Source organism: Loktanella atrilutea, from assembly GCF_900128995.1.
In the GTDB taxonomy this organism is placed as follows: domain Bacteria; phylum Pseudomonadota; class Alphaproteobacteria; order Rhodobacterales; family Rhodobacteraceae; genus Loktanella; species Loktanella atrilutea.
On sequence record NZ_FQUE01000002.1, the window covers coordinates 109,657 to 333,490 of the forward strand.

Here is a 223,834-nt window from a genome sequence, read left to right on the forward strand (position 1 = left end):
CCGGCATAGGTGATCGACCCCGAGACCTGCGCCGAATCGCCCAGCAGCTGCACCGTAGACAGGGCGGTGACGGACTTGCCCGACCCGCTCTCGCCCACCAGCGCCACGGTTTCGCCCTTGTGCACCTGAAACGACACCCCGCGCACGGCGTGGGTGGTGTCGCCGTCCTGCCGGAAGGAGACGTTCAGGTCGTGGACATCGAGGAGGACGGTCAAGAGAAGGTCTTTCTGGGATCGAACGCGTCGCGGACCCCTTCGAAGATGAACACCAGCAGCGACAGCATGATCGCGAAGGTGAAGAAGGCGGTGAAGCCGAGCCACGGCGCCTGCAGGTTTTGCTTGGCCTGCAGCGTAAGCTCGCCCAGCGAGGGGGCCGAGGACGGCAGGCCGAAGCCGAGGAAGTCGAGCGTGGCGAGGGTGGAGATGCCGCCGGTGATCAGGAAGGGCAGCATGGTCACTGTCGCCACCATGGCATTCGGCAGGATGTGGCGGAACATGATCGTCCGGTCGCGCACGCCCAGTGCCCGCGCCGCGCGGACGTATTCGAAGTTGCGCGCGCGCAGGAATTCGGCCCGAACGAGGCCCACCAGCGCGGTCCAGCCGAAGAGGACGATCAGGAAGACCAGCAGCCAGAAACTTCGCCCGAGGATCGCGAACATGATGATGATGACATAAAGCGACGGGATGCCCGACCAGACCTCGATCACGCGCTGGAAGGTCAGGTCGACCCAGCCGCCGAAATAGCCCTGCACCGCCCCCGCCACGATACCGATCAGGCTGCTGGCGACGGTCACGATCAGGGTGAAGACGATGGACAGGCGGAAACCGTAGATCACGCGGGCGACGACGTCGCGCTTGGTGTCGTCGGTGCCCAGCCAGTTGTTGCCGTCTGGCGCCGAGGGCGCCACGCCGGGCACGTCCACGATGGTATTGTAGCTGTAGGGAATCAGCGGCCAGACCGTCCAGCCCTTGCTGAAGTTCGGGTCGTCGATGGTGCCCGCGTCGGCGGCCTGAATCGTCCCCTCCGGGTCGTCGAAGCACTTGTCGGCCAGACCGCCGGTGCGGATCAGGCACTGCACCTCGATGTCGGTGTAACCCGCCTCGGTCTGGAAATCGCCGCCGTAGTCGGCCTCTGAATAGAAGCTGAAGATCGGCATCCGCAATTCACCGCGGTAATCCACCAGCAGGGGCCGGTCGTTGGCAATGAACTCGGCGAACAGCGACAAGACGAACAGCACGCCGAAGATCCACAGCGACCAGACCGCCCGACGGTTGCGCTTGAAGTTGCGCCAGCGGCGCTGGTTCAGGGGCGAGAGATAGGGCGCGCGGGCGGTGGCGGCGCCCATCAGGGCCTCTTCATGTGGGTCGATGTTGGTCACTGGCCTATCCCCTCGCCTCGAAGTCGATGCGCGGATCGATGAACATGTAGGTCAGGTCGGTCAGGATGCCGACCACCAGCCCCATCAGGGAAAACGCGAAGAGCGTGCCGAAGACCACCGGATAATCCCGCGCCACCGCCGCCTCGTAACCCAGCCGCCCCAGACCGTCGAGGCTGAACAGCGTCTCGATGATCAGCGAGCCGCCGAAGAAGACCGAGATGAAGAGCGCCGGAAAGCCCGAGATCACGATCAGCATCGCGTTGCGAAAGACGTGGCGGTAGAGGATCGTGGATTCCCCCAGCCCCTTGGCCTTGGCTGTCAGCACGTATTGCTTCTTGATCTCGTCGAGGAAGCTGTTCTTGGTCAGCAGCGTCAGCGTCGCAAAGCTGGCGATGGTCATCGACAGCACCGGCAGGGCGATGTGCCAGAAATAGTCGCCGATCTTGCCCAGCAGGCTGAGGTCGTCGAAGTTGGTCGAGGTCAGGCCCCGCAGCGGAAAGATGCGCCAGTAGCTGCCACCGGCAAACAGCACGATCAGCAGGATCGCGAACAGGAATCCCGGGATGGCATAGCCCACGATGATCGCGCCAGAGGTCCAGGTGTCGAACTTCGACCCGTCGCGCACCGCCTTGCGGATGCCCAGCGGGATCGAGATGGCGTAGGCGATCAGCGTGGTCCAGAGGCCGAGGGTGATGCTGACCGGCATCTTCTCCATCACCAGATCGAAGACGCTGATCGACCGGAAATAGCTTTGCCCGAAATCGAAGCGGACGTAGTTCCACATCATGTTGAGGAACCGCTCCAAGGGGGGCTTGTCGAAGCCGAATTCCTTCTCCAGCTCCGCGATGAAGCCCGGCGGCAGCCCGCGCGATCCGATGTAGTCGCTATTGGCGCCCGCCACCAGTTCGCCGCCGCCGCCCGAGATCCCCTCGAACACGTCGCCGCCGCCTTCCATCTGGGCGATGATCTGCTCGATCGGGCCGCCGGGGACGAATTGCGTCAGGGTGAAGTTGACCACCATGATGCCGACCAGTGTCGGGATCACCAGCAGCAGGCGGCGTAGGATATAGGCGCCCATCAGGTCAGCGCAGCGCGCCGGACGCCTTCAGCGCCGCGGCCTTGTCGGCGTTGAACCACCAGAAATCCGTCTCTCCCAGCGCGTAGGGCGGCAGCGGGTCGGGGTGTTCGAACTGGTCGTAGTAGGCGACGGTGAAGGTCGGCTTGAACCACTCCGGTACCCAGAAGCCATAGGACCGCAGCACCCGGTCCAGCGCCCGCGTGGCGACGTGCATCTCCTCTGCGGTGTCGGCGGCGACGACCGTGTCGATCAGGCTGTCGACCGCCGGATCGGCCAGCCCCATCAGGTTGCGCGAACTGTCCTCTGCCGTTTCGGACCCGAACCACTGCTTCAGCTCGGTCCCCGGCTCCAGCGACATGCTGAAGCTGTGGGTGACGATGTCCCAATCGCCGGACCTAGTCCGTTCCTGTTCCTGAGCCGGATCGACGCGGTCCAGACGGGCGTTGACGCCCAGCCGCTTGAGGTTCTCGACATAAGGATTGATGACCCGGTCGAAGGCGGCACTGCTTTCGAGGAAGGCCACGTCCAGTGTCTGCCCGTCCTTGCGGCGCAAGCCGTCCTGCCCCGGCACCCAGCCCGCCGCGTCCAGCAGCTTGCCGGCGGCGCGCAGGTTGCCCCGGTCCAACTGGCTGTTGGAGGATGTTGGCGGGGTCACGACCGCGTCCGTCAGGATCGACGCATCCAGCAGGCCCTGATCGACGAGGGGCTGCAGGATCGCCACCTCCTCCGGCGTGGGGGTGCCCTTGGCCTCCATCTCGGTATTCGCCCAGAAGGACTGGACCCGGTCGTAGATGCCGTAGAACAGCGTCTCGTTCGACCACTCGAAGTTGAACATCAGGCGGATCGCCTCGCGCACCTGTGGGTCCTGGAACTTCGGGTCCTTCAGGTTGAAGATGAAGGCCTGCGCCCGCGGCAGCGATCCGTCCGGCAGCTCCGTCTTGATGACGCTGCCGTTCTGCACACCCGGAAAGTCGTAGCCCGTGGCCCATGTCAGCGAGGAATTCTCGTTGCGGAAGGTGTATTCGCCGGCCTTGAACGCCTCGAACGCCGTGTCGCCGTCGGCGAAGTATTCGATGCGGATGGAATCGAAGTTGTTGCGGCCCACGTTGATCGGCAGGTCGGCGCCCCAGAAGTTCGGGTTGCGGACATAGGTCAGCGTGCGGCCGTAATCGAACGGCCCCAGCATGTAGGCGCCGGTGCCCATCGGCGGCGTCTGCCAGGTCTCGTCCAGACGGCGGCCGGATTCCTCCCACTCTGCCTTTGAAAACGGCGGGAATGTCGCCGCAAGGCCGATGCGGTCGCGCTTGGGGGCATCCGCGCCGAAAGTGAACTTGATGCGGTGCGGGTCCAGCACCTCGACCCCGGTGATCTGGCCCTTGAAGGCGGCCAGAAACTCCGGCAGGCCCTGTTCCATGAAGGTGTCGTAGCTGAACTTGATGTCCTCCGCCGTCATCGGGCTGCCGTCGCTGAAGGTCACGTCGTCGCGCAGGTTGAAGATGACGTAGGACAGGTCCTCCGGATACTCCATCGTCGTGCAAAGGTAGCAGTAAAGCGCGGTCGGATCGTCGGCGGTGGTGGTCACGATCGCCTCGAACGGGGTCTGCGACATCACGGCCGCGTTGCCGCCGCGGGTATAGGGATTGAAGCCGTCGAAGGTGCCCGGAAACCACTCCGCGATCTCGCCCCCCTTGGGCGCATCCGGATTGACGTAGTCCAGATGCGCAAAGTCCGCGGGATACTTCAGATCGCCGAAGTAGGAATAGCCGTGAGTCTTGATCAGGTCCTGCGCGCCGGCCTGCAGCGGCACCAGCCCGAGCGCCACCAGCAACGCGGAACCCGTCAGGCGTGACAGGCGGGTCGGGAACGGGGCGCGGGGGCGGCGATCGGACAGGGTCATCGGGGTCTCCGGGCTGGGGCTGGCTGCGCGTCAGGCTAGTGCGCCGGGGCGGGGCGGTTCAAGTTGTGAAAATGTAATCTCTGCGTGATACTTGGCCCGCGCAACGAAAAACCGCGCCCGATGCGGGGCGCGGTCCAGATCCTGCGCAAAACGGGGCGGCTCAGCCCGATGTCGTGGCGAGGTAGGCGATCAGATTGGCGCGGTCTTCCGGCTTGGCCAGACCCTTGAACGACATCTTGGTGCCGGGGGCATAATCCTGCGGACCGGCCAGGAAGTTGTACAGATGCTCCTCGCTCCAGACGTCGACGACCTTTTCCAGCGCGCCGGAATAGGCGTAGTCGCTGACCGCGTCGACCGGGCGGCCGACGACACCATTCAGGTGCGGGCCGACGCCGTTGGCGCCGTCGAGCGCGTGGCAGGACTTGCAGTTGCGGAACACGGCTTCGCCGGCAGAGGCGTCGGCGGTCTCGAACGCCACGTCAAAGGGCACGGCCTCTTCCTCGGGGGCCGCTTCGCCGCCGCCGGTTTCCGGCACTTCGATCACATAGGCGGCGTGCTCGCCCTCGCCTTCGGCATGACCTTCACCACCGACATAGATCGCCTCGGCCGCCCAGCCCCCCAGCAGGAACACCAGGAAGGTGCCGCAGACGCCGCCGACTACTTTGGTTAATGTCATTGTGTCGAACATGTCGCGTTCCACCCCGCTTTGATAAGTTGCGCCCTAGTAGCCGTTTCCCCCCCGGCTGCGCAAGCTATAGTGGCGCGACGAAACGACCTGTTTGTCGCAAATGCTGCCATTGTGTCTGGGGGGACATCACCATGCCCGCGAAAATCGCCTTTCAGGGCGAACTGGGGGCCTACGGCCACCAGGCCTGTGTCGAGGCGCGACCCGACCACGATCCCCTGCCCCGCCCGACCTTCGAGGACACCATCGAGGCGGTGCGCAAGGGCGACGCCGAACTGGGCATGATCGCGATCGAGAATTCGACCTACGGCCGCGTGGCGGACGTCCATTCGCTGATCCCCGAAAGCGGCCTGCACATCGTCGACGAGGCCTTCGTGCGGGTCCACGTCAACCTGCTGGGCGTGCCCGGCAGCAAGCTGCGCGACGTCACGGACGCGCACGGCCACGTCGTGATCCTGCCCCAGTGCGCGGGCTTTCTGCGTGAACACGGCATTTCCGGCGTCATCAGCACCGACAACGCCCGCGCCGCGCGCGAGGTGGCGGCGGCGGGCGACCCGACACAGGCGGCGCTGGCGTCTGAACTGGCCGCCGACATCTACGGCCTGCACGTGCTGGCCCGGCATATCGAGGATCACGCCCGCAACACCACGCGCTTCGTCATCATGTCGAGGGAGGCCGATCTGCGCCGCCGCGGCCGCGGGCCGATGGTCACCGCCTTCGTGTTCCGCGTGCGCAACATTCCCGCCGCACTCTACAAGGCGATGGGCGGCTTCGCCACGAACGGCGTGAACATGACGAAGCTGGAAAGCTACATGGTCGGCGGCAACTTCACCGCAACCCAGTTCTACGCCGAGGTCGAGGGGCACCCGGACGACCGCAACGTGCAGCTGGCGCTGGACGAGCTGGATTACTTCACCGACCACCTGAAGCTGATGGGCGTCTTCCCCGCCGCCCCCCGCCGTCACGAACGCAGCGCCTAGGTCCGGCGGACCTGACCCTTCGTGATGTCCTTTGCAAGGTCCGCGACGCGGGCCTTGAACCGGCTCGTCAGGTTGGACTTGGCCAGCTTCAGCGACTGCAGCAGCAACCGCGCCGACAGGGTGCGGGCCGACAGTTCGATGCTGACGCTCAGCCGCGTGCGCTGCGGCGACAGCGCCACGAGGTCGATCAGCGTCACACCGTCCAGCCCGCTCGCCGCCATGTCGATGGCGATGGTCGTGGGCGGATCGAGCCGCGCCACAGTCGCCAGCAACCGCCGTTCCCGTCCGCGGTAGCTGAAGGCCACGTCCCAGGACGACCCCGCCTGCACCGGCTGTCCCGCATCGATGCGGCGCACGTCGGCCCCGCGGCGCATGATCTGCCGCTCGAACCCGGCAAAGTCAGTGACCCGCGCAAAAACGTGGTCGATCGGGGCTTCGATGTCCTCGCGGGCGCTGAATTTCATCTGTCCTGCCTCATGGGGTCCGGGGGGACCGGCTGTGGTGCACGTCTTGCCTTAACCGAGCCTGTCCGCAAGCCAGTTTTCCAGCAGAAAATGGGCGATGGCGCCGGGGCGTGCGGGGTTGATCGCGGGGTGTTGCCCGGCGAATACATCCGCCATTTCCTCGCGCGTGACCCAGCGGGCGTCCTCGATCTCGACAGGATCGATGGTGATCTCGCGCGTGGTGGCCTCGCCCGCCATGCCGCACATCAGCGATGCCGGAAACGGCCAGGGCTGGCTGGACAGATAGCGGACCGGCCCGACCCGCACGCCCGCCTCCTCGAAGACCTCGCGGCGGACCGCGGCTTCCAGCGATTCGCCAGGTTCGACGAAGCCCGCCAGCAGGGAATACATCCGCTCCGGCCAGCCGGGCGACCGCCCGACGAGGACGCTGTTGCCGTGGGTGATCAGCATGATGACGACCGGATCGGTGCGTGGAAAGTGGTGCCGCCCGCAGGCCGGGCAATCGCGCTGCCAACCGCCCTGCGCCGCGTCGGTCGCGGCACCGCAGTTGGCGCAGAACCGGTGCCCGGCGTGCCACATGAACAGCGCCCGCGCGGTCGCCGCCAGTTCCGCGTCAAGCGGCGACAGCCGCGTCATCGCGTTGCGCAACTCGGTGAAGGCAGGCCCGTCCGGCAAAGCCGGATGCACCTGCAGGCTTGCATCGCGGAACCCGTCGAGGGCGGCGTCCGCCCCCTCCTCCGGCGTCCAGTCCGACAGGTCGGCGGCAAAGACCCCGGCGCCGTCGATCCGCCCGAGGAACAGGTGATCGGCGCCCGCATCCGCCACCACCGGGTGATTGTGCGGCACCGTCACGAGGGTGTCGCCGTCCAGCAGCGGCTTGCCCCGCCACATCGCGATCGTGCGCGACCCGGCCTCCATACGGCGCTCTGCGGAAGTGGCACGCCAGTGCGCCGCCCGGTCGAGGCCGCCGCCCGCGAATGTCACCGTCTCTGCGATCTTCATGGCGACGGCTTCGCACGCGGCGTGGAAAAGCGCAATCACCGTGACGTCACTGCCGCAACTGCCGGACCTTGCACAACTTTAGGTTGCAAATCATTCGGGAATGACCTTTCCTGAATGTCGTGAAGGATGCGTTGATACCCCTGCGACCCACCGGTCGGCTTCGTCTGGTCCAGACAACGGACCTGCACATGCGCCTGACATCCTTCGATTACCTTTCCGACCGGACAGAGGCGCATCAGGGCCTTCTCGCCCTCGCCCCGCTGATCTCCGCAGCGCGGTCCGGGGGCGGCGCCTCGCTGCTCTGCGACACCGGCGATTTCCTGCAGGGCACGCCGCTGGCAGACGAGATCGCGAAACGCCGGACGCTGCCGCACCCGATGATAGAGGCCTTCAACGCGCTGAATTACGACGCGGTGACGCTGGGCAACCACGACTTCGACTACGGCCTGCCCTACCTCCGCGCGGTACTGGGCGATCTGCGCGCGCACGTCGTCTCTGCAAATCTGCAGGCCGACGCGCCATCGCCCTTCGCGCGGCCCTTCACGCTGGTCACGCGCCACATCGCCTGTTCCGACGGCCTGATACGCCCCCTGCGTATCGGGATCATCGGCTTCGGCCCGCCGCAGATCGCCGAATGGGGCGCCGGGTGGCTGCACGGCATGGTCACCACCGGCGACATCGTGACCGCCGCGCGTCACTGGCTGCCGCGGATCCGGGCGGCGGGGGCCGACCTGATCGTGGCCCTGTGCCACGGCGGGCCCGCGACCGGGGCGGACCGCATGGAAAACGCCGCCCTGCAACTGGCGGCCCTGCCAGAGGTCGATGCCGTCCTCATGGGCCACATGCACGAGGTCTTTCCCGGCAGCGGGTTTGCCGCCATGACCGATGTCGACAGCCGCCGCGGCACGCTGGCGGGCAAGCCCGCCATGATGGCCGGCGCCCATGGCAAGGACGTGGGCATCCTCGACCTGACGCTTTCGGTCCCCGCCGCGCGGGCGGATGACGGCGCAGACCGGAACTGGCAGATCAGCGACTACCATTGCAGGGTCGTCAGGCCGATGCAGGCGCCGGCGCGGCCGAGCGTGCTCTCAAGCCTTCTGGCGAACCGGCTGGCCGCGCCCCACAGGGCGACGCGTGACCGGCTGGGTCAGCCGATCGGGCATACGCCGGTTGCCCTGAACAGCCATTTTGCCGCGATCGGGGGCGACAGTACCGGCCCGCTGCTGGCGCGGGTGCAGATCGACGCCATCGGCGCCGCCCTTGCCGGCACCCCTTACGCGAGCCTGCCGGTGCTGGCAGCCACCGCATCCTTTCGGGCGGGCGGCCACGGTGGGCCGGACAACTACATCGCGATCCCGCCGGGTCCGCTGCACCGGCGCGACTGCACCGCCATCGTGCCATTCGACAACCCGGTCTGCGCGGTGCTGCGCCGCGGTCGGCAGATCCGCGACTGGCTCGAACGCTGCAGCGCCGCCTTTGCCACGCTGCCCCCCGGCAAGACCGATCGGGCGCTGCTGAACCCGCACCTTGCGTCCTACCAGTGCGACACGCTGCACGGCCTGCACTACCGGATCGACGTCACAGTGCCACCGGCAACGGCAGGGACGACGCAGCCGCGCCGGGTCACGGACGTGACCCTGCAGGGGCAACCGCTCGACGACGACGCCATCTGCGTCGTGGCCACCGGCAGCTATCGCGCCCACGGCGGCGGCGGCATCCTTTCCATCCCGCCAGAGGACCTGATCCACACCACCCGCGACGGGCTGCGCACCCTGCTGATCCGGGCCCTGCAGGACGGGTCGCATGCTGTGGACACCGCGCCGCCCCCGTGGTCCTTCACACCGCGGCCGGACACCATCGCCCATTTCCCGTCCAGCCCCGCGGCCCGTGACGGCCTCGCCAACCTCTCTCATGTCAGCTTCGCGGGGCTGTTGGACGACGGATTCGCCCGCTACCGCATCGCCTTTTCACCGTGACCCGGGTTGCGGGCCCAGCCTCGCATCGCTATATGAAGGGTCGAGAGGTTGGCGCGGGCGAGCGCCTCGCCAACCTGGTCAGGTCCGGAAGGAAGCAGCCATAACGAGCCCCGCTTGGGTCGTTGTCAGCCTCTCACCCCATTCCCCGCATCAGGGTCGCGTCCGCTTGCACAGCATTTGCCAGATCAGGACATGACCGACGCGCTCGCCGCCCTCGGCTGGTCCGCATTCGAAGCGGATCAGCTCGGTGACGCGGACCTCGGTCTGACCCCCGCCCGCATCAGCAGCGTGAACCGGCGCAACGTGAATGCCCTTGGCACCGATGCCCCCCTGCGGCTGGTGGCCGATCCCGGCATCAGCACCGCCAGCTTCGCCGTGGGCGACTGGGTGCTGTGCGACCGCGCGGCCGCTCACCTCGTCCGCCGTCTCGACCGGCGCAGCCTGTTGCAGCGCGGGGCGGAACACAGGACCGGCCAGCGGCAACTGATCGCCGCGAACCTCGATACGCTCTTCATCGTCACCTCCTGCAATGCCGACTTCAACGTGGCGCGGCTGGAACGCTACCTTGCCCTCGCCCACGATGCCGACATCGCGCCCGCCATCCTCCTGACGAAAGCCGATCAGACCGAAGAGGCGGACGGCTACATCGTGCAGGCGCGGGCCCTTGGCGACCTGCCGGTGCTGGCGATCAACGCCAAGGGCGCCGACGTGACGGATACCCTGGCCTCCTGGTGCGGACCGGGGCAGACCGTGGCGCTGGTCGGCTCCTCCGGCGTCGGCAAGACCACCCTCGCCAACGCCCTGACCGGCCGCACCGACGCGACGCAGGACATCCGAGAGGACGACGCCCGCGGCCGCCACACAACGACGAAACGCAGCCTGCACGCCCTGCCGACGGGGGGCTGGCTGATCGACACGCCGGGCATGCGCGGCCTTGCGGTCGCCGACGTGACCGCCGGCATCGACGCCACCTTCCCCGAGATCAGCGCCCTGACCGGCGCCTGCCGCTTTCGCGACTGCCTGCACGACGGCGAACCCGGCTGTGCGGTCCAGGCGGCGGTCGAGGCGGGTCTGATCGACGCCGACCGCGTGCGGCGCTACCGCAAGCTGCGGGCCGAGGATGCACAGGCGACCGAAAGCGTGGCGGCCAGCCACGCCCGCAAGCGGCGGACCGGCAAGTCCGGCAAGCCCCCCGCCCGCCGCCGCTAGCGCGTCGCCCAGATCAGCTGGGCCCGCGTTTCGACCGCGCAGGGCCTGACCACGCGCAGCCGCGCGAGCGCCGGATCCGGCGCCTCGCCGTGCAGCAGCATCAGGCGCAGCACGATCATGCCGGACCGCCCGCAACCGCCCCTGCAGTGGAACAGCACGCGCTTGCCCGCCGCCAGCTGCGCGCAGACCCGCGCTTCGAGGCCGGCCCACCGCGCCGTCACCGCCGCCGTCGGCACGCCGAAATCCGGGATCGGCAACGCGGCCCAGTCGGGCGGCGCATGGACGAGATCGGCGCCAAGGTCGATGCCCAGCGTCGCCATCTCTGCCGGTTCGGTCAGGCTGACGACCAGAGCCGGCGACCAGCGCAGCAGCCTGCGGAAATCGCCGTGGTAATCGCCGGCGATCCCCGGCATCGGACACAAGCCGAGGATGCCGCGCCCGACCGGCAGTTCGGCGATCGCGAACTCAGCCATGCGCCGCCCGCGCGCCGCCGATTTTTCCAGAAAAATCGGAGTCTCCAGATTTTCTAGAAAATCTGGCAGGCGCTGTCATGTCAGGTGTTGAACAGGAAATGCAGGACGTCGCCGTCCTTGACCGTATAAGTTTTGCCCTCGGCCCGCATCTTGCCGGCCTCCTTCGCCGCCTGCTCGCCCCCGAGGGTGACGAAATCATCGTAACCGATGGTCTCAGCCCGGATGAATCCGCGCTCGAAATCGCCGTGGATGACGCCCGCCGCCTTGGGTGCAGAAGTGCCCGCGTTGATCGTCCAGGCGCGCGCTTCCTTGGGGCCGACGGTGAAGTAGGTCTGCAGGTGCAGCAGCGCGTAGCCCGCGCGGATCAGCCGGTCGAGACCCGCCTCCGCCAGCCCCATTTCGCTCAGGAACATCTCCGCCTCCTCGGCGTCGAGCTGGCTGATCTCCTCCTCGATCCGGGCAGAGATCACGACGGTGGAATTGCCTTCCGCCTCCGCCATGGCACGCACCCGCTCGGACTGGGCGTTGCCGGTGGCAGAGGCCTCCTCCTCGACGTTGCAGACGTAAAGCACGGGCTTGGTCGTCAGCAGCTGCAGCATCCGCCAGGCCTTGGCGTCCTCGGGGTCGACCGCGACCGTGCGGGCGGGCTTGCCGTCCTCCAGCACCGCCTGTGCCGCCTCCAGCAGACGCACCTGCTGGCCCGCCTCCTTGTCGCCGCCACGCACCTTGCGCTGCAGGTTGGCCAGCCGCTTCTCGATGCTTTCGAGGTCCGCCAGCATCAGTTCCGTCTCGATCACGGCAGCGTCCGACACCGGATCGACACGACCCTCGACATGGGTGATGTCGTCGTCCTCGAAACAGCGCAGCACATGGGCGATGGCGTCGCATTCGCGGATGTTGGCGAGGAACTGGTTACCCAGACCTTCGCCCTTCGAAGCGCCCTTCACCAGACCCGCGATGTCGACGAAGGTCATCCGCGTCGGAATGATCTGCTTGGACCCGGCGATCTGCGCCAGCCTGTCGAGGCGCGCATCCGGCACCGCCACGTCGCCCACATTGGGTTCGATCGTGCAGAACGGAAAGTTCGCGGCCTGTGCCGCGGCAGTGCGCGTCAGCGCGTTGAACAGCGTCGACTTGCCGACGTTCGGCAGCCCGACGATCCCCATCTTGAAGCCCATGACGCATCTTCCCCATCTGAATTCCGCCGGGGCATACCCGCGACACCGGGTCCGCGCAAGCCAAAGGCTTTGGCGCGGCCCGTCCCCATGCTAACATGCCGCGACACTTCGGCACAGGAGGATCCCCATGCAACCCGTCCCCTACCTCTTCTTCCATGGCACCTGCGAAGAGGCCTTCCTCTTCTACGCCTCCGTCTTCGGCACCGCACCGCAGTTCATGCGCGTGAAAGGCTCGCCGATGGAGACGCATCTACCGCCCGAGGCCGCGAACGGCATCATGCACGCGCACCTCGACATCGGCAGCGGCGCGATCAACGGGTCCGACGACCTGTCGCCCACCCCCGGCCCCGCGATGGCCGGCTGCAACGTGATGATCAGCCTGCCCGACGTCGACACCGCCCGCGCGCATTTCGACAGGCTTTCCGACGGGGGCGAGGTGCGCATGCCGTTCGAGCCGCAGTTCTGGACTCCCGGCTTCGGCGCCTTCACCGACCGCTTCGGCATCCGCTGGATGGTCTCCACCGACGCGGAGGGCTGACCGTGGGGACGATGCCCTACCTGCATTTCCGTGGCGATTGCGCCGCGGCGCTGCGCTTCTACGCCGATCTGATGGGCGGCACCGATCTGCAGATGATGCCCTACAGCGCATCGCCCGACGCACCGGCCGACTGGCAGGCAAGCGACCGGATCATGCACGGCCAGGTCACGCTGGGCGACGGGGTGCTGATGGCCTCCGACTTTCCGCCGGGACAGGCCGGCGACGCGCAGGCCGCGGTCAGCATCATGCAGACCTTCGACACCGAAGCGCAGGGTCGCGCCGTCTTCGACGGACTGGCGGCAGAGGGTGACGTCATCACGCCCTTCGGGCCGACGTTCTTCAGCCCCGGCTTCGGCATGCTGCGCGACCGGTTCGGCACGCACTGGATCGTCACCGGCGGACGCGCGCCGCAGCGGCAATAAGGCGATCAGGCGGTGCGGTTCCGCCCTTCGTAGATCAGGATCCAGGCCAGGATCACGAACATCGGGTGGGTCAGACCGCCGCTCAGCAGGATGGCCGGGATCCAGACCAGAAAGGTGATGATGGCCGAGATCGGACGACCTGCGAACAGGATCGAAAGAGGCGGGAGCAACAGGGCGAGGATGTAATTCATGCCCCTGATATGGGCGCGGCCCGGCGGATTTCAATTCCGCCCCATTGCATTTGCGCGGCCCATCGCCCAGAAACGCCGCGACCGCTGAAGGATCGCGCCATGTCCCGTATCGACGCCAAATTCGCCGACCTGACCGCCCGTGGCCGCAAGGCCTTCGTGGCCTATGTCATGGCGGGCGATCCGAACTACGACACCAGCCTTGCCATCGTGAAGGGTCTGCCGGCGGCGGGCGTGGACATCATCGAACTCGGCCTGCCCTTTACCGATCCGATGGCCGACGGCACCACGATCCAATTGGCGGGCCAGCGGGCGCTGGCGGGCCACATGACGCTCGACCGGACCCTGTCCATCGCCCGCGCCCTGCGCGAAACCGACGACACCACCCCGATCGTGCTGATGGGCTACTACAACCCGATCTATTCCCGCGGCGTCGACCTGTTCCTGCAGCAGGCGCAGGAGGCCGGGATCGACGGCCTCATCGTCGTCGACCTCCCGCCGGAGGAGGACGACGAGCTGTGCCTGCCCGCGCAGGCGGCGGGCCTGAACTTCATCCGCCTCGCCACGCCCACGACCGACGACAGGCGCCTGCCCAAGGTGCTGACCAATACCTCGGGCTTCCTCTACTACGTCTCGGTCACCGGCATCACCGGCACGGCCGCCGCCCAGACCGCCGACGTCGCCCCCGAGGTCGCCCGCATCAAGAGTCATACCAACCTGCCCGTCATCGTGGGCTTCGGCATCAAGACGCCAGAGGCCGCCCGCGCTATCGCGCAGGTCGCGGACGGCGCCGTCGTCGGATCGGCCATCGTGGAAAAGATCGGCGCGGGCGAATCCGTCGCCGACGTCCTCGCCTTCGTCAAGACTCTCGCCGACGGCTGCCACGGCGCCTGACCGCCATCCTCGCTTTTTCCGGAAATACTCCTGGGGAGGTGCGCAGCACCGGGGGCAGCGCCCCCTCTCCGATTTTTCTGGAAAAATCGGCTAGCGCCCCAGCTTCGCCGCCCGCCGCAGCAGCATGTCGCGCTTCAGCTTCGTCAGCCGGTCGAAATACATCCGACCCGCAAGGTGATCGATCTGGTGCTGCACGCTGACCGCCCAGAGGCCGACGAAATCCCGCTCGACCCATGCGCCGTCCGCATCCATGAACCGCACCGTCACGGCGCGCGGCCGCTTCACGACGGCGCCGACACCGGGCAGGCAGGGACTCGCTTCCTCGTGGTCGCGGAATTCGACGCTGGCGTGCAGGATCTCCGGGTTCGCCATCCGCACCGCCTGCCCCCGCGCGGTGCTGGCATCGATTACCGCCAGCCGCAGCGGCACGCCCAGTTGCACGGCGGCCAGACCGACGCCCGGCATCGCCTCCATCACCGCGATCATCTCGGCCCAGATGGCGCGGACCTCGTCGGTGATCGCCTCTACATCACGGGCCGTGGTGCGCAACGCCGGATGGGGCCAGCGCAGGACCGCGCGCGTCACGGCAGGGTCGCGTAATCGGTGCAAAGGATGCCGTCCAGATGATCGCGCTCGTGCTGCACGATCACGGCCTCGGTGCCAGAGAAGGTCTCCTCCTGCACGGTCCCCGCCAGATCCTGCCAGCGCAGCGTCACCCACTCCGGCCGATCCACCGTCACGGCGATGCGCGGGATCGACAGGCAGGCCTCCTCGTGCGTCGCCAGCCCCTCGGACTGCGCCACGATCTCGGGGTTCACGCAGATCCGCGGACTTCGGTCGCCGGTCTTCCATGTCGCGTCCATGACGAACAGCCGCCGCGCCACGCCGATCTGCGGCGCGGCCAGTCCCCGCCCGGGGGCGGCATACATCGCGGCGAACATCTCCTCCGTCAGCGCGGCAAGGTCCGCGTCGAACGCCGTCACCGGCGCACAGACCGCGCGCAGCACGTCGTGCGGCACGGTCAGGATCGGCCGCGTCACGCCCGCGCCCTCTCGCGCTTCAGCTTCTGCATCTTGCGGGTGATCATCTGCCGCCGCAGCGGCTTCAGGTAATCGATGAAGAGCTTGCCATCCAGATGGTCGATCTCGTGCTGCACGCAGGTCGCCCAAAGGCCGTCGAACCGCTCCGACTGCGTCTCTCCTTCCAGATCCATCCAGCGCACCTCGACCTCGGCCGGGCGCTCGACGTCCGCGTATTGCTCCGGGATCGACAGGCAGCCCTCCTCGTAGGTGTTCAGCGCCTCGCTGGCCCAGGTCACTTCGGGGTTCAGCAGCACCATCGGCCGCGCCGCCTGCGTCTCGTCCTTCACGCAGTCCATCACCAGCAGCCGGGTCATCACGCCGACCTGCGGGGCGGCCAGCCCGATGCCCGGGGCGTGGTACATCGTTTCCAGCATGTCGCTGGCCAGTGTCCGCACCTCCTCCGTCACGGCGGTCACGGGGTCGGCGACCTTCTTCAGGCGGGGGTCGGGATGGATCAGGATGGGGCGCAGTGTCATGCCCCCGATCTAGCCGCTGTCCCGCCCCTTGCCAAGACGTGCCGCGATTTTCGCCTTGGCACCCGGACCCGTCCTGCTAGGGTCGCCCCCGATCCCAGTCAGCAGGTACCCCAAGATGAGTTTCGATGCCCCCGTGAACCGCCGCGACACCCACTGCGTCAAGTGGGACGGCATGCAGTCCGCCTATGGCGTCAGCCCCGAGGACGGCATCCCGATGTGGGTCGCGGACATGGAATTCCGCGCCCCCGACGTCATCCAGGACGCGGTGCAGGCGATGCGCGACCACGGCGTCTACGGCTACTTCGGCAACCCCGTGCCCTATACCGACGCGATCCGCTGGTGGATGCAGACCCGCCACGGGTGGGAGGTCGCGGCCGACGCGATCTTCACCACCCACGGCCTCGTCAACGGCACCGGCCTCTGCGTCGACGCCTACACGCAACCCGGCGACGCCGTCGTGCTCTTCACCCCCGTCTACCACGCCTTTGCCCGCGTCATCAAAGCCGCGGGCCGAGAGGTGCGGTCCTGCGAACTGGTGAACGCGGATGGCCGCTACGAGATGGATTTCGACACCTACGACACCCAGATGACCGGAAACGAGCGGATGGTGATCCTCTGCTCGCCCCACAATCCCGGCGGCCGGGTCTGGACAAGGGCAGAGCTGGAGGGCGTCGCCGCCTTCGCGAAACGTCACGACCTGATCCTCGTCAGCGACGAGATCCACCACGACCTGCTGATGCCCGGCCAGCGCCATATCCCGATGGCCAACATCGACGGCATCACCGACCGTCTCGTGATGATGACGGCGGCGACCAAGACCTTCAACATCGCGGGCTCCCACACCGGCAACGTCATCATTCCCGACCCCGCCCTGCGTGCCCCCTTCACGGCCCGGATGGCGGCGCTCGGCATCTCGCCCAACAGCTTCGGCCTGCACATGACGACCGCCGCCTACTCGGCGCAGGGCGCCGCCTGGGTCGACGACCTCTGCACCTACCTCGACGACAACCGCCGCCTGTTCGAGACGGGCATGAACGCCATCCCCGGCGTCCACGCCATGCCGCTGGAGGCGACCTATCTCGCCTGGGTCGATTTCGCCGGCACCGGCATGAGCCAGGAGGAGGTGATCCGCCGCGTTCAGCAGGACGCCCGCATCGCGCCCAACCACGGGGAAACCTTCGGTCAGGGCGGCGGCAGCTTCCTGCGCTTCAACTTCGGCGCGCCTCGCGCGCAGATCGAGGATGCAGTCGACCGCCTGCAGAAGGCCTTTGCCGACCTGCAGTGATATCGCGCCTGCCCCGCCTCAGGCGCGGGGCAGCAGCCCGGCGGGCGTCTGGTCCAGCCGGGCATAGTCGACGGGCGCCGTCTCGCTGACCAGGCTCAGCCACTTGATGTCGACGATGCACTCGCCGTCCTCGATCCGCGTCCCGGTGATCAGCGCCTGATACAGATGGCGCATCCCGTCGTAGATATCGACGCGGCCGCGCAGCAGATCGCAGGCCCCGGCGTCCAGCGCCATGCCCTCGCCCCAGAACCGGCGGATGCGCAGCACCGCGTCGCCGTCGTGCACGCAAAGGCGGTTGCCGCGCTGGGTGGACAGGCGGCGGGCATCCTGCAACCCCTTCAGGACGGCATCGGGCAGATAGTCGGTCATGGCAGCGCTCCTTCACTGCCATCGTAACGCGCAATTGTGTCAAATGTTCAAAGCCTTTTTCCGCCGCAGCGCCGCAGCGCAACCGCAGAAAAACTCAGGCCTTTTTCGCCGTGGGCCGCAAAACATGGGGTTTGGCCGCATCATAGAGCGCGCTGTCCGGAAACCCGTGTTGCGATCCCAGCACGGGACCGACCATGATCAGCGCCGTGCGGGTGATCTTGGCCTCCCGCACGGCGCCATGAATGTCCGCCAGCGTACCGCGCAGAATCACCTGATCCGGCCATGACGCACGGTAGACCACCGCCACCGGACAGTCCGCGCCGTAGAACGGCACCAGCCGCCGCACGATATCCCGCAGCGCCCGGATGCCCAGATGGATCGCCAGCGTCGTGCCGGTGGCCGCGAAGTTCTCCAGCGTCTCGCCGGCGGGCAGGCCCGTCGACTTCATGCTCATCCGCGTCAGCACGATGCTCTGCCCGACCTCCGGCACGGTCAGTTCCGTCCCCATCGCCGCCGCCGCCGCGGCATAGGCGGGTACGCCGGGGATGATGGCATAGTCGATCCCGTCCGCCTTCAGCCGCCGGATCTGCTCGGCGATGGCACCGTAAAGCGAGGGGTCCCCCGAATGGACCCGCGCCACGTCCCGGCCCTGCGCATGGGCCGCCACGATCTCCGCATGGGTCTCCTCCAGCGTCATCGCCGCGGTGTCCAGCACGCGGGCGCCCTCCGGCGCATGGGCCACCACCGCCTCCGGCACCAGCGACCCGGCATAAAGGCAGACCGGGCAGGCCCCGATCAGCCGCGCCGCCTTCAGCGTCAGAAGCTCCGGATCGCCCGGCCCTGCCCCGATGAAATAAACCGTCATGTCTTTCCCTTCATGGGACGGTGGGCGGGGCGCCTTCGGGCCTCGCCCGAACAGCGCCGCACACCGTCATCCCGCCAGATCGCCGTCGATCTTGCGCGCATAGCCCCGCGGCGTGAACATCCGCGGCCCCTCGCCCAGTCGCGCAAGGCGGCTGTTGCTCGACCCCACCAGCACCACCGTCAGCATGTCGACCTCGTCGACCTGCAATTCATCCAGCCGCCGGTAGCGCACATGCTCCTCGGGCCGCCCCAGAGAGCTGGCCAGCATCACCGGCGTATCGCCCGGCCGGTGCCGCAGCAGGATGTCCCGCGCCTCGGCCAACAGGGTCCGCCGCGTCTTGCTGACCGGGTTGTAGAAGGCCACCACGAAATCCCCCTCCGCCGCCGCCCGCAGCCGCCGCAGGATATCCTCCCGCGGCGTCAGCAAATCGCTCAGAGAGATCGCGCAGAAGTCATGCCCCAGCGGCGCCCCCGCCCGCGCCGCCGCCCCCTGCAACGCGCTGACGCCGGGCGAACAGACGACCTCGACACGCCGCGCGGCATCCGACACGCCCATGGCGTCGGGCCCCCGATCCAGCAGTTCGAACACTAGCGCCCCCATGGCATAGATCCCCGCATCGCCGGAACAGACCAGCGCCACGTTCTTTCCAAGTCCCGCCTGCTCCAGCGCGTAACGGCACCGCGCCTCCTCGCCGCCCAGCGGAAAGTCCGACCGCGCCTTGCCCACCGCCAGCGGCCCCAGCAGGTCGATGTAAAGGCCGTAGCCCACCAATTCCTCGGCCTCGGCCACCAGCCGCGACACCTCCGGCGTGCGCCATGACGCCTGCCCCGGCCCGATGCCGACGACCGACAGCCGCCCCCGCGCCCGGCCCCGCAACACCGTGATCGGCGCATCCGCCGCCGCCACCGCACAGGTCGCCATCGCGGCCTTGCGCTTCTCCAGATGCAGACGGCCCGCGGGACCGACCTGCGCCAGCGCCGCCGCCTCCGCCACGCCGTGCGCGCCGACCTCGGCAAAGACGACCTCCGACGGATGGGCCAGTCGTGGCGTCTCCGCCTCCAGCGCCGCCGCGTCGAACACCCGCAGCGGCACGCCGAAGTCGCGGGCCAAAGCGATGATCGCCGGCTCGTCCGCCTTCAGTGCGATCGTGTTCACGCAGGCCACCGCCTCCGCCGCGATCTCCGCCTCCGCCAGCGCCACGTCGACCAGCGTGCGCAGGTCCTCCTCCGGGCAGTTCCGCGCACAGCCCACGCCCAGCGCAAAGCGCTGTGGCGCGAACTGCAGGTGATCGTCGCCAAGGCCCGCCACCGGGGCGGCCCCGCAGGTAATCGTCACCCCGTCCCCCGCCGGCAGCCCCGCCAGCCAGTCCGCCGCCGCCGCATCCGGCCCGGTCACTACGGCCCCGCCACCCGACAACAGCCCTGCCATCGCCGCCTTCGCGTCCGCCGGATTGACCAGCCGCCAGCCCGGCGGCGGTGCGTCCAAGGCGACGCCCAGCGCCACGTCCCCCGCCGTCGTCACAGCCGCCACGGCCCCCAGCGCCGCCGCGATCCGCGCTGCCAGCCGGTTTGCCCCCCGGTGCCCGCCCAGAAGAGGCACCACCACGCCGCCGTCGTCGCTGACAGAGACCACGGGCGGCTCCGTCGCCTTGTCCGCCAGCAGCGGCGCCACCGCCCGGATCAGGATGCCGCTGGCGCAGACACCCACGATCGGCACCCCCGCCGCGAACAGGTCACGCGCATGATCCAGCGCATTGTCAAAGTAGGCATCCGCCCGATCCACGCGCCCCTGCCGCCCGTGCACCGCACAGCCCAGCACCCCGGCGACCCGGTGCGCCGTCCCTTCGCCCGACCGCGACAGCGCCAGCACAACCGGTTCTAAAGCCATGGATCGGCTCCCTTCGTCAGCAGGATCATCGAGAAATAGGGCGCCGCCTTCGGCGCCTCCGCAAGCGGACAGACGACCTGTTCCGGCAGGCTCGCCCGTTCCACGTAAAGCGCGAAATCCATCAGCCCGAGGTCCGCGATCACCGCGCGGATCTTGCCCAGATGCCGCCCCACCTTCATGATCGCGACACTCTCTGCGCCAGCAATGCGGTCCCGCAGCTCCGCCGCGGGCAGCGGCCCCGGCAGCACCGTCAGCCGTTCGTTGCGCGCCACCAGCGGTCGCCCCGCCACGGCGGCACAGGCAGCGATGGAGGTCACGCCCGGCACGACCTCGACCCGGAACCGCCGCGACAGCCGCGCGTGAAGATACATGAAGGAGCCGTAGAAGAACGGATCCCCCTCGCAAAGACAGACGACATCGCGCCCGGCCTCCAGATGGCCGGCGATCCTGGCCGCGCCAGCGTCATAGGCCAGCTGCGCCGGCTGACGCTCCACGCTCATCGGCACATCCATCGCGATCTCGACCGCACCCGCGGGAATCAGGTCCGCTGCAATCGCCCGCGCGAAACTTGCCCCCCCTGCCAGCGTCGGATAGGCCACGACCGCGGCCTGCCCGATCAGCCGCGCCGCGCGCAGCGTCATCAGGTCCGCCGCCCCCGGCCCCACGCCGACACCGTAAAGCACACCGATCATCCGCATTCCCCCAGCCGGACAATCACCCGCCGGAGCCACCCACCGCCGCCACCCGTGCAAGTCCCGGCCAGACCGTCCCGGTCCTCGCTTTTTCCGAAATACTCCCCCCGGAGGGTCCGGCCCCTCATCGCTTGACCCGACTCCATTGGGTCACCGGCATCGCCGCGCGCCAGCCCGTCAGACGGCCCACCGGCTCCGCCCGGCAGACCGACAACCGCACCAGATCGCCGCCGTGCTTCGCATGCAGCGCCATCAGCACGGCTTCCGATTCCAGTGTCACCGCATTCACCACCAGCCGTCCCAAGGGCCTCAATGCGTCCCATGCGGCGGCAAAGACCGCCTCGCTGAGGCCACCGCCGATGAAGATCGCGTCGGGCGCCGCAAGGCCATCCAGACAGTCCGGGGCCGTGCCCTCGATCAGCTCCAGCTTCGGCGCGCCCAGCGCCAGCGCATTGGCGGCGGCCATGGCCCTGCGGTCGTCGCGCGGCTCGATCCCGATGGCGCGGGCGTAACGCGCGGCGCGCATCCACTCGATCGCGACGGACCCAGACCCGCAGCCGATGTCCCACAGAAGCGCGCCGCGCATCGGCATCAGCTTGGCCAGCGTCGCGGCCCTGATCTCCTGCTTGGTCATGGTGCCGTCGGACTGGAACAGCTCGTCCGCCAATCCCGGCACCCGCGGCAGCAGCGCCGCGTCGGGGGCGGCGATGCATTCGACCGCCAGCGTGTTGAAGGCGGGCACGACATGGTCCCAGGTCGCCGGAATCCCGTCGAAGCGCGCCTCGTCCTTGCCGCCCATCGCCGCCAGCACGGTCATCCGCGACTGGCCGAAGCCGCGCTGCGAGAGATATTCGGCGATCTGGCGCGGCGTCTCGGCGCCCGTGGTCAGGATCAGCAGCCGCGCGTCGGGCTGGATGAAGGCCACCATCTGCGCGACGGGCCGGCCGTGGACCGTCAGCGTCTCGACGTCCGCAAGGCTCCAGCCCATCCGCGCCGCGGCCAGCTGGAAGGCAGAGAGTTGCGGGTGATAGACGATTTCCGCCGGGTCGATGGCGCGACCGATGCGGGCCCCGACCGAGAACCACAGCGGATCCCCCGTCACGAGCACCACGGCGCGGCGGCCGCGCAACCCCCGGATCGTGTCGATCATCGCGTCGAAGGGAGAGGGCCAGGCCAGCCGCTCGGCGGTGACGGCATCGGACAGCGCATGGTGGCGCTCGCCGCCCAGAATGACCTCTGCCGCCTCCACCACCGCGCGGGTGGCGGGGGTCAGGCCGTCCAGCCCGTCCTCGCCGATGCCGATGATATGCAGCCAGGGTCGGGTCATGGGGTTCTCCGATTTTTCGCCGAAAAATCGGTCCAAACTTTCGACGAAAATTTGAAGGCGCCCCTCATCCCCGGTCCTCCGGCAGACCGGCCGCCAGCGCGTTCACCGCCGCCGCCGCCAGTGCCGATCCGCCGCGCCGCCCGCGCAGGGCGATGAAGTCGCAGCCGCGCGGATTGGCGGCCAGTTCGGCCTTCGATTCCGCCGCCCCGACAAAGCCCACCGGAAAGCCCAGAATCACCGCCGGTTTCGGCGCGCCCGCGTCCAGCAGTTCGAGCAGATGGAACAGCGCCGTCGGCGCATTGCCGATCGCGACGACGGCCCCTTTCAGGTGCGGCGCCCAGAACTCCACCGCCGCGGCGGATCGCGTATTGCCGATCTCCTGCGCGCGGTCGGGCACGCGCGCGTCGTTCAGCGTCACGATGACCTCGTTTCCCGCGGGCAGGTGACGCCGGATGATCCCCGCCGCCACCATTTCACAGTCGCAAAGCACCGGAGCGCCCGCCGCCAGCGCGGCGTGGCCCGCCGTCGCGGCCGCGGGCGAAAACACCAGCCGATCCGCGATCTCGACCATGCCGCAGGCGTGGATCAGCCGTGTCATCACCGGATGCATCGCCACCGGAAAGCGGTCCAGCCGCGCCTCGGCCCGCACGGTGGCGAAGCTCTGCGCGTAGATCGCGGCGGGGTCTTTCTCGTAGGGCCTCATGGGCGGGTCCTTCGCGGGTGGAGGGGTCGGACCCTCCGGGGGGAGTATTTGTCAAAAAAGCGAGGATCAGACCTTGCGGGTCTTGCGCGCGCTTTCGGGGCCGAGGGGGTGATGGGCGTGGGGATAGACCGGGTGGGCGTGGTCGTGGTGATGAGCGTGACCGTGGTCGTGATGATGGTGATCGTGCCCGTGATCGTGATCGTGCCCGTGTCCGTGGTCGTGGTCATGGCTGTGCGGCAGGCCGTGGGCGTGGGCATGGGCGTGATGCGCCTCCAGCCGGCAGAGACCTGTGCAGAAGCTGTCGCACAGCGTGCAGTCCGCGACGTTGGACCCCGGGGCGTTGGCGCCCTGCCCCTCGACGTGGTGATGGTGGCTTTCCTGCACCGCGCCGACCTCGGCCTCGAACCCCAGGACCTGCGTGCGGTACTTGCACATCACGCACAGCGACGGCGGGCTGTTGCCGAAGGCCGGGTGATTGCGGTCGGCGGCGTCGACCTCTCGCGTCCTGCCGTCGGCCAGCGCCAGCACCTGATCGCGGTAGGCGCAGAGGCCGCAGTTCGGCGGCGGATGGCTGCCTGCCTGTTCGGTTACCCGTTCGGCGAAGGTTTCCAGCACCTTCGGATGATCGCCGAGGTAGCCGGCCTTGACGAACTGGATGTCCGGATGTTCGGCGGCCACGCGGTCGGTGAAGCCGTAGATCCGGTCGATCAGGATGCCCGAGAACAGGAAATAGGGGAACACGATGACCCGCTTGTAGGGCAGGCGCACGACATGGCTCAGGCAGGGTTCGACCAGCGGGAAGGTCACGCCGGAATAGCCGACCTCGTGCCAGCCGAAGCCCATGCCCTCGGCGATCATCCGCGCGACCTTGGCCACATTGCCGTTGGCGTCGGGGTCCGACGCGCCGCGGCCGATGACGACGAGACAGGTCTCGGTCAGCGGCAGCGCGCCATGCTTGATGTTCGCGCGGTCCACCGCCTCCCTCACGCGGGCGGCGGCGGCGGCGATCATCTTGGGATCGACCCCCAGCTCGCGGCCGTAACTGATCGCGATGCCGTGCTGGGCCGCATAGGTGTTCAGCACCGTGGGGATGTCGTTCTTGGCGTGCATCGCGGCGAACAGCATCCCCGGCACCGCAAGGATCCGGTCGCAGCCCGCGTTGCGCAGCCGGTCGAGGCCGTCGCGGATCACCGGGTTCGCGAATTCGAGATAGCCGTAGTCCACCAGCCAGTCGTCCGGCAGCCAGGCCGGCAGCTTTTCCGCCAGCGTCGCGAATTCGTCGACCGCCGACTGGCTGCGCGACCCGTGGCCGCAGATCATCACACCGGTCTTCACGCGGGCTGTTCCTCGGCCTTGGGTTCGGCCTTCTTCTTCTCGCGCCGGCCCTTCAGCGCGCCCAGCGCGATGGCGATCCCGGCGGCCCCCAGCGCGATTCCCGCGACCCAGTGGTTGTGCCCCGCCGCATCGACCAGATGGCCGGGATGGGCGGCCGCACCGCTGGCGGTCAGGATCAGGGCAAGGGTCAGCAGGCGCATGGCAGTCTCCGGGCATGTCTTTGGGGCCGCAGAGCTGGCATCTGACGATGTGGCGTCCCGGTCCCCGTCAGGGTCGACCACTCTGCCACCAACCGCTCTGGCCCCGTTTCGGGCGTCGTCGGGTCCGGGTATAGGGGCAGGCCCTGCCGGGGGCAAACGGTTAAGCGGCGCCCCCGCCCGGTTTTGCGACATGACGCGCACAGCACCTGCGCGCACGCTGCGGTTGGTCAGCGCCGGACCGGGCCCTACGTCAGGACCCACACGGAACAGGAGACGCGACATGGGCCTGCTGGTCGACGGACAATGGCAAGACAAGTGGTACGACACTGACGAGAACGGCGGAAAGTTCGAGCGGGACGAGGCGAGCTTTCGCAACTGGATCACCGCCGACGGCAGCGCAGGGCCATCGGGCGACGCAGGCTTCAAGGCCGAAAGCGGGCGTTACCACATGTATGTGAGCCTCGCCTGCCCCTGGGCGCACCGGGCGCTGGCCTTTCGCAAGCTGAAGGGGCTGACCGACCACATCACCGTCAGCGTCGTCCACCCCGAGATGCTGTCCGAAGGCTGGACCCTGTCGGACGCCTATCCGGGCGCTACCGGCGACGATCTCTTCGGTCTGGATTACCTGCGGCAGGTCTATCTGAAGGACACGCCGGACATGACCGGCCACGTCACCGTCCCGCTGCTTTGGGACAAGGCACAGGGCCGCATCGTGTCGAACGAATCCTCTGAAATCATCCGGATGTTCAATTCCGCCTTCGACGGCATCACCGGCAACACCGACGACTACTGGCCCGAAGACCTGCGCGACGCCATCGCGCCGGTGAACGACCGGGTCTACGACACCGTGAACAACGGGGTCTACAAGGCGGGGTTCGCCACCTCTCAACAGGCCTACGATGACGCCGTCCATCCGCTTTTCGACAGCCTCGACTGGCTGGAAGGGATCCTGCAGGCCAACCGCTACCTGATGGGCGACCGCATCACAGAGGCCGACTGGCGGCTCTGGACCACGCTGATGCGGTTCGACAACGTCTATCACACGCATTTCAAGTGCAACCGGGCGTTCATCCGCGATTACCCCGCGCTCTGGGGCTTCACGCGAGAGCTATATCAGTGGGACACCCCCGACGGGCCGATGGCCGACACCGTGAACATGGATCACATCGTGCGCCACTACCACTACAGCCACGAGACGGTGAACCCGCACCGGATCATTCCGATCAATCCCTGGCCGGACTTCTCGTTACCGCACGGGCGTGGTTGACCGGGCCCCGTAATGCGACACGATCGCCGCCAGTTCCTCTGGCGGCGTCCCGCGCTCCAGCATCAGCCGCGCCGTGGCGCAATGGTTGAAGATCGAACCGTCCGAGAAGAAGCTGTCGTCCGTGACGCAGATCACGCTGGCCCCCGGCTGGCGAAAGGCGGCGATGTCGGCTACGATCAGGGCATTGCCGTCCGACAGCACCATGTCGAGGATGATGGCATGGAAATCCCGCCGCCGCAGGGCCTTCAGCGCCGCATCCGCGGTTGCCGCCAGCGTGACGGCAAGCCCCTGCCCCTCCAGGTGCCGCGCCCAGTCCGCGCCCAACGCGGCGTCGCTTTGCACGATCAGCACCCGAAGCGCCGCCGGGCCGGTGGGGATGTCGATGAAAGAGGTCATGGGGCGAAAGTTAGGCCCATTTGTCACAAGTCAAAAGGTTAATTTCGACCGGCGGCGACCGAAGCGCACGGCATGCCCCGCGGCGGCTTGTGTCGCGCCACGAAATCCGCTTGAAACGGGGGCGGACCGGCAGAAAGGCGCCCAGCGATGACGACATGGATCACCATCTGCGACACCTGCAAGCGTGACGGCTGGGACCAGACCGGCGCCACCGCGACCGACGGCGAAACCCTCGCCGCCCTCGTAGAGTCCGCTGCCGCGGACGTCCCCGGCCTGCGCACCAGACGCACCGCCTGCCTGATGGGTTGCAAGACAGGCTGCAACGTGGCCGTGCAGGCCCGCGGCAAGCTGTCCTACACCCTCGGCAACTTCGCGCCAGAGGCGGAGGCCGCGGCAGGCATCGTGACCTACGCCGCCCTGCACGCGGACTCCGCCACGGGACAGGTGCCCTACCGGTCATGGCCGCAGGCGATCAAGGGACATTTCGTGACCCGGCACCCGCCCCTGCCGGACGACGACGGTCCCGCCGGCGACGGCACCGCCATGACCGCCGCATGACACAGACCCGCGATCATGGCGGTGGCCTCGACGCGGCCATCGCGACATGGGGGGGCGCCAGGGCCGACTGGATCGACCTGTCAACCGGCATCAACCCCGTGCCCTATCCGATGCCGACCCTGCCGGCGTCCGCATGGACCGCCCTGCCCGACCGCGACGCCATGACGACGCTGATCCAGCGCGCCCGTGCCTTCTGGAACGTGCCGGCCGCCGCCGCCGTGCTGGCCGTGCCCGGCGCCTCTGCCGCCATCGCGCAACTGCCGCGGCTGCAGGCCCCCCGCCGCGTCGCGATCCCCGGCCCCACCTACAACGAACACGGCGCCGCCTTCCGCGCCGCCGGCTGGACACTGGACGACGACGCCCGCGACGCGCTGGTCGCCGTCCATCCCAACAATCCCGACGGCACGATGTGGGACGCGCAGGCCCTCGCCGCGCCCTTCACCATCATCGACGAAAGCTTCTGCGACGTGGTCCCCGCCGCCTCGCTGATCCGGCTCGCCGCCCGCCCCGGCACCGTGGTGCTGAAAAGCTTCGGCAAGTTCTGGGGGCTGGCAGGCGTCCGGCTCGGCTTCGCCATCGGCGACCCCGCGATCATCGCCGACCTGGCAGAGGCACTGGGCCCCTGGCCCGTCTCCGGCCCCGCCCTCGCCATCGGGGCAGAGGCGTTGGCCGATCCCCTCTGGGCGGACGAAACCTGCGACCGCCTCGCCGCCGACGCCCGGCGCCTCGACGCGCTGCTGACCGGCAAGGGCGCGCTGGTGAAGGGCGGCACCACCCTCTTCCGCCTCTACCAGGTAGAGGACGCGGCCGCCGCACAGGCCCACCTCGCCCGCCACCGGATCTGGAGCAGGACCTTCCCCTACGCCGATGACTGGCTCCGCCTCGGCCTGCCGCCCCCCGACCGCTGGTCCCAGGTCGAGGCCGCGTTTTGACGCTGATCCTGGGTCTCCTGCTGGATGCCCTGATGGGAGAACCGCGCTGGCTCTGGTCCCGCCTGCCCCACCCCGCCGTGCTGATGGGGGCCTGCGTCCGCTTCATCGACACCCGCACCAACCACGGCCGCAACCGCCGCGCCAAGGGCACCGTCGCCTTCGCCCTCCTGTGCCTCGCCTTCATCGCCCTCGGGCTCGTCCTGGCCGCGATCCCGGGCCGCGTCGTCGATGTCGTCGTGCTGGCCGTCCTTCTGGCCCAGCGCAGCCTCGTCGACCACGTCCGCCTTGTCGCCACCGCCCTGCGCCAGTCGCTGCCCGCCGGGCGCACCGCTGTCGCCCAGATCGTCGGGCGGGAAACGAAAACCCTCGACGCCCCCGCCATCAGCCGCGCCGCCATCGAAAGCGCGGCCGAGAACCTTTCCGACGGTGTCATCGCCCCCGCCCTCTGGTTCGCCATCGGCGGCCTGCCCGGCCTGCTGCTTTACAAGATCACCAACACCGCCGATTCGATGATCGGCTACCGCACGCCGCAATACGCCGAATTCGGCTGGGCCGCCGCCCGCTTCGACGACCTGCTGAACCTGATCCCCGCCCGGCTGACCGCCCTGCTGATCTGGCTCACCGCCCCGCGCCGCGCCGCCCTGCCCGCGATCCTGGCAGAGGCGCCGCGCCACCGCTCGCCCAATGCCGGCTGGCCCGAGGCCGCGATGGCGCAGGTGCTGGGCATCGCCCTTTCGGGTCCGCGCACCTACGACGGACAGCGCCGCGACTACCCCTTCGTCAACGCGGCCGGCCGCCACGCCATCGGTCCCGCCGACATCGACAACGCCTGCGCCGTGCTCTGGCGCACATGGGCCCTTGCGCTTCTCGGCGCCCTGCTCCTCTCGCTGTTCTAATCCGGCGCCGGGTCTGGCAAGGTCGGCGCAACCGAAAGGACCTGTCCCATGCGCCTCGCAGCCCTCCTCGCCGCCCTTGCCACCCCCCTCGCCGCGCAGGACTGCGGCGCGCCGATCCCCGACTTCAAGGCGGGCCTAAGGGCCGAGGCGCTGTCCATGGGCATCCCCGCCGCCAGCGCCGACGCGATCCTGGCGGAGGCCCGCATCGACCCCGCCGTGCTGGCCGCCGATCAGGCGCAGGGCGTGTTCCAACTCGACTTCATCACCTTTTCCCGCCGCCTGATCAGCACCACGCGGATCGAGAACGGCCGCGCCATGGCCGACCGCCACGCCGCGACCTTCGATCGGATCGCAAGCGCATACGGCATCCCCCGCGGCGTCCTTCTCGCCTTCTGGGCGTTCGAGACCGACTACGGCGCGATACAGGGCGATTTCAACACCCGCAACGCGCTCTTCACCCTGGCCCACGACTGCCGCAGGCCCGCGCTCTTCCGCCCCGAGCTCCTCGCCGCCATGCAGCTCCATGCCCGCGGCGACTTCGACACCGACACCACCGGCGCCTGGGCCGGAGAGATCGGTCAGGTCCAGATGCTGCCGCGCGACATCATGGCCCACGGCACCGATGGCGCCGGCGACGGCCACGTCGACCTCAAGTCCTCGGCCCCCGACGCTCTGATGTCCGGCGCGGCCCTTCTGGCCTCCCTCGGCTGGCGCCCGGGTGAGCCGGCCCTGCAAGAGATCACCGTGCCCGCCGACCTCGACTGGTCCCGTACCGGCCTGAACCATCCCGCCAGCGCCGCCGACTGGGCCGCCCGCGGCGTCACCGCCCGCGACGGCGACCTTGCGGACCTCGACGGCGCCGTCGTCCTGCCGATGGGCCGCCACGGTCCGGCCTTCATGGCCTACCCGAACTTCTCGGTCTATTTCGAATGGAACCAGTCCTTCACCTACGTCCTCACCGCCGCCTATTTCGCCACGCGCCTCGACGGCGCGCCGATCTACGTCGCGGGCAATCCCGATCCCGGCCTCACCGGCGTGCAGATGATCGCCCTGCAGGACAAGCTCGCCGCCTTGGGTCACGACACCGGCGGCAGCGACGGCATCCTCGGCGAAAAGACGCGCGAGGCGGTCCAGATCGAGCAGGCGCGCCTCGGCCTGCCCCCCGACGCCTGGCCCACCGCCGACCTGCTGTCGCGTCTCTGACAAGGCGCCGTCGCCGCCACCGCCCCGCATTCGCCTGCCCAACCGGACGCCCGCCAAAGGCATCCGGCATCCGCCGTCGATCCGACGGCCGCATCGCAGCACCCGAACACCACCTGATGTCCAGCGCCACCGCGCCACGGACGCACCGGCAGGGGACGGCGGGCGGGGCGCCTTGGCCGCGGGACGCGGACAACAGCGCCGCACGGCGTCGCCTCAGCCTTCCGGCCGCAGCGCCTCGCGCAGGCTGACGTCGCGGCCCTCCGGCGGGGTCAGGTCCAGACCGTCGTGCAGGTCGGCCAGATGCCGGTCCATCACCTCGCGCGCCAGCGGCCCGTCGCCGGCGGCGATGGCATCCAGCAGCGCGTGGTGGGCGCCGGTCTCGCACAGGCTGCTCTGCCGCCGCCAGTATAACGCGATGATAAGGCTGGACCGGTCGACCAGCGACCGGACCATCTCGGCGATGGTGATCTGGTCCGCGATCCGCGCGATCTCCACATGGAACAGCCCCGACAGCGCCAGCGCCCGCCCCCGGTCGCCGCCGGCCACGGCCGCATGCTCGTCGGCCATGTGTTGCTGCAGCAGCGCAAGGTCCTGCGATGTCGCCCTGCGGGCCGCGGCCTCGGTCACATGCGGCTCGATCAGCCGCCGCGCCTCGAAGACCTCGCGTGCCTCCCGCGGTGACGGGCTGGCGATCACCGCCCCCCGGTTGCGCCGGATCTCGACCAGCCGCTGGTGCGCCAGCGTCTGCAGGGCGCTGCGCACGATGGTCCGCGACACGCCGTAGATCTCCGCTAGATCGTCCTCGCCCAGCTTCAGCCCGGGGGACAGACGGTGCGACAGGATCGCCGCCGCAAGGTCCTGCGCGACATCTGCCGCGGTCGCGCTGCGGTCCGAAGGGAATGGGACGGGGGCCGGAGATGTCATGCCCTCGTGATGCCGAATCTGCCGCCGCCCCGCAACCCTTCCCGCGGGTCCTCGCTCCCTTCTGCATCCAAGATGGCGCATCGATTGTATACAATAAAGCCGTCGTTTCGCAGGCACTGCCCCGCGATTCCGCCGCAAAAAGCGGCAATCCTCTGCACCGCCCGGTCTTCGCATGCACCCGTCATTGCCGCGGCGTCACGCGCCGCATCTGCTCGGCGCGACAGGAAAGGGGCCGCATGAACACCGTCATTCAGGATCTCGAGCTGGTCAGCGTGACCAAGCGCTACGGCACCACCGTGGCGGTCGACGCGGTCAGCCATCATTTCCGCCCCGCCAGCTACACCTGCCTGCTCGGCCCCTCGGGCTGCGGCAAGTCGTCGACCCTGCGGATGATCGCGGGGCACGAAAGCGTCAGCGACGGGTCGATCCTGCTGGCGCACCGCGACATCTCTCACCTGCCGCCCGCGAAACGCGGCACGGCGATGATGTTCCAGAACTACGCCCTGTTCCCGCACCTCAGCGTCGCCGACAACGTAGCCTTCAGCCTCAAGATGAAGGGCGTGGATGCGACCGACCGCCGCGCCAAGGCGGCCGAGATGCTGGACTTGGTCGACCTGACCGCCCTCGCCGACCGCCTGCCCGCGCAACTGTCCGGCGGCCAGCAGCAGCGCGTGGCCTTGGCCCGCGCCCTCATCACCCGCCCGCAGGTTCTGCTGCTGGATGAACCTCTCTCGGCGCTCGACCCCTTCCTGCGGGTGCGGATGCGGACGGAACTGCGCAACCTGCAAAAGGAACTCGGCATCAGCTTCGTCCACGTCACCCACGGCCAGGACGAGGCGCTGGCGCTGGCGGACGAGATCGTCGTGATGAACAACGCGGTGATCGAACAGGCCGGCCCGGCACGAGAGGTCTTCAACGCGCCCCGCACCCGCTTCGTCGCGCAGTTCATGGGCGGCCACAACGTCATCGCCCTGCCGCAGGGCCACTACGCCATCCGGTCCGACGCGGTGCAGGTCACCGGCCCCGACGCGGGCCAGATGGACGCCCATGTCACCGCCATCGAATACCAGGGCACGCACGTCAGCGTCCTGTCCCGCATCGCCGGCGACCAGGAGGTGACGGCGCTGGTGCCCGACGCCGCCTTCTTCGACGCCCCCCACCATCCCGGCGACCGCATCGGTCTGACCTGGGACGACCGCAACCTTCACAAACTGACGGCGTGAACCGCCGCATTTCAACACGGAGAGAGACATGACGGACACGACCAAGCTATCCCGCCGCAGCGTCCTGAAGGGCGCCACCGCGACGGCAGCCTTCGCTGCAGGGTCCACGCTGGGCGCCCCGATGATCTGGGCGCAGAACATCAAGGACATCACCCTGCGCCAGTTCGGCACCGGCGTGTCGAACCTCAACGAAGTGGCGCAGAAGGTAAAGGAAGACCTCGGTTTCACGCTGGAAATGACCGCGCTCGACACCGACAGCGTCACCCAGCGCGCGGCCACCCAGCCGAACAGCTTCGACATCGCCGACATCGAGTATTTCATCTGCAAGAAGGTCTGGGCCGCCGGCAACCTGCAGGCGATGGACACGACGAAGCTCGAAAACTACGACAAGATCGTCGGCATCTTCAAGACCGGCAAGCTGAACGACGACAGCGTGATCGCCCAAGGCACCGCCCCCCATACGGTCGGCTTCACCACCGGCCAGCACGGCACCGAATTCGTGCAGGAGGAATCCGGCTGGATGACCCTGATTCCCACGATCTACAACGCCGACACGCTGGGCATCCGCCCCGACCTGATCGGCCGCCCGATCAAGAACTGGTCCGAACTGCTGAACCCCGAATTCAAGGGCAAGGCCTCGATCCTCGACATCTCCTCGATCGGGATCATGGACATGGCGATGGTCGTGGAATCGATGGGCGAATACACCTACCCCGACAAGGGCAACATGACCCGAGACGAGATCGACATGACCCTCGCGCTGTTCACAGAGGCCAAGAAGAACGGCCAGTTCCGCGCCTTCTGGAAAAGCTTCGACGAAAGCGTCAACCTGATGGCATCGGGAGAAGTCGTGATCCAGTCCATGTGGTCCCCCGCCATCACCGCGGTAAAGTCGCGCGGCATCGACTGCGTCTACCAGCCGCTCGAGGAAGGCTACCGCAGCTGGGGCGGCGGTCTGGGCATCTCCAACGCGCTGTCTGGGATCGAGCTCGACGCCGCCTACGAATACATCAACTGGTACCTTTCCGGCTGGGTCGGCGGCTTCCTGATGCGGCAGGGCTACTATTCCGCCGTGCCCGAAACCTCCAAGGCCTTCATGTCCGACAACGAGTGGGGCTACTGGTTCGAGGGCAAACCCGCGACCGACGTCATCACCTCGCCGCAGGGCGACCCGCTGGCGCAGGCCGGCGACCTGCGCGATGGCGGCTCGTTCGAGGAACGGATGGGCTCCGTCGCCTGCTGGAACTCCGTCATGGACGAAAACCAGTACATGGTCCGCAAGTGGAACGAGTTCATCGCCGCGTGATGAACCCGTCCGCGGCGCGCCTGTCCTCCCGCAGGCGCGCCGCACCCTTTCCCGAAAGCGTCGCAATGCAATCAAGACCCAACCTCGCCGGCTGGCTGATGGTCTCTCCGCTGGCCCTCGTGCTGGCGGTCTTCCTCGTGGCCCCGATCGTCCTGATCGCCGTCGTCAGCTTCTGGACCGCGACGGAGTTCAGCATCGTCCCCGCCTTCTCGTGGGAGAACTACGATTTCCTCTTCGGGTCCTCCGTCACCTACCGGGTCTTTCTGAACACCTTCAAGTACGCGGCGATCGTCTGGGCGCTGACGTTTCTGATCGGCTTCACCGTCGCCTATTACCTCGCCTTCCACATCCGCACCCAGACATGGCAGATCGCGCTGTTCCTGCTCTGCACGATCCCGTTCTGGACCTCCAACATCATCCGCATGATCTCGTGGATTCCGTTCCTCGGGCGCAACGGCATCGCCAATTCCGCGCTGCTGTCATGGGGTGTGATCGACGCACCGCTCGAATGGCTGCTGTTCAGCGATTTCGCGGTGATCCTCGCCTTCGTGCATCTCTACACGCTCTTCATGGTCGTGCCGATCTTCAACACCATGATGCGCATCGACAAACCCCTGATCGAGGCGGCCCGCGACGCCGGCGCCTCGGGTCCCCAAATCCTCTGGAACGTGATCCTGCCCCTGACGAAGCCCGGCATCATGATCGGCACGATCTTCGTTGTGACGCTGGTCATGGGCGATTTCATCACCGTGCGATTCATGAGCGGCAGCCAGTCCGCCAACGTCGGCCGCCTGATCTCCAACGACATCGCCCTGCTGCAGTACCCTAGCGCCTCCGCCACGGCGATCGTGCTGCTGGCGACGGTCCTGCTCACCATCGGCATCCTGCTGCGCTTCGTCGACATCCGGAAGGAGCTGTGATGGAACCCCGCCCCCGCTCCTTCTACGTCCTGAGCGCGGTCTTCGCGCTGTTCCTGCTGTTCCTCTACGGCCCGACGCTGACCATCGCGATCCTGTCCTTTCAGGGGCCGGGCGGTGGCCTGACCTTCCCGATGCGCGGCGTCTCAACCTACTGGTTCCACGACCTCTTCGCGCAGCAAGCGGTCGGCGACATCTGGGGCAGTTTCGGCCGCAGCATCGTGCTGGGGCTGATGGTCATGGTCACGACCGTCGTCGTCTCGGTTATGGGCGGCCTCGCCTTCCGCAAGCGGTTCACCGGCTCCGGCGTGCTTTTCTACCTCATCATCACGGCGCTGGTAATCCCCTCGATCCTGATCTCGCTCGGCGTCGGGCTGATGTTCAGTCAGGCCGACATGACCGTCCACTGGGCGACCTCCGGCTTCGGCGCACAGCTGACATGGACCCTGCCCTTCGGCCTGTTGATCATGTTCGCCGTCTTCAACCGCTTCGACAAAAGCTACGAGGAAGCGGCCCGCGACCTCGGCGCGACCCCGTGGCAGACCCTGCGCCACGTCGTGCTGCCGATCATCGCCCCCAGCCTGATCGGCGTGGCGCTCTTCGGTTTCACCTTGTCCTACGACGAATTCGCGCGCACCCTGCTGACGGCGGGCAGCTACAACACCCTGCCGCTGGAAATCTACGGCATGACGACGAACGTGACCTCGCCGGTGCTCTACGCCCTCGGCACGCTGACGACCCTCTTTTCGCTGGCGATCATCGGCATCTTCCTCGCCCTCGCGCTGCTGGGCAGCCGCCGCCGGGCACGCGCCGCATCCGACGCCGGCAAGGGGCTGCTGTGATCGTCATCATCAACCCCAACAGCACCGTCGCGATGACAGAGACCCTGCTCGCCACCGCCCGCCGGATGATGCCGGAGGCGCATATCGAAGGCTGGACCTCTCACGATGGCCCCCCCGCGATTCAGGGGGCCGAGGACGGCGCCGCCTGCATCCCGCCCCTGCTGGATCTGGTGACCGAGGCCGAGGCGGCCGGCGCCCGCATCATCATCATCGGCTGCTTCGACGACACCGGGCTGGCACAGGCGCGGGCGATCACCGACTGCGTCGTCCTCGGGATCGGAGAGGCGGCCTACGCCCGCGCCGCGCGGCTGGGGCGGTTCAGCGTGGTGACGACCCTGCCCGTCTCCGTGCCGGTGCTCGAAGGCAACATCGCGGCGCTGGGCCTGACCCCGCGCTGCGCCCGCGTCCGCGCCAGCGGCGTGGCGGTGCTGGCGCTGGAAACCGACCCCGCCACCGCGATCCCGCAGGTGCTGGCAGAGGCACGCACGGCGCTGGCCGAGGATGACATCCGGTCCGTCGTGCTGGGCTGCGCCGGCATGGTCGACGTCGCGGCCCACGCCCCCGACTTCCCCGTGCCCCTCATCGACGGCCTGCGGGCCGCGCTCGAAAGGACAAAAACCCTGTGACCGATCCCGTCGCGCAGGCCCGGCAGGTGGTCGAGGCCTACCTCGAACGCTCCATGATCCCCGACCCCGCGGGGGCCGCCGCCCATGTGGCGCCGGGGCTGACCATCACCTTCACCGGCGGCCGCGCCTTCACCGCCCCGGCAGAGGCGACGGCCTTCAATGCAAGGCGCTACGCATGGGTGAAGAAGCGGTTCCTGCGCACCGACGCAGCGCTGGACCCGGACACCGGCGATGTCCATGTCTACAACACCGGACACCTTTACGGCGCCTGGCCCGACGGCACGCCCTTCGACGGCAACCGCTACATCGACATCTTCACGGTGCGCGACGGGCTGATCGTCGCCACGCAGGTCTGGAACGACAGCGCAGAGATCCTGCTGCACCGCGCCGGCCTGTCAGAGTCGCCGCTCTGACACCGCACGCGCCGGACGGTCGCAAGGATGCAAATGACCGGTGCGAATGACCCCCGCCCACCGCACGGTCCGGTTAAGACATAATTTATCCAACCAATTGATTTTACATAATATGTATCGCATGCGAAAAATTTGGATTTTGCAATGTAATGGGACGGCGGGCGGGGCGCCTTGGCCGCATCCGCGGCCAACAGCGCCGCACGGCGTCACCGCACCGCCCCTGCGAACGGCCTCAAAGGCCAACGCGGGCACGCCCCGGCCGGCATTGTCCTAGCAGCCGATCCAGCGCCCGCACCGGTCCGTCACGCGACCATCGCCTCTGCCTTCTTAAGATCGACGGACACCAGCTGGCTGACCCCCTGTTCGCCCATCGTGACGCCGAACAGCCGATCCATCCGGCTCATCGTCACGGCGTGGTGGGTGATGATCAGGAACCGCGTATCGGTGCGACGGGTCATCTCGTCCAGCAGGTCGCAGAAGCGGGTCACGTTGGCGTCGTCCAGCGGCGCGTCGACCTCGTCCAGCACGCAGATCGGCGCCGGATTCGCGAGGAACACCGCAAAGATCAGCGCCATCGCCGTCAGCGTCTGCTCGCCGCCCGACAGCAGGCTCAGCGTGCTCAGCTTCTTGCCCGGCGGCTGGCACATGATCTCCAGCCCCGCCTCCAGCGGGTCGTCGCTCTCGACCAGTTCCAGCCGCGCATCGCCGCCGCCGAACAGGCTGCGGAACAGGGTTGCGAACGACGCATTCACCTGTTCGAACGCGGTCAGCAACCGCTCCCGCCCTTCCTTGTTCAGCCCCGCGATCCCCGACCGCAAGGCGGCGATCGCGGCTTCAAGGTCGGCCTTCTCGCCCACAAGTTCGTCGTGCTCGGTCTGCACCTCCCGCGCGTCTTCCTCGGCCCGCAGGTTCACGGCTCCCAGCGCGTCGCGCTGGCGCCGGTGCCCGGCGATGTCGACCTCGATCCGTTCGACGGCAGGAAGCGCCTCCGGCGTGATCCCCAGGTCGGCCAGAAGCGCCTGCGGCGTCGTATCGCGGTCCTCTGCAATGCGGTCGGAGGCGGTGGCGGCGGTCTCGCGCGCGGCGTCGCCGCGGGCGTCGGACCGCGCCCGCGCCTCGCGCGCGTCGGATGCGGCACGTTCCGCGTCCCGCTCCGCCAGCGTCGCGTCGCGCAGCGCGGTTTCGGCGACCGCCAGCGCATCGGCGGCGGCGGCGCGGCGGTCCGCCGCGGTGGCGATGCTCTCGGCAAGGGCCTCGCGCACGGCCGCCAGTTCGTCAGGCACCGCGGCGGCGGCGGCGAGGTCATCCTCGGACGCGGCCTTGCGGGCCAGCAGTTCGGTGCTGCGCTGGGTCGCCGTGTCGAGCCGGTTGCGCCAGCCGTTCAGGTCCTTCGCGATCTCCTGACCGCGCTTTTGGCGGGCCTCTCCGGTGCGGCGCAGGTCGTCGGCGGTGGCGCGGCGGGTCAGCATGGTCATCCGCGCCGCCTCGACCGTCATGCGGATGTCGCCGGCGCTGGCGCGGGCCGCGTCGAGGTCCGGCAGCTCCGCCTGTGCCGCCTCTGCCTGTTGCAGCTGCGCACGGGCGCTTGACGCTTCGTCAGCGTGTCGCGCGACGGCCAGTTCCAGTGATTCGAGGCGCCCATCCGCCAGATTGCGCTCTGCCTCGGCGCGGCTGGCGGCGCGGTGCGCCTCGGCCACGCGGGCGTCGGCGTCGCGGCGGGCGTGGCGGGCGGTCCGGTCCGCCTCTGTCAGGGCCGCAAGGCGGGCGGTCAGCGTCTCGTGCGTGGCGGTGGCGTCCTGCGCCGCCGCTTCGGCCCGGTCCAGATCGGCCTGCAGGTCGGCCAGCCGGTTCAGCTGCTGCAACCGCAGCGCGGCGGCGGAGGGCGCATCGGCGGCGGCCGTCCGGAACCCGTCCCAGCGCCAGAGGTCCCCCGCCTGAGAAACCAGTCGCTGGCCGGGCCGCAGGTCGCCCTGCAGACGCGCCCCGTCGGCGGCTTCGACCAGCCCCACCTGCGCGATGCGCCGGGCCAGCACGTCGGGGGCATCGACCACGTCCGACAGGGGCCTGACGCCCGCGGGCAGCGGTTGCGTGGCGTCGTAGGCCGCCAGCGTCACCCAGCCGGAGACGTCGTCCGCCGTCACCGCCGGCGCCTTCAGGTCGTCGGAGAGGGCCGCCCCCAAGGCCGCCTCATACCCCCGATCGACGCGCAGCAGGTCCAGCACCTGACTGCCCTCGCCCGCGTCGCGGTCCACCAGACGCGACAGGCCCGCGACCTCGGCACGCAGGGCATTCGCCTCGCCCTCGGCGGCAGAGCGCAGGGCGCGGGCGTCGCTTTCCTGACCCTGCGTCGCGGCGCGGGCGGCCTCGGTGTCCAGCAGGGTTTCCTCGGCGTTCTGCGCCGTGGCGGTGGCGATCTCTTCCGCCGCGGTCGCCGCGGCGAAGGCCGCGTCGGCGGCATCGCGGGCGGCCCCGGCGGTGGCCATGGCGCTGCGCGCGCGGTCGGCCTCGGCCTCTGCACGGGTCACGGTCTTGCGGCTGTCGTCCAGCAGACGCTGGGCCGACTGGTGGCGGGCGGACAGGCGGGCCACGTCCTCTGTCAGCTGATCGAGGTCCTGTTCGCGCTGCGCCAGCACCTCTGCCGCGGCGGTGCTGGCGTCTTGCGCGGCGGCCAGCGCGTCGTCGTGGCCGTCACCGGCGCGGGCGATCTCCTCTGCCTCGGCGGTCAGGCGGGCGATGGTGTCGGCGGCGTCGGCGTTCAGGCTGGATTCCCGCGCAATGTCGCGGGTGAGCTGGTCGATCCGCCGGGTCAGCGTGGCGATGGCGGCGGCGGCCTGCGCCTCTCGCTCGTCGAGCTGGTCGCGCTGCACGGTCAGCCGCTGCACGACGGCGGCGGCGATCGCGTCCTCTTCGCGCAGGGGCGGCAGGGCGTCGTCGGCGGCGGCCCGGCGGGCGGCGGCCTGCTCTGCCGCACGTTCCGCCTGCACGGCGGCCAGCGTGCGACTGCGCACCTCGGCCTCGGCCTCTGCCAGCGCAGCGGCGGCATCGTGCCAGCGGCGATACAGCAGCAGCCCTTCGGCGTGGCGCAGGGCGGTCCCGATCTCTCTGTAGCGGGCGGCCTGGCGGGCCTGACGCGCCAGCGTGCCAAGCTGCGCCGCCAGTTGTCCCACCACGTCGTCGACCCGGGCGAGGTTCTGTTCCGCGCCCTTCAGCTTCAGCTCCGCCTCGTGCCGGCGCTGATAGAGGCCGCTGATCCCGGCGGCCTCTTCCAGAATGCGGCGGCGGTTCGTCGGCTTGGCGTTGATCAGCTCGCTGATCTGGCCCTGCCGCACCAGCGCCGGCGAATGGGCCCCGGTCGAGGCATCGGCGAAGAGCATCTGCACGTCGCGCGCGCGCACGTCCCTGGTGCCGACCTTGTAGGCGGACCCTGCATCGCGGGTGATGCGGCGCGTGATGTCGAGATGATCGCTGTCGTTAAAGGCGGCGGGGGCCAGCCGTTCGCCGTTGTCGATCACCAGCGCGACCTCGGCGAAGTTGCGGGCGGGCCGGGTGGCGGTGCCGGCGAAGATCACGTCTTCCATCCCGCCGCCGCGCATGGCGGTGGGGCGGTTTTCGCCCATGACCCAGCGCAGGGCTTCCAGCAGGTTGGACTTGCCGCAGCCGTTTGGCCCCACGACGCCGGTCAGCCCTTCGGCGATCACGAGGTCCGTGGGATCGACGAAGCTTTTGAAACCGTTGAGGCGCAGCTTGGTGAAACGCATGGGGCTTGGTCGGTCCGCTGATTCCCTGAAGGAAGAGGATGCGGCAGGCGGCAGGACCAAGTCAACGGGACCCTACCCTATCTGCGATGGCATGGGCGGTTATCCACAAGATGTTGGATCGCCGCCCCAGTGGTTGCGGCCTGCCTGTCCGATCAAGCGGTCTTGACGCCGGACCGGTCGCAGGCGCAGAAAGGTGACGCAAGGTTCCCCACGCAAGGCGCAAAGCGCCGGGGATGAAACTGGGAATGTGGAACGGGCCGATTCAATCCGGAAGGCCCCGGGCCACAGCCGCCCCCGCGACTGTAAGCGGTGAGCGGGACGTCACTTGGCCACTGGGCCCCGACGCGTCGGGATCTGGGAAGGCGACGTTCCGTGCACGAGCCGCAAGCCAGGAGACCGGCCCTGCATGATGAAACCAACCCCGTCGGGTGTGACGGGAACAGGAGAGAGACATGCATATCGAACCCGGCGTCGTGACTGGCGCAAAACTGGCCCTTGGCAGCGTGACCGCCGCCGGTGCCGCCACCGTATCCGCAAAGATGGTCTGGGAAAATCTGGTGCAGCGCGGCGCGGCCTCGCTGATCGCGCGCAGCGCCATGGCGACCGCGGCGACGGTCGTCTTCTTCGAACTGCTGCCGCATCTGGCGGTCGGCCCGTCGGAGGTTCATCTGATCCTCGGGTCCACCCTGCTGCTGATGCTGGGCACCGCCCCCGCCGCCGTGGGCCTGGCGCTGGGGCTGCTGCTGCAGGGACTGCTGATGTCGCCCACGGATCTGCCGCAATTCGGCATGAACGTCACCACGCTGCTGGTGCCGCTGCTGGCGCTGCACATGGTCACGAAGGCCGTGGTCGCGAAGGGGACGCCTTACGTCGACCTGACCTATGCGCAGGCGCTGAAGCTGTCGGTGACCTATCAGGCCGGCGTCGTCGCCTGGGTCGCCTTCTGGGTGATGTGGGGTCAGGGCGCCAGTGTCGCCACACTTGCGTCCCTCGGCACCTTCGGCGCGGCCTACATGACCGTCGTCCTGCTGGAGCCGCTGGTCGACCTTGCCGTCCTCGCCGTGGCCAAGCGCCTGTCGGCCAAGGGGTCGCCCCTGCTGGACGCCCGCGTCCACGGCTGATCGCCTGAACGCCAACTGAAAGACGGGCCGAAGCCGCAGGGTTTCGGCCCGCATCCCTTTGACAGATCGAGAATTCCCATGGCCGCCAAGATTCCCGCCACCGTCATCACCGGTTTCCTCGGGGCCGGCAAGACCACCCTGATCCGCCACATGCTGCAGAATGCCAAGGGCAAACGGATCGCCCTGATCATCAACGAATTCGGCGACCTCGGCGTCGACGGCGACATCCTGAAGGGCTGCGACAGCGACGTCTGCGCCAGCGACGATATCGTGGAACTGTCGAACGGCTGCATCTGCTGCACCGTGGCCGACGATTTCATCCCGACGATGGAGGCGCTGCTGGCCCGCTCGCCCGCCCCCGACCACATCGTGATCGAGACCTCCGGCCTTGCCCTTCCGCAGCCGCTGGTGCGCGCCTTCAACTGGCCGGGACTGTCCACCCGCGTGACCGTGGACAGCGTCGTGACGGTCGTCGATGGCCTTGCCGTGACCGAGGGCCGGTTCGCCCATGACGTCGCCGCCGTGGACGCCCAGCGCGCCGCCGACGATGGCCTCGACCACGAGACGCCGCTGTCGGAGCTTTTCGAGGACCAGATCGCCTGCGCCGACATGATCGTCATCAACAAGACCGATCTGATGGCGCCGCAGGCGGCCTCCGACCTTGCCGACCGGCTGAAGGGCGAGGCGCGTGCCGGGGTGCAGGTCGTGCGGACCAGCATGGGAGAGCTGCCCGTCGACGTGCTGCTGGGTCAGGGGATCGGGGCGGAAGACGATCTGGAGGCGCGCCACGAGGTCCACCATCACCATCATCACGATGACGACGGGGACGACCACCACGACGATCACCACGACCACGGCCACGACGAATTCGAAAGCTTCGTGGTGGAGCGTGACGAGATCGCAGACCCCGCCGCCTTTGCCGCGCAACTGGCGCAGGTCATCCGCAGCCACGACATCCTGCGGCTGAAGGGCTTCACCTCGGTCGCCGGCAAGCCGATGCGCTTGACGGTGCAGGCCGTGGGGCCGCGGGTCGATCACTACTTCGACCAGCCGCTGGGCCAGACCCCGCGCGGCGCGCGGCTTGTCGTGATCGGAGAAGCGGGCCTCGATCAGGCCGCCATCGCGGCCGCCCTGCAGGCATGACCATCACCGTCGCACGGGCCGATCCCCGCGGGCCGGAGGGGCTGGCCCTGCTGCAGGCCAGCCACGCCTACCTGCTGTCGCTCTACCCGCCGGAGTTCAGTTTCGCCCTGAACCCGGATCAGCTGGCGGAACCGCACGTCAGCTTCTTCACCGCCCATTGCGACGGCATGGCCACCGGCTGCGCCGCCCTGTCCGACAAGGGCGACTACGGCGAGGTGAAATCGATGTTCGTCCACCCGGACGCCCGCGGCTCCGGCACCGGCGCCGCCCTGATGGACCGGCTGGAGGCGGAGGCCCGCGCGCGGGGCCTGCCCCTGATGCGGCTGGAAACCGGCGACGACCTCTACCCGGCGCACCGGCTTTACCGGCGGCACGGCTTCACGGACTGCGGCCCCTTCGGCGACTACGTCGAGGGGCCGCATTCGGTCTTCATGGAAAAGCGGCTGTGACGGTGCAGACGGCGACCCCGCCCAGGACAGCCGGTGGAGCCGTCGACGGGTGCCGCGCCGCCGGGCAGCGCTCAGTCGGGCAGGTCTTCGGCGCCGCGGATGTCCTTGCCCTTCGCCTCGTCCGTGGCGAAGTCGTCGGCCGGATCGCTGGGCTTGTCCAGATCGGTCTTGCCCTGACCCTTCTTCATGCGCGCCAGCAGCTCTTCCTTGGACGGACGCGACCCGAAGGGCGTCTTCTCGCTGCCGTACTGGTTGTGCTCGTTGTGCTTCGGGCCTTTTTTCGCCACCTTCGCCGCTCCCTGCTTGCCGTAGTCCATCTGTGCGATCCCCTCGCGTGGTGTGACACCCCCATGTGGACCAATCGCGGGAAAGGTCAAGCCTGATGCACCTGCTCGCCGCCAGCGCCAGCGCGATCCCCGACGGAACCGAACCGGTGGATCCGGGACAGACCCCCGCCGATGTCGTCGTCATCAGTGCCGCCGACACCGAACTCGCGGCCCTGTCAGAGGCGCGGGCGGCGATGGACGATGCCCCGACCCTGCGCCTGCTGAACCTGATGCATCTGCAGCACCCGGTCTCGGTCGACATGCACCTCGACGCCTGCGCGACCCGGTCGCGGCTGGTCATCGCACGGGTGCTGGGCGGCATGGGCTACTGGACCTACGGCGTCACCCAATACGCCGCCCGCCTGCGAGAGGCCGGGGTCAAGGTGGCCTTCCTGCCCGGCGACGACAAGGAGGACCCGGACCTGCGCGGGCTGTCCACGGTGACGGACGCGGACTACGACGCGCTCTGGTCCTATCTGGTGGAGGGCGGGCCGCAGAACACCGTCCGCTTCCTCGCCTGCGCCGCTGCGATCGTGAACGACACCGACCGCCCCGCCGGCCCCGCCCCCCTGCTGCGCGCGGGCGTCTACTGGCCCGGCGCGGGGCTGTCGGACCTCGCCACCGCGCAGGCGGCGTGGACCGCGGGGGCGCCCGTCGTGCCGATCGTCTTCTACCGCGCGCTGGTGCAGGGCGGCGGCCTTGCCCCCATCAACCGCCTCGTGCGGGCGCTGGCCCGCAACGGCCTGAACGCGCTGCCGGTCTTCGTGGCCTCGCTGAAGGACCCCCTGTCGGCGGCGACGCTTGCCGAACTCTTCCGCGCCGCGCCCCCCGACGCGATCCTGAACGCCACCGCCTTCGCCGTGGGCAGCCCCCACGACGGCGACGACAGCCCGGACAACCCCCTGCACGCCAACGACGCGCCGGTGTTCCAGGTCATCCTCTCCGGCGGGTCAGAGGAGGCCTGGGCCGCGTCCCCGCAGGGCCTCTCGGCCCGCGACATCGCGATGAACGTGGCCCTGCCAGAGGTCGACGGTCGCATCCTGACCCGCGCCGTCAGCTTCAAGGGGGCCGCCTTCTTCGACGACGCGACCGAGTGCCCGATCACGACCTACCAGGCGATGGGCGATCGCATCGACTGGACCGTGCAGCTGGTGGCCAACTGGTGCCGCCTGCGCCGCACCCCCGCACCCGAACGCCGCGTCGCGCTGATCCTCGCCAACTACCCCAACAAGGACGGGCGGCTCGCCAACGGCGTCGGCCTCGACACCCCTGCCGCCACCGTCCACGTGCTGAACCTGATGCGGCAGGCGGGCTACGCTACGACCCCCCCCGCCAGCGCGCAGACCCTCATGGACGCGATGATGGCCGGACCGACCAACTGGCTGACCGACCGCGCGGACTCGGCGGGCGGCGAACACCTCCCCCTCGCCGTCTACAAACGGCATTTCGAGGCCCTGCCCTGGGATGTGAAGACCGCGATCACCACCCGGTGGGGCGCGCCGGAAGACGACCCCTTCCTCACCGCCCTCGCCCCGCCCGCCCCGGACGTGCCGCCGCCGCCCCTCTCTGTCTTGGAAATATCCCCGCCGGAGGCACCGGACGCCGTGGCGTCCGGTTTCAAGCTCTCCATCCATCGCTTCGGCAACACGATCGTCGCCCTGCAACCCGCGCGTGGCTACAACATCGACCCGACCGAGACCTACCATTCCCCCGACCTCGTCCCGCCGCACAACTACCTCGCCTTCTACATCTGGATCAGGCACCACTGGGGGGCCCATGCGATCGTCCACATGGGCAAGCACGGCAACCTCGAATGGCTGCCCGGCAAGGCGCTGGCCCTGTCGGAAACCTGCTGGCCGGAGGTCGCCCTCGGCCCGCTGCCCCACGTCTATCCCTTCATCGTCAACGATCCGGGCGAAGGCACGCAGGCCAAGCGCCGTGCGAGCGCCGTCATCGTCGACCACCTGACTCCGCCCCTCACCCGTGCCGAAAGCTACGGTCCGATGCGCGACCTCGAGGCGCTGGTCGACGAATATTACGAGGCTGCGGGCGTCGATCCCCGCCGCCTGACGCTGCTGCGCGATCAGATCCTGTCGCTCTCCGACACCACCGGCCTCGCGCAGGACGCCGGCCTTTCGGGTGACGACACAGACCTCGCGAAACTCGACGCCTACCTCTGCGAGCTGAAGGAGGCGCAGATCCGCGACGGCCTGCACATCTTCGGCCAAAGCCCTGCGGGCCAGCAGGAGGTCGACCTCTCCATCGCCCTCGCCCGCGTACCGCGCGGCGACGGCACCGGTGCCAATGCCTCGCTGCTGCGCGCGCTGGCGCAGGACCTCGGCCTCACCCTCGACCCGCTCGATTGCGACATGGCCGCCCCCGCCGCCGAAACACCCGCTCTTCTGGGCCCCCCCGCCGGCTGGCGCAGCAACGGCGATACCGTCGAACGGCTCGAAGGCCTGTCGCAGCGCCTGCTGCGGGGCGATGAGGGACCGCCGGGACCGAAGAGCCGCGCCGTGCTGGACCAGATCGAAACGACCATCCGCCCCGCCGTCGCCGCCTGCGGCCCGGACGAAGGCCGCTTCCTGCTGCAGGCCCTCGACGGGCGCGCGATCCCGCCCGGCCCCTCCGGCGCGCCGACGCGCGGCCGGCTCGACACGCTGCCCACCGGGCGCAACTTCTACTCCGTCGACAGCCGTGCCGTGCCGACGCCCACCGCTTGGACGCTGGGCTGGAAATCGGCGAACCTGCTGATCGACACCCACTTGCAGACCCACGGGGACTGGCCGCGCACGCTGCTGATCACCGCCTGGGGCACCGCCAACATGCGCACCGGCGGTGACGACATCTCGCAGGCGCTGGCCCTGATGGGCGTGAAGCCCACCTGGGACAGCGCCAACCGCCGTGTCACCGGTTTCACCGTGATCCCGGCCACGACGCTGGGCCGCCCCCGCGTCGACGTCACCCTGCGGATCTCGGGCTTCTTCCGCGACGCCTTCCCGCAGCTCATCGCCCTCGTCGATGGCGCCGCCCGCGCCGTGCAGGCGCTGGACGAACCCGCCGACATCAATCCCGCCGCCGCCCGCGCGCGGGCCGGAGAAGCGGCGTCGCGGGTGTTCGGCAGCAAGCCCGGGGCCTACGGCGCGGGCCTGCAGGCGATGATCGACGAACGGCTCTGGTCCGACCGCGCCGATCTGGCCGAAGCCTACCTGACATGGGGCAGCTACGCCTACGGCGCTGGCGCGGAGGGACGGGAGGACCGACAAGCCTTCACCCAGCGCTTGTCCCAGACCGAGGCCATTGTCCAGAACCAGGACAACCGCGAACACGACATCCTCGATTCGGACGACTACTACCAGTTCGAAGGCGGCGCCGCCGCCGCCGTCGCGACCCTGCAGGGGCAGGACCGGCCGATCTATCACAATGACCATTCGCGCCCCGAACGCCCGGTGATCCGCACGCTGGAGGACGAGATCGGCCGCGTCGTGCGGTCGCGCGTCGTCAATCCGAAGTGGATCGCCGGGGTGAAGCGCCATGGCTACAAGGGCGCCTTCGAGATCGCGGCCACCGTCGACTACCTCTTCGCCTTCGCGGCCACCACCGGCGCCGTGCGCAACCACCATTTCGATCTGGTGGAGGAGGCGGTGCTGGGCGACGAGACGACCCGCGACTTCATCGCCGAGGTGAACGCCCCCGCCCTGCGCGAGATCGCCGCCCGCCTGCAGGAGGCGATCGACCGCAACCTGTGGCACCCGCGGTCAAACGCCGCGCGGGCGCGGATCGACGCGCTGCTGGGATAGGCAATGTTTCAGCGGGAAACCGGATTGGGGGCGCCCAAAAACGGGCCCCGGCGGTCAAAGACCGGTGGCGAGGGCGGCGGTGCCGATGTAGCAGGCAAACAGGCAAAGCACGAAGATACGCATGGGGATGACTTTCGAAACTGACGCGGTTGTGATCTAATGCGATACCGCGTGAGTTGTTCCCGTAATCCTGCCGGGAACCGTCGAAAAGAGCCGTCGATGACTGAAATCGTGCAAGCCGGTCCGCCCGCGACAATTCCGCAACGGCTGTCCCCCGACGATCCGCGGATGCCCGCTGTGCTGGACCTGATCCGCACCGCCTTTGCCGGCATGGCCGGGCGGATCGATCCGCCGTCGTCGATGCTGCAACTGACCCTTTCGGACCTGCGCAAGCCGGGTCGCGAGGTCTGGGCCATGGGCACGCCGCCCGACGCCTGCATGGTCCTGACGCCGCAGGAGGGCGCACTCTACCTCGGCAAGCTCGCGGTGGCTGCGGCCGCGCGCGGACGCGGGGTCTCGCGGATCATGGTGGCTGCCGCCGCCGATCGCGCACGCGCGCTGGGACTGCCGCGGCTGACGTTGCAGACCCGCATAGAGTTGACCGAGAACCAGACGACCTTCCTGCATCTCGGCTTCCGAGAGGCGGGCCGCACCGCCCACCCCGGCTATGATCGCCCCACGTCGATCACCTATGTCCTGGACGTGACGCCCTGAACGCCTGCGCCATCAGGCCGGGCTTTCGCCGGATCACCGCACCACGTCCCGTCGCTTGCGCCATGACCGGCCGGCGGCTATCAAGACCGCATGGACCCCGACGCCGCCACCGCCGCGCTGACCGGACACTGCCTGTGCGGTGCGATCCGCTTTGCCGCGCGGCGGCCGTTCAATTGGGTCCTGCACTGCCATTGCGAAAGCTGCCGGCGGGCCACGGCCTCGCCGATGACCACCTTCGTCAGCGTTCCGAACGCGCAGCTTGACTGGATCGGGACGCCGGCGACCTATGCCTCGTCCCCCGGTGTCACCCGCCAGTTCTGCCCGACCTGCGGCAGCCCGCTGTCCTACGCCGGGGCCGACAAGCCCGACGAGACCCACATCTACGCCGCCCTCCTCGACGATCCGGAGGCCGTGACGCCACAGGGCCAGGACTTCGTGGAAGAGGCGATCGGCTGGATGCACCCCCTCCCCGCCACGAAGGACGCCCCGTGACAGACGATCCCGACCGCCACGCCATGAAGATGGCCAAGAAGAAGGCCGCCCGCGACAAGATCATGGCGACCAAGACCGATGCCAAGGGTCTGGTGATCGTCCATACCGGCAAGGGCAAGGGCAAGTCGTCGGCCGCCTTCGGGATGATCTTCCGCTGCATCGCCCACGACATGAAGTGCGCCGTGGTGCAGTTCATCAAGGGCGGCATGAGCACCGGCGAACGCGACCTGATCCTCGCCAAATTCTCCGACACCTGCGCCTTCCACACGATGGGCGAGGGCTTCACCTGGGAAACGCAGGACAAGTCCCGCGACACCGAGATGGCGCAGGCCGCCTGGGCCAAGGCGAAGGAACTGATCCGCGACGAGACCAACACGATGGTCCTGCTGGACGAGATCAACATCGCGATCCGCTACGACTATGTCGCGATCGACGAAGTCGTGGCCTTCCTGCGCGACGAGAAGCCGCCGATGACCCATGTCGTGCTGACGGGCCGCAACGCCCACGACGACCTGATCGAGATTGCCGATCTGGTGACGGAGATGGAACTGGTCAAGCACCCCTTCCGGTCCGGCATCAAGGCCCAGATCGGGGTGGAATACTGAGCATCGCAACAGGGGCCCCACCGCGGCGGCCGGTCCGCGGCGGCACCCCTGTCCGACCTTTGGCCGGCCGCTGCACCGCGCCGACCGGCAGGCTTTCATCCGGTGACGTCGCGGCAGGTCCATCCTTCTTCTCGTCAAAAATACCTCGGGGTGTGGGGCAGCGCCCCACTCCGATTTTTCTCGAAAAATCGGCTACCCCGCCAGCGACGCGCCCGGCGACAGCACACGCGGGTCCAGCCGCACCTCGATGACCGCCACGGTGCCGGCCGCCCGTGCCTGCGCGAAGGCCTGCGCGAACTGCGCCTGTTCCGTCACGACGGCGCCGAACCCGCCATAGGCGCGGGCCAGCGCGGCGAAGTCGGGATTGGCCAGCACGGTGCCGGATACGCGGCCCGGATAGGCGCGTTCCTGATGCATGCGGATCGTGCCGTAACGGCCGTTGTTCATCACGACGACGATGGGCGCGGCACCGTGCTGCACGGCCGTCGACATCTCGTTGCAGGTCATCTGGAAGCAGCCGTCGCCCGCAAGGCAGATCACCGTGCGGTCAGGGTGTTCCAGCGCGGCGGCGATCGCTGCCGGAAAGCCGTAGCCCATCGACCCCGAGGTCGGTGCAAGCTGCGTGCCGTAGCGCTTCCACGCAAAGTAGCGGTGCAGCCAGGCGGCGTAGTTGCCGGCCCCGTTGGTCACGATCGCATCCTCGGGCAGGTTGTCCGACAGCCAGCGGATCACCTGTTCCTGCTTCACGGCGCCGGGGCTTTCGACCGGGGTCTGCCAGTGATCGTAGTCGGCGCGGGCGGCGGTCACGGCTTCGGGCCAGCCCTGCCAGCCGTCCCGCCGGGCCAGGGCGTCCCGCAGCGCCGGCATCGCCAGATCGCCGGGGCAGGCGACGCCGAGCGCGGCGCCGTAGACGCGGCCGATCTCGTCCGCGTCGGCATGGACGTGCAGGATCGTCTTTCGCGGGTCGGCGGGATCGACGAGGGTGTAGCCCTGCGTCTCGATATCGCCGAAGCGGGTCCCGACCAGCAGCAGGCAATCCGCATCGCGCACCCGCTGCGCAAGCCGGGGATTGACGCCGACGTTCAGGTCGCCGGCGAAGGCCGCGTGCCGGTTGTCGATGTAGTCCTGCCGGCGGAAGGCCGTCGCGACGGGGATCCGCGCCGCGGCGGCGAAATCCGCCAGCGCCTGCGCGGCCGCGTCCGACCAGTGCGGTCCGCCCACCACCAGCAGCGGTCGCGCGGCGGTGGACAGGCGGTCCAGCAGGTCGTCCCAGACGGCGGGCGCCGGCGGGGTGGGTGTCGGCAGGGCGCCGGTGAAGTCGGGCACGTCGGCGCGCGCGCTCAGCATGTTCTCCGGCAGGGCCAGCACCACCGGGCCGGGACGGCCCGACTGCGCCAGACGGAAGGCGCGGGCGATGTATTCGGGCAGGCGCGCCGTGTCGTTGCACTGGAACACGCCCTTGGCGAGGGCGCCGAACATCGCCTTGTAGTCGACCTCCTGAAAGGTCTCCCGGTCGACGTGGCCGCTGTCGATCTGGCCCACGAAGACCACGAGCGGCGTGCTGTCCTGCCGCGCCACGTGCACGCCGGCGCTGGCGTTGGTGGCCCCGGGTCCCCGGGTGACGAAGCAGACGCCGGGCGTGCGGGTCAGCTTGGCATGCGCCTCTGCCATCATGGCGGCGCCGCCTTCCTGCCGGCAGACGACGTTCCGGATGCCGCTGTCGTAAAGCCCGTCGAGGGCCGCGAGGAAGCTTTCGCCCGGGACGGAAAACACCCGCCGCACCCCGAGTTTCACCAGTTGATCGCTGAGGATCCGTCCGCCGTGTCGCATCTGTCCGTCCTTCGTCCGCTGTTGCGGCACCATGATGCCGCAGGCCGCGAACGGCAAGACGGGTTGGCAAGCGCCCGCGCCGGGTTACATGGCGGGGCTGACCCTAGACCCCTGCCCCTGACCCAAGGACCACCATACGCATGACCCGCCTTCTCGGTATCTCGGGCTCGCTCCGCCGCGCCTCGAACAACACCCATCTGCTGCGGAACGCGGCAGAGCTGTTCGGGGCCGCAACCTTCACCCTCGGCCGCATCGATCTGCCGCTCTACAACGGCGATCTGGAGGCCGAGAGTGGCGTGCCGGAGGCGGTGCAGGACCTGTGCCGCGACATCGCCGCCGCGGATGCGGTCATCATCGCGACGCCGGAATACAACAAGGGCGTGTCTGGGGCGTTGAAGAACGCCTTCGACTGGATCAGCCGGATCAAGGGCAACCCGCTGGCGGGCAAGCCCGTGGCGATCATGTCCGCCAGCGCCGGACGTTCCGGCGGGGAACGGGCGCAGTACGCCCTGCGCCACTGCCTCGTGCCCTTCGATGCGCGCGTGCTGAACGGGCCCGAGGTGCTGGTCGCGCGCAGCCACGAGGCCTTCGACGCCGAAGGCCGTCTGATCGCCGAGGATTACCGCGATTTCCTCGGCCGGCAGATGGAGGCGCTGCGCGCGCTGATCTAGGCGGGAATCGCGATCTCGATCAGGTTGCCGTCCGGATCGCGGATGTAGAGCGACAAAAGCGGCCCCGTCGCGCCGGTGCGCGCGACCGGGCCCTCGATGACGGGGACGCCCTGCGTCATCAGGTGGTCCTGCCAGTCGTCCAGCGGTGTTTCGGTCAGAAAGCACAGGTCGGCGCTGCCCGGTTGCGGGCGCTGCGCCTTGGGGTCGAAGGGGCGGTCGGCCGGGTGCAGGTTGATCTTCTGCACGCCGAAGGACAGGGCCGTGCGCGTGCTGCCGTCGGCAGGGGTGAAGGTCTGCACCTGCATCCCCAGCACGTCGCGGTAGAAGGCGGCGGTCAAGGCGATGTCGGAGACGGTCAGCACGAGGTGATCGAGGGCTGCGAGCTGCGGCATGCGGGTGTCCTTGCGGCGGGTCCTGTCCGCGGGCATCCGATCACGGGCGGGCACCGCGTGCAATATGGCGCGTGGCTGGGGTCCTGGGTGCTGACTCTCCGATTTTTCGGAGAAAAATCGGCGGGGGGCCAGCCCCCCGTCCGCCCAAGGGCGGACTCCCCCGAGGTATTTATGACGAGAAGAAGCTAGAGGGACGCCTGTGGGTGAAAATCCTCGGGGATCGCGTCGCGGTCGTCGAGAATCAGGTCGGCCATGACGGAGGCGACCTTGGGCGCCATGCCGAAGCCGATCTTGAAGCCGCCGTTGGCGACGAAGGCACCGCGTCGGAAGGGGTGCGGGCCCAGCATCGGGGCGCGGCTGCGGCTGCGCGGACGGATGCCGGCCCAGCGGGCGACGACCGGGGCGTCGGCGAGTGCCGGACAGGCGGCGCGCGCGCGGGCGATCAGGGCGTCGAGTTGCGCGTCGGTCGTCGTGCCGTCCGCGAAGTCACGCTCCGTCGTCGATCCGATCGCCACGGTGCCGTCATCGTGCGGGACGATGTGCAGGCCGCCCGCGAAGAGCTGCGGCGCCCCCGCCGCGTCATGGCGCAGCAGCGCCGCCTGCCCCTTGACGCCGGCACCGACCATGCGGGTGTGCCGCGCCGTCATCTTTGCCAGACCGGCGGCGCCGGTGGCCCAGACGACGGCGCCTTCGGCCGGCGCGTCCGGCACGATGCGCCCGCCGCGCGCGCGGATCGCCGCGGCGAGGGCATGGGTCGCCTGCCGGGGATGGATCAGGGCCGAGAGCGTGTCATGGATCACCAGACCCGTGGGACTGGGCGGTGCCCATGGGACGGTCGGCGCAGGGCCGACCGTCCAGCTGGCCTGCCCCTGCCAGAGATCCGCGGCACCCGCCGCCCGCCCCTGCGCCAGCGCGACCGCGGCAGCGTCCGCCAGGGGTTGCAGCCGCCCGCTGCGGCGGTAGCCGGTGGGCTGGCCTGCCGCCGCCGCGACCGCGTCCCAGAACGCCTGCGCCATCAGCAGGCTGTCCAGCTGGAACGCCTTCTTGGCGTTCCACTGTTCCGGCACGTGGGGGGCGAGCGCGCCGACGATGCCGCCGGAAGCCCCCGCCGCCACACCGGCGGGATCGATGACCTGCACCCGCGCCCCGCGCTGCAGGCAGGCCCATGCGATCGCAAGGCCGAAGACCCCGGCCCCCATGACCGTCACATCTGCCGTTGCCATTGCGCACCCCGCGTTCCACAAGTTGGCCATTCCTTAGGGCAAACCGACATGACCGGCCAGACCACAGACCCCGCGGGGCACCCCCTCGACTGGCGCGAGACGCCGCACGGCGCCGTGCCGGTGTCGCTGCAGTTCGACGATCCGTTCTATTCCCTGCAGGGCGGGGCGGCCGAGACGCGACACGTCTTCCTTGCCGGCAACGGCCTGCCGGGGCGGTTCCGCGACGGGTTCCACGTGGCGGAACTGGGGTTCGGGACCGGGCTGAACTTCCTCGTGACGCTGCAGGCGTTCCGCGAGGCGGGCGCGGCCGGTCGGCTGCACTTCACCAGTTTCGAGGCCTATCCACTGGACCCTGCGGCCCTGGCGCGGGCGCTGGCCCCCTTTGCCGCCGATCTGCCGGTGCACCTGCTGCCCCGGGTCGCGGATGCGGAGGGGCCGGATTTCACCCTGCGCATCGTGGCGGGCGACGCGGGCGCGACGCTGCCCCTGTGGGACGGTTGCGCCGACGCGTGGTTTCTCGACGGCTTCTCTCCGGCGCGGAACCCGGGGCTGTGGACGCCGCAGATCCTGTCGCAGGTGGCGGCGCATACGGCGCCCGGCGGAACTGCCGCGACCTATTCCGCCGCGGGGCACGTCCGTGCCGGACTGGCGGCAGCCGGCTTTACCGTGGCCCGCGTGCCCGGATTCGCCCGAAAGCGGCACATGACCGTCGCCGCGAAGGACAGCTGATGCAGACCGCGAACACGCGTCTGGGCATCGGCCTGATGATCGCCACCACCTTCGTCTTTGCCGTGCAGGACGGGCTGTCGCGGCATCTGGCGGGGAACTACAACGTCTGGATGATCGTGATGATCCGCTACTGGTTCTTCGCGGCCTTCGTCATCGCCGTCGCGCGTGGCCGCACCGGGTCGATCCGCCGCGCCGCCGCCACGGTGCAACCGATCCTGCAGGCGTTCCGCGGCCTGCTGCTGGCGGGCGAGATCTGCATCATGGTTCTGGGCTTCGTGGCACTGGGGCTGGTGGAAAGCCATGCGATCTTTGCCTGCTACCCGCTGCTGGTCGCCGCCCTGTCCGGCCCGGTGCTGGGCGAGGGCGTGGGCTGGCGGCGTTGGGTCGCGATCGGTGTGGGCTTCGTCGGCGTGCTGGTGATCCTGCAGCCCGGGATCACCGTCTTTGCCCCCGCCGCCGTGCTGCCGCTGGCGGCGGCCTGCATGTTCGCGCTTTACGGCCTGCTGACCCGCTACGTGGCGCGGGCGGACACCACGGCGACCAGCTTCTTCTGGACCGGCGTCAGCGGGGCGGTGGCGATGACATTGGTCGGCGTCTGGTTCTGGGAACCGATGACCGCGCCCGACTGGGGCTGGATGGCGGCGCTTTGCGTCACCGGCGTCACCGGTCACTGGCTGCTGATCCGCTGCTACGAGGTGGCGGAGGCCAGTGCCGTGCAGCCCTTTGCCTATCTGCAGCTGGTCTTTGCCAGCGTGATCGGTCTGACCGTGTTCGGCGAGGCGCTGCAGACCCATGTGGCCATCGGCGCGGCGATCGTCGTGGCGGCCGGCGTCTTCACGTTGATCCGGGCGCGGCGGTCCCAACCTGTTGTCGGATGACAAGATGCCATGCGACCGACTTGTTGGCGGATGTCGGCGATTATAGAAACAGATCAAGGCACTGGCGTTGCGTCAGCCGCTGCGGCGGGCCTAAACTCAATTAGATTTCGTCATATTGATCAGAGCACGATGCCCAAGTCGCCAGAGACCCCATTGACCACGTTCGTTGCCGACCCGGATGCGCTGCTGCCCCTTGGCGTGCGCGTTGCCGGGCTGGGTCTGGGCAGCGTCGATTACATCAACGACACGATCGTTCTGGATGACCGCGCCGGCGCGCTGTTCGACCTGCCGGCACATCAGCCGATCTTCAGACGTGAACTGCATGACCGCATTCATCCCGACGAACGCCCGGCCGTCGAGGCGCGGGTCGCGGCCATGCTGTCCCCCGGACAGCCGGATTTCATCGACGTCGTCCACCGGGTCGTGACCCGCGATGGCAGTGAACGCTGGCTGAGCGCGCGCAAGCAGGTCAGTTTTGACGGCGGCAGCAACGGCATGCCGCGCCGGCCGGTCAAGGGGCTGGTCGCGATCATGGACATGACCGCCCACAAGACGACCGAACGTCAGGTCAACGACCTGATGCAGGAAATGAACCACCGGCTGAAGAACCTGCTGACCGTGGTGCAGAGCATCGCCCGCATGACCGCGCGCAGCGGCCCGATCGAGGAGTTCCTGCCCCGCTTCAACGCGCGGATGGCGGCGCTGTCGCACAATCAGGATCTGCTGGTATCGCGCGGGGCCGGCGGCGTGGCACTGGATGCGCTGGTGAAAGAGCAATTGGAGCCCTTCACCGGCGGGACCGATTGCCGCGTCACGATCGAGGGGCCGGCGCTGCCGCTGAAATTCGAGGCGATCCAGCCGATCGGGCTTGCGCTGCACGAACTGGCCACCAATGCGACCAAACACGGGGCGCTGTCCACGCAGGGCGGTTGTCTGGAGGTGGCGTGGCGGGTGACGGACGGACGCTTGGCGCTGTCGTGGACCGAAACCGGCGGTCCGCCGGTCACGGCGCCGGCGCGCAAGGGCTTTGGCAGTACGGTGCTGCAGGGCATGATCGGCGGCGCGCTCGAGGCGGAGGTCGACCTCGACTACCGGCCGGAGGGGCTGCACTGGTCCGTGACCTGCGATATCTGTCGGGTCTGCGAAGCCGCGGCGACCTGACCGGCCACGGGCGCGGGTCCACGCACGCTGCGTTGACGATCTAAAGCAAACCCTCAGCCTTCCGGCCGCGCGACCGGGCGCAGCGTTCTGCGCGGCCCGTCGTCGGTCGCGGGGACGGAAGCCGGGGCCGCCGGCACGACTGCCATCGTTTCCGGATCGTCGGACAGGGGTGCCGGACCCGCCTCCGCCATCAGGCCAAGGCGGGGGGCCGGTCGGGCCGTGGGGCGCATCGGCGGCACCCCGGCGGTGGTCAGGGCGGCCTGTCGCAGCGCCCCGTCGGCCAGACCGTCCGGACGCAGCACCGGGCGCGGCAACGCGCTGGCGGTCGGGTCCAGCGACGCGGCGGGTCCGGTCACCGGGGCCGGCACCTCCAGCGTGCCATCGGCGCGCGCCACCGGGCGGACGACCTGTTCCGCGCCGCGCAGCAGGTCGGTAAAGCGGATCGGCCCGGTCTCTCCCGTCAGGCGGGCCCGGTAGATCGGGATCGATTCCGTGACCCGCTGGACGTAGTTCCGGGTCTCGCGGAAGGGGATCAGTTCGATCCAGTCGATCACGTCGACCTCTTCCGTGCGGGGGTCGCCCCGTTCCGCCATCCAGTCGCGCGGCCGCCCCGGCCCCGCGTTGTACCCCGCCGCGATCTGCACCGGGCTGTCGCCGAAGCGTTCGGTGAGGTCCGCCAGATAGCGGCTGCCCAGCGTCGCGTTGTAGCGCCAGTCGGCGGTCAGCCGCGCCTTGTCGTAGGGCATATCGAGGCTGCGGGCCACGTCCCGGGCGGTGCCCGGCATCAGCTGCATCAGCCCCAGCGCCCCCACCGGACTGCCGACGGTGGCATTGAACTCCGACTCGCGCCGGGCGATGGACAGGGCCAGCGCCGAGGCCACCGGCAGGTCCATGTCGGCGACGCCGTGAATGGGGAAATAGACCGACGGCACGATCAGGCCCCGTGCCGCGGCCGCCTTGCCCAGCAGAACCTCGAAATAGGTCTCGTCCCGCGCCTCCAGCGCGGCCCCCAGACGCGAAAGATCCTCCGCCCCGAGGCGCTTGCCGAGGGCTGCGAAGAACAGCACCGCCTTGCCCCGCTCGCCTGCCTGCAGCAGCGCCATGCCGGCGCGCACCATGTCGTCGCGCATCACGGGCGCGTCCTGCCAGTCGCGCTTGTCCCCCGCCCCGGTCAGGAACGGATCGAGCGGCACGCCCAGCTTCTCTGCCGCCAGCAACCCGTAGAAGCTGGTCTGGTGCTGCGCGCCGCGGGCATAGGCCGCGCGGGCGTCATCGGCACGGCCCAGCGCCTCCAGCGCGCGGCCTTGCCAGTAACCGGCGCGCCCCAGAGAGATCGGGCTGTCGACCTCGGCCGCGGTCCGGTCGAAATGCACCAGCGCCTGCGCGGGGTCGTTCAGGTAGCGCAGCTGCAGGTAGCCGGACAGCCATTCGAGGTCGGCGTAGCTCTCTGCACTGTCCGCGGGGTCCACGAAATGCCGCGAGGCCAGCGCGTAGGCCGCCCGGTAATTGCCTTCGCGCATCTGCCAGCGCGCCAGCATCCGCCGCCAGCTGGCCCAGCGCCACGGCTGGCCCAGCGCCTCCACGCTCGTCGAACGGGCCGACAGGATCGCCATGGCGTCGGACTGCCGTCCTTTCGACGCCTGCCAGTTGAACCGGTCGTAAAGCAGCCCCGGCGTGTCGCGCAGGCTGGCCGGCACGGCGGCCAGCGCCGCGTCGGGATTGCCGGCCTTGCGGATCAGCGCGATCCGGGCGCGCACCAGCGCGCTGTCGCCGGCGCCCAGAAGCGGCAGCATCCGCTCCGCCTCTGCCGTCTGCCAGCGCCAGAGCAGCGCATCGGCGCGGGCCATGTGCAGATCCTTCAAATCCGGGCCATAGGCCGCCAGAAGTGCCGCCTGTCCGTCCCCGCTCAGGGACAGCCCGGTCCAGGCCGCGCGCACGGTCCGGCGGGCCGCCGCCGCATCGCCCAGCGCCGCCTGCGCCTGTGCCAGACGCACCGCCCCCTGCCCGGTCAGGGGCCCGGTCCGCGCGAACCAGTCCACCACGGCCTGCGGATCGTAGCCCGCGGGGATCACCCCCTCGCCCGCCTCGCGCAGGGTGTCCTGTCCGGGCCAGTCGGGGTGCGCCGCCTCGAACGCGATGTAGTCGGCAAAGGCCGCATCGCCGAACCGCAGCCGCTGCCATGTCACCAGATCGCGGATCGCCGGATCGTCCGTGCCGGCCTTCGTGTAGGCGTTCAGGAAATCGCGCTTCATGGCGAAGGTCACGGCGGCCACGTCGTCGCCGCTGACCTGTGCGGTGCCGGGCAGCGGTGCGACAAGAAGACTGGCTGCGACAGCAAGGCGGCGCAAGGCGGGGAACGACATCACGGGGTCCCGGGTCTGGGGAAAAGGTGGAGGCATGGTATCTGTCGCACGGGCGCGTGCAACGCACAATCTTGGCATTCCGGGGAAAGCCGTCTAGGGTCCGCGACGTTCCGCAGGCCCGCCGGGCCCTGCCCTCACCACAGGACTGCGCCCCCATGTTCAAAGGCTCCTACGTCGCCCTCGTCACCCCCTTCGTGGACGCAGATGTGGACCTGGACGGGCTGAAACGGCTCGTCGACTGGCATGTGGATCAGGGCACCGACGGTCTCGTGCCGGTCGGCACCACGGGCGAAAGCCCCACCCTGACCCATGCAGAGCACGATCTGGTGGTGAAGACCGTGGTCGACCATGCGGCAGGTCGCCTGCCGGTGATCGCCGGGGCCGGATCGAACAACACGGTGGAAACGGTGCGGCTGGTCATGGCCGCAAAGGCCGCCGGTGCCGATGCGGCGCTGGTCGTGACCCCCTATTACAACAAGCCGACGCAAGCCGGCCTGATCGCCCATTTCACCGCCGCCGCCGACTGCGGCCTGCCCATCGTGATCTACAACATCCCCGGCCGGTCCGCCGTGGACATGAGCGTCGCCACCATGGCCGAACTGGCGAAGCACCCGATGATCGTGGGCGTCAAGGATGCAACCGGCGACCTGTCCCGCGTGCCGAAGCAGCGGATGACCTGCGGCACCGACTTCTGCCAGATGTCGGGCGAGGATGCCACGGCGCTCGGCTTCAACGCCCACGGCGGCGTGGGCTGCATCTCGGTCACCGCGAACGTGGCCCCGGCGCTCTGCGCGCAGATGCAGGAGGCGACGCTGGCGGGCGACTACGCCACCGCGCTCGAGATCACCGACCGCCTGATGCCGCTGCACGAAGCGATCTTCATGGAACCGGGCCTCGTCGGCGCGAAATACGGCCTGTCCCTGCTGGGCATCGGCAACGACGCGGTAAGGCTGCCGCTGGTCGGGCTGACCGACGGCACGAAGGACCGCATCCGCGCCGGGATGGTCCACGCGGGCCTGCTGAACTAGGCCCATGTTCATCGCGCATCTGCCGGCAGGCTACCTCGCGACGCGCGCGATGGCCTGCAGGCTTGATGTCCCGCGGGGACTGCGCGGCAGGCTGATGGCCTTCGGTCTTGTCTGTTCGGTCCTGCCGGACGCCGACCTGCTGTGGTTCTATCTGGTCGACAACCGGCAGACGGAACATCACGACTACGTCACGCACTGGCCCCTGTTCTGGATCGCCCTCGCCGCCCTGGCTGCGGCGCTGCCGTGGGGCAGGACCCGCAGGACGGCCCATGCCTTCATCGTCACCGGCCTGATCTGCCTGCTGCTCCACATGGCGCTCGACAGCTTTGCCGCCGCGATCTACTGGCTTCGGCCGTTGTCCGACGTGCATGTCAATGCGGTCACGGTCCCCGCCCGCTTCGACTGGTGGGTCTGGAATTTCGTCCTGCACTGGACCTTCGCGATCGAGATCGCGATCTGCCTTGCCGCCGTCGCCGTCGCGGGCAGCCAAGGTCGCCGGACCGCAGGCTGACGCGCAGGGGACGGCGGGTGGGGCGCATTTGCGGGCCTGCCCGCAAACAGCGTCACACGCCGTCCCGCAACCAGCCGTCCGCGTATACGACCTCGCCGCAGCCGCCAAAGCGCGCCGCCCGCGCCAGTTCCGCCCGCAACCGCGCCAGTCGCCCGGCCCCCATCCGCACCCCGGCCTCCGGCCAGAAGGCGCGCACCGCCAGCACCTCGCCCTGCCGCGCCATGTCGATGCGCCCGATGGCACGGTCGCCTTCCCAGACCGGGAAAACATAATAGCCATAGCGCCGCTGCGGCGCCGGGACGAAGATCTCGATCCGGTAGTGAAAGCCGAACAGCCACTCTGCCCGCTTGCGGTCCCGCAGTGCTGGATCGAAGGGCGACAGGATGCGCACCCGACCCGGCACTTCGGGCCGCGTGTCGGGCACGTCGGGCCGCGCCAGACAGCGCCGCCGCTTGCCTGCATGGCCGATCACGTCCAGCGGGATCGCCCGCCCCGCGGCCAGTTCGGCCGCGGACCAGGCCGCCGCCTCGGCCGGCGTCACCACCGCCCAGAAGGCCGCGATCTCGCCCGGCGTCGCAAAGCCCAGCCGGTCCAGCGCCGCCCCGCACAGGTGGTCGATCGTCGCCGCCGCATCATGCGCCATGTCCCGGACCGCCTGCGGAATCACCCGCTCGGTCAGGTCATAGACCTTGCGGAACCCCTCGCGCTTCAGGACCGACACCCGCCCGCTGCGCCAGAGGTATTCCAGCGCAGTCTTGCTGGGGTGCCAGTCCCACCAGCCGCCCCCCGTGCGCGCCTCGTCCACCCCCACATCGCCGGAGGTGCAGGCGCCGTGATCCGCGATCTGACGCAGCACGGTATCGACCTGTCCGCCGAAGCCCGCCGGGCGGTCGATCTCCCACCGGCTTTCCAGCCGCGCGGCGTCACGGGCAAAACGCAGACGCCAGTGCGGCCACAGGTCCATCGGAATGACAGAGGCATCGTGGGTCCAGTGCTCGAACACCGCGCGATCGCGGGCCAGCAGGCGGTCCAGTGCCTTCGGGCGATAACTGCCGTGCCGCGCCCACAGGATCAGGTCGTGGGCCCGGGCGAAGGTGTTCACGCTGTCGACCTGCACGAAGCCCAGATCGTCGATCACGGCGCGCGCGCTCTGCCCGGTTTCGCGCCCCAGCCCGTGCCGGGCCAGAAACACGCGCCGCGCCGCCGCATTGTCCAGAACCGTCACCGTCATCGCATCCTCCTTGCCCCGGTCACCATGGCCCGGACGACAGGCGGCCGCCAGCCTTGCCCTGCCCCGCCGCTTCCCCTATCTGCATCGGACCATGGCCAAGAAACCCGAGAACAAGAACTACAAGGTCGTCGCCGAAAACCGGCGTGCCCGCTACGACTACGAGATCCAGGAGGATCTCGAGGTCGGGATCATCCTGCGCGGGTCGGAGGTCAAATCCCTTCGCACCGGACAGTCGAACATCGCCGACAGCTATGCCTCCGTCGACGACGGAGAGCTGTGGCTGACCAATGCCTACATCGCGTCCTATGAACAGGCCATGTTCGGGCACGAGGCGCGGGCCAAGCGCAAGCTGCTGGTCAAGTCCCGCGAACTGGCGCGCCTGTGGAACGCGACCAAACGCGAGGGCATGACCCTCGTGCCGCTGGTCATGTACTTCAACGACCGCGGCCTGGTGAAGCTGAAGATCGCCGTGGCCAAGGGCAAGAAGAACCACGACAAGCGCGCGTCGGACGCGAAACGCGACTGGGCCCGGCAGAAGCAGCGCATCCTCAAGACCCACGACTAGGCGCGGGCCAACTTGCGAAGCCGCTGACGCTGCGCTAGGCAGTGACCGACCCGAGAGGAGAGGTGCGCCATGGCCGAGACGTCCGACGATCCGCAAACGCTGGTCAGCACCGACTGGCTGGCCGCCCACCTGAACGATCCCGACCTGCGCCTGCTCGACGCATCATGGCACATGCCGGACACCGGCCGCGACGGGCGCGCCGAATACGCAGAGGCCCATATCCCCGGCGCCCGCTTCTTCGACATCGATGACATCAGCGACGCCCGGTCCGACCTGCCCCACATGGCCCCCGCGACCGAGAAGTTCATGTCGCGCCTGCGTGCGATGGGCGTGGGCGACGGCCATCAGGTCGTGGCCTACGACAGCACCGGCCTCTTTTCCGCCGCCCGCGTCTGGTGGCTGTTCCGCCTGATGGGCAAGCGCGACGTCGCGGTCCTCGACGGCGGCCTGCCGAAATGGCGGGCCGAGGGGCGAGAGACCGAGGACGTGCTCCCCGTCATCCGCGACCGTCACATGACCACCAGCCGCCAGAACCATCTGGTCCGCGACGTGACGCAGGTGGCCCGCGCCGCCAAGCTGGGCGATCACACCATCCTCGACGCCCGCGGTCCGGGCCGGTTCACCGGCGCGGAAAAGGAACCCCGCGCCGGCCTGCGCAGCGGGCATATCCCCGGCGCCCGCAACGTGCATTACGCGACGCTGCTGAACGAAGACGGCACGATGAAATCCGTCCCCGCCCTGCAAAAGGTCTTCTCTGACGCCGGTGCCGACCTGACGAAGCCGGTGATCACCACCTGCGGATCGGGCGTGACGGCGGCGATCGTCAACCTCGCGCTGGAACGGATCGGCAAGACCGACCACGCGCTCTACGACGGGTCATGGTCCGAATGGGGCATGTATCCCGACCTTCCCATCGCAACCGGCCCCGCCGACTAAGGACGCCTTTCATGTTCCAGACCCTCAAGGCGCAGCCCGCCGACAAGATCCTGTCCCTGATGCAGGCCTACAAGGCGGACCCCCGCGATGCCAAGATCGACCTTGGCGTCGGCGTCTACAAGGATGCCAGCGGAAACACCCCCGTCATGCGCGCGGTGAAGGAGGCGGAACGCCGCCTCGTCGCCGACCAGACGACGAAGGCCTACGTCGGCCTTGCGGGCGATCCCGCCTTTGCCGACGCGATGATCGACCTGCTGCTGGCCGACACCCTGCCGCGCGCGCGTATCAGTGCCATCGCAACCCCCGGCGGCACGGGGGCGATCCGTCAGGCGCTCGAGATGGTGAAGCTCGCCGCCCCGGACGCCACCGTCTGGATCAGCAATCCGACCTGGCCGAACCATCCGTCGATCATCAGGTTCCTCGGGATGAAGGTCCGCGAATACCGCTACTTCGACGAGGCCACCCGCGGGGTCGATATCGACGGCATGATCGCCGATCTGGGCACCGTGGCCGAGGGCGATGTCGTTCTGCTGCACGGCTGCTGCCACAACCCGACCGGCGCCAACCCGACGGCGGACCAGTGGGACCGGATCATCGCCACCCTGCAGGACCGCGGCGCCGTGCCGCTGGTCGACGTGGCCTATCAGGGCTTCGGCGACGGGCTGGAAGAGGACGCCCAGGCCACGCGCAAGATCGTAGGCGCCTTCCCCAACCTGATGATCGCCGCCTCCTGTTCCAAGAACTTCGGCATCTACCGCGAACGGACCGGCATCCTGATGGGCATCGCCCGCGACGCGGCCGAGGCGCAGCTGACCCAGGCCAACCTGAACTTCCTGAACCGGCAGAACTACTCCTTCCCGCCGGATCATGGCGCCCGCGTGGTCACGACGATCCTGACCGATCCCGCCCTGCGCGCCGACTGGGAGGCGGAGCTGGAAGAGACGCGCAACACCATGCTCGACCTGCGCCGCCAACTGGCGGAAGAGCTGCGCCGCCTGTCCAACGACGACCGTTTCGATTTCATCGCCGATCACCGGGGCATGTTCAGCCGCCTCGGCACGACAGAGGACAGGGTCGAGACATTGCGTGCCGATCACGGCATCTACATGGTCAGCGACAGCCGCATGAACATTGCCGGTCTGAATACGCAGACTGTGCCGATCCTTGCCCGCGCCATCGTCGACGCCGGGATCTGACCGGACGGACCCGCCGTCGGGCGGGTCCGCACCACCGCCTCCGTTGCCGTCCTGACCCAACCCGCGCACTTGAACTTCCCTGCATATCCGCTCTAGAACGGATCATGAACAGCCATTCCTTTACATTTGGTGAACATCGCCTGACCGCCCTGCCGTCGGGGGCGCTCTGGTGGGCGGCCCGCCGCCTGCTCTGCGTGTCGGACCTGCACCTGTGCAAGTCCGACCGGGTCGCCCGCCGCTCCGGCCAGATGCTGCCCCCCTACGAGACGCAGGAAACCCTGTCGAAGCTGGGTCAGGACATCGCGCTGACGGATCCCGCGACCGTGCTGTGCCTTGGCGACAGCTTCGACGACCTGATGGCCGCCGACAGCCTTGGCGCCGCCGATACGGGGATGCTCACCAGCCTGCAGGCCGGGCGCCGCTGGCTCTGGCTGGAAGGCAACCATGACCCCGGTCCGCTGGCCTTCGGCGGCACCCATCTGGCGGTGCACGGCGACGGCGACCTGACCTTCCGCCACATCGCGAGCGCGACGGCACGCGAGATTTCGGGCCATTACCATCCGAAGCACGCGATTCCCGGTGCCGGCGGCGCGCGCCCCTGCTTCCTGACCGACGGAAACCGCCTGATCCTGCCCGCCTACGGCGCCTATACCGGTGGCCTGCGGGCGACGGATCCCGTGCTGGCAGGCCTCTTCACCGGGCAGACCGTGGCGATCCTGACAGGTCATCGGGCGATCTGCGTGCCGCTGGGTGGCGGTGTCAGGGCGACGCCAGTTCGCCGGCGCATCGGGATCCGCTAGCGCGGGTCATGGGACGGTGGGCGGGGCGCCTTCGGGCGCAGCCCGAACAGCGCCGGCTACCGTCAGGGACGCCACGCCCGCTGCCCCGGCACGTGCAGCACCAGCGTATCGCCCAGCCGCAGGGTGCCCGGCCGTTCGACCCAGGCCGTGATGCCACGCCGGCCGGCGGCGGCGGCCTTGAAGGCCTTGCCGTGGCCCGGACGGGCGTCCTCGATCGTCTTCGCCACAAGGGTGCAGGGCTGGTTCAGCATGTCGACGGTCAACGTCACGCCGTCGGGGCCCTGCAGCCGCGACGACGGCGGCACATGGGTGAAATCCGGCAGGCCGCTTACCACGACCGACGCGCCGAGCCACGCGGGATCGACCGCCTCCAGCCCCAGCTTGTCCGCGATGACGGCCAGTTCTTCGGCGCTGACGACGCTCACCTGCCGCACGTTGCGGATCACCGTGCCCTTGGGGTACTGGGTCGTCACCCGGCTGCAGGACTCCCGCGTCAGGCCGGCGTGGACCTCGCCCACCATGCCCTCGAAGCCCAGTGCCATCTCCTCCAGCGGCTCGCCCACGATTTCCAGCGCATCGCGGTGCGGGACCCGGCCGAGCCATGTCACGCGACCCCGATGGTCCGTCTTTTCAAGCGCCGGCATGGCATCACTCCCTGACTGCAAAACGAAAGGCCCCGTGCGTTGCAGCACGGGGCCCCGAAAAGATCAACGGCGAAAAGACAGGATCAGGCGCTCGGCTCTGGCTCCATCCCGCCGTCCGCCCGCGGCTTCTTGCGGGTCTTCGGCACCGAGGGGATCGCGTTCCCACCCGACGGGGGCGTGTCGTCCAGATCCTCGCCCCGGTTCAGCGGCTCGCCGGCGATGACGCGGGTGATCTCGTTGCCGGTCAGGGTCTCGTATTCCAGCAGACCTTGCGCCAGACGCTCCAGATCGTCGCGTTTTTCGGTCAGGATGCGTTTGGCGGTGTCATAGCCTTCCTGCACCAGCTGCTTGACCTTGTCGTCGATGATCTTCTGCGTGTCCGCCGAATGGTTCGTGCCGCCGCCGTAGTTCCCCAGATAGGAGTTCTGCTCGTTGGCGTAATCCACGAAGCCCAGTTCCTCGGCGTAGCCGAACTGCGTCACCATCGCGCGGGCGATCTTGCTGACCTGCTGGATGTCCGACGAGGCACCGGATGTCACCTGATCCTTGCCGAAGACCAGCTCCTCGGCCACGCGGCCCCCCATCGCCATCGCGATCTTGGAGGTGTACTTCGTGTAGCTGACCGACAGCTGGTCACGCTCCGGCAGGCTTAGCACCAGACCCAGCGCGCGGCCCCGCGGGATGATGGTGGCCTTGTGGATGGGGTCATGCTGCGGGACGTTCAGGCCGACGACGGCGTGACCGGCCTCGTGGTAGGCGGTCAGCTTCTTCTCGTCCTCCGTCATCACCATGCTGCGACGCTCGGCGCCCATCATGACCTTATCTTTGGCGCTCTCGAAATCGATCATCGTCACGAACCGGCGTCCCACGCGGGCCGCCATCAGCGCACTTTCGTTCACGAGGTTGGCGAGGTCCGCACCGGAAAAGCCGGGCGTGCCGCGGGCGATGATGCGCAGGTCTACGTCGGGGCCCAGCGGCACCTTGCGGGCGTGGACGCCGAGGATCTTCTCGCGGCCCTTGATGTCGGGGTTCGGCACCGTGACCTGACGGTCGAAACGACCGGGGCGCAACAGGGCCGGGTCCAGCACGTCGGGCCGGTTGGTGGCCGCGATGATGATGATGCCCTCGTTGGCCTCGAAACCGTCCATCTCGACCAGCAGCTGGTTCAGCGTCTGTTCGCGTTCGTCGTTGCCGCCGCCGTAGCCTGCGCCACGGGACCGGCCCACGGCGTCGATCTCGTCGATGAAGACGATGCAGGGCGCGTTCTTCTTGGCCTGTTCGAACATGTCGCGCACGCGGGACGCACCGACACCCACGAACATCTCGACGAAATCGGAACCCGAGATCGTGAAGAACGGCACGCCCGCCTCGCCCGCGATGGCGCGCGCCAGCAGGGTCTTGCCGGTGCCCGGAGGGCCGACCAGCAGCGCGCCCTTGGGGATCTTGCCGCCGAGGCGCGAGAACTTCTGCGGGTTGCGCAGGAATTCAACGATCTCTTCCAGCTCGTCCTTCGCCTCATCGATGCCAGCGACCTCGTCGAAGGTCACGCGGCCATGCTTTTCCGTCAGCAGCTTGGCCTTGGACTTGCCGAAGCCCATGGCGCCGCCCTTACCGCCGCCCTGCATCCGGTTCATGAAAAAGACCCAGACGCCGATCAGCAGCACGAAGGGCAGCAGGCCGATCAGGAAGCTGGACAGCTGCGATTGTTCCTGGCTTTTCGCGGTCACGGGAATGTTGCGCGCGATCAGCAGGTTGGTCACTTCCGCGTCCGAGGGCTTGATCGTCACGTAGTCCCGACCGTCATTGCCGCGATAGCGCACCTGTTCGCCATCCAGCGTGACGCTGCTGACCGAGTCGCTTTCGACCGCGCTGACGAATTCGGAATAGCTCTTGGAATTGCTCATCCCCGCGCCGGTGCCGCCGCTGAACAGGTTGAACAGCGTCAGAACCAGAAGGAACAGGACGACCCAGAAGACGATGTTGCGCGCGTTGCCCAATGGAAGGCTCCTTTGACATCGGGAAAATGACGCGGAACCATGCCGCGCCTCGTGTTGTCATGCAAAATAGACATTCCGGCGCGATCTTCAATGCGCAAGCAGCCGTTTGGGAAACTCTCCGCCGGGGGGCCGATGGTCGCTGTCGTAGGCCGGGCCAAAGCCGAGGGGGCGGCAGGCGACCAGCCGGTCGCCGTCCCAGACGGCAGGCAGGCCGGTCAGCACGACGCGGGGGGCCCGCGGCCGCGGCAGACCGGAGATCTGGCGCAGGCCGTCCTCTGTCAGGGCGCGGACCTGCAGGCCCTTGATGTCAGGGCCATAAAGCGCCCAGCGCCGGTCCCAGAGGGTGTCGTCGCCGACCGGCGCGGACAGCGTCGCAACGCGCGCAGGTTCGCGCGCGATCCAGAGCCTGTCGCCGCGCGGCACGACGATGCCGCCGTGCAGCGTCACGATCCCGCCGCCCGACGCACGGTCAAGCGCGTCCTCCAGCGCGGTCAGGCGGGGGCGATAGGTCGCAGTCGCGACCATCTGCAGGGCCGCCGCCAGCAGGCGCAACTGCGTCTCTGCCTCGGTCGCGGCAAATCCGTCGCGGTCCAGCACCACGCAACCGGGGGCGGTGGGATCGGTGCGGGCGATCTGCAGGGCCACGTCGTGCGCCCGGCGCCCCAGCGCCACCTGCGCGCGCCGCATGTGCCGCGCGGTCGTGGCCAGCGTGGCGACATCCAGCCCCTCTGCCCCGATCAGGCGGCGCATCCGCACGCGGGCATAGGCGGTGTCGTCGTTCGACGGGTCGTCGGCATAGGGGATGTGCAGTGTCTTCAGGTAATGCCGCAGGGCCGCCCGGTCGGTCTCTAGCAGCGGTCGGGCGATGAACCAGTCGGGCGCCATGACCGCCGGCCGGGGCGGGCCGTCCGCGTCATGGATCGGCGGCGCCGAATCCGCCGGCAGGCGCGTCATATCCGCCATCGCCGCCAGGCCGTCCACGCCGGACCCGCGGGCCAGCCGCATCAACAGGGTTTCCGCCTGATCGTCACGGGTGTGGGCCATCAGAACGTGGCGGCAGACGCCGCGCCAGCGCCCGATCAGGTCGCGGCGGGCTGCGCGGGCTGCATCCTGCAGGTTGCCGCCGCCGTCCCAGCCGCCCCAGCGCAAAGTGCTGTGACGCAGGCCCAACGCCTTGCATTCCGCCGCGACCATCGCCGCCTCGGCCGCGCTTTCGGCCCGCAGACCGTGGTCGACCGTCGCGACCCACAGCCGCACGCCGTAGACATGCGCCCAGCCGGCGGCGAGGTGCAGCATCGCCATGCTGTCGCCGCCGCCGGACACGGCAAGCGCGATATCTTCGGGGAAGTCCGGGCCGAACATCTGCCCCATGCGATCCGCGAACCGCCGGGGCAGATCGGTCCCTAGGGACACGACAGCGCGACGCGCGTGTTTGCGGCGTCGGCCACGAAGGGCGAGGTCGGGAACCGGACCGCGACCTCGTTCAGGGTCACGCAGGCGTCCTGATTCTGGCCCACGTCGCCCAGCGCCTTGCCCAGACGGAACAGCGCCTCCGGCGCCGCCTTGCCTTCGGGATTGCCCGAGAACGCCTCGAGGTAGGCGCGGGCGGCGTTGGATGTGTCGCCGAGGCCTTCGAGCGCCTTGCCACGCGCCAGTGCCGCGTCTTCGGTCAGGGTCGATCCCGGGTAGGTCGTGCCAAAGGCCGCAAGGAGATCCGCGGCGCTGCGAAAGTCACCGGATGCGAGCGCCTCCTGCGCCCGCTGGTAGTCCTGACTTTCGCCGATGGCGAGTTGCGGGGCGTCCGGCGTGGCCGGGGCGGGGGCCGGCACCTGCGCGGCGGAATCGACACCGCCCAAGGAGGGCGTGTCGCCGAGGGCGCCGATGTCGCAGCCTTCCTCGATCTCGCAAAGCCGGAATTCCAGATCGCCGATCCGGTTGGTGCCGTCGGTGGTGATCCGGTTGATCCGGAACTCCAGCTCCTCGGTCTTGCCGGTCAGGCGCGTGAGCTCGCTTTCGATCGCGTTCAGGCGGTCGAGCGGGGTGTTGCCCACCGCGCCCGTGGTCAGCGCGCCGGTCGTCGACAGTTCCGCCCGCAGGCCCTGCACGTCATTGTAGAGCGTGCCCAGCTGCTGGCGGATGTCCGCCAGCGTCGAGGCCTTGTCCTGCGCCGTGGCGGTCGTCGCACCGAAGATCAGTGCGCCCACCGCCAGTGTCCGTGCGACGCCCCGCATCAGCTGAGCGATCCGACCGAAATGACCGTCACCGCGCGGCGGTTCTTGGCGTAGCATTCCTCGTTCGAGCAGACCTCGATCGGGCGTTCCTTGCCGTAGCTGATGGTGCGCAGGCGGGTGGCGGCGACGCCCTTGGACGCCAGATATTCGCGCACCGCATTGGCCCGGCGCGCGCCGAGGGCGAGGTTGTATTCCCGTGTCCCCTGCTCGTCCGCGTGGCCTTCGATGATCGCGAGGTAGTCGCTGTTGGTCTGCAGCCAGTTCGCCTGCGCGTCGAGCGTGGCCTGCCCCTGCGGCGTCAGGCTGCTGCTGTCCACGACGAAGAGCACGCGGTCGCCCACGGTCTGCTGGAAATAGGCCGCGCTGCGCGGGTCGGAGGCGCCGCCGTTGCCGGCAGGCATCGTGTTGCCCAGCGGCGCGCCGCCGTTCGCCATCCCGTCGGCGCCGTTCGCCCCGCCGAACCGGTCCGGCCGGGTGCAGGCCGCGGTGGACAGCGCCAGCAGAACCAGCATCGCCTTGGTCGTCATCTTCATGTCAAATCGTCCCTATGAACTGCTCTTGATATCACTCTAGCACGGCACGACGGCCATGTTAATCATGGCTGCAACGGGCCCCACGACGGGTCGGATGCGCCGCCCTGCACGGGGATTTCCTTCAGATTCCGGCCGGAAATATCGACCGAATACAGCGCCGAGGTGCCGCCGGCCCCCTGCGTTTCGCGGGTGAACATCAGCACCCGGCCGTTGGGCGACCACGTCGGCCCCTCGTCAAGGAACGAGGTCGTCAGCAGACGCTCCTCTGACCCGTCGGTGCGCATGACGCCGATGTGGAACTGTCCGCCGTTCTGGTTGGTGAAGGCGATCAGGTCGCCGCGCGGCGACCAGACCGGCGTGCCGTAGCGGCCCTCGCCGAAGGAGACGCGCCGCGGCTCGCCGCCGCCCGCCGACATGATGTAGATCTGGCTGCCGCCAGAGCGGTCGGATTCAAAGACGATCTGGCTGCCGTCGGGGGAGAAGCTCGGCGCCGTTTCGATGCTGGGCGCGTTGGTCAGCCGGGTCGATGCGCCGGAGTTCAGGTCCGACATGTAAAGGTCGGTGTTGCCGCCGTTGGCGATGGAATAGACCACCCGGCTGCCGTCCTTGGAAAAGCGGGGGCTGAAGGCCATCTCGCCCTCTGCCGTCGCGACCTGCCGCTTGGTGACGGAGCCCACGTCCAGCAGGTTGATCCGCGGAAAGCCCGATTCGTAGGAGGTGTAGAGCACCCGGTCGCCCGAGGGCGAGAAGCGCGGCGCCAGCACGATCGCGCTGCTGTCGGTCAGGAACTGGGTGTTCGCACCGTCGAAATCCATGATCGCCAGACGCTTCTGGCGGTTGTCCTTCGGCCCCTGCTCGGCCACGTAGACGACGCGGCTGTCGAAATAGCCGCCCTCGCCGGTGATCCGGCTATAGGCGGCATCGGCCACCTTGTGCGCCATCCGCCGCCAGCCGCCGGTGGTGCCGGCGAACTGCAGGCCCTCGCCCAGCTCTGCCCCTGTGAACACATCATAAAGGCGGAACTTCACCGTCAGCTGGTCGCCGTTCACCGCCACGGCGCCGCCGATAAGTGCCTGCGCGTTGATCGCCCGCCAGTCGGGATAGGCGACGGGAGAGCCGAAGGCCCCCATCTGGCTGATGTAGGCGCTGGATGGGATTTCCCGAAACAGGCCCGTGCCGCTCAGATCCTGCGCCACGAGGCGGCTGATGTCGCTCGCCAGCTGCTCCGCCCCCGCCGTCTCGGCCGTGAAGGTCGGCACCGCGAAGGGCAGCGGCTCGATCACGCCGTCGGTGATGGTCAGCCGCAGGGGACTGCCTTGCGCCAGCACGGGGGCGCTCGTGCCCAGCGCCAGCACGGCGGCCAATGCGGCAATCATGAACCGGTTCTTCATTGCTCTCGTCCTCACTCGCAGGGCTTTGCGCCCGTTTGCCTGTTGTTGCCACACTATCAAGTGCGCTTCCGTCTTACTACGCCCGACCGGCGATCTTTCGCCGCTTAGCGCAATCGCATGCCGGACGGGTCGAAGGTGATCTCCACATCCTGCCACTCGCTGTATTTCTCTGCCGGCAGGTCATAGCCGCCGGTGCCCTGACAGCGCAGGATCGCGCGGCGTGCCGCATCGTAGGCGATCTTCGTCGCCGCAGCATCGCCGCCCGTCGCGGCCACCTGTCGCACGTCGCTGTTCACCTTGCCGTCCTGCCCCAGTGAAAAGCCCACCGTCATCGTGACCCGCGCCGCCTGAGAGCCGGGGTCCACGTTCCAGCATCGGTTCACCGCCACGCGGAACCCCTCGCGCTCTGACCCCGTCAGCGGCGGGCCCTGCGGGACGTTGGCCGCTTGGGCGGGCGCCGCCGCAGCGGCTGTCGCGGCCTCCAGCGCCGCCTGCACGGCGGCATCGTCCACGGGCGGCGTCTCTGCCTCGGCGGTCTCGGTCTCGGGCTCCACCTCCGGCGCCGGGGGAGGTGTCGGGCGGTTGGGCCGGGTCCGGGGGCGCGGAATCTCGGTCAGCTTGCCCTGCGGCGTCTCAGCCTCGGTGACGATTTCCGTGGCCGCCTCCTCGGGGGCGGTTTCCTCCTGCGCCTCCTCGACGACGGGCGCATCGGGGGCGGCATCGGGGCTCGCCTGATCCTGCGCCACGTCGGCGGGGGCCGCGTCGGGGGGTGGCGGCGCCACCGGGTCCGGCGTGATCCGCTGCGCCGGGCGCGGCACCGGGCGCGGGCTTTCGGTCAGGTCGGGCGCTGCCACGACCTCCTCGGCCGGGGCGCCGGGGCTGGCGGGGGCGTCGCTGATGACGGGCACAGGCTCCGGCGGTTCCGGCGCGGGAGGCGGCGGCAGATCGGGGCTGGGCGGCTCTGCCACGTCGGGGGGCGGCGGGGTCGCGGCCGCCTCCTCCTGCACCGGCACCTCGGGCGCCGCCTCGGCGGCGGGCGCTTCGGGCGCCTCCGGCGGCGCCTCGGTCGGGTCGGGCGTCGTCGCGGCCACGATCGCGGCATATTCGTCGGAACTCACCACGGACACTTCGCTGACCTCGAAGGGCAGCGGTTCGGCGTTGAACCCCCATCCGACGATCAGCCAGACCAGCAGCGCCAGATGCCCTGCCGCCGAGACATATGTGCCCGTCGTCCGCTGCATCCGCTAGTTGCCCGACCCCGTCGGGTCCGATGCCGCCACACCCGATCCGGTCAGCGTCGTGCCGCCGATGTCGGTGACGAGACCGATGTTGGTGAACCCGGCTGCGTTCAGTGCGCCCATCACCTCTGCCACACGGTTCCAGGCGTTGGTGCCGTCCGCGCGCAGGAAGATGCGGTCGCTGGTGCGTTCCGCCGCGATCGCCTGCAGCTTGGTGATCAGCTCATCCTCGGCCGTGTCCGTGGTCTGGATCGCAAGGCTGCCGTCGGCCTTGATCGTCACGGTCAGCGGCTCCTCCTCGTCGGACGGCAGCGCGCTGGCCGCCGTCTTGGGCAGGTCCACCGGCACGCCCACGGTCATCAGCGGCGCCGCCACCATGAAGATGATCAGCAGCACCAGCATCACGTCGACGAAGGGCGTGATGTTGATCTCGGCCATGGGCTGCGCCCGGCCCCGCCGCCGGCCCCGCCGGTTGCCTGCCTCGGCCCCCATCGCTCAGGCGTCCAGCTGGCGCGACAGGATGGTCGAGAATTCGTCGGCGAAGGCTTCCCAGCCCGCGACGATCCGGTCCGCATCCGCGCTCAGCTTGTTGTAGAAGATGACGGCGGGAATGGCGGCCATCAGGCCCAGCCCGGTCGCCAGCAGCGCCTCGGCGATGCCGGGCGCGACAACGGCGAGGTTGGTGTTCTGCGCCTGCGCGATCTCGATGAAGGCGTTCATGATCCCGAAGACCGTCCCGAACAGGCCGACGTAGGGCGCCACCGACCCGGTCGTCGCCAGCACCGCAAGACCCTTCTGCAGCTTGGCGGTCTCCTTGCCGATGGCCACGTCCATGCTGCGGTCGATGCGCGCCTGCGCCCCCGCGATCAGGTCGCCGTCCTGCCGGTGGCTGCGCCGCCATTCGGTCATGCCGGCGGCAAAGATCACCTCTGCCGCCCCGCGGGGTGCAGGCCCCACCTGATCGAACAACTGATCCAGCGGCTCGCCGCTCCAGAAGGCGTGGTCGAACTGCTCTGCCGCGGCACGGGCGCGGCGATACTGGATCGTCTTGTCGACGATGATCGACCAGCACCAGACACTGGCGCCGATCAGCATGAACATGACGAGTTTCACGAGGATGGTCGCATTGGCGAACATCGACCACATCGTGATGTCGGTGACTGTTTCCATGGTGCCTGCTCTGTCGTTTGGCCGCTTGCGCGATCTGATTGGCGGCGATTCTAGCGGAACGGGCGCCGAACGCCAACGGCAATCCGCGCGGCAGCGCGGCGACCCGCCGTCCAGGGCGGTCGGAACCGATCAAGACTCCGTGCGGTCGTGCAACAGAGCGGCTGGATCGTAGACGCGGAAAACGCAATGGCGACGGATCTTGCACCTGTGACCGGATATCACACGCGACCGGTCAGACCGCCACCAACCTGCCTTGCGGCGGCACAGTCAGCCAATCAGCATGCTGTTTCACGGCACCTGCCCCCGCAGGGTCGCGGGCAGGCGTGTCGGACGCCCGTCCAGCGTCATGCAGACGGCGGTGACTTCGGCACGGAACAGCACCCGATCCCCATGCAAGACCTCCTGATCGAAGACCCAGCGCACGGCCGAGGCTGCCCGGTGCGCCGTCCGCACCACCAGCCGGTCGTCCAGTCGCGCGGGGGCGAGGTAATCCGCGACCACCCGCGTCACGACGAAGACGATGCCGTCGCGGTCGCGCATCTCGCGTTGGTTCAGCCCCAGCAATTCGACCAGTTCCGACCGCCCCCGCTCGATGAACTTCAGATAGTTGGCGTAATAGACCACACCGCCCATGTCGGTGTCCTCGTAATACACCCGAACCGGCATCTCGTGCGTCATTGCATCTTGCCCACCCGTGCCGCGACCCGCAGCGCGTGACTTGCATCACGCGCCACCGCGGGCATCACAGGATCGTAGACGGCCCGGACGATCCCGGCCACCTCCGGCCGGATCACCGCCGCCCCCTCCAGCAGCGCCAGCGGCGAGACATCCAGGAAGGCGCGGTCGGACCAAAGCACGATGGTCTGCACGGCCTGGCTCAGCGCCAGCGTGTCGGCGCTGACCGCCGCCAGATGCGCATCCATGCGCAGGAACACGAAACAGGCCCGGATCGCGCCCGCCGCGTCGAAGCGGAAGATGCGGTACTGGTTCGCCTCCGCCCCCTGCAACCGGTCCACCAGCGGGCCAAGGTCCGGCACCAGCCGGTCCAGATGCGGCACCTCCGTCAACTCCGCCCAGTCGCGACAGAAGAAGACCATCAGGTTCGCGCCCAGTTCCATGTCGGTCTCGGCCATCCGGTGCCCGGCCAGCGCCACCACCGCCTCGATCGCGCCCTTGAAGACCGACAGCGTCGCGTCGTCCACGCCGAAGACCACCGGCACGATCGGCCGCCCCCAGCGCGCGCACAGATAGCTGCCGTCGCCGCGCGTGAACATCGCCTCGATCTCCGCCGCCTCAACCGTCACCGCCGCCGTCCTCGCTTTTTCCAAAATACTCCCCCCGGAGGGTCCACCCCTGCCCCACGCGCAGAGGGACGCCCCATCATCTTCCCGGATAAACGCCCCGCAAAGCGTCCGGCGTCAGTCAAACAGATCGCCCTCGCGTCGTGGCGCATCCAGTCCCAGGTGCCGCCAGGCGTCCCGCGCCAGCATCCGCCCGCGCGGCGTGCGCTGGATCAACCCCTTCTGCAACAGGTAAGGCTCGATCACATCCTCCAGCGAATCCCGGCTCTCGCTCAGCGCCGCACTCAGCGTCTCGACCCCCACGGGCCCGCCGCCATAGCTCTCGGCGATCAGGCGCAGATAGCGCCGGTCGGCGTTGTCGAGCCCCAGGTCGTCCACCCCCATCCGGGTGAGCGCCCGGTCGGCGATGGCCCGGTCGACGGTGCCGTCGCCTTCCACCAGCGCGAAATCCACCACGCGCCGCAACAGTCGCCCGGCGATCCGCGGCGTGCCCCGCGCGCGGCGCGCGATTTCCATTGCGCCGTCCGGCGTCGCGGGTGCCCCCATCAGCCGCGCACCGCGCGTCACGATCTCGTTCAGCTCGCCTTCCGTATAGAACTCCAGCCGCACCGGAATGCCGAACCGGTCGCGCAACGGCGTCGTCAGCAGGCCCATCCGCGTCGTCGCACCCACCAGCGTGAAGGGCTGCAGTTCGATCCGCACGGTCCGCGCCGCCGGCCCCTCTCCGATCACAAGATCGAGGGCGAAATCCTCCAACGCCGGATACAGCACCTCCTCCACCGCCGGATTCAGCCGGTGGATCTCGTCGATGAACAGCACATCGTTGGGTTCGAGGTTCGTCAGGATCGCCGCCAGGTCCCCCGCCCGCGCCAGCACCGGGCCAGAGGTCATGCGAAACCCGACCCCCAGCTCGCGCGCCATGATCTGCGCCAGCGTCGTCTTGCCAAGCCCCGGGGGCCCGTGGAACAGCACGTGGTCCATCGCGTCCTTGCGCATCTTCGCGCTCTCGATGAAGACGCGCAGGTTCGCCCGCGCCTCCGCCTGACCGATGAAGGCCTCCAGCGTCTGCGGCCGCAGGGCGCGGTCCGCATCCTCCGGCAGCGGATCGGGCCGCAGGGTCGGGTCGATATCGGACATCAGGATTCACCAGCGAGGAGGGACGGCAGGACCGACGAGCGCACCACCCTACCCCTTCGGGGCCAGCAGCTTCAAGGCGGCGCGGATCACCTCGCCCGTCGTGGACTCCGGCGTCATCGCCTCGGCCACCGCCGCCGCCGCGTCAGACGGGGCATAGCCAAGGTTCACCAGCGCCGACAACGCCTCGCCCTGCGCGGGGTTGGCCTTCGCCGCCGCCTTGCGCGGCCGGCCGGCCGGCGTATCCTCCGCGATCACCACGTCGTCACTGTCGACGACATCGCCCCCCATCGCCATGACGGCGGGCGCCTTGTTCTTCAGCTCGATCGCCGCGCGCTGCGCGATCTTGGGGCCCACGCCCTTCGCTTTCGCCAGCGCATGCCAGTCGCCGAGCGCGATGGCCTTTGACACCCCCTCCGGCCCCAGCGCGCCCAGAATCGCAAGCGACGCCTTCGCCCCGATTCCCTGCACGCCCATCAGCAGCCGGTGCCACTCCTTCTCGACCAGCGACGTGAACCCGAAGAGCTGCAGCACATCCTCCCGCACCAGCAGATCGGTATAGAGCGCCACCGCCTCGCCATTCCCCGGCAGGCCCGCCATGGTCCGGTCGCTGACATGGACGAGGTAGCCGACCCCCCGCACATCGATCAGCACATGGTCCGCGGCGCGGTAGTCCAGCCGCCCGGCGATCCGCCCGATCACGAGGCGACCCGCGCGGCGGCCTTGGCCAGCGCCTTGTCCAGATGTCCCGCCGACTGCAGGTGGTGCGCGTGGCAGATCGCGATCGCCAGCGCATCCGCCGCGTCGGGCCCCGCCAACGCCACGCCCGGCAGCTGCAACCGCACCATGTGGTCGATCTGTGCCTTGGCCGCGTGGCCCACGCCAACCACCGCCTTCTTGACCGCGTTGGGCGCGTATTCGCCCACCTCGATCCCCGCCTGCGCCACGACCAAAAGCGCGATGCCCCGCGCCTGACCCAGCTTCAGCGTACCGACGGCGTCCTTGTTGACGAAGGTCTGCTCCACCGCCGCCCGATCCGGTGCATGGGCGATCATCACGGCGGACAGGCCTTGGTAAAGCGCCAACAGCCGTTCGGCCAGGTTGTCGCCCAGCCCGTGGCAGATGCCGTTCGCGACATGGGTGATCCGGCTGCCCTGTACGTCGACGACACCCCAGCCCATGTTCCGCAACCCCGGATCGATCCCCAATACCCGCATCTCGCCCTCGTTCTTTTCTTGTGATTGCGCCACCGTTAGCACAAAGCGCGAACGCAAACCAAGCGTCCCGTCTCTTGCATCGCCCCGACCGGCCCCCAAGCTGCAGACCAGCCGACATCCACCCTGGACCCCGTTGCCCGGGAATCGCGCCGCCTGCCCGTTTTCATGGCATTCATAAAACGCATAAGGGGTGTGCATTTATCGGGGGTAGTGGCATGGCCCGCGCGGGACTAGGTGGCAGGCATCACCGCAATCGCCGCGGATCGCGGCACAGATATTTTCAGGAGCCATTCCATGGCATCGCTCAATTCGACCCGCATGAACCCCGCCCTGACCGGCGGCATGACGTCCGGGATCTTCACCGCCTTCGTGTCCCGCCTCAGCGCGTGGAACGATGCACGCATCACCCGCAAGTCCCTGTCCCAGCTCTCCGCGCGAGAGCTCGACGATATCGGCCTGTGCTACGGCGACATCAAGGACGTGGCCGCCGGCGGCCTGCGCCGCTGATCGACCAGCCCGACCGAGACATGCAAACGCCGCGCCCGGACCCCTCCGGCGCGGCGTTTCCACGTCTGCCCTTCGGCTCACAAGCAATTTCGCTCGCGACCCCCGTCGCCATGCCCCGAAGTTCCGCAGCTCAGCGCTGCAGCAGCCGGATCACCCCTGCGAGAGCAACGGAGGCCGGGTCCGGCTGCATGACCCAGGCGCCCGCCCGCTCTACCGGGCGACCCGTTTCCAGAATGGCCAGCCTGTCCGCATAAGCCGGCGCGTCGAAGGTGGCCAGCAGATAGGCCTTGAACGCCAGACCGATCAGCAGGGCAAGGCACAGGCCCCGCCACGGAAACACCAGCGTCACGTGCTGCGGGCGCGGCACGATCAGGTTGTTGCTGTCGACGGTCAGGCCGAAGCCGCCAGCCAGCCTGCGTCGCTGCTGCATGATCCGGCCAACGCGGTTTTCGAAAGGCTTGTGTTCCAGTGCCATGGCAGTCCCCGAAGGCCCCCACCTTCTGCATCCGAAACTGAGGTCGAATTGTGGCAATTCCAAGGCACGCCGCATTTTCGTACCGGTTTTCGCCTTATTTGGTTAATGTCAGCGTCGTCCAGTCGACAATGCTGTCCCTTCGGACCTCATTGAAGCCGGCGCGTGCATAAACCGCTGCCACGTCATCCGCCTGTTCGTTCAGGATGCCCGACAGAATCGCCGTGCCGCCGGCCTGTGTGGCCCGTGCCATGTCATCCGCCAGCGCGATCAGCGGCCCCTTGAGGATATTGGCAAAGACCAGATCGAAGGGCGCCGCCGCCGCAAGCTCCGGCGCGTCGAACCCGGCCGCCACGACGCAGCGCACCCGACCGTCCAGTCCGTTCGCCGTCACGTTTGCCGTCGCGACCTCGACCGCCAGCGGATCGATGTCCGACGCGAGCACGACATTGGGGCTGACATGCGCTGCCGCCATCGCCAGCACGGCCGTGCCGCAGCCCACGTCGATCACGTTCTGCGGCACCGTGCCCGCGTCGACCATGCGGTCGAAGGCCAGCAGGCAGCCCAGCGTCGTGCCATGATGACCGGTGCCGAAGGCCATCGCCGCCTCGATCAGCAGCGGCACGCGGCCCGTCGGCACCTTGTCCGCATCGTGGCTGCCGTAGACGAAGAAGCGCCCCGCATCGACCGGCGGCAGGTCGCGCCGCACCTTGGCGACCCAGTCCTCGTCCGGCACATCAGAGACGTTGAAATCCTTGACCCCGTGCACCATGGCCAGCACCGCCAGTCCCGCCCGGTCCGGGGGATCGGTGAAATAGGCCGCCACCTCGAACAGGCCGGACCCGTCCTCCACCTCGAAGACGCCGATGCCCGTGGGCTCCGGCTGCAACGCCTCCAGCGCCGTGGCGAGCCCTTCGGCCACCTCGCGCCCGGTCGTCGTGGTCAATGCGGTGTAGGTTGTCATGGCGCCTGTCTCCTTCGCTGGTCGCCAGTTAGGCGCTGTCCCGCGAGGCGTCAAACGCGAAAGGCCCCGGCGTCCACCGCCGGGGCCTTGCCGGATCAGGCGTTCACGCCGATCGGACAGGTCACACCCGTGCCGCCGATCCCGCAATAGCCGTTCGGGTTCTTCGCCAGATACTGCTGGTGATAGCCTTCCGCGAAGTAGAACTCCGGCGCATCGACGATTTCGGTCGTGATCGCGCCGTAGCCCGCTTGCGTCAGGCGCGGCTGGAACGTCTCGCGGCTGGCCTCCGCCGCTGCCTTCTGCTCCGCGTTCGTGGCATAGATGCCGGACCGGTACTGGGTCCCCGCATCGTTGCCCTGCCGCATGCCCTGCGTCGGGTCGTGGCCTTCCCAGAAGACCTGCAGCAGATCGTCATAGCCGATCTTCGCGGGATCGTAGACGACGCGCACCACCTCGTTGTGACCGGTCTTGCCGGTGCAGACTTCCTCATACGTCGGGTTCGGCGTGTAGCCGCCGGCGTAGCCCACGGCCGTGGTCGTGACGCCGTCCAGCGTCCAGAACATCCGCTCGACGCCCCAGAAACAGCCCATGCCGAAGATCGCCACCGCGTGCCCCTCCGGCACGTCATGGATCGGCGTATCGAGGACGAAGTGCATCTTTTCCGTCGGGATCGCCTGATCGCGGCCCTTCAGGGCATTTTCGGGCGAGACCATTTCCGACTTGGCGCGGGACATGAAGAACATGTGGAAACCTCCTGTGCGGGTTGCCCCCGTCATATAGGCGGTTCGCGCGACAATGCCACGCCCCGGACCGGCTTTGTCACGGGTCCCCTTGCGACCGTCACGCGGGTGTGAGCAACTGCAGCCAGACGGCCACCATCCGCAGGACAGTTCCATGACGATCACGTCGCGTACCGGCACCCACCTTACCGTTCTCGTGATGCTGGGTGTGTCGCACCTGCTGAACGACATGATGCAGTCCCTGATCCCCGCCGCCTACCCGATCCTCAAGGAGGCCTACGCCCTCGACTTCGTGCAGATCGGGATGATCACGCTGACCTTCCAGATCGCGGGCGCCCTGCTGCAGCCTGTCGTCGGCCTGATCACGGACAAGCGCCCCGCCCCCTATTCGCCGGTCGCCGGCATGATGTTTACCCTCTCGGGCCTCGTCTGCCTCGCCTTCGCGCAAAGCTACGCGATGATCCTCGCCTCGGTGGCGCTGATCGGCGTCGGCTCGTCGATCTTCCATCCAGAAGCGACGCGCATGGCCCGCTATGCCGCAGGCAGCCGCCAGGGGCTTGCTCAGGGCATCTTTCAGGTCGGCGGGCAGGCGGGCGGTGCCCTCGGTCCCGTCGCCGCGGCGCTGATCATCGTGCCCTGGGGCCAGCCCAGCCTCGCGGCATTCGCGGTCTTCGCCCTGCTGGCGATGCTGCTGCTGGGCTGGATCGGCAGCCAGCAGCGCAGCATCAGCGCGGCCTTCGCCGCCCGCCGCAAAAGCCAGAGCGACGGCGCGCCGGCCCCATCCCACGGCACACGGACCATCGCGATCAGCCTGATCGTGCTGACCTTCCTGATGTTCACCAAGAATACCTACGGCGAAAGCTTCCGCTCCTTCTATACCTTCTACCTGATCGACCGCTTCGGACTCTCGATCCCGGCCAGTCAGCTGATGCTCTTCGTCTTTCTGCTTGCCGCCGCCGTCGGCGTGCTGGTCGGCGGCATCGTGGGCGACCGGATCGGGCGGCGCCGGATCATCTGGATCTCGGTCCTCGGTCCGCTGCCCCTCACCCTCATGCTGCCCTACGCCGATCTGTTCTGGACGGGCGTGCTGACGGTGATGATCAACCTCGTCATGGCCAGCGCTTTCGCCGCCATCCTGATCTATGCGATGGACCTCCTGCCGGACCGCATCGGGCTGATCGGCGGCCTGTTCTACGGTCTGAATTTCGGCCTCGGCGGCATCGCCGCGGCGATCCTCGGCGTGCTGGCGGAAAGCTACGGCGTCCAGTCGGTCTACCGCATCTGCGCCTTCCTGCCCCTCGCGGGCCTGCTGATCTGGTTCCTGCCCAGAATAGAGGAGCCCCACGGCACCTGAGATCTGACAAGAGGACAGAGGCCGCAGGGGACGGTGGGCGGGGCGCCTTCGGGCGTCAGCCCGAACAGCGTCGTCCCACCGTACCGCTGCACGTCACATGTTTCGTCACTGGACCTCCTCTGCCGTTGCGTCTGATCCGATCCTGCGCCCGAACCCGTTAAAGAACCGTTCAATATGACATAATATGTATCGCATGCGAAACATTTGCATTTTGCAATGTATCTTCGCCCCGCGACGAGGCGTCAGTAAAAGCTCTGGGGATCGATATCGATCGCCATCCTCAGATCGCCGCGCAGCTTGAACTGTCCCGCCCATTCCGCCAGCGCCGCCTGCAGGGGTGCCGACTTTTCCGCCTTCACCAGCAGCCGCACCCGGTGTCGCCCCCGGATCCGGGCGATCGGCGCGGGTGCGGGGCCAAAGACCTGCGCCCCGATCCGCCGCAGTGGCGCATCCGCCCGCGCCAGCGCGGTGCCGAGGTCGAAGACCTCCTGCACGTCCGTCGAACTCAGCACGATCCCGGCCATGCGGCCATAGGGCGGCACCCCCGCCGCCCGCCGCTCGGCCGCCTCGGCGGCCCAGAAGGCTTCCTCGTCGCCCGCAACGATCGACCGGATGACAGCATGCTCCGGCTGGTAGGTCTGCAACAGCGCCTCGCCCGGCGCCTCGGCCCGGCCGGCACGTCCCGCGACCTGCCGCATCAGCTGGAACGTCCGCTCCGCCGCCCGCAGGTCGCTGCCCTGCAACCCAAGGTCCGCGTCGATCACCCCCACCAGCGTCAGCTTGGGAAAGTTGTGCCCCTTCGCCACCAGCTGCGTGCCGATGATGATGTCGGTGCCGCCCGCCGCGATCTCTGCGATATGGGCCTTCATCGCCCGGGCCGAGCCGTAGAGGTCGGAGCTCAGCACCGCGACCCGCGCGTCAGGGAACAGCGCCTGCACCTCCTCGCCCATCCGTTCCACCCCGGGGCCGACGGCGCTCAGCTTGCCTTCGACCTGACAATGGGGGCAGACGGTCGGCATCGGCTTCGTGGCGCCGCACTGGTGGCACATCAGTCGCTTCAGGAAACGGTGCTCCACCATTCGGGCGTCGCAGTCGTCGCAGCCGATCTGGTGCCCGCAGGCGCGGCAGAGCGTGACCGGCGCATAGCCGCGCCGGTTGAGGAACACGAGGCTCTGCTCTCCCTTGTCCAGCCGGTCCCGCATCGCCGCGCGCAGCGTCGGCGACACCCAGCGCCCGCCGGGGAGATCCTCGGTCCGCATGTCGATGGCGGCCATCCGCGGCATCACCGCGGGCCCGAACCGCGAGGTCAGTTCCAGCCGGCGATACTTCCCCGCCTCCACGTTGGCCCAGCTTTCGAGGCTTGGCGTGGCCGAGGCCAGCACCACCTGCGCCCCCGTCCCCGCCGCCCGCAGCACCGCCATGTCGCGCGCGTTGTAAAGCACGCCATCCTCCTGCTTGTAGGAGGTGTCGTGCTCCTCATCCACGACGATCAGGCCCAGGTCGCGGTAGGGCAGGAACAGGGCAGACCGCGCGCCGACGACAAGGTCCGCGTCCCCCTGCCCCACCATGCGCCAGCAGCGCCGCCGTTCTGTCTGGGTCACGCCGGAATGCCACTCCGCCGGGCGCTGCCCGAACCGCGCCTCGACCCGGTCGAGGAACTCTCCGGTCAGCGCGATTTCCGGCAACAGCACCAGCGCCTGCCGTCCGGCCCGCAGGCAGGCGGCGACGGCCTCCAGATACACTTCCGTCTTGCCGGACCCGGTGACGCCCTTCAGCAAGGTGGTGCCATAGGTGCCCGAGGCCACCGCCTCTGCCAGCACCTTGGCTCCCGCCGCCTGATCGGGCGTCAGGTCCTTGCCGCCGTGGCCGGGGTCGAGCCGGGGATAGGGCGTGTCGCGCGGCGCTTCTTCCTCGGACACGGCGCCCAGTTTCACCATGCCCTTGACGACCGAGGTCCCGACCCCCGCCATGTCCGCCAGTTCCTTCAGCGTGAACGACAGCCCGCCGTAGTCGCGCAGGACCTCCAGCACGGCGCGGCGGGCATCGGTCATCCGCTCCGGCTCTGTCGATCCGAGGCGATAGACCTTCCGCGTGCCCGGCGCCTCGCCCAGTCCCGGCGCGCGCGTCGCCAGCCGCAGCATGGCGTCGAGGGGCGTCAGCGTATAGTCGGCCGCGCGGCTCAGGAACGCGCGCATCTCGTCGCGCATCGGCGCCACGTCGAGGACCCGGAAGATCGCCCTGACCTTGGCGTAGTCGTAATCGCCCGCCCCGGGCCCCCAGACCACGCCGAGGATCCGCCGTGGCCCCAGCGGGACTTCGACGAAATCGCCGACGAGGCAACCGTCCTCCGGCGCCCTGTAGTCCAGCACCCGCCCCAGCGGTTGCGTCGTCAGCACGCCGACCAGTTCGCCTGCATTGAAACGGGATTGCGCCATATCGGCCTTTTCAGGGTTACACCCCTCAGGTAGACTCCCCTTATCCGAACGCCAACCCGTCCGGTGCTGCGTCAGCCGAAGTTTTTCCCGCCTCACCCCGCTGCACCCCGGCCAGGCCAACCACTGAACCCCCCGTGCAACAGCCAAGACCCCTTGCACGACCTCTACAATTTACGGGCGAAATCGGGCGAAAGACCTGCTAGCCTGTCACGAAACAAACAAGAGCAGGCACATGAGCAGCACACCCCTGATGGATACCTCCATCCGCGACCGCATCATCGCGGACCCTGAACTTCTGCTGGAGGATCAGGACATCATGCGCGCCCTCGTCGGCGCCAACGACAGCGCAATGGGCGGCAACATCGTCGATCTGCGCGGCATCGCGATGGAACGTCTGGAATCCCGCCTCGACAGGCTGGAGGATACCCACCGCTCGGTCATCGCCGCCGCCTACGAGAACCTTGCCGGCACCAATCAGGTCCACCGCGCCGTGCTGCGCCTGATGGACGCGACCCGGTTCGAGACCTTCCTGCGCGACTTGGCCGGCGATGTGGCCGACACCCTGCGCGTCGACGTGATGCGCCTCGTCCTCGAAAGCGATTCCGATGGCGAGGATCCGGCAATCCGCCAGTTGGGCGAAGTGCTGAGCGTCGGGCGTCCGGGCTTCTGCGACGCCTATATCACCCGGGGCCGCGACATCCCGGTGCGCGCCGTCACCCTGCGGCAGGTCCAGAACCACGGGGCAGAGGTCTACGGCGAGAAATCCGACTACGTCCGGTCGGAGGCCTGCCTGAAGCTCGACCTTGGCACCGGCCGCCTGCCCGGCATGCTGGTCATGGGGTCGGAGGATCCGCACCTGTTCACACCGCAGCAGGGCACGGACCTGCTGACCTTCTTCGGCGGCGTGTTCGAGCGCAGCATGAGGCGCTGGCTGATGGCCGGCGTATGATCGCGCCGCAGCTGACCGATGCGCTGAACGGCTGGCTGGATCACTGCGCCGCGCTGAACGACGCCGCCGAGAACACGATCACCGCCTACCGTGCCGATGTCATGGGTTTCATGGCCTTCATGCAGGTCCACCACGGCGACGCGGTGGGCCTCGGCCCGCTCGCCCGGATCACCACGGGGGACATGCGGGCGTGGATGGCGCACGAGAGGGGCCGTGGCGTCGGCGCCCGGTCGCTGGCGCGCAGCCTGTCGGCGGTCAAGACCTTCTACCGCTGGCTGTCGGACCGCGAGGGGTTCGAACCCACCGCCGTCCTGACCATCCGCAGCCCCAAGTTCACCAAGAAGCTGCCACGCCCGCTGGAGGAGCCCGCCGCCCGCGCGATGATCGACCGCGTCGAATGTCAGGCGAGCGAGCCCTGGGTCGCCGCCCGTGATACCGCCGTCGTCACGGTGCTTTACGGCTGCGGGCTGCGGATTTCCGAGGCGCTGTCGCTGACCACGCGGCAAAGCCCCCTGCCCGCCACCCTTCGGATCACCGGCAAGGGCGGCAAGGACCGCATGGTCCCCGTCATCCCCGCCGCCCGCGACGCCGTCGCAGCCTATGTCCGCCTTTGCCCGCACGACCTGACCGACGGCGGCCCGCTGTTCCGCGGCCAGCGCGGCGGCGCTCTGAACCCAAGGGCGATCCAGAAGGTGATGGAGGTGTCGCGCCTGCAGCTTGGCCTGCCGGCCACCGCCACGCCGCACGCCATGCGCCACAGTTTCGCCACCCACCTGCTGACCGCCGGCGGTGATCTGCGCAGCATCCAGGAACTGCTGGGCCATGCCAGCCTGTCGACGACGCAGGCCTATACCTCCGTCGACGCCGCCCGCCTGATGGAAGTCTACGATGCCGCCCACCCGCGCGCGTAAGCGGGGTCCGTCGCAAAAGGCTCCCCGGCACACAGTCACAACCCTGTCCGCACGCGCGCCAACGCCTCTGCCCGAGGTCACCGCGTCCTCCTCGCATTTTCGAAAAATACTCCCGCCGGAGGCTCCGACCTTCACAATCCGTGCGACCTTCCGCTAACCTGCGCACAGCCCCAGCCGAAAGCGCCCCGATGACGATCTCGCAAAAAGCCCTCGCCGTTCATCTGCTGACCGCAACCGGCGCCGTCTTTGCCATGCTGGCCATGCTGGCGGCGGTGGATCACGAATGGGCGCTGATGTTCCTCTGGCTGGTGGTCGCCTTCTTCGTCGACGGCATCGACGGGCCGCTGGCGCGCCGCTACGACGTGGAGACGAATGCCGCAGAGTTCGACGGCGTGCTGCTCGACCTGATCATCGACTACCTGACCTATGTCTTCATTCCCGCCTACGCGCTTTACGGATCGGGCCTGATGGACGGCTGGTCGGGCTGGGTGGCGATCATCATCATCACCTATGCCTCTGCCATGTATTTCGCCGACACCCGGATGAAGACGACGGACTACAGCTTCTCTGGCTTTCCGGGGTGCTGGAACATGCTGGTTCTGGTGCTTTTCGCGATCGCGCCGGCGTGGTGGGTCTGCCTTGGCCTCGTCGCGGTGCTGGCGGTGACGATGTTCGTGCCGGTCAAATTCGTCCACCCGGTCCGTACGAAGCGCTGGCAGGTCGTGACCCTGCCGATGGCGCTGGCCTGGGTCGTCTTTGCGGGCTGGGCGGCCTGGGTGAATTTCGACCCCGGCAGTTGGGCGCATTACGGGCTGATCGTCACCAGCGTCTACCTGACGCTGGCCGGTGCGGCGCAGCAGGTCGTCTACGGCCGCGACGGCTAGATCCGCGTCAGCACCACGCCCGCCACGATCAGCAGGGCGGCCGCGGCCTTTTGCCGGCCCATCGCCTCGCCGAAGACGCGCCAGCCGATGATGACGGCAAAGAGGATCGAGGTTTCGCGCAGCGCGGCCACAAGAGCGATGGGGGCCTGCGTCATGGCCCAGACGACGATGCCATAGGCCATGAAGGAACAGGCCCCGGCGACCAGACCGATGCCCCAGACCCGCCCCGCACGCGGCACCACCGTCCGGCCCCGCAGGGCGAGGATCACGGGCACGTAGAACACCGCGGCGGCGATCAGCAGCCAGCCGGTATAGCCCACCGGATCGCCGCCGACGCGCGCTCCGATCCCGTCTGTCAGGGTATAGGCCGCGGTGGCGCAGGCGGACCCGGCGGCGAAGGGCAACATGCGACGGCTCTCTCCGCTGTCGAAGACGCCGCGCGCCATGACCGCCAGCCCCGCGCCCAGCAGCAGGACACCCGCCACCTCTGTCCCCGACACGGCGTCGAGGGCGAAGATCAGGCTGACCGCCAGCACGATCATCGGCGCCCCGCCGCGGGCCAGAGGATAGACGCGGCTGAGGTCGCCCTGTTCGTAGGCATAGGCGAGGAAGAGCTGGTAGGCCGTATGGATCGCGCCGGAGGCGATGATCCAGACCCAGACCTCGCCCCCCGGCCAGGGGCGGGTGGCGACGACGCAAAGTCCGGTCAGGGCGTTGCCCAGCGTCAGGACCAGCATCGCGGTCTGCTTGTCGGTCCCGCTGCGGATCAGCGCGTTCCAGACCGCATGCAGGACGGCCGCGGCCAGCACTGCGAAGAAGACTGTCAATGTCATATCAGCAGGCCCGCCGCTCCTTCCAGCCGCAGCAGGGCGACCTTGTCCTCGACCCCGCGGGGGCCGGAAAAGCCGCCGAGCCCCTGCGCCCCCAGCACCCGGTGGCAGGGGATGAGGACCGGGATCGGGTTGGCACCGCAGGCCTGACCGATGGCCTGCGCGCTGACGGCCAAGCCCGCGGCAAGATCGCCGTAGGTGCGCGTCTGGCCGTAGGGGATCCGGGTCAGAGCGGTGAGGAAGGCGCGCTGGAATGCGCTGCCGGTGATCGCGAGCGGCACCGTGAAGGCGGTCAGCCGACCCGCGAAATAGGCCGCGAGTTCGGTGCGCAAGAGGTCTGCCAAGGCCCCCTCGGTCAGGGTGCCCGGCCCCCAGCGCAGGCGGGTGATGCAACCATCCTTTGCGTCGGCGCCCAGCGGGCCGAGGGGGCTGTCGTGCAGGATCGTGGCGGTCATGGCGGCGTCCGGGGATCGTGGCGGTCATCCGGCCGGCCGGATCATCCGCCGTCGTCGCTGCCCGTGTGGTCGCGCACCGGGTTACGCGCAGGCAGGGCGGATGACAAGCACCTGCCCTGCCTGCGCGTCACTGGTCGACGGTGACCTGCACCGACTGGTTCTGCAGGCTGACCGGCCCGAAGCTGGAGAAGAACGAAACCTCTGCCGCGTCGAGGCCGACGCCGATCCGGGCGATCTGGTTCGCCGCGGCCATGCCCGTCGCATCGACGAGGTGCCACGTACCGTCGAGGTAGACCTCTGCCACCGCGTGGAAGTCCTGCGGCGTGACGTAGGGGGCATAGACGCTGACGAAGCGGGCCGGAATCGCCGAGGCGCGGGCCAGCGCGATCATGACGTGGGCATAGTCGCGGCAGACGCCCTGACGCTGCACGAAGGTGTCGAGCGCGGTGGTCTGGCCGTTGCTGGACCCGGGCACGTAGCTGAACCGTTCGAAGATCCAGTCGCGCATCTGCGCGATGCGCGCGCCGCCGCTGCTGTCGCCGAATTCGGCGGCGACGAAGTTCTGCAGCTCATCCGACTGGCAATAGCGCGAGGGCATCAGGTAGCGGACCGCATCGCTGGGCAACTGGTGGGGCGGCACCGCGGGCAGCAGTGCGATGTCGAGCGCGGGGCGGTCGACCTCGACCCGCGCGGTGTAGTTGCAGGCGAAATCCTTCTCCACCCGCAGCAGCCTGCGCTCGCCCAGCCCCTCCTCTGCCGAGACGGTGGCGTGGTGCAGCGTGTCGCTGATCGCGATATCGTCGTGGATCACCCGCTGGTCGGCGAAGCTGGGCACGGTGATCTGCAAGATGATGTCGGTGGGGGCCTGCACCGCGTAACGCAGCTGGACGCCGATCTGAAGCAACATGGGGTCATCCTTGAATGGCGGGTCTGGCGGCCCCTGCGCGCCGCGACATGCGGACGGTCGCAAACACCGCAGGATGCGGATTGTTCCGCACCCCCGTGCCGTCGCCGGTGCCGGGGCGCCGGTTGCGGGGCGGGATGCCTTCGGCGAAGTTCCGGGGTCAGGCGAATTTGGGGCGCGGCGCCGCGGGGGGCGGGGCCGCGCCCCTTGCGTCACTTGATGATCGTTTCAGGGCCCATGACCGAATTCGGCAGATAGGTGGAAATGATCGGGATGTAGGTGATCATGATGAGGAAGACGAAGAGCACGGCCAGGAACGGCAGGGCGGCGCGCACGACGGCCATCATCGGCATGTTCGCCACGCCCGAGGTCACGAAGAGGTTCAGGCCGACGGGCGGCGTGATCATCCCGATTTCCATGTTCACCACCATGATGATGCCAAGGTGGATCGGGTCGATGCCGAGCGTGATCGCGATCGGGAAGACCAGCGGGGCGACGATGACGATCAGGCCAGAGGGTTCCATGAACTGTCCGCCGATCAGCAGAATCACGTTCACCACGATCAGGAAGGTGATCGGCCCCAGCCCCGCGCCCAGCAGGGCGTTTGCGATGTGCTGCGGCACCTGTTCGTCGGTCAGCACATGCTTGAGGATCAACGCGTTTGCGATGATGAACATCAGCGTGACGGTCAGCTTGGCGCTTTCGAACAGGGTCGCGCGGGTGTCGCGGTGGAAGAACGCGGTGACGATCGCCACCGGCTTGCGCCAGAGCGGCAGCGGGCGCTGGCCCGGCCCCTGCGACAGGGGCCCCATGTCGCGATAGATGAAGGAGGCCACGAGGAAGGCGTAGACGGCGGCGACGGCGGCGGCCTCTGTCGGGGTGAAGGCGCCGCTTTGCCAATAGATGCCGAAGGGAGAGAGGCTGATCCAGGGGTGACCGTAGATGCCACCCATGATGATGACGATCAGCCCAAGGCCCCAGAGCGAATCGCGAAAGCTGTCACCGACCTCGCCCCAGCCGACCCATTCGCCGGCGGGCATGTTCTTGACCTTGGCCATGACGTAGATCGTGATCATCAGCATGACACCGGCCAGCAGGCCGGGAATCACGCCCGCAAGGAACATCCGCCCGACGCTGACGTCGGTGGCGGAGGCATAGACGACCATCACGATCGACGGCGGGATCAGGATGCCGAGCGTGCCTGCGTTGCAGATCACGCCGGCGGCGAAGTCCTTGGTATAGCCGGCCTTGGTCATCGCCGCGATCACGATGGAGCCGATGGCGACCACGGTGGCGGGGGATGAGCCGGAGAGGGCGGCGAAGATCATGCAGGCCAGAACGCCCGCGATGGCGAGGCCGCCCTGCAGGTGGCCGACGCAAGCGATGGCGAAGCGGATGATGCGTTTCGCGACGCCGCCCGTGGACATGAAGGACGAGGCGAGGATGAAGAAGGGGATCGCCAGCAGCGTGTAGTGCCCGGCCATCGCCTGATAGATCGCCTGCGCCACGGCGGCGAGGGAGGTTTCAGAGAACCACAGCTGGAACAGGATCGAGGCGAGGCCCAGCGACACGGCGATGGGCATGCCGATCAGCAGGAAGCCGACGATCAGGACGAAGAGGAGGAGGACTTCCATGGATCAGTTATCCCTGTTCAGAAGGGCGGCCTCGGCCACGGCGTCTTCGGCTTCATGGCTGACGATCAGGCTGGGCGACCGGTCGGTCCAGATCCGCCAGACCGCCTGCACGACGCGGAACAGGATCAGCAGGGCGGCGACCGGCAGCATGGTGTAGGGCACCAGCCGCGGCATCTTGGCGTATTCGTCGGTCAGGATCTGGCCGCCCTGTTCGTAGGAGTTGAAGGTCGTTTCCAGCCAGGCCTTGAACCATTCGAAGGGGATCGGGATCTGGTCGGTTTCGAAATAGCTTTGGCTGCGGGCGGAGGAATCGAATCCGGTGGGGAACCAGCGTCCCGACGTCGGGGCCATGTCCGCGAAGGGCGCCCAGTAGTCATAGGCCCCTTTCAGGAACAGCAGCGCGTAGAGAATGCAAAGCACGCCCGCGATCAGGGCCACGGCCTTGCGCGGCCCCGGCGACAGCAGGTTGGTGACGGCGTCGACGCCCAGATGCGCGGTGACCTTGAAGGCATAGGCGATGCCGAAGAGCACCAGCCATGCAAAGAGGGTCAGCACGACTTCAAGGCTCCAGATGATGGAGTGGTTGAAGCCGTAGCGCAGGACCACGTTGACGAAGGTCAGAAGGGTCATCACGCCCAGAAGGGCCGAAATGATGGTTTCCTCGATGCCGTTGACGAAGGCCCCGACCGGTCCCCGCGCCTCGTAATGCTGGCTCATCTGCCCCGCCCCCGCTGGTGTGATGGTGAAACGGCCCGGACGCGAGGTCCGGGCCGTGGCGTGTGCCGCAGGTCCGGCGCCGCGCGCCGGGCCTGCGTCGGATTACATGCTTTCGTTGATCTTCTGGGCGGCGTCGATGTTCTCTTGTCCGACTTCGTCGGCGAACTGCGACCACACCGGCTTCATCACGTCGACCCAGGCCTGACGCTGTTCCGGCGTCAGTTCGACGATCTTGCTGCCGGCGTCGAGGATCGCCTGACGGGCTTCGAGGTCGACCTGCGTCACGGCGGCGTTCCGTTCCGTCGTCACTTCGTTCAGGATGGTCAGGAACTGGTCCTTCACCGCCGGATCGAGGCTGTCGAGGAAGTCGGTCGAGGTCACGACCATGTAGTCGATGATGCCGTGGTTGGTTTCGGTGATGCCGTCCTGCACTTCGAAGAACTTCTGGCCGTAGATGTTGGACCAGGTGTTTTCCTGACCGTCGACGACGCCGGTCTGCAGCGCGCCGTAGACTTCCGAGAAGGCCATCGGCTGCGGGCTGGCGTTCAGCGCCTTGAACTGGGCGACCAGCACGTCGGAGGGCTGCACCCGGAACTTGAGGCCGGCGGCGTCGGTGGGTTCGATCAGGGGCTTGTTGGCCGAGATCTGCTTCATGCCGTTGTGCCAGTAGCCCAGACCCTGCAGGCCGCGGCGCTGCATCATGTCGAGCATGCCCTGACCGGTGTCGGACGCCTGGAAGGCGTCGACGGCGTCGATGTTCTTGAACATGAAGGGCAGGTCGAACAGGCGGTAGGCCTTGGTGATGCTTTCGAACAGCGACAGGGAGGGGGCGGCCAGCTGGACGTCGCCGCGCAACAGCGCCTCGATCACCTGCTCGTCGGTGTAGAGCGTGGAGTTCGGAAAGACCTCCATGCACATGGTGCCGTTCATCTCTTCGTTGACGCGGTCCATCAGCAGCTGGGCGGCGATGCCCTTGGGGTGCTTGTCGGTGTTGGTGACGTGGCTGAACTTGACGACGGTCTCGCCCGCGTCGCAGCCCGTGCCCTGCGCCAGTGTCGCGGTCGCCGCGACGGACATCGCCGCTGCCAGGGCTGCGGTTTTCAGGAAAGTCATGCTGTCTCCTCCCAGAGATCGGTTTTGTTGTTCGGACGGGTGCCGAAATGGTTGAACCGTCCTACACCATTGTCCGGGTCAGACAAGGCGATTTCCATACGTCTGATCACAATCTCGCGCAATTTTGCTGCGCGAACAGAGGGGTCGGGCGTCATTGGCGCGATCACGGGGCAGAGGGTCCGTCGTCGCGGGGCGGGGCAAGGCCGGTGATCGCGCGCAGCCGTGCTGCGGCCGTGTCAAGGCTGGCGATGGCCGCGTCGGCCCCGCAGAGCGCGGCCACGTCCGGCGCGTCGAGGATCTTGCCCGCGACCACGAGGGGCGCGACGGGGGCCGCGATGCGCAGGCCGATGACCAGACGGGTCAGGGTCGCGATGTCGCGGATCGCATTTGCGACGATCACCACGGCGGCGAAGCGGGTCGTATCGGCGCGCCCCACGATGCTGTCGTGATCCTCTCCGACCGCGAGATCGACGTCCCAGCCGTCGCGACGGAAGAGGTCGGCCGCCATCTCGCTGGCCAATGTATGCGAATCGCCGGGCAGCACGGCCAGCAGGATGCGGCGGCTGTCGGCGGGCTGGGGGCCGTCGCGGTCGAGCACGTAGCGCAATCCCCGGATGATCCGGAACAGGCGGCCGGAGGCCATCGTGACCTCTGCGAAGGAGATCTCGTCCTCTTCCCACTGCTCGCCCAGATGACGGGCGGCGGCGGCGATGTAGGACAGGTAGATCGTGTGGGCCGAGCTGCCGGCGCGGCGCAGGTTGCGGATGAAACGCTCGGCGGGGTCATCGTCCGCGGCGGTCAGGGTGCTGCAGAACCGGATGATGTCCGCCCGGGTCGGCCCGTCTGTCCCGGCGCCGTAGCGCGGCAGACGGAAGGCGAGGCGGCGCACGACCTCTTGCGCCACGTGGCTGACGGCATCTTCGGGAAGATGGGTCTGCAATCGCTCGAACTGCAGATGCGCCTGCACCCAGGCCGCCCGATCCAGATCGTCCTTGTCGCGTTGCTGACGTGCCATGTGACGGCCCCCGTCCCGATGCCCCCCCCGACCGTGTCCCGCAGGCAAGGGCGTGGCAGCGCCCGTCGGTATTCGATCGTATGCACAGGCTAGCATCACAAATCCGGGCGGGGGTGCGTCAGAACGTCGCAACCGGGGTTGCGATGGTGCGCGATCGGACCGATGGTGCCGCCCATGCAGATCATCAGCCAGAGCCCGACAGACCCCGCCTTCGTGCAGGACCCCTATGCCACCTATGCCCGCATGCGGGCCGCGGGGCCGCTGGTCCGGTGGGCGGACTACGACATGGCCTGCGCCACGGATCATGCGACGGTCAGCGCGGTGCTGCGCGACAGGCGGATGGGCCGGCAGGTGCCGGCGGAACTGGCCCCTGCCCCGGACCCGGCGCGGGCGGGCTTCGACGCCGTCGAGGCGCATTCGATGCTGGAACTGGACGGCGCGCACCACGCGCGGCTGCGCGGGGCGGTGCTGCGGTCCTTTACCAGCCGCAGCATCGCGGCGCTGGCACCCGGCATCCGGGCACTGTGCCACGCCCGGATCGATGCATTCCCGGCGGAGGATTTCGATCTGCTGGACGCCTATGCGCGCCCCGTGCCGGTGATCACCATCGCCCGCCTGCTGGGCGTGCCGGACGCGGCGGCAGACGACCTGCTGCGCTGGTCGAACGCGATGGTCGCGATGTATCAGGCCCGCCTCACCCCGGCGATCATGGCCGAGGCGGAGGCGGCGACGGCCGCTTTCTGCGCCTTCCTGCGCGCTCATCTGGCGATGAAGCGGCAGGCGCCGGTCGACGACCTGATCTCGACCCTGATCGCGGCGGAGATGCCGGAGGTGGACCTGCTGAGCACCTGCATCCTGCTGCTGAACGCGGGCCACGAGGCGACGGTGCACACATTGGGCAATGGCGTGGCCCTGATGCTGGCCGCGGGGGTGCGGCGGTCCGATCCGGCGGCGGTCGAGGAGGTCATGCGCCTCGATCCGCCGCTGCACATGTTCACCCGCTGGGTGCTGGAGGATTGCGAGGTCGCGGGCGAAACCTTTCGGCGCGGCGACCGGATCGCCTGTCTGCTGGGGTCTGCGAACCGCGACGAAACGGTCTGGGACCGGGCGGATATCTTCGATCCCGACCGGACCGGGCCCGCGCATGTGGCCTTCGGCGGCGGCGCGCACTTCTGCGTCGGGGCGCCGCTGGCGCGGATGGAACTGCAGATCGCGCTGGAGGTGCTGTGGGAGCGGTGCCCCGGCCTCATGCTGGCAGAGCCGCCGGTCTACGCGGATGTCTATCATTTCCACGGGCTGGAGCGGTTGAGGGTGCAGGACGCCTCCCGCGGGGGAGTATTTTGAAAAAAGCGAGGACGGGCGAGCGGGGCGGCGTCAGAGCGGCAGGGCGACGGTGGACTTGATCTCCTCCATCGAGAGGAGGGCGGTGACGTTGTGGACCTTCACCTCTGAAATGAGGGCCTGGTAGAAGGTGTCGTAAGCGCGGGCATTGGCGACGCGGACCTTGAGGATGTAATCGATGTCGCCGGCGAGGCGGTGCGCCTCCTGCACCTCTGGCCGCGATTTCAGGGCCTTGAGGAAGCGCTGCTGCCAGTCGGCGTCGTGTTCAGAGGTGCGGATCAGGACAAAGAAGCAGGCGTCGAAGCCCAGCGCCTCGGCGTCGAGGATGACGGTGGTCTGGCCGATCACGCCGGCGGCGCGCAGCTTGCGGATGCGATTCCAGACCGGGGTCTTGGAAGAGCCGACCTCTGCCGCGATGTCGTCGAGGGAGCGGCTGGCGTCGCGCTGCAGGGCCGCGAGAATCTTCCGATCCGTGTCGTCGATGCGGACTGGCATTTCGGTTTTCCCCCGTGTGATGGAACAATGGTTCCCTTCGTCGTTCTGCGTGGAACGCGTGTCCTTATCTAGCGGCACCCGTGGTCAAAAACCAGAACAATGTTCTATATGGAAGGGCAGCAAGGGAGCCTTCGGTATGGATCATTTTCCAGTCTTCATGGCAGTCGCGGGGCGGCGGATCGTGGTGTCCGGTGGCGGCGAGGCGGCGCTGGCCAAGCTGCGGCTGATCCTGAAGACGACCGCCCATGTGACGGTGGTGGCGGCAGAGGCCGCGCCGGAGATCCGGCGCTGGGCCGCAGAAGGCCGGCTGCGGCTGATCCCCCGCGCGATGGAGCCGGGCGATGCGATGTGCGCCGTGCTGTTCTACGCCGCGAACGAGGATGACGCCGAGGATGCCCGCGTGGCGCGGCTGGCGCATCGCGACGGGGCGCGGGTGAACATCGTCGATAACCTGCTGGACAGCCAGTTCATCACGCCGGCCATCGTCGACCGTGACCCGGTGGTCATCGCCATCGGGACGGAAGGCGCCGCGCCGGTGCTGGCGCGGCGGATCAAGCGCGATCTGGAAGAGCGGCTTCCCGCGAGCCTTGGCCTGCTGGCGCGGATCGGCAAGACCTTTCGCGCCGCCGCCGACGTGCTGCCGATGGGTGTCGTGCGGCGCGATTTCTGGACGGCGTTCTACGACCGTGTCGGACCGCAGGCGGTGGAGAGCGACGGTGAGGCGGCCGTGATCCCGGCGCTGGAGACTTTGCTGGACGAGACGTTGCGGGCCACCGGCAAGGCCGGCCATGTCGATCTGGTGGGCGCAGGTCCGGGCGATCCCGAGCTGCTGACCCTGAAGGCGCGCAAGGCGCTGGATGTGGCCGACGTGGTGATCCACGACCGGCTGGTGAGCCGCGAGATCCTTGAACTGGCGCGGCGCGAGGCGGTGATGATCGATGCCGGCAAGGAAGGGTTCGGCGCCGCGATGGCACAGGCCGACATCGATGCGCTGATCGTGGAACATGCACTGAAGGGCGCCCATGTGGTGCGGCTGAAGGCGGGCGATCCGACGGTCTTTGGCCGGCTGGACGAGGAGATCGACGCGCTGGCCGCGGCGGGCGTGTCGTGGCGCATCGTGCCGGGCATCACGGCGGCGAGTGCTGCCGTGGCGAGCATCGGGCAGAGCCTGACGAAGCGCGGGCGCAACTCTGCGGTGCGGTTCATGACGGGGCACGACACGAAAGGTTTTGCCGATCACGACTGGAAGGTGCTGGCGCGTCCCGGCGAGGTCGCGGCGATCTACATGGGCAAGCGCGCGGCGCGGTTCATTCAGGGGCGGCTGCTGATGCACGGGGCGGACCCCATGACGCCGGTGACGGTGATCGAGAACGCCTCTCGGCTCGATCAGCGGGTGCTGGCGACGACGCTGGCGGAGCTGGAGCCGACGTTGAGCGAGGCGGGCCTGACCGGCCCTGCCCTGACCTTTCTGGGCCTTGCCCCGCGCGACGCGGTGGCGGCCACGCAGACCATGAACATCGAGGAGTTTGCCTGATGGCGAAAGCATTCACACCCAAGGTCGTCACGGCGAATGCGCTGCTGGAAGGCGACGCGGTCTGGCTGACCGAGGACGACCGCTGGACCCGGGACATCGCGGAAGCGGAGCTGCTGACCGACGAGGCCCACGCGGAGCTGCGCCTGATGGAGGCGCAGTGGCGGCAGGACGAGATCGCGGGCGCCTACCTCGCCGATGCGAAGGCGTCCGACCACGGGCCGGTGCCCACGCATTTCCGCGAGGAATTCCGCACGCGCGGCCCGTCCAACTATTTCCACGGCAAGCAGACGGAGGCTTGAACCATGTATAGCTATAGCGAGTTCGACGAAGCCTTCGTGCGCGAGCGGGTCAGCCAGTTCCGCGGGCAGGTGGAACGCCGTGTCGACGGCAGCCTGACCGAGGACGAGTTCAAGCCGCTGCGGCTGATGAACGGCCTGTACCTGCAGCTGCACGCCTACATGCTGCGCGTGGCGATCCCCTACGGCACGTTGAACAGCCGCCAGATGCGCCAGCTGGCGATGATCGCCGAGCGCTGGGACAAGGGTTATGGCCATTTCACCACGCGCCAGAACATCCAGTACAACTGGCCGAAGCTGCCGGACGTGCCGGATATCCTCGAAGCGCTGGCGGACGTCGAGATGCACGCGATCCAGACCAGCGGCAACACGATCCGCAACGTGACGGCGGACCATTTCGCCGGCGCCGCCGCGGATGAGGTGGCGGACCCGCGTCCCTACGCTGAGTTGCTGCGCCAGTGGTCCACCGACCACCCGGAGTTCCAGTTCCTGCCGCGCAAGTTCAAGATCGCCGTGACCGGGTCCGAACAGGACCGCGCCGTGATCGCGTCCCACGACATCGGCCTGCAACTGGTCGAGAGCAACGGCAAGCGGGGCTTCCGCGTGCTGGTCGGCGGCGGCCTTGGCCGCACGCCGATGATCGGCAAGGAGATCAGCCCCTTCGTGGCCGAAGCCGACCTGCTGCCCTATTGCGAGGCGATCGTGTCGGTGTGGAACCTGCTGGGCCGGCGCGACAACAAGTACAAGGCCCGTATCAAGATCACCGTCCACGAGCACGGAATCGAGGATATCCGGGCCCGGGTGGAAGAGCGCTTTGCGCAGGTCAGGCCGACGTTTGCCGGTGTCGATCAGGCGCTGCTGGCGGACATCAAGGCCGCCTTCGCGCCGCCGGTGTTCAAGACGGCCTCCGTCGACGGTTATGCAGCCGCGCGTGCGGCGAACCCGGCCTTCCGGTCGTGGTCGGACACCAACCTGACGGCGCACGCGAACCCGGACTACGCCATCGTCAGCATCTCGCTGAAGAAACAGGGCGCGACGCCCGGCGACGCCTCTGCCGATCAGATGCGGGTGATGGCGGACCTGGCGGAGCGGTTCGGCCACGACGAGCTGCGGATCAGCCACGAGCAGAACGTGATCCTGCCGCATGTCCACAAGGGCGATCTGGCGGCGGTCTATGCGGCCCTGCGGGAGGCCGATCTGGCGACGGCGAACATCGGGCTGATTTCCGACATCATCGCCTGCCCCGGCATGGACTACTGCGCGCTGGCGACGGCGCGGTCGATCCCGATTGCACAGCAGATCGCACTGCGCTTCGACGAACTGAAGCTGGAGCATGACGTGGGGCCGCTGAAGATCAAGATCTCTGGCTGCATCAATGCCTGCGGGCACCACCACGTCGGTCACATCGGCATCCTCGGGCTGGATCGCGCGGGGGTCGAGAACTATCAGGTCACGCTGGGCGGCGACGGCACGCAGGACGCGGCCATCGGCGAACGCGCGGGACCGGGGTTCAGCGCAGAAGAGATCCTGCCCGCCATCGAGCGGCTGGTGCTGGGCTACCTCGACCTGCGATCGGACCCCGAGGAGACGTTCCTGCAGACCTACCGCAGGCTGGGGATGGACCCGTTCAAGGCCGTCCTTTATCCGGACAAGGAAGGGGCACGTAATGCCGCTTGACGATATACAAGGCCGCGCCGATGCGCTGAACGAGGCCTACCGGCATCATTCGGCCCATGCGGTGCTGGAACGGGCGCTGAAGGACCCGGACGTGGGGCCGCTGGCGCTGGTCAGTTCCTTCGGGGCGGAATCCGTGGCGCTGTTGCACCTCGTGTCGATGATCGACCGCAGCACGCCGGTCCTGTTCCTCGACACCGAAATGTTGTTCGCGGAAACGCTGACCTATCAGATGGAGGTGGCCGAGCGGCTGAACCTGCGCGACGTGCGGGTGCTGCACCCGGACCGTCAGGAGGTCTTCGAGCAGGACAACGAGGGGCTGCTGCATCTGGCCGATCCCGACAGCTGCTGCGCGTTGCGCAAGTCTCTGCCGCTGCAACGGGCGCTGATGCCTTTCGATGGCTGGATCACCGGACGCAAGCAATATCAGGGCGGCAAGCGCGCGGCCCTGCCGTTCTTCGAGGCGGATGGCACGCACCTGAAGGTAAACCCGCTGGCGCATTGGGACCGGCAGGACGTGCAGGACTACATGACCGAGAACCGCCTGCCGCGGCATCCGCTGGTGGCGCAGGGGTATCCGTCGATCGGCTGCGCGCCCTGCACGACACGGGTGGCGCCGGGCGAGGACCCGCGGGCCGGCCGCTGGCGCAATCAGGAAAAGACCGAATGCGGCATCCATTTCGTGAACGGCAAGATGGTCCGGATCCCGGCGCCGGAGGCGAAAGTCGGATGAGTTTATCCTGCCAAACGAACAGGGGCCTGTGCGCCCGGAGGACGACATGAGCGTGATTGTGACAGATGCCGGCTTTGCGGCCGATGATTTCGACGGCGGCTTCGTGCCGCTGGACGAGGTGGCGCTGGACGTGCCGGGGGCGGTCGACGTGCCCTCTGACGCGGAACCGGACGCGGTGCGCACCGTAATGCAGGCACCGATGATCCGCATCGCCTTTCCCAGCTTTTCCGACGGGCGCGGGTTCACCCTGGCCGCGATCCTGCGGCGGGCGGGCTATCAGGGCCGGCTGCGGGCCCGGGGCCATGTCATCGCGGACCAGTACGCGATGGCGCGGCGGTCGGGCTTCGACGAGGTCGAGATCGACGACGATCTGGCCGCGCGCCAGCCCGAGGACCAGTGGCTGGCCCGCGCCGACTGGCGTGCCCACGACTATCAGGCGCGGATGCGCGGCTGACTTCCCTTTCCTTGACGAACCGAAGGCGTGGCGTCACAACCGCCGCGATGAATGACATGACAGAGCAACGCCCCGTGACCGACACCGCAGCCCAGCCCGTGCTGCCCGACGCGCAGACGGTGACGTCCGTGACGCATTACACCGACCGGCTGTTTTCCTTCCGCGTGACGCGCCCCGCGTCCCTGCGGTTCCGGTCCGGCGAATTCGTGATGATCGGCCTGATGGGGGATCCGGACCCCAGGACCGGGCGGCAGAAGCCGCTGCTGCGGGCCTATTCCATCGCCTCGCCGTCCTGGGACGAAGAGCTGGAGTTCTACTCGATCAAGGTCGAGGACGGGCCGCTGACCAGCAAATTGCAGCACATCGCGGTGGGCGACCAGATCATCCTGAAGCCCAAGCCCGTGGGCACGCTGGTGCATGACGCTCTTCTGCCGGGCAAGCGGCTCTACTTCTTCTCGACCGGGACGGGGTTCGCCCCCTTCGCGTCGCTGCTGCGCGAGCCCGAGACCTTTGAGAATTACGACGAGGTCATCGTGACCCATACCTGCCGCGACGTGGCAGAGCTGACCTATGGCGCCAACCTGATCGCGGACATCACGTCCGACGAGATGATGATCGAGCTGCTGGGCGAGGAGAACCTCGCCAAGATCCGCTATTACCCCACCACCACGCGCGAGAAGAGCGCGAAGATGGGCCGGATCACCACGCTGATCGAAAGCGGCGAGCTGTTCACCGATCTGGGCGTGCCGCCGCTGGACCCGGCGACGGACCGGGCGATGGTCTGCGGGTCGCTGGCCTTCAACAAGGACATCGCCGCCCTGCTGGAGGCGGCCGGCCTGCACGAGGGCGCCAATTCGGAGCCCGGCGAGTTCGTGATCGAAAAGGCTTTCGTCGGCTGACGCGACGGCCCGCCGAAGACGGCGAAGGCGCATCCCTTGGGGGTGCGCCTTTTGCATTTTGCGCTAGCTTGGGCGTGACGCGTACGAAAGGACGGAATCATGGATGACGTGACGGGTGGATGCCTGTGCGGACAGGTGCGGCTGACCGCGCGGGGCGCGCCGGACCGGGTGGCGGTGTGCCATTGCCTCGACTGCCGCAAGCATCACGGGGCGGTGTTCTATGCCGCCGCGATCTTTCCCGCCGCCGCCGTGACCGTCAGCGGTGAGACCGGCGACTACAAGGGAAGGGCCTTCTGCCCGACCTGCGGATCGTCGGTCCTTGCGCGCGCAGGCGCAGAGGTCGAGGTCTATCTGGGCACGCTGGACGCGCCGGACCGGTTCGTGCCGGACTACGAAAGCTGGGTTGTCCGCCGCGAGGGCTGGCTGCCCGCCTTCACAGGCACCGTCCTTCACGATCACGACCGGCCCGGCGACTGATCGGCCATGCGGGCCCCCGCGTCGGGCGTCGCCTGCCGCCGCGGTCTCTCTGTCTTTGAAATATCCCCGCCGGAGGCTCTGCAGCCTGCAAGGACGCCTGAATGCCAGATGGTCAACCGCGACAGGCGCAACCGGGCGTCGGGCATGTCGTGCGGGCCCCATGGGGCCCGCTCCGCTGTTTCACGGTCGCGGACGCCGGACTCAGAGGCCCATCGCCTCGCGCAGGCGGGTGATCGTGGCCGGCAGCAGCTCGGGGTTTTCGCGGGCGTCGCGGACGGCGGCAGTCAGGGTCGTCTTCTGCACGACCGACAGGTCGCTGTCGGCGATCCGGGCGATGACCGCGTCGGCGTTGAAGCCTTCCTGTGTCAGCAGGGTGGGCAGGGCGACATCGGCCGCGGCCTCTGCCCCGGCGCCGGGCGTCATCGTGCCGGCCGCGTCCACCGTCGCATCCACCGATCCTCCGGAGGTCGGCGCTTCGGTTGCTGCGGGCGCGGGCGCGGTCGAATCGGACGGGGGTGTGTCAGCTGCGGCGGCCTCCGGTGCGGCGGCATCGGTCGCGGGCGTGTCCGATGCGGCGCTGTCGGTCGCGTCCGGGGCAGCTTCGGCCTCTGGGTTGTCCGTTGCCTGTGGCGCGGGGGCGGCGGTCGCGGTGTCGTCCTCCTCGGCCGGGGTATCGGCGGCAGGCACGGCCTCGTCCGGCGCGGCTTCGGCGGCGGCGTCATCGGCGGGGTCGGGCGCCACAGCGTCGGGCGCCGTGGCCGCTTCGGCGGCGGGCGCCGCTGCGCCGGTGTCGATCCCGGTCGCGCCAAGGCTGTCGGCGCCGGTGACGATGGCATGCGGGTCGCGACCGTTGACCGCATATTGATAGCCGAAATACCCCAGAATCGCGGCGATCACGATGATGACGATGGCGCGCATGACAGTCTCCTCTCGATCCGGCGGCCGAAATCGCCGCCTTGTCCGTTCAGATGCGGTCGCCCTGCCCCCGCGTCAACCCAAAGCGGGACATCCGGACCCTTTTCCGCCGGTCCCGCCCCGATTTGCGCCTTGAAGAGACGTGGCCTTGGCATTAGGTTCCCATCACCCATTTCAATGATCAAAGGATCAAGACCATAGGACGCAGACCCCACAACGCACCCCCCGTGCGTGAGACCGGCCCCCGCATCAACGAACGCATCCGCGGCGGAGATATCCGCCTGATCGGCGCTGAAGGCGAGAACGTGGGTGTCGTCAGCCCCGAGCGGGCGATGCAGATGGCAGAGGAGGCAGGCCTCGACCTGGTCGAGATCTCGCCCAATGCGTCTCCGCCCGTCTGCAAGATCATGGACTTCGGCAAGTACAAGTACGAGACCCAGAAGAAAGAGAACGAAGCCCGCAAGAAGCAGAAGATCATCGAGATCAAGGAAATCAAGTTCCGTCCGAATACGGACAGCAATGATTACGATGTGAAGATGCGCAACGTCTTCAAGTTCCTCGAAGCCGGCGACAAGGTGAAGATCACCCTGCGCTTCCGCGGCCGCGAGATGGCGCACCAGGAACTGGGACGGCAGTTGCTGGAACGCGTGGCAGAGGACACCAAGGAGCACGGCAAGGTCGAGAACTTCCCCAAGATGGAAGGCCGCCAGATGGTCATGCTGATCGGGCCGCTGCCGAAGTAGGTCTGCCATTCCGATTTGATCAAGCGGCCCCGAGGTGATCCTCGGGGCCGTTGTCGTTTGCACAGTCCAGTCTTGGCGGATGAGGGTTAGGGTCGGACCTCGCCCTGCTCCGTGCCGTCCCAGTAGGTGATGCGGTCGGCGTCGACGCGGATCATGATCATGCCGGGGGTGTCGATGCCATCCTTGAACCAGTATTCCAGTTCGGGGACCCAGTGTTCCTCGAACGTGGCGCGGTCGTCGATCAGCTGCGCACGTCCCTGCACGTGGATCATCACGCCCGGTTTGCCGACGAGGCCCATGACCCCGCCGGTCCCCTGAAAGGACAGGCCGATCCGGTCGTCGGCGCGCAGGTCGCGGATCTTGCGGCTGTCCTCGTGGCTGTAGAACCAGCTTTGACCACGGTATTCCACGTCGCCGTTCGAGCTCATCGGACGGGCGGCGATGCGGCCGTCCTCGCTGTGGGTCTCCATCATGCAGAAGTCGATCTTCGCCATCTGGTCGGCGATGTCCTTCAGGGTCTTGTCGGCCATGTCGTGTCTCCATCGGGCGCGGGCTGCGCCATATGTAACGTCAACGCGCGACCGCCCCGCCGGGGTGCGCGACGGAACGCGGAAGCGGTGAATAAGTGCCGACGCGACCGCCGACCGGTTCGGGAACGCAAAAGGCCCGCGTCGTGTGACGCGGGCCCCTTCCATGCCATGTCCGATCGATCAGCTGTTGCTGAGCAGTTGCGAGATGTTGCGCACCGCGGCGCGGCGGTTGGCGCGTTCGCCCGACTGCGTGTTCACCTTCAGGAACTGTTCGCCGTAGCCCTGCGTCACGAGGTTTTCCGGCGGCACCTGAAAGTACTGCGAGAGAGCCAGAGCGACGGTTTCGGCGCGACGGTCGGACAGGGCGAGGTTGTAGCCCGCATCACCCACCGCGTCGGTGTGACCCTCGACCAGGAAGACGGCAGAGGGGTTGTTGGCGACGATCTGACGGATCGCGCCGCCAAGCGAGGCCAGTTCATCCGCCTGACTTTGCTGGATCGCGGCGGAGCCGGTCTCGAACGTGATGGCGGCCAGTTCGACCTGCGGGGCCAGAGCGCGGACCTCGCGGATGTCACGCACCTGTTCCAGCGAGTAGGTACGGCCGGTGTCGGCCCGCAGGCTGGCGGTCAGGGCCGCCTGCAGCGCCGCCTGATCGGTCAGCGCGACCGAGGAGGTCGAGACGGTTTCCTGCGGGACGGGCGGCAGGCTGGAGACCACGACCGGCGTCGTGTTGTCCAGATCGTCGATCAGGGCGACTTCGGTGCCATCGGCGCGGGTCAGGCTGCGGCGCAGCACGGTGCCGTCGGCGGCGCGGATCGTGGTCACGACGCTGCCGTCGTCACGGGTGACGGTGGTCAGGGTCGAGCCGTCGTCGAAGGTGCGCGTCGCCAGTTGCGCGCCGGGCTGGCGCAGCAGGACGTCGTCGTTCTTGAGCACGCGCAGCTCGCCGTCGCGCTGCACGACGACACGGTCGCCGGAGTTCGACACGACCTTGTCGCCGTTCTTGAGGATCGCACCGACGGCCACGGCGCCGAGGCCGAGGACCAGCGCCTTCTCGAAGGTCGAGAGACCGCCCTTGTCGTTGTTGTCGGCCGTCACGGGCGCATCGCCGGTGGTGGCGGAGGCGTCGCCGGTCGTCGTGGTGGTGGTCGTCGTCGTGGTCGTGTCACCGGTCACGGCCGTGTCGAAGTCCTGGTCGGCGGACCGGACATCATCCTGCGTCACCTCTTCGGTGACGGCCTCGGGATCGTTCGCCAGATCCTCTGTCGTGGCCGTGGCGGCGGCAGAGGCCGCGCGGGCGGCCTGACGCTCTGCGTCACGGGCAGCCTGTTCTTCCGCCGTCAGCTGCGGCTGTGCATCGGTCGTGGCGGTGGCATCAGCCGTGGCGGGCGCGGCCTCCGTCGTGGTGTCCGCTGGCGGGGTGGAGGTTTCGGCGGTCGTGTCGGTTTCGATGTTCGAGGTGGGCGCCGCGTCGGCGGGCGCTGCCTCGGTCGTGGTCACGTCGCCTGCGGGGGCGGCATCGGCCGGGGCCGCGTCACCCGATTGCGCTGCGATGGCCGCGGCAGCCGCAGCGGCGTCGTCCGTCGCGGTATCAGCGGCTGGCGCATCGGCGGTGGTGGTCGCATCGGCCTCAGGTGCCGCGGTCGCATCGGCGGTGGTGGTCGCATCGGCTTCGGGTGCCGCGGTCGCATCGGCGGAGGTGGTCGCCTCTGTCGATGCGGTCGCGTCGGCGGCCGGCTCGGTTGCGGTCTGGTCCGTCACGGCCTGATCGGCGGCGGCTTGATCGGCAGCGGCCTGGTCGGCGGCAGCTTGATCGGCTGCAGCCTGGTCAGCGGCAGCCTGGTCTGCTGCAGCTTGGTCTGCTGCAGCCTGGTCTGCTGCAGCTTGGTCTGCTGCTGCTTGATCCGCCGCGGCCTGGTCTACTGCAGCTTGGTCGGCAGCTGCCTGATCGGCGGCAGCTTGGTCGGCAGCTGCTTGATCGGCGGCTGCTTGGTCTGCGGCTGCCTGATCCGCCGCGGCTTGATCGGCGGCTGCCTGATCTGCGGCTGCTTGATCCGCCGCGGCTTGGTCAGCGGCGGCCTGGTCGGCAGCGGCCTGATCCGCTGCGGCGGCGTCGGCGGCGGGCGCTGCGGTCGTGTCGACCGTGGCATCTGCCGAAGCGGCGGCACCCTCGGGGATCAGGACGGCTTTTGCGTCGGCGGAGGCGGTGGCGAGGGCTGCGGCAAGCTGGTCACCGCCCTCTGCCACGGCCTGCGCGTAAGCGTCGGCGGAACAGACCGTGGCGGGGTCGGCGGCGGCATCGGCAGTGACCTCGGTGCCGAGGCCAGCGATCAGCGCGCTGGAGAAGGCGGCCGCGGTGTCGACGGTCTGGCCGTCGCCGGTGACGCAGGGAAAGGGCTGCGCGTCCTGCGCGAAGACCGGTGTCGCCAGCGACAGCGACAGCACGAGTGAGGTCGTGGATTTGAGTGAGAGACGCATGGTATTCCTCCGAAAGCGCGCCGATTGCCGGCACCTCTGTTGGAAAGGAAACCGGCAGTCGCTGGATGGCGTTCCGGCGATCCGAAGGCCCTGCGCGGAAATCCGCCGATAATGGGGTGGGATCCGACCTTTGATCGGGGAACCGGACCGGGAACTGGAGCCCGGACCGTCGGCGATCCGATCTTGCACGCGGTCCGGCGGACGGCCTAGAACCGGCGCATGTCCGATGCCGCCGCCCAGTTGTTGCCGATATGGAGTGTCCTTGGCACCGGGCTTTACGCTGTGGTGATGCTGCTTGCGCTGGCACACGCCGTCGTTCTGACCGGATTTGCGGTGCCGCTGACGCCCATTGCCGTCGCGGCGGGGCTGCTGGCGCAACGCGGCTATCTCGATCCGGTCACGCTGGTGTGGAGCCTCGCGCTTGGCGGCTGGGTCGGCTGCGGGATCAGTTACGGGATCGGGCGGCTGGTGCAGGGCGTTGACGTCAATCTGCGGCATCCGGCGGGCCTGCGTTGGGCCACGGCGCGGGGTCCGGGCGTGATCCGGGGGCGGCTGTCGGGCGGCACCTTTGCCTTCGTTCCCTTCGGGGCGGGGCGGATGCGGGGCGCGCCGCTGGCGGTCATCGGCTGGTGCGGGATGGTCGCCGCGGGATTTGCAATAAGCGCAACCCTTGCGGGCATGGCGGCAGGTCTTGTGATCGGGGCGCTGGGAGCCGCGACGCCGCGGCTGGCGGTGCTGGCGCTGATCCTTGCGGCGATCCTGCTGACCGTGGCACTTGTCCTGCGTCGGGCGCGCAGGGTCGGCCCGGATGTGGTGCGCGTCCTTCGGGTGGTGGCGGCGCGGATCGGTCGCCGCCTCGGCCTGCGCCGGCTGATCGACCGGCATCCGCGCTGGTCCGGGTTTCTGGCCGCGCGGTTCGGGACAGAGCGGTTCCTTGGCCTGACAGCGACGGTGCTGGGTCTTCTTCTTCTCTATATCGTCGGGGCCTACGTCGCATCCGTCACCGATTTCCTTGGCACGCGGGGCACGGTCACCGCAGACACGCGGATTGCGAACCTGCTTTACGCGATCCGCGACGACCGGGTGATCGCCGTTCTGGGCTGGATCACCGAGGTCGGTGGCCGCCACGGCGTGCTGCCGATGCTGGCCGGGACGACGCTGGCGCTGCTGGTGCTGCGCCGGTTCGATTTGCTGGGGGGTCTGTGGATCGCGGCGGCGGGCAACCAGATCACCGTCACGCTGCTGAAGGGCTTCTTTGCCCGGCCCCGGTCGGATCTGGGGTATTTCACCGAAACCTCTGGCAGCTTTCCCAGCGGTCACGCGGCGGGGGCCGTCGCGGTCTGGGCGATGCTGTTCTACCTTGGCTGGCGGATGCGGCTGCTGCGGGCAGAGCTTGCGGGGTTTCTGGCCGTGACCGCCGTGGTGCTGATCGGGCTCAGCCGGGTCTATCTTGTCGAGCATTACGTGTCGGACGTGCTGAACGGCTACCTCGTGGGGGGGCTGTGGCTGATCCTTGGCATCGCGTTCTGCGAATGGCGGCGGCGGCGCGACAGGGGACCCGCCACCGCCCTGCGGCGCTGGGCCGCGGCGGCCTGCGTTGCGGCGGCCGTCCTTGCCGCGGTCGTCATCGCGACACGGACCGCCAGCCCGATGAACACGCCGGTCGCGCGGGAGACGGTGGTCGTCGCCGGACCGGCAGAGGTACTGGCCGACCCCGCCCTGCCGCGCGAGACGGCAGCGCTGTCGGGCACGGCGCGGCAGTCGATCGGACTGGCCGTGGCAGCGCCGGGGCCGGAAGAGCTGACCGCCGCCCTGACGGGCGCGGGCTGGCAGGCGGCACCGCGGCCCGGCCCGGCCTTGCTGGCACAAGCGGGTCTGGCGGACTGGACCGGCGGCCCCCTGCCCCGCCCGCTGGTCGTGCCGACCTTCTGGGACAACCGGCCGAGCGCGCTGGGTTTCGCATGGCCCGAGGACACGGCGAATGGCCACCGGCTGCACCTGCGGTTCTGGGACAGCCTGCGTCGGACTCCCGACGGCGCGCCGGTCTATATCGGCACTCTGACGGCAGAGGCGCCGCTGGACTGGACGATGACCGACGATCCGGTGCGCACGCCTGACGACAGCGTCACCCGCGCCATGGCGCAGGTCCGTGCGGTATTGGATGCGGCGGGGCTGCCGGCGGCAGCCCCCTGATCCTGCGGTGGCCGGGTTCAGCCCCGGGCCTTGACCTCGTCCCGCAGAAGGCGGCGCAGGATCTTGCCGGAGGCGGATTTCGGGATCGTATCGACGAAATCGATGCGGTGGACCTGCTTGTAGGACGACAGGGTCCGCGACAGGTGATCCTTGATCGCTTCCGCATCCGGGCCGTCGTCGGTGCGCACGACGAAGGCCATCGGGATCTCTCCCGCGTCCGGGTCCGGCAGGCCGACGACGGCGGCATCGGTCACGCCGTCCATGCTGACGATCGCGGCCTCCAGCTCTGCCGGGGCGACCTGGAACCCCTTGTACTTGATCAGCTCCTTCAGGCGATCGACGATGAACATGTGCCCGTCGGCGTCGATGTAGGAGATGTCGCCGGTGCGCAGCCAGCCGCCCTCGACGATCGTATCCGCCGTGGCCTTCGCGTTGTTGAGGTAGCCCTGCATGACGTTGGGCCCCTTGACCCAAAGCTCGCCCTCTTCGCCCGGCCCCATGTCCTCGCCCGTTTCGATGTTCACGATGCGGCACTGGACGTTGGGAGCGGCGAGGCCGGAGGCGCCGGGCTTCGCTTCCTCTCGGGGCGACAGGTGGCTGACGGGGGACAATTCGGTCATGCCGTAGCCCTGCAGCGACACGCAGTTCAGGCGGCGGCCCACGGCGTTCGACAGGTCGGCCCCGAGGGGGGCGGCGCCGCAGAAGATTTCCTCCAGCGACGACAGGTCGAACTGGTCGACCAGCGGGTGCTTAGCCAGCGCCAGCGCCACGGGCGGCACGATCCACATGCGCTTGGACCGATGGTCCTGACTGACGCGCAGGAAGAGTTCCAGATCGAAGCGCGGCAGGGTCACGAGGCCGCCGCCGCCCGCAAGGTGGACGTTCATCATCACGGTCATGCCGTAGATGTGGAAAAAGGGCAGGAAGGCGGCCGCGACCTCGCCCCGGCGAAAGTTCACGCCCTCGATGATCTGATCGACATTGGTGACGAGGTTGCGGTGCGACAGCATGACACCCTTGGGCAGGCCGGTGGTGCCGGAGGAATAGGGCAGCACGACCGTATGGGCGTCGAAATCCACCGCGACCTGATGCGACAGCGGATCGCCCATCAGGTCCGCAAGCTCCGGCGTGTCGGGTGCCTGTCCGATGGTCACGAGTTCCGTCACGGCGGTCTTTGCCATGGCGGCGCGGGCGGTGTCGCGGAAGGCCGGCACGGTGATCAGGCACTCGGCCTGGCTGTCCTGCAACTGGTGGCGGACTTCCGATTCCGTGTAAGTCGGGTTGATCGTGGTGATCGTGCCACCGGCGTAGGCGACGGCATGGAACACGACGCAGTATTCCGGGCAGTTCGGTGCCATCAGCGCCACCGTATGGCCAGCGCCGAAGCCGCGCGCCGTCAGGCCGCCCGCCAGCGATTCCACCTGATCGATGAACTGCGCCGCTGTCAGGGTACGGCCCGTGGGGCCATCGGTCAGCACGACCTCGTTCGGACGGTCACGCAGCCCCTCGAACACGCGATCTGTGATCGAGACGTCGCGCAGGACGATCGGATCGAAGGTACTTTCGAAAATGGACATGGATGGGTCTCCTCCTCGCTGGAGTGTGCCTTGCCGTGCGGCGCCTGTCACCGGTTTTGACATGCGCCGTGGGGTGCGAGCGGCGCTGTCAGGGCGTGCGCTTGCCGTCGGACCCTCCGGGGGGTTTACCGGTCAGATGAATGCGGATCAGAGCACGCCGATCGCCGCCAGCGCCTTTTGCAGGTCGGGCGGCAGGGCGTCCTCGTGGGCCTGGGCGCCGGTCAGGTCGCGGGGCGCGTCGGCGGGGGCGAGGTAGCGCCAGCCCTGGAACGCCTTCTTGGGGACCGAGGCGGTACGGATGACATCCGGCGCCAGCACGAGGCCACAGCGGCGGATGCCGTCCTGTCCCACGATTTCCCTGAGTGCGGTGATGCGCTGGCGGCACTGGATGACCCCCTTGATGACCCAGTAGATACTGCCACCGTCAAGCAGCTCGGCATCACGCTTGGGCCACATGCGGGTGACGTGATAATACTGGCCATCCGTCACCTGCTGCGACCGGTGCCGCTGCCATGTCTGCAGATCGTCGATGGACTCCGTTCCGACGGAGAGTTTTACCAGATTTATGTGGTTGCCCAATTCACCGCCCCAGATGTAGTATGCAGACCCGGCTTTAACCGATTCTTTACCTTTTGAACAGGTAGGTCGGAGGCGCCGTGTTTCAATTGACCCGCCCCGGAGCAGGCCGTAGCAATTGGTCCAAGTCAAGTAGCGGCGATGCTGGGTTAAAGCGCCTGCGGCCAATCCAACTTCACCGGCGACGGCGACCGTATTGGCTCACAGTAAGAGAATTGCGGCGCCCGTTCGGTCAGATTCCACGGCTAATGACAACGTTCGGATGAGGCTTGAAACTGATGAAAAAATTGGAGTCGAAACGACGGCACAGTCCTCCACGGTGGCTATCAATCAAGTTTAGTTGGCGAGAATTAACCGCCGAGGCCTCCGGCGATGCCGTGGCGACGACCCTCGTTGCCGGCTTAATACTGGCGGCCCTCCTGTTGGCAATCTGGATCGCTGCGCCGGCGATAAGCTGACTATCCATACGTCAAACCTGCAAAGCCTTCGAAAAGGAACGCTGCCTGCATGTATCATCGCCCTCAACGACGGGCATATGATCCACCCCTACCCAACCGAAATCGAGACCATATATAGGCGCCGCAGGTCAGCATTGCGCCATATGTGGTGCCCTCCGAGGACTGCCGAATAAAAAGTAGCCCTTCCTGCAATTGCCAATCGCCGATGGCAGTCTTACACAGTTCCTCCTTAGCTCCCCGATTCCCCGCCTCAAGGATTGCCTAAATGACCCGTTTCAGTGCCCCCATTGCCGAGCAGATCTGGGACATGAAGTACCGCTTCAAGGCAGCCGACGGCACGCCGAAGGATGTCACGGTCGAGGACACCTGGCGCCGGATCGCGCGGTCGCTGGCGGTGGTGGAGACCGACCCCGCGGCGTGGGAGGAGACCTTCTTCGACGCGCTGTCGGATTTCAAATATCTGCCGGCGGGCCGGATCACCGCCGGTGCGGGCACCGCACGGCAGGTGACGCTGTTCAACTGTTTCGTCATGGGGACGGTGCCCGACAGCATGGCGGGCATCTTCGACATGCTGAAGGAGGCCGCGCTGACCATGCAGCAGGGCGGCGGCATCGGCTATGACTTCAGCACGATCCGGCCCAAGGGGTCGGCGGTGCACGGGGTTGCGGCGGACGCCTCCGGTCCGCTGTCCTTCATGGACGTCTGGGATGCGATGTGCCGCACCATCATGTCCGCCGGTTCGCGCCGCGGGGCCATGATGGCGACGATGCGCTGCGACCACCCAGACGTGGAAGATTTCATCACCGCCAAGCACGACGCAGCGCGCCTGCGGATGTTCAACATGAGCGTGCTGATCACCGACCCCTTCATGGACGCGGTGAAAGCCGGGGGTGACTGGGATCTGGTGTTCGGCGGCGAGGTCTATCGCACCGTGAAGGCGCGCGATCTGTGGGACGCGATCATGAAGTCCACCTATGAGGTGGCGGAGCCGGGCGTGATCTTCATCGACCGGATCAACGCGGCAAACAACCTGAGCTATTGCGAGACCATCGCCGCGACCAACCCCTGCGGCGAGCAGCCCCTGCCGCCCTACGGCGCCTGCCTGCTGGGGTCGATCAACATGGCGCGGCTTGTGTCCGATCCCTTCGGCGCCGCGGCGGCGCTGGATGTCGATGCCCTTGGCAAACTGGTCGCCACCGCGGTCCGGATGATGGACAATGTCGTCGACGTCAGCCAGTTCCCGCTGGAGGCGCAGGCTCAGGAAGCCCGCGCCAAGCGCCGGATCGGACTTGGCGTCACCGGTCTGGCCGACGCGCTGCTGATGGTCGGCCTGCGCTACGGGTCCGAGGAGGCCGCGCGGCAGACCGACCGTTGGATGCACGCGATCGCCCGCGCCGCCTATCTGGCCTCGGTCGATCTGGCGAAGGAGAAGGGCGCGTTTCCGCTGTTCGACGCGGAGGCCTACCTCGCCTCTGGCGCGATGCAGGAGATGGACGACGATGTCCGGGACGCGATCCGGCAGCATGGCATCCGCAACGCGCTGCTGACCTCGATCGCGCCGACGGGGACGATTTCGCTTTATGCCGGGAACGTGTCGTCGGGGATCGAGCCGGTCTTTGCCTATGCCTATACCCGCAAAGTGCTGCAGAAGGACGGGTCGCGGACCGAGGAAGAGGTCGTCGACTACGCCGTCCAGCTGTGGCGCGAGTTGAAGGGCGACGCCCCCCTGCCCGACTATTTCGTCAATGCACAGACACTGGCCCCGCTGGAGCATGTGCGGATGCAGGCCGCGGCGCAGAAGTGGATCGATTCCTCGATCTCGAAGACGATCAACTGCCCCGAGGACATCAGCTTCGACGATTTCAAGGAGGTCTACATGGCCGCCTGGGATCAGGGCTGCAAGGGCTGCACGACCTACCGGCCCAACGCCGTCACCGGGTCGGTGCTGAGCGTGTCCGAGGACAAGCCGGTCGCCGTCGCGCAAGACGGCGGCGGGGCCGAGGTCGTCTACATGACCGAGCCGCTGGACCGCCCGACCGAGCTTGAGGGTGCGACCTACAAGCTGAAGTGGCACGACAGCGAGCACGCGATCTACATCACCGTCAACGATCTGGTGGTGGCGGGACACCGTCGGCCCTTCGAGGTCTTCATCAATTCCAAGAACATGGAGCATTTCGCCTGGACCGTGGCGCTGACGCGGATGATCTCTGCCGTGTTCCGGCGCGGTGGCGACGTCACCTTCGTTGTCGAGGAGCTGAAGGCCGTCTTCGACCCGCGCGGCGGGGCCTGGATGCAGGGGAAATACGTGCCTTCCATCCTCGCGGCCATCGGCGGCGTGATCGAGAAGCACATGATCGCGACGGGCTTTTTGTCCGGCGAGGGTCAGGGGCTGAAGACCGATCCCCAGGCGGACGTGGTCAACCTGACCGGCGCCCCTCGTGGCAAAGCCTGCGGATCCTGCGGCAGCTACGACCTGCGGATGGTCGAAGGCTGCATGACCTGCGGCAGCTGCGGGTTTTCGAAGTGCGGATGAGGACGGGAGTGGTGTGGTGACGCGCATGAACTGACAATGATGAATTGGTCATCTGGCCCGTTCAGATGGCCATTCTGAAGAGGAAAGACCGTTCATTGCAGGCTCATGGATCCGTCACGACATCCGGGCGGTGATCTCTCTCCAGAAGAGGGGTGTCACCAGCACCAGGACGGTCAGCAATTCCAACCGCCCCAAAAACATGCCGAGCACGAGCGTCAGCTTGGCCGGATCGCCGATCGACGAGAAATTGCCGGCCGGGCCGATGATCGCACCGATGCCAGGTCCGACATTCGCAAGGGCAGTCAATGCACCGCTGGTTGCCGTCGACACGTCCAGACCAAGAAAGGTCAATACGAACGACAGGACGGCAAACGTGGCGAGATAGACCGCGAAGAACGTAATCAGGCCCGCGATAACATCGGCATCGACCCTCTGGCCTTCGTAGCGCACGGTTACCACACGGTGGGGCGAATGCAGGGCCTGAACCTGTGCCTTGATGGACCGGCTGAGCAAAAGCCAGCGCATGGCCTTGGCACCGCCCGCCGTGGACCCCGTGCAGCCGCCGACAGCCGTGAGCACGAAGAACATGGCGACCGCGAAGGGCCCCCACAGGGTGTAATCCGTCGTCGCATAGCCGGTTGTCGTGACGACGGACACCACGTTGAACGAAACCTGGCGCAGAGCGGTCAACGGCGGCATCCCCGTTCTGGCCATGACCCAGACCGTCAGCATCAGGATGACGATCGTCAGGGTCTGGATCATGGCACCCACCTGTTCGCTGCGGAACGTGCCGCCCTGGGCCACCCGGATATACCACGCGAAGGGCAGCGCCCCCATCAGCATGAAGAAGGTCGCCGCCCATTGCAGGAACGCGCTTTGGAAGAAGCCGAACGAGGCGTCGTGTCCCGAATAGCCGCCGGTCGAGATCGTCGTCATGGCGTGGGTGATCGCGTCGAAACCGCTCATGCCGCCGGCAAGATAGACGATGGCGCAGAGCATGATCAGACCGGCGTAGATCTGAAGGGTCGCGGATGCGAAGAGCGCCGCGCTCTTCAGTTCCTTTTCGCCCTTGTCGGAGCTTTCGGTGCGAAACAGCTGCATGCCGCCCACCTTCAGCAGAGGCAGGATGGCAATGCCCGTCACAATGAATCCGACGCCCCCCACGGCTTGCAGCGCCGCGCGCCACATGATGATGCCGTGCGGCATGGCGTCCAGACCGGCCAGGACCGTCGCACCCGTGGTGGTGATGCCCGACATCGACTCGAACAGGGCGTCGGTCGCGGTCATCGACCAGACCATCAGGGGGACGGCGCCGGCCACCGCGGCCATGAACCAGACCGTCGAGGTCAACAAAAAGGTATGTGCCCGCCGCAGGCCCGCGTCCGATGACGACGACACCATGGCCAGCAGGAGGCCCGGCACCCCCACGAGCGCCATCGCGAAGAGGAACACGGGTGCGGTCGCCGGAAAGAGCAGCGCATCTAGCCCCATCAGTGAAGCGAAGAAGATCAGGACCAGCCCGTTGATGAAGACCACGAAACTCATGGGCAGGGGAACACTTCTGACGGTTGACACGGGCGACGGTGCGTGGGCGTCCATAACACGCGAAGGACGGGTTGGTCACGGCAGGGAATGAACATCGAAAGATCTACCGTCGGGTCACCGAAAGCCGAAGGGATAATGGTCTGACGGCCCCCTGTCGATCAGAGATTGGATGAATTCCGGGCCCATACGGACCCCACACCCTTACGTCCTTCCACCGCAGCTGTCAGAGACATGTCGGTCTTCGTAGGACGCGATGTCATGCTCGATGGTGCAGAGGTTCTCGGCGCCGACGAGGATCAGCGGCATCGACATGGACGAGCGGCAGATCCGCAAGGGCGCTGTGGGTGCGATCCGCGAGGTGCATCCCTTCGACCCGGACGCCGGGAGGAAGTTGCGCCAACCGACTGAAAGCACCTTGCGATCCGGCGGCACACTGCTGGCGGTGGCGGATGGCAGCCGGCTTCTTGCCGCGATTAACCGGTTGGAGATCGCGATGATCGGCATCAATATGCGATGCGCGAAACTGCGGCGCATAGGCAACCGCAGCGTGATGATCCACGGGGACAACCCGCGGACGGCGGCTGCTATCGCGGCGGCGTCCGGTGTTAACGACTACCTTGCCGAAGCCACGCCAGAGGATGAATTGACGCTGATCCGCACTGGTCCTCGGCGGAACGGCGGCCCTGTCATGGCCGCCGCGGAGGTTGGATGAAGCGCGCCGTGGACCCGGCGTCCGACCGGTTGACGGGCTGGACAGCCTTCGCCGCCGTGAACCCCGTATCGCGCCGGGCGCTGTCGCGTCCGGCAACACCGTTAAATGTGAGGATGCACCAAGGGGGCACCTTCGGCAGATTGACCTGACTTACATCTCGGCGGGCGGCGCGGTGGGGCCCGAGCGGAGGTAGAGGATCACGGCCGAAAGGTCCTGATCCGTCATCTTCGCAAGGTAGGGATAGGGCATTGGCGGCAGCATCCGGTTCCCGTCGGGACGGATGCCGTGCTGGATCATGGCCGCGAGGTCCGCATCGGAATACTTGCCGATCCCGTCCTCGCCCGCGGTGATGTCCGGTGCAACGGACACGCCCCAGGGGCCCGCAAACTCCAGCCCGCCCTGCCCGTAGTGCCCGGCCAGATCGGGCACGCCCTCGACCGGGGTGGAGTGGCATTCGAAGCAATGCGAGATGGACGCGACGTAGCCACCCCATTCGGCCGTCTCACCCTCCGCCGGGGCCGAGACGGAGGTCAGCGGCGGGCCGTAGGCCGGCGGCAGGGGGATGTTGTAGACGCTCTTGCCCGGGTCGTTCTCGACCGCGTGAACGGTGCGCAGATAGGCCACGATCGATCCGAGGTCGTCGTCCGAGATGTGACGGTAGAGGCCGATCGGCATCGGTGGCCCGATGACGCTGCCGTCGGGGCGGATGCCTTCGCGGATCGCTTTCGCCAGTTCGTCGTCGGACCAGTCCGCAATGTCGCCCGCCGGCGTGATGTTGCTGGCGATAGCGGTGAAGCCCGGATTCTGGTCGACCAGCATCCCCGAAAGCTCTGCCCCCGGGATGGGTCCGTCCGCGCCCTGCGGCGTGTGACAGTTGCCGCAGCCCATCGGCCCTGTCACGAGATATTCGCCCCGTTCGACGGAGACATCGGCCATCGCCCCGGTCGCGGTCAGCCCGAGGATGGCTGCCTTCAAAACGTGTTTCATGTCGTTCCCCTTTCCGCGGCTCGTTTTGATGCACCGCTTGACGCAGGGTAATCCGCCATTGGCGGGAAAATCTGTCGCGTTCGCGACACGGGATTTGTCGCCCGATCTGTGACATCGATGCGATCATCGACGTACGCGCGAACGGAGCGCATTGCGACCTGATCCTCGGTCCAGGCAATGCCCGTGGAGAACCCTTCAGCGAATTGACCGTGATCTCTTATGACGAGATCACCGCCGCGAAAGCGGTGCATGACGTCGAGGACGAGGACAACTCGATCCATGCATTGCAAGCAGGATGGGCATCTTTCACGGTGCCTCTGGGCTGAAGGTCTTTCCCTTCCCGGTACCTTTCAGGCGTAGGTAGACTTCAACAGCCTCTGACAGGCTTAGATTTGCGGCTTAGACATCATGGTGTGGCGGGGTCCGTCCTGATCGATGTTGATCCCGCATCTTCAACAGATGCTTCCCAGGTAGTTCTGCATCCTGTGACCGCAGATGAAACCAATATTCATCAAGCTGACCAGCTGCTCGTACAGCCCTTGAAGCCGCAACTGACTTCGACCGGGTCCGCAGAGAATATGAAATCCCAGGCGATGTGTAGTGCTTCCGAAGAACGGCAGGGACACGCCTGTGAAAGTAGTAAATCCCGTCCTTCTGGAAGGTATGGGGGGGCAGAATTGCGCTCCGGCATGTACTACGGCTCCGGCTAAATTACGTTTAGCTGAAGCTTCTGAATGGCTTGGAGATATAAATGGTGCCCAGGGGCGGAATCGAACCACCGACACGAGGATTTTCAATCCACTGCTCTACCCCTGAGCTACCCGGGCACCGGGATGGCGTGAGCCATCGGGTAGCGGGGTTCTAGGTCAGGCGTGGCGGGGTGTCCAGAGGCTTTTCGCCGAAATCAGTGGGGTTTTTCGGGGTCGGGCCAGTCGCCGTCGTCGGCCTGTTCCTCGGGCGCCGCGGGGATCGCGTAGGACCCGGTCAGCCATTTCGCAAGGTCCACATCGGCGCAGCGGCGCGAGCAGAAGGGGCGGTATTTCGGGTCGGTGTCGCGATCGCAGATCGGGCAATTCATGTCGGCAGACCCTGCCACGGCAGACGCTCGCGCTTGCGCTGCAACTCGAACAGCCCCATCGTCGTCCAGCCGACCAGCGAGGTTTCCACCGCGTCGGCCTTGAAAGCAGCGCGCAGAGACTGCTCGACCTGCTTGCGGTGCGCCTTGGACATCGGCGCGAAGTCGACGGCGATCTGCCCGCCGAAGCCGCGCAGGCGCAGTGCGCGCGGCAGGACGCGGGCGGCGGCGAGGTTCACCTTCAGCGCTGCCGCCGGAGAGGTATCGCCGCCGGTGTTCACATCGACGGCGACCAGCGCGCGCGTCGCCTCGACATACATCGTGCCGTCGGACAGGGGGATGCGGGGTCGGGAAATATCGTCGATCTGATCCATGACGCCGAGCCGGTCGAACCCACCGGGTTCGGTCACGACATCGGCCGGGATGACCCATTCGCGCCAGGCCAGCGCGTGGGGGCCGTCGCCTTCGGTCAGCGCCTCGGGTTCGGTGCCCTGCGCTTCGGCCATGACCGTCGCGGCAAGGTCCTGCATGGCGACGATGTCCTCGGCGATCTCATCCTCTGTCGCATGGGCACATGAGGACCGCAGGATCAGGCCCATGCCATCCGCGTCGTCGAAGACGCCGTGGGCCACCGCCAGCAGCGCGTCGCGCTGGTCGTCGTCGGTGATCTGGCGGCTGACGTTCAGTCCCGGCTTGCCGGGGGTGACGATGGCATAGCGGCTCTTGAACAGGACGCGGTCTGTCACGGGCACGGCCTTGCCGTCTTCGGCGTAGCCGGTGACCTGCACCAGCATCGGCTGACCGGGACGCAGGCCCTTAGCGCTGCGCAGAAAGGCCGTGCCGCCCGCTGGCAGACGCAGCATCATCCCGCCCTGCCCCTTCAGCGGCCGGTCGCAGATGCCGCGAAAGATCGCGCCGGGCCGAGGTGCATCGGGTGTGTCGATCAGCAGATCGTCGAGTTGCCCGTCCACCAGCAGGGCGGCGGCCTCGATCCCGTTCAGATCGTCCAGGATGATGGTACGGCCCTTCATGCGGGACCTCCGTTCATATGATAGCCTGCGGCGGTCAGAAGCGTTGCGGTTTCGGCCAGCGGCAGGCCGACGACAGCAGTGAAGCTGCCGTTGATCCAGGGGATGAAGGCGCCGGCGGGGCCCTGAATGGCATAGCCCCCGGCCTTGCCCCGCCAGTCGCCGGACGCGATGTAGCCGTCGGTTTCCGCGTCGGACAGGCGCTTCATCATCACGACGGTCTGCACGTCGCGCGCCGTGACGCGGCCGTTCCGGCGCAGCGTGACGGCGGTGATGACCTTGTGGCGCCGTCCGGACAGCAGCGCGAGAAAGGCCCGCGCCTCGTCTTCGTTGGCAGGCTTGCCCATGATCCGCCGGCCCAGCGCCACCGTCGTATCGGCGCAGAGGACAATGGCATCGTCGGTGGCCGTCACCGCAGCGACCTTCTGGGCCGCGATCCGCTTGACGTAGTCGCGCGGCAGTTCGGCGGGCCTCACGCTCTCGTCGATGTCGGGCGGCAGGATGGCATCCGGCACAACGCCAATTTGCGCCAGCAGGTCCAGCCGCCGGGGCGACCCGGAGCCGAGGATCAGTTGCGGTCTGTCAGTCATGGTCTGCACCCGATGTTCGTGCCGGGTGTCGGTCGCGGTCTGCCGGATGCAAACCGCAGGCCCGCAAAGGCGCGACACCGCGCCCTTGATTACTTGAAGCGATAGTTGATCCGGCCCTTGGTCAGATCGTAGGGGGTCATCTCGACCTGCACCTTGTCGCCCGCGAGGACACGGATGCGGTTCTTGCGCATCTTGCCAGCCGTATGTGCGATGATCTCATGGCCGTTTTCCAACTCGACCCGGAATGTCGCATTCGGCAGCAGTTCCTTCACGACGCCCGGGAATTCGAGAAGTTCATCCTTGGCCATGTGGTCTCCTGTCTGGATTTGTGCCGCGTCGGATGCGGCTGCGGCGTGTAAATGCGCCTGATTGCCCGGATTTTCAAGTGCTAAAGAGGCGTGCCTTTAAAAGCCTTGTGGCGGCAGGACAAGAAGAAAAGGCGGAAAGGGCGAAAACCAAAGGCAGGTTTAGTAATCACGGATCGGTGAACCGATGTCGGAACGGTATCGGCCCCCGGCCCGTTGGCCCGGCACAACAGACCCCAACCGGAGAGTTCAATGACCCGCCAATTCCCACGCCTGCTTTTGACAACGGCCCTGTGCCTGCCCATCGCCACGGCGTCTTTCGCCCAGTCCGACGCCGCCTGCGAAGACCTTGGTGTCGCGCTGAACGACGGTCTGCCCGAAAACCTGTCCGGTGACGTGCAGCGCATCACCGATGTGCAGGCCGCCGGGGACCCCGCCGCCTGCGACGTGGAACTTGTGGCCATCAAGTCCGTGACGGAGGGGAGCGATCAGGCCAGCGATGAAGAGACGCTCGCCGAGACCGACCAACTGACGGTCAAGCTGCAGGACGAGATGACCGTGCAGGGCATGGTCTACTTGGATCGCCAGCCGGCAAACGTGGATATCGCGGGTGGCGACACCGAGGTGTCGGTGACGAGCGAACAGCCCGATGTGACCGTGACCGAAGGTCAGGCCAACATCGTCATCCGTCAGGCCGCCGCGAACGTGGTCGTCGAGATGCCGCAACCGACGATCCGCATCGAACAGCCCGCGCCTGAAGTCATCATCACGATGCCGGCGCCCGGCGTCGATGTCGCGAATGCCCGGCCGCAGGTCGAAGTGCGTCAGGCCAAGCCGACGGTCACCGTGACGCAGGCCGCGCCGAAGGTCGATCTGGAACTGGAGCGCGTGCCCGAGGGCGAAACCGCGTCGACGACCGTGACCGACCGCGCCAGCGGCAGCACCTATGCAGCCGGTGAAGCCGGAGAGTCGATGGCGATGGACGATGCGACCGTGAACATGCCGGAGGTCGAGCCAAAGGTCGTCTATCAGGACGGCGAAGCCAAGACGCCCACCGTCAACCGCGCCGAACCGACCGTCAGCTTCGAATCCGCCCAACCGAACGTGCAGGTCACGTCCATGGGTGAGCCGCAGATCGAAATGGTGCAGACCGGTGATCCCGTCGTGACCATCGAACAATCGGCGGATGCGTCCGACAGCACGCCGGCCGCCGCAGCCGACAGCACGGCCCCTGAGGCCGATGCCGATGCGCCCGAGTCCGACGCAGCTGCCGCTGAGGGCACGGAAGCGACGGATGCGGCTGCAGAGTCGCAGACCGAAGATCAGGCAGCGGCTGACACGCCGCCCGCCGACGTGGCGCCGATCTCTCAGGACGGTGCCGCGGCCATGGACAGTGCCGAAGGCGAAACCGCGACCGAGGCCGGTGACGCAGCCGACGCAGACGCGGCGACGGATACCGCTGCGGCAGACACCGCAACGGCCCCTGTCGTGACGCGTGACGGCTACACCGCGGTGCCGCTGGCCGATCTGCGGGCAGACACGCTGCAAGGCATGAAGGTCTATGGCGTCAACGACGAAGACGTTGGTGACGTCGGCACGGTGATCGAAACGGCCGAAGGTGCCGTGCAGGGTCTGGTCGTGGAAGTCGGCGGCTTCCTCGGTCTGGGCGAGCGCAAGATCGAAGTGCCTGTAGAGATGGTCTCTGTCTTGTCCGACGGCAACGGCGAGATGCGGGTCTATGTCGACGCGACCGAAGACCGGCTGAAGGACATGCCCGAATACGAGGGTTGATCTTCTCTCTTCCTGACGACGATGGCCGTCCCCTGTCGGGGCGGCCATTTTTGCGTGCGCCGATAGAGCAGTCAGTCCGATGTGACCGGCGGCCCGAACCGTTCCGTCAGCCGCGCGATGATCTGGTCGCGCGTCTGACGGTAGAGCGCCATGCGCGCCTCGCGCTGGTCGGCCATGCCGGTGGGGTCCAGCACCGGCCAGTATTCGACGTCGAGGTGGTAGAATTGGGTCAGGTCCAGCGCCCGCCGCTGGCTGGCAGGCGACAGGGCGAGGACGAGATCGAAGGACGACAGGTCGTCGCCCCACTGTTCCATCTCATCGAAGCTGCGGGACCGGTGGCGTTGCAGTTCCACCCCGATCTCGGCGCAGACCGCCACAGCGAAGCCGTCGATTTCCATGTCGTTGTTGACGCCGACGGACTGGATGTAGGCCCGGGTGCCGTAGAGCTTTTTCATGATGCCTTCGGCCATGGGCGAACGCACGGCATTATGGTCGCAGCAAAACAGGACGGATTGCGGCAGGGGTGCCGCGTGACCTGCCCCCTCATCCACCAAAATGCAGCACGCAGATCAGGGTGAAGAGGCGACGCGCGGTGTCGATATCGACGTCCGCCTTGCCGTCCAGCCGTTCCTGCAGGACGCGCGCGCCTTCGTTGTGGATGCCGCGCCGTGCCATATCGATGGTTTCGATCTGGCTGGGCGGCATGGTCTTGACCGCGTCGAAATAGCTTTCGCAGATCTGGAAATAATCTTTCACCACTTGCCGGAACGGACCCAGCGACAGATGAAAGGCCCCCGCATCGCCCAGTTCCGCATCGGTGATGTCGAAAACCAGCCTGCGTTCGCGAATCGACAGTTCCAACCGGTAGGGTCCGGGCGGCACCGCGCGGTCGGCACGCTGCGGCAGAACGAATGTATTATCCTCCAGCAGGTCGAAGATCGCGACCTTGCGTTCCTGCTCGATCTCCGGCGAGGGTGCGGGAAGCCCGGTATCGTCGAGCGCGATATGGACGATGCGCGTCACCCGCGGTTCAACCGGTCAAGGCGGGCCTGCACGCTGAGCCCGTGGGCCTCGAGGCTTTCCGAGCGTGCCAGCCGCGCCGCGGCGGGGCCGATGGCGGCCAGTGCGGCGGGTGTCATCCGGGCGAGTGTCGTGCGCTTGATGAAATCCATGACGGACAATCCACTGGAAAAGCGGGCCGACCGTGCCGTGGGCAGCACATGGTTCGGTCCCCCAATGTAGTCACCGATCGCCTCCGGCGTCCAGCCGCCGATGAAGATCGCGCCCGCGTGGGCGATGCGGCCGCTCAACGCTTCGGCATCCGCCACGCAGAGTTCGAGGTGTTCGGGTGCGATCCGGTCCGACAGGGCGACGGCGGTGTCGAGGTCGGGCACCGTAATGACGGCGCCGAAGTCCTGCCAGCTGGCGCCTGCGATGGCGCGCCGCTCCAGCGTCTGCAGGCGCGCATCCACCGCATCGGCGACGGAGCGACCAAAGGCGGCGTCGGTGGTGATCAGGATCGACTGGGCACTCTCGTCGTGTTCGGCCTGGCTCAGCAGGTCGAGGGCGATCCAGTCCGGATCGTTGTCGGCGTCGGCGATCACGAGGATTTCCGACGGGCCAGCGATCATGTCGATGCCGACCTTGCCGAAGACCCGCCGCTTGGCCGCCGCGACATAGGCGTTGCCGGGCCCGGTGATCTTGTCCACCGGCGCGATCGTTTCCGTTCCGTAGGCCAGCGCGGCGATCGCCTGCGCGCCGCCGACGCGATAGATCTCGTCCACGCCGGCGATCCGTGCCGCCAGCAGGACGAGCGGGTTCAGCACCCCGTCGGGACTGGGCACGACCATCGCGAGGCGTGCCACCCCAGCCACCTTCGCCGGGATCGCGTTCATCAGGACGGAAGAGGGATAGTTTGCAAGGCCGCCCGGCACGTAGAGCCCGGCTGCCGCCACTGGCGTCCAGCGCCACCCCAGCGTCGCACCGGCCTCGTCGGTCCACTGCTGGTCCTCCGGCATCTGGCGAGCGTGATAGGCGCGGATCCGTGCCGCCGCCAGTTCCAGCGCCGCCCGGTCTTCTGCCCCGACTTCGGCGCAGGCGGCATCGACGTCGGCGGTTGAGATGCGCAGGCGATCCGCCGTCAGCGTCAGACGGTCGAAACGCGCGGTCAGGTCGATCAGCGCGGCATCCCCGCGCGCCCGCACGTCGGCGATGATCCCCGCGACGGCGTCGTCGACGTCAGGACTGTCCTCGCGCTTGGCGCCCAAGAGCGCGCGGAACCTTGCTTCGAAATCCGCGTCACGCGCGTCCAGAAACTGTGGCATGTCGTATCCTTCGGGCCGGTGCGGGTCAGCCCTTCATGTGGCCAGATAAACTCCCGCCGGAGGCATAGAATCTTTTCGTGGACCGGCAATCAGTCCGGATGTCGCGGGGCCTTACGTGACGGTGCGACATAGGGCCGCGTCACGTCGCGCAGGATCACCTCCAGCGCCTCGACGCTGCAGGAAATCACGCCGTCCCCCGCCAGTGTCATCACCACCTCGCCCGTACCATCCTCGCCGGGGCGAAATTCCAGCGCCAGGAGCGACAGGATCGTGTCGGCATCGCCCTTGGGCACACCTTGCGACCGCACCGCCATCACGTCCTCGATCAGCAGCACCGCCTGCACCCGTTCGAAATCGCGACGACCCTGCGCCTTCGGCGCATCTTCCCAGCGGAACCGATTGAGCAGGATGGCAAAGCGCCGGTTCGCCGGGGTCCAGCGCATTTCCGAGGCAGGAAATACCGCATCCTGCGCCAGGGCCGAGATCACCTGCAGATCCTCCGCATCGCAGGCCATCAGGGCCAGCGGCCTGTCGACCCCGTCCTCGAAACGTGCATCTTCGGTCATGTGCCGCTCACCCGTTCGATCTGCGCGCCGACGGCGCCCAACTTGTCCTCGACATGCTCGTAACCGCGATCCAGATGGTAGACCCGGTTCACCACGGTCTCTCCCTCCGCCGCCAGCCCCGCAAGGATGAGCGAGACGCTGGCGCGCAGGTCCGTCGCCATCACCGGTGCGCCCTTCAGGGTTTCGACACCGTGCACCGTCGCATGCCCTCCGTGGACGTCGATCCGGGCGCCCATGCGCACCAGCTCGGGCGCGTGCATGAACCGGTTCTCGAAGATCTTCTCTTCCAGCACCGACGTTCCATCGGCCAGGCACAGCATTGCCATCATCTGCGCCTGCAGGTCCGTGGGAAAGCCCGGGAAGGGTTCGGTCACGACATCCACGGCGCGGGGCCGGTCGCCCCGCAGCTTTACCTTCAGACCCTTGTCGGTCTCGGTCACGTCGACGCCGGCGGCATCCAGTTTTTCGGCGAAGGCAGCGACAAGGTCCATCCGCCCGCCGAGACATTCCACCTCGCCGCCGCAGAACACCGGGGCCAGCATGTAAGTGCCCAGCTCGATCCGGTCGGTCACGACGGGGTGGGTCGCGGCGCCCAGCCGGTCAACCCCCTGCACGATGATGGTCGAAGTCCCCTCACCCTCGATCTGCGCCCCCATGCGACGCAGGCAATGGGCCAGATCGACGATTTCCGGCTCGCGGGCGGCGTTCTCGATCACCGTCGTGCCCTTTGCCAGCGTGGCCGCCATCAGCACGTTTTCGGTCGCACCGACGGAGGCGAAGCGCAGCGGCACCTTTGCCCCCTTCAGCCCGCCGGGGGCCTTGGCGTGCAGGTAGCCGTCACGCAGGTCGATCTGCGCGCCCATCGCCTCCAGCGCCGTGACGTGGATGTCCATGGGACGCGCGCCGATGGCGCAGCCGCCGGGCAGCGAGACGACGGCCTGATGGTGCCGTGCCAGCAGGGGACCGAGGACGAGGTTCGAGGCCCGCATCTTGCGCACGATCTCGTAGTCGGCGGTCGTCGAGGTCATGGCATGGCTCGACAGGACCTGCACCTTGCCGTTCTGCATCGACGTCACCTCGACCCCCAGCGACTGCAGCAGGGCGGTCATGGTCTTGATGTCCGACAGGCGCGGCGCGTTGGTCAGGGTCAGGGGGTCTTCGGACAGGAGGGTCGCCGGCATCAGCGCCAGCGCCGCGTTCTTGGCCCCGGCGATGGCAATCTGGCCGTGCAGGGCCTTGCCCCCCGTGACGACGATGGAATCCATGATGCGAAACTTTCCTGGCTGCGCCCGTTGGTCGGGGTGTTACCCCGCCAGCCGGGTGTCGTCCAGTCACAGGCGCCGGATCGTCCGGACGACCCGGCGGCTCTTGCGGTCAGTCCGACGCGTCCTCGGCCCTGCGGGCCTTCGCCTGCGCCTTGCGCTTGGCCATGTTTGCCTTCAGCGCCGCCTTCAGCCGCGCTTCGCGCAGTTCGGCCGCCGTCTGCGGGCGGGGGGCGGGGCTTTCTGGTTTTTCGGTCATCCCGCGTCCTACCATTTGCCGGAATTTCCGTCCAGAGAGGGCTTGCGCCCTGCAGAAAGGTCCGCTAATTCCCCGCCACGGATGCTGTGGTAGCTCAGTGGCAGAGCACACCCTTGGTAAGGGTGAGGTCGAGAGTTCAATCCTCTCTCACAGCACCATCCTTCATTGTTTCGAAGATGTTGAGCGCAACCTTTGGGTTGGAATGTTCTTGTCGTTACACAAGGACGGAACGCACATGGTTGCGAATGCCCGGACAAATGACCCGGGACCGGGCCATGTCGATTTCGGAGGACATGCTGACTACGACGGAAGCAGTGGCCGTGATGCTGTCAGGTACTTCCATCTAAGGGACTGAATTGACGTCAGAACCAGCTTCGCCCATCGCGATACCGGCTATTTGGCCGTGATCAGGAAAATACCCCGAGCGCTGCCGCTGAATTGCAGGTCGGAATTGAAGAGATCAGTTGTTGGTCAACAGATCCTTGAAGATGTCGCGCAGCGAGGCGAGGGTGTAGGGCTTTGAAAGTACCGGGGCGTCGGCGATGTCGTCGGGACGCGGGATGCCTTCGCCGTAGCCGGTCGCGAAAACGAAGGGGATGTTGCGTTTCGAGAGCGCCTGCGCCACCGGAATGCTGGTTCCGTCACCCAGATTGACGTCGAGCAGGGCAAAGTCCGGCGGGTTCCGTTCGATCGCGCGCAGGGCGTCCGCGGCGGAGGATGACGTGGTGACCGAACTGGCGCCGAGCTCCATCAGCATGTCCTCGGCATCGAGGGCGATGAGCATGTTGTCCTCGACCAGCAGCGCCTGCCCCGAGAGGGCGGCGGATGTCCGCGGCTGGACGGCTTCGGTTAAAGCGGGGGCAGTCACAGCGGGCGGCGCGCCCAGAGAGACGGAGGCCGCCGGCAGGACGAAACGTGCCTGCACCCCGGTCAGCGCGTAGGTTATCCTCGCCTCGCCCTTCAGTTCGTAAGGGATGGAGCGTTCGATGATCGTCGTGCCGAAGCCGCGACGGCTGGGTGCCTGCACGGCCGGACCGCCATGTTCGCGCCAGTCGATGACCAGCCGGTCAAGTGTATCGAGATGCCAGTCGATGGTCACATACCCGGAGGTGTCCGACAGGGCGCCGTATTTCGCCGCGTTCGTCACCAGTTCATGCAGCACGAGTGCAAGGGTGGAAAAGGCCTGCGGTTCGAGCAGGATCGCCGGACCGGAGGCCCGCATCCGCGTCACCTGATCGTTGAGATAGGCCACCGCCTCCAGCCGGATCAGTTCCGACAGGGAACCGGGGCCCCAGTTGTTCGTCGTGACCTGATCGTGCGCCCGTGCGAGGGCCTGAATCCGGCCCCCGATGACGGTGGCGAAATCCTCGACCGTTCCGGCGCGCGACTGCGACTGGGTAACGAGGCCGCGGATCAGGCCGAGAATGTTGCGGACCCGATGATTGAGTTCCGCGATCAGCAATTCCTGCCGATCCTGTGCCGACTGACGGTCGCGGTCGCTTTCGTCCTTCATGCGCAGGATGACCTCGAGCAGCGTCACGCGCAGGGATTCCGCGATGCTGATCTCCGTGCTCTTCCAAGGGATGGACTGGCCCCGCACCGTGTCCTGCCAGGCGGCAAAACTTTTGCGGGGGGTCAGCCGCGTGCCGTTGGGGCCTACGGACACGGGCTTGTCCGGATTGCCGGCCCATGTGACGGACCTCGCGAATTCACGACGGAAGAAGACCAGATAGTCGCGCGGCAGCCGCGAGATGGGGATGGCGAGGGCACCGGCCACGCGGTCGCTGTAGTCTGCCGCAGGCGGGTGAAAGGCAGCAAGCTCCTCTGTCGCATAGATCTTGCCGGCGGGGGCCTGATTGAGGTGACGCACGAGGCTGGTGAATTCCTCCATGCTGGGGGTTTTGCCGTGCAGTTCTACCTGCCCGTCGATCCAGACCCCGACACCATCCGCCATCACGAGGTCCGACAGCTGGTCGATCTGGCTGAGGATGGCATCGACGGTGGAACCATTGGCGGCAACCGCACGCATCAGACCGTCGTGCAGCAACTGCGCCTTGTCGCGATAGGATTCGGCGTCGTCGCGCTGGCGCGATTCCAGCAGATAGGAAAACACCTGCCCGAACAGCTCTGCCGCCGTGCGGCGTTCCAGCGAGATGCGCCGCGGTTCCATGTGGTGACAGGCGAAGAGACCCCAGAGCCTGCCGTTCACAATGATCGAGATCGACAGCGACGCCCTGACACCCATATTCGTCAGATATTCAAGATGGATCGGCGACACCGCGCGCAATACGCTGAGCGACAGGTCGAGCGGCGCTCCGGCAGGGTCGCGTGGCGGGACGATCCGGGAACCGGGCTCTGTCGTATCCCAGATCAGGCGCAGGGCATTGCGCAGGTAGAGGGCGCGGGCCTGCCGGGGGATATCGGATGCGGGGTATTTCAGGCCGAGATAGCGGTCCAGTCCGCCGGCGACGACTTCGGCGACGACCTCGCCGGCGCCGTCACGGTCGAACTGGTAGACCATGACGCGATCGAAGCCGGTCAGCAGTCGCACCTGACGCGCCGCTTCGCGCAGCAGGCCGTCGATGCCGGCGGTCGCCTGAAGCCGGCCGATCATCGTCTTGACAGCCGCGGCGGCACGGGTCTCGTCACGTTCCGACGGTTCGGCCTCGATGACGATCAGGTGGCCGGACTGGTGCATCGCGATGTCAAAGTTGCCCTGCCCGGACACCAGAGGGACGCCGAATGTACGCTCTACCGAGTCCGGCCCGCGCAGACCCTGTGACAGACCGCGCAGCCTGTGGATGACGTCCCGGTCGAACACGGCGTCCAGCGACGACCCCAGCAGGGTCTCTGTCGCGATGCCGAGGGTGTCGGCGGCGTTTTCGGACACACGCGACACGATCCAGTCCGTCGACACGGCGATCAGGAACCCGAAGGATTGCACGGCACCCAGCAGGTGGATCGGCTCTCGATCGCAGGATGTCAGATCGACATCGTCGTCCGGAGAGATCATGCTGTCATTCGTCATTGTGACGATCCTTCGGTCTGGCAGGGCATCAAGGTGGTTGCGGCATCCAGGAAGATGTCGAAAGCTGTCAGTGCACCGGCTTTTGCCATGATGAAATCCGTTTCACTGGTAACGTGGGTTTCCAGCAGATCGAGGAAATCGGGCCATAGGGGCTGATCCTGACCGTGCCGGAGGTAGCGGAGGTTGCGGCTGACCCGCGGATCGGAGCTGGCCGATGCGCGGCCCAGCAGGATGCGCGCACCCAGGCGGGAGCCTTCGAGGACATAGAGGGCGCCCAATGCCTCCGGGACGGACTTGGGCAACCACTGCCTGACCGGCCCGGCGGCGCGCTCGCCCAGGGCGGACAGGTCGGCATCCAGACAGTCCAGGCGACGCGCGGCTGGCCAGTTCGGGTAGATCGCCCCGATGCCGAAGGCGTCGAGAGCGATCTCCACCTGGCTGATCCCGCGGTGAGAGATCATCAGGAAGGCCGTGTAGTCCGTGGCAGAAGTCAAATCCAGCCTGTCCATACAGGTGTCGAGGCGGCGATGGGATGTCGCCGTCGCATCGCGCAGGAACCACCTGATGTCGTCCAAGGATTTTACCATGGGAGTCCCTGGAGCGTGCGGTGGGTCAGCCGGAGATGCGGTAATGGAGGGCAGAGATAACGCCTCGGGGGCCGGGGTTCAAGGCCGGCGCGCGACGGTGCAACCGTCAGGCCCAAGCAACGACCTTCAATGCGCAACACCGCAAGTCGAGGTCATGTCCAGTGCCGCTTCGAGTGCCCGGATGTGCGGCAACAGATCGCTTGCGCGTAGCCGATCCTGTGGCGTTACGAGCGGGGGCCACGGGCCCAGCAGGCCGCTGTCGCGTGCGGCGATCAGGCGCTCTGCCGGTGGCAGCGCATCGTCGATCAGGTAGTCGGTCCGGTCAGCCCGCGCGCGCAACGCCGCCGACATGCCGTCGCGGGCACGACCGTCCAGTCGGCAGGATGCGGTGACGGTCACATCGCCGGCGTGGAGGACAGCATGACCGGTGGCCTTCAGGCGCCGGACCAGATCGCGATCCTCTCCGGTTGCCAGATCTGCGAAACCACCGACCGCCTGCAGGGCGTCCCTGCGTACCGCAAGGCTGGCACCCGCCGCGTGTGCATGTTCCCCGTCGAGGCCAAGGGGGCCGGGCCTGTGACGCCGGTAGAAGGCGGTCACGAGCGCCTCGTACCGCCCTTCCATCTCGGCGAGCGGAATATCCATGTCTTTCAGGACAAAGAGTTCTTCGGGCATCGGATTCACCCGCCCGCAGACGGCCGCAACCCGCGTCAGATGATGCCGGTTGCGGGCGATCCAGTCCGCGCCGGTCAGGCAGTCCGCATCGGTGAACAGCAGGGCATCCGCCGCGGGCCAGGATCGCAGGGCATGCTCGCATCCCAGACGGCGTGCGGTGCCCACCCCCTCTTCGCTGCCGAGCGTGACGTTGACGACATCCAGCCGCATTCCGGCGGCGGTGGCAGCGGCACGGGCGGCTGCCTCGGTCGCGTCGATGCAGTTGTTCGCCACGACGACGACGGCCAGATCCAAGGCCGATTGAGCCGCCAGCGCCGCAAGGCAGGCGGGAATGCGATCCGCCTCGTTACGGGCGGGGATGACGACGACGGTTCTGACACGGGAATCGGGTGTCACGCTGCGGCGGGTCCGACGATGCCGCGGTCGATGCGGTATCTGCCCGTATCGACCACCGGCGAAAGAGGCACCACCTTGTCGAATATGGCCAGCGTGTCGAGGCCCTGCAGGGCCTGCGCCGTGTCGCCGAGATAGGTCACGCAGACGACCTCGACCCCCTGCGCAGTCTCCAGCACCTCCTTTGCCAATTGCCGGATCATTGCTGGTGTCAGGAAATAAAGAACCTCAGACAGCACCATCAGGTCGGCGTCGGCTAGCGGCAGGTCGCAGGGATAGGTCCCCTGTTGGAAATGAGCGTCCGGTACGGCCCTGCGGGCGGCCTCTACGGCGCGCGCGATGGCGTCGATGCCGGTGTAGCGGTCGCAGAGCGGGGCGAGATGCCGCGCAAGGGCACCGTTTCCGCAGCCGATTTCCAGCCCGAAGCGGTAACGAACCCTGCTCAGGGCGGCACGAGTCGCCTTGAACTTGTCCTGCTCGTAGGGACTGGTTGCGAAATCCCACGGATCATCGGTCCGGGCGTACAGCGTTTCCAGATGGTCGAGGACGGAGGACATCAGGCGGCGCGCCAGAAGATTTCCGGCTCTTTCGCGAAGGCGTCGATGAAGTCGAGCGGCAGGCTGAAGCCCTTGGGATCATCCTCGATCACCAGTCCGCGCTGTGTGCGGTGCGCCGCGATGGCAAGCCTCTTGCGTGCCTGCCACGTACGCGAGTCGAGCGCCACGGGATGGCGCGCGGCCACATGGTCCAGCAGATCGGGATCGTCCCAACGGCTCCATACCGGATAGCTGAAGAGCGCAAGGTCCGGCATCGCCTGCGCCACGCGCCGCGCGATCCGCGCGGTGGAGCGGTGATCCTCGTGGTGATCCTCTGGCGCCGGGGCGAAGAGGTGCCGCGCGCCGCAGCCCCGACAGATCGCCACGATATCGGCTACGATCCGGTCCGTATCCTGCGTTCCAAGCCAACCGTCGGGATGTCCCAGCCATGTCATGTCCGTCGGCATTCCGCCCAGACGCACGATGGCGTGCGACAATTCCTGCCAGCGCATGGCGGCCAGCCGTTCGGCGGGCCAATCGGTGGAACCGGGATGCGATCCGCTGCCGTCGGTCATGCAGACGACATGGGCGCCATGCGTGTCGAAGGCGTGGGCCAGCAGCGCGCCGCAGCCAAGACTTTCGTCGTCCGGGTGCGGGGCAAGAACGACGATCGGTGCGCCACCGGTCAGGCTTTCAGCAGAAACCCGCGGCAGATGCGTGGTCAGATGTAGTCCCACAGGGTATCCTCCTCGTTGAAACAGGCCTCGCCCACGCGGGTCTGGAAAGCGTCGCGTGCCGCTTGCCGCAGGTAGACCGACAGGTCGCGCGCCTTGCGTCCGGTGGCGGAATCGTCCGCGAAATGCGCGAGCCCGACGGATTGTTCCACGGCACGGATTGCATCGAGGGCGACCTCTTCCGTCGCCAACCGCGCGGCGGCGGACAGGATCGGCGCGCGTCGCGCCGCATCTGGCGCAGAAGGCAACGCTGCCTGGGCCGCACGGGTCACGAGAGCGGAGGCAGCCATTGCGCCGATCGTCGCGGAGGACAGGCGCGCCATCTGTGCCGCGGCCGCCAGCCGGTCGCGGGCTCGCAGATGGGCGGCGGCAGACTCCAGCAGGCCAAGGGCGGCACCGACCTGCAGGGCGGCGATACGCCAAACGCCGCCGACGAAATGCGGCTCCGTCACGTAGTCCCCTGCCCCGCCAAGCCAGATCACGTCGCGCAAGGGGGTGCCGTCGAAGTCGTAGCGCCCCGAGTCCGTGGAGCGCATGCCCGACATCTGCCAGGCGTTTGCGTCTGCACGCGCGGTGTCGTTCACCGCGACCAGCGCCAGCCGCACGCGAGGCCCGGAAGAGACGGTGATGACCGCATGGGTGACAGTGCCGAGGCCAGAGGCAAAAAGCTTGTGCCCCATCAGCATATCATGGGGCCCGGGTGCGACCGGCTCTGGCCCGTCGGCACCCCAGACGCCGAGGATCGCGCCGTCGGCGACGAGCGCGCGCACGCGCGCATCGGCCTGACTGTCGCCATGGACGTTGGCGAGGTAGAGGGCGTTCATGTGCCCTTCCCACAGCCGGCCGACGGGCAGGTTCGCCGCGCCGACGCGTTGCAGACGGCGCGCGGTCAGGACGGGATCCGCGGTGCCGTCGTCGTCCAGCCAACCGGCATCGCGCAGATGGCGCAGGGATCCGGCGATGGCGGTCGTCCCCGCCTCCTCCGCCGCGGCGGAGGCGGCGAGGGTCCGGGCCAGACGGGTCGTCGGATCCGGCGAGGTGGGGGCGGCGTCGGCGGAACCGGGACGGGGATCTCTCTCGATCAGCATTCAGGCGACCCTTTCCATGTTGCGGGCAGCGCGCGACATCAGTCGATCACGCCAGCGACGGCAGACGGCATCCAGCGTGAAGTCGGGATTGCCGCAGACCTCCGGGCGTTGACTGCGCCACGCCAGAAGTCGCGCCAGAATTGCCGTATCGTCCGCAGCATCCAGCAACTGCCCGGGCGTCGCGACCACTTCGGCGTTGGCGCCGAGGCGGTCGTGCGCCAGCACCGGCAGGCCAACAGACTGCGCCTCTGCCATGACGAGGCCGAAGGTCTCTGCAAAGGTGGTCTGTGGATAGAACAGGCAGAGCGATCGGCGCATCTGCGCAATCAGTTCCGTATGCGGCAACGGCCCGAGGAAGGTTACGCCGTCGGGCACCGGTCCGGTGTCCCACGCAAGATACCCGGGATCGGCGACGGCGAGGGTCAGGGTCGGGATGGCGTCGCGCGCCGTGCGGAAGCGGGCGAAGACCTGCGCCAGTCCCTTGTGCGGCGAACTGGCAAAGAGCAGGCGGTCGGGGTCATGGCGCGTGCCGTCGGGCCGTAGCCCCGGCGCAATGGGATTGTGAATATGATCGATGGACAACCCCGGCCCAGCCGACAGGAAACGGCGCAGCGACCTGGCGTGGCTGGCGGAGACGCAGATGACTTCCACGCCTGCCTCTGTCAGCGCCCGCGCCATGGGGCGGTTGTGGCGACCCGGATGGTTGTGCAGCCAGAGAACGATGCGCGCCGCCGGCTGGGTCTTTCGCAATTTGCAGGCGACCTTCCACGCATTGATGACGATCAGCGTCGGGGTGGCGTCGGCTGTGAAGACGTCAGCGAGCGGTCGCATCACGCCTGCCTTGGTCGCGTCCCGTTCAGTGCGTCCGCGCTGGTAGTGGGTGATCGCCATGTCGCGCGACAGCACGGTCATCACGCGCAAGACCGTGGCCTCTGTCCCGCCAAGCCCGCCGGCCAGCAGGGTCGCGGGGGTGTAGCCGCGGGCGCAGCAGGGGTCGACGACGGCGATATCCGGGACTGCCGCCATCATTCGGCGGCCACCGGACGTGTGACATCGACGTGCAGGCAGCGCGCGACGGCGGCACGGGTCGCGTCGGTCATCGGCAGGTCGCGCCGGCGCAGGTGCGCGGGGTTGCTGACGAAGGCAAGCGCAAGGTCGGGCATGTCGATCGGAACCGGATCGACGCGGCCTTCGGTCCGCCACTGGCGCACCTTGTCCCAGACCATCGCGCGGTCGGCCTTGCGCCGTGCGCTGTCATAGTCCGTGTCCTGCGACTGAGTGAGGCTGTCTGGCGTCTCTATCTTGGTCAGTAGCAGTTCCTGCACGATCCAGATGATTTCTCCATTGAACATCAGCCGGTTGCGGAATTCGCGATCCTCTTCGATGCAGGGCGCGAAGCCGCCGTTGCGGGCCAGCAGTTCCTGCCGGAACAGGCCGGAGTTGATGTGCGTCCACTCTCCCGGCACCTGCCCGCCCATCTGCATGTTCGGGAACACGTCGTCGAAAAGCGACAGGTCGCGGCGGATCGGGACGCGTCGCCCGTCCGGCAGGACCAGCTCGTGCTGCACCAGCGCGGCACCGACCTGCAGGATGCTGCCGGGCTCTTGCCCGACCATGCGCCAGTTCAGGCACTCATGCGCCCCGATGGCGGGCTGGGACAGGATGCGCGCCTGATGCAGGACCTTGTCGCGATGCGGGATGTCGTCGGAATCGTGGAACGTCACTGCATCCCCGTCCGTCAGCAGAAGGCCCGCATTCTTGGCCAGCGCCGTGCCGACGTTGTGCGCGAGCCGGATGTAGGTGAAGCGCGGATCATCGAAATGCCGGGCCAGACGCCCCTGCGTATCGTCGGTGCTGCCGTCATCGATGACGGTGACGCGGGTATTCCACCACGACTGGTCGAGTGCGGCGCGGACGGCGGTGTCGATCATGTGAGCGCGGTTGTGGGTCGGGATGATGATGTCGACGGACAGGTCGGTCATGGTCAGGCTCCGATCGGTTGCATGGTGACGTGGCGTCGGTAGCGGTCCAGCACCCGAGCCAATGCCAGTCCCGCAGGCAGCGGGACCAGAAGCGCGAGCACGGCTCCGGTCACCAGCACGCTGTGGGTCAGGGTCAGCGGCACGGCGGCCCCGGCGGTGGCGAAGAGGATGAGGCTCGCACCCGAAGCGCCCGTCGGTCGCGCCACGCCGGCCTTGTCGGTGACGGCAAAGGCAAGCGGTCGGCCACACACGGCGCTGACGGTCGCACAGGCCGCGACAGGCGCAAGGGCGGCGCGATGACAGATGGCGGCGAAGCGGATCCGTCCGGGCATAGGTTCGGGCCGCCCCTGCCCCAGAAGCCGCAGGACAATGTCGAACACCGTAAGCCATACGGAAAGGCTCGCCAGCTGGATCAGCGTCTCTCCGCCACCGCCGGTCGCCAGACTGCAGAGCAGCGCGGTGACGGGAAGCAGGGACAGGGTCAGCCAAGCGGTCAGTTGTGAGAGGATCGCGGCACGCTGACGGACGGTCATGCCGACACGCCACGGCAGGAGTGCAGCGGCATGGGCAATCAGCGTTTGCAGATTGCCGCTGGCCCAACGGTGGCGCTGACGCTCCAGCCCGCGCAGGGAGAACGGCAGAAGGCCGCGCCCGACGATCTGATTGATGAAACGACCGGTGAAACCGGCCCGGCAAAGCCGCACGCCAAGGTCCGCATCCTCCGTGACGGTGCGGCCCGACCAGCCGCCGACCGCCCGCAGGGCGGGCACCGAGATGACGCAGAGCGTGCCGGTCAGCAGCACGGCCTCTGCCACGTCGGCCATTTGCGCGCTTCCTTGGAAATATTCCGCGAGTTCCGCATCGACGCCATCGGCCACGCCGGCGCAGCCGGCATAGGCCTGAGGGAATTGCACGTAGTCGGCGCCGGTCAGGGACAGTGCCGCGGCGGCACTGGTCAGAAAGTCCGGATCGACGGCATAATCGGCATCCACGGTCACCACATGGGTCGCGTCGGTGCGGGTATGGTCCAAAGCGATGTTCAGGGCGCCGGCCTTGGCGCCCGCCACGCCGGTCCGATGCAGGAAGCGGACCCGGTCGCCAAGCCGGTCACATTCATCGCGCACCGGCTGCCAGACGGCCGAATCCTCGGTGTTGTTATCGATCACGACAATCTCGACCGCGGAGGCCGGCCAGTCCTGCCGCGCAAGCGCGCGAACGGTTGCAATCACCAGCGACGGGGGTTCGTTGTGCGTCGCGACGTGGACCGAAAAGACTGGCGTTGCCTGCGGGATCGGCCGCAGCGGCACGCGCAGATCCTGACCGTTCGCCCAATACCGCATGACCAGCCCCGCAACCTGGAGGAAGATTAATGCTGCGCAAAGCGCCGCGACAAGGCCGGGCAGGACGAGGACGCACAGACAGATGACCGCCAGAAAGATCGGCAGGACGAACATGACGTGTCTCCACACAGGGCATGGGTTTTCGAGGCTTCGAAAACAAAATGGTTCACGCCTAGCTAGATAACGCCGGTGCGGGTCACGAGTTCCCCCGAGGTCGCCGCCGGCCCCTCACCGCGCGCACGGCACAGGTTGTCACGAGAGGAGGAAGGACGCTTCAAACTGCATTGACGGAGGGGGAGTCAGTTTTCCGGAAACCAGGAGGTATCCATGTCGGCGTAGCGATTATTGAAGTCGGTCATGTCCGCCAGGTCGTCTTCCCGCAGTATCCGCAGGCGATCCCCGATCCGCTGGATATAGCCGTCCTCTTCCATCTTGATGAGGGTGCGACTGATGTAGACGTTCGTCAGACCCAGGTAATCGCCGATCTGGCTTTGCGTCAGCGGCAGGCGGATCGTGTCTGTCATCCGGCGGTTCGTGATGCGCAGGCGCGCGATCAGGTCCAGCACCATGTAGGCCACCCGCTCCTGCGCCTTCATGCGTCCCATCGCGCGCAGCAGATCGATGAAGACGACCTGATCGCGCAGCCCGATCGACAGCAGCAGCGCCGACAGGCGAGGCGATTCGCGCAGAATGACGTCCAGCGAAGACTTTGGAAACGGACAGAGCGTGACGGCCTCTGACGTTCGCAAGGTCGTTGTCATGTGTTTGAGGGCGACGTCGGGAAAGCCGATGATGTCGCCGGGATGATGTATCTTGACGATCTGCCGACGGCCGTCCGGAAGATCGGTATAGCTGAACAGCCAGCCGCGCTTGACCACGTAAAGGTCCCTTGCCGCATCGCCGTTCTGATAGATCTCGACGCCTTCCTCGAAGTCCCGCTCCGCCTTTTCGAGGCTTGCAAGCTGTTCCCGGTGGGTCTCGTCCAAGGTGATGTAATGCGACAGTTTCGTCACGAGACAGCTTGATTGATCGTCCATGGAACCTTCCTGACCGGACACGACATTCGCTGGCTTATCAGCCGGAAGTTCACGCTAGCGTGAATGGGATATGGATGACCAGCGTCATCTGCTTTGGCACCAACCTGTCGATACAGTTTGCGGAACCCTTTGCCCCCGACAGCGTTCGATCAGATGACTGGTCGAAGGGGATCCTGATGGCATCGCGTGCACTTTGGAAGGGGCAATTGCGGTTGTCGCTCGTCTCGATCCCGGTCGAGATCCATTCGGCGACAAAATCGTCATCTTCGATCTCGTTCCGGCAGATTCACGAGCCGAGCGGGAAGCCCGTGAAATATCAGAAGACCGTCGCCGGGATCGGGCCAATCGATACCAAGGACATCGTGAAGGGCTACGAGACGGGCGACGATAACTACATGCTGATCGACCCCGAGGAGCTTGACGCGATCCGCCTTGAAACCAAGAAGACCTTCGAGTTGGTGCAGTTCGTCGACGCCTGCGAAATTTCGCCACTCTACTTCGACAAGCCCTATTACATCGTTCCGACGGACGACCTGGCGCAGGACGCCTATCGGGTCATCCGCGATGCGTTGCGCACGGCCGGCAAGGTCGGGCTGGGCCAGTTCACCATGCGCGGCAAGGAATACCTTGGGGCCGTAAAACCGTGTGGCGACGGCCTTTTGATGGAAACGTTGCACTACGCCGACGAGTTGCGGAACGCCGACCCCCTGTTCAATGACATCGCAGACGAGACGTCAGACAAGGACCTGCTGGAGGTCGCGACGGCCCTGATCGACCGCAAATCCGGGCCTTTCGATGCGGCAGCCTTTACCGACCACTATTCCAAGGCCCTGCATGACCTGATCGAGGCCAAGCGGAAGAACCGCAAGACGAAGCACGTCGCGGCCGCCGAGGACGATGCGTCTCAAGGGGAAAATGTCGTCGATCTGATGGCGGCGTTGAAGCAGAGCCTGAAGGGCACGAAGACGCCTGCGAAGGGCGGGCGCAAGAAGGCCTCCTGACGTGGCCCGCGGGCCGGATCCCCTTGCCGCCTATAATGCCAAGCGCGATTTTGCCCTGACGGAAGAGCCGCGCGGCAAAAGCGGCGCGGCCAGCACGACGGGTCTTCGGTTCGTCGTCCAGAAACATGACGCCCGTCGGTTGCACTACGACTTTCGCCTCGAATGGCAGGGCGTGCTGCTTAGCTGGGCGGTGACCCGCGGCCCCAGCCCGGACACGCGAGAGAAGCGGCTTGCGGTCCGGACGGAGGACCACCCGCTGTCTTATCGTGATTTCGAGGGCACCATCCCGGCCAAGGCCTATGGCGGCGGGACCGTGATGCTGTGGGACGAAGGTCTTTGGCTGCCGGAGAACGATCCGGCGCAGGGCCTGAAGGACGGCAAGCTCGGGTTCACCCTGCAAGGGCAGCGGATGACCGGCAGCTGGGCCCTGGTCCGGATGAAGAACAAGGGCGAGAAACGCGAGAACTGGCTGCTGATAAAGCACCGCGACAGTGCTGCCTGTGACGATCCGGACGCCTTGACGGATGGCTTCGACACCTCCGTCACCACCGGTCGTACGATGGCGCAGATCGCGTCGGGCGCAAAGGCGAAACCGCAACGCAAACCTTCCGCGACGCAGGGCGGCAAGCGTCCCGCCTTTCGGAAACCACAGCTTGCGACGCTCGTCAGCGACGCCCCGGGCGGCGACGACTGGATCTTCGAGACGAAGTTCGACGGCTACCGCTGCCTGGCGGCGCTGGGCAAGGGCGGTCCCCGCCTGTGGACCCGCAACGGTCACGACTGGACCGATCGGTTCCAGTCCCTGACGGCTGCTTTCGGCGCCTTGCCCTGCAAATCCGCGCTGATCGACGGCGAAGTCATGGCCGCCCGGATCAAGGGATCGGCCTTCTCGTCCCTGCAGGCGGCGCTGGCAGAGGGGCGACCGCTGGTCTTCTATGCCTTCGACCTGCTGTCGCTGGACGGCAAGGATTTGACCGACGCACCGTTGCTGGATCGCAAGGCGCGTCTGGCCAAGCTGCTTGACGGCTTGCCGGAGGACGGACCGCTGCGGGTCAGCACGCATATTCCCGGCGACGGCGCCCAAATCCTTGCCCATGCCTGCAAGACCGGGGCGGAGGGGATCATCGCCAAGCGCGCCGGGGCGCCCTATCGCGGGCGACGCACCACCGACTGGCTGAAGGTGAAGTGCACGAAGCGGCAGGAATTCGTGATCGGCGGGTATTCTCCTTCGGACAAGCCGGGCCGGCCCTTTGCATCGCTGCTGGTCGGAGAGATGGGGCCGGAGGGTCTTCGGTATCGCGGGCGCGTGGGCACTGGCTTTGCCGAGGGCGACTTCGATGAGCTGCAGGCGGCCCTCAGGACGCGCAAGACCAGCCCGTTCATCGACGTGCCCAGCGACATTGCCGCCGGTGCGGTCTGGGTGACACCGGGGACGGTCATCGAGGTCGATTTCACCGAATTGACGGCGGACGGGCACATCCGTCACGGCAGCTATCTGGGATTAAGGAAGGACAAGACGGCGAAGGAGGTCACGCTGGAGGTGCCGCGCAAGGCACCGGCAACAAGGTCGGACAGGGTGACGGTGGCCGGTATCGCGATCACGCATCCCGATCGCCTGATCTTTCCCGGCACGACGATTACCAAGGTCGATGTCGCGCGTTACTACGACCGCGCCAGCGCGCGGCTGATGGACATTGCCGGCAAGCGACCGTTGTCCCTGCTGCGGCTGCCGGAGGGGCAGGGCGGCGAAAGCTTCTTTCAGAAACACGCCGGCGCCGGGTTTCCCGCAGCCTTGCACCGGGTCGAGATCACGGACAGCAGCGGCGGCGCCACGACTGCCTTCGATGCCACGAAGGCCGCGGCCTTCGTGGCGGCGGCGCAGATGGGGACGGTCGAGGTCCACATCTGGGGCGCACGGACGGACCGGCTCGACCGCCCGGACCGGCTGGTCTTCGACCTTGACCCGGACGAAGGTCTTGGCTGGTCGGATGTGCGCCGCGCCGCTTTCGACCTGCGCGACCTGCTTGCGCAGCTGGACCTTGCCACGGTGCCCGTCGTGACCGGCGGCAAGGGCATTCACGTCTGTGTCTGCCTGCGGCGCACGCAGGGCTGGGACACGGTGAAGCTTTTCACCAAGACCGTCGCCTACATGATGGCCGAGCGGGAACCGAAGCGGTTCACCGCCGTCATGTCGAAGTCGAAGCGCAAGGGGCGGATCTTTATCGACTGGCTGCGCAACGAGCGGGGGGCGACCGCCATCGCGCCTTACGCGATCCGCGCGCGAACCGGCGGGCCGGTCGCGGTGCCGGTCACCTGGGACGCGTTAGACGAGATCGCCGGGGCGGATGCCTTCGACATCGATGCCGCCATCGCCCACCTGTCGGCCCCCTGCCCCTATATGACGGCCCTGGCGCAGCCGCAGACCCTGACGGCACGGACGCTGGATGCGCTATCGTCGCTGATGTAGGGGCCTTTGGCGCGGACCGACACCTGACCCTTCGCCTTCTGTTTTTCGGCACGGGACGCTATCAGGGTCGCAGGGTGTTACGGGGAATATGATCGATGGGTCCAAAATGGTCGAAGACCCCGACATCGCGGATCGACAGGCTGCTGTCGTCCATGGGCTACGGGTCCAGAACCGAAATCGCGCGGATTGCGCGGGCTGGAAAGGTGATGCTCGACGGTGAGGCACTGCGGGACGTCACGGCGCGGATCCCCGTCACGCCCGATCTGTCGGCCCGGATGATGGTTCAAGGCGAAGCGCTGGACCCCGTGGCAGGCATGGTCGTCCTGATGAACAAGCCCCTCGGCGTGACGTGTTCCCACAAGGACGAGGGCACCTTGATCCATGATCTGTTGCCGCCGCGCTGGCGCCGCCGCAACCCGCCCCTGTCGACCGTCGGTCGCCTCGACCGGCAGACGACGGGACTGTTATTGCTGACCGACGACGGCGATCTGCTTCATCGCATCATCAGCCCGCGGCATCATGTCGACAAGATCTACCGGGTCACGCTGGCCAGACCGCTGGACGGGACGGAGGCGGAGCATTTCGCCTCTGGCCGCTTCATGTTACAAGGCGAGGACAAGCCTCTTGCCCCTGCTTTCCTTGACGTGCTGACGGAGACGGAGGCACTGATCCGGATTACCGAGGGCCGGTATCATCAGGTGCGCCGCATGTTCGCGGCAGCCGGAAACCATGTTGTCGAACTGCACCGAGAGAGCCTTGGCGGTCTGTCGTTGCCGGATGATCTGGGGCTGGGCCAATGGTCGCTGCTGGATCCGGGAGATGTCGCGCGGATCTTAAGAACAGAGAACGCTTGCAACACTTCGGGTTGACGCTGTCCGTCTGAGCTCTCGACGTCGCGGCACCCTGTGTCGGTGACCACTCGGCAAACCAACGATATTGATAATTGTTAAAGCGCTGACGCGTTCCGGTAGAGAGAGATTCGTGCCGAGTTACGATCCCCGGGCCTTTCCAAAGGGTTAATTTTGCGCATTGCGCCGGAAATTCGAACATTCTGCTTAGTGGCGCGGCAAGCCGCCTGATCTTTGTCCATTTCTTCGAACCTGCTGGAACACATGTCACATGCAAGTGTTATGCAAATGCAGCATCACATTGAGGAGATTTTCAAATGCCAGTCTTGGATACCGTCGTCTTCCCGGTTGCAGGGCGTGGCACGCGTCTTCTTCCGGTGACCAAGTCGGTGCCAAAGGAATTGCTGCCGGTCTACGACAAGCCGATCTTGCAGTTCGCGGTCGAAGAGGCGGTGGCAGCCGGGGCCCAGCGGCTGGTCTTTATCACCCATGCCTCAAAACGGGCGATCAACGAATATCTACAACCCGACACGGCGCTGATGGATGTGCTGAGGACCGACGGCAAGGCCAAGCTGGTGCGGGCGCTGGAAGACATCACGCTGGGCCAGAATGTCGAAGTGCTGTTCGTCGACCAGGAACAACCCCTCGGTCTGGGTCATGCGGTGCTGATGGCGGCGGAACATGTGCGCGGCGATGCCTTTGGCGTCATCCTGCCGGACGACGTGATCCTCGGGCGGCCCTGCCTACCGGAAATGGCCGAAGCCTACGAGGCCGGTCACATGATCGCCGCCATGGACGTGCCCGAGCAGGATGTATCGAAATACGGTATCTTTCGGCCGCTGGGCGATGGCGCCGTGGGTCGGATCGTGCGGGCGTCGGAACTGGTCGAGAAACCCGCGCCGGACGTTGCACCCTCCCGGCTCGCCGCTGTGGGGCGCTATATCCTCGACGCACGGATCTTCGACGCACTGCGTGCGCTGGAGCCGGGGGCCGGGGGCGAATATCAGCTGACGGACGCGATCGCCGCCGATGCGGGCGATCTGTCCCTGACAGGCTTCCGGTTTTCCGGGGCTCGCCACGATTGCGGATCGCACGAAGGCCTGCTGGGGGCAGCCAATGCCCGGGCGGCTGAACTGGCGTGCGTCCTGGCCGCGGAATGACGGAGGACGGCAGTACATTGCGCGATCGCAAGATCGACGACTTTTTCCTTTTCCTCGATTTCGACGGAACATTGGTCGATCTGGCCCCCACACCGGACGGTATTTCGGTTCCGGATGATTTGACCGATCTGCTCGCCCGCCTTCACAGGCGGCTGGATGGCCGTATCGCCCTCGTGTCGGGCCGAGAGGTCGCAACGCTGGAACGGTTCCTGCCGGATTTCGCAGGCGATCTCTATGGCGCGCACGGTGCGGAGTCGCGGCAAAGCGGTCGGCTGACACGTCACCCGCTGGTCGGCAGCGCCGTCGTGGCAGATGTGCAGGCCCAGGCTCGCAAGGCGGCTGCAGCTATCGAGGGTCTGACACTGGAAACCAAGGACACGGGGGCCGTGATCCATTATCGCGGTGTGCCGCATGCAGAGCCCGAGGCCCTGACCGCGGCAGTGCGGATCGCTGAGGCGGCGGAGGGCATGGAGATGCACCGGTCCAAGATGGCCTTCGAGATCAGGCCCGCCGATGCGACCAAGGCCGGCGCAGTACGGACCGCGATGGAAGGGCAGCCGGACCATATCCGCCCCGTCGTCATCGGAGACGATGTCACGGACGAAGAAGCGATGGAGGCGGCGCTGGAACGCGACGGGCTGTGCATCCGCGTAGGCGACGGTGACACCTGTGCCGCCTATCGTCTTCCGGACCCCGCCGCCGTCCGACAGCTGTTGCACGGCTGGGTGACGGAGGGGGCTGTATGACCGGGCGCCTGATCGTCGTTTCGAACCGCGTCCCCTCTGACGGGCCGCCCGCTGGCGGGCTGGTCGTGGCGCTGCACGAATGCCTCTCTGCCCAGGGCGGCATCTGGTACGGGACCTCTGGCAAGATCGCAGAGACGTCGGAAGATCGGCTGCAGGACGTCCCCGGCGAAAGCTACGACATGCGCACCTTCGATCTGACGCAGGTCGAGCACGAGGGATATTACCTTGGCTATGCCAATTCGGTGCTGTGGCCATTGTGCCATCGCCGTGCCGACCTGATGGCGCTGAACGGCGGCGATTACGAGACATACATGGGCGTCAACCGGCGGTTGGCGCGCATGATGGCCCGCGACCTGCGGCCGGACGACCGCGTCTGGATCCATGACTACCACTTCCTGCCGCTGGCCGCCTGTCTGCGGGCAGAGGGCGTAACGGCGACGCTGGGGTATTTCCACCACATCCCCTTTCCCGCCGTGCATGACCTGATGGCCCTGCCTGAACATGACATCTTTCCCGGATGGATCGCGAGCTTCGACCTTGTCGGCCTGCAAAGCCAGCGGGACGTCGCCGCGGCGCTGGAGATGTATCGCAGCCTTGCGGGCGCAGAGCACCTGCGCGACGGGTCCCTGCAATACCGCGATCGCCGGTTCGAGGTGCGCAGCTTTCCCATCGGGATCGATGGCGAAGCCTTTGCGCAAGAGGCGACCCGGGGCAGCGGCCGCGATCTGCTGAACCTTGCGCCGGACGAACGTCTGGTGATCGGCGTCGATCGGCTGGATTATTCCAAGGGGCTCGACAACCGGCTGCGCGCGTTCGGCCGATACCTAGAGGCGCGGCGCGACGACAACCCGCGTGCATCGCTGCTTCAGATCGCGCCGCCGACCAGAGAGGAAGTCGCCGCCTATCAGGATATCAGGTCGGAGATGGAGCGCATCACGGGCAAGGTGAACGGACTTTATTCCGATCTGGACTGGACCCCCATCCGCTACATCCACCGCGCTATCCCGCGCGAGACCCTGGCGTCGCTTTATCGCGCCGCGGATGTCGGCTTTGTCACGCCGTTCTGTGACGGCATGAACCTTGTGGCGAAGGAATATGTCGCCGCCCAGAATCGTGAGAATCCGGGTGTCCTGATTCTGTCGCAGTTCGCCGGTGCTGCCGAGCAGATGGCCGCCGCCCTAATCGTCAATCCCTACGATATCGGCGAAATGGCGGACGCCCTGCGCACTGCGCTGGCGATGCCGCTGGAAGAGCGGAAGGAGCGGCACGCCGTCCTGCTGAAAGGCGTGCTGAAGGAAAGCGTCGGCCACTGGACAGCCACATATCTTGCCACGATGGAGCGTCTTTCGACGGCGCGGATCGAGGCGCGGCAGGACTGACCGGTACCTTCCGGTATGCAGGACTAGCGTTGCAGGCCGGGGTTGCGTACGGCCATCATTGTTGCGGACAGCGTCGCGATGACGGCGTCGCCCTCGTCAGCATAGGCCCGCGCCTCGGTGAATGTCAGGGTGCGGCCGGAGCGGATGACCTCACCGACGATGCGAAACACTTGCCCCCGCGCGGGGGCAAGGAAGCTCGCCTTGAATTCCGCTGTCAGCACCTCCGCCTCTGCATCCATCAAGGTGAAGGCAGCGAAGCCTGCGGCGCTGTCCATCGCCGTCGTCAGGACACCCGCATGCAGGAACCCGTGGTGCTGGGTCAGATCCGCCCGGAACGGCAGGGTCAACACGACGCGTCCCGCCGCGACCTCTGCCACCGTGATACCGAGTGTCGTCATCACCCCCTGCCGGTCGAAATCGGCGCGGGTCCGGGTCAGGGCTTCGGGATAACGTACCGTGGGCATAGTCTGACCTTTCGCATTGGCGCGCAGGCCGATCCTACAGGTTGTGGGTCGAACCGGAAGCCAACCTTTTACGCAGGCTTTGGAATTGCGTCAGAGGATATGACCAAAGTCACCGGAGGGTGGCTTGACACTTACCGGGCGGCTGCGCCTACTGCAGGCACAGGTGCTCAAGCGTCCGATCAGACAAGGATGCAGTGCCATTCACCTTTTCAACAGGGAAGCTCGCATGACACATTTTACCAAACTTGTCGCAGCCGCGATGATCAGCGCCACCTTTGGTCTGACCAGCGCCCCCGCCATCGCGGAAACGCCGCCAGACACGCTGATTCAGGCGTGGCAGCTTGACGACATGATCTCGATCGACCCTGCAGAGGTGTTCGAATTCACCGCCTCCGAGATTCTCGGCAACAGCTATCAGCCGCTGGTGGGCTATGACGTGAACGACGTTTCCGACATCTTCGGCGTGATCGCCGAAAAGTGGGAGGTGTCGGAGGACGGCAAGACCTTTACCTTTACCATCAAGCCGGACATGAAGTTCGCCTCTGGCAACCCGATCACCGCGGCTGATCCGGTCTATTCGATCCAGCGCGCGGTCAAGCTGGACAAGTCGCCCGCGTTCATCCTGACGCAGTTCGGATTGTCAGCAGACAACGTCGACCAGATGGTCCGCCAGACCGGCGACATGACCTTCGAGCTCGAGATGGACAAGGCCTATGCCCCCACCCTGCTGCTCTATTGCCTGACGGCGACCGTGGGCTTCGTCGTGGACAAGGAACTGGTCGCCAGCCACGAGGTCGACGGCGATTTCGGCTACGAGTGGCTCAAGACGAACTACGCCGGGTCCGGTCCCTTCACGATCCGCGAATGGCGCGCCAACGAGGTCGTCGTGATGGAGCGCAACGACAACTACTCCGGCGACACGCCCGCCATGGCGCGCGCGATCTACCGCAACATCCCCGAAGGCTCGACCCAGCGCCTGCTGCTGGAACAGGGCGACATCGACATCGCCCGCAACCTCGGCGCCGAGGAGATCACGGCGCTGGCCGACAACCCGGACATCAAGATCGAGGACGGCATCAAGGGCTCCATCTACTACATGGGCCTGAACCAGAAGAACGAGGCGCTGGCCAATCCACTCGTCACGCAGGCGATGAAGTATCTGGTCGACTATCAGGCCATCGCCGACACGATCATGAAGGGTAAGGTCAAGGTCCATCAGGCGTTCCTGCCCGAAGGCTTCCTCGGCGCGCTGATGGACAATCCCTATTCCCTCGACGTGGAAAAGGCGAAGTCCCTGCTGGCCGAGGCGGGCTATCCCGACGGGTTCACCGTGACGATGGACACCCGCAACACGCCCGAGATCACGGCGATCGCAGAGGCGATCCAGCAGACCATGGCGCAGGCCGGGATCACGATCGAGATCATCCCGGGCGACGGCCAGCAGACGCTGACCAAGTATCGCGCCCGCAGCCACGACATCTACATCGGCCGCTGGGGCCCGGACTATCAGGACCCGCACACCAACGCCGACACCTTCGCGCGCAACCCCGACAACGGCGACGACGCGGCCTCCAAGCCGCTGGCCTGGCGCAACGCCTGGGACATCCCCGAACTGACGGCGCAGGCCGATGCGGCGGTGCTGGAATCCGATCCCGCGAAGCGGGCCGAGATGTATCAGGCCATGCAGAAGCAGGAGCAGGAGGATTCACCCTTCGTCATCATGTTCCAGGAGATCGAGGTGCTTGGACTGCGTGACAATGTCGAGGGCTTCATCATCGGGCCGTCGTTCAACGACAACTCCTTCCGCAACGTGACCAAGACGGAATGAGCGTTTCGCCGGCCAATGAGGGAGGGCGCTGGCGCGCCCTCCCTCTGCTCGGCCTCAAGGCCGGCAAGCTGGTCGTCACCGTGGCGATCACCTTCCTCGGCCTGATGGTCGTGACCTTCCTGATCGGGCGCGTCGTGCCCGTCGATCCGGTGCTGGCCGTCGTCGGCGACCGGGCGTCCAAGTCCACCTACGACGCGGCCTATATCGCGCTGGGGCTGGACAAGCCGCTCTATTACCAGTTCTGGATCTACCTCAAGCAGGCGCTGTCCGGCGATCTGGGCATGTCGGTCCTGACCAAGAAGCCCATCGTCGAGGACATCAAGCGCGTCTTTCCCGCCACGCTGGAGCTTGCGACCTGCGGCATCATCATCGGCACGCTGGTCGGCGTGCCGCTTGGCATCTGGGGGGCCGTGCGGCAGGGCAGACTGCCGGATCAGGTGATCCGTGTCGTGGGCCTCGTCGGCTATTCCGCGCCGATCTTCTGGCTTGGGCTGCTGGGGCTGCTGGTGTTCTACGCCAAGCTGCAATGGGTCGCGGGACCGGGGCGCATCGACATCGCCTATGAGTACAACTTCACCCAGACCACCGGCATCCTGCTGCTGGACACGGCGATGCAGGGGCAATGGGACGCCTTCCGCAACGTGGTGGCCCATCTGGCGCTGCCGGCGACGCTGCTGGGTTACTTCTCGATGGCCTACATCAGCCGCATGACGCGGTCCTTCATGCTGGCGGAACTCGGGCAGGAATACATCACCGCCGCCCGGGTGAAGGGCGTGCCAGAATGGCGCATCATCTGGGTCCACGCCCTGCGCAACGCCGCCGTGCCGCTGGTGACGGTCATCGCCCTGTCCTACGCGGGCCTGCTGGAAGGGTCCGTGCTGACCGAAACGGTCTTCGCATGGCCGGGGCTCGGGCAATACCTGACCAACAGCTTGCAGAACGCCGACATGAACGCGGTGCTGGGCGGCACGCTGGTCATCGGCATCATCTTCGTGGGGCTGAACCTTTTGAGCGATCTTCTCTACACCGTGCTCGACCCCCGCGTGAGGCGGCGGACATGAGCGACGTCACGACCCGCGACTGGCTGCTGAGCGACCGGCCCGCGTCCCGCCGTCAGGCGCGGCTGGGGCAGGCCTATCGCACCTGGTCGCAACTGCGCCGCAACAAACTGGCGATGGTCGGCCTCAGCATCGTCGTGGTCCTGATCCTGATGGCGATCTTCGCCGACGTGATCGCGCCCTATGATCCCATCGTCGGCGGCGATTTGCGGACCGAACGGCTGCTGCCGCCAAGCTGGACGCACCTGATGGGCACCGACGATCAGGCCCGCGACATCTTCAGCCGGATCGTCCACGGGTCACGGCTGACGCTGATGGTGGTCGCGCTGGTGGCCGTGATCGCGACGCCGATCGGCCTCGCCGTGGGCACGACCGCCGGGTATTTCGGCGGCTGGGTCGACGTGGTGCTGATGCGGATCACCGACATCTTCCTCGCCTTCCCGCGCCTAATCTTGGCGCTGGCCTTCGTGGCCGCCCTCGGCCCGGGGATCGAGAACGCGATCATCGCCATCGCGATCACCAGCTGGCCGCCCTATGCCCGCCTCGCGCGGGCCGAGACCATGCAGATCCGCGACGCCGACTACATCGCCGCGATCCGTCTGCAGGGGGCAGGGTCGGCGCGGATCATCTGGGGGCATGTCGTGCCGCTGTGCCTGAGTTCCGTCATCGTGCGGGTGACGCTCGACATGGCGGGGATCATCCTGACGGCGGCGGGGCTTGGCTTCCTCGGCCTCGGCGCGCAGCCGCCGCAGCCGGAATGGGGTGCGATGATCGCTGGCGGGCGGCGGTTCATGATCGACTTCTGGTGGGTCGCGACCATGCCCGGCATCGCGATCTTCGTTGTCTCGCTGGGCTTCAACCTGCTGGGCGACGGTCTGCGCGACGTGCTGGACCCGAAAGGCGAGACATGACCGACATGCTGCAGGTGAAAGGGCTGAACGTCGCCTTCCCGTCGCGCGACGGACCCGTCCGGGTGGTGCGCGACGTGTCCTTCACGCTGGGCCGCGAGCGGCTGGGCATCGTGGGCGAGAGCGGATCGGGCAAGAGCCAGACCGGACGCGCGATCCTTGGATTGACGCCCGCCAGCGGGACGGTGACGGCGGACCGGCTGACCTTCGACGGGATCGACCTGCGGAAGGCATCGGCACGAACATGGCGCAGCCTGCGCGGGCCGCGCATGAGCATGATCATGCAGGACCCGAAGTATTCGCTGAACCCCGTGATGACCATCGGCCGCCAGATCGTGGAGGCCTATCGCCGCCGCGGCAACGCCGCCCGCGGCGATGCGCGGTCCAAGGCCATCGCCATGCTGGAGGCGGTGCAGATCCGCGACCCGGAGCGCGTGTTCCGCGCCTATCCGCACGAGCTGTCGGGTGGCATGGGCCAGCGGGCGATGATCGCGATGATGCTGATCGCCGAACCCGACCTGCTGATCGCGGACGAGGTGACCTCGGCGCTGGACGTGACGGTGCAGCTCGACGTGCTGAAGATCCTCGACGACCTGGTGCGCGACCGGGGGATGGGCCTGATCTTTATCAGCCACGACCTGCGGCTGGTGTCGTCCTTCTGCGACCGGGTGCTGGTGATGTATGCCGGCCGCGTGGTCGAACAGATCGCCGCGCGCGACCTGAAGAACGCGCAGCACCCCTACACGCAAGGCCTGCTGAACTGCCTGCCGCAGATCGACGGCGACAGCGCGCCGCTGCCGACCCTGACCCGCGACCCCGCGTGGCTGGCATGACCGCGCTGATCGAGGTCCGCGACTTGGCCGTGACCTTTGGGTCCGGCCGTCAGCAGGTGAGGGCCGTGCGCGGCGTCAGCTTCGACGTTGAGCAAGGCGAGAGTTTCGGTCTGGTGGGCGAGAGCGGGTCCGGCAAGTCCACCGTCCTGCGCGCGATCTGCGGGCTGGCCCCGATGACCGGCGGGACCGTGCACATCGGCGGCAAGCCGTTGAAGACCCCCCGCGATCCGGCGTTCTACCAGCAGGTGCAGATGGTGTTTCAGGACCCCTACGGGTCGATCCATCCCCGCCACACCATCGACCGGGTGCTGTCGGAACCGCTGGCGATCCACGGCTTCAAGGACGCCGAGACGCGGATCGAGCGCGCGCTGGAAGACGTGGGCCTGGGCCGCGGTTTCCGCTTCCGCTATCCGCATCAGCTGTCCGGCGGGCAGCGCCAGCGCGTCGCCATCGCCCGCGCCCTGATTCTGGAACCGCAGATCCTGCTGCTGGACGAACCAACCTCGGCCCTCGACGCCTCCATCCAGGCGGAGGTGCTGAACCTTCTCGATGCCCTGCGGGTCGACAAGGGCCTGACCTATGTCCTCGTCAGCCACGACCTTGCCGTCGTGTCGCACATGTGCAGGCGGCTGCTGGTGATGCAGCACGGTCAGGCGGTCGAGGAGCTGACCCGCGACGCCCTGCAGGCGCGCGCGGCGACCAAGGATTACACACGCCAACTGCTGGTCGCCAGCGAAGGATTCAAGGCCCCATGACCGATACCCCGACTGACATGCCGATGATCTTCGACGGCCACAACGATTTCCTGCTGCGCCTGCTGCGCGATCCGGTCAATCGAGAGACCACATGGCTGACAGACACCGGGCATGGCCACCTCGACCTGCCCCGCATGCAGAGGGGCGGCTTTGGCGGCGGGTTTTTTGCAATCTACATCTCCTCGCCGGACCAACCGTACGACATCGACGACATGATGGCGAACCCACCTTACAGCGTCCCCCTGCCCCCGCTGATCGACCACGTCACGGCGATGCCGGTGGCGCTCGCCATGGCGGGACACCTGAAGTGGATGGAGCGGGCATCCGAGGGTGCGTTCCGCATCTGCCGCACGGTTGCGGAACTGCGCGACTGTCAGGCGAAAGGCATCGTTTCAGCGATCATGCATATCGAGGGGGCGGAGCCGATCTCGGCCGACCTTGACGCGCTCTACCTCTGGCACGACATGGGCCTGCGTTCGATCGGCCCGGTCTGGTCCCGTCCGACCGTCTTCGGCCACGGCGTACCCTTCGCCTTCCCCTCCTCGCCCGACACCGGCGATGGGTTGACCGCCGCGGGCAAGGATCTCGTGCGGTTGTGCAACGACCTTGGCATCATGCTGGACCTGTCACACCTGAACGAGGCCGGTTTCAACGACGTGGCCACGCTGTCGGACGCGCCGCTGGTGGCGACCCATTCGAACGCCCATGCGATCACGCCGTCGGCACGCAACCTGACCGACCGGCAATTGGACATGATCCGCGACACGGGCGGCATGGTCGGGCTGAATTACGCAACCGGGTTTCTGAACGAGGACGGCGCCAAGGCCGATGACCGTGGGTGGGATCCAATGCTGCGGCATCTGGACTACCTGATTGGACGCCTGGGCGAGGATCACGTCGGTTTCGGGTCCGACTTCGACGGCGCGCAAGTGCCGGCCATCATGGGTGACGTGGCGGGCCTGAACGGACTGCGTGCGGCGTTGAGAGCGCATGGCTATGGGGCGGAATTGATGACGAAGCTTTGCCACGAAAACTGGTTCGCCGTGCTGGATCGGACGTGGAAGCCTTGACGGAAAAGGCCGGGCAAAGGCCCGGCCCTTTCGTTCAGCTCAGCGCCGCTTCGCACCTGGCGCAAACGCCCGGGTGGCTGTGGGTGCCGACGTCGGGCAGAATCTTCCAGCAGCGCTGACATTTGCTGCCCTCTGCCGTCTCGAAGACCACGCCGACGTCCGGCACGTCCTCCGATCGGAACGCCTCTGCCGGGGCTGGATCGGTTGTGATCTGAATGCCGGAGGTGATGCAGAGGTCGTCGAAGGCGACCGTGCGCAGGATCGCCGCCTCCTCGTCGCTGACATGCACGACGGGCGCGGCTTCGAGCGATGCACCGATCACCTTCTCTGTGCGCTTCACCTCCAGCGCGCCGGTGACGACGCGGCGGACGCGGCGCACGGCAGCCCATTTCGCGGCGAGGTCGGCGTCCAGCCAGTCCTCGGGCGTTTCGGGAAAGTCGTGCAGATGGACCGAGGACACCGGACCGGGATGCCGTTCGAGCCAGACTTCCTCCATCGTGAAGCACAGGATCGGGGCGAGCCATGTGGTCAGCCGGTCAAACAGCAGTTCCAGCACCGTGCGCGCGGCGCGGCGGCGCGCGGTGTCGCCGTCGCAGTAGAGCGCGTCCTTGCGGATGTCGAAGTAGAAGGCCGACAGGTCCAGCGTGGCGAAGTCGAAGATCGCGCGGAACACGCCCTGGAAGTCGTAGGCGGCGTAGCCTTTGCGCACGGTCTGGTCGAGTTCGGCCAAGCGATGCAGCACCCACTGCTCCAGCTCTGGCATGTCGTCGCGGCTGACGCGGTCGGCCTCGGTCACGTCCGCGAGCGAGCCGAGCATGAAACGCATGGTGTTGCGCAGACGGCGGTAGCTGTCGGCGGTGCCCTTCAGGATCTCGGGCCCGATGCGCAGGTCGTTGGTGTAGTCCGACTGCGCGACCCAGAGGCGCAGGATATCGGCGCCGTATTCCTTGATGACCGTCTCGGGTGCCACGGTGTTGCCGACGGACTTGGACATCTTCATGCCCTTCTCGTCCAGTGTGAAGCCGTGGGTCACGACTGCCTTGTAGGGCGCGCGGCCCAGCGTGCCGCAGGCCTGCAGCAGCGAGGAATGGAACCACCCGCGATGCTGGTCGGTGCCTTCCATGTAGACGTCGGCGATCCCGTCGGGCGCGCCGTCCGCCCGGTCGCGCAGCACGAAGGCATGGGTGGAGCCGCTGTCGAACCACACGTCGAGGATGTCGAAGACCTGGTCCCAATCGTCCGCATTGTAGTCGGACCCGAGGAAGCGGGCCTTGGCACCCTCCTCGTACCAGGCGTCGGCGCCTTCCGTCTCGAAGGCCTCGCGGATGCGGGCGTTGACCGCCTCGTCCCGCAGCAGGAAGTCGGGATCTGTGGGCAGCGCGCCCCGCTTCGTGAAGCAGGTCAGCGGCACGCCCCAGGCGCGCTGCCGCGACAGCACCCAGTCGGGGCGCTGGGAGATCATCGCGTGCAGCCGGTTGCGGCCGCGCTGCGGGGTCCAGGTGACCAGCTCGTCGATCGAGGTCAGGGCACGTTCGCGGATCGTCTTGCCATAGGTGTCCTGCCCGTCGCCCACGGGGCGGTCGATGGCGGCGAACCACTGCGGCGTGTTGCGGTAGATCACCGGCGCCTTGGACCGCCAGGAATGGGGGTAGGAGTGCTTGATTTTGCCGCGGGCAAACAGACCGCCGACCTCCACCAGCTTGTCGATGACGGCAGTGTTGGCGTCGCCTTCCCAGGACTTGTTCTTGGGCTTGTCGCGGAAGATGGCCTTGCCGCCGAAGAACGGCAGGTCGGCGCGGAAGGTGCCGTCCTCGGTCACGTTGTAGGTGATGACCTGTTCCAGCATGCCAAGGTCGCGGTAGAGCTCGAATTCCTCCATCCCATGCGACGGCGCGCAGTGGACGAAGCCGGTGCCTTCGTCGGCGGTGACGAAATCGGCGGCGCGGAAGTCGCGGGGGGCGTCCCATTCGCCGCCGGACCCTTCCGTGCCGGCCAGCGGGTGCTGAAGGCTGATCTTGTGCAGATCGTCGTGGGTCACGTCGCGCAGGCGGCGATACATGCCCGGCTCCAGCCGGCCCTTCTGCATCACGGCGTCGGCCAGGTTGTCGGCGATCAGGAAGCGGTCGCCGACCGAGACCCAGGATTGCTCCGGCGTGCCGGTGACCTCGTAGAGGCCATAGGCGATGTCCTCGCCCCAGACGACGGCCTTGTTGCTGGGCATGGTCCAGGGGGTCGTGGTCCAGATCAAGACATGCGCGCCGTCAAGGTCGGCGTCACCGGTGCCGATCACCTCGAACTTCACCCAGACCGTGTGGCTTTCCTTGTCGTGGTATTCGACCTCGGCCTCGGCGAGCGCCGTCTTTTCCACCGGCGACCACATCACGGGCTTGGAGCCCTGATAGAGCGTGCCGTTCATCAGGAACTTCTGGAACTCGGCGGCGATCACGGCCTCGGCGTGGAAATCCATCGTGAGGTACGGATCGGCCCAGTTGCCGGTGATGCCGAGACGCTTGAACTCCTCGCGCTGGATGTCGACCCAGCCCGCGGCGAACTTCCGGCACTCGGCGCGGAAGTCGTTGATCGGCACGTCGTCCTTGTTCAGGCCCTTCTCGCGGTACTGCTCCTCGATCTTCCATTCGATGGGCAGGCCGTGGCAATCCCAGCCGGGGACGTAGCGCGCATCATGGCCCATCATCTGGCGCGACCGCACGATCATGTCCTTGATCGTCTTGTTCAGCGCGTGACCGATGTGCAGGTGGCCGTTGGCGTAAGGCGGACCATCATGCAGGATGAAGGGCGTCCGGTTCTCCTTGCCGCGCAGGGTGTCGTAGACGCCGATCTCCTCCCACCGGGCGAGCCACTCGGGCTCGCGCTTCGGCAGGCCCGCGCGCATTGGAAAGTCCGTGCGCGGCAGGTTCAGGGTGTCCTTGTAATCGACGGTAGTTTCGGTCGTATCGGGCGTGTCGGCGCACATGGGGCGGCGTCCTTCGATAGGAAATGGTGGACAAGGGGGGGCGGCGTCATGCGCCTTGACCCGGCGGCGCTGAAAGCTCAGCGCGCCGGGGACATAATTCGTATCAGGACCCGCATCATCATGTCCGCGTTATAGGCAGCGGCACCACCGGGGTAAAGATGGTGCAACCGGGATGGCCCGCACACCCCGGCGCGGCTTCTGCCGGCGTTCAACGGCAGTAGGATCCGCTGCGATACCGCGCCGTATCGACATGAAAATGATCGTGGTGTGCCGCATTGGCGCCGGGGCCAAGCACGGTCCCGAAGGGGCCGCAGGCGGCCGACCACATCGCCTTCAGCTGACGTCCGGCAGCGCCGCGGTTCCAATCGGTCGCCACGGTAAGTTCCCGCCCGTTCTTCAACTGAATACCGCCGATGTCGACGGCACGCCCACGCCCGTGCTCTGACAGCTTGTTGTTCGTGGCACTGCCGCCGACCCGGTTGCGGCAGGTGTAGTGCCCGACGACCCGCAGGGCGGCCACACCGCCGCCGGTGTCGCCCACCGCGGGAACGATGCCATCGGTCACCCACCTCCGCAAAGCCTTGGCGGTGTTGCAGTCGATGGTGGGCTGCTCTGTCAGGCGGATGCCAGCCACGGACTTTACCCGCACGGCACCGATGACCCCGCAACCGCCGGGACCGGCGATATCGGCAATTTCTTCGCCCTGAATGGCCGGATCGCCGCAAATCTGGCCCCGCGCCAGCTCTTGCTGCTGACGCACGGCCCTTTGGGTGATGGCTGCAGGGCGAAGGGCCGGCCGATCCGTCAACTGCGGTGCGAGCGGGCTGGCCGGCCCGGCCGTGACATCCCGATCGTCAGGTGGTTCGGCGACCGCGATGCTGCCGCCGGGGCGCAGGACAGGGCGGATCGTCACGATCTCCTCGGGCGGGGCAGCCCCTTCCTCCTCGATCGTGACGACTGAGTCCGGACGCAAGGCGGGCCGAAGCGTGGCACCCGGCCCCTGTGCCAGTGCCGACGTCGCCAGCAGCACGAGCACCGCGGCGGGCCAGACACGCGTCACCGTTTCACCGGCGTCCGGCCGAAATCCGGCGCATCCGTATCCTGTCCCGCATCTATGATGCCACGCCGGATCGCCCGGGTCCGCGTAAAATAGGCATGCAGGTGGTCACCGTCGCCGGTCCGGATTGCCCGCTGCAGGGCAAAGAGCTCTTCGGTGAAGCGGCCGAGAATTTCCAGCGTCGCCTCCTTGTTCGTCAGGAAGACGTCGCGCCACATCGTGGGGTCGGAGGCCGCGATGCGGGTGAAGTCGCGAAACCCCGCGGCGGAATACTTGATGACCTCGCTGTCGGTGACGCGCCGCAGGTCATCGGCCACGCCCACCATCGTGTAGGCAATCAGGTGCGGTGTGTGGCTGGTGACGGCGAGAACCAGATCGTGGTGGTCCGCATCCATCTCGTCGGTGTTGGCGCCCATGCCCTGCCACAGGACTTCCAGACGCTCCACCGCCGCGCGATCGGTGCCCGGGGTGGGGACGATGATGCACCAGCGGTTGTCGAACAGCGTGGCGAAGCCCGCGCGCGGCCCCGAATGTTCGGTGCCCGCCAGCGGATGCGCCGGAACAAAATGCACGCCGTCCGGCACGAAGGGCGAGACGGCCTCGATCACTGCCTTCTTGACCGACCCCACATCCGACAGCGTGGCCCCGGGCTTTAGCGCCGGTCCGATGTCGGCCATGACCTCGGCCATCGCCCCCACCGGCACGCACAGCACCACGAGGTCGGCGTCGCGCACCGCCTCGTCCGCCGTTTCGCAGACCTCGCAGAGATTCAGCTCGCGCGCGATGTCCCGCGTGTCCCGGCTGCGGGCATAGCCGGTGATCTGCCCGACCAATCCGCCGCGTTTCATCGCCAATGCCATCGACGAGGCGATCAGACCCAGCCCGATCAGCGCGACCTTGTCGTAGACCACGGTCACCGGGCGCCCTTAAACTGCGCCACTGCATGCACGACACGCCGGCACGCGGACTCGTCGCCCACAGTGATGCGCAGGCACTGCGGCAGATTGTAGCCCGCGACCCGTCGCACGATGATCCCCTGCGTGCGCAGGTAATCGTCGCAGGCGTTCGCCTCTGCTTCACTGGTGAAGCGCGCCAGCACGAAATTCGCGGTCGACGTGTCAGACGGCACGCCCAGTTCAGCCAGCGCCGTTGCCATCCATTCGCGCCAGCGCGCGTTGTCGGCCCGGCACCGGTCGACCCATCCGGTGTCGCGCACCGCGGCCTCCGCCGCGGCGAGTGCCGCGGTGGACAGGTTGAACGGCCCCCTGACCCGGGTCAGCGTGTCGATGATCTCCTGCGGACCATAGCCCCAGCCGACCCGCAAGCCGCCAAGGCCGTAGATCTTGGAAAACGTCCGCGTCATGACGACGTTCTGGCGCGATTCGACCAGGGCGAGGCCGGCATCGAAGCCTTCGACATATTCGGCGTAGGCCCCGTCCAGCACGAGGATCGCGCCAGATGGCAGGCCCTCGGCCAGCCGCGCAACCTCTGCCTGACCGATCATGGTCCCAGTGGGATTGTTGGGGTTGGCAATGAAGACCAGCCGCGTCCTGTCGGTGCACGCGGCGAGGATGGCGTCCACATCCGTGACGCGCTCATGCTCCTTGACCTCGACGGGCGTGGCCCCGTTCGCCAGCGCCGAGATGCGGTACATCGCGAAACCATGCTCGGTGTGGATCACCTCGGTCCCCGGGCCGGTATACGCCTGACACAGAAAGTGGATGATCTCGTCGCTGCCGACACCGCAGATCACGCGCGTTGGATCGAGGTGCCAGACATCGCCGATGGCCGTGCGCAACCCCGCATGATCCGTGACCGGATAGCGGTGCAGGTCGTGCGCCGCCCGGCTGAACGCCTCTTTCGCGCGGTCGGAGGGCCCGTAGGGGTTTTCGTTCGAGGACAGCTTCAGCACGTTCACGACACCGTCGACGTGCGCGGCCCCGCCCTGGTAAAGGGCGATGTCCATGATGCCGGGACGAGGTGTGATGGTCATCGGGTGCGATCCGTCTGTGGGGCGTGCCGTGGTTCTAGCGATCAAGCGCCGCCCTGACCAGTGGCAAGAGACCGAAGCAGGCGCGCTGCGGGACGGCGGGCGGGGCGCCTTGGCCGCGTCAGCGGACAACAGCGTCGCACGGCGTTCCGATCTCCGCTCCGGACCAGGGCCATAAGTGTCGCACGGCGCCGCGACCGAACGAAGGCGTTCCACCATCACAAAGCATTGTCGCGCGCGATCCGCCTACCGCGGAGCCAGACACGCCGATCATCCCGACGAAAAATCGGGACCCATACGCGAAAGGCCGCCCCTTGGGGCGGCCTTTGCGGTCCATCAGGACAGAAGGCTCAGTTCTTGGCGTAGAATTCGACGACTAGGTTCGGCTCCATCGTCACCGGGTAGGGCACGTCGCCAAGGGTCGGGGTACGCACGAAGGTCGCGACCATCTTGGAGTGGTCGACTTCCATGTAGTCGGGCACGTCCCGCTCGGGCAGTTGCGCGGCAACCAGCACCAGCTCCAGCTGCTTGGACTTCTGCCGGACTTCGATCACGTCACCTTCCTTCACGCGGTAGGAGGGGATGTTCACGCGGACGCCGTTCACGGTCACGTGGCCGTGGTTCACGAACTGGCGGGCGGCGAAGACGGTCGGCACGAACTTGGCGCGATAGACCACGGCGTCGAGACGACGCTCCAGCAGGCCGATCAGGTTCTCGCCGGTGTCGCCACGGACGCGCTCGGCCTCGGTGTAGATGCGACGGAACTGCTTTTCGGTCAGGTCGCCGTAGTAGCCCTTCAGCTTCTGCTTGGCGCGCAGCTGAAGGCCGAAGTCGGAGACCTTGCCCTTGCGGCGCTGGCCGTGCTGGCCGGGGCCGTATTCACGGCGGTTGACCGGGGACTTCGGACGGCCCCAGATGTTTTCGCCCATGCGGCGGTCGATCTTGTACTTGGCAGCGGTGCGTTTGGTCACGGCTGATCTCCTTCGGCTGGTATGAAGGGCGTTGTCCTTTGGGTTTCACCCCCGACAGGCATCCCCTTGCGGGGGCCACCAACACCATGTGTATCCGGGGCGATTAGAGGACCCGGCACCGGCTGTCAACGGGCAATGATACGGCGAACCGGCGAGGCCGGAGCCTCCGGCGGGAGTTTGACCGGTCGAATGAATGAAGGATCAGTCCGCACCCGCATAGGTCAGGGTTGCCTGCACCGCGCGTTGCCATTGCTGGTATTTGCGACCGCGATCTACGGAATCCATCGCCGGTGCAAAGGTGCGGTCGAGCGCCCATTTTGCCGCGAACCCCGCCTGATCGGGGTAGAGACCGGCACGCTGTCCGGCAAGCCATGCAGCACCCAGCGCCGTCGTCTCGAGCACCACGGGGCGATCGACCGGGGCATCGATGATGTCGGCGAGGAACTGCATGGCGTAGTCAGAGGCGCTCATCCCGCCGTCGACGCGCAGGCTGGCCTCTCCTGCCTCGCTCTTCCAGTCGGCCCGCATCGCGTCGAGCAGGTCGCGGGTCTGGTAACCGACCGATTCGAGTGCGGCGCGTGCCAGTTCAGCCGGCCCGGTGTTGCGCGACAAGCCGTAGATCGCTCCGCGGCAATCCGCATTCCAGTAAGGGGCGCCCAGCCCCGTGAAGGCCGGGACGAGAATCACCGGTTGGTCAACATCCGAAGATTCCGCCAGCGGCTGTGTTTCCTGCGCCTCGCGGATCATCTTCAGACCATCGCGCAGCCATTGAACGACTGCGCCCGCAATGAAGATCGATCCTTCGAGGGCATAAGTGGGCTTGCCGTCGATCTGATAGGCGATCGTGGTCAGCAGGCGCGAGGTCGAGGCGACGGGCGTGTCGCCGGTATTGAGAAGCGCGAAACAGCCCGTACCGTACGTGGATTTCAGCATCCCCGGCTTGAAGCAGGCCTGTCCCAGGGTCGCTGCCTGCTGGTCGCCCGCAACGCCGAGGATCGGGATCGGGCGGCCAAACAGGTCCGATCGCGCGGTGCCGAAGTCGGCGGCGGAGTCCTTCACCTCGGGCAGCATTTCCATGGGAATGTCGAGCAATGTGGCGATCGTCGAGGACCAGCGTCCCTTGTGGATGTCGTACAGCATGGTGCGGCTGGCATTCGTCGCATCGGTGACATGGGCATGGCCGCCGGTCAATTTCCAGATCAGCCAACTGTCCACGGTGCCGAAGGCCAGCTCTCCACGCCGGGCGCGGTCGCGCGATCCGTCCACGTGATCGAGGATCCACTTCACCTTGGTCGCAGAGAAATAGGGATCGAGCAGAAGGCCGGTCTTGGCCGTGACCGTTTCGGCATGTTCTGCCAGATCGCGGCAGATCTGCGCCGTGCGGCGATCCTGCCAGACGATGGCATTATGGATCGGTTGACCGGTCTTGCGGTCCCAGACGAGCGTGGTTTCCCGTTGATTGGTGATCCCGATGGCCGCGATGTCGTCTGCGCCGAGGCCGGCCTTTTCGATCACCGCGCGACAGGTCGCCGCCGTGGTGGACCACAGATCGGACGGATCGTGCTCGACCCAGCCAGACTGCGGAAAATGCTGGGGAAACTCCTCCTGCGCGGTCGCGACCGGTGTCATGTCCGCACCGAAGATGATGGCGCGCGTGGACGTGGTGCCCTGGTCGATGGCAAGGATGTGGGTCATGTGGCGTCTCCTCCGGTCAGCGGGGCCGAAGCGGGCCCCGCCGGCACGATGGCTTATTTCGCCGAGGCCGGAAAGGCCGGGAGTTTGTCGATGTCGCGGGGATCGTGCTGGATGATCAGCGTGGCGCCCAGATTGCCGGCCAGCCTGTTCATCCTGTCGATGGAGGCCAGCGTATCACCGCGGTCCGTATTGAAGGGGGGTACGCCGGCGTTTGCGATCTGCTCTTCGAAATGGACGACATCGCCGGATAGCAGCACCGGCCCTGTCTCGGCCAATTGCAGAAGCAAAGCGAGGCTGCCGGGCGTATGGCCCGGCATCGCAAGCATCGTCACGGAGCCGTCACCGAAGACGTCGGTATCGCCCATCGTCGTGGTCAGCTTGCCGCCATCCTGCCAGGGCTTCACCAGATCCGGGTTGGCAAATCCTTCGGCGAAGGTCGGCAGGGGGTCGGATGACAGCACGTCCCAGTCGCGGGTGTCGATCATCAGCTCGGCCTGTGGAAAGCTGGCTGCCTGCCCGGTGTGGTCGAAATGGTAGTGGCTGATCCCGACCCGTCCGATGTCGGCGGGTGTCAGGTCGATTTCGGCCAGTTGCTCTTCGATCGTCACCTTCAGGGTCGGCGACAGGGCATCGGTGTCGTTCTGTTCCGCCCCTTTCAGCGCGACCGGCAATCCCGTGTCCCAGAGCATGTAGTCGCTGCCGTGGCGGATCAGATAACAGGAGGAGGTCAGGTCGCGCGTCTCGCCGGTATAGGCGCGCGTGTCGGAAAACATGTCGAGGTCGTTTACCTTCACCTCGCCGCAGTCGAGGCGCCAGAGCTCTACCTCGACAGGATCGGCATTGGACTGGGCGAAGGCCGGCAGGGTGGCCGTCATCAACAGGGCGACAAGGATCGGCGTCTTCATGAAAATGTCCTCCGGTGGCATAGGTGGCGCGGTGTAGCGGGCGACGTTTCTGTACCCGACGGGACGAAAGCCGGGACGGTTTTGGATCAGTCGGTCGGAATCAGGTCGCGGATGTGGCGTACGGCGGCGGCATAACCGTTGATGCCCAATCCCACGATCACGCCGTCGGCGCGGGCCGAGATGTAGGAATGATGCCGGAAGGACTCCCGCCGGTGAACGTTGGAAATGTGAACCTCGATCACGGGGCCTTCGAAGGCGTTCAGCGCATCGAGGATCGCGATAGAGGTGTGGGTATAGGCGCCGGCGTTGATGACGATGCCTTGAGCGCTCTCGCGCGCCTCATGAATCCAGTCGACAAGCTGCCCCTCGTGGTTGGACTGCTTGATGTCGACCGCAACATCGCCGGCCGCGGTGCGGCAGAGTTCGGCTACATCGTCGAGGGTTGCGTGGCCGTAAATCTCGGGCTGGCGTTTCCCCAGCAGGTTCAGATTAGGACCGTTAAGGACAAGGATGCTGCTGGTCATGTCACTGCATTAGCACGTGGCGCCTGCGGTGGGGAGGCCGGATTTTCTACGAAAATCCGGTGTTCCGATTTTTCTAGAAAAATCGGCTGCGGCATCAGCGGTAGTGCAACGACTGGCCGTTGTGGAAGATCTGCACCTTGTCAGACTGCGCCGTCATCCGGACGGTCTGACCACGCAGGCCCTGATGGATGCCCGGCAGCTTGCCGATGACCGCATCGTTGTCGCCGATCCGATCGAAGTAAAGCAGCGTGACCTCGCCCAGCGCCTCGGTGATGTTGACCGTTCCCTCGAAGATGTAGGGCGCACCATCCTCCACCGCCGACAGATCCTCGGGGCGGACGCCGACGTTGACCTGCAGGCCCCTGTCAGAGTCACGGGTCGGCACGGCGGCGACGGCAGTACCTCCACCGGCCAGCTTCACGGTGGTCTGCGCGCCGGTCTCCACGATTTCTCCCGCTAGTAGGTTCATGGCAGGGGAGCCGATGAACTGGGCCACGAACTCGTTCTGGGGGCGCTCGTAAAGTTCCAGCGGGGTGCCGACCTGCGCGATGCCCTTGTTGGCCAGCACCACGATGCGAGAAGCGAGGGTCATCGCCTCGACCTGATCGTGGGTGACGTAGATCATCGTGCTGTCTGGCATAGATTCCTTGAGCTGCGCGATCTCGATCCGGGTGGCCACCCGCAGAGCGGCATCGAGGTTCGACAGCGGTTCATCGAAAAGATAGACCTTGGGGTCGCGCACGATGGACCGCCCGATGGCGACCCGCTGGCGCTGGCCGCCCGACAGCGCCTTCGGCAGGCGGTCGAGGTAGGGTTCAAGCTGCAGTATCCGCGCCGCCTTTGCGACGGCGGCGTCGATCTCGGCCTTCGACTTCTTCGCCAGTTTGAGCGCGAAGGTCATGTTGTCGCGCACCGTCATGTGTGGATAAAGCGCGTAGCTTTGGAAGACCATCGCGATGCCGCGCTGGGCGGGGGGGATGTCGTTTACAACACGCCCATCGATCTGCAACTCGCCGCCCGAAATCTTCTCCAGCCCCGCGATCATTCGTAGCAAGGTGGACTTGCCGCAGCCCGAGGGGCCGACGAAGACGATCAATTCCCCGGTCTTGATGTCGAGGTTGATGTTCTTGAGGACGTCGATCGTGCCGCCGTAGGTCTTGGCCACATCTGTCAGTTTGAGCGTTGCCATGGGATGGGTTCCTTTATTTCACGGACCCGGCCAGCAGGCCGCGGACGAGGAATCGTTGCAGGGAGAAGAAGACGAGCAGCGGCACGGCGATCGACACGAAGGCGGATGTGGCGAGGATCTCCCAGTTGCCGCCGCGGGTGCCCAGAAGCTCGACGATCTGCTTGGTCATCACTGTGGTGTCGCCGGAGCTGTCGATCAGGAACACCAGCGCCACCAGCAGGTCGTTCCAGGTCCACAGGAATTGGAAGATCGCGAAGGACGCGAGTGCGGGATAGGACAGCGGCAGGATGATCTTGACGAAGATCTGGAAATCCGTGGCACCGTCGACGCGGGCATTCTCGATGATGTCACGCGGAAGGCCGACCATGTAATTGCGCAACAAATAGATCGCGAGCGGCAGGCCAAAGCCAGTATGGGCAAGCCAGACGCCGAGGTAGCCCTTGCCGATCCCGATCTCGTTGTGCAGACGCAGAAGCGGGATCAGCGCCAGTTGCAGCGGCACGACCAGCAGGCCGACGACGGCAGCGATCAGCAGGGCGCGGCCGGGGAAGTCCATCCATGCCAGCGCATAGGCGGCAAATGCCGCAATCAGGATGGGAATGATCGTCGCGGGAATCGTCACGGTCAGGGTGTTGAAGAACGCCTTGGCCATGCCCTCTCGATTGTTCGGATTGAAGAGGACGTTGCGGTAGTTGTCGAGCGTGAACTCCGGCGGGGTCTTGGCGGTGGTAAATACGCGCTGTCCCCTGCCCGACTGCGGCTCCGGACTTGTCCAGACGTAGTCGCCGTTGGCCTGCACGGTGATCTGCTCGCCGTCGCCCAGATCGGCGGTGTCGCCGGGCGCGTATTCGTCGATGTTCAGCGATCCCGTTCCCCAGGCGCTGATGGTTGCCTGCACCGCGTCGATATCCGCCGCCTGCCCTTCGGCGACGAAGAGGTTGCCGTCGATCTGGTAGACGCCGTTCACCTCTGCAATGTTGTCTTCACCGGGCCGCGCCGTCCGGAGCGTCTGGTTCTGTTCCTGCGGGAACATCGACGCCCACCAGCCAGAGGAGGAAATCTGGTCCGCCGTGCGGAAGGAACTGATGAACAGGCCCGCCGTCGGGAACAGCCACAGGGCCACCAGCAATACGACCGAGATGTTCACGACCCATGTCAGCGACGACTTGCCGCCCGCCATACCGTCATCCATCAGCGCATCTCCTTGCGGGCGTTGTAGACGTTCCAGACCAGGATCGGCGTGACCAACAGCATGATGACCATGGCCGCCGCCGACCCAACGCCCCAGTCGTTGGCGCGAAACAGCTTGTCGTACATGTAGTTGGCCAGCACCTGCGTCTGCCATTGGCCGTTGGTCATGGCATAAACGATGTCGAAGACCTTGAGCACGACGATGGTGATGGTCGTCCAGACCACGACGATAGTCGAGGAGATCTGCGGCATCTTGATCGAAAAGAAGATCTGCAACGGGTTGGCGCCGTCGATGATCGCGGCCTCGATCGTCTCTTCGGGGATACCGCGCAGGGCCGCTGACAGGATGACCATGGCAAAGCCGGTCTGGATCCAGATCAGCACGATCATCAGAAAGAAGCTGTTCCACACCGGGATCGTCAGCCACTGCTGCGGCACGCCATAGGGATAGGTACCGGTCACGGCGTTTAGCGCACCCAGCAGGCAGGCGAGCACCAAGACGGCCGTGACCACAGCGGCAGAGATCCGGACGATGCTGTTGATCAGCCCGGGACGGCTTTGGTCCGGACGCAGCACGGGTCTGGCGAAGACCCAGACCAGAAAGGCGCAAAGCGTTGCGATCGCCAGCAGGATCACCACGGGCAGGATGCGCAGGATCACGACGGACCAGATCGCGCCGTCGAACTGCAGCCAGATCGCGTTCAGGATGCCGATCTGGTTGGTGCCTTCAGGGCGGGCATCGTAGACCAGCTTGAAGATCACCGCAGCGCCCACGAACGAGATCGCCATCGGCATGAAGATGATCGATTTTGCAAAGCTGCCCCAGCGGATGCGATCGGTCAACTGTGCCGCCAATAGGCCGAAGGCGGTCGAGGCGGCAGGCACCACGATCAGCCACAACATGTTGTTGCGCAGCGCCTCCCAGAACTTTGGATCCAGACCCATCTGCCGGTAATTCGCGAGGCCCACGAAGGCGTTGCCCTGACTGCGGTCGGTCAGCGACAGCCAGATCGTCGCAAACACCGGATAGGCGAGGTAAAGACCCAGCGCCAGGATTGCCGGGGCGAGGAAGAGCCAGGGGCGCACCTTCTCGGCCCGGTTGATGTTACGACCGGCATTCGGGCCGGTGCCGGGAAAGATGACCTTGTCCAGTAGGATGTTGGAAAAGTAGAAGTAGGCGAGACAGCCACCGACGCCGATCACGATCGTCACCAGGCCGAGTAGTGCCGGATTCATGGATGTCCCCCCTTGCAATGCCGTCGATCCGGACCCTCCCGTCCGGATGCGGTCGCGCGGCGGACCGCGCGACCTTTGGTGCTTACTTCAGCGCGTCCCAGGAAGCCTGGATCTTGTCTGCGACGGACTGCGCATCCTCGCCACCGACATAATCGACCATGCCGGTCCAGAAGGTGCCAGCACCGACGCCGCCTGGCATCAAATCGGATGCATCGAAGCGGAAGGTGGTGGCCGATGTCAGGATCTCGCCCAATGCGCGGCGGGTGTCGTTTTCATAGGTTTCGAGGTTCGCGGTGGTCAGCGGCGTCAGGAAGCCCTGACCGGGAACCGCCATCCAGATCTCGTGTGCGATCGGGGTCTGCAGGAACTTGATCAGCGCTTCTGCCCCCGGGTTATCGTTCGTGATCGCAAAGATCGTCCCGGCCCCCAACACCGGCTGGCCCAGATCTTTGTCCGCATAGGCGGGCATGTAGAAGAAGTTCGCGTCACCATCCTCGCCGACCAGCGTGCCGTCCGGGAAGAATGCGGGGATGAAGGATGCCTGATGGTGCAGGTAGCACTGCGGCGGGCTGTCGAAGAGACCCTTGGGACTGTCGCGGAAGTCCGTCGAGGCGACGGCGCCCGCTCCGCCGGCGACATAGGCGTCGTTCTTGGCAAAATGGCCGAATTCCTCGATCGCGCCGACGACTTCGGGCGAGTTGAAGGGCAGCTCGTTCGTGACCCACTTGTCATAGTTTTCTGGCGACTGGGTGCGCAGCATCATGTCCTCGACCCAATCGGTCGCGGGCCAGCCCGTCGCACCGCCCGATCCCAGACCGATGCACCACGGCGTGCCGCCGTCCTCGACGATCTGGTCCGTCAGGGCCTTGAGTTCCTCCATCGTGGTCGGGACTTCATAGCCCGCATCCTCGAAGTTCTCGGGCACGTACCAGACAAGCGACTTCACGTCGGCCTTGTAGGGGAAGCCGTAGAAGGCCTCGCTGCCGTCGGCGCCGGCGTAGGTCCCTAGGTCGACCCAGGATTGACCGGCGGCATAGTTTTCGGCCATCCAGTCGGCAGCCTCCTGCCCCAGCGGGGTCAGGAAACCACGTTTGGCCATGTCGGCCGCAAGGCCCGGCTGCGGGAAGACGGCGACATTGGCAGACGATCCTGCCTCGGCATCGATGACGACCTGCTGTTCGAAGCTGTCGGACCCGGTATAGCGCACGTCAGCGCCGGTGGCGTCGGCGAAATAGGCGAGCACCGCCTCCACCGCGGCCTGATCCGGGCCCAACCAAGGACCGAAGACGGTGACCTGCTGCCCCGACAGATCAGTGGCGTCCGCAAAGGTCTGCAGGCTGTCCCAGGTGAACGCACCCTCGCCCTTGGGGAACATCAGGTCCTGCGCCGTGGCGGAGTGTGCGGATACGGCCAGCAGCGCGATGGCGCTTACGCCAGACAGAGTGCGGATCATGGTGTGGTCTCCTCCCAGAGTATATCGAGCTCGGTTCAATCCGAAGCATTTCGGTCAAGGCTCCGACGCGCGCGGATGTCGACAATTGCAGCCCGCCAACACGCAAACCTTTCCGAAAGGTTAGGACAACTCACCCGTGGTGGAAAGGGCCGTATTGCGCAATCCTGACGCGAAGCATTTTGCTGCTCGCATCGGGATTTTGATACGCGCTGGTCTGCGTCACCTTCAGGGATCGTTCGCCCCGCCCCGCCGAGACGACAGGATGAAAGATGGTTGCGACGAGTGCCGTGCAAAGGGCGGCCTGCTTCTTCAGGCTCGCTGCTGACACCGTCATTTGAATGTGCCGATACGCAAGTTGCGACACATCCGAAGGATCAATGCAGCATAGTTCCGGCGCGTGAACCTGATGGGCGAGCGTAGTCGAACCTGAGTTTTCGACGACGCATTCGCAATCTGGCTTTACGATAACATTAGCTGGCCGATAGAAGCCCTTACGCTCGTTGAAAATGCCCGCTCACATTACGGTAGGTCTCGTTCTGAGAATGAGCCGTTCAATTTTAAAACAATCAGAACACCGATACGTCGCCGTGCGTCGGGTCCGTGCTTGCGTCAGCACCCGCAAGGCGCGCGGCGACGGCGCCAAGATGGAGGGCATCGAGCGCCTTGGCCGCATTAACAGGCGTGGCCGGCGCAGCTTCGCCCAGAGCCGATGCGAAGCGAGACAGGTCCGCAAGCGACTGCGTCAACAGATCGAGGTTCTGCAAATTGCTCCTGTCCTGTCCGCTCAGGTTGGCGCCATGGTGCATCGTCGCCTCGACACGCGCGGCCAGATCAGCTGCTCTGTTCAATTCGTCAGCAAGCCGCGTCAGAAGCACGGTGATCGGCACTGTCATAGGGGGCCGACCACGGCCTCGATGCATTTCCGCATCTGCTGAGTGTTGAAGGGCTTCGCAATGAAATTGTTCATGCCCAGCTTGCGCCCGGTTGCGACGATCGTTTCGTCGAGGCGGCCGCTGACGAGTATGAAACCGATCCGCTGCGTATTGCGGTTCGTACGCAACCCATGCAAAAGCTGCAGTCCGTCGAGACCCGGCATATTGTAATCCGAGATGACGAGATGCACCGGCTTTGCAGCAATCGAGGCGAGGGCGGACTGCCCGTCACTTCGAAAGTCCACGTTCTTGACGCCAATTTCGTCCAGCGCCATCGTGATCAGACCCCGGCTCGTCGACATGTCGTCGACCACCATGATTGAAATTGTATCCTTGAGCGACATGTGTCCTCCAGTGCGGTTCGGCGAGGTGCCGGTCAGTTGTGCTTGAATGTCGTACGGTCGATCATCGTCAAACGATGGGACAGCGACGGAGGCAATCGTTCAGAATGCCCGATGAAGAGTAGGCCCTGCGGCGCAAGTAGGTCGGCAAGTCCCGTGAAGACGCGGCCTTGGGTTTGCTCGTCCATGTAGATCGCCACGTTGCGACAGAAAATTGTCTGGAACGGTCCGCGCGTCGGCCATGGCGTTACAAAGTTGAGGTAGCGAACCGTCACCAGATCGCGCAGGACTTTCGGCATGCGGACGACTGCGGAATCGGGAGTGGCCTCTGACAGCATCAGAGACCTGATTGCGTCGGGCACGGGGTTCAGACGCTCGCGCGCATATTCGGCACGCTCCGCGGTCTCGAGGCATTCAGCGCTGATATCCGTGGCGAGGATGCGTACGTCGTGTTGCACTGCAGTCGGCCAATGATGAAGCAGCGTTGCGGCCAGACTGTAAGCCTCCTCTCCGGAGGAACAACCTGCCGACCATAACCTGACCCGCCCGCCATCCTCTGCCGCGGCGCGCAGGTCCGGCAGCACTACCTTCACGAAGATATCGAAATGATACCCCTCGCGGAAGAAATGCGTCGTATTGGTAGTCAACGCCGTGATCATCAGGTCGCGATCATCGCGGTGCGCAGGCTCGTTGATCCAGCGGACATACGCGGCGAAATCCGGAAGCTTGAGACGACGCAGATGCTTGATCAGGCGCGAGACGACCAGCGAGGTATTGTCCTCGGGTAAATGGATGCCGGTTTCGTCGTGCAGCAGGGCGGCGATCGCGCGGAAACTATGCTCATCGCAGGTCATCGGACCGCCCGGCTCCGGCCCCGACGGAATAGTCAGTGGCAGCGATGTCATGCACTGGCTTCCTTCACCAGCGGTGGCAGCACTGCCGAAATATCGATCAGGCGAAGCATTCTCTGTTCCAGCGCGATGACGCCCTGAATGAACATGCGTGTCGTCTGGGCGGTGATGTCCGGCGTCGGCTGGATCAGCTTCGGTGCAACGCCGATGATGTCGGCCACTGCATCCACAAGGAAACCCACCGTCTGTTCGGCTACGACTGCGATCACGATGACATGGCGGTCGCCCAGATCCGTCTTCGGCAGGCCGAGCCGCCGGGCCAGATCGACGATCGGCACGATCGCGCCACGGAGGTTGATTACACCGAGGACATAATCCGGCGCATGTGGCAGTACGGTCGCCGGTGTCCAGCCGCGGATCTCGCGCACATGAATGATGTCGATGCAGAAATCCTGGTCGCCGACGCGAAAGGTGACCAGTTCACGTTCGTCTTCGATCGTGACGTCTTCGGCCGCTGTCATTGTCTGTTCTCCTCGATCCGGGGGGACGTGGGCGGTGGCATGTCAGACGGCGTCCGTTGGACCGCCTCTTCGGGGTCGATGATCAGGGCAACCTTGCCGTCACCCAGAATCGTCGCCGCCGCGACTCCGGTGACGTGGCCGTAGTTCCCTTCAAGGCCCTTGATCACCACTTGCCGCTGGTCGTGAATCCGGTCCACGGCAAGGGCCCACATCTGTTCGTGGTCGCTTTCGACCAGCAGATACACAAGGTCCGTCGAGGTAGAAGGATCGTCGCGAAACTGAAAGACGTAACCCAGATCGACGATCGGAATGAACCTGTCACGGACCGACACAACCGTCATGCCGCCCGCCAGCCGGTGCAGATCGCCCGGCACCGGTCGGATCGTCTCGACGATCGTCGCAATCGGGACAACCATGGTCTGGCCGGCGACATCAACCACCATGCCGTCCAGAACAGCAAGCGTGAGCGGCAGGGAAATCGACATCGTGGTGCCGGCGCCGGACGTCGAGGTAATGTTGATGCGGCCGCCCAGCTTCTGAATAGCGCTGCGGACGACATCCATTCCGACACCACGCCCAGACAGGTCGGTGACCGTTGGTGCTGTCGAGAAGCCCGGCAGGAACAGCAGCTTGTCAATTTCCGGATCGCTGAGGACCACGTCGGGCGGGACGAGACCTTTCTCGATTGCAATGCTGAGCACACGTCGGCGGTTGATGCCGGCACCGTTGTCGGTGACGTCGATCAGCACCCGACCGGAGCGGTGCGCAGCGCGCAACGTGACGGTGCCGATATCGGTCTTGCCGGCCGCGCGCCGCTGTTCCTCTGTTTCAAGCCCGTGATCCACTGCATTGCGGATGATATGCGTGAGTGGATCAACCAGCCGCTCGATCACGGTCTTGTCGACTTCGGTCGCTTCGCCCTCCGTCTCGAAGCGGACACTTTTGCCAGCCAGATCGGCAGCCTCGCGCGCGATGCGCGCCATGCGCTGGAACAGCGGCTTCACTGACTGCGCCCGAATAGCCATCACCCCTTCCTGGATTTCGCGCGCCAGTGCCATGAATTCGTCAAGGCTGGCGGAAAGCCCCGTTGTCATCGGGATTTCTGCGGCCTTAATGCATTGAGTCAGGACGGCCTGATTGATAACGAGTTCGCCCACGACGTTGATCAGACGATCAACTTGGTCCAGGTCCACCCGGACGGTGGCCTTGGCCGTAGCGGCCCCGGCACAGGTTTCGCTTTTTGCAGACTTTTCAGGGACCGGCGATTGCGATTCAGGCCTCTGCGCCCCGAGCGACACTTCGGAACCCGTCCCGATCGGATCTAGGCGAGACACTTCGGGAGCCGCCGCAGATGCGGATAAACCGGCGTCTGGCAGAGGGACGTGTGTCTGTGACGAACTTGGCAGTGCCGACGCATCTTTGGGGGTATCTATTTCGAGCGTGCACAAGCCATCGACGAAATCAAAAACCTCCCAGATTGATTCCACTGGTTCCGAGGTTTCCATTAAGATCAGCCAGGATAGTGCGCAATCCGTCGGGTCGAGCTGATCGAACTCAGGCACGGATTTAGGATCGATCTGGACCTTGATCTGACCCAGCACCGACAACTCGCGGAACAGGTGTACGGGATCGTTGCCATTCGTGAAGAGCCGCTTCTGTGCCTGAAAGCGAAGTGTTAATGGGCCATCATCCGCTACGCTTCCGAATTCTAACGGCAGTGGGTCGAAGGACATCGGCACAGGGACGTAGCTGTCCTCCTCCGCCTCGGTGACAATCTTAGTATCGGAGAGAGCCGCGAGCTTCTCGATGACTGCTGCACCCGCATCGGCCGCGACATCGCGATCATCGCGCCCGGCCGCGACAAGTTCGGCCAGTTGATCAGCGGCGCGCAGACAAACCTCGAGCACATCGGAGGTCAGTGGCAAGCGGCCGGCGCGCAGGTCGTCCAAGGTCGTCTCGAAGCGATGCGCGAAGCGGACGAGAGCTTCAAGTCCGAATGCGGCAGCCCCACCCTTGATCGAATGAACGGAGCGGAAGACAGCATTGATGGTCTCCAGATCCATTTCCTGCCCGTCGTCCAGGGAATCGCGCAAGAGTTCCAGACCGTCATCGAGAGCTTCCAGTAATTCTTCGCATTCCTGAAAGAACATCTGACGAATATCGTTCAGCGTGCTCATCTTTCACCTCAGACCGCTGCGATGCGGCGGATTGCGCTGATTAGTTTGGCATCGTCAAAAGGCTTCACAATCCAGCCCGTGGCGCCCGCCTGACGGGCACGCTCCTTCAATTCCTGCGCGCTTTCAGTTGTCAGGACGAGGATTGGCAATGCATTCAGACAGGTCCCACTTCGGATCGCATCGATTACGCCAAAGCCGTCCAGACGCGGCATGTTGATATCGGTGATCACGAGGTCGGGGGAAATGGTGGCAAGAGCTTCGACGCCCTCCTGACCGTCATTTGCAAGATGGACATCGAAACCTGCCCTGCCCAGCGCCATGCGCAGCATTTCCCTTATCGTACGGGAGTCATCGATCGCCAGAATTTTCAGTGTCATCGTTGCGTCTCCAATGCATCTACAAAGTCTGAAAGACCCAGCAGAGTAAGATCGTTTGCAATGCCCGCATGCCCCTGCAGAACGAATGCATGGCCATCTGCTTGCCATGCGTGATAAGCGGAAATAATGATTTGAGCGCAGATCGCACCGATGTTGCGACAACGGACGGCATCAAGGATCAACGCGTCACCGCGAGCTGCCAGAAGGTCAGCCAGCAGAAAGCTTGCAACTGCAGTATCAAGGTTTTCAGGCAAGGTAAGTGTTCGCGCCATAATGTTGTCCATTCAGAAAAACGTAATGTCGTCGGTGACAGGAGGCTTCGGCAGCTCGATTGCTGGGACGTCGGCCTCGGACACGAGGCGCTGCTGCGCTTGCCCATCAACGGGAGAAAACCGAATGCGGCGCGCTTGAGTGCCGAGGAGACTTTGGGAAACCAAGGGAATGTCCTCGTTTTCGAGGAATTGGAGCGCGAACTCGGCATTCGCACGCCCGATCTTGCCAAAACTGTTTTGCATCATTGCCCCGCCGAAAAGCTTGGCCTTGAGCCGACCGCGCGCCGCCCCCTTTTTCAGAAGATCATTGATCAGTAGTTCCATCGCGTGCGAACCGTAGCGATGATTGGCTGCGCCCAGTTCCGGCTCTTTCGCCAAAAGAAAATGGTTCATCCCACCAATGCCCGCAACTGGATCCCACAGGCATGTTGCGACACAGGATCCCAAGATCGTCGTCATCACCACTGCAGGTTCATCTGAAACGAGATGCGTTCCTTGGATGACATGCAGGAGGCATTCCGAAGCAGATTGTCCTGGCGGATTTACATAGGTCATCGTGTGCCGATCTCGGAAGCGATAGGTAAGGCGAATACAGGGCTAGGACTTACGGATGTCGTGGTCAGAAGTCCTCCCACCCACCAACCGCTGCGACATCCCTCTTCGGTGTCATTTTCGCTGCAGGCGCTGCCTTCTCCGGCGTGGTCCCTGGTTTAAATCGCGCACGGAACGACACGACATCAGGGTCCTGCGCGGCTTGCTGACTTTCCGCATCAATCTTGAAATATGCGACCGTCTCAACCAGAGAAACGGCATCCTTGCGAAGGCTTTCGCTGGCAGCAGTGGTTTCCTCCAGTCGTGCCGCGTTTTGCTGAGTCGACTGGTCAAGTTGATTGAGCGAGCTATTGATATCGCCAAGATTGGTGGATTGCAGCGCAGAAGAATCCGCGATTGTGGAGACGAGGTCAGAGATCTGCGAGACGGCATCCACGATCTGTTGGAGCGCGCTTCCAGTGCGACCGACAAGATCGACGCCCCGTCGGACCTGACTGCCGCTCTTGTCGATCAGATCATTGATCTCTCGTGCCGCATCAGAGGATCGCTGGGCCAAAGCCCTGACTTCCGATGCCACGACGGCAAAACCCCGCCCCGCATCGCCAGCCCTTGCCGCTTCCACGCCCGCATTCAGCGCAAGAAGGTTCGTCTGGAAGGCAATGTCGTCAATGACCTTGATGATCGACGTGATACGGCCGGAACTTTCGGCGATCTGATCCATCGCAGAAACGGTTTCAAGGACGACCTGGCCGCTATGTTCGGCGCTCTTGCGAGCCTCGCGGACGACACCGTCGGCCTCCTTGGCGCCCTGCGCCGTCAAGCGAATCGACGATGTAAGATCGTTGAGTGCTGCCGCTGTCTGTTCAAGCGTGGCTGCGGTCGACTCTGTCCGGCGCGACAATCCGTCCGTGGTGCTGGAGATGTCGCGCGCTTCGTTTGAGATATTGTCGGCATTCTCGACGACGCCACGCATTGCTTCCGCCAAGGTTCTAACCGCACCATTGTAAGCAGTCCGCAGGTCTTCGTACTTGCCGGCGAAGGGCGCATCGATCATGGCGGTCAGATTGCCATCACTGAGGCTGCGCAGTCCGACGCGCAGGGCCTCGACCACCACGGTCTGTTCCTTCTCGAAGTTTTCCCGGGCGGCCGCGGCATCGCGCAGCGCTATCTCGGATTGCGTAATGTCGCGCGCCAGCAGGATGTAGCGGATCGGCACACCGTTGCTGTCCCTGACGGCGTTCACACTGCCGTCCAGCACCAGTTGCGCTCCGTTTGAGGCCGTCATCGAGATGTGACCGGCAAAGGTGCGGTTTTCCCGGGCGGCGGACAGGATATCCAAAGCACGAGGTGCATCGGGCGGCGTCTGCCCCATCAAAACGCTCAGGTCAAGTCCGCAAGCCGCGTCCGCGTCGCGGTGCAGTGCTTCGGACATATGCCGGTTGATGTAGAGTACCTTGCCGTCAACATCGACGTCGGCGCGGAGTTGCTGTTCCTCCAGCCCATGCAAAATAGCATCGTTCAGCCATTGTTGGGTGACGTCCGCCCATTCCATGATGAATCCGATAGGCTCGCCCGATGCGTCGGCGACGGACGAAATCCCGAGGGCGATGCGATCATTTCCGAATGCGATGGGAATGCTGATCGTCTTGTCCCCAAGGTGCCGTAGGCGGGACCGGACCTCACCCAGTTCCCGATGGAAACTGTCGATAGACATCGATGTCAGGCGCGCGGTGTCTATGCCCTCTGCCAAAGCGGGAATATGGGTGCGGAACCGCGACAGCAGCGTCACCATCGCGGGATTAACATGGCGAATGTTCAGATCGCGGTCCGTCATCATAAGTGCGGCAGAGGCCGAACTGAAGGCCGCGGCCTTGTAGGCGGCTTCGCGCTGCGATGCTGCATTCGCCGAAAGCGTCTGCCTCAGGTCGTCGAGTGACCGGGCGATTCCACCTATCTCATCGCCGCGCGACATGGCCGGAACTTCGATATCCAGATCGCCCGCACTAATCCGTCCAACAGCATGTCGTGTGGCGATCAGAGGGCGAATGATGAGAACCTGCGACAGCAAGACCGTCGCGCCCAGCACCGCGACGGTGACCAGTAATGATTTCAGCAAATCCTTGCGCGCCGTGGCAGCATGTGCTGCCAGCGCGCTGTCGGCGGTCCAGTGGATAACGAGCGTGCCGACCGCAGCATCCTGGGCCGCAGCTTCGCCCTTGTTGATCGGCTGCAGGATAGTGTTGCCGTCTACCTTCGTTCCGGATCGGGCCTCGCCGAGCAACGGAGTTGCAGCGGCAACGAGGGACTGAACGTCGCCACCCTGCTGCGCGGCACTGCCAAGAACCTGACCGTCATTCTTGATAACGACCGCGGCAAGGGCGGCGCCGTTCGACGTCTCGACCGCGGATCGAAGAAGGGCTTCGACCGTTTCCGCATCCTCGAAACGCGTCGCGCCGTAAAGAGTGTCAGACAGCATCCGACTTTCGACAATGCCCTGCGATTCCAGCAGCTTTTCCATGTTGGCTCTTGTCGAGGCATTGTTCAGCAGGATCAGGGTGCCGCCGACCAATGCGGTGGCAAACCCCGCGATCAGAGTAACTTTCAGCGTCAGGGAGAGTTTGTCGATAAGGCGGCGAATCATGGCCATGAATCCTTGGTTCCGGGTCTCGGCGATGGCGGACGGGTGTGGATCAGAAGCGTTCGGCGTCGAGACTGAAGGTGGCAGCCCCGATCGCTGCACCGCCCGCATCGAGGACGGGCATCGAGACCTGAACAACGTAGGTTCCGGTCGATTCGTCCAGTTCCACGTCACCGATATGGATTGCCGTCGGACCGATGGGATAGGTCTGCTGATACTTGTCCTCGTCGCCCTGCCAGTAGTCGGAAGTGACGCTGCTGATACCGACATTAAGTCCGCGATCATCCATCAGAATGACCTCGACGATCAGGCCTTCGGATTCTTCGACCAGTGTTCGCAGGTAATCCGACGCAGGCGACGCGATCAGCTGCGTGATCAATGGCCTGTCTGCAGCATCGATCTCTGCCCGCCAGGTCGCATCGAGGTCGAGGATGTCGCTTTCTGTCAGATCTGAATGTGCGGCGTCCGCGGCGGCAACCGCGTCCTGAACCACGGGATCGGCCATCCAGACGGAGGCCTTCGTCTGGATGAAGGACGTATAGTCCTCTTCCGAGGCGTGGGCCGGCGTCAGGCCGAGCGACAGCGTCAGGGCCGTGGTCAGAACGAAAGGTTTCATGTGCGTACGATCCATTTCAAGGGTGCAAAGATATCCGTCTGCAGCCTTCATCGCGCACAAAGATTAATGTCCCCTGAACCTCGTCTGACTATTGCAAAAGTCGTTACCCCTGCCCCGCTCCCGCGGACCAAAGGCTGCCAAACCATGCCGCCCCAAGGCGCGCGCTACCAGGGAATAAGGGCCAGCGTCACAATGGGGAACGCCACGAGAATAGCAACGCGCACGAGGTCGGAGGCAACGTAGAACATCACGGCCCTGTAGGTGTCCGACATCGGCGTCTTGCGGTCCATTGCGTTGATGATGAAGAGGTTCATGCCGACGGGTGGGGTGATCAGCCCGACCTCGACCACGATCAGCACGAGGATACCGAACCAGATCGCGACACGTTCGGTGTTGATCCGTGACAGCGCACCTTCGTTCGCGCCGCGCAGCCCGAGTTCCTTCATCTGGTCCCGGGTCAGTTCCAGACCCTGCGCCAGCATATCCTGCGCCTGCGCGAGCAGGTCGGGGGCCACCTGCGTGCCGCTTTGAACGAGCTCGGTCAGCCGCGCACTTTGCAGATCGACAAGACTCACGAAGCCAAAATCGAGGCCCTGCACTACGGGCCAGAAGATCGGGATCGTCAGCAGGATCATCGACAGGCTGTCCATCAGGCAGCCCAGCAGCAAATAGAAGATCAGGATCACTGTCAGCACGAGCAGCGGTGACAGGCCCTGGTCCACGACCCAGAGCGCGATTTCCTGCGGCACTTGGGTCAGCGCGAGGAAGCCGTTGTAGAAGGCAGCCCCCAGCACGATGAAGAAGATCATCGCCGTCGACCGCGCCGTCACCATGAAGGATTCGCCCAGTGTGGTCCATGTCAGGCCGCCATTGGCCCAGGCAATGGTTCCAGTGCCCAGCGCGCCGACGGCGGCCCCTTCGGTGGGGGTGAACCACCCCGCGTAGATGCCGCCGACGACGAGGGCAAAGACAATCAGCACGGGCCAGACCGCGATGACGCCACGCAATCTGGCCGCCCAGCCGACCCGGGGGCGCGTGCCGGCGCTTTCGGGGTACAGGCGGACGTAGATGCCGATGACGATGACGTAGCCCAGCGCCGCGAGCACACCGGGAATGAAGGCGGCAAGAAACAGCTTCGCGATGTTCTGTTCCGTCAGAATGGCGTAGATCACGAGCACGATAGAAGGCGGGATTAGAATGCCCAGAGTGCCACCCGCCGCCAACGTCGCAGTAGAGAACCCGCCGGCATAGCCGTAACGGCGCAACTCTGGCAGGGCAACGCGGCTCATCGTGGCGGCCGTGGCGAGACTCGACCCGCAGATTGCGCCGAAGCCCGCGCAGGCGCCGATGGCGGCCATCGCCACGCCGCCGCGCCGGTGGCCGAGGAACCCCTCCGCCGCCTTGAAGAGGGCCTGGCTCATGCCGCCGAGTGTCGCGAAGTGACCCATCAGCAGGAACATCGGGATGATTGACAGCGAATAGCTGGAAAAGGTCGTGAAGGTTTCGGACTTCAGGCGCGCGAAGGGGATCGTGGTGTCGCCGGTCACAAGCACCAGCCCGACAAGGCCCGCGAGGAACATGGCGAGACCGATGGGAACCCGCAGGAAGATCAGCCCGAGCAGCGCCGGGAATGATACGATACCGATCGTAAGGTCGCTCAATGCTCTGCCCCCAGATCGGCGGGCAGGATCGTGGTGCCGGTCAGCGTTTCCCGCAGGCGCACGGCGGCGATATAGCAGGCCACCACCGCCGCTACGACTGCACCCAGAAGTGACAAAGCGTAGGCCCACCAGACAGGCATTTCGAGCAGAAAAGTCGTCTGGCCGGCGTCGAGCTTCGACAGCAGGCCCAACCACAATTGCCAGGCAATCAGGACCATGACCGCGGCAAAGACGATGTCCGTAGCCAGTCGCAGCCCCCGATTGGCGGGGTCAGGCAGGTAATTCGTGAAGACGTCGACCGCCGCATGGCCACCGGTGATCTGGCAGAGGGGCAGGAAGGCGAAAATCGAAAAGGCAATGCCGGCTTCGACCAGTTCGAAGTCGCCGTTGACCGGGCCGACGCCCAGATCCAGAAGCCATGTCGCAAGGCCGGGGGCCAGGCCGGACATGACGTCGCCATGCAGGATGGAATTCAGCTCTCGCCCAACGACGGAAAGGCAGACCAGCAGGATGAGTGCGGTCAGCATGGCGCCGCCCAGCCACGCCATCAGTTGCGACAGTCTCAGAATGGCACGATACATCGCCGTCTCCCAGTGGTGGCACGCCCTGTCCGCATGCGCGGGGGCGTCCGCCCGCGGACGCCCCCGTATGGTTCATCGTCGACCGAAAGGTCAGTTGCTGGCCTTGTACTCGTCCATCAGGGCACGTGCCTCGTCGATCAGCGCCTGTCCGTCGTAGCCCTTGGCATCCATGTCGGCGGCCCAGTTGGCATAGATCGGCTCTACCAGCGGCATCCAGTCGGATTCCACTGTCGCCGCATCAATCGTGATGAATTCGTTGCCCATGTCCTCTGCAATCTGCCTCGCCGGTCCATCGGCCGCCAGATTGACCTCTGCCGCCAGGATCGAGAAATCGAGGCCCGAATCCGCGTCGATGACCGCCTTCAGGTCATCCGGCAGCGCGTCGTAGGAGGCCGGGTTCATCGCCAGGACGAAGGCGAGCGTATAAAGGCCATTCCCTTCGAAATCGGTATGGTTGTGGACCAGTTCGGCAACCTTGAGAGCGCTTGTCACTTCCCATGGTAGGGTGGTGCCGTCGATGACACCCTTGGAGAGGGCTTCCGACACGGCGGGCACCGGCATGCCGACGGGCGTGGCGCCCACGGCCTCCAGCATCTGGTTTACAAGGCGTGAGCCGCCGCGGATTTTCATCCCCTGCAAATCCTCTGGCGTTTCGACCGGATCCTTTGTGTGGAACAGGCCCGGACCATGGACCCAGGTTCCCAGCATATGGACGTCCTTGAACTCTCCGTCCTTCATGTCCTTTTCGTACATCTTCCAGAAGGCATATGCGGCAGCCTTGGGGTCGCTCACGAAGAAAGGCAGTTCGAAGACCTCGGTGCTGGGAAAGCGGCCCGGCGTGTAGCCCACGACGGTCCAGACGATGTCGGCGACACCATCGACGACCTGGTCGATCAACTCGGGAGGCGAACCGCCAAGTTGCATCGAGGGATAGCGGTCGATCTTGATGCGACCGCCGGAATCCGCCTCGACCTTGTCGGCCCAGACGTCGAGGATCAGTTTCGGAACGGAGGCCTGCGCGGGAAGCATCTGATGCAGCTTCAGCGTGACCTCCTGCGCGCGTGCGCCGGTGGCGGTCAGTGCCAGCAGGGCCATGGCACCTGCGGCTCCCAACAGGGTTCTACGATTGGTTCTCATCCCGGTCCTCCCAGACGTTCAATGCGGCGGCGGCAGGTCGAAATCGCCTGCGCCATGGGCCGCATGATGCAGATGACCACGGGCTTGTCATGGGAAATCCGACCAGAGCCTGCGAATTCTGCTGATTTATATCAGTGCCTGCAAAGCACTATGACGCGAAATAGGGGCGGCAGCGGTGTCTGCGCGGGTTTGCCTCATGGATGCCACGTGCTCTAGATGCAAATTGCATGCCAAGCCCAGCCCATCCGGGCAACAGTAGAGGACAAAAGATATGCTCAGCAGCTTCGCAGCAGAGACACTGGCGCGATTCCAGTTTGCCTTTACCGTATCGTTCCACATCATCTTTCCCGCGTTCTCGATCGGCCTCGCCAGCTTTTTGGCCGTGCTGAACGCGCTGTGGTTGTGGACGGGCGACGCGGTGTATCGCACTGTCTTCGACTACTGGAAAAAGATCTTCGCGGTGGCCTTCGGGATGGGCGTCGTGTCGGGCATCGTCATGTCCTACCAGTTCGGCACGAACTGGTCCGAATACGCCGACAAGACCGGGCCGGTCCTCGGCCCGCTAATGGCCTACGAGGTGCTGAGCGCCTTCTTCCTCGAGGCAGGTTTCCTCGGCATCATGCTGTTCGGCCGTGAAAAGGTGGGCAACGGGCTGCACATGTTCGCCACCGCAATGGTCGCGGGCGGCACGCTGATGTCGGCCACGTGGATCCTGAGCGTGAACAGCTGGATGCAGACCCCCGCGGGCTTTTCCATGAACGAGGTCGGCCAGTTCGTGCCGGAGGACTGGTGGGCGATCATATTCAACCCGTCGTTCCCCTACCGCCTCGTACATATGGTGCTTGCGGCCTACCTCACCACAGCTTTTGTGGTCGCCGGTGTCGCGGGTTGGCATTTGCTGAAGGATCGCAGCAATCCTGCAACGCGGACCATGTTCTCCATGGCGATGTGGATGGCGCTGATCGTCACGCCGATCCAGATCTTCGCCGGTGACGAGCACGGTATCAACACGCTGGAACACCAGCCGGTCAAGATCATGGCGATGGAGGGGCATTACGACAGCCACCCCGACGGCGCGCCGCTTGTCCTCTTCGGCATTCCCAACCCGGCGGAAAAGCGGATCGACTATGCGGTAGAAGTGCCGAAGCTGTCGTCCCTGATCCTCAAGCACGACTGGAACGCCCCGCTGGCCGGCCTCGATACCGTACCCGATGACGAGGAACCGCCGGTCACGATCGTGTTCTTCAGCTTCCGGATCATGGTCGGCATCGGCTTTGCGATGCTGGGGATGGGTCTTTGGGGCGGGATCCAGCGCTGGCGCGGGCGACTTTACGACACGACGTGGCTGCACCGGGCGGCCGTCGTGATGGGGCCCATGGGCTTCGTGGCGGTGCTGGCCGGCTGGATCACGACAGAGGTGGGGCGCCAGCCCTATACGGTCTACGGCATGCTGCGCACGTCAGAGAGCCTTGGCCCCGTTGCGGCACCAGCCGTTGCAGCGTCATTGATCGCCTTCATCGTCGTATACTTCTTCGTCTTCGGCGCGGGCACATTCTACATCATGCGGATGATGGGCAAGTATCCCGGCACACCGCGTCTGGGCCTGCGTGACGGTCCGGTGCGCGCGGCAGGAATCACGCCGCTGCAACAGACCCACAACGCGCACCCGGCGGAGTAAGGCACAATGGACGTCATTTTCGAGCTTTCCTTCATCTGGGCCGGGCTTATCGCCTTCGCCGTACTGACCTACATCATCCTTGACGGGTTCGATCTGGGCGTGGGCATCCTGTTTCCCTTCGCCCAGTCCAAGAAGGACCGCGACACCATGATGAATTCGGTCGCGCCGATATGGGACGGTAACGAAACCTGGCTGATCCTGGGCGGCGGCGGCCTTTTCGCGGTGTTTCCACTGGCCTATGCGGTCGTGATGTCGGCGTTGTACATGCCGATCATCCTGATGCTTCTGGCGCTGGTGTTCAGGGGTGTCGCCTTTGAATACCGGTGGAGGACGGAGCGGTGGAAGCGCGTCTGGGATATCGCCTTCTTCGGGGGGTCCACGATGGCGGCCCTGTGTCAGGGCATTTCTCTCGGCGCGCTGGTCCAGGGAATCAAGGTGACGGAGCGTCATTACTCCGGCGGCTGGTGGGACTGGCTGACGCCGTTCTCGATCACCACCGGCATCGCGGTCGTGGTGGGCTATGCCCTGCTGGGCGCCTGTTGGGTCATGATGAAGACGGACGGGGCGGTCCACCACCGGATGCGCGACCTTGCCAAGCCGTTGGCAATCGCGACGCTGGCCTTCATCGCGGCGGTCAGCGTCTGGACACCGTTCCAGAACTACACCTATTTCGAACGCTGGTTCGCCATGCCCGGCTTCCTTTACACCCTGCCGATACCGATCCTGCTGCTATTCACGGTCTACATGCTGTTCACGGGCATCGCCCGCGGGCGGGATGTCATACCCTTCTTCGCGGCAGAGGGGCTTTTCGTCATCAGCTTCATCGGCATCGGGATCAGTTTCTACCCCTATATCGTGCCGCCGTCGCTGCTGATCACCGATGCCGCCGCACCGGATTCCAGCCTGAAGTTCGCGCTGGTCGGGACCTCTGTCCTGATCCCGCTGATCCTGGCCTACACGGCCTATGCCTACTGGGTGTTCCGTGGCAAGCTGGATCCCGAAAACGGCTATCACTGATGGCGACCGGTCCCCTCTGGCAGCGGATCGCGTGGTTCGTGGCGATCTGGTTCGCAAGTGTCGCCGCCTTGGCCGTCGTCGCCTTCGCGATCCGGCTGGCGATCCTCTAGGCTTCCAGTGCGACCGCCAGCGCCTCGCCGCCACCGATGCAGATGCTGGCGATCCCCCGCTGCGCCCCGCGCGCACGCATTGCGCCCAGCAGGGTGACGATGATCCGCGCGCCGGAGGCGCCGATCGGATGACCGAGGGCTACGGCGCCGCCGTGGACGTTCAGCCGGTCACGGGGTATTCCGCAATCCGCCATCGCGGCCATCGGCACCACGGCGAAAGCTTCATTGATTTCGAACAGATCGACGTCGGCCAAGGCCCAGCCGATCCGCTTCGCCAGTGTCCGCATGGCGAAGATCGGCGCCGTGGTGAACCAGCCCCGTTCGCCAGCGTAGGCGGCATGTCCGACGATCCGTGCCAGCGGGCTGACCCCCGCGGCCGACATCGCCTCACCCGACATCAGCACCAGCGCCGCCGCCCCATCGTTAATGGACGACGCCGAGGCCGCGGTGATCGTGCCGCCCTCGGCAAAGGCCGTGCGTAGCTTCGGAATTTTCGCTGTGTCGATTCGGTCCGGCCCCTCGTCGCGGCTGACCTGCACGTCGCCCTTGCGTCCTGCCATGACGGGCGCGATTTCCCAATCGAAAAGGCCCTCGTCTGCGGCCCGCTTCGCCCGGGTCACGCTTTCGATCGCGAAGTCATCCTGCGCCGCCCGGTCGAAGCCGTAGTGCGCCGCGCAATCCTCCCCGAAGGTGCCCATCGACCGGCGGGCACCGGTATTGGTGCGGGCATAAGCATCCTCAAGCCCGTCCAGCATCATGTGATCGAGCATGACGTCGTGACCGATGCGGGCGCCGCCCCGCGCCTTCGGTAGCAGGTAGGGGGCGTTGGTCATGCTCTCCATCCCGCCGACGACCACGGTGGACACGTTGCCGCACAGGATGGCATCCATGCCCTGCGTCACGGCCTTCATGCCCGATCCGCAGACCTTGCTGACCGTGGTGCAGGGCGTGGCGACGCTCAGTCCGGCCCCCAGTGCCGCCTGCCGCGCCGGCGCTTGACCAAGACCTGCGGGCAACACGTTGCCCATCAGCACCTCGTCCACCGTCGTCGGATCGACACCGGCTCTGTCCAGTGCCGCATGGATTGCCACGCTGCCCAGCTGCGGGGCCGTCACGTCGGAAAACGTTCCCTGAAACGCGCCAAGGGGCGTGCGCGCCGCCCCCGTGATGTAGATGTCGGTCATGCTGCCCTCCCCGGTCTGCACGCATCCTCGCGCGTCCGAAAACCTCGTGCAAGACCGCTTGAAGGCACAGGCTTCGCGCCTATCCTATGGAAGAACGGAGCAAGCGCCGAAGGACGGGTCCATGAAATTCACCGAAGAACACCTCTGGCTGCGCGAGGAAGACGGGATGATCGTCGTCGGCGTGACCGAATTCGGCGTGGCCGAACTGGGCGAGATCGCCTTCGTCGAGCTGCCGGAAGAAGGGGATACCGTGGTGAAGGACGACGAATGTGCCGTCGTCGAAAGCGACAAGACGACCTCCGACATCCTCGCCCCCATCGGCGGAGAGATCGCGGACGTGAATACGGCGCTGACCAAGAACCCCGGGCTTCTGGCTGACGATCCCGTTGGCGACGGCTGGCTCTTTGCCATAACGCCAGAGGACATGGACGAGATGGACGACCTCATGGACGAGGGCGCCTACAAGAAATACGTGGGCTGATCGGCAGCTAGGCCTTTACCGCCCCCATGAACCGGTCCCGGATGGTGACGGGGTCCATCGTGATGACGGGCATCTTGGCATTGCCGCTTTCGCACTTGCAGACGATGACGGTTTGTTTCCCGCTGTCGATTGCGGCCTGCAGGGTCGTACCCGTGTCCTCGGCCGCGCATGCGATCACGTTCTCGCAGCCGCAGGCCCTCGCCACGTCCTCAAGCTTCGTTTTCATCCCTGCGTAGGTCGGCTGATCGCCGGTAGAGCCATAGCTGCCGTTGTCGATGATCAACAGGATGAAGTTGTTGGCCACGTTGTTGGCGATGGTCGGCAGCGTGCCGAGGTTCGTGAGCACCGACCCGTCGCCGTCGATGGCGATGACGGTCTTGGGCTGCGCCAGCGCCAACCCAAGACCGATGGAAGACGCCAGCCCCATCGTGCCCAGCATGTAGAAGTTGCTGGCCTGGTCGTGGATCGCGTGCAGTTCCTGGCTGGGAATGCCGATGTTGCAGACCGCAAGCTGGCCGTCCAGAATCGGCGCGATGTGTTTCAGGATTTCCGACCGGATCATTCGCCATATCCTCCCCAGAAGGACGCATCCGTCAGGATCGCGACCGGCTTGTTGCACATGAAGGTGTATTTCAGGATCGCGTCAAATTCGTCCGCGTCCGACAGCTTGTGGAAGTGATAGGTCGGGATGTTCAGCTGCGCCAGCAGCGCCTTGGTGTGGACTGCCATCTCGGCCTGACAGGCGACGGGCTCGCGCAATTCGCCCCGGTACGAGATCAGCATCGGCAGCGGTATGCGGTAATACTGGATCAGCGTGACAAGCGTGTTGATCGTCACGCCGATGGCGGTGTTCTGCATGATGATGGCACTTCGGGTGCCCCCCATGAAGGCCCCGGCACACAGACCCATGCCCTCGTCCTCCTTGTTCGCCGGAATGTGGCGGATGTCCGGGTGCGCCTCCACCGCGTCGATGACGCCGGCCAGTTGCTTGCAGGGGACGGTGGTGATGAAACCCACGTCGTTCGCCGCGAAGTCCGCGACCAGTTTCTCGGAGATGTTCACGGGGTTTCCTTGATCTGGGTGGTGGCCGGGTCGAAGTCGTGGAAGTATTTCGCCAGCCGCACGTCGGCGGTGCGGGCGTGCCCCTCCATCCCCTCGAGGCGAGAGATGCGCGCCGTCGCCTCGGCAACGGGGCGCGCACCGAGGCGGGTCGCCTGCTGCCACGTGACGATCTTCATGAACTTGTGGACCGACAGGCCGCCGGTGTATTTCGCGGCCCCGCTGGTCGGCAGGACATGGTTCGTGCCGCTGGCCTTGTCGCCGAAGGCCACCGTCGTCTCCTCGCCCAGAAAGAGGCTGCCGTAGTTGCGCAGGCGGTTCAGCCACCATGGCAGGTCGGCGGCCTGCACGTGCAGGTGTTCCGGCGCATAGTCATCCGACGTGGCGGCCAGTTCCTCGCGGCTGTCGCAAAGGATCACCTCGGCGCAGTCGCGCCACGCGGCCTCGGCATTCAGGCGATTGACCTCCGGCAGGCTGGCGATCAGAGCGGGCACGCGGGCCATGACGTCACAGGCCAGGGTTTCATCATCCGTGATCAGCCAGACGGGTGAATTGTAGCCATGTTCTGCCTGCCCTACGAGGTCGGCGGCGACGATGGCGGGCTCTGCCGTCGCGTCCGCCACGATGAGGCTGTCGGTGGGGCCGGCCACCATGTCGATACCGACGCGGCCGAAGAGGAGGCGTTTCGCCTCGGCCACGAACTGGTTGCCGGGACCGACGAGGATGTCCGCGGGCGGCAGGCCCAGCAGACCGAAGGCCATGGCGGCGATGGCTTGCACACCGCCCATCGCGACGATGGTGTCGGCGCCGCACAGATCGGCGGCAAAGATCAGGGCGTCATCGATACCGTCGGCCCCACGCGGCGGCGAGCAGGCGGTGATGTGACCGACGCCAGCGACCTTCGCCGTCGTCACCGTCATGATCGCGCTGGCGATATGGCTGTAACGGCCACCCGGAACATAGCATCCGGCGGCGCTGACTGGGAGGTTTCGCTGGCCCACGGTCAGTCCGGGCAAGACCTCCAGCGTTATATCCTGCAAGGTTGCACGCTGGGCGGTGGCAAATCGCGCGATATTGGCGTGGGCAAAGCGGATGTCGGCTTTGGTCACTTCCGGCACGCGGTCGCAGGCGGCGGCGATCTGTGCGGCGCTCAGGACAACGGTGCCGTCGTAACGGTCGAACTGGCGCGCGTATTCCAGCGCAACCGCATCGCCGCCCGCCTCGATCCGGGTGAGCATGTCCTGCACGATCTGCCGCACGTCGGAGGCGTCCGTTTCTGGCCGCCGGGTTGCCCGTTTCAGATAGGTCCGCGTCATCGCCCCTCCGCTCTCGGCGCTACCTTGCGTCCGGGGCGGGGCAATTGGCAAGGGTCAGGTGGTGACGTCCGGACCGTCGCGCCCCGTGCGGGCCTTGATCCCCGCGATCTCCTCTGCCGCGCCAATGATGCCGGCCAGCGCGTCCTGCGGATCGCGGTCGAAATTGGCGGGGTCAAGCTCCAGCGACTCCAGGTAAAGGCGGAGGGTCGCCCCCGAGGTGCCTGTCCCGGACAGCCGGATCACGAAGCGCGCGGCGTCGTCGAAGATCACGCGGATACCCTGATGTTCGGACACCGACCCGTCGACCGGATCGTGGTAAGTATAGTCGTCGGCGGTGGCGATGGTGCGCCCCTGAATCGTCTGTCCCGGCAGGTCGGGTAATTTCGCGCGCAGGTCCGTCACCAGAGCGTTCGCTGTATCTGTCTCGATCGCTTCGTAATCGTGGCGAGAATAGTAGTTTCGTCCGTAAGTCTGCCAGTGATCCTGCATGATTTCGACCACGGACATCTTGCGCACCGCAAGGATGTTCAGCCACATCAGAACGGCCCAGACGCCGTCTTTTTCGCGCACGTGGTTGGACCCGGTGCCGAAGGATTCCTCTCCGCAAAGGGTCACGCGATTGTCGTCCATGAGGTTGCCGAAAAACTTCCAGCCTGTGGGCGTTTCGTAGCAGGGCAACCCCATCTTCTGCGCCACGCGGTCGGCGGCGGCTGAGGTCGGCATCGACCGGGCCACGCCGGCCAGACCTTCGGTATAGCCCTTTGCCAGATGCGCGTTGGCGGCCAGCACGGCCAGGCTGTCGGACGGGCTGACATAGACGTTCGGCCCTACGATCATGTTCCGGTCGCCATCGCCGTCGCTGGCGGCACCAAAGTCCGGCGCATCGGGGCCGTTCATGGTGTCCATCAACTCGTGCGCCCAGGTGGGGTTGGGATCCGGGTGCATCCCGCCGAAGTCGGGTAGCGGCGTGCCGTGAACGACCGAGCCCTCGGCGGCACCGAGGCGGTTCTCGATGATCTCGATCGCGTACGGCCCCGTGATCGCGTTCATTGCATCGAAGCGGATGCGGAAGCCGTCCGCAATCATTGCGCGGATCTTGTCGAAGTCGAACAGTGTCTCCATCAATGCGGCGTAGTCGGTTACGGGATCGACGACGGTGATCTTCATGTCGCCCAGCGCGGTCTCTCCGATCCGCGACAGGTCGATGTCCTGCGCATCGGTGATCTTGTATTCCGCAATCTCTTTCGTGCGGGCGAAGATGCGATCGGTCAATCCTTCCGCCGCCGGGCCGCCGTTGGGTCCGTTGAACTTGATCCCGAAATCCTCGTCCTCGCCGCCGGGGTTGTGGCTGGCCGACATGATCAGGCCACCGTCGGTCTTGTTCAGGCGAATGAGGTGCGAGGCGGCAGGCGTCGACAACAGCGCGCCCTGCCCCACGATGACATGCGCGGCCCCGTTGGCGGCGGCCATACGCAGGATCACCTGCGCCGCGCGGTCGTTGAAGAACCGCCCGTCGCCACCGACAACAAAGGTCTTGCCTGCCGCCCCGCCGATGGAGTCGAAGACGCTTTGCACGAAGTTTTCAAGGTAGTGCGGCTGCATGAAGACGCGGGTCTTCTTGCGCAGGCCGGATGTGCCGGGCTTCTGACCTTCGATGGGCCGGGTGGTGACGGTATGCATGGGCGGTCCTCCTGAAGCGGACTTAGGTCAAGCGGGGGTCTGGGCAAAGACGCAGACGGAATGTGCTGCGATCTTGGCCGTCGCATCGCCGATGCATTGCGGTCCGTCCTCCGGCGCGGCCGTGTCGAGCACGAGTTCCCACAGGCAGTTGTCCGGAAGGTCCGGCAGCGTGATCGTGACCTCGTCACCCGCATTGAAGGTCAGGAACAGTGTGTCCGTCGAGGCCGCGTATTCCGGCGTGTCCGAGGAGGTGCGCACTTCGACCGACAGGGCGCGCCAGTCGGGGTTCTGCCAGTCGGCGGCCGATGGTGCGCGCCCGTCGGGCATCCGCCAGAACAGGTCGGGCTTTCCGTCGACGCGCCGCGCCCGGCTGTGCAGGAACCGCGACTGTCGCAGCACCGGGTGCGCGCGGCGCAGGTGCGCGAGCCTTTCGACGAAGGCGAGCAGCTTGTGGTCTGGCTTGTGCCAGTTCACCCAGCCCTGATCGTTGTCCTGCGCATAGGTATTGTTGTTGCCCCATTGCGAATTCCCGATCTCGTCCCCGGACAGCAGGAACGGGGTGCCTTGGCTGAGAAAGACCGTGGCCAGCAGGTTACGCTTGCGTTGTGCGCGGGCAGCGCGGATCGCGGCGTCGTCGGTCGGGCCTTCGTGACCCAGATTGTCCGAATAGTTGTCATCCTTGCCGTCGCGATTGTCCTCGCCGTTGGCCTTGTTGTGCTTGACGTTGTAGCTGACGAGGTCTTCCAGCACGAAACCATCGTGGACGGTGACGAAATTGACCGACGACGTGGCGGCCCGGCCCGAATGGTCAAATTGCTCGGCAGACCCGACGACGCGCTTGGCCAGTTCCGCCGTCATCCCCGTGTCGCCGCGCCAGTACTTACGGACGTTGTCGCGATACTTGTCGTTGAACTCTAGGAAGGGATGCGGCCAGTTGCCCAACTGGTAGCCGCCGGGGCCAAGGTCCCAGGGTTCCGCGATCAGCTTGACGTTGCCCAGTACCGGGTCCTGCCGCAGCGCGTCGAGGAACCCGCCCTGCCGGTCGAAGCCATGCTCTTCCCGTCCCAGTATCGTGGCAAGGTCGAAGCGGAAGCCATCGACATGCATCACCTCGACCCAGTAGCGCATGGAATCCATGATCATGCGCAGCACCATGGGGTGTTCGACGCGCAGCGTATTGCCGGTGCCGGTATCGTTGACGTAGAACCGCCTGTCTTCAGCCAGACGGTAATAGGACAGGTTGTCGAACCCCTTGAACGACAGGGTCGGCCCCAGTTCGTTGCCTTCGGCGGTGTGGTTATAGACCACGTCCAGCACCACCTCAATCCCGGCAGAATGGAAGCGCCGCACCATGGTCTGGAACTCCCAGACCCCCTGATCGGTCATGTAGCGCGGTTCGGGGGCAAAGAAGCCGATCGTGTTGTAACCCCAGTAGTTCCGCAACCCCTGCTGCGACAGGAAATGGTCGTCGACATAGGCCTGCGCCGGCATCAGCTGGACGGTCGTCACGCCAATACGCGTCAGATGTTCCAACACCGGCTCTGACGACAGGCCGAGGAACCTGCCACGGGTCATTGGCGACACGCCGGGCATGCGCGCTGTCATGCCTTTGATGTGGGCTTCGTAAAGGACTGTGTCGGATGGCGTAACGGCCGGCGGCTTGTCGTCGCCCCAGTTGAAGGACGGATCGACCACCATGCTGCGCGGAACCGCGAAGGCGCTGTCGCGGTTGTCGAAACTCAGGTCCGCACGCGGACTGCCGACCTTGTAGCCCATGACTGCATCGGACCAGCGTAACTTGCCCGAGATGCGTTTGGCGTAGGGGTCCAGCAGCAGCTTGTTGTAGTTGAAGCGGTGGCCCTGTTCCGGATCATAGGGACCCTGAACACGAAAACCGTATTTCGCACCCGGCGTGATGCCCGCGACATAGACGTGCCAGATGTCGCCGTCCCGTTCCAGCAGAGGGATGCGCGCCCTTTCCTTGCGGCCGTCATCGGTAAAGAGACAAAGGTCGATCGCTTCGGCATGTTCCGAGAACACTGCGAAATTGACGCCCTGCCCATCGAAAGTGGCGCCGAGCGGGTTTGGACGGCCGGCGGCGAGCGGGTGATCGCGCAGTTTGGTCGGAATGCCCTGATTGAGGTTTGCGTTCACGCGGTCAGCGACTCGTATAAGGCGGCATAAGTTAAAGCAGATGTATCCCATCCCAGCGACTGGGACATCCCGCGTTTTTGCATCAGCGCCCATCCCTTCGTATCGCGATGCAAATCAACCACGGTCCGCAGCGCCTGACCGAAGGCCATTGCATCAATCGGATGGAACTGAACGCCCGTCGCCACTCCGGCCTGCCGCGCCATCGGGTTGGCATGGATCACCGTATCCGCAAGGCCCCCCGTCAACGCCACGACGGGGACGCAGCCGTAGCGCAGGCCGTAAAGCTGGGTCAGGCCGCAGGGCTCGAACCGCGAAGGGACCAGCACCGCATCGCCGCCCGCGAACATGCGGTGCGACAACGCCTCGTCATAGCCGATCCGCAGGCCGATCCGATCCGGGTGCGCCCTGGCCAGATCCTTCAATGCCTCCTCCAGACGGCGTTCGCCGGATCCCAGAATGGCAAGGCCGCCGCCCATTGCCACGAAATCCGCGGCAGCGGCGACGATCAGGTCGATGCCCTTCTGATCCGTCAGACGGCTGACCACGATCGCAAGCGGCCCGTCGATACCGGTCAGCCCGAACTCTGCCATCAGCCCGTCGCGATTGGCTTTCTTGCGGCCAAGCGAGGTGCGGCTGTAGGTCTGGGCAATCTCGGGATCTGTTTCCGGGTTCCAGACGGCGTCATCGATGCCATTCAGGATGCCGTGCAGGTCCCCAGCGCGATAGGCCATCAACCCCTCGAGCCCCATGCCGAAGTCGCCGCGCATCAGTTCTGCCGCATAGGTCGGGCTGACGGTCGTGATGGCATCGGCTGTAGCGAGGCCCGCCTTCAGGCTGGACAGGTGCCCCCAGTATTCCAGCGTATCGGAATTGAAAGCTTCGAACGGCAGGCGCAGCTGTCCCAGCATGGCGGCAGGGGCATTTCCTTGGAACGCGATGTTATGGATGGTCATGACCGTCCTGACACGGGTATCGCCGGCAAACCGCAGGTAGGCGGGTGCGAAGCCCGCTTGCCAGTCGTGCCCATGAAGGATGTCCGGCGTCCAACCATCGGACAGACCTTCGATGGCAATGCAGGAGGCGGCCCATGACAGGGCCGCAAACCGTATCGCATTGTCGGGGAAATCCTGCGGATCGCCGTAGGGGCCACCATTGCGGTCGTAGAGGTGTGGCGCATCCAGCAACAACACCGTGTCGGCCCCCACCTGCCCCGCGCGGACCCGCGCCGGACCGCCGAAAAGGTCCGGGTCGGACCACAGCACGCTGTCCGCCTCGGTCCGCGCGATCAGATCGGGATAGGCCGGCAGCAGGGTACGCATGTCCCATCCCTGCCCGGCCAATGCGCCGGGCAAGGCACCTGCCACATCTGCCAGACCGCCAGTCTTGATCAGCGGCACGTATTCGGAGGCGACGGAAAGGACGCGACCCGGCATGTCTCAGGCCCTGTCGTTGAAGGCGTCGATCATGGCCTTCGTGACCAGCACGACGCCACCTTCCGACACCCGGAAACCGTTTGCGCGGTCCATGTCAGGGTCCTCGCCAATCGACAGTCCTTCAGGGATTTCGACCCCGCGGTCCAGGACGCAGTTGCGCAGTTGTGCGCTGCGATTGACCACAACGTCCGGCAGGGCGACCACCCGGTGCAGCGCGGCATAAGAATGTGTCCGCACGCCTGTGAAAAGCAAGGATTCCGATATTTCGGAACCGGAGATGATGCAGTTGCCGCTGACCATCGACGACACGGCAGATCCGCGTCGGCCATCCTCGTTATGGATGAACTTCGCCGGCGGGACACTTTCCGCGTAGGTCCAGATTGGCCAGCTGGTATCGTAAAGGTCCAGAGGAGGCGTGAATTGCGTAAGGTCGATATTGGCCTGCCAGAATGCATCGATTGTGCCGACGTCACGCCAGTAGGGTTCCGTCTCCAGCCCCGAGGTAACGCAGGAATCCTCGAACCGGTGGGCCATCGCCTTGCCGTTGGCCACCATGTAGGGAATGATGTCGTGGCCGAAATCGTGGCTGGAATTGGTGTCGTTCAGGTCATCCAGCAACCGTGCACGCAGTACTTTCCAGTCGAAGATGTAGATACCCATGGACGCAAGCGCGTGATCTGGATCGCCGGGGATGCTGGGCGGATCCTTCGGTTTTTCTAGAAAATCGGTGATCCGGTTCTGCCCGTCGACGTGCATGACGCCGAAGGCCACCGCCTCCATCCGGGGCACGGTCAGGCAGCCGATCGTCACGTCGGCGCCCGTGTCCACATGCTGCTGCAGCATGACCTCGTAATCCATCTTGTAGATGTGGTCGCCCGCCAGCACCACGATGTAATCGATGTCGTAACTGTCGATGATATCGATGTTCTGCGTCACCGCATCGGCGGTGCCGACGTACCACTTCGTCTCGTCCATGCGCTGCGAGGCCGGAAGGATATCGAGGAATTCGTTCCGCTCCGCCCGCAGGAAGCCCCAGCCGCGCTGGCAATGGCGGATCAAGCTGTGGGCCTTATATTGCGTGGCGATCGCCATCTTGCGGATACCGGAATTCAGGGCATTCGACAGGGCGAAGTCGACGATCCGGGTCTTTCCGCCGAAGTAGACGGCCGGCTTAGCGCGGTTGTCGGTCAGTTCCTTCAGGCGGCTGCCCCGGCCGCCCGCCAGGACGAAAGCCAGCGCGCGGTTCGATAGGCGGGTATTGGGCGTCGGTTTCATGTCTTTCCTCCCAGAAATTTCATGTGGCGTCATTTGCACCGGACGACGATCGCGCGGCTTTCATGCATTCCAACCGCTCCGGCAGCGGAACGCAAGATATTCACGGTTTAGAAAGAAATTGGCCGTCATCTGAGGACTGCGGCAGAAAGCCAGCGACTCAGGATACGGCGCATCACCGGCGCTTTCGATCCTGAAAACCCTGCGTCGTATTGCCCGATATTTGACCTTATCGAGGGGCGGCCCAGGCCATGAGAAAGAAGAACGGGATTGCCGTGCACTATCTGACCCTGTTGTGGCTCTTATTGACAACGTCGTTCGCGACGGCTCAATCAGATGTCAAGATCGACGACGGACGGCTGTTTTACGACGACCGGGTGACGGACAGTCGCGATTGCTTTCGCGCCTGCACGCCCTTCTTCGACCATCGGGATGCACCGACGTTCGGCCCCGGCATGGCCACTACGTCAGGTTCATTCTCGCAATATCGCGTCGGGTCGGAAACGTTCGTGCCAACCCGGCACCGTGTCGAGCATCGCAATGCGAGTGGTTTCAAGCGCGTCTATCCTACGACTGGCGCCAGCACTTCCCCTTGGGGATCTGAAGACGATTTGGCGCATCATAAGCTGCAAACAGCGCGTAGTGAATCTCGGCCGATCAACATCATCGCGCAGGTCAACGACTTCGCCTTGGCTCCGAACCAGATCATTGCCACTGTGACCGCCAATGCCCGCCATACCCTTTCCTTGACTCACGCCACTATTTCTTACCTTTTAATGAATGAGCATGCCGCCTGGGATGATGGGAGAAGCTTCCAGTTGGACCTCATCCTCGGTGAACTTATGGGCCGACATAATTTCTCCGGCACAAACCTGACGACCCTGTCGTTCGGCCACAGCATACAAGCCCCTGTGCAGGGGGCCGACTTTTTGCTGGGCGGCGATGTCATGGTTTTTGGCAAGAGCAATGTGCCGCTCGGCCCATCCAACAGGTCTCCGCAATTTACAAACCACAGCGGCCGCCCAGACGATCGCTGGCAATTGGCGTCCGGGATCGCCCTGTTCTACGATGCAACCTCTCTCCGCCCCGAAATCCGCAGACAGACCGATGGAAGGATCACGGGGTCACTGAAACTGAATTTCAATTTCTGACCATAAACCGCAGTCGGTCGCTTGCCTACGAGGCCCGGCTGTGCCTACCTTGGATTCATGACCACGTGCGACAAACGACGCGGGGCGTGCAGTCGAGGCTAAAAGAGCAGGCATGGACACGGGCTTTACCGGCACGTTTGTCGTTCCCTGGTCGCAAACGGAACTGGACGGGCGCCGGTCTGCGCCGGTTGACGACATTCGTGCGGGCGCCGTCTGGTCATGGACCGGGGCGCCGGTCCGCGTGGACGGGCCAAGCGCCATTCTTCCATTGGGGCCGTCGAGGGACATGGCAGACCTACGAAAGCGCGCTGCACCCGCAGTGCGACGCATCCTGGCGGGATCGCGAGCTCCGGCAGCGTGGCCCCCGCCGACACCGCAGGATCCGCTGTTCACAGACAGCTTCGACGTTACAGACGGCTATGCCGCGTGGACCGTCACGCTAGTCCCGCGCGGGCGCGGCCGCACGCCTCTCTTGATGTTCCACGATGCCCTGCCGCCCCGCGATACCGACCTCTGGATCGTGCGCCATGACATCGACATCATGACATTGGCCGAAGCCTCGGCCCCGCCGCACGGCGTGATCTGCTTCACCCCCGGCACGATGATCCTGACGCCGGAGGGGCCACGCGATGTCGCTTCGCTTGTCGAAGGGTGCCGTGTGCAGACTCGCGACAATGGACCGGCCGAAGTCCTCTGGATCGGCAGGCGCGAGGTGACAGGTGCCCGGCTGCGCGCGATGCCGGATCTTGCGCCAATCCGCCTGCGCACCGGTGCGCTGGACAACGATGTCCCGGATGCAGGCCTTCTGGTCTCTCCCGACCATCGCCTCGTGTTGCGCGGACCCAGAGCAAGGGCCCTCTTCAATACCGAGGAGGTTTTGGTCATGGCTCGGGATCTGGTCGACGATGCGCTGGTGCTGCGCGACCATGGCATGCGCAGGGTTACCTACATCCACATGATGCTGGCGCATCATCAGATCGTCTTTGCCAACAACGTGGCAACCGAGAGCTTTCATCCCGCCAGTGCCGCACTGTCTACGATGGGCGACGACGACCGCGACCGGATGTTCAGTCGCTTGCCCGCACTGCGACACGACATCGACGCCTACGGCGGCCACGCCCGACGCGTCCTGACCCGCAGCGAAGCGGTCATCCTATGCCATGATGCCGGGCGCCGGGTCTGAATATGTGCGGTCGGTCCTAGCCGCCCGTCTCGCCGTGGGTGTTCAGGAAGTATTGCGATAGAATTGGCGTTGATGCCGCGCCGAGGGCGCGGGCATTCGGGCCGATGCTGCCGGCGATGATGACAGGCGCCGCCAGACCACGCAGGTCAAGCGCCTTGAGGCAGGTCGCGGTCTGTGTAACCAGCCTGTCGCGGACCGACGCCGGAAAGCCGCCGTCGATGACGATCGCCTCGAAGTCGATAACGGAACAGACCGTCAGCGCGGCAAGTGCAAGCTGCTGGGCCGTCACTGCGATCCAATTGTCAAGGATCGCGTCGAACCGTGACCAGTCCTGCGGCGACGTCCACAGGACAGAGGGATCGTGACCTGCTTGGGTCAGGGCCGTTTCGAGCAGATGGAGAGAGGCTGCGTCGATCAGCTGGATGTCATGCCCGTCGGGCCCGCGCATCGGCAGCGACCCGAAGGCCCCGGCATTGCCGGACCGCCCTTCAAACACGGAATGGTTGAGGATCACGCCGCCGCCGATAAAGGACCCGATAAAGAAATACGCGTAATCGCGCCAGCTCCGCCCGATACCGTAGATATGTTCGGCACGGCTCGCGGCGGTCGCGTCATTTTCGACGAAGACTGGCAGGGACGAAAATTCCACGATGGCGGACGCGAAGTCGAAGGTTCGCCAAGCTTGCATGGCGTCTTCCGGTGCGCCGATGATCTCGTGCCAGTTCCAGATCTCGTAGGGCATGGCGATCCCGATCCCGGCGATCCGGTCTGCCGCCGCTGGCGTCAACGCGTCGGCAAAGGCCACAAGCCCCTCACGCAGGAAGCTGAGGATCGCCTTGGGTAAGGGGTAGCGATAGGTCAGGTTCCGTTCGGCGACGATGCTGCCGATCATGTCGGTCAGAACCAGATCCGCACTGCGTCGTCCGATCTTTAGACCCACGGCATGGGCGCCATGTGGCGCAAGATCCATCGGGATCGACGGCTTGCCGACGCGGCCGCGCTGCGGACTGCCACGGGTCAGCAAACCGTCCTGCTCCAGTCCTCGCAAGATGACGGATACCGTCTGCGGTGACAGGCCCGTCCGCCGCGCGATATCGCTGCCCGCCGATGCACCGTTGCGCAAAAGTGTCGTGAGAATTAATCTTTCGTTATGATCGCGCAGCGTATGCTGGTTCCGGCCGGTGCCGGGATCGCGCACATCGGTATCGCTCATGATCGATCCTCCAGCCACTACAATCACCTAAACCATTTAATAAATCAAGTTGATTTATTTATTGACGAATCATCTTAAATAGTGTCTATCGGGAACAGTCCCCAGCCGGGAGGGCGCGGGGCACGAGCGGTCGTTACCGCTGAAAATCTTTGGGAGGCTACCATGACGAAATTGTTTGCAGGCACCGCTCTGGCGATGATCGCGCTGGCCGGTGCCGCCAGCGCCGAATCCCATACCGGCATGTCCGCATGCCTGATCACCAAGACGGACACCAACCCGTTCTTCGTGAAGATGAAGGAAGGCGCCGAAAAGGCGGCTGCCGATCTGGGCATGGAACTTAAATCCTTTGCCGGCAAGGTCGATGGCGACAATGAAACCCAGGTCGCCGCGATCGAGACCTGCATCGCCGACGGTGCCAAGGGGATCCTGATCACCGCATCCGACACCTCTGCCATCGTCGATTCGGTCCAGAAAGCCCGCGATGCCGGCCTGCTGGTCATCGCGCTGGATACCCCGCTGTCCCCCGCCGATGCCGCCGACGCGACCTTCGCCACCGACAACTTTGCCGCCGGCCTTCTGATCGGCGAATGGGCAAAGGGCACGCTGGGCGATGCCGCTGCCGACGCCAAGATCGCGATGCTGGACCTTGCCGTCAGCCAACCCACCGTCGACGTGTTGCGTGATCAGGGCTTCCTGCAGGGATTCGGAATCGACCTGAAGGACGAGAACGTCATCGGTGACGAGGACGATGCACGCATCGTCGGCAACGACGTCACTGCCGGGAACGAGGAAGGCGGCCGCACCGCGATGGAGAACCTCCTCGCCGTGAACCCCGACATCAACGTCGTCTACACGATCAACGAACCAGCAGCCGCCGGTGCCTACGAGGCGCTGAAGGCCGTGGGCCGCGAGAACGACGTACTGATTGTCTCCGTCGACGGGGGCTGCCCCGGCGTTCAGAACGTGGCCGACGGCGTGATCGGCGCCACCAGCCAGCAGTATCCGCTGGATATGGCCAAGCTGGGCGTCGAGGCGATCGCCGCCTTCGCAAAGGACGGCACGATGCCGACACCGACCGAGGGCAAGACCTTTACCGATACCGGCGTGAAGTTGATCACCGACAAGCCCGTCGATGGCGTCGAGTCGATCACTTCCGAAGAAGGCAAGGCAATCTGCTGGGGTTGATCTGAGCCCGCAGGTTACGACACACTGACGACGACGGGGGCGGCGGAGGATCCGCCCCTGTCGGACAAGTCCGGGGAGGCCTGTGCTGCCGTGACCGGCGCCACAGCAGACATTGAACGCAAAGGGGGAGGCAGGCGATGGCATCGCAATCCGACGACTATGAATCCGTCGTGAAGGTCAAGCGCGAAGAAGCGGTTGCCGAATTTCGTGACGACCACAAGGGCTTCGTCAAGACGGTCCAGCACGCATTGCACGTGACGCCGTCCCTTGTCCCGCTGATCGTCCTGATCGTATCGATCATCGTATTCGGCAGCCTGCTCGGCAGCAAGTTCTTCTCGGCTTCGTCCCTGACGCTGATCTTGCAGCAGGTGCAGCTTGTGGGCATCGTGGCCGCCGCCCAGTCCCTCGTCATCCTGACCGCTGGCATCGACCTGTCCGTCGGTGCGATCATGGTGATGTCCTCGGTCATCATGGGTCAGTTCACCTTTCGCTACGGCATCCCGGCCGAGATATCGATCCTCTGCGGTCTGATCATCGGCACAGCGCTGGGCGCAGCGAATGGAATTCTCGTGTCGAAGATGAAGCTGCCGCCCTTCATCGTGACGCTGGGCACCTGGCAGATCATCCTGGCCGCGAACTTCCTCTATTCCGCCAACGAGACAATCCGCAGCCAGGAGATCCGGACCGAAGCGCCGATCCTTCAGCTTTTCGGCACAACCTTCAAGATCGGCGCCAACGAGGCCGGACAGGGCGGCGCGACGCTGACGGTAGGCGTCATCTTCATGCTCGTGCTGGTGGCCTTTCTCGCTTACATGCTGCGACAGACCGCCTTTGGCCGCCACATTTATGCGGTCGGCGACGATCAGGAAGCGGCGAAGCTCTCGGGCGTGAATGTCGACGGCGTGCTGATCGCGGTCTATGCGCTCGCGGGCCTGATCTGCGCCTTTGCCGGCTGGGCCCTGATCGGGCGCATCGGCTCGGTCTCTCCCACCTCGGGGCAAGAGGCGAACATCCAGTCCATCACCGCCGTCGTGATCGGTGGCATTTCGCTCTTCGGCGGGCGCGGGTCGATCATGGGCTCACTCTTCGGCGCGCTGATCGTGGGCGTGTTCACGCTGGGCCTGCGGCTGGCCGGGGCAGACGCGCAGTGGACGTATCTCTTCATCGGCGCACTGATCATCATCGCCGTTGCCGTCGACCAATGGATCAGAAAGGTGTCTGCATAATGGAACCCATTCTCAAGGGCCGCAATCTGGTCAAGCGCTACGGCAAGGTGACCGCACTCGACCATTGCGATTTCGATCTCTACCCCGGAGAAATCCTGGCCGTGATCGGCGACAACGGCGCCGGCAAGTCCTCACTCATCAAGGCGGTGTCGGGCGCCGTCATTCCCGACGAGGGCGAGATTTTCCTTGAAGGCAAGAAGATCCGGTTTGCCTCTCCCATCGAGGCGCGCGAGGCGGGGATCGAGACGGTCTACCAGACCCTCGCCATGTCCCCTGCCCTGTCGATCGCCGACAACATGTTCATGGGGCGGGAACTGCGCAAACCCGGCTTCCGCGGTAAGTGGCTGCGACAGTTGGACCGGAGCGCGATGGAAAAATTCGCCCGCGAAAAGCTGAGCGAACTGGGCCTGATGACGATCCAGAACATCAACCAGGCGGTGGAAACCCTGTCCGGCGGCCAACGCCAAGGCGTGGCCGTGGCCCGTGCCGCAGCCTTCGGGTCGAAGGTCATCATCCTCGATGAACCGACGGCGGCGCTGGGCGTCAAGGAAAGCCGCAAGGTGCTGGAACTGATTCAGGACGTCCGCGCGCGCGGCGTGCCGATCATCCTGATCAGCCACAACATGCCGCACGTGTTCGAGGTCGCCGACCGCATCCACGTCCACCGGCTGGGCAAGCGGCTTTGCGTCATCAATCCGCGGAACCACTCGATGTCCGACGCCGTCGGCTACATGACCGGCGCCAAGGTGCCCGATCAGGAAATGGAAATGGCCTGACAGGACGGCAGGCCGCCCGTCACGGTCGCGGCCTGCGCGTTTCGTCTGGTCAAAATACCCTGAGGACCCAAGGGCGGCGGATCAGCCAGAGGCCCCCGCCCCGAAGCTCTTGCGATAGTCCCGCGCCGAAAGACCCATCCCCTTGCGGAAGACCCTTGCGAAATACGCCGGGTCCGAAAATCCCAGATCATAGGCGATCGTCGTGACCGGCTGACGGGTGTAGGCCAACCGCCGCGCCGCCTCTCCCAGCAGATGGGCCTGCACTGCGCCCATGACCGACTGATCCGCCTGATGGCGGACGACCCGGTTCAGCTGCGTGGAGGAGGTGCCAAGATGTGCCGCGTAATCCTTCACGCGCCACCCGTCCGCCGCATGGGTCCTTACCGCATCCTCGAACCTGGCATAAAGGGTCGCAGCAGGATCGGTCATCGAAGGCTCTGCCGTCACCAGATCGCAGCCCAGCGCCACCACGAGGGCGCGCAGGGCAAGATCCCGTGGACCTGACCGATCCGCGTACCGGTCGGCAATGGCTGCGAAAAGACTCGCCATCCGGGGCGTTTCCGCTCGCGATTGGAACCGCCGCAGACCCGTCGGTGCAAGGTCGGACAGCACGTCGACCGGAACCGTCACGACGTAGCCTTCTGTCCCGGCCTCGAAGATGAAACCGTGTTCAAGCTGGCTCGGGATCGACAGTGCCACGGGCAGGTGCAGCGGCCGGTCGCCATCCGCCAGTCGCAGGGTCACGTCACCGGACCGGAACAGAAAGAACTGGTGCAGGTCCGGATGCCGATGGCGCGCTATCTTCCAGCCGTGTCGATGCGCGCGGGCATTGATGTCCTCGCAGTGCAGGACGTCGGGAAAGATGCGACCCTCGCCGAACAAGGCGAAGGCAGGTGTTCGTTTGGCTGGATTGTCCAAGTTCTCGCTCCGATCCTTCGGGTATCATGCGGCCGGCAGGTCCATCCTTGCAAGACATGCTGTCAGAGGGGGGGCACATGCGCACGCAAGTCTGCATCATCGGAGGGGGGCCTTCGGGCCTTTTGCTGTCGCAATTGCTGCACCGGGCGGGCATCGCATCCGTTGTGCTGGAACGTCGGTCGCGCGACTACGTCCTCGGTCGGATCCGCGCGGGCGTGCTGGAATACGGCTCCGTCGGGATGCTGGAACAGGCCGGTGTCGCGGCTCGCGCCCATGCAGAGGGTCTGCCCCACTCCGGCACCTACCTTGCGGTGCAGAACGAAGGGTTCCGGATCGATTTCGACGCGCTGATCGGGAAGAAGGTGATGGTCTACGGCCAGACCGAAGTGACCCGTGACCTCTATGACGCCCGCGAAAAGGCAGACGGTATCGTGATCCACGAGGTGGAAGGCACGTGGCCCCACGATCTGGACACCGACGCACCCTATGTCACCTACACTCTGGACGGCACGGAATACCGTGTCGACTGCGATTTCGTGGCCGGATGCGACGGCTTTCACGGCCCGTCGCGCCAAGCAATTCCAAAGGATGTGCTGACGGAATACGAGCGCGTCTACCCCTTCGGCTGGCTGGGTGTCCTGTCGGAAACGCCTCCCGTCAGCCACGAGCTGATCTACGCCAACCACCCGCGCGGGTTTGCGCTGGCGTCGATGCGCAATCCGCATCTCAGCCGCTACTACATTCAGGCCCCCGTCGATGACCCCCTCGACAAGTGGACCGACGCGGCGTTCTGGGACGAACTGCGCCGCCGCCTGCCCCACGACGCAGCAGAGGCGCTGGTCACGGGCCCTACCATCGAGAAATCGATCGCACCCCTGCGATCCTATGTCGCCGACCCGATGCGCTGGGGCCGTCTGTTCCTTGTCGGCGACGCGGCCCACATCGTGCCGCCGACCGGCGCCAAGGGATTGAACCTCGCGATCTCGGATGTGCATTACCTGTTCAAGGCCTTGAAGCTGCACTATGGACAGGGTGACGAAACGGGTCTCGACGGGTATTCTCAGACCGCCCTCGCGCGTGTCTGGAACGCGATCCGGTTCAGCTGGTGGTTCACCACGACGATGCACCGCTTTCCCGAACAAACGCCCTTCGATCAGGCCATTCAGGATGCAGAGCTGCGGTATCTGCAAGCGTCGCCAAGGGCGCAGGCCGCGTTGGCAGAAAACTATGTAGGCCTGCCCTACTGACGGTCCGGCGTCACTAGGGCAGGCATGGAACGATTTAACGATTTCGCAATCTGCCGCCGGCGTCCGGAGTGCCATACATTGACGAAGGGTTGCCCGACGCTAGCTGCATAGCTTCTGTCCAGAACGGCGGTCCCATGAAACGCTTCACCTGCCCCACCTGCGCCAACGAGGTGCATTTCCGAAATCAGTCCTGCGTCAACTGCGGCACACGCCTCGGGTTCGATGCCAATGCCATGACGATGCGCGCTGCCGGCGGCGATGTGGTGCTTTGCGCCAATGCCGAGGGAGCCGCCTGCAACTGGCTTGCGATCGATGCCAAACAGGGGAGCTACTGCCTTGCCTGCCAGCACAACCATTTCATCCCCGATGCCTCGATGGAGGGCAACCTTGTCCGCTGGCAGGAAGTCGAACTTGCCAAGCGCAAGCTGATCTACGGGCTGATGCGGTGGCACCTGCCGCGCCCGACCCGCGCCCAGAACCCGAACCTCGGGTTGGCCTTCGACTTTCTGGCCGATGCCGAGGGGCCGAACGGCGTGACGCCGGTGATGACTGGCCATGAAAGCGGGCTGATCACGATCAACATCGCCGAAAGCGATGACGACGTGCGCGTCGCTCGCCGCACCGCGATGGACGAGCCCTACCGCACGCTGATCGGCCACATGCGGCACGAGGTCGGGCACTTCTACTGGGCGCTGCTCGTCGACAATTCGCCGCAGATCGACCGCTATCGCGAACTCTTCGGGGACGAGAGGGCGGATTACAGCGCGGCGCTGCAACACCACTACGACAACGGCGCGCCGCAGGGCTGGCAGCAGACGCACATCAGCGCCTACGCCACCTCTCACCCGTGGGAGGACTTTGCAGAGACCTGGGCTCATTGGATGCACATCGCCGACGGGGTCGAAACCGCTGCCGCCTATGCCATGTCGCTGGACGGGCGTCAGGTGACGGAGGACGCCTATGCCGCCAAGGAAATAGAGCCGGTGGTCGAGGCGTGGGTGCCGGTAACGGTCGCGCTGAACAACATGAACCGCGCCATGGGTCAGCCCGACCTTTACCCCTTCGTTCTGAACAAGCCGGTCATGGCCAAGCTGCAGTTCATCAATGACCTGATCCACGGCGCCGCAATCGCCTAATTTTCAGGCACTCCGTTTCCTTTGCCCGCGTTTCGATCAAATGCGGGTGGAGGTGGCGGGCACATCGTGGGACAGTTCATGACAACTGTTCCGAAAGGTTGCCCATGTCGATCCTCGCCGCGATCCGCCACCTGACCCATTACCAGTACGATCGGCCCGTGACGCTCGGTCCACAGATCATCCGGTTGCGACCCGCCCCCCACAGCCGGACGCCAGTGCTGTCGCACAGCCTGAAGGTGACGCCGGCGAACCACTTCGTGAATTATCAACAGGATGCCTACGGCAACTGGCAAGCCCGCTACGTCTTTCCAGATCCGGTCACCGAATTCAAGGTCGAGGTCGATGTCGTTGCCGACATGAGCGTCTACAACCCCTTCGACTTCTTCGTCGAGGATACGGCACAGGAATTCCCATTCGCCTACCCCGCAGCCATTCACGACGACCTGTCGATCTACATGCGGACCCATGAAGAGGGCCCGCTTTTCAGCAAATATCTCGACGGCATCTCCCGCGATACGCAGCGTACCATCGACTTCGTCGTCGGGCTGAACGCGCGGTTGGCGCGCGACATCGGTTACATCGTCCGCATGGAACCGGGCGTGCAGACACCGGAGGAGACGCTGCAGTTGGCGAAGGGGTCCTGCCGGGACACCAGCTGGCTGCTGGTAAACCTGCTGCGCCATCTGGGACTGGCCGCGCGTTTCGTGTCAGGCTATCTGATCCAGCTGAAGCCCGACCTGAAGGCGGTATCGGGTCCGCAGGGGACAGAGAACGACTTCACCGATCTTCACGCCTGGTGCGAGGTCTATCTGCCCGGCGCCGGCTGGGTCGGCCTCGACCCCACCTCGGGCCTCTTGACCGGCGAAAGCCATATCCCGCTCGCCGCGACGCCGCATTACGCAAATGCCGCACCGATTTCCGGCATGGCGAGCTTTGCCGAGGTCACCTTCGACTTCGACATGACCGTGACCCGCGTGGCGGAGCATCCGCGCATTACCAAGCCGTTCTCGGACGCGGCTTGGGACAAGCTGAACGCGCTGGGGCAGACGGTGGACAAGGCACTTGACGACGGCGACGTGCGCCTGACGATGGGCGGCGAACCGACCTTCGTGTCCATCGACGACTTCGAGGCGGAGGAGTGGAACACCGGCGCCGTCGGCCCCACGAAGCGCCTGTTTGCCGACAAGCTGATCCGCCGCCTGCAGGCGCGTTTCGCGCCCGGCGGTTTCCTGCACTACGGGCAAGGCAAGTGGTATCCGGGCGAGACCCTGCCGCGCTGGACGTTCTCACTCTACTGGCGCCGGGATGGCGAGCCGATCTGGGTCGACCCCGACCTGATCGCCGCCGAGGATGCGACGGGGGCGACCAAGGAGCAGGCGCAGGCCGTCCTGCACACCATGGCCGAGACGCTGGGCGTGCCGCCCGCCAACGTCATCCCCGCCTTCGAGGACCCCGCCGACTGGGTGCTGAAGGAAGGCAACCTGCCGGTCAACGTGACGCCGGAGAACAACGAACTGAAGGACGCAGAGGCTCGCAACCGCATGGCCCGCGTCTTCGAACGCGGGTTGACGGAGCCGTCGGGCTACGTCCTGCCAGTTCAGAAATGGCAGGGTCGCGCCAAGTCGCAATGGCTCTCCGAAGTCTGGGAGATGCGGCGCGGGCACCTTTACCTCGTGCCGGGCGACAGTCCCGTAGGCTATCGTCTGCCCTTGGGATCGCTGGAACATATCCCCGAAGCCAGCTATCCTCATGTCATCGTCGGCGATCCGATGCAGGACCGCCCGCCACTGCCACCGCGTCCGGGTCAGGCCCCCACGCGCGACCTGCGTGAGGAGGAAATCCCAGAGCAGATGCGCGCCAGCTTCACTGCGGCGGAGCCGGTGCAGGAGCGCACCGAGCAGGTGATCAGCGACCTGAAGGGCCGCGTGCGGACCGCCGTGTCGGTCGAACCCCGCGACGGGCGGCTTTGCGTCTTCATGCCGCCCGTGGAGGAGGTGGAGGACTACCTCGAACTCGTCGGCGCGGCAGAGGCGGCCGCAAAGAAGCTTGGCGTGCCTGTCCATATCGAAGGCTATGGGCCGCCATCGGACCCGCGCCTGAACGTGATCCGCGTCGCCCCCGATCCCGGCGTGATCGAGGTCAACATCCACCCCGCGCATAGCTGGGAGGATTGCGTCAACACCACCGAGATCGTCTACGAGGAGGCGCGGCAACTGCGCCTTGGCGCCGACAAGTTCATGATCGACGGGCGGCACACCGGCACGGGCGGCGGCAACCACGTTGTCGTGGGCGGCGTCACACCCGCCGACAGCCCCTTCCTGCGGCGTCCCGACCTGATGCGGTCGATCATCCTGCACTGGCAGCGGCATCCGTCCCTGTCCTACCTCTTCAGCGGCATGTTCATCGGTCCGACCTCCCAGGCCCCCCGCATCGACGAGGCGCGGATGGACAGCCTGTACGAGCTGGAAATCGCGCTAGACCAGATCCGCACGCCCGAAGAGGGCGATGTGCCTGCCCCGTGGCTCACCGACCGGCTGCTGCGCAACCTGCTGGTCGATGTGACCGGCAACACCCACCGGGCCGAGATCTGCATCGACAAGCTCTATTCCCCCGACGGCCCCACCGGGCGACTCGGCCTCGTGGAATTCCGCGGCTTCGAGATGCCGCCCAATCCGCGGATGAGCCTTGCCCAGCAACTGCTGATCCGGGCGCTGATCGCGCGGATGTGGAAGGCCCCGATCAAGGGCAACCTGACGCGCTGGGAGACCACGCTGCTCGACCGGTTCATGTTGCCCGAGATGGTCTGGCAAGACTTCCTCGAGGTGCTGGCTGACCTGAAACAGCACGGTTTTGATCTGGACCCCGACTGGTTCAAGGCGCAGGAGGAGTTCCGGTTTCCCTTCTGCGGCGAGATCGAGGTGAACGGCGTGCACCTCGAGATCCGGCAGGCGCTGGAACCCTGGCACGTCATGGGCGAGACCGGGGCGATCGGCGGCACCGTGCGCTATACCGACAGCTCGGTCGAGCGGCTGCAGGCGAAGCTGACGGCGACCGATCCGGGCCGCTACACAATGACGTGCAACCGGCGCACCATGCCGATGCAGCCCACCGGCAAGAACGGCGAAAGCGTCGCCGCCGTGCGCTTCAAGGCGTGGCAGCCGCCGCTCGCGCTGCATCCCAAATTGCCCGTCAACGCGCCATTGACCTTCGACATCTACGATACCTGGACGGGACGCGCGATCGGCGGCTGCACCTATCACGTGGCCCATCCGGGCGGTCGCAATTATGATACATTTCCCGTCAACGGGAACGAGGCAGAGGCCCGTCGCCTTGCCCGTTTCGAACCCTACGGACATACTGCCGGAACCTATGAACCCCAGCCCGAAACGCCACATCCCTCATGCCCCATGACGCTGGACCTGCGCCGCAAACCGGGCCTGTGATGCCCGCCCAAGCCGCCGGCATTTCGGGGCTGTTCGACAGCTACCGGCCCTTGCCCGGCGTCCCGGACGAGCTCTGCGATGCCCAGGGTCGGATGCGCCCCGGCTGGGCGCCGCTGCTCGACCACCTCTCCGCACTGACCCCTTCCCGGATCGCTGCCGATTTCGCCCGGGGCGAGCAGCATCTGGCGGACGCGGGTGTATTCTTTCGCAAGTACGGCGATGCGACAGCGGCGACGCGGGACTGGCCCTACAGCCCGGTGCCCGTCGTCCTTGCACAAGCGGACTGGGATACGATCAGCGCGGGACTGATCCAGCGTGCCGATCTGATGGAACAGGTGGCGGCCGACCTCTACGGTCCGAACCGGCTCGTCGCTCATGGACACTTGCCGGCGCAACTGGTGGCCTCGAACCCTGAATGGTTGCGCCCGATGGTCGGCGTGGCACCTCGCGGCGGCCACTTTCTGCACTTCTGCGCCTTTGAACTCGGGCGCGGTCCGGACGGACGCTGGTGGGTGCTGCAAGATCTGACCGACGCCCCGTCCGGCGCCGGTTTTGCGCTGGAGAACCGGATCGCCACCACGCATGTCTTCCCCGACCTCTACGCGCGGGCCAACGTCCAGCGGCTTGCAGGCTTCTTTCAGGATTTCAGGTCCGCCCTGACGGACCTGAAGGGCGACCGCAGCAGCCGCGCCGCGATCCTGACACCCGGCCCCTTGACGGATACCTACTACGAGCAGGCCTATATCGCCCGCTATCTGGGACTGAGCCTTTTGGAGGGCGGCGACCTGACGGTCGCCGACGGTGGCCTGAAAGTGCGCACCGTAAAGGGCCTTATCCCGGTCGAGGTACTGTGGCGGCGCATGGATGGAATCTGGTCCGACCCGCTGGAACTGCGGCGCGACAGTCACCTTGGCACGCCCGGCCTGATGTCTGCGATCCGGCAGGGGCAGGTGACGATGGTCAATGCATTGGGGGCCGGCGTGCTGGAAACGCAGGCCCTGATGGCCTTTCTGCCGGCGATCAGCCGGGTGCTGACCGGCGCCGACCTGATGCTGCCCAACGTGGCGACATGGTGGTGCGGTCAGGCCGCCGAACTGGCCCACGTTCAGCGCCACGCGGCGCGCATGATGATTGGTCCGGCCCTCGCGACCCGTATGCCCTACGAGACTTCGGCCCCCCACGCGATCGGCGGCACGCTGACCGGCACTGACGATCCCGCCGTCGGCCAGTGGCTTGCCGCCAATGCGGCGGATCTGATGGCAAAGGAACTCGTGACCCTTTCGACGACACCGGTCTATGAGAACGGCGCCCTCGTGCCCCGACCAATGACCCTCCGCGTCTTCCTGGCCCGCGGGCCGCAGGGCTGGCACGTCATGCCCGGTGGCTTTGCCCGGATCGGCGGCGGCGCCGATACCTCTGCCGTTTCAATGCGGCGCGGCGGGTCGGTGGCCGACGTCTGGGTCGTGTCCGACACACCCGTCGCGACCCCCACACTGCTGCCGCGTGCGGGTGACGGTCCCTTTCGTCGCGCCACGCCGGAGGCGCTGCCGAGCCGGGCCGCCGACAACCTGTTCTGGCTGGGTCGCTATATCGAGAGGACGGAGGGTCAGCTGCGCTTGCTGCGGGCCTATCATGGTCGCTTGTCGGAAGGTGCCTCGGGGCCCCTGCTCGACGGGATCCGCGGCCATTTGGGCGACAACGGCATCAAGATGGATCACGCAATACCCAAGGGCCTGTGCCGGACGCTGGCGGCGGCTGTCCATTCCGCCAGCCAGATCCGCGATCGCTTCAGCGTCGACGGTTGGGCGGCGCTCACGGACATGGACAAGACCCTCGCCAAGATGCAGGGCACGACGAAAGTCGGGGATGACGGAGCGCTCGCCACGGGAATCCTGTTGCGCAAGGTCGCCGGGTTTTCCGGCCTGACCCACGACAACATGTACCGCACCGCCGGCTGGCAGTTCCTTGCTATCGGACGCGCTCTCGAACGCGCGGCGATGACCCTCGGCCTGCTGTCGCGGCTGGCCGATCGGGATGCGCCGGACGGGGCCCTCGACCTGGCGGTCGAGATCGGCGATAGTGTCATCGTCCATCGCCAGCGCTATGCCACGATCACCAGCCGCGATACCGTGATCGACCTGCTGGCACTTGATCCCCTCAATCCGCGCGCCGTACGGTTCCAGCTTGATACCCTGCTGGCGCGGGTAACGGATCTGACGGCCGACGCGCCGCTGGGTCACATGACCGATTTCGAACGTAGCGTGCGGACACTACAGACCGCCTTCGCCGTTCACACGGTCGTCACGCTCGACACCGCCGCCCTCGATGCCGCCCTGACGGAGGTGCTGGGGCTGTCGAACACGATCAACGCAGCTTTCCTGCATTGACCCGATGATCTACGACATCCGCCTGACGCTTGCCACGGACTACGCCGGCACGGCGTCGAACGGTCGCCACGTCGTCTGCGTCATGCCCCGCGATCTGGGGCCGGAACAGCGGCTTGTCGCCGGCCTGCTGACCCTGTCGCCCCGACCGTCGGAACGGCGCGACCGGATCGACTTCTTTGGCAACGCTGTGGTCGAATTCGCCCTCGATGCGCTCCACGGCGGTGTCGAGGTGTCGGTTCAGGCGCGGGTAGAGCGTCAGGTTACCCGGCAGAGTCCCCAAAGTGCTACCTCGCTTGGCGCGCTGCCACGGATCATAGATGCCTGCCGGGACATGGGGCCGGACAGCCCGGTGCATTTCATAGCCGCCTCGGCCCGGGCGCCGCTGACGCCGGCTATGACGGCCTTTGCCCGTGCGCACGTCGTATCCGACATGGATACGGCGGAGGCCGTCGTGGCGGTGGGCCGGGCCCTGTACCGCACGATGCAGTTCGATCCCAAGGCGACTACGGTCGATACCCCCGCGCCAGAGGCCTTTGCCAAGCGCCACGGCGTCTGTCAGGATTTTTCCCACATCATGATTGCCTGCCTGCGCGGCATCGGAATTCCTGCGGGCTACGTCAGCGGCTATCTTCGCACCCGACCGCCACCGGGCAAGCCGCGGTTGGAGGGCGCCGATGCGATGCACGCCTGGGTCCGGGCCTGGTGCGGGCCTCAGGCAGGGTGGCTGGCCTTCGACCCGACAAACGATCGCATTGCGGATAGCTCGCATATCATCGTGGCCCACGGCAGGGACTATGGCGACGTCGCCCCGATTCGGGGCATCCTGCGAGGATCTGGCGGGCAAACCAGCCGCCAGTCCGTCGATGTCATCCCGCTGGTCGATCCGATCCCGCCGACGGCGACCGGGGGCGAGTGAATTTTCGCACAAAATCCGTACCCCCGTTGGTCGATATCACGCGCCGGTGACGCGCCAGACAATGTCACCGACATCGTCCGCCATCAGAAGAGACTTGCCATCCGGCCCGACCGTCACGCCGACAGGCCGACCGTAGGACACGCGCTCGTCTTCCGACAAAAAGCCCGACAGGATGTCACGCGGCGGCCCCGACGGCTTGCCGTCCGTAAAGGGCACGTGGATCAATCGATAGCCAGACAGCGTCGAGCGGTTCCATGATCCGTGCTGCCCGATCGCCATCCCTGCGCCGAAGCCGGGCAGCGTGCCCTCCGGGACCCAACACAGCCCAAGTGACGCCGTATGACCGCCCAACGCATAATCCGGCGTGATTGCGGCAGCGACCATTGCCGCATCCTGCGGTACCCGGTCGTCGACGATCTGCCCCCAGTAGCAATAGGGCCACCCGTAGAAGCCTCCGTCCTGCACCCGCGTCAGGTAATCCGGCGGCGTTTCGTCCCCCAAACCGTCGCGTTCGTTCACAACGGTCCAGAGCGCACCCGTCGTCGGCTCCCACGCCGTGCCGACCGCATTGCGCAGGCCAGAGGCGAAGATGCGCGCCTTCTGGGTGGCGAGTTCCAGTTCCCAGATGCAGGCGCGACCCTCCTCGGCCTCCATTCCCTCGTCACCGATATTTGTCAGCGACCCGACCCCGGCATAGATCTTCGTCCGGTCAGGAGAGACGATCAGGCTGCGCGTCCAGTGACCGCCGGGCTTGAAGGTCAGCAGCTTGCGTCCCGGCCCCTCGATCTTCGTGGCCCCCTCGGTATAGTCAAAGGCGACGATGCCGTCGGTGTTCCCGACGTAGAAGGTCCCGTCTACAAGAGCCATGCCGAATGGCTGGCGCTGGTTTTCAAGAAAGACGTGCCGCTCTTCGGCCACGCCGTCGCCGTCCGCATCGCGCCATAGCGTGATCCGGTTGGCACTGACGCCCAGTGCGCGTGCGCGGCGCATCGTGGCCTGAGCGGCGCGATCGACGATTCCACGGGGCTTCGAAGCCTCCTGCAGCGCCTCTGCGATCAGGACGTCACCATTGGGCAGAACCTCGATCCAGCGCGGATGCTGCAACGCGCTGGCAAAGGCGTTGACCTTCAGACCCGGCGCAGTGGTCGGCACCTGTCCCTTGGCCCAGCCCTGCGCGGTCGGCATCTTCAGGGTCATCAGGCCCTGCTTCTTTGCCTGCGGGATCTGCGGCGACTGTCCGACCGCCTGATGGCGCGGTGCGGACATGCGGCGCATCATTACCATCGTGCCGCCAACCAGCGCGGTTGCGCGTGCCATGAAATCCATCGTCGTCGTCTCCTGCAGTTCAGCACCCATCCGGCACCGGGCGATAGAACGTGCAAACTTGCGAAACCGCAAGGGAAGGCGCGATGATTGGGCAGATTGAATATGCGGGGTTGCACGGTGCCGTATAACATCCATATACCATCTACACGGATGGAGAAACCTATATGAGCAACGTCAGACAGCTGCGAGACAGGACGCCTGATAGTGAGAAGATTACCATCAACCTCGGTTACGTCGACCTCGGCCGTATCGACCTGCTGGTGCAAGAAGGATTCTATTCAAACCGCACCGACTTCATCCGGACCGCGATCCGCAACCAACTGGGATCGCATACGGATGCGGTCAGCAAATCCATCGAACGCCATACGATGGAACTTGGTCTGCGCGACTATACCCGCGCCGATCTGGAAAGCCTGCAAAAGGCCGGAGAGGTGCTGCACGTCAAGGTCGTAGGCCTCGCCCGGATCGCATCCGACGTGACGCCGGAACTGGCCCTCGCCACGATCGGGTCGATCACCGTGCTGGGCGCCCTTCAGGCCAGTGCAGAGGTAAAGGCCGCCTTGGCCGACCGCATCCAATAATTTTCAGGCCCGTTCCGGGCCATCAAAAGGACTGAACAGATGTTCAAATTCAACGCAGGTGCGCAGCACCCCGCGTCCGGTGACGCACGTCTTGCCGCCGCCAACGACCTCGTCAGCCGCACGCTGGCACAGCACGGTCTGATACCCGGCGGATCGTCAACGCCGCAGGCAAACTGGAGCATGCCGAAGATGCCACAGATGCCTTCCATAAACGGACTCTCAGGCATCTCTCGCGCTAACACGGTGGCACATGGCATGAGGTCAGGTACCTATACCTGTGCCGCCGGACATCGCGACTACCTCGTACATGTGCCTGCCAGCGCCGCCGAAGACGCCACCGGGCTCGTCGTGATGCTGCATGGCTGCACGCAGAACTCCGCCGATTTTGCGGCCGGCACTGGTATGAACGCACTGGCCGACCGCGATGGCTTCATCGTCCTGTACCCTCAGCAGTCGCGGGGCGACAACGCACAATCCTGCTGGAACTGGTTCAGCCGCGGCGATCAGTTGCGTGACAAGGGCGAGCCCGCGATCATTGCCGGCATGACCCGGCAGATCGCCGAGGAATATGGAATCGGGGCAGACCGGACGTTCGTTGCCGGTCTCTCGGCAGGGGCTGCGATGGCGGTGATCCTCGGGCAGACCTACGGTGACGTCTACTCTGCCGTGGGGGCCCATTCCGGCCTGCCCTATTCCGCCGCGCGGGACGTGCCGTCGGCCTTTGCCGCAATGGGGGGTCAGGGGCCCGACATGGCCGCCCCTGCCGGGCAGGGCATCCCGACCATCGTCTTTCACGGCACGGCCGACAACACCGTCAACCCGGTCAACGGCCAGCGCATCGCCGCTCACGCCCTGACCGGCACTGCCCAGACGATCGAGGCCGAGGCCTCCGGCTCCACCAACGGTCGCGGCTGGCAGATGCGTAGCGCCGCAGACATGCAAGGCCGCCAGATGCTGGAGCTCTGGAGCGTCGAGGGCCTGGGCCACGCCTGGTCCGGGGGGCAGCCCAGCGGCAGCTACACGGACACCAAGGGGCCCGATGCCAGCGCCGAAATGGTTCGTTTCTTCTTCGACAATGCCGGAAAGGCACAGCAATGACCGATATGAGCCTGACCTTCGACGCCGTGGCCGAAGCATCGCCCGGACCAAAATGGGCCGCCCGCTGGAACCGGTCCTGGCCCGCGTACGAGCCATGGTTCATCGCCCGCGGCGGTGATAACGGCCCTGACCGCGCCGCCTGTCGTGACGCCATCGCAGACCACATGCCGGAGCTGGTGGCGACGTATGACAGGCTGGTCGATCTGGCCGGCGGCGGCGACCGCGCGGCGCGGTTTCTGTCCACATGGTGTCCGCCGCAGTATCTTGGGGGCTGTTCCCTCGCGGCCGTTTCGGACGGGACCGACGTGCGGCTCGTGCGGAATTACGACCTTTCCCCCGATCTGAACGAGGGGCTGATGCTGCAAACCGCATGGACCGGACGGCGGGTGATGGGGATGGTCGAGTTCCTCTGGGGCCTGTCCGACGGCATCAATGATGCGGGCCTGTCGATCGCGCTGGCCTACGGCGGGCGCACCCGGACAGGTCGTGGTTTCGGCATCACCACGATCCTGCGCTACGTGATGGAGACCTGCGAAACGGTGGATCAGGCGCTGGCCGTCCTTGACCGTGTGCCGTCCCACATGGCCTATAACGTGGTTATCGCAGACGCAGGCGGCAATACGGCGAGTGTCGAATTGTCGCCCGGCGGCGGTGCGAGACGGATGCCGCAGGCCATCGCCACCAATCACCAGAGCGATGGCAGCATGGCCGACCGTCCGTGCTTCACCCGGACCCATGAGCGTCACGCCCACCTGCGGACCTTGCGCGGCGCCCCGCGATCCCTCTCGCACCAGTTCCGCCGGCCGCCCCTGCTTCAGGACCGTTACACGGAGGGTTTCGGCACGCTGTTCACGGCGGCCTACGACCCAAGGGCCCTGACCCTCGATCTAATCTTACCGGACGGGACGTGGTCGCAGTCCCTCGCCGACTTCCGTGAAGGGCAGCGGGTCGTGACCTATCCCAGTGGCTTGGCTCCCGCTTTGCCACAGGTTGCCGGTCAGGTAGGACTGCCGCAAGCTGCGCCCCGGCCGGACTGGACCCAGGCCGCGCGGATCGACTGGATGCAGGTGGCCAATGACTATGCCGCCGGGCGCGGGCGCGCGATCGAAAGCTACCTTCCGTTCTGACACACAAAAGGCCGCCGGAGCATCCCGGCGGCCTTTCAAACGCGACTTCTGAGACTTTCAGATGATGCGGACCTTGGATCCGATCGGGCAGAGTTCGAACAATTCGGCAATCTTTTCGTTGTAGAGACCGATGCATCCGTCGGACGACGGGCGGCCGATCTTGCGGGTATCATGGGTACCGTGGATCGCATAGGCGGGCCAGCCAAGATACATCGCATGGGTCCCCATGGGGCTTTTCGGTCCGGGCGGAATGTATTCCCATCCGAAGCGCTCCTTCTGCGATTGTGTCGGCGTCCAGTCCGGGCCGACCTTCTTGCGCACGATCTCGGTATAGCCGCGCTTTGTCAGCTCGTCCGTCTTGGGCACGGAGGTCGGATAGACGCGGTAGTCGATCCCCTGCGCGTCCCAGTAATGCAGTGACCGGGCCTGCGTGTCGGCCACCAGCATCGGCACGCCGGACAGGGCGTCAAAATGATCGCTCCAGACATAGGTGCGGAAGGCTGCGACGTTCCGCGTGACGCCGCCAGGCAGCGTCTGTGCCCGCAGCAATGTCGGCGCGGCCAGACCGCCCAATGCAATCCCCAACGCCACGCGGCGCGTGAAAGTCTGTGTCATGTCAGAATCCTGTCAACTGCCAGAGGCGCACACGCTCTCGCGGCGCTTTGCCCGTGCCGCGTCACTACCACGGAAACGTGAGCGGTGGCAGTAGCAATCTTTTCACGTTCCTGCGACCCGATCCGCGCGCAAACCGTCCACCCCCGCAGTGCCGATCAGGGGCAACCAATTCCGGCGGAACAAGTCGTACCGTCACGGCATTGAGCAGTGCCGCATGTATCCGGGAATACCGATGACAAAAGCTTCCGTCTGCGTCCTGTTCAATCCCTCATCGGGCAAGAAGAAGGACGATCCCGTCGCCGAGGCATTGCTGGAGCGCATGCGAAACGACAACCGCATCGACCTGCGCATGATAGACAATCCTGCCCATCTGGACATGATGGTCAGTCAGGCTGTGGACGACGGTTTCAGCATTGTGGTGGCTGCCGGCGGCGATGGCACCATTGCGGGCGTGACCTCGGGGCTGCTGGACAGCGATGTCGTGCTCGGCGTGCTGCCAATGGGTACCTTCAACTTCGTAGCCCGTGGCCTTGGCATCCCGGAAGACCCCGACGCGGCGCTCGATGTCCTTTTCGACGGCACCCCTGCCCCGCTGACACTGGGCGACGTCAACGGAAAGATTTTCCTCAACAATGCCAGTCTCGGCGCCTATGCAACCGTGCTCGACGTCAGGGAAGGCGTTTACAAGCGTTGGGGGCGAAGCCGGATCGCGGCTTACTGGTCCGTCATCAAGGCCATGCTGACGCTTTACCGCAACCTGACAATGACCATCACGGTCGACGGAAAGACCCAGACTGTGCGCGCACCTATGGCCTTCATTGCCAGCAGCGCCTACCAGTTGGAGCAATACGAGTTCGAAGGCGCTGACGACGTGCGTAACGGCAAGCTGGCGCTCATCCTCGCGCCACATTCCAACCGGCTTCAATTGTTGTGGAAATCGGTCAAGATCCTGTTCGGCGGAATTCACCGGGGCGACGATTACATCCTGCATGCGGGAGAGGAGATCACGATCGACACGAAGCGCGGGCGCACCTTGATCGCGCGTGACGGCGAAAACGAGCGCATGTCGGGCCCCTATCGGTTCCACGTCAGGCGCGATGCGATCCGCGTCATGGTACCGAAGGACGGCGGCGGAGACCCGGACTGATGCGTCTTGTCCTGCTGACCGACCTTCACTTCGGCCGCGCGCAGCCGGATCTGGTGCAGCCGCTGTTGAACAGCATCTCCGAGGCCGATCCGGATCTGGTGGTGATCGCCGGCGATTTCGTCCAGCGCGCCCGCGCCGGCCAGTTCCGTGACGCCCGGGACTTCGTCGCCCGCCTGCGCCACGACTGGATCGCGGTTCCCGGCAACCACGATATTCCACTCTACAATATCTTCGCCCGCGCCTTTGCACCCCGCGCCGCCTTTCGCCGTTACATCACCAACGAAACCGAGCCGCTGGTGGAAGATGACAACATGCTGGTCATCGGCCTCGACACCACGCACCGCTGGAGCCATCAACGCGGTCTGATCCGGCCTGCGCAGATCGACCGTGTCAGCCGGCTAATCCGCGAGGCGGGTCGCGACCGCACCGTGGTGGTGATGGCCCATCACCCGTTCCACCAGTCACCCCAGGTCGAAAAGAAGGTGATGAAAGGTGCCGCGCGCGCCCTTTCCACTTGGTCCGACTGCGGGCCTCACGTGATCCTGTCAGGCCACCTGCACACGTGGACGGTAGAGCCGTTCCTTGCTCAGAAGAACCGGCAAATGACACTTCAGGTCCACTGCGGCACCGGCCTGTCCACCCGCCTGCGCGGGGAGCCGAACGAGTTCGCGATCCTCGACCTGAAGGGCGATACCTTCAGCGCCTGTCGCATGACCGCAGATACCGGAGAGATGACCTATTCCGGTCGCAGCCAAAGCCGCTATCGCCGCACGCCGGAAGGCTGGCAAGCGCTGGACTGACGGCTCGTGCGATTGCGTTGGCGGGGAAAATGGGGTCTGGATACCGGAAAGGCTGAAGGATCATCGTGGTGACGGCGACAGGCGGCGCATTCCGGTGGCATGAAGATACGCGCCTTCTTCGCGCGGATACGGTGCAGGATGGCTTGCGCGATGCCGTCCGTGCCGGATTCTCGTTGCGGGTGGAGGGTGGTCGGATCTCCGGGTTCAAAGCGCCCCACCCCGTACTTTTATGCGCCACATCGGGCAGTTCCGGGGCGCCCAAGGTCATCCGCCGCACGCCTGCCTCGTGGCAAACAAGTTTTGCGGTCAACGGATCCGTTCTGGGTCTTGGACCGGCAGCAACCGTCGCGGTTTTTTCCGGCTTCGATTCCTCACTGGCACTGTACGCAGCGCTGGAAGCTGCGCACCATGGGGCAGCGATCCTTTCGTTGTCCGGCGTGCGGCCCGACCGGCAGGCGCGCGCCATTGCCGACAGCCGGGCCGATGTGCTCTACCTCACACCGACGCAATTGACGGAGCTGTGCAAGTCGTCGAGCGCGCTGTCGTCCGTGCGCTGCATCATGGTCGGCGGTGGACGACTCTCGCTGGCTGCAGTGGAAGCTGCGGCCACGACCTTTCCCGCCGCCCGGCTGATCCAGTTCTACGGCGCGGCGGAAACGAGCTTCATCACCTGGACCGATGCGTCCACGCCGCCCGGCTCCGTAGGGCGCCCCTACCCCGGTGTCGTACTGCATGTCGACGATGACGGGACGATCTGGGTGCGCAGCCCCTACCTTTTCGAAGGATATGAACACGGCGACAGTCGGCACACTCGCTGGCGCGACGGCTTCCTGACGGTGGGAGAGGTTGGTTATCTGGACCCGGGTGGTCATTTGTTCCTGACCGGGCGCGCGGGGCGAACGGTGACCGTGGCGGATCGCAACGTTTCGCTCGACCGAGTCGAGGCCGCGCTGTCGCACCTGATCCCCGGCGCGCAGATCGTCGTCGTGGCGGTGCCCGATCCAAGGCGCGGCGCGCGGGTCGTGGCGCTGGTGGCAGGGGCGCCGACAGAAGACAGTGCCGACGACCTTCACCGTCTGAGCCGCCAGCACCTTGGGCCGATCATGGCGCCGCATCGCATCCAGATGTGCGATGCCGTTCCGATGCTGCCCGGGGGCAAGCCCGATTACAGGACAGCCACGAAGTTGGCGCAGGATATGGCGTGAGTGTCATCGTCGCCGCCCGGCGGACCGCTGTCGCCCCGGCCGGCGGCGCCTTTCGCGCCCTTGCATTTCATGAACTGGCGGCTCCGGTCCTGCTGGCCTGCCTTGCCGATGCGGGTCTGGATCGCGGACGGGTGGACGAGGTCATCGTCGGCAATGCCCTTGGCGCCGGCGGCAATCCTGCGCGTCTGTGCGCTCTTGCCGCAGGTTTGCCTCAGGGGGTCGCAGGATTGAGCGTCGATCGCCAGTGCGTCAGCGGGCTGGATGCCATCCTGCTGGCGGACGCGCTGGTTCGCGGTGGTACGGCCGAGGTCATCCTGGTCGGCGGGGTGGAAAGCACCTCTCGACGACCGCTTCGATATCACACCCATGCGGACGGTCGCCCGCCCACGCCCTACGATCAAGCGCCATTCACCCCTTGGTCTGACCGCGATCCCGCGATGGCCGATGCGGCCGACCATCTGGGACGGATACTGAAGATTAGCCGCGACGCGCAGGACCGCTGGGCTGTCGAAAGCCATGCAAAAGCCCGCGATGCCCGTGACCGGATGCAACGAGAGATGGTGCCGGTTGCGGGACTCGCACAGGACGCCTTTACGAGAAACCTGTCCTTGCAGACCTGCGCGCGTGCGGCACCCATCAGCGGGACGATTACGGCGGCCAATACGGCCGTCGGCGCGGACGCGTCGGCTTTCGTGCTCGTCGTGTCGGACCGCATTGCGCAAGACCTGCGGCGTCCAAGTGCATGCATTGTCGGGGGTTGCACGCTGGGCGGCGCGCCCAACATGCCGGGACTTGCGCCGGTTGCGGCCATCGACCGGACCCTGCGAAAGGCAGGCCTTGTTCCCGCCGATATCGCGCTGGCAGAGGTCATGGAGGCCTATGCCGTACAGGCCATCGCCTGCGCTCAGGGCGCCGGCCTCGACCCCGCGCGGGTGAACATCGGTGGAGGCGCACTGGCACGCGGGCACCCTATCGGCGCCTCCGGCGCGATCAATGCCGTGCGCCTGTTCCACGATTTGCAGGCCCGTGGTGGCCAAGGCCTTGCCGCTATCGCTGCGGCCGGCGGCCTCGGTACGGCACTTCTATTGGAAGTCTAGTCCTCGAATCCTTCGAAACGGGCGTAGTCCGCCAGATCGGCACGGTCGGTTCGGAAGGTATTCACCGGTGCGTCTGGATCAGCCCGTCCCAGGGCGATGCCGCAGACAACAAGCTGGTCCGCAGGCAGGCGAAGGGTCTCGTGCACCACATCGCCGTAATGCGCCAGCGCCCCAATCCCGGTGGTGGCATACCCCCGCGCCGTCGCGGCAAGGAACAGCGACATGAGTGCCATGCCAAGGTCCATGTAACAGCCCTTGCCCATCGCCCGGTCGATCGTCACCACGATGCCGACTGGCGCGTCGAAGAAAGCGTAGTTGCGCGCGAACTGCGCCCGCCGTCCGACCACATCGCGTCGGTCCACACCCAGCGTCGCATAAAGCCCATAGCCCGCCCCCCGTTGCCGCGCCTTAAGGTGTGCCGGCATCGGATCGGGGAAGTAACTGTACTCGCTGACCTGCGGGCGTTTACTGGCAATGGCCTGCGCCAACGCAGTTTGCAGCGCGGCGAACGGTGTGCCGGTCAATGCCACGAAATGCCCCGGCTGCAGGTTGGCACCGCTTGGGGCCTGCCGGGCCGCCTTCAGGATGCGCGTCACATCGGCCTTCGGCACCGGTGTCGGCAGGTAGGCCCGGACCGACCGCCGTTCGTTCAGCAGCGCCGCCAGATCGGTCATGCCCGTGACAGCACGCTGTCGGGTCGTGCGCGGGCTAGGGCCGCCGTGATCAGACCGGCCAGCACCGCCTTGATCAGGTCGCCCGGGATGAAGGCCGTGACCAGCAGGGCCGCCTGCGGCAATGACTTGTCCAGCGCCCAGGCCAAACCGGAAATGCCGAAGGCATAAAGCACGACGATACCCCCGATGACCGAGGCCGTGCCGGCGACCAGCGCCAGCGGCCCCTGCCGCCAGTTCTCGACGATCAGCCCCGTGATGAAGGCGGCAAAGGGAAAGCCCACGACGAAGCCTGCGGTCGGCGAGGCGAAGACCCCCAAGCCGCCGCGCCCGCCCGCCAACAGGGGCAGACCCAGAGCCACCAGCAGCACGAAGAGCAGTACCGCCAGCGCCCCGCGCCGCGCCCCCAGCACAGCGCCGCAAAGCATGACCCCAAGACTTTGCGCCGTGACCGGCACGCCAAAGGCCAGCGTCAGCTGCGGGATCAGGCCCAGCGCCGCAATCAGAGCGGCGAACAGCGCCACGAGTGTCAGGTTTCGTTCCATCGTCGTCCCTTTCAGGGGTTCAAGCCGCCGCGCGCACGCAGCGCCTCGGCCACATTCTCGGCATCGTCCAGCGCCAGCACCGTGAAGGGCATCACGATCCGCCAGCTTGGCCGCCGGGGCGAGCGTGCAGACCAGGCCTGCGACAGCTGGGTGCCCTTGTCCGCCAAGGCAGGGGTAAAGCGCACCACGAGAGCGATGCCAAGGGCCAATGCGCGGGTGTTTAGCCCCAAAGGCCGAAGGGGGGCTGCGAGGGCCATGACGACTGCGATCATCTGGGAAAGACTTGTCGTCATCGTCACCAAGTTCGCCAAAGCTACGGCCGTCGAAAGGCGCAGAACGATGACCAGTCCTGCAAGCGGTGTCCCGGTCAGCAGATGCCAGAACCCCACCACGACGACGAAGGGCCAGAGGCGCCAGACCGCCGCGAGACCTGCGCGCGCGAAGCGCCTGCCCCCCATCAAGTAAAGGCCGATTGTCCCGGCGAGAGCTGCGGCATGGAACGCGGCATCCTGCCGGGCAAACAGCACGACCGTTGCAGCACAGAGCAGCCCCAGCTTTAGGCCTGCAGGCCAACGATGAGCCTGCGTCTTAACCGGCGAGGTCAGAGAGATCATCGCCAGCCCCCAGTTCCGTCATCCTTGCGACATAGGCATCAATCACCCCGGGCGCCGCGCCGCTTTGCGCAATTTCTCCCGCGTCAAGCCAGATTGCCAGATCATAACCGCGCAACGCCTGTGGATCGTGGGTGATATGCACCACCGTTGCATCGATCCTTGCCAGATAGGCCCCCAGTTGCAGGCGCGTCACCAGATCGAGACCAGAAAAGGGCTCGTCCAGAATGACGACACGGGGCGCCATCGCGATGACGGCCATCAGGCAGACCAATTGTTTCTGACCATGGCTGAGGCTGTGGGTCGCTGCCTCGGCCCAGTGACGCTTGCCGAAGTCTGACAGAACGCGCGAGACCGTCCGTGCGGCCTGCGCCTTGTCCTGCCCCATCTGCGTCAGACCGAAGGTCAGTTCCTCGGTGACGGTGGGAAAGATGATCTGATGGTCCGGGTTCTGGAACAGGATGCCGACCGTGCGCAGGGCCGCGCGTCGGTCCCGGGCGACATCGATGCCGCCGACCCGCACTGTTCCCTTGTCTGGAGAGATGAGCCCACACAGCAGCCTTGCCAGCGTCGTCTTGCCGGACCCGTTGCGCCCAAGGACGCCGATGCGTCGCGCGTCGGTCGACAGGGAGACGTCCTGCAGGACAGGGCGGCCGGCCCGTGACAGCGTCACGCCGTCCAGTGCAATCCGCACTGTGCCACGTCCGTTGCCGCCGTCGGCCATGTCCCGCCCCCTGACGCGCAGCCGCATCGCGCGACCGCTTCCCGCGTCGTTCTAGGCCAAACTTGCGTACGATGCCATGCGCCGCCGCCCTCAGAGCGCCAGTGCCGCCACTACATCATCGCGGGTGCAATCGGACTTGACCATGTTTCGCCAGATCGCACCCCGCTTCATCATCACGAAGTTGTCGGCGGCGCGCCACGCGAAATCCACGTTCTGTTCCACGAGGATGATCGCCATGTCGCCCCGATCGCGCAGTTGCGCAATGGCGCGACCGATCTGCTGGATCACGTTGGGCTGGATCCCTTCCGTAGGTTCGTCCAGCAGAAGGACCCGGGGCTTCGTGATCAGCGCGCGGGCGATGGCAAGCTGCTGCTGCTGCCCGCCGGACAGATCACCACCCCAGCGTTGCTGCATTTCCGCCAGCACGGGGAAAAGATCGAAGATCCAGGCCGGCACCTTGCGATCGGCCTTCGGCAGGCAGGCAAATCCGGTTTCCATGTTCTCGGCCACAGTCAGCATCGGAAAGACCTCTCGCCCTTGGGGGACATAGGCGATACCCGCCCGCGCCGCCTGCGCTGCAGTCAGGTGATCCAGCGGGGCGCCATCGAGCGCGACAGTGCCGCCACTGTAGGCATGGCGACCGGACAGGGCGCGCAGCAGACTGGTCTTGCCAACGCCATTCGTCCCCATAACGGTCGTGACCTGCCCCGCCGGTGCGGTCATCGAGACATCGTAAAGGATCTGGCTTTGGCCGTATTTCAGGGACAGGTCGCGCACCTCAAGCATCGGATCGTCCCAGATAGACGTCGATCACCGTGGGGTCAGAGGTCACGTGGTCCAACGGACCCTCGGCCAGCACGTGACCCTCATGCAGGACGGTGACTTTGCAGTCTAGACGTCGAACAAATTCCATGTCGTGCTCCACCACCACGACCGCCCGGGTCTGCGCCGCGCGGCGCAGGATATCGGTCGTCTTTTCACGCTCCTCCGCCGTCATGCCGGCGGCGGGTTCATCGACCAGCAGCAGGCGTGGGTCCTGCGCCAGCAACATCCCGATCTCCAGCCACTGCTTTTGCCCGTGGGACAGTTCGCCTGAGGTGCGGGTCAACTGGTCGGTCAGGCCGATTTCGGCGGCGATCTCCTCGATCCGTTGCGCGCCCTGCGGCGTCTTGCGATGGAACAGCACCGCAAATGGCCCGCGCGGGTTCTTGAGGGCCATGGCAAGGTTCTGCCGCACGGTCTGATCCTCGAAGACGGTGGGTTTCTGGAACTTGCGCCCTATGCCCCGGTTAGCGATCTCGGCCTCGGACAGACCCAGCAGCGACTCGTTCTTCTCGCCCCAGAGGACGCGGCCTTCGTCGGGGCGGGTCTTGCCGGTGACAATGTCCATGAAGGTCGTCTTGCCCGCGCCGTTCGGGCCGATGATCGCCCGCAGTTCCGGCTCGGAGATCTGGATCGACAGGTCGTTGATCGCGCGGAACCCGTCGAAGGTCTTCGACACGCCGGAGACTTCCAGAAGGCTGGTCATGACGGTTTCCTCACGAGGTAGTCGAAGAGGCCGCCGATGCCCTTGGGAAAGAACAGCGTGACACAGACGAAGGATAGCCCCAGCAGCACCAGCCACCAGTCGGTCCATTGAATGCGATATAAGCCGAGGTTCACGTCCGGTGCGCCGCCCCCCGTGAACCAGCTCGACAGTAGCGACACCAGCGCCGCCCCGATGACGGCGCCATAAAGCCGCCCCCGCCCCCCGATGGCGACCCAGACGGCGAGGTAGATGGAGGCGATGGGCGCGATCTCGGCCGGGTTTATGATGCCGGCCTGCGGGTAGTAGAGCGCACCGGCGATGCCAGAGACGATCGCCGTGAGGGTGAAGACGAAGAGCTTGTAGCCTTCGACACGGTAGCCGAGGAAGCGCACCCGTGCTTCGTTATCGCGGATGCCCATGATGACGCTGCCCATCTTGCCCGCGACGACCCACGCGAAAAGGACGTAGCCCAAGGCCAGTGCGGCGGCCGAGGCAAGGAAGAAGACGAGGCTGATCGTCGCCTGCGAGGTCTGCTCGAACCCGGGGATGTTCTGAAGACCGGACAACCCGTTGTTGCCGCGCAGGCCGGAGTCGTTCTGGAAGAGGTAGAGCGACAGCGCCAGGGTCATCGCCTGCGTGAGAATAGACAGATAGACGCCCGTGACCCGGCTGCGAAACGCCAGCCAGCCGAAGACCAGCGCCAGCAGCCCGGGCACGAGGACGACCATCAGAAGTTGCAGCGGCAGGCTGTGGGCGAAGGACCAGATCAGCGGGAACTCCGACGATCCCACCACGCCGAAGATCTGGCCGCCGATGGCGTCCGAGACCTCTTGCGGGGTCGGCGGAATCGTCTGGTTCGCAAGGCTCGTCATGACGATGCCCTCGGTCCGGCCATACATCAGCCACATGCCGATGGCGTAGCCGCCGATCCCGAAGAACGCGAAATGGCCAAGACTGAGGATGCCGCAGTAACCCCAGACAACATCCATTGCGACCGCGATCAGGCAGAGGCAAAGTGTCTTGCCCAGCGTCTTGACGAGAGAGGTTGAGAAGATGCCTGTACCGGAGGCCTCCGATCCGAACGCGATGACGGCGGTGAAGAGCGCCAGCGTGAACAGGAACCAGCGGACGGAGCGGTTGGTGACGAGGAAGCCTTGCGTCATGTGCGGTCCCTGTGGGTCGAGGTTTTGCGCCACGCGCTGCGTGTTGCCGCAGCGAAGGGCCAGCCCCCCGCACCCCCCGAGGTATTTTCGACCAGAAGAAGGGGGAACCGGCGCATCAGTCGGCCGCCGCGCGGCCCTTTTGGGCGACGATGCCCTTGGGACGGAACTGGATGAAAAGGATGATGAAGAGGACCATGTAGGTCTGTGCGGCAAGAGTGTTGGAGGGGTTCAGGAACTCGATCCCCTTTTGCAGGAAACCGATCAGCGTGGCGCCGGCGAGCGTGCCCCAGACATTGCCGACCCCTCCCACGACGACCGTCATGAAGCTTTGCACGATGTAGTCGGCGCCCATTTCCGAGGTGACTTTCGCATAGAGACCGATGGCGACACCGGCGATGCCTGCGATGCCGGAGCCGAGTCCGAAGGTCATCATGTTGATGCGGTCGGGATCGATGCCCATCGAGGCCGCCATGCCGGGATTCTGGGTGACGGCGCGTACCTCCAGCCCCAGTCGCGTCCGTTTCAGGATGAACAGGATCAGGCCAAGGAACAGGAGCGCGAGAACGAAGATGGCG

Annotated in this window: 217 protein-coding genes, 2 tRNA genes, 1 other RNA gene and 1 riboswitch (2 of these 221 running past the window's edge); of the genes, 88 read left to right on the top strand and 132 right to left on the bottom strand. The window is 66.3% G+C overall.

Translation table 11 applies throughout. The features are described 5' to 3' along the window. The 5 genes from BUA54_RS05735 to BUA54_RS05755 all read right to left on the bottom strand — a co-directional run. A protein-coding gene (locus BUA54_RS05735; protein WP_072856286.1) for an ABC transporter ATP-binding protein crosses the window boundary here: on the bottom strand, positions 1-215 show its 5' portion. 1,381 nt of this gene lie to the left of the window's left edge; the window shows 215 of its 1,596 coding nt (coding positions 1-215); the start codon lies at positions 213-215; its stop codon lies off the left edge, out of view. Continuing rightward, the gene (locus BUA54_RS05740; RefSeq protein ID WP_072856651.1) at positions 212-1,345 is read right to left on the bottom strand and encodes an ABC transporter permease; all 1,134 of its coding nucleotides are present in this window, start codon (positions 1,343-1,345) and stop codon (positions 212-214) included. The genes BUA54_RS05735 and BUA54_RS05740 overlap by 4 nt, the downstream gene beginning before the upstream one ends. Positions 1,346-1,382: 37 nt before the next feature. Beyond that, positions 1,383-2,456 carry a microcin C ABC transporter permease YejB gene (locus BUA54_RS05745; RefSeq protein WP_072856287.1) on the bottom strand — a complete coding sequence of 358 codons (1,074 nt, stop codon included), beginning with the start codon at positions 2,454-2,456 and terminating at the stop codon, positions 1,383-1,385. 4 nt (positions 2,457-2,460) lie between these two features. Continuing rightward, on the bottom strand, positions 2,461-4,353 hold the full coding sequence (locus tag BUA54_RS05750) for an extracellular solute-binding protein (protein WP_072856288.1): 1,893 nt from the start codon (positions 4,351-4,353) through the stop codon (positions 2,461-2,463). Between the two features lie 160 nt (positions 4,354-4,513). Further along, on the bottom strand, positions 4,514-5,029 hold the full coding sequence (locus BUA54_RS05755; protein WP_425434951.1) for a c-type cytochrome: 516 nt from the start codon (positions 5,027-5,029) through the stop codon (positions 4,514-4,516). A 143-nt stretch (positions 5,030-5,172) separates the two neighbouring features. On the opposite strand from BUA54_RS05755, the gene BUA54_RS05760 reads away from it, so the two are divergent. Beyond that, positions 5,173-6,018, top strand: coding sequence for a prephenate dehydratase (locus tag BUA54_RS05760; protein WP_072856290.1), 846 nt, complete (start codon positions 5,173-5,175; stop codon positions 6,016-6,018). On the opposite strand, the gene BUA54_RS05765 is transcribed toward BUA54_RS05760, so the two are convergent. Beyond that, positions 6,015-6,482, bottom strand: coding sequence for an SRPBCC family protein (locus BUA54_RS05765; RefSeq protein WP_072856291.1), 468 nt, complete (start codon positions 6,480-6,482; stop codon positions 6,015-6,017). The two genes, BUA54_RS05760 and BUA54_RS05765, sit on opposite strands and share 4 nt — an antisense overlap. 51 nt (positions 6,483-6,533) lie before the next feature. Beyond that, the gene (gene nudC / locus BUA54_RS05770) at positions 6,534-7,484 is read right to left on the bottom strand and encodes an NAD(+) diphosphatase (RefSeq protein WP_072856652.1); all 951 of its coding nucleotides are present in this window, start codon (positions 7,482-7,484) and stop codon (positions 6,534-6,536) included. 119 nt (positions 7,485-7,603) lie between these two features. Between nudC and BUA54_RS05775 the strand changes: the two genes are divergently transcribed. From BUA54_RS05775 to rsgA, 3 genes are all read left to right on the top strand, one after another. Continuing rightward, the gene (locus tag BUA54_RS05775; RefSeq protein ID WP_072856292.1) at positions 7,604-9,460 is read left to right on the top strand and encodes a 5'-nucleotidase C-terminal domain-containing protein; all 1,857 of its coding nucleotides are present in this window, start codon (positions 7,604-7,606) and stop codon (positions 9,458-9,460) included. Between the two features lie 41 nt (positions 9,461-9,501). After that, positions 9,502-9,599: signal recognition particle sRNA small type (ffs, locus tag BUA54_RS05780), an RNA gene on the top strand. 53 nt (positions 9,600-9,652) lie between these two features. Then, on the top strand, positions 9,653-10,669 hold the full coding sequence (gene rsgA / locus BUA54_RS05785; protein ID WP_072856293.1) for a ribosome small subunit-dependent GTPase A: 1,017 nt from the start codon (positions 9,653-9,655) through the stop codon (positions 10,667-10,669). On the opposite strand, the gene BUA54_RS05790 is transcribed toward rsgA, so the two are convergent. Next, on the bottom strand, positions 10,666-11,142 hold the full coding sequence (locus tag BUA54_RS05790) for a protein-tyrosine phosphatase family protein (protein WP_072856294.1): 477 nt from the start codon (positions 11,140-11,142) through the stop codon (positions 10,666-10,668). The genes rsgA and BUA54_RS05790 overlap by 4 nt on opposite strands. An 80-nt stretch (positions 11,143-11,222) precedes the next feature. Continuing rightward, complete coding sequence (gene ychF, locus BUA54_RS05795; RefSeq protein WP_072856295.1) at positions 11,223-12,320, bottom strand: redox-regulated ATPase YchF; 1,098 nt, start codon at positions 12,318-12,320, stop codon at positions 11,223-11,225. 127 nt (positions 12,321-12,447) lie between these two features. Between ychF and BUA54_RS05800 the strand changes: the two genes are divergently transcribed. Both BUA54_RS05800 and BUA54_RS05805 read left to right on the top strand, forming a co-directional pair. Continuing rightward, positions 12,448-12,858 carry a VOC family protein gene (locus BUA54_RS05800; RefSeq protein ID WP_072856296.1) on the top strand — a complete coding sequence of 137 codons (411 nt, stop codon included), beginning with the start codon at positions 12,448-12,450 and terminating at the stop codon, positions 12,856-12,858. A gap of 11 nt (positions 12,859-12,869) precedes the next feature. Further along, positions 12,870-13,280, top strand: a complete 411-nt coding sequence (locus tag BUA54_RS05805) for a VOC family protein (protein ID WP_072856653.1) — start codon at positions 12,870-12,872, stop codon at positions 13,278-13,280. Between the two features lie 5 nt (positions 13,281-13,285). Here BUA54_RS05805 and BUA54_RS05810 read toward each other — a convergent pair whose 3' ends face one another. Further along, a complete protein-coding gene (locus tag BUA54_RS05810; protein ID WP_072856297.1) occupies positions 13,286-13,471 on the bottom strand; it encodes a hypothetical protein in 186 nt (61 codons plus the stop codon). A 99-nt stretch (positions 13,472-13,570) separates the two neighbouring features. On the opposite strand from BUA54_RS05810, the gene trpA reads away from it, so the two are divergent. Beyond that, the gene (gene trpA / locus BUA54_RS05815; RefSeq protein WP_072856298.1) at positions 13,571-14,362 is read left to right on the top strand and encodes a tryptophan synthase subunit alpha; all 792 of its coding nucleotides are present in this window, start codon (positions 13,571-13,573) and stop codon (positions 14,360-14,362) included. A 90-nt stretch (positions 14,363-14,452) separates the two neighbouring features. Here trpA and def (BUA54_RS05820) read toward each other — a convergent pair whose 3' ends face one another. The 3 genes from def (BUA54_RS05820) to def (BUA54_RS05830) are packed head-to-tail and all read right to left on the bottom strand — an operon-like array spanning position 14,453 to position 15,920. Further along, a complete protein-coding gene (def, locus tag BUA54_RS05820; protein ID WP_072856299.1) occupies positions 14,453-14,947 on the bottom strand; it encodes a peptide deformylase in 495 nt (164 codons plus the stop codon). Further along, positions 14,944-15,402: a peptide deformylase gene (def, locus tag BUA54_RS05825; RefSeq protein WP_072856300.1), complete on the bottom strand. Its 459-nt coding sequence runs from the start codon at positions 15,400-15,402 to the stop codon at positions 14,944-14,946. The genes def (BUA54_RS05820) and def (BUA54_RS05825) overlap by 4 nt, the downstream gene beginning before the upstream one ends. Next, positions 15,399-15,920: a peptide deformylase gene (def, locus tag BUA54_RS05830; protein ID WP_072856301.1), complete on the bottom strand. Its 522-nt coding sequence runs from the start codon at positions 15,918-15,920 to the stop codon at positions 15,399-15,401. Before def (BUA54_RS05830) ends, def (BUA54_RS05825) begins: the two co-directional genes overlap by 4 nt. A gap of 115 nt (positions 15,921-16,035) precedes the next feature. Here def (BUA54_RS05830) and BUA54_RS05835 point away from each other — a divergent pair, with 115 nt between their 5' ends. Then, entirely contained in the window at positions 16,036-17,205 is a 1,170-nt protein-coding gene (locus BUA54_RS05835; RefSeq protein ID WP_072856302.1) for a MalY/PatB family protein, read from the top strand. Positions 17,206-17,223: 18 nt separating this feature from the next. Here BUA54_RS05835 and BUA54_RS05840 read toward each other — a convergent pair whose 3' ends face one another. The 8 genes from BUA54_RS05840 to BUA54_RS05875 all read right to left on the bottom strand — a co-directional run bounded on the left by BUA54_RS05840 (position 17,224) and on the right by BUA54_RS05875 (position 24,583). Next, the gene (locus tag BUA54_RS05840) at positions 17,224-17,574 is read right to left on the bottom strand and encodes a hypothetical protein (protein ID WP_072856303.1); all 351 of its coding nucleotides are present in this window, start codon (positions 17,572-17,574) and stop codon (positions 17,224-17,226) included. Positions 17,575-17,668: 94 nt separating this feature from the next. Further along, entirely contained in the window at positions 17,669-18,439 is a 771-nt protein-coding gene (gene cobM / locus BUA54_RS05845; protein WP_072856304.1) for a precorrin-4 C(11)-methyltransferase, read from the bottom strand. A 66-nt stretch (positions 18,440-18,505) separates the two neighbouring features. Next, the gene (gene cobJ / locus BUA54_RS05850; RefSeq protein WP_072856305.1) at positions 18,506-20,326 is read right to left on the bottom strand and encodes a precorrin-3B C(17)-methyltransferase; all 1,821 of its coding nucleotides are present in this window, start codon (positions 20,324-20,326) and stop codon (positions 18,506-18,508) included. After that, positions 20,317-21,018 carry a precorrin-2 C(20)-methyltransferase gene (gene cobI, locus BUA54_RS05855; protein WP_072856654.1) on the bottom strand — a complete coding sequence of 234 codons (702 nt, stop codon included), beginning with the start codon at positions 21,016-21,018 and terminating at the stop codon, positions 20,317-20,319. The genes cobJ and cobI overlap by 10 nt, the downstream gene beginning before the upstream one ends. 124 nt (positions 21,019-21,142) lie before the next feature. Beyond that, positions 21,143-22,345, bottom strand: coding sequence for a precorrin-6y C5,15-methyltransferase (decarboxylating) subunit CbiE (cbiE, locus tag BUA54_RS05860; protein ID WP_072856655.1), 1,203 nt, complete (start codon positions 22,343-22,345; stop codon positions 21,143-21,145). A 64-nt stretch (positions 22,346-22,409) separates the two neighbouring features. Next, complete coding sequence (locus tag BUA54_RS05865) at positions 22,410-23,048, bottom strand: precorrin-8X methylmutase (protein ID WP_072856306.1); 639 nt, start codon at positions 23,046-23,048, stop codon at positions 22,410-22,412. A gap of 66 nt (positions 23,049-23,114) precedes the next feature. Further along, positions 23,115-24,368 carry a sirohydrochlorin chelatase gene (locus BUA54_RS05870; RefSeq protein WP_072856656.1) on the bottom strand — a complete coding sequence of 418 codons (1,254 nt, stop codon included), beginning with the start codon at positions 24,366-24,368 and terminating at the stop codon, positions 23,115-23,117. 11 nt (positions 24,369-24,379) lie between these two features. Further along, positions 24,380-24,583, bottom strand: coding sequence for a DUF6732 family protein (locus BUA54_RS05875; protein ID WP_072856307.1), 204 nt, complete (start codon positions 24,581-24,583; stop codon positions 24,380-24,382). Positions 24,584-24,863: 280 nt separating this feature from the next. On the opposite strand from BUA54_RS05875, the gene BUA54_RS05880 reads away from it, so the two are divergent. Further along, on the top strand, positions 24,864-25,850 hold the full coding sequence (locus BUA54_RS05880) for a glutathione S-transferase family protein (RefSeq protein ID WP_072856308.1): 987 nt from the start codon (positions 24,864-24,866) through the stop codon (positions 25,848-25,850). On the opposite strand, the gene BUA54_RS05885 is transcribed toward BUA54_RS05880, so the two are convergent. Continuing rightward, complete coding sequence (locus tag BUA54_RS05885) at positions 25,830-26,246, bottom strand: response regulator (protein WP_072856309.1); 417 nt, start codon at positions 26,244-26,246, stop codon at positions 25,830-25,832. The two genes, BUA54_RS05880 and BUA54_RS05885, sit on opposite strands and share 21 nt — an antisense overlap. A 147-nt stretch (positions 26,247-26,393) precedes the next feature. On the opposite strand from BUA54_RS05885, the gene BUA54_RS05890 reads away from it, so the two are divergent. The 4 genes from BUA54_RS05890 to BUA54_RS05905 are packed head-to-tail and all read left to right on the top strand — an operon-like array spanning position 26,394 to position 29,835. Continuing rightward, positions 26,394-26,804 (top strand): DUF1636 family protein, encoded by a 411-nt coding sequence (locus tag BUA54_RS05890; protein ID WP_072856310.1) that lies wholly within the window; start codon positions 26,394-26,396, stop codon positions 26,802-26,804. Further along, complete coding sequence (gene cobD / locus BUA54_RS05895; protein WP_072856311.1) at positions 26,801-27,736, top strand: threonine-phosphate decarboxylase CobD; 936 nt, start codon at positions 26,801-26,803, stop codon at positions 27,734-27,736. Before BUA54_RS05890 ends, cobD begins: the two co-directional genes overlap by 4 nt. After that, positions 27,733-28,632 (top strand): adenosylcobinamide-phosphate synthase CbiB, encoded by a 900-nt coding sequence (gene cbiB / locus BUA54_RS05900; RefSeq protein WP_072856312.1) that lies wholly within the window; start codon positions 27,733-27,735, stop codon positions 28,630-28,632. The genes cobD and cbiB overlap by 4 nt, the downstream gene beginning before the upstream one ends. A 48-nt stretch (positions 28,633-28,680) precedes the next feature. Continuing rightward, complete coding sequence (locus BUA54_RS05905; RefSeq protein WP_072856313.1) at positions 28,681-29,835, top strand: lytic murein transglycosylase; 1,155 nt, start codon at positions 28,681-28,683, stop codon at positions 29,833-29,835. A 213-nt stretch (positions 29,836-30,048) separates the two neighbouring features. Here BUA54_RS05905 and BUA54_RS05910 read toward each other — a convergent pair whose 3' ends face one another. Further along, on the bottom strand, positions 30,049-30,759 hold the full coding sequence (locus BUA54_RS05910) for a GntR family transcriptional regulator (protein WP_072856314.1): 711 nt from the start codon (positions 30,757-30,759) through the stop codon (positions 30,049-30,051). A gap of 236 nt (positions 30,760-30,995) precedes the next feature. Between BUA54_RS05910 and BUA54_RS05915 the strand changes: the two genes are divergently transcribed. The 6 genes from BUA54_RS05915 to BUA54_RS05940 all read left to right on the top strand — a co-directional run bounded on the left by BUA54_RS05915 (position 30,996) and on the right by BUA54_RS05940 (position 36,086). Beyond that, positions 30,996-31,982, top strand: a complete 987-nt coding sequence (locus BUA54_RS05915; RefSeq protein ID WP_072856315.1) for an ABC transporter ATP-binding protein — start codon at positions 30,996-30,998, stop codon at positions 31,980-31,982. 28 nt (positions 31,983-32,010) lie between these two features. Then, positions 32,011-33,288 (top strand): ABC transporter substrate-binding protein, encoded by a 1,278-nt coding sequence (locus BUA54_RS05920; protein ID WP_072856316.1) that lies wholly within the window; start codon positions 32,011-32,013, stop codon positions 33,286-33,288. Between the two features lie 65 nt (positions 33,289-33,353). Continuing rightward, positions 33,354-34,208, top strand: coding sequence for an ABC transporter permease (locus BUA54_RS05925; protein ID WP_072856657.1), 855 nt, complete (start codon positions 33,354-33,356; stop codon positions 34,206-34,208). Further along, a complete protein-coding gene (locus BUA54_RS05930) occupies positions 34,208-35,047 on the top strand; it encodes an ABC transporter permease (protein ID WP_072856317.1) in 840 nt (279 codons plus the stop codon). The genes BUA54_RS05925 and BUA54_RS05930 overlap by 1 nt, the downstream gene beginning before the upstream one ends. Next, positions 35,044-35,673, top strand: coding sequence for an aspartate/glutamate racemase family protein (locus BUA54_RS05935; protein ID WP_072856318.1), 630 nt, complete (start codon positions 35,044-35,046; stop codon positions 35,671-35,673). Before BUA54_RS05930 ends, BUA54_RS05935 begins: the two co-directional genes overlap by 4 nt. Next, positions 35,670-36,086 carry a nuclear transport factor 2 family protein gene (locus tag BUA54_RS05940; RefSeq protein WP_072856319.1) on the top strand — a complete coding sequence of 139 codons (417 nt, stop codon included), beginning with the start codon at positions 35,670-35,672 and terminating at the stop codon, positions 36,084-36,086. The genes BUA54_RS05935 and BUA54_RS05940 overlap by 4 nt, the downstream gene beginning before the upstream one ends. Positions 36,087-36,388: 302 nt before the next feature. Here the strand turns inward: BUA54_RS05940 and smc are convergent, their stop codons facing one another. Next, positions 36,389-39,844, bottom strand: a complete 3,456-nt coding sequence (gene smc, locus BUA54_RS05945) for a chromosome segregation protein SMC (protein WP_072856320.1) — start codon at positions 39,842-39,844, stop codon at positions 36,389-36,391. A 184-nt stretch (positions 39,845-40,028) separates the two neighbouring features. Then, positions 40,029-40,263: riboswitch (cobalamin riboswitch) on the top strand. 33 nt (positions 40,264-40,296) lie between these two features. Between smc and BUA54_RS05950 the strand changes: the two genes are divergently transcribed. The 3 genes from BUA54_RS05950 (at position 40,297) to BUA54_RS05960 (ending at position 42,557) form a co-directional block, all read left to right on the top strand. Further along, positions 40,297-40,965, top strand: coding sequence for an energy-coupling factor ABC transporter permease (locus tag BUA54_RS05950; protein ID WP_072856321.1), 669 nt, complete (start codon positions 40,297-40,299; stop codon positions 40,963-40,965). Between the two features lie 78 nt (positions 40,966-41,043). Then, the gene (cobW, locus tag BUA54_RS05955) at positions 41,044-42,108 is read left to right on the top strand and encodes a cobalamin biosynthesis protein CobW (RefSeq protein ID WP_072856322.1); all 1,065 of its coding nucleotides are present in this window, start codon (positions 41,044-41,046) and stop codon (positions 42,106-42,108) included. Next, positions 42,105-42,557 (top strand): GNAT family N-acetyltransferase, encoded by a 453-nt coding sequence (locus BUA54_RS05960; protein ID WP_072856323.1) that lies wholly within the window; start codon positions 42,105-42,107, stop codon positions 42,555-42,557. The genes cobW and BUA54_RS05960 overlap by 4 nt, the downstream gene beginning before the upstream one ends. Before the next feature lie 71 nt (positions 42,558-42,628). Here the strand turns inward: BUA54_RS05960 and BUA54_RS05965 are convergent, their stop codons facing one another. Further along, complete coding sequence (locus tag BUA54_RS05965; protein WP_072856324.1) at positions 42,629-42,874, bottom strand: hypothetical protein; 246 nt, start codon at positions 42,872-42,874, stop codon at positions 42,629-42,631. Positions 42,875-42,939: 65 nt separating this feature from the next. Here BUA54_RS05965 and cobN point away from each other — a divergent pair, with 65 nt between their 5' ends. From cobN to cobO, 4 genes are all read left to right on the top strand, one after another. Continuing rightward, positions 42,940-46,683, top strand: a complete 3,744-nt coding sequence (cobN, locus tag BUA54_RS05970; protein ID WP_072856325.1) for a cobaltochelatase subunit CobN — start codon at positions 42,940-42,942, stop codon at positions 46,681-46,683. A 219-nt stretch (positions 46,684-46,902) separates the two neighbouring features. After that, positions 46,903-47,397, top strand: a complete 495-nt coding sequence (locus BUA54_RS05975; protein ID WP_072856326.1) for a GNAT family N-acetyltransferase — start codon at positions 46,903-46,905, stop codon at positions 47,395-47,397. 90 nt (positions 47,398-47,487) lie between these two features. Next, a complete protein-coding gene (locus BUA54_RS05980; RefSeq protein WP_084114156.1) occupies positions 47,488-47,889 on the top strand; it encodes a GFA family protein in 402 nt (133 codons plus the stop codon). Continuing rightward, positions 47,886-48,494 (top strand): cob(I)yrinic acid a,c-diamide adenosyltransferase, encoded by a 609-nt coding sequence (gene cobO, locus BUA54_RS05985; protein WP_072856327.1) that lies wholly within the window; start codon positions 47,886-47,888, stop codon positions 48,492-48,494. Before BUA54_RS05980 ends, cobO begins: the two co-directional genes overlap by 4 nt. A 192-nt stretch (positions 48,495-48,686) precedes the next feature. Here the strand turns inward: cobO and BUA54_RS05990 are convergent, their stop codons facing one another. Beyond that, on the bottom strand, positions 48,687-50,324 hold the full coding sequence (locus BUA54_RS05990) for a thiamine pyrophosphate-dependent enzyme (protein WP_072856328.1): 1,638 nt from the start codon (positions 50,322-50,324) through the stop codon (positions 48,687-48,689). A 140-nt stretch (positions 50,325-50,464) separates the two neighbouring features. Between BUA54_RS05990 and BUA54_RS05995 the strand changes: the two genes are divergently transcribed. Continuing rightward, positions 50,465-50,995 carry an NADPH-dependent FMN reductase gene (locus BUA54_RS05995; RefSeq protein ID WP_072856329.1) on the top strand — a complete coding sequence of 177 codons (531 nt, stop codon included), beginning with the start codon at positions 50,465-50,467 and terminating at the stop codon, positions 50,993-50,995. Here BUA54_RS05995 and BUA54_RS06000 read toward each other — a convergent pair. Together BUA54_RS06000 and BUA54_RS06005 are read right to left on the bottom strand one after the other, a co-directional pair. Then, positions 50,992-51,387, bottom strand: a complete 396-nt coding sequence (locus BUA54_RS06000; protein ID WP_072856330.1) for a VOC family protein — start codon at positions 51,385-51,387, stop codon at positions 50,992-50,994. The genes BUA54_RS05995 and BUA54_RS06000 overlap by 4 nt on opposite strands. A gap of 185 nt (positions 51,388-51,572) precedes the next feature. Beyond that, entirely contained in the window at positions 51,573-52,610 is a 1,038-nt protein-coding gene (locus BUA54_RS06005) for an NAD(P)/FAD-dependent oxidoreductase (RefSeq protein WP_072856331.1), read from the bottom strand. A gap of 48 nt (positions 52,611-52,658) precedes the next feature. On the opposite strand from BUA54_RS06005, the gene mnmC2 reads away from it, so the two are divergent. The 3 genes from mnmC2 (at position 52,659) to BUA54_RS06020 (ending at position 55,378) form a co-directional block, all read left to right on the top strand. Continuing rightward, positions 52,659-53,339 (top strand): tRNA (5-methylaminomethyl-2-thiouridine)(34)-methyltransferase MnmC2, encoded by a 681-nt coding sequence (gene mnmC2, locus BUA54_RS06010; protein WP_072856332.1) that lies wholly within the window; start codon positions 52,659-52,661, stop codon positions 53,337-53,339. Continuing rightward, entirely contained in the window at positions 53,339-54,217 is an 879-nt protein-coding gene (locus BUA54_RS06015) for a DMT family transporter (protein ID WP_072856333.1), read from the top strand. Before mnmC2 ends, BUA54_RS06015 begins: the two co-directional genes overlap by 1 nt. 153 nt (positions 54,218-54,370) lie before the next feature. Beyond that, positions 54,371-55,378, top strand: a complete 1,008-nt coding sequence (locus BUA54_RS06020; RefSeq protein WP_072856334.1) for a sensor histidine kinase — start codon at positions 54,371-54,373, stop codon at positions 55,376-55,378. A 53-nt stretch (positions 55,379-55,431) separates the two neighbouring features. Here the strand turns inward: BUA54_RS06020 and BUA54_RS06025 are convergent, their stop codons facing one another. Then, on the bottom strand, positions 55,432-57,741 hold the full coding sequence (locus BUA54_RS06025) for a lytic transglycosylase domain-containing protein (RefSeq protein ID WP_072856335.1): 2,310 nt from the start codon (positions 57,739-57,741) through the stop codon (positions 55,432-55,434). A gap of 155 nt (positions 57,742-57,896) precedes the next feature. Here BUA54_RS06025 and dapA point away from each other — a divergent pair, with 155 nt between their 5' ends. After that, positions 57,897-58,769: a 4-hydroxy-tetrahydrodipicolinate synthase gene (dapA, locus tag BUA54_RS06030; RefSeq protein WP_072856336.1), complete on the top strand. Its 873-nt coding sequence runs from the start codon at positions 57,897-57,899 to the stop codon at positions 58,767-58,769. A 4-nt stretch (positions 58,770-58,773) separates the two neighbouring features. Next, positions 58,774-59,280: a metal-dependent hydrolase gene (locus BUA54_RS06035; RefSeq protein WP_072856337.1), complete on the top strand. Its 507-nt coding sequence runs from the start codon at positions 58,774-58,776 to the stop codon at positions 59,278-59,280. A 52-nt stretch (positions 59,281-59,332) separates the two neighbouring features. Here BUA54_RS06035 and BUA54_RS06040 read toward each other — a convergent pair whose 3' ends face one another. After that, entirely contained in the window at positions 59,333-60,511 is a 1,179-nt protein-coding gene (locus BUA54_RS06040; RefSeq protein ID WP_072856338.1) for a winged helix-turn-helix domain-containing protein, read from the bottom strand. A 91-nt stretch (positions 60,512-60,602) separates the two neighbouring features. Between BUA54_RS06040 and smpB the strand changes: the two genes are divergently transcribed. From smpB to pdeM, 4 genes are all read left to right on the top strand, one after another. After that, positions 60,603-61,076, top strand: a complete 474-nt coding sequence (gene smpB, locus BUA54_RS06045; protein WP_072856339.1) for an SsrA-binding protein SmpB — start codon at positions 60,603-60,605, stop codon at positions 61,074-61,076. 69 nt (positions 61,077-61,145) lie between these two features. After that, positions 61,146-62,012, top strand: coding sequence for a 3-mercaptopyruvate sulfurtransferase (gene sseA, locus BUA54_RS06050; protein WP_072856340.1), 867 nt, complete (start codon positions 61,146-61,148; stop codon positions 62,010-62,012). Between the two features lie 11 nt (positions 62,013-62,023). Beyond that, the gene (locus tag BUA54_RS06055; RefSeq protein ID WP_072856341.1) at positions 62,024-63,208 is read left to right on the top strand and encodes an amino acid aminotransferase; all 1,185 of its coding nucleotides are present in this window, start codon (positions 62,024-62,026) and stop codon (positions 63,206-63,208) included. Positions 63,209-63,312: 104 nt separating this feature from the next. Then, positions 63,313-64,008: a ligase-associated DNA damage response endonuclease PdeM gene (pdeM, locus tag BUA54_RS06060; RefSeq protein WP_072856342.1), complete on the top strand. Its 696-nt coding sequence runs from the start codon at positions 63,313-63,315 to the stop codon at positions 64,006-64,008. 62 nt (positions 64,009-64,070) lie between these two features. Here the strand turns inward: pdeM and BUA54_RS06065 are convergent, their stop codons facing one another. The 14 genes from BUA54_RS06065 to ruvC all read right to left on the bottom strand — a co-directional run bounded on the left by BUA54_RS06065 (position 64,071) and on the right by ruvC (position 76,864). After that, the gene (locus BUA54_RS06065; protein WP_072856343.1) at positions 64,071-64,652 is read right to left on the bottom strand and encodes an MOSC domain-containing protein; all 582 of its coding nucleotides are present in this window, start codon (positions 64,650-64,652) and stop codon (positions 64,071-64,073) included. A gap of 83 nt (positions 64,653-64,735) precedes the next feature. Beyond that, a complete protein-coding gene (ftsH, locus tag BUA54_RS06070) occupies positions 64,736-66,649 on the bottom strand; it encodes an ATP-dependent zinc metalloprotease FtsH (protein WP_072856344.1) in 1,914 nt (637 codons plus the stop codon). A gap of 87 nt (positions 66,650-66,736) precedes the next feature. After that, positions 66,737-68,020, bottom strand: a complete 1,284-nt coding sequence (gene tilS / locus BUA54_RS06075; protein ID WP_072856345.1) for a tRNA lysidine(34) synthetase TilS — start codon at positions 68,018-68,020, stop codon at positions 66,737-66,739. Positions 68,021-68,052: 32 nt separating this feature from the next. Further along, positions 68,053-68,880: a tol-pal system protein YbgF gene (gene ybgF / locus BUA54_RS06080; protein WP_072856346.1), complete on the bottom strand. Its 828-nt coding sequence runs from the start codon at positions 68,878-68,880 to the stop codon at positions 68,053-68,055. Next, entirely contained in the window at positions 68,880-69,413 is a 534-nt protein-coding gene (gene pal / locus BUA54_RS06085; protein ID WP_072856347.1) for a peptidoglycan-associated lipoprotein Pal, read from the bottom strand. Before pal ends, ybgF begins: the two co-directional genes overlap by 1 nt. A 62-nt stretch (positions 69,414-69,475) precedes the next feature. Next, positions 69,476-70,804, bottom strand: a complete 1,329-nt coding sequence (gene tolB / locus BUA54_RS06090) for a Tol-Pal system beta propeller repeat protein TolB (protein ID WP_072856348.1) — start codon at positions 70,802-70,804, stop codon at positions 69,476-69,478. Between the two features lie 104 nt (positions 70,805-70,908). Then, positions 70,909-72,045, bottom strand: a complete 1,137-nt coding sequence (locus BUA54_RS21180) for a hypothetical protein (protein WP_072856349.1) — start codon at positions 72,043-72,045, stop codon at positions 70,909-70,911. Positions 72,046-72,048: 3 nt separating this feature from the next. Next, positions 72,049-72,534, bottom strand: a complete 486-nt coding sequence (tolR, locus tag BUA54_RS06100; protein WP_072856350.1) for a protein TolR — start codon at positions 72,532-72,534, stop codon at positions 72,049-72,051. A gap of 3 nt (positions 72,535-72,537) precedes the next feature. Continuing rightward, positions 72,538-73,212, bottom strand: a complete 675-nt coding sequence (tolQ, locus tag BUA54_RS06105; protein WP_178352712.1) for a protein TolQ — start codon at positions 73,210-73,212, stop codon at positions 72,538-72,540. A 288-nt stretch (positions 73,213-73,500) separates the two neighbouring features. Next, positions 73,501-73,890, bottom strand: a complete 390-nt coding sequence (ybgC, locus tag BUA54_RS06110; protein WP_072856351.1) for a tol-pal system-associated acyl-CoA thioesterase — start codon at positions 73,888-73,890, stop codon at positions 73,501-73,503. Next, positions 73,887-74,486 carry a hypothetical protein gene (locus tag BUA54_RS06115; RefSeq protein WP_072856660.1) on the bottom strand — a complete coding sequence of 200 codons (600 nt, stop codon included), beginning with the start codon at positions 74,484-74,486 and terminating at the stop codon, positions 73,887-73,889. Before BUA54_RS06115 ends, ybgC begins: the two co-directional genes overlap by 4 nt. A gap of 144 nt (positions 74,487-74,630) precedes the next feature. After that, positions 74,631-75,650: a Holliday junction branch migration DNA helicase RuvB gene (gene ruvB, locus BUA54_RS06120; protein WP_072856352.1), complete on the bottom strand. Its 1,020-nt coding sequence runs from the start codon at positions 75,648-75,650 to the stop codon at positions 74,631-74,633. 48 nt (positions 75,651-75,698) lie between these two features. After that, on the bottom strand, positions 75,699-76,349 hold the full coding sequence (ruvA, locus tag BUA54_RS06125) for a Holliday junction branch migration protein RuvA (RefSeq protein WP_072856353.1): 651 nt from the start codon (positions 76,347-76,349) through the stop codon (positions 75,699-75,701). Continuing rightward, on the bottom strand, positions 76,346-76,864 hold the full coding sequence (gene ruvC / locus BUA54_RS06130) for a crossover junction endodeoxyribonuclease RuvC (protein WP_072856354.1): 519 nt from the start codon (positions 76,862-76,864) through the stop codon (positions 76,346-76,348). The genes ruvA and ruvC overlap by 4 nt, the downstream gene beginning before the upstream one ends. Before the next feature lie 294 nt (positions 76,865-77,158). On the opposite strand from ruvC, the gene BUA54_RS06135 reads away from it, so the two are divergent. Further along, positions 77,159-77,371: a DUF1127 domain-containing protein gene (locus BUA54_RS06135; protein ID WP_072856355.1), complete on the top strand. Its 213-nt coding sequence runs from the start codon at positions 77,159-77,161 to the stop codon at positions 77,369-77,371. 130 nt (positions 77,372-77,501) lie between these two features. Here BUA54_RS06135 and BUA54_RS06140 read toward each other — a convergent pair whose 3' ends face one another. The 3 genes from BUA54_RS06140 to msrA form a co-directional block, all read right to left on the bottom strand. Then, positions 77,502-77,846: a hypothetical protein gene (locus BUA54_RS06140; RefSeq protein WP_072856356.1), complete on the bottom strand. Its 345-nt coding sequence runs from the start codon at positions 77,844-77,846 to the stop codon at positions 77,502-77,504. Between the two features lie 94 nt (positions 77,847-77,940). Continuing rightward, on the bottom strand, positions 77,941-78,807 hold the full coding sequence (locus BUA54_RS06145) for a 50S ribosomal protein L11 methyltransferase (protein WP_072856357.1): 867 nt from the start codon (positions 78,805-78,807) through the stop codon (positions 77,941-77,943). A 95-nt stretch (positions 78,808-78,902) separates the two neighbouring features. Further along, complete coding sequence (gene msrA / locus BUA54_RS06150) at positions 78,903-79,550, bottom strand: peptide-methionine (S)-S-oxide reductase MsrA (protein WP_072856358.1); 648 nt, start codon at positions 79,548-79,550, stop codon at positions 78,903-78,905. A 151-nt stretch (positions 79,551-79,701) separates the two neighbouring features. On the opposite strand from msrA, the gene BUA54_RS06155 reads away from it, so the two are divergent. After that, entirely contained in the window at positions 79,702-80,901 is a 1,200-nt protein-coding gene (locus BUA54_RS06155) for an MFS transporter (RefSeq protein WP_072856359.1), read from the top strand. A gap of 242 nt (positions 80,902-81,143) precedes the next feature. Here the strand turns inward: BUA54_RS06155 and BUA54_RS06160 are convergent, their stop codons facing one another. Then, positions 81,144-83,336 carry a primosomal protein N' gene (locus tag BUA54_RS06160; protein ID WP_072856360.1) on the bottom strand — a complete coding sequence of 731 codons (2,193 nt, stop codon included), beginning with the start codon at positions 83,334-83,336 and terminating at the stop codon, positions 81,144-81,146. 232 nt (positions 83,337-83,568) lie between these two features. Here BUA54_RS06160 and BUA54_RS06165 point away from each other — a divergent pair, with 232 nt between their 5' ends. The 3 genes from BUA54_RS06165 to BUA54_RS06175 all read left to right on the top strand — a co-directional run bounded on the left by BUA54_RS06165 (position 83,569) and on the right by BUA54_RS06175 (position 86,080). After that, the gene (locus BUA54_RS06165; protein ID WP_072856361.1) at positions 83,569-84,285 is read left to right on the top strand and encodes a DUF484 family protein; all 717 of its coding nucleotides are present in this window, start codon (positions 83,569-83,571) and stop codon (positions 84,283-84,285) included. Further along, positions 84,282-85,196 carry a tyrosine recombinase XerC gene (locus tag BUA54_RS06170; protein ID WP_072856362.1) on the top strand — a complete coding sequence of 305 codons (915 nt, stop codon included), beginning with the start codon at positions 84,282-84,284 and terminating at the stop codon, positions 85,194-85,196. The genes BUA54_RS06165 and BUA54_RS06170 overlap by 4 nt, the downstream gene beginning before the upstream one ends. Positions 85,197-85,384: 188 nt before the next feature. Then, complete coding sequence (locus tag BUA54_RS06175) at positions 85,385-86,080, top strand: CDP-alcohol phosphatidyltransferase family protein (RefSeq protein ID WP_072856363.1); 696 nt, start codon at positions 85,385-85,387, stop codon at positions 86,078-86,080. Here BUA54_RS06175 and BUA54_RS06180 read toward each other — a convergent pair. The 8 genes from BUA54_RS06180 to BUA54_RS06210 all read right to left on the bottom strand — a co-directional run bounded on the left by BUA54_RS06180 (position 86,077) and on the right by BUA54_RS06210 (position 92,748). Then, a complete protein-coding gene (locus BUA54_RS06180; RefSeq protein WP_072856364.1) occupies positions 86,077-86,913 on the bottom strand; it encodes a DMT family transporter in 837 nt (278 codons plus the stop codon). The genes BUA54_RS06175 and BUA54_RS06180 overlap by 4 nt on opposite strands. After that, positions 86,910-87,365 (bottom strand): methylated-DNA--[protein]-cysteine S-methyltransferase, encoded by a 456-nt coding sequence (locus tag BUA54_RS06185; protein ID WP_072856365.1) that lies wholly within the window; start codon positions 87,363-87,365, stop codon positions 86,910-86,912. The genes BUA54_RS06180 and BUA54_RS06185 overlap by 4 nt, the downstream gene beginning before the upstream one ends. A 127-nt stretch (positions 87,366-87,492) precedes the next feature. Continuing rightward, a complete protein-coding gene (locus tag BUA54_RS06190) occupies positions 87,493-88,272 on the bottom strand; it encodes a transglutaminase-like domain-containing protein (protein WP_072856366.1) in 780 nt (259 codons plus the stop codon). 209 nt (positions 88,273-88,481) lie between these two features. Further along, positions 88,482-89,903, bottom strand: coding sequence for a TRAP transporter large permease (locus BUA54_RS06195; protein WP_072856367.1), 1,422 nt, complete (start codon positions 89,901-89,903; stop codon positions 88,482-88,484). A 3-nt stretch (positions 89,904-89,906) separates the two neighbouring features. Then, a complete protein-coding gene (locus BUA54_RS06200) occupies positions 89,907-90,620 on the bottom strand; it encodes a TRAP transporter small permease (protein ID WP_072856368.1) in 714 nt (237 codons plus the stop codon). A gap of 102 nt (positions 90,621-90,722) precedes the next feature. Next, positions 90,723-91,733 carry a DctP family TRAP transporter solute-binding subunit gene (locus tag BUA54_RS06205; RefSeq protein ID WP_072856369.1) on the bottom strand — a complete coding sequence of 337 codons (1,011 nt, stop codon included), beginning with the start codon at positions 91,731-91,733 and terminating at the stop codon, positions 90,723-90,725. Next, positions 91,730-91,888: a hypothetical protein gene (locus BUA54_RS21185; protein ID WP_178352713.1), complete on the bottom strand. Its 159-nt coding sequence runs from the start codon at positions 91,886-91,888 to the stop codon at positions 91,730-91,732. The genes BUA54_RS06205 and BUA54_RS21185 overlap by 4 nt, the downstream gene beginning before the upstream one ends. Before the next feature lie 8 nt (positions 91,889-91,896). Beyond that, a complete protein-coding gene (locus BUA54_RS06210; protein WP_072856370.1) occupies positions 91,897-92,748 on the bottom strand; it encodes a cobalamin B12-binding domain-containing protein in 852 nt (283 codons plus the stop codon). Between the two features lie 174 nt (positions 92,749-92,922). On the opposite strand from BUA54_RS06210, the gene BUA54_RS06215 reads away from it, so the two are divergent. Then, entirely contained in the window at positions 92,923-94,092 is a 1,170-nt protein-coding gene (locus BUA54_RS06215; RefSeq protein WP_072856661.1) for a cytochrome P450, read from the top strand. A 30-nt stretch (positions 94,093-94,122) separates the two neighbouring features. On the opposite strand, the gene BUA54_RS06220 is transcribed toward BUA54_RS06215, so the two are convergent. Further along, the gene (locus BUA54_RS06220; RefSeq protein ID WP_072856371.1) at positions 94,123-94,584 is read right to left on the bottom strand and encodes an Lrp/AsnC family transcriptional regulator; all 462 of its coding nucleotides are present in this window, start codon (positions 94,582-94,584) and stop codon (positions 94,123-94,125) included. 136 nt (positions 94,585-94,720) lie between these two features. On the opposite strand from BUA54_RS06220, the gene cysG reads away from it, so the two are divergent. The 7 genes from cysG (at position 94,721) to BUA54_RS06255 (ending at position 100,651) form a co-directional block, all read left to right on the top strand. Further along, positions 94,721-96,118, top strand: a complete 1,398-nt coding sequence (cysG, locus tag BUA54_RS06225; RefSeq protein ID WP_072856372.1) for a siroheme synthase CysG — start codon at positions 94,721-94,723, stop codon at positions 96,116-96,118. Further along, positions 96,118-96,417 (top strand): DUF2849 domain-containing protein, encoded by a 300-nt coding sequence (locus BUA54_RS06230; protein WP_072856373.1) that lies wholly within the window; start codon positions 96,118-96,120, stop codon positions 96,415-96,417. The genes cysG and BUA54_RS06230 overlap by 1 nt, the downstream gene beginning before the upstream one ends. A 3-nt stretch (positions 96,418-96,420) precedes the next feature. Further along, on the top strand, positions 96,421-98,091 hold the full coding sequence (locus tag BUA54_RS06235) for a nitrite/sulfite reductase (RefSeq protein WP_072856374.1): 1,671 nt from the start codon (positions 96,421-96,423) through the stop codon (positions 98,089-98,091). Beyond that, positions 98,081-98,821 carry a phosphoadenylyl-sulfate reductase gene (locus tag BUA54_RS06240; protein ID WP_072856375.1) on the top strand — a complete coding sequence of 247 codons (741 nt, stop codon included), beginning with the start codon at positions 98,081-98,083 and terminating at the stop codon, positions 98,819-98,821. The genes BUA54_RS06235 and BUA54_RS06240 overlap by 11 nt, the downstream gene beginning before the upstream one ends. A gap of 46 nt (positions 98,822-98,867) precedes the next feature. After that, positions 98,868-99,275, top strand: a complete 408-nt coding sequence (locus BUA54_RS06245; RefSeq protein WP_072856376.1) for a DUF934 domain-containing protein — start codon at positions 98,868-98,870, stop codon at positions 99,273-99,275. Positions 99,276-99,331: 56 nt separating this feature from the next. Then, the gene (locus BUA54_RS06250) at positions 99,332-100,174 is read left to right on the top strand and encodes a ferredoxin--NADP reductase (protein WP_072856662.1); all 843 of its coding nucleotides are present in this window, start codon (positions 99,332-99,334) and stop codon (positions 100,172-100,174) included. A 99-nt stretch (positions 100,175-100,273) separates the two neighbouring features. Continuing rightward, positions 100,274-100,651, top strand: a complete 378-nt coding sequence (locus BUA54_RS06255; protein WP_072856377.1) for a GFA family protein — start codon at positions 100,274-100,276, stop codon at positions 100,649-100,651. Positions 100,652-100,852: 201 nt separating this feature from the next. On the opposite strand, the gene BUA54_RS06260 is transcribed toward BUA54_RS06255, so the two are convergent. Then, positions 100,853-101,569, bottom strand: coding sequence for a hypothetical protein (locus BUA54_RS06260; protein ID WP_072856378.1), 717 nt, complete (start codon positions 101,567-101,569; stop codon positions 100,853-100,855). Between the two features lie 224 nt (positions 101,570-101,793). Between BUA54_RS06260 and infC the strand changes: the two genes are divergently transcribed. Next, positions 101,794-102,309 carry a translation initiation factor IF-3 gene (infC, locus tag BUA54_RS06265; RefSeq protein ID WP_245810583.1) on the top strand — a complete coding sequence of 172 codons (516 nt, stop codon included), beginning with the start codon at positions 101,794-101,796 and terminating at the stop codon, positions 102,307-102,309. Between the two features lie 86 nt (positions 102,310-102,395). Here the strand turns inward: infC and BUA54_RS06270 are convergent, their stop codons facing one another. Beyond that, entirely contained in the window at positions 102,396-102,839 is a 444-nt protein-coding gene (locus tag BUA54_RS06270) for a pyridoxamine 5'-phosphate oxidase family protein (protein ID WP_072856380.1), read from the bottom strand. A 180-nt stretch (positions 102,840-103,019) separates the two neighbouring features. After that, positions 103,020-105,317, bottom strand: a complete 2,298-nt coding sequence (locus BUA54_RS06275; protein WP_072856381.1) for an OmpA family protein — start codon at positions 105,315-105,317, stop codon at positions 103,020-103,022. Between the two features lie 219 nt (positions 105,318-105,536). On the opposite strand from BUA54_RS06275, the gene BUA54_RS06280 reads away from it, so the two are divergent. After that, positions 105,537-107,510: a bifunctional DedA family/phosphatase PAP2 family protein gene (locus BUA54_RS06280; protein ID WP_072856382.1), complete on the top strand. Its 1,974-nt coding sequence runs from the start codon at positions 105,537-105,539 to the stop codon at positions 107,508-107,510. Between the two features lie 17 nt (positions 107,511-107,527). On the opposite strand, the gene BUA54_RS06285 is transcribed toward BUA54_RS06280, so the two are convergent. Together BUA54_RS06285 and BUA54_RS06290 are read right to left on the bottom strand one after the other, a co-directional pair. Further along, positions 107,528-109,087, bottom strand: a complete 1,560-nt coding sequence (locus tag BUA54_RS06285; RefSeq protein ID WP_072856383.1) for an AMP-binding protein — start codon at positions 109,085-109,087, stop codon at positions 107,528-107,530. Positions 109,088-109,234: 147 nt separating this feature from the next. Next, positions 109,235-109,666, bottom strand: a complete 432-nt coding sequence (locus BUA54_RS06290) for a DUF1489 family protein (RefSeq protein WP_072856384.1) — start codon at positions 109,664-109,666, stop codon at positions 109,235-109,237. Positions 109,667-110,386: 720 nt separating this feature from the next. Here BUA54_RS06290 and BUA54_RS06295 point away from each other — a divergent pair. Further along, positions 110,387-112,654 (top strand): adenosylcobalamin-dependent ribonucleoside-diphosphate reductase, encoded by a 2,268-nt coding sequence (locus BUA54_RS06295; RefSeq protein ID WP_072856385.1) that lies wholly within the window; start codon positions 110,387-110,389, stop codon positions 112,652-112,654. A gap of 114 nt (positions 112,655-112,768) precedes the next feature. Here BUA54_RS06295 and BUA54_RS06300 read toward each other — a convergent pair whose 3' ends face one another. Then, on the bottom strand, positions 112,769-114,199 hold the full coding sequence (locus tag BUA54_RS06300) for a TrkH family potassium uptake protein (RefSeq protein ID WP_072856386.1): 1,431 nt from the start codon (positions 114,197-114,199) through the stop codon (positions 112,769-112,771). A gap of 310 nt (positions 114,200-114,509) precedes the next feature. Here BUA54_RS06300 and BUA54_RS06305 point away from each other — a divergent pair, with 310 nt between their 5' ends. Then, positions 114,510-114,911 (top strand): hypothetical protein, encoded by a 402-nt coding sequence (locus tag BUA54_RS06305; RefSeq protein ID WP_072856387.1) that lies wholly within the window; start codon positions 114,510-114,512, stop codon positions 114,909-114,911. Positions 114,912-115,061: 150 nt separating this feature from the next. Here the strand turns inward: BUA54_RS06305 and BUA54_RS06310 are convergent, their stop codons facing one another. The 7 genes from BUA54_RS06310 to infA all read right to left on the bottom strand — a co-directional run bounded on the left by BUA54_RS06310 (position 115,062) and on the right by infA (position 118,899). Then, the gene (locus BUA54_RS06310) at positions 115,062-115,898 is read right to left on the bottom strand and encodes a c-type cytochrome (RefSeq protein WP_245810584.1); all 837 of its coding nucleotides are present in this window, start codon (positions 115,896-115,898) and stop codon (positions 115,062-115,064) included. Positions 115,899-116,297: 399 nt separating this feature from the next. Next, complete coding sequence (locus BUA54_RS21870; protein ID WP_425434953.1) at positions 116,298-116,576, bottom strand: DUF6538 domain-containing protein; 279 nt, start codon at positions 116,574-116,576, stop codon at positions 116,298-116,300. Between the two features lie 74 nt (positions 116,577-116,650). After that, positions 116,651-116,725, bottom strand: a tRNA-Phe gene (locus BUA54_RS06315). A 77-nt stretch (positions 116,726-116,802) separates the two neighbouring features. Continuing rightward, a complete protein-coding gene (locus tag BUA54_RS06320; protein ID WP_072856388.1) occupies positions 116,803-116,976 on the bottom strand; it encodes a DNA gyrase inhibitor YacG in 174 nt (57 codons plus the stop codon). Further along, positions 116,973-118,004: a ribonuclease E/G gene (locus BUA54_RS06325; protein ID WP_072856389.1), complete on the bottom strand. Its 1,032-nt coding sequence runs from the start codon at positions 118,002-118,004 to the stop codon at positions 116,973-116,975. The genes BUA54_RS06320 and BUA54_RS06325 overlap by 4 nt, the downstream gene beginning before the upstream one ends. Next, a complete protein-coding gene (locus tag BUA54_RS06330; protein WP_072856664.1) occupies positions 118,001-118,591 on the bottom strand; it encodes a Maf family protein in 591 nt (196 codons plus the stop codon). Before BUA54_RS06330 ends, BUA54_RS06325 begins: the two co-directional genes overlap by 4 nt. 89 nt (positions 118,592-118,680) lie before the next feature. Continuing rightward, positions 118,681-118,899, bottom strand: coding sequence for a translation initiation factor IF-1 (infA, locus tag BUA54_RS06335; RefSeq protein ID WP_056038395.1), 219 nt, complete (start codon positions 118,897-118,899; stop codon positions 118,681-118,683). 249 nt (positions 118,900-119,148) lie between these two features. Between infA and BUA54_RS06340 the strand changes: the two genes are divergently transcribed. Then, positions 119,149-120,687: a PRC-barrel domain-containing protein gene (locus BUA54_RS06340; RefSeq protein ID WP_072856390.1), complete on the top strand. Its 1,539-nt coding sequence runs from the start codon at positions 119,149-119,151 to the stop codon at positions 120,685-120,687. Positions 120,688-120,758: 71 nt separating this feature from the next. On the opposite strand, the gene BUA54_RS06345 is transcribed toward BUA54_RS06340, so the two are convergent. The 6 genes from BUA54_RS06345 to BUA54_RS21190 all read right to left on the bottom strand — a co-directional run bounded on the left by BUA54_RS06345 (position 120,759) and on the right by BUA54_RS21190 (position 125,098). Then, positions 120,759-121,238, bottom strand: coding sequence for an arsenate-mycothiol transferase ArsC (locus BUA54_RS06345; RefSeq protein ID WP_072856391.1), 480 nt, complete (start codon positions 121,236-121,238; stop codon positions 120,759-120,761). Continuing rightward, positions 121,231-121,710 carry a UPF0262 family protein gene (locus BUA54_RS06350; protein WP_072856392.1) on the bottom strand — a complete coding sequence of 160 codons (480 nt, stop codon included), beginning with the start codon at positions 121,708-121,710 and terminating at the stop codon, positions 121,231-121,233. Before BUA54_RS06350 ends, BUA54_RS06345 begins: the two co-directional genes overlap by 8 nt. Continuing rightward, positions 121,707-123,011 (bottom strand): histidinol dehydrogenase, encoded by a 1,305-nt coding sequence (gene hisD, locus BUA54_RS06355; protein WP_072856393.1) that lies wholly within the window; start codon positions 123,009-123,011, stop codon positions 121,707-121,709. Before hisD (BUA54_RS06355) ends, BUA54_RS06350 begins: the two co-directional genes overlap by 4 nt. Before the next feature lie 89 nt (positions 123,012-123,100). Continuing rightward, positions 123,101-123,577, bottom strand: coding sequence for a DUF2948 family protein (locus BUA54_RS06360; protein ID WP_072856394.1), 477 nt, complete (start codon positions 123,575-123,577; stop codon positions 123,101-123,103). Continuing rightward, positions 123,574-124,842, bottom strand: a complete 1,269-nt coding sequence (gene murA / locus BUA54_RS06365; RefSeq protein WP_072856395.1) for a UDP-N-acetylglucosamine 1-carboxyvinyltransferase — start codon at positions 124,840-124,842, stop codon at positions 123,574-123,576. Before murA ends, BUA54_RS06360 begins: the two co-directional genes overlap by 4 nt. Positions 124,843-124,951: 109 nt before the next feature. Then, on the bottom strand, positions 124,952-125,098 hold the full coding sequence (locus BUA54_RS21190) for a hypothetical protein (RefSeq protein ID WP_178352714.1): 147 nt from the start codon (positions 125,096-125,098) through the stop codon (positions 124,952-124,954). 83 nt (positions 125,099-125,181) lie between these two features. Between BUA54_RS21190 and BUA54_RS06370 the strand changes: the two genes are divergently transcribed. After that, positions 125,182-125,256, top strand: a tRNA-Thr gene (locus BUA54_RS06370). 302 nt (positions 125,257-125,558) lie between these two features. Here BUA54_RS06370 and BUA54_RS06375 read toward each other — a convergent pair. The 10 genes from BUA54_RS06375 to BUA54_RS06420 all read right to left on the bottom strand — a co-directional run bounded on the left by BUA54_RS06375 (position 125,559) and on the right by BUA54_RS06420 (position 136,498). Continuing rightward, the gene (locus BUA54_RS06375) at positions 125,559-128,126 is read right to left on the bottom strand and encodes an HWE histidine kinase domain-containing protein (RefSeq protein ID WP_072856396.1); all 2,568 of its coding nucleotides are present in this window, start codon (positions 128,124-128,126) and stop codon (positions 125,559-125,561) included. Beyond that, on the bottom strand, positions 128,123-128,713 hold the full coding sequence (locus BUA54_RS06380; RefSeq protein ID WP_072856397.1) for a biliverdin-producing heme oxygenase: 591 nt from the start codon (positions 128,711-128,713) through the stop codon (positions 128,123-128,125). Before BUA54_RS06380 ends, BUA54_RS06375 begins: the two co-directional genes overlap by 4 nt. Before the next feature lie 126 nt (positions 128,714-128,839). After that, positions 128,840-129,784 carry a glycosyltransferase family 2 protein gene (locus tag BUA54_RS06385; RefSeq protein ID WP_072856398.1) on the bottom strand — a complete coding sequence of 315 codons (945 nt, stop codon included), beginning with the start codon at positions 129,782-129,784 and terminating at the stop codon, positions 128,840-128,842. Further along, the gene (locus BUA54_RS06390; RefSeq protein WP_072856399.1) at positions 129,781-130,338 is read right to left on the bottom strand and encodes an SAM-dependent methyltransferase; all 558 of its coding nucleotides are present in this window, start codon (positions 130,336-130,338) and stop codon (positions 129,781-129,783) included. Before BUA54_RS06390 ends, BUA54_RS06385 begins: the two co-directional genes overlap by 4 nt. Further along, positions 130,338-131,054 carry a PIG-L deacetylase family protein gene (locus BUA54_RS06395; protein ID WP_245810586.1) on the bottom strand — a complete coding sequence of 239 codons (717 nt, stop codon included), beginning with the start codon at positions 131,052-131,054 and terminating at the stop codon, positions 130,338-130,340. The genes BUA54_RS06390 and BUA54_RS06395 overlap by 1 nt, the downstream gene beginning before the upstream one ends. Continuing rightward, complete coding sequence (locus tag BUA54_RS06400) at positions 131,039-132,139, bottom strand: acyl-CoA dehydrogenase family protein (RefSeq protein ID WP_084114172.1); 1,101 nt, start codon at positions 132,137-132,139, stop codon at positions 131,039-131,041. The genes BUA54_RS06395 and BUA54_RS06400 overlap by 16 nt, the downstream gene beginning before the upstream one ends. Further along, positions 132,140-133,168 carry a glycosyltransferase family 4 protein gene (locus BUA54_RS06405; protein WP_072856400.1) on the bottom strand — a complete coding sequence of 343 codons (1,029 nt, stop codon included), beginning with the start codon at positions 133,166-133,168 and terminating at the stop codon, positions 132,140-132,142. Then, on the bottom strand, positions 133,165-134,121 hold the full coding sequence (locus BUA54_RS06410; protein ID WP_072856401.1) for a glycosyltransferase: 957 nt from the start codon (positions 134,119-134,121) through the stop codon (positions 133,165-133,167). Before BUA54_RS06410 ends, BUA54_RS06405 begins: the two co-directional genes overlap by 4 nt. Before the next feature lie 2 nt (positions 134,122-134,123). After that, a complete protein-coding gene (locus BUA54_RS06415; protein WP_072856402.1) occupies positions 134,124-135,575 on the bottom strand; it encodes a glycosyltransferase family 2 protein in 1,452 nt (483 codons plus the stop codon). 185 nt (positions 135,576-135,760) lie between these two features. Further along, on the bottom strand, positions 135,761-136,498 hold the full coding sequence (locus tag BUA54_RS06420) for a Crp/Fnr family transcriptional regulator (RefSeq protein ID WP_072856403.1): 738 nt from the start codon (positions 136,496-136,498) through the stop codon (positions 135,761-135,763). A gap of 176 nt (positions 136,499-136,674) precedes the next feature. Here BUA54_RS06420 and ku point away from each other — a divergent pair, with 176 nt between their 5' ends. From ku to BUA54_RS06450, 6 genes are all read left to right on the top strand, one after another. Next, a complete protein-coding gene (gene ku / locus BUA54_RS06425) occupies positions 136,675-137,499 on the top strand; it encodes a non-homologous end joining protein Ku (protein ID WP_072856667.1) in 825 nt (274 codons plus the stop codon). A gap of 1 nt (position 137,500) precedes the next feature. Beyond that, a complete protein-coding gene (gene ligD / locus BUA54_RS06430) occupies positions 137,501-139,966 on the top strand; it encodes a DNA ligase D (RefSeq protein ID WP_072856404.1) in 2,466 nt (821 codons plus the stop codon). Between the two features lie 95 nt (positions 139,967-140,061). Further along, positions 140,062-140,835 carry a pseudouridine synthase gene (locus BUA54_RS06435; RefSeq protein WP_072856405.1) on the top strand — a complete coding sequence of 258 codons (774 nt, stop codon included), beginning with the start codon at positions 140,062-140,064 and terminating at the stop codon, positions 140,833-140,835. Positions 140,836-141,131: 296 nt separating this feature from the next. Then, positions 141,132-141,974, top strand: a complete 843-nt coding sequence (locus tag BUA54_RS06440) for a UTP--glucose-1-phosphate uridylyltransferase (protein ID WP_072856406.1) — start codon at positions 141,132-141,134, stop codon at positions 141,972-141,974. A gap of 17 nt (positions 141,975-141,991) precedes the next feature. Next, positions 141,992-142,720 (top strand): trehalose-phosphatase, encoded by a 729-nt coding sequence (gene otsB / locus BUA54_RS06445; protein WP_178352715.1) that lies wholly within the window; start codon positions 141,992-141,994, stop codon positions 142,718-142,720. Further along, a complete protein-coding gene (locus BUA54_RS06450) occupies positions 142,717-144,099 on the top strand; it encodes an alpha,alpha-trehalose-phosphate synthase (UDP-forming) (RefSeq protein ID WP_072856408.1) in 1,383 nt (460 codons plus the stop codon). The genes otsB and BUA54_RS06450 overlap by 4 nt, the downstream gene beginning before the upstream one ends. Positions 144,100-144,122: 23 nt before the next feature. On the opposite strand, the gene BUA54_RS06455 is transcribed toward BUA54_RS06450, so the two are convergent. Then, on the bottom strand, positions 144,123-144,563 hold the full coding sequence (locus BUA54_RS06455) for a PaaI family thioesterase (RefSeq protein ID WP_072856409.1): 441 nt from the start codon (positions 144,561-144,563) through the stop codon (positions 144,123-144,125). Between the two features lie 226 nt (positions 144,564-144,789). Here BUA54_RS06455 and BUA54_RS06460 point away from each other — a divergent pair, with 226 nt between their 5' ends. Genes BUA54_RS06460 through BUA54_RS06485 form a run of 6 tightly spaced genes read left to right on the top strand, consistent with a single transcriptional unit; the run spans position 144,790 to position 151,015 of the window. Then, the gene (locus BUA54_RS06460; RefSeq protein WP_084114176.1) at positions 144,790-146,391 is read left to right on the top strand and encodes an ABC transporter substrate-binding protein; all 1,602 of its coding nucleotides are present in this window, start codon (positions 144,790-144,792) and stop codon (positions 146,389-146,391) included. Then, positions 146,388-147,452, top strand: a complete 1,065-nt coding sequence (locus BUA54_RS06465; protein ID WP_072856410.1) for an ABC transporter permease — start codon at positions 146,388-146,390, stop codon at positions 147,450-147,452. Before BUA54_RS06460 ends, BUA54_RS06465 begins: the two co-directional genes overlap by 4 nt. After that, positions 147,449-148,360: an ABC transporter permease gene (locus tag BUA54_RS06470; protein ID WP_072856411.1), complete on the top strand. Its 912-nt coding sequence runs from the start codon at positions 147,449-147,451 to the stop codon at positions 148,358-148,360. The genes BUA54_RS06465 and BUA54_RS06470 overlap by 4 nt, the downstream gene beginning before the upstream one ends. Next, the gene (locus BUA54_RS06475) at positions 148,357-149,190 is read left to right on the top strand and encodes an ABC transporter ATP-binding protein (RefSeq protein ID WP_072856412.1); all 834 of its coding nucleotides are present in this window, start codon (positions 148,357-148,359) and stop codon (positions 149,188-149,190) included. Before BUA54_RS06470 ends, BUA54_RS06475 begins: the two co-directional genes overlap by 4 nt. After that, positions 149,187-149,945, top strand: coding sequence for an ABC transporter ATP-binding protein (locus tag BUA54_RS06480; RefSeq protein WP_072856413.1), 759 nt, complete (start codon positions 149,187-149,189; stop codon positions 149,943-149,945). The genes BUA54_RS06475 and BUA54_RS06480 overlap by 4 nt, the downstream gene beginning before the upstream one ends. After that, positions 149,942-151,015 (top strand): dipeptidase, encoded by a 1,074-nt coding sequence (locus BUA54_RS06485; RefSeq protein ID WP_072856414.1) that lies wholly within the window; start codon positions 149,942-149,944, stop codon positions 151,013-151,015. Before BUA54_RS06480 ends, BUA54_RS06485 begins: the two co-directional genes overlap by 4 nt. Positions 151,016-151,049: 34 nt before the next feature. Here BUA54_RS06485 and ileS read toward each other — a convergent pair whose 3' ends face one another. From ileS to BUA54_RS06605, 25 genes are all read right to left on the bottom strand, one after another. Next, positions 151,050-153,989 (bottom strand): isoleucine--tRNA ligase, encoded by a 2,940-nt coding sequence (ileS, locus tag BUA54_RS06490; protein ID WP_072856415.1) that lies wholly within the window; start codon positions 153,987-153,989, stop codon positions 151,050-151,052. A gap of 208 nt (positions 153,990-154,197) precedes the next feature. Continuing rightward, on the bottom strand, positions 154,198-155,049 hold the full coding sequence (locus BUA54_RS06495) for an extensin-like domain-containing protein (protein WP_072856416.1): 852 nt from the start codon (positions 155,047-155,049) through the stop codon (positions 154,198-154,200). Beyond that, positions 155,046-155,963, bottom strand: a complete 918-nt coding sequence (locus BUA54_RS06500; protein ID WP_072856417.1) for a prephenate/arogenate dehydrogenase family protein — start codon at positions 155,961-155,963, stop codon at positions 155,046-155,048. The genes BUA54_RS06495 and BUA54_RS06500 overlap by 4 nt, the downstream gene beginning before the upstream one ends. Further along, positions 155,960-157,039 carry a histidinol-phosphate transaminase gene (hisC, locus tag BUA54_RS06505; RefSeq protein ID WP_072856418.1) on the bottom strand — a complete coding sequence of 360 codons (1,080 nt, stop codon included), beginning with the start codon at positions 157,037-157,039 and terminating at the stop codon, positions 155,960-155,962. Before hisC ends, BUA54_RS06500 begins: the two co-directional genes overlap by 4 nt. A gap of 347 nt (positions 157,040-157,386) precedes the next feature. After that, on the bottom strand, positions 157,387-158,007 hold the full coding sequence (rpsD, locus tag BUA54_RS06510) for a 30S ribosomal protein S4 (protein ID WP_072856419.1): 621 nt from the start codon (positions 158,005-158,007) through the stop codon (positions 157,387-157,389). A 201-nt stretch (positions 158,008-158,208) separates the two neighbouring features. Then, on the bottom strand, positions 158,209-159,702 hold the full coding sequence (gene glpK, locus BUA54_RS06515; RefSeq protein WP_072856420.1) for a glycerol kinase GlpK: 1,494 nt from the start codon (positions 159,700-159,702) through the stop codon (positions 158,209-158,211). A gap of 53 nt (positions 159,703-159,755) precedes the next feature. Then, entirely contained in the window at positions 159,756-160,607 is an 852-nt protein-coding gene (locus tag BUA54_RS06520; RefSeq protein WP_072856421.1) for an N-acyl homoserine lactonase family protein, read from the bottom strand. 86 nt (positions 160,608-160,693) lie between these two features. Further along, positions 160,694-161,131, bottom strand: a complete 438-nt coding sequence (gene aroQ, locus BUA54_RS06525; protein ID WP_072856422.1) for a type II 3-dehydroquinate dehydratase — start codon at positions 161,129-161,131, stop codon at positions 160,694-160,696. Between the two features lie 94 nt (positions 161,132-161,225). Further along, positions 161,226-162,320: an ABC transporter ATP-binding protein gene (locus tag BUA54_RS06530; protein WP_072856423.1), complete on the bottom strand. Its 1,095-nt coding sequence runs from the start codon at positions 162,318-162,320 to the stop codon at positions 161,226-161,228. A 13-nt stretch (positions 162,321-162,333) separates the two neighbouring features. Next, on the bottom strand, positions 162,334-163,512 hold the full coding sequence (locus BUA54_RS06535) for a carbohydrate ABC transporter permease (RefSeq protein WP_072856424.1): 1,179 nt from the start codon (positions 163,510-163,512) through the stop codon (positions 162,334-162,336). After that, entirely contained in the window at positions 163,512-164,747 is a 1,236-nt protein-coding gene (locus tag BUA54_RS06540; RefSeq protein ID WP_072856425.1) for a carbohydrate ABC transporter permease, read from the bottom strand. Before BUA54_RS06540 ends, BUA54_RS06535 begins: the two co-directional genes overlap by 1 nt. 82 nt (positions 164,748-164,829) lie before the next feature. Further along, positions 164,830-166,200 (bottom strand): ABC transporter substrate-binding protein, encoded by a 1,371-nt coding sequence (locus tag BUA54_RS06545; RefSeq protein WP_072856426.1) that lies wholly within the window; start codon positions 166,198-166,200, stop codon positions 164,830-164,832. A 566-nt stretch (positions 166,201-166,766) separates the two neighbouring features. Beyond that, the gene (locus tag BUA54_RS06550) at positions 166,767-167,093 is read right to left on the bottom strand and encodes a hypothetical protein (RefSeq protein WP_072856427.1); all 327 of its coding nucleotides are present in this window, start codon (positions 167,091-167,093) and stop codon (positions 166,767-166,769) included. Continuing rightward, entirely contained in the window at positions 167,090-167,476 is a 387-nt protein-coding gene (locus BUA54_RS06555) for a response regulator (protein ID WP_072856428.1), read from the bottom strand. The genes BUA54_RS06550 and BUA54_RS06555 overlap by 4 nt, the downstream gene beginning before the upstream one ends. A 32-nt stretch (positions 167,477-167,508) precedes the next feature. Further along, entirely contained in the window at positions 167,509-168,378 is an 870-nt protein-coding gene (locus BUA54_RS06560; RefSeq protein ID WP_072856429.1) for a CheR family methyltransferase, read from the bottom strand. Beyond that, positions 168,375-168,845 carry a chemotaxis protein CheW gene (locus BUA54_RS06565; protein WP_072856430.1) on the bottom strand — a complete coding sequence of 157 codons (471 nt, stop codon included), beginning with the start codon at positions 168,843-168,845 and terminating at the stop codon, positions 168,375-168,377. Before BUA54_RS06565 ends, BUA54_RS06560 begins: the two co-directional genes overlap by 4 nt. Next, complete coding sequence (locus tag BUA54_RS06570) at positions 168,842-171,022, bottom strand: chemotaxis protein CheA (RefSeq protein WP_072856431.1); 2,181 nt, start codon at positions 171,020-171,022, stop codon at positions 168,842-168,844. The genes BUA54_RS06565 and BUA54_RS06570 overlap by 4 nt, the downstream gene beginning before the upstream one ends. 8 nt (positions 171,023-171,030) lie before the next feature. After that, positions 171,031-171,399: a response regulator gene (locus tag BUA54_RS06575; protein WP_072856432.1), complete on the bottom strand. Its 369-nt coding sequence runs from the start codon at positions 171,397-171,399 to the stop codon at positions 171,031-171,033. Further along, a complete protein-coding gene (locus BUA54_RS20800; RefSeq protein WP_143155364.1) occupies positions 171,396-171,671 on the bottom strand; it encodes a chemotaxis protein CheX in 276 nt (91 codons plus the stop codon). Before BUA54_RS20800 ends, BUA54_RS06575 begins: the two co-directional genes overlap by 4 nt. A gap of 12 nt (positions 171,672-171,683) precedes the next feature. After that, on the bottom strand, positions 171,684-172,226 hold the full coding sequence (locus BUA54_RS06580; protein ID WP_072856433.1) for a chemotaxis protein CheD: 543 nt from the start codon (positions 172,224-172,226) through the stop codon (positions 171,684-171,686). A 64-nt stretch (positions 172,227-172,290) separates the two neighbouring features. Continuing rightward, the gene (locus tag BUA54_RS06585; protein WP_072856434.1) at positions 172,291-174,870 is read right to left on the bottom strand and encodes a methyl-accepting chemotaxis protein; all 2,580 of its coding nucleotides are present in this window, start codon (positions 174,868-174,870) and stop codon (positions 172,291-172,293) included. Positions 174,871-174,913: 43 nt separating this feature from the next. Continuing rightward, positions 174,914-175,477, bottom strand: a complete 564-nt coding sequence (locus tag BUA54_RS21195) for a hypothetical protein (RefSeq protein WP_072856435.1) — start codon at positions 175,475-175,477, stop codon at positions 174,914-174,916. Positions 175,478-175,641: 164 nt separating this feature from the next. Then, positions 175,642-177,138, bottom strand: a complete 1,497-nt coding sequence (locus BUA54_RS06595; RefSeq protein WP_072856436.1) for a TRAP transporter large permease — start codon at positions 177,136-177,138, stop codon at positions 175,642-175,644. Then, positions 177,135-177,719, bottom strand: a complete 585-nt coding sequence (locus BUA54_RS06600) for a TRAP transporter small permease (protein WP_072856437.1) — start codon at positions 177,717-177,719, stop codon at positions 177,135-177,137. The genes BUA54_RS06595 and BUA54_RS06600 overlap by 4 nt, the downstream gene beginning before the upstream one ends. Positions 177,720-177,809: 90 nt before the next feature. After that, complete coding sequence (locus BUA54_RS06605) at positions 177,810-178,856, bottom strand: TRAP transporter substrate-binding protein (RefSeq protein ID WP_072856438.1); 1,047 nt, start codon at positions 178,854-178,856, stop codon at positions 177,810-177,812. Between the two features lie 271 nt (positions 178,857-179,127). On the opposite strand from BUA54_RS06605, the gene BUA54_RS06610 reads away from it, so the two are divergent. From BUA54_RS06610 to BUA54_RS06620, 3 genes are read left to right on the top strand one after another with little or no spacing between them, the layout of a single operon-like run. Further along, on the top strand, positions 179,128-180,534 hold the full coding sequence (locus tag BUA54_RS06610) for a cytochrome ubiquinol oxidase subunit I (RefSeq protein ID WP_072856439.1): 1,407 nt from the start codon (positions 179,128-179,130) through the stop codon (positions 180,532-180,534). Between the two features lie 6 nt (positions 180,535-180,540). Further along, the gene (cydB, locus tag BUA54_RS06615) at positions 180,541-181,551 is read left to right on the top strand and encodes a cytochrome d ubiquinol oxidase subunit II (protein ID WP_178352716.1); all 1,011 of its coding nucleotides are present in this window, start codon (positions 180,541-180,543) and stop codon (positions 181,549-181,551) included. Then, on the top strand, positions 181,551-181,661 hold the full coding sequence (locus BUA54_RS06620) for a DUF2474 family protein (protein WP_072856440.1): 111 nt from the start codon (positions 181,551-181,553) through the stop codon (positions 181,659-181,661). The genes cydB and BUA54_RS06620 overlap by 1 nt, the downstream gene beginning before the upstream one ends. On the opposite strand, the gene BUA54_RS06625 is transcribed toward BUA54_RS06620, so the two are convergent. After that, a complete protein-coding gene (locus tag BUA54_RS06625; RefSeq protein ID WP_072856670.1) occupies positions 181,658-182,845 on the bottom strand; it encodes an acetyl-CoA C-acyltransferase in 1,188 nt (395 codons plus the stop codon). The two genes, BUA54_RS06620 and BUA54_RS06625, sit on opposite strands and share 4 nt — an antisense overlap. Before the next feature lie 121 nt (positions 182,846-182,966). Here BUA54_RS06625 and gcvH point away from each other — a divergent pair, with 121 nt between their 5' ends. Continuing rightward, positions 182,967-183,326 carry a glycine cleavage system protein GcvH gene (gene gcvH, locus BUA54_RS06630; protein WP_072856441.1) on the top strand — a complete coding sequence of 120 codons (360 nt, stop codon included), beginning with the start codon at positions 182,967-182,969 and terminating at the stop codon, positions 183,324-183,326. A gap of 7 nt (positions 183,327-183,333) precedes the next feature. Here gcvH and comE read toward each other — a convergent pair whose 3' ends face one another. Genes comE through glgC form a run of 7 tightly spaced genes read right to left on the bottom strand, consistent with a single transcriptional unit; the run spans position 183,334 to position 192,243 of the window. Continuing rightward, positions 183,334-183,888 carry a sulfopyruvate decarboxylase subunit beta gene (gene comE / locus BUA54_RS06635; protein ID WP_072856442.1) on the bottom strand — a complete coding sequence of 185 codons (555 nt, stop codon included), beginning with the start codon at positions 183,886-183,888 and terminating at the stop codon, positions 183,334-183,336. Then, complete coding sequence (locus BUA54_RS06640) at positions 183,885-184,388, bottom strand: decarboxylase (RefSeq protein ID WP_072856443.1); 504 nt, start codon at positions 184,386-184,388, stop codon at positions 183,885-183,887. The genes comE and BUA54_RS06640 overlap by 4 nt, the downstream gene beginning before the upstream one ends. Continuing rightward, a complete protein-coding gene (hisD, locus tag BUA54_RS06645) occupies positions 184,385-185,701 on the bottom strand; it encodes a histidinol dehydrogenase (RefSeq protein WP_072856444.1) in 1,317 nt (438 codons plus the stop codon). Before hisD (BUA54_RS06645) ends, BUA54_RS06640 begins: the two co-directional genes overlap by 4 nt. A gap of 54 nt (positions 185,702-185,755) precedes the next feature. Next, positions 185,756-187,381 (bottom strand): alpha-D-glucose phosphate-specific phosphoglucomutase, encoded by a 1,626-nt coding sequence (locus BUA54_RS06650; RefSeq protein ID WP_072856445.1) that lies wholly within the window; start codon positions 187,379-187,381, stop codon positions 185,756-185,758. A 27-nt stretch (positions 187,382-187,408) separates the two neighbouring features. Beyond that, positions 187,409-189,535: a glycogen debranching protein GlgX gene (glgX, locus tag BUA54_RS06655; RefSeq protein ID WP_245810587.1), complete on the bottom strand. Its 2,127-nt coding sequence runs from the start codon at positions 189,533-189,535 to the stop codon at positions 187,409-187,411. Continuing rightward, positions 189,532-190,968: a glycogen synthase GlgA gene (gene glgA, locus BUA54_RS06660; protein ID WP_072856446.1), complete on the bottom strand. Its 1,437-nt coding sequence runs from the start codon at positions 190,966-190,968 to the stop codon at positions 189,532-189,534. The genes glgX and glgA overlap by 4 nt, the downstream gene beginning before the upstream one ends. A 3-nt stretch (positions 190,969-190,971) precedes the next feature. Further along, a complete protein-coding gene (gene glgC / locus BUA54_RS06665) occupies positions 190,972-192,243 on the bottom strand; it encodes a glucose-1-phosphate adenylyltransferase (protein ID WP_072856447.1) in 1,272 nt (423 codons plus the stop codon). 248 nt (positions 192,244-192,491) lie between these two features. Here glgC and BUA54_RS06670 point away from each other — a divergent pair, with 248 nt between their 5' ends. Next, a complete protein-coding gene (locus BUA54_RS06670) occupies positions 192,492-193,391 on the top strand; it encodes a hypothetical protein (protein WP_072856448.1) in 900 nt (299 codons plus the stop codon). Between the two features lie 112 nt (positions 193,392-193,503). Then, positions 193,504-194,574 carry a Hint domain-containing protein gene (locus BUA54_RS06675; RefSeq protein ID WP_072856449.1) on the top strand — a complete coding sequence of 357 codons (1,071 nt, stop codon included), beginning with the start codon at positions 193,504-193,506 and terminating at the stop codon, positions 194,572-194,574. 16 nt (positions 194,575-194,590) lie between these two features. Here the strand turns inward: BUA54_RS06675 and BUA54_RS06680 are convergent, their stop codons facing one another. After that, a complete protein-coding gene (locus tag BUA54_RS06680) occupies positions 194,591-195,787 on the bottom strand; it encodes an ROK family transcriptional regulator (RefSeq protein WP_072856450.1) in 1,197 nt (398 codons plus the stop codon). Between the two features lie 162 nt (positions 195,788-195,949). Between BUA54_RS06680 and BUA54_RS06685 the strand changes: the two genes are divergently transcribed. The 3 genes from BUA54_RS06685 (at position 195,950) to BUA54_RS06695 (ending at position 198,974) form a co-directional block, all read left to right on the top strand. Then, a complete protein-coding gene (locus BUA54_RS06685) occupies positions 195,950-196,972 on the top strand; it encodes a sugar ABC transporter substrate-binding protein (RefSeq protein ID WP_072856451.1) in 1,023 nt (340 codons plus the stop codon). 137 nt (positions 196,973-197,109) lie between these two features. Further along, positions 197,110-198,198, top strand: coding sequence for an ABC transporter permease (locus BUA54_RS06690; protein WP_072856452.1), 1,089 nt, complete (start codon positions 197,110-197,112; stop codon positions 198,196-198,198). Beyond that, positions 198,198-198,974 carry an ATP-binding cassette domain-containing protein gene (locus tag BUA54_RS06695; protein WP_072856453.1) on the top strand — a complete coding sequence of 259 codons (777 nt, stop codon included), beginning with the start codon at positions 198,198-198,200 and terminating at the stop codon, positions 198,972-198,974. The genes BUA54_RS06690 and BUA54_RS06695 overlap by 1 nt, the downstream gene beginning before the upstream one ends. Before the next feature lie 81 nt (positions 198,975-199,055). On the opposite strand, the gene BUA54_RS06700 is transcribed toward BUA54_RS06695, so the two are convergent. Next, entirely contained in the window at positions 199,056-199,892 is an 837-nt protein-coding gene (locus tag BUA54_RS06700; RefSeq protein ID WP_072856454.1) for a helix-turn-helix domain-containing protein, read from the bottom strand. A 77-nt stretch (positions 199,893-199,969) separates the two neighbouring features. On the opposite strand from BUA54_RS06700, the gene pobA reads away from it, so the two are divergent. The 5 genes from pobA to BUA54_RS06725 all read left to right on the top strand — a co-directional run bounded on the left by pobA (position 199,970) and on the right by BUA54_RS06725 (position 209,021). Continuing rightward, positions 199,970-201,139 carry a 4-hydroxybenzoate 3-monooxygenase gene (pobA, locus tag BUA54_RS06705; RefSeq protein ID WP_072856455.1) on the top strand — a complete coding sequence of 390 codons (1,170 nt, stop codon included), beginning with the start codon at positions 199,970-199,972 and terminating at the stop codon, positions 201,137-201,139. Positions 201,140-201,273: 134 nt separating this feature from the next. Next, complete coding sequence (locus BUA54_RS06710; protein ID WP_072856456.1) at positions 201,274-202,275, top strand: zinc-binding metallopeptidase family protein; 1,002 nt, start codon at positions 201,274-201,276, stop codon at positions 202,273-202,275. Between the two features lie 104 nt (positions 202,276-202,379). Beyond that, complete coding sequence (locus tag BUA54_RS06715) at positions 202,380-205,718, top strand: transglutaminase family protein (RefSeq protein WP_072856457.1); 3,339 nt, start codon at positions 202,380-202,382, stop codon at positions 205,716-205,718. Beyond that, the gene (locus tag BUA54_RS06720; protein ID WP_072856458.1) at positions 205,718-208,105 is read left to right on the top strand and encodes a circularly permuted type 2 ATP-grasp protein; all 2,388 of its coding nucleotides are present in this window, start codon (positions 205,718-205,720) and stop codon (positions 208,103-208,105) included. The genes BUA54_RS06715 and BUA54_RS06720 overlap by 1 nt, the downstream gene beginning before the upstream one ends. Before the next feature lie 4 nt (positions 208,106-208,109). Beyond that, the gene (locus BUA54_RS06725) at positions 208,110-209,021 is read left to right on the top strand and encodes a transglutaminase family protein (protein WP_072856459.1); all 912 of its coding nucleotides are present in this window, start codon (positions 208,110-208,112) and stop codon (positions 209,019-209,021) included. Positions 209,022-209,057: 36 nt separating this feature from the next. Here BUA54_RS06725 and BUA54_RS06730 read toward each other — a convergent pair whose 3' ends face one another. Beyond that, positions 209,058-210,347 (bottom strand): PQQ-dependent sugar dehydrogenase, encoded by a 1,290-nt coding sequence (locus BUA54_RS06730; protein ID WP_072856460.1) that lies wholly within the window; start codon positions 210,345-210,347, stop codon positions 209,058-209,060. A gap of 164 nt (positions 210,348-210,511) precedes the next feature. Here BUA54_RS06730 and BUA54_RS06735 point away from each other — a divergent pair, with 164 nt between their 5' ends. Genes BUA54_RS06735 through BUA54_RS06745 form a run of 3 tightly spaced genes read left to right on the top strand, consistent with a single transcriptional unit; the run spans position 210,512 to position 213,153 of the window. Further along, complete coding sequence (locus BUA54_RS06735; RefSeq protein WP_072856461.1) at positions 210,512-210,928, top strand: CopG family transcriptional regulator; 417 nt, start codon at positions 210,512-210,514, stop codon at positions 210,926-210,928. A gap of 39 nt (positions 210,929-210,967) precedes the next feature. After that, positions 210,968-212,026 carry an extracellular catalytic domain type 1 short-chain-length polyhydroxyalkanoate depolymerase gene (locus tag BUA54_RS06740; protein WP_072856462.1) on the top strand — a complete coding sequence of 353 codons (1,059 nt, stop codon included), beginning with the start codon at positions 210,968-210,970 and terminating at the stop codon, positions 212,024-212,026. Further along, positions 212,023-213,153: a C45 family autoproteolytic acyltransferase/hydrolase gene (locus BUA54_RS06745; RefSeq protein ID WP_072856463.1), complete on the top strand. Its 1,131-nt coding sequence runs from the start codon at positions 212,023-212,025 to the stop codon at positions 213,151-213,153. Before BUA54_RS06740 ends, BUA54_RS06745 begins: the two co-directional genes overlap by 4 nt. A 57-nt stretch (positions 213,154-213,210) precedes the next feature. Here the strand turns inward: BUA54_RS06745 and BUA54_RS06750 are convergent, their stop codons facing one another. Next, positions 213,211-213,768, bottom strand: a complete 558-nt coding sequence (locus BUA54_RS06750; RefSeq protein WP_072856464.1) for a L,D-transpeptidase — start codon at positions 213,766-213,768, stop codon at positions 213,211-213,213. Positions 213,769-214,000: 232 nt separating this feature from the next. Between BUA54_RS06750 and BUA54_RS06755 the strand changes: the two genes are divergently transcribed. From BUA54_RS06755 to BUA54_RS06770, 4 genes are all read left to right on the top strand, one after another. Further along, a complete protein-coding gene (locus tag BUA54_RS06755) occupies positions 214,001-214,915 on the top strand; it encodes a diacylglycerol/lipid kinase family protein (RefSeq protein ID WP_072856465.1) in 915 nt (304 codons plus the stop codon). Then, positions 214,915-215,715: a metallophosphoesterase family protein gene (locus tag BUA54_RS06760; RefSeq protein WP_084114184.1), complete on the top strand. Its 801-nt coding sequence runs from the start codon at positions 214,915-214,917 to the stop codon at positions 215,713-215,715. Before BUA54_RS06755 ends, BUA54_RS06760 begins: the two co-directional genes overlap by 1 nt. A 65-nt stretch (positions 215,716-215,780) precedes the next feature. Beyond that, positions 215,781-216,920: a class I adenylate-forming enzyme family protein gene (locus BUA54_RS06765; protein ID WP_084114186.1), complete on the top strand. Its 1,140-nt coding sequence runs from the start codon at positions 215,781-215,783 to the stop codon at positions 216,918-216,920. After that, on the top strand, positions 216,917-218,017 hold the full coding sequence (locus tag BUA54_RS06770; RefSeq protein WP_072856468.1) for a thiolase family protein: 1,101 nt from the start codon (positions 216,917-216,919) through the stop codon (positions 218,015-218,017). The genes BUA54_RS06765 and BUA54_RS06770 overlap by 4 nt, the downstream gene beginning before the upstream one ends. Here the strand turns inward: BUA54_RS06770 and BUA54_RS06775 are convergent. The 8 genes from BUA54_RS06775 to urtB form a co-directional block, all read right to left on the bottom strand. Next, the gene (locus BUA54_RS06775) at positions 218,014-218,691 is read right to left on the bottom strand and encodes a nitroreductase (protein WP_072856469.1); all 678 of its coding nucleotides are present in this window, start codon (positions 218,689-218,691) and stop codon (positions 218,014-218,016) included. The two genes, BUA54_RS06770 and BUA54_RS06775, sit on opposite strands and share 4 nt — an antisense overlap. Further along, positions 218,688-219,233, bottom strand: a complete 546-nt coding sequence (locus tag BUA54_RS06780; protein WP_072856470.1) for a biotin transporter BioY — start codon at positions 219,231-219,233, stop codon at positions 218,688-218,690. Before BUA54_RS06780 ends, BUA54_RS06775 begins: the two co-directional genes overlap by 4 nt. A gap of 11 nt (positions 219,234-219,244) precedes the next feature. Beyond that, positions 219,245-219,847 carry an energy-coupling factor transporter transmembrane component T family protein gene (locus BUA54_RS06785; protein ID WP_072856471.1) on the bottom strand — a complete coding sequence of 201 codons (603 nt, stop codon included), beginning with the start codon at positions 219,845-219,847 and terminating at the stop codon, positions 219,245-219,247. After that, positions 219,822-220,595: an energy-coupling factor ABC transporter ATP-binding protein gene (locus tag BUA54_RS06790; RefSeq protein ID WP_084114188.1), complete on the bottom strand. Its 774-nt coding sequence runs from the start codon at positions 220,593-220,595 to the stop codon at positions 219,822-219,824. Before BUA54_RS06790 ends, BUA54_RS06785 begins: the two co-directional genes overlap by 26 nt. A gap of 63 nt (positions 220,596-220,658) precedes the next feature. Next, the gene (gene urtE, locus BUA54_RS06795; RefSeq protein WP_072856473.1) at positions 220,659-221,354 is read right to left on the bottom strand and encodes an urea ABC transporter ATP-binding subunit UrtE; all 696 of its coding nucleotides are present in this window, start codon (positions 221,352-221,354) and stop codon (positions 220,659-220,661) included. Beyond that, complete coding sequence (urtD, locus tag BUA54_RS06800) at positions 221,347-222,096, bottom strand: urea ABC transporter ATP-binding protein UrtD (protein WP_072856474.1); 750 nt, start codon at positions 222,094-222,096, stop codon at positions 221,347-221,349. Before urtD ends, urtE begins: the two co-directional genes overlap by 8 nt. After that, positions 222,093-223,259 carry an urea ABC transporter permease subunit UrtC gene (gene urtC / locus BUA54_RS06805; protein WP_072856475.1) on the bottom strand — a complete coding sequence of 389 codons (1,167 nt, stop codon included), beginning with the start codon at positions 223,257-223,259 and terminating at the stop codon, positions 222,093-222,095. Before urtC ends, urtD begins: the two co-directional genes overlap by 4 nt. 115 nt (positions 223,260-223,374) lie before the next feature. Beyond that, positions 223,375-223,834, bottom strand: the end of a protein-coding gene (gene urtB, locus BUA54_RS06810) for an urea ABC transporter permease subunit UrtB (protein WP_072856476.1). It continues 1,475 nt past the right edge of the window; 460 of the gene's 1,935 nt are visible here — the last part of the coding sequence; its start codon lies off the right edge, out of view — the gene reads right to left on this strand; it ends in the stop codon at positions 223,375-223,377.

Excerpts from the sequence above, each read along its gene's own strand:
- ruvB (WP_072856352.1), bottom strand. The coding sequence starts at position 75,650 with ATGTCCGATATCGACCCGACCCTGCGGCCCGATCCGCTGCCGGAGGAT.
- BUA54_RS05765 (WP_072856291.1), bottom strand. The coding sequence starts at position 6,482 with ATGAAATTCAGCGCCCGCGAGGACATCGAAGCCCCGATCGACCACGTT.
- tolQ (WP_178352712.1), bottom strand. The coding sequence starts at position 73,212 with ATGGAAACAGTCACCGACATCACGATGTGGTCGATGTTCGCCAATGCG.
- smc (WP_072856320.1), bottom strand. The coding sequence starts at position 39,844 with ATGCGTTTCACCAAGCTGCGCCTCAACGGTTTCAAAAGCTTCGTCGAT.
- pal (WP_072856347.1), bottom strand. The coding sequence starts at position 69,413 with ATGAAGATGACGACCAAGGCGATGCTGGTTCTGCTGGCGCTGTCCACC.
- BUA54_RS06730 (WP_072856460.1), bottom strand. The coding sequence starts at position 210,347 with ATGGATTTCATGGCACGCGCAACCGCGCTGGTTGGCGGCACGATGGTA.
- BUA54_RS06750 (WP_072856464.1), bottom strand. The coding sequence starts at position 213,768 with ATGACACAGACTTTCACGCGCCGCGTGGCGTTGGGGATTGCATTGGGC.
- BUA54_RS06200 (WP_072856368.1), bottom strand. The coding sequence starts at position 90,620 with ATGAGCCAGCATTACGAGGCGCGGGGACCGGTCGGGGCCTTCGTCAAC.
- BUA54_RS06035 (WP_072856337.1), top strand. The coding sequence starts at position 58,774 with ATGTTCATCGCGCATCTGCCGGCAGGCTACCTCGCGACGCGCGCGATG.
- ybgC (WP_072856351.1), bottom strand. The coding sequence starts at position 73,890 with ATGACGCACGAGATGCCGGTTCGGGTGTATTACGAGGACACCGACATG.
- BUA54_RS06450 (WP_072856408.1), top strand. The coding sequence starts at position 142,717 with ATGACCGGGCGCCTGATCGTCGTTTCGAACCGCGTCCCCTCTGACGGG.
- ruvC (WP_072856354.1), bottom strand. The coding sequence starts at position 76,864 with ATGCGGGTATTGGGGATCGATCCGGGGTTGCGGAACATGGGCTGGGGT.
- BUA54_RS05740 (WP_072856651.1), bottom strand. The coding sequence starts at position 1,345 with ATGGGCGCCGCCACCGCCCGCGCGCCCTATCTCTCGCCCCTGAACCAG.
- BUA54_RS06360 (WP_072856394.1), bottom strand. The coding sequence starts at position 123,577 with ATGACCGAAGATGCACGTTTCGAGGACGGGGTCGACAGGCCGCTGGCC.
- BUA54_RS06690 (WP_072856452.1), top strand. The coding sequence starts at position 197,110 with ATGGCATCGCAATCCGACGACTATGAATCCGTCGTGAAGGTCAAGCGC.
- BUA54_RS06390 (WP_072856399.1), bottom strand. The coding sequence starts at position 130,338 with ATGTCCTCCGTCCTCGACCATCTGGAAACGCTGTACGCCCGGACCGAT.
- BUA54_RS06550 (WP_072856427.1), bottom strand. The coding sequence starts at position 167,093 with ATGACAGTGCCGATCACCGTGCTTCTGACGCGGCTTGCTGACGAATTG.
- BUA54_RS06410 (WP_072856401.1), bottom strand. The coding sequence starts at position 134,121 with ATGACCGACCTGTCCGTCGACATCATCATCCCGACCCACAACCGCGCT.
- BUA54_RS05755 (WP_425434951.1), bottom strand. The coding sequence starts at position 5,029 with ATGACATTAACCAAAGTAGTCGGCGGCGTCTGCGGCACCTTCCTGGTG.
- BUA54_RS06005 (WP_072856331.1), bottom strand. The coding sequence starts at position 52,610 with ATGGCAACGGCAGATGTGACGGTCATGGGGGCCGGGGTCTTCGGCCTT.
- BUA54_RS06195 (WP_072856367.1), bottom strand. The coding sequence starts at position 89,903 with ATGGAAGTCCTCCTCCTCTTCGTCCTGATCGTCGGCTTCCTGCTGATC.
- sseA (WP_072856340.1), top strand. The coding sequence starts at position 61,146 with ATGGCCGAGACGTCCGACGATCCGCAAACGCTGGTCAGCACCGACTGG.
- cydB (WP_178352716.1), top strand. The coding sequence starts at position 180,541 with ATGGACGTCATTTTCGAGCTTTCCTTCATCTGGGCCGGGCTTATCGCC.
- BUA54_RS06610 (WP_072856439.1), top strand. The coding sequence starts at position 179,128 with ATGCTCAGCAGCTTCGCAGCAGAGACACTGGCGCGATTCCAGTTTGCC.
- glpK (WP_072856420.1), bottom strand. The coding sequence starts at position 159,702 with ATGACCCACATCCTTGCCATCGACCAGGGCACCACGTCCACGCGCGCC.
- BUA54_RS05875 (WP_072856307.1), bottom strand. The coding sequence starts at position 24,583 with ATGCGCCTGCTGACCCTTGCCCTGATCCTGACCGCCAGCGGTGCGGCC.
- BUA54_RS20800 (WP_143155364.1), bottom strand. The coding sequence starts at position 171,671 with ATGGCGCGAACACTTACCTTGCCTGAAAACCTTGATACTGCAGTTGCA.
- rsgA (WP_072856293.1), top strand. The coding sequence starts at position 9,653 with ATGACCGACGCGCTCGCCGCCCTCGGCTGGTCCGCATTCGAAGCGGAT.
- BUA54_RS06760 (WP_084114184.1), top strand. The coding sequence starts at position 214,915 with ATGCGTCTTGTCCTGCTGACCGACCTTCACTTCGGCCGCGCGCAGCCG.
- BUA54_RS06735 (WP_072856461.1), top strand. The coding sequence starts at position 210,512 with ATGAGCAACGTCAGACAGCTGCGAGACAGGACGCCTGATAGTGAGAAG.
- glgA (WP_072856446.1), bottom strand. The coding sequence starts at position 190,968 with ATGCCGGGTCGCGTCCTTTCCGTCGCCTCCGAATACGTGCCGCTGATC.
- BUA54_RS06650 (WP_072856445.1), bottom strand. The coding sequence starts at position 187,381 with ATGCATACCGTCACCACCCGGCCCATCGAAGGTCAGAAGCCCGGCACA.
- BUA54_RS05790 (WP_072856294.1), bottom strand. The coding sequence starts at position 11,142 with ATGGCTGAGTTCGCGATCGCCGAACTGCCGGTCGGGCGCGGCATCCTC.
- BUA54_RS06040 (WP_072856338.1), bottom strand. The coding sequence starts at position 60,511 with ATGACGGTGACGGTTCTGGACAATGCGGCGGCGCGGCGCGTGTTTCTG.
- BUA54_RS06175 (WP_072856363.1), top strand. The coding sequence starts at position 85,385 with ATGACGATCTCGCAAAAAGCCCTCGCCGTTCATCTGCTGACCGCAACC.
- BUA54_RS05990 (WP_072856328.1), bottom strand. The coding sequence starts at position 50,324 with ATGCGACACGGCGGACGGATCCTCAGCGATCAACTGGTGAAACTCGGG.
- BUA54_RS06380 (WP_072856397.1), bottom strand. The coding sequence starts at position 128,713 with ATGGTAAAATCCTTGGACGACATCAGGTGGTTCCTGCGCGATGCGACG.
- BUA54_RS05950 (WP_072856321.1), top strand. The coding sequence starts at position 40,297 with ATGCATATCGAACCCGGCGTCGTGACTGGCGCAAAACTGGCCCTTGGC.
- BUA54_RS06300 (WP_072856386.1), bottom strand. The coding sequence starts at position 114,199 with ATGAGTTTCGTGGTCTTCATCAACGGGCTGGTCCTGATCTTCTTCGCT.
- BUA54_RS06440 (WP_072856406.1), top strand. The coding sequence starts at position 141,132 with ATGCCAGTCTTGGATACCGTCGTCTTCCCGGTTGCAGGGCGTGGCACG.
- BUA54_RS06015 (WP_072856333.1), top strand. The coding sequence starts at position 53,339 with ATGCAGACCGCGAACACGCGTCTGGGCATCGGCCTGATGATCGCCACC.
- BUA54_RS06155 (WP_072856359.1), top strand. The coding sequence starts at position 79,702 with ATGACGATCACGTCGCGTACCGGCACCCACCTTACCGTTCTCGTGATG.
- BUA54_RS06710 (WP_072856456.1), top strand. The coding sequence starts at position 201,274 with ATGAAACGCTTCACCTGCCCCACCTGCGCCAACGAGGTGCATTTCCGA.
- BUA54_RS21190 (WP_178352714.1), bottom strand. The coding sequence starts at position 125,098 with ATGACCGAAAAACCAGAAAGCCCCGCCCCCCGCCCGCAGACGGCGGCC.
- ileS (WP_072856415.1), bottom strand. The coding sequence starts at position 153,989 with ATGTGCGCCGACACGCCCGATACGACCGAAACTACCGTCGATTACAAG.
- BUA54_RS06570 (WP_072856431.1), bottom strand. The coding sequence starts at position 171,022 with ATGAGCACGCTGAACGATATTCGTCAGATGTTCTTTCAGGAATGCGAA.
- BUA54_RS05915 (WP_072856315.1), top strand. The coding sequence starts at position 30,996 with ATGAACACCGTCATTCAGGATCTCGAGCTGGTCAGCGTGACCAAGCGC.
- cobJ (WP_072856305.1), bottom strand. The coding sequence starts at position 20,326 with ATGGCTTTAGAACCGGTTGTGCTGGCGCTGTCGCGGTCGGGCGAAGGG.
- def (WP_072856301.1), bottom strand. The coding sequence starts at position 15,920 with ATGACACTGCGCCCCATCCTGATCCATCCCGACCCCCGCCTGAAGAAG.
- trpA (WP_072856298.1), top strand. The coding sequence starts at position 13,571 with ATGTCCCGTATCGACGCCAAATTCGCCGACCTGACCGCCCGTGGCCGC.
- BUA54_RS05835 (WP_072856302.1), top strand. The coding sequence starts at position 16,036 with ATGAGTTTCGATGCCCCCGTGAACCGCCGCGACACCCACTGCGTCAAG.
- BUA54_RS06295 (WP_072856385.1), top strand. The coding sequence starts at position 110,387 with ATGACCCGTTTCAGTGCCCCCATTGCCGAGCAGATCTGGGACATGAAG.
- BUA54_RS06725 (WP_072856459.1), top strand. The coding sequence starts at position 208,110 with ATGATCTACGACATCCGCCTGACGCTTGCCACGGACTACGCCGGCACG.
- BUA54_RS06530 (WP_072856423.1), bottom strand. The coding sequence starts at position 162,320 with ATGGCAACGCTCAAACTGACAGATGTGGCCAAGACCTACGGCGGCACG.
- BUA54_RS06620 (WP_072856440.1), top strand. The coding sequence starts at position 181,551 with ATGGCGACCGGTCCCCTCTGGCAGCGGATCGCGTGGTTCGTGGCGATC.
- BUA54_RS06160 (WP_072856360.1), bottom strand. The coding sequence starts at position 83,336 with ATGGCGCAATCCCGTTTCAATGCAGGCGAACTGGTCGGCGTGCTGACG.
- BUA54_RS06145 (WP_072856357.1), bottom strand. The coding sequence starts at position 78,807 with ATGACAACCTACACCGCATTGACCACGACGACCGGGCGCGAGGTGGCC.
- BUA54_RS06535 (WP_072856424.1), bottom strand. The coding sequence starts at position 163,512 with ATGGATGACGGTATGGCGGGCGGCAAGTCGTCGCTGACATGGGTCGTG.
- BUA54_RS06675 (WP_072856449.1), top strand. The coding sequence starts at position 193,504 with ATGGACACGGGCTTTACCGGCACGTTTGTCGTTCCCTGGTCGCAAACG.
- BUA54_RS06405 (WP_072856400.1), bottom strand. The coding sequence starts at position 133,168 with ATGATGGCGGCAGTCCCGGATATCGCCGTCGTCGACCCCTGCTGCGCC.
- BUA54_RS06545 (WP_072856426.1), bottom strand. The coding sequence starts at position 166,200 with ATGATCCGCACTCTGTCTGGCGTAAGCGCCATCGCGCTGCTGGCCGTA.
- BUA54_RS21180 (WP_072856349.1), bottom strand. The coding sequence starts at position 72,045 with ATGCAGCGGACGACGGGCACATATGTCTCGGCGGCAGGGCATCTGGCG.
- ybgF (WP_072856346.1), bottom strand. The coding sequence starts at position 68,880 with ATGCGGGGCGTCGCACGGACACTGGCGGTGGGCGCACTGATCTTCGGT.
- BUA54_RS06580 (WP_072856433.1), bottom strand. The coding sequence starts at position 172,226 with ATGACCTATGTAAATCCGCCAGGACAATCTGCTTCGGAATGCCTCCTG.
- BUA54_RS06115 (WP_072856660.1), bottom strand. The coding sequence starts at position 74,486 with ATGTTCACGCGCGGCGACGGCAGCTATCTGTGCGCGCGCTGGGGGCGG.
- BUA54_RS06140 (WP_072856356.1), bottom strand. The coding sequence starts at position 77,846 with ATGGCACTGGAACACAAGCCTTTCGAAAACCGCGTTGGCCGGATCATG.
- BUA54_RS06170 (WP_072856362.1), top strand. The coding sequence starts at position 84,282 with ATGATCGCGCCGCAGCTGACCGATGCGCTGAACGGCTGGCTGGATCAC.
- BUA54_RS06260 (WP_072856378.1), bottom strand. The coding sequence starts at position 101,569 with ATGCGCGCCATCGTCATCATCGTGATCGCCGCGATTCTGGGGTATTTC.
- infA (WP_056038395.1), bottom strand. The coding sequence starts at position 118,899 with ATGGCCAAGGATGAACTTCTCGAATTCCCGGGCGTCGTGAAGGAACTG.
- BUA54_RS06210 (WP_072856370.1), bottom strand. The coding sequence starts at position 92,748 with ATGGCACGTCAGCAACGCGACAAGGACGATCTGGATCGGGCGGCCTGG.
- BUA54_RS06625 (WP_072856670.1), bottom strand. The coding sequence starts at position 182,845 with ATGACCGACATCTACATCACGGGGGCGGCGCGCACGCCCCTTGGCGCG.
- aroQ (WP_072856422.1), bottom strand. The coding sequence starts at position 161,131 with ATGACCAGCAGCATCCTTGTCCTTAACGGTCCTAATCTGAACCTGCTG.
- BUA54_RS06330 (WP_072856664.1), bottom strand. The coding sequence starts at position 118,591 with ATGACTGACAGACCGCAACTGATCCTCGGCTCCGGGTCGCCCCGGCGG.
- msrA (WP_072856358.1), bottom strand. The coding sequence starts at position 79,550 with ATGTTCTTCATGTCCCGCGCCAAGTCGGAAATGGTCTCGCCCGAAAAT.
- BUA54_RS05905 (WP_072856313.1), top strand. The coding sequence starts at position 28,681 with ATGCGCCTCGCAGCCCTCCTCGCCGCCCTTGCCACCCCCCTCGCCGCG.
- BUA54_RS06685 (WP_072856451.1), top strand. The coding sequence starts at position 195,950 with ATGACGAAATTGTTTGCAGGCACCGCTCTGGCGATGATCGCGCTGGCC.
- BUA54_RS06400 (WP_084114172.1), bottom strand. The coding sequence starts at position 132,139 with ATGCTGATCGAGAGAGATCCCCGTCCCGGTTCCGCCGACGCCGCCCCC.
- BUA54_RS06720 (WP_072856458.1), top strand. The coding sequence starts at position 205,718 with ATGCCCGCCCAAGCCGCCGGCATTTCGGGGCTGTTCGACAGCTACCGG.
- BUA54_RS06205 (WP_072856369.1), bottom strand. The coding sequence starts at position 91,733 with ATGACTTTCCTGAAAACCGCAGCCCTGGCAGCGGCGATGTCCGTCGCG.
- BUA54_RS06305 (WP_072856387.1), top strand. The coding sequence starts at position 114,510 with ATGGACGAGCGGCAGATCCGCAAGGGCGCTGTGGGTGCGATCCGCGAG.
- hisD (WP_072856393.1), bottom strand. The coding sequence starts at position 123,011 with ATGCCACAGTTTCTGGACGCGCGTGACGCGGATTTCGAAGCAAGGTTC.
- BUA54_RS06715 (WP_072856457.1), top strand. The coding sequence starts at position 202,380 with ATGTCGATCCTCGCCGCGATCCGCCACCTGACCCATTACCAGTACGAT.
- BUA54_RS06165 (WP_072856361.1), top strand. The coding sequence starts at position 83,569 with ATGAGCAGCACACCCCTGATGGATACCTCCATCCGCGACCGCATCATC.
- BUA54_RS06780 (WP_072856470.1), bottom strand. The coding sequence starts at position 219,233 with ATGGAACGAAACCTGACACTCGTGGCGCTGTTCGCCGCTCTGATTGCG.
- BUA54_RS06540 (WP_072856425.1), bottom strand. The coding sequence starts at position 164,747 with ATGAATCCGGCACTACTCGGCCTGGTGACGATCGTGATCGGCGTCGGT.
- BUA54_RS06340 (WP_072856390.1), top strand. The coding sequence starts at position 119,149 with ATGACCCGCCAATTCCCACGCCTGCTTTTGACAACGGCCCTGTGCCTG.
- cbiE (WP_072856655.1), bottom strand. The coding sequence starts at position 22,345 with ATGACCCGACCCTGGCTGCATATCATCGGCATCGGCGAGGACGGGCTG.
- BUA54_RS05925 (WP_072856657.1), top strand. The coding sequence starts at position 33,354 with ATGCAATCAAGACCCAACCTCGCCGGCTGGCTGATGGTCTCTCCGCTG.
- BUA54_RS05975 (WP_072856326.1), top strand. The coding sequence starts at position 46,903 with ATGACTGAAATCGTGCAAGCCGGTCCGCCCGCGACAATTCCGCAACGG.
- nudC (WP_072856652.1), bottom strand. The coding sequence starts at position 7,484 with ATGAAGATCGCAGAGACGGTGACATTCGCGGGCGGCGGCCTCGACCGG.
- urtC (WP_072856475.1), bottom strand. The coding sequence starts at position 223,259 with ATGACGCAAGGCTTCCTCGTCACCAACCGCTCCGTCCGCTGGTTCCTG.
- BUA54_RS06560 (WP_072856429.1), bottom strand. The coding sequence starts at position 168,378 with ATGACATCGCTGCCACTGACTATTCCGTCGGGGCCGGAGCCGGGCGGT.
- BUA54_RS06755 (WP_072856465.1), top strand. The coding sequence starts at position 214,001 with ATGACAAAAGCTTCCGTCTGCGTCCTGTTCAATCCCTCATCGGGCAAG.
- pobA (WP_072856455.1), top strand. The coding sequence starts at position 199,970 with ATGCGCACGCAAGTCTGCATCATCGGAGGGGGGCCTTCGGGCCTTTTG.
- BUA54_RS06520 (WP_072856421.1), bottom strand. The coding sequence starts at position 160,607 with ATGAAGACGCCGATCCTTGTCGCCCTGTTGATGACGGCCACCCTGCCG.
- BUA54_RS06790 (WP_084114188.1), bottom strand. The coding sequence starts at position 220,595 with ATGCGGCTGCGCGTCAGGGGGCGGGACATGGCCGACGGCGGCAACGGA.
- BUA54_RS05890 (WP_072856310.1), top strand. The coding sequence starts at position 26,394 with ATGACGACATGGATCACCATCTGCGACACCTGCAAGCGTGACGGCTGG.
- dapA (WP_072856336.1), top strand. The coding sequence starts at position 57,897 with ATGTTCAAAGGCTCCTACGTCGCCCTCGTCACCCCCTTCGTGGACGCA.
- BUA54_RS06250 (WP_072856662.1), top strand. The coding sequence starts at position 99,332 with ATGACAGAGCAACGCCCCGTGACCGACACCGCAGCCCAGCCCGTGCTG.
- BUA54_RS06785 (WP_072856471.1), bottom strand. The coding sequence starts at position 219,847 with ATGATCTCTCTGACCTCGCCGGTTAAGACGCAGGCTCATCGTTGGCCT.
- tolB (WP_072856348.1), bottom strand. The coding sequence starts at position 70,804 with ATGAAGAACCGGTTCATGATTGCCGCATTGGCCGCCGTGCTGGCGCTG.
- BUA54_RS06025 (WP_072856335.1), bottom strand. The coding sequence starts at position 57,741 with ATGTCGTTCCCCGCCTTGCGCCGCCTTGCTGTCGCAGCCAGTCTTCTT.
- BUA54_RS06420 (WP_072856403.1), bottom strand. The coding sequence starts at position 136,498 with ATGGACGATCAATCAAGCTGTCTCGTGACGAAACTGTCGCATTACATC.
- BUA54_RS06240 (WP_072856375.1), top strand. The coding sequence starts at position 98,081 with ATGCCGCTTGACGATATACAAGGCCGCGCCGATGCGCTGAACGAGGCC.
- BUA54_RS05965 (WP_072856324.1), bottom strand. The coding sequence starts at position 42,874 with ATGGACTACGGCAAGCAGGGAGCGGCGAAGGTGGCGAAAAAAGGCCCG.
- BUA54_RS05865 (WP_072856306.1), bottom strand. The coding sequence starts at position 23,048 with ATGAGGCCCTACGAGAAAGACCCCGCCGCGATCTACGCGCAGAGCTTC.
- ku (WP_072856667.1), top strand. The coding sequence starts at position 136,675 with ATGGCATCGCGTGCACTTTGGAAGGGGCAATTGCGGTTGTCGCTCGTC.
- BUA54_RS05810 (WP_072856297.1), bottom strand. The coding sequence starts at position 13,471 with ATGAATTACATCCTCGCCCTGTTGCTCCCGCCTCTTTCGATCCTGTTC.
- ychF (WP_072856295.1), bottom strand. The coding sequence starts at position 12,320 with ATGGGCTTCAAGATGGGGATCGTCGGGCTGCCGAACGTCGGCAAGTCG.
- mnmC2 (WP_072856332.1), top strand. The coding sequence starts at position 52,659 with ATGACCGGCCAGACCACAGACCCCGCGGGGCACCCCCTCGACTGGCGC.
- BUA54_RS06375 (WP_072856396.1), bottom strand. The coding sequence starts at position 128,126 with ATGACGAATGACAGCATGATCTCTCCGGACGACGATGTCGATCTGACA.
- BUA54_RS06270 (WP_072856380.1), bottom strand. The coding sequence starts at position 102,839 with ATGGCCGACAAGACCCTGAAGGACATCGCCGACCAGATGGCGAAGATC.
- BUA54_RS06585 (WP_072856434.1), bottom strand. The coding sequence starts at position 174,870 with ATGGCCATGATTCGCCGCCTTATCGACAAACTCTCCCTGACGCTGAAA.
- BUA54_RS06215 (WP_072856661.1), top strand. The coding sequence starts at position 92,923 with ATGCAGATCATCAGCCAGAGCCCGACAGACCCCGCCTTCGTGCAGGAC.
- urtD (WP_072856474.1), bottom strand. The coding sequence starts at position 222,096 with ATGACCAGCCTTCTGGAAGTCTCCGGCGTGTCGAAGACCTTCGACGGG.
- BUA54_RS06055 (WP_072856341.1), top strand. The coding sequence starts at position 62,024 with ATGTTCCAGACCCTCAAGGCGCAGCCCGCCGACAAGATCCTGTCCCTG.
- BUA54_RS06460 (WP_084114176.1), top strand. The coding sequence starts at position 144,790 with ATGACACATTTTACCAAACTTGTCGCAGCCGCGATGATCAGCGCCACC.
- glgC (WP_072856447.1), bottom strand. The coding sequence starts at position 192,243 with ATGAAACCGACGCCCAATACCCGCCTATCGAACCGCGCGCTGGCTTTC.
- cobW (WP_072856322.1), top strand. The coding sequence starts at position 41,044 with ATGGCCGCCAAGATTCCCGCCACCGTCATCACCGGTTTCCTCGGGGCC.
- BUA54_RS21185 (WP_178352713.1), bottom strand. The coding sequence starts at position 91,888 with ATGACGCCCGACCCCTCTGTTCGCGCAGCAAAATTGCGCGAGATTGTG.
- BUA54_RS06415 (WP_072856402.1), bottom strand. The coding sequence starts at position 135,575 with ATGTTCGTCCTGCCGATCTTTCTGGCGGTCATCTGTCTGTGCGTCCTC.
- BUA54_RS06230 (WP_072856373.1), top strand. The coding sequence starts at position 96,118 with ATGGCGAAAGCATTCACACCCAAGGTCGTCACGGCGAATGCGCTGCTG.
- BUA54_RS06235 (WP_072856374.1), top strand. The coding sequence starts at position 96,421 with ATGTATAGCTATAGCGAGTTCGACGAAGCCTTCGTGCGCGAGCGGGTC.
- BUA54_RS06190 (WP_072856366.1), bottom strand. The coding sequence starts at position 88,272 with ATGTTGCTTCAGATCGGCGTCCAGCTGCGTTACGCGGTGCAGGCCCCC.
- BUA54_RS06575 (WP_072856432.1), bottom strand. The coding sequence starts at position 171,399 with ATGACACTGAAAATTCTGGCGATCGATGACTCCCGTACGATAAGGGAA.
- hisC (WP_072856418.1), bottom strand. The coding sequence starts at position 157,039 with ATGACCATCACACCTCGTCCCGGCATCATGGACATCGCCCTTTACCAG.
- BUA54_RS06220 (WP_072856371.1), bottom strand. The coding sequence starts at position 94,584 with ATGCCAGTCCGCATCGACGACACGGATCGGAAGATTCTCGCGGCCCTG.
- urtE (WP_072856473.1), bottom strand. The coding sequence starts at position 221,354 with ATGCTTGAGGTGCGCGACCTGTCCCTGAAATACGGCCAAAGCCAGATC.
- BUA54_RS06320 (WP_072856388.1), bottom strand. The coding sequence starts at position 116,976 with ATGAATTGCCCGATCTGCGATCGCGACACCGACCCGAAATACCGCCCC.
- BUA54_RS06745 (WP_072856463.1), top strand. The coding sequence starts at position 212,023 with ATGACCGATATGAGCCTGACCTTCGACGCCGTGGCCGAAGCATCGCCC.
- BUA54_RS06670 (WP_072856448.1), top strand. The coding sequence starts at position 192,492 with ATGAGAAAGAAGAACGGGATTGCCGTGCACTATCTGACCCTGTTGTGG.
- BUA54_RS06695 (WP_072856453.1), top strand. The coding sequence starts at position 198,198 with ATGGAACCCATTCTCAAGGGCCGCAATCTGGTCAAGCGCTACGGCAAG.
- BUA54_RS05800 (WP_072856296.1), top strand. The coding sequence starts at position 12,448 with ATGCAACCCGTCCCCTACCTCTTCTTCCATGGCACCTGCGAAGAGGCC.
- BUA54_RS06555 (WP_072856428.1), bottom strand. The coding sequence starts at position 167,476 with ATGTCGCTCAAGGATACAATTTCAATCATGGTGGTCGACGACATGTCG.
- BUA54_RS05960 (WP_072856323.1), top strand. The coding sequence starts at position 42,105 with ATGACCATCACCGTCGCACGGGCCGATCCCCGCGGGCCGGAGGGGCTG.
- tilS (WP_072856345.1), bottom strand. The coding sequence starts at position 68,020 with ATGGGGCAGATGTTCGGCCCGGACTTCCCCGAAGATATCGCGCTTGCC.
- BUA54_RS06185 (WP_072856365.1), bottom strand. The coding sequence starts at position 87,365 with ATGACCGCCACGATCCTGCACGACAGCCCCCTCGGCCCGCTGGGCGCC.
- BUA54_RS05930 (WP_072856317.1), top strand. The coding sequence starts at position 34,208 with ATGGAACCCCGCCCCCGCTCCTTCTACGTCCTGAGCGCGGTCTTCGCG.
- pdeM (WP_072856342.1), top strand. The coding sequence starts at position 63,313 with ATGAACAGCCATTCCTTTACATTTGGTGAACATCGCCTGACCGCCCTG.
- smpB (WP_072856339.1), top strand. The coding sequence starts at position 60,603 with ATGGCCAAGAAACCCGAGAACAAGAACTACAAGGTCGTCGCCGAAAAC.
- BUA54_RS06285 (WP_072856383.1), bottom strand. The coding sequence starts at position 109,087 with ATGTCCATTTTCGAAAGTACCTTCGATCCGATCGTCCTGCGCGACGTC.
- cobN (WP_072856325.1), top strand. The coding sequence starts at position 42,940 with ATGCACCTGCTCGCCGCCAGCGCCAGCGCGATCCCCGACGGAACCGAA.
- tolR (WP_072856350.1), bottom strand. The coding sequence starts at position 72,534 with ATGGGGGCCGAGGCAGGCAACCGGCGGGGCCGGCGGCGGGGCCGGGCG.
- BUA54_RS05920 (WP_072856316.1), top strand. The coding sequence starts at position 32,011 with ATGACGGACACGACCAAGCTATCCCGCCGCAGCGTCCTGAAGGGCGCC.
- BUA54_RS06275 (WP_072856381.1), bottom strand. The coding sequence starts at position 105,317 with ATGCGTCTCTCACTCAAATCCACGACCTCACTCGTGCTGTCGCTGTCG.
- hisD (WP_072856444.1), bottom strand. The coding sequence starts at position 185,701 with ATGACGCGGACCTATCTGAAACGGGCAACCCGGCGGCCAGAAACGGAC.
- BUA54_RS06325 (WP_072856389.1), bottom strand. The coding sequence starts at position 118,004 with ATGAAGGGCCGTACCATCATCCTGGACGATCTGAACGGGATCGAGGCC.
- BUA54_RS06255 (WP_072856377.1), top strand. The coding sequence starts at position 100,274 with ATGGATGACGTGACGGGTGGATGCCTGTGCGGACAGGTGCGGCTGACC.
- BUA54_RS06000 (WP_072856330.1), bottom strand. The coding sequence starts at position 51,387 with ATGCCGCAGCTCGCAGCCCTCGATCACCTCGTGCTGACCGTCTCCGAC.
- BUA54_RS06565 (WP_072856430.1), bottom strand. The coding sequence starts at position 168,845 with ATGACAGCGGCCGAAGACGTCACGATCGAAGACGAACGTGAACTGGTC.
- BUA54_RS06455 (WP_072856409.1), bottom strand. The coding sequence starts at position 144,563 with ATGCCCACGGTACGTTATCCCGAAGCCCTGACCCGGACCCGCGCCGAT.
- cobI (WP_072856654.1), bottom strand. The coding sequence starts at position 21,018 with ATGATCGGTGTGCTTTACGGTGTCGGCGTGGGGCCGGGGGCGGCGGAC.
- BUA54_RS05980 (WP_084114156.1), top strand. The coding sequence starts at position 47,488 with ATGGACCCCGACGCCGCCACCGCCGCGCTGACCGGACACTGCCTGTGC.
- BUA54_RS06680 (WP_072856450.1), bottom strand. The coding sequence starts at position 195,787 with ATGAGCGATACCGATGTGCGCGATCCCGGCACCGGCCGGAACCAGCAT.
- BUA54_RS05880 (WP_072856308.1), top strand. The coding sequence starts at position 24,864 with ATGGGCCTGCTGGTCGACGGACAATGGCAAGACAAGTGGTACGACACT.
- BUA54_RS05870 (WP_072856656.1), bottom strand. The coding sequence starts at position 24,368 with ATGATCTGCGGCCACGGGTCGCGCAGCCAGTCGGCGGTCGACGAATTC.
- BUA54_RS05750 (WP_072856288.1), bottom strand. The coding sequence starts at position 4,353 with ATGACCCTGTCCGATCGCCGCCCCCGCGCCCCGTTCCCGACCCGCCTG.
- BUA54_RS06485 (WP_072856414.1), top strand. The coding sequence starts at position 149,942 with ATGACCGATACCCCGACTGACATGCCGATGATCTTCGACGGCCACAAC.
- cysG (WP_072856372.1), top strand. The coding sequence starts at position 94,721 with ATGGATCATTTTCCAGTCTTCATGGCAGTCGCGGGGCGGCGGATCGTG.
- BUA54_RS05885 (WP_072856309.1), bottom strand. The coding sequence starts at position 26,246 with ATGACCTCTTTCATCGACATCCCCACCGGCCCGGCGGCGCTTCGGGTG.
- BUA54_RS06245 (WP_072856376.1), top strand. The coding sequence starts at position 98,868 with ATGAGCGTGATTGTGACAGATGCCGGCTTTGCGGCCGATGATTTCGAC.
- murA (WP_072856395.1), bottom strand. The coding sequence starts at position 124,842 with ATGGATTCCATCGTCGTCACGGGGGGCAAGGCCCTGCACGGCCAGATT.
- BUA54_RS05760 (WP_072856290.1), top strand. The coding sequence starts at position 5,173 with ATGCCCGCGAAAATCGCCTTTCAGGGCGAACTGGGGGCCTACGGCCAC.
- BUA54_RS06740 (WP_072856462.1), top strand. The coding sequence starts at position 210,968 with ATGTTCAAATTCAACGCAGGTGCGCAGCACCCCGCGTCCGGTGACGCA.
- BUA54_RS06280 (WP_072856382.1), top strand. The coding sequence starts at position 105,537 with ATGTCCGATGCCGCCGCCCAGTTGTTGCCGATATGGAGTGTCCTTGGC.
- BUA54_RS06435 (WP_072856405.1), top strand. The coding sequence starts at position 140,062 with ATGGGTCCAAAATGGTCGAAGACCCCGACATCGCGGATCGACAGGCTG.
- BUA54_RS06065 (WP_072856343.1), bottom strand. The coding sequence starts at position 64,652 with ATGCCGGCGCTTGAAAAGACGGACCATCGGGGTCGCGTGACATGGCTC.
- cobD (WP_072856311.1), top strand. The coding sequence starts at position 26,801 with ATGACACAGACCCGCGATCATGGCGGTGGCCTCGACGCGGCCATCGCG.
- BUA54_RS06180 (WP_072856364.1), bottom strand. The coding sequence starts at position 86,913 with ATGACATTGACAGTCTTCTTCGCAGTGCTGGCCGCGGCCGTCCTGCAT.
- BUA54_RS06470 (WP_072856411.1), top strand. The coding sequence starts at position 147,449 with ATGAGCGACGTCACGACCCGCGACTGGCTGCTGAGCGACCGGCCCGCG.
- gcvH (WP_072856441.1), top strand. The coding sequence starts at position 182,967 with ATGAAATTCACCGAAGAACACCTCTGGCTGCGCGAGGAAGACGGGATG.
- BUA54_RS06605 (WP_072856438.1), bottom strand. The coding sequence starts at position 178,856 with ATGAGAACCAATCGTAGAACCCTGTTGGGAGCCGCAGGTGCCATGGCC.
- cobM (WP_072856304.1), bottom strand. The coding sequence starts at position 18,439 with ATGACGGTTTATTTCATCGGGGCAGGGCCGGGCGATCCGGAGCTTCTG.
- BUA54_RS06775 (WP_072856469.1), bottom strand. The coding sequence starts at position 218,691 with ATGACCGATCTGGCGGCGCTGCTGAACGAACGGCGGTCGGTCCGGGCC.
- BUA54_RS06465 (WP_072856410.1), top strand. The coding sequence starts at position 146,388 with ATGAGCGTTTCGCCGGCCAATGAGGGAGGGCGCTGGCGCGCCCTCCCT.
- BUA54_RS05805 (WP_072856653.1), top strand. The coding sequence starts at position 12,870 with ATGCCCTACCTGCATTTCCGTGGCGATTGCGCCGCGGCGCTGCGCTTC.
- BUA54_RS05745 (WP_072856287.1), bottom strand. The coding sequence starts at position 2,456 with ATGGGCGCCTATATCCTACGCCGCCTGCTGCTGGTGATCCCGACACTG.
- comE (WP_072856442.1), bottom strand. The coding sequence starts at position 183,888 with ATGATCCGGTCGGAAATCCTGAAACACATCGCGCCGATTCTGGACGGC.
- BUA54_RS06480 (WP_072856413.1), top strand. The coding sequence starts at position 149,187 with ATGACCGCGCTGATCGAGGTCCGCGACTTGGCCGTGACCTTTGGGTCC.
- BUA54_RS06475 (WP_072856412.1), top strand. The coding sequence starts at position 148,357 with ATGACCGACATGCTGCAGGTGAAAGGGCTGAACGTCGCCTTCCCGTCG.
- BUA54_RS06310 (WP_245810584.1), bottom strand. The coding sequence starts at position 115,898 with ATGAAACACGTTTTGAAGGCAGCCATCCTCGGGCTGACCGCGACCGGG.
- BUA54_RS05995 (WP_072856329.1), top strand. The coding sequence starts at position 50,465 with ATGACCCGCCTTCTCGGTATCTCGGGCTCGCTCCGCCGCGCCTCGAAC.
- BUA54_RS06135 (WP_072856355.1), top strand. The coding sequence starts at position 77,159 with ATGGCATCGCTCAATTCGACCCGCATGAACCCCGCCCTGACCGGCGGC.
- BUA54_RS05910 (WP_072856314.1), bottom strand. The coding sequence starts at position 30,759 with ATGACATCTCCGGCCCCCGTCCCATTCCCTTCGGACCGCAGCGCGACC.
- BUA54_RS06600 (WP_072856437.1), bottom strand. The coding sequence starts at position 177,719 with ATGTATCGTGCCATTCTGAGACTGTCGCAACTGATGGCGTGGCTGGGC.
- BUA54_RS21195 (WP_072856435.1), bottom strand. The coding sequence starts at position 175,477 with ATGAAACCTTTCGTTCTGACCACGGCCCTGACGCTGTCGCTCGGCCTG.
- BUA54_RS05840 (WP_072856303.1), bottom strand. The coding sequence starts at position 17,574 with ATGACCGACTATCTGCCCGATGCCGTCCTGAAGGGGTTGCAGGATGCC.